Here is a 230686-nt window from a genome sequence, read left to right as displayed (position 1 = left end):
GACATGAGTAACTACTTTATTAATGGTTCAGTGGATAGAGAATTTACTAATAATGGTGCAACACAGGTGGTACAAGTAAATGGTGCTACCAATGGTGATGAAGGCTCCGTACAAGGGGTTGAAGTTGCTTATCAGCAGTTTTATGACTTTTTACCTGGTGCCTTTAGTGGCATTGGTATGCAATTTAACTATACCTATATTGAGGAAGAAGGATCGCCAAATACAGGGCTATCCCCAGATAAGCCTGACTCAACAGAAGGCGATAATGTGGCATTTGAAGGATTGCCTCTTGAAGGGCTTTCTAGGGATAATATCAATTTAGTTGCTATGTATGAAAAGTACGGTGTTAATGCGCGTTTGGCATACAATTGGCGTTCTGAATATTTATTAACAAGTAAAGACGTTATAACGCAGCTTCCTATTTTTAACGAGGCCGGAGGCCAATTTGATGGGTCTGTCTTTTATAATATCACTGACTCGTTTCAATTAGGTCTGCAAGCCACTAACCTAACTAACGAGGTTGCTCGAACTTCAATGCAAATAGACAATGATAACAATCGAGTGTCTCGCTCTTGGTTCGCGAATGAGCGAAGGTTTAGCATTATTTTGAAAGGTAATTTTTAACCCTCTTAATAAAAGCACGCGTTATTTATTCAATTTCACGTGCTTTATTTTTTTTAGGTAAACATTATGAATGATGCAAATAATATAAAATCGATTGTTATTGTAGGTGGTGGTTCAGCAGGTTGGATGACCGCCTCTGCATTAGCTAAGGTAATTGGCTGCGATAATTGTCAAATCACTTTAGTGGAGTCTGCAGACATAGGTACTGTATCTGTGGGTGAAGCTACGATCCCACAAATTCAATTATTTAATACCATACTTGATATAGATGAAGCTGAGTTTATACGTTTTACTAATGCGACGTTTAAATTAGGTATAGAATTTATAGATTGGAAAGAAAAAGGACACCGTTATTTTCACCCATTTGGAAATTATGGCACTAATATGGAGGCACTGCCTTTTCATCATTTTTGGTTGAAAATGCAAAATGATCCCGAATTTTCCAACTTATCTAGTTATTCACTTGCATCTGTTGGTGCGTACGCAAATAAATTTATGCACCCGTCAACTCAGCAAAATAGCGCGTTAGCAGGTATTAATTATGCTTATCATTTTGACGCAACACTTTATGCTAAATTTTTAAGAAATTATGCCACAAGCAGAGGAGTGTGTCGTATTGAGGGTAAAGTTGACGAGGTAAACCTAAACCCAGGTTCAGGGGAAATTGAATCGTTAGTTCTTAATGATAATACGGTATTAGATGGTGATTTATTTATTGATTGCTCTGGTTTTAAGGGCCTATTAATTGAGCAGGCCCTAAAAACTGGCTACGAGGATTGGACTCATTTATTACCGTGTAATAAAGCGATTGCAACGCCGTGTTTATCAAAAAAGGCACTTAACCCTTATACTCAGTCTACAGCACAAAGTGCAGGTTGGACGTGGCGAATACCACTGCAAAACCGAGTAGGTAATGGGTATGTATATTCAAGTGAATTTATGAGCGATGATAAAGCACACGCTTTACTTTTAAATACAATTGAATCTGAAGCTTTAGCAGATATTAACCAGCTGCAATGGGTAACGGGTATGCGCAAAAAGAGTTGGAATAAAAACTGTATCGCTATTGGTTTATCAGCAGGTTTTGTAGAACCGTTAGAATCAACCGGTCTGCATTTGATTCAATCGGCGATAGCAAAATTAATGACATTATTCCCTAGTAAAGATTTTACACAGTGTGATATTGATTTATTTAATCAGCAAACTGAGACGGAATATCATCGTATACGTGATTTTATTATTTTACATTATAAACTAACAAATAGAGATGACAGTGAGTTTTGGCGTTATTGCAAAAACATAGAAATGCCTGATTCGTTGAAGCAAAAAATAGAGATGTTTAGTGAAAATGGTCGTATTTTTAGACATGATAACGAGCTATTTAACGAAACATCTTGGCTTGCAGTTATGCACGGTCAAGGGATTAAACCTAAAAGCTATCATCCATTGGTTGATAGGCTATCCCGAGATGAAATAAAGCGTAGGCTTAAAAATATAGAGTCGGTTATTAGCCGCTCTGCTGATGTTATGCCTGATCATGAGGCGTATATTTTAAAAAACTACACGCGCTAGCTTTAGGGGTTTAACTCGAATTTTTGCTTTGGCTTTCCCAATATTCTTTTCTAAATTGAGTGGGTGTTACGCCCACAAGTTTTTTAAAAAATGTATTGAAAGTTGCTTTGCTGTTAAATCCTGCTTTATCCATAATGTCTAACATGGTCACTGTTTTATTTTCTTCTAAAAGTAACAGCCGTTTACTTTCTTCAACTCTGTAATAATTTATAAACTCAAAAAAGTTTTTACCAAAGTGTCTATTAATTATAGATGACAAGTTTCTTGCTCCCATACTTAACTGACTTGCTAGGTTATCAAGTGTGAGTAAATGGTTTAAATAAGGCTTATTTTGTAGCAAATAGCTTTCGATTTTTTGTATTTTTTCGGGTTCAAACGAATCTGGAGCTTTATGCTGTTCAGCTGTTAGTTCATCGTCAATACCCTGAAATATTCTTGAATTACCAGCACTAAAGTAGATTAAGCTTGTGATTAATAAAAGAATTGCATAATTAGCTGTAAGCCCAAGTAATTCATGGTCAACTAGAATACCTACCTCGTAAGACATAATAATACCCAAAGAGACAAATATTGAATTTAGGTGTACTACTAAAAAACCAATCACAAGGAATTTAAGCCAAGTTAGGTCGACACTCTCAAGCTCTGCAAACTCATTTTTAATGTTTTTTTGGTATTTTTGTAACTCTAAAAAACATAAAACGCTAATTGAAAACCGAAAGCACTCCCGAAAAAAATAAATAGCTCGGTCAATAAATGCTGTGGTTTCAATTGTGTCATTTTTAAGTACATCTAATTTGATGCTATTTTCTATCATAAGCCAATCAACAGTGAAATAAGCGGCATAAAAAATGAACGGTATGAATAATAACGAATCGCGTTTTTTTAGCTGATAGTTCTTGTTAACTAACGATTTGATATAAAGCAGAAGCAAAGGCACTTCCAACCAAAAAGCTAATCCAAATGTGTAAAATAGATTGGGTGATAAACTTAACGCAAACGCCCGAAATGCCTCACCAAAGTTAATAAGGTTATCCGTAGGAATTGCAGCTTGAGTTAATAAAAAGCAAGCAAGTAAATAGTTGCTAAGCTTATTGCCCTTTTTTAGTGTTACTAAAAATACACTAAATGATAAGCATATAAAAATGGTAAAAATTAAAGCGAGATCGTGAGTGTTAAAAAGTACTTCTTTCACAATTTAATACACCTTTATTAAAATTTTTGTTTGGTACACGTGTGTTCTCATTGTTGTTATATGTTATCTAATAATCTTTAATATTTGAAATAGCCAGGCGTTCAAATAGAGTATATTGCGTGCATTTATACGCTTAAAACCTCTATTTGAACGACATTATGCCGCATTTGTTATAAAACTGTTTGCCACACTAACAAAGTATCAGGTTATTAGATTAATGAAATTAACTTATTCTTCATTTTTACTTGGCTCTTTTATGAGCTTTGCGTCTGTTAACACAGTTGCTAAAAACGATATAACACTTTGGCCAACTCTTGAACCTGCAATAAAAAAAAATGCAGAGTTGGAAACACGTATTACTCATTTAATAAGCCAAATGTCACTAGAACAAAAAGTGGGTCAAATGGTACAAGCAGAAATAACCTGGGTAACGCCTCAAGATGTAAAAAAATATCATTTAGGATCGGTTTTGAATGGTGGTGGAACATTTTTACACAATAACCGTAATGCGAGTGTATCTGATTGGGTGTCTTTTATGGACGAGCTTTATTTAGCCTCAATGGATACATCACAAGGCGGTTTAGCTATTCCCGTTACATATGGCATTGATGCAGTACACGGCAATAACAAATTTATTGGTGCTACTTTATATCCACATAACATTGGATTAGGTGCAACACGTAACCCAGATTTAATTTATAAAATTGGAGAAGCCACAGCGAAAGAAGTTTTACTTGCAGGTATAGACTGGACATTTGCCCCAACACTTGCCGTTGCAAGGGATGATCGATGGGGGAGAACTTACGAAAGTTATTCTGAAGACCCTGAAATAGTTGCCAGCTATGCTAAAGAGATGATTGAAGGCCTTCAGGGGAAAGTAAACACAGCTAACTTTTTAGATGACGATCATATTTACTCTACCGCAAAGCATTGGGTCGGTGACGGAGGCACCTATCAAGGCATTGATCAAGGTGACAACCAAGAAAGTGAAAGTGATTTAATTAAAAATCATGCGGCGGCATATTTGCCAGCTCTTAAAGCAGGTGTGCAAAGTATAATGGCCTCTCATAATATGTGGAATGGCTTGCGCTTACACGGCAGCAAATATCTCCTTACCGATGTTTTGAAAACGCGACTTGGTTTTGATGGTTTTATAGTGGGTGATTGGAATTCGCACAGTAAAATACCCGGGTGTACCAATGATAGCTGTCCGCAGGCTGTTAATGCTGGACTAGACATGTTTATGGTTGTAGAAGATTGGAAAGCTTTTATAGGTAATACAGTAGAGCAGGTTAAAGATGGAATTATCCCTGTTGAACGTATAGACGATGCAGTTAGGCGTATTTTACGCGTTAAAATACGTTCGGGGCTATTCGATAAAGGGCTTCCATCAACACGTAAATATGCTAACCAAAAACAATTATTAGGTGCTCCTGAGCACAAAGCAATTGCTAGGCAAGCAGTTAGAGAATCATTAGTGTTGTTGAAAAATAATAATAACCTTTTACCACTTAACCCAAATAGTAAGGTATTAATTGCGGGTGATGGTGCTGAAAATATGAGTAAGCAAACGGGTGGTTGGACAATTAACTGGACAGGTGAAGGTAATGTTAAATCTGATTTTCCAGGGGGAACGTCAATTTTTGATGGTATAAAGCAAGCGGTAAACAAAACGGGCGGCAATGCAGTGCTAAGCCCTGATGGTAGTTTTGATGTAAAACCAGATATTGCCATTGTTGTGTTTGGTGAAAATCCGTATGCAGAGTGGATTGGCGATCTAAAATCAATTGCTTATCAAGCTCATTCTCACCGTGACGCCAAATTAATCGAGTCATTGAAATCACAAGGTATAAAAGTTGTATCGGTGTTTTTATCGGGCAGACCTTTATGGGTAAACAGAGAAATAAATGCATCAGATTCGTTTGTAGCAGCTTGGCTACCTGGTAGTGAAGGTGTTGGTGTAGCTGATGTTTTGTTTAAAGATAATGAAGGCAATATTCAATTTGACTTTAAAGGCAAGCTTTCCTTTTCATGGCCTAAATATGCATCACAAGTTGTATTAAATCGTTACGATGAAAACTATGATCCACTTTTTGCATATGGATTTGGGTTAACCTATAAAGATAATGTGATGCTTAATAAATTAAGTACAAAGAATGACTTTATTTTTGAAACACCTGTCAACACCCCTTATCAAATAATGCAAGGAAGAGCGAAAGGGGACTGGAATTATCAATTGCAGTCGGGTGGACAAACAAAAGACATCCACACGCCATCAGGAAATATTAAAGGCTTAACGATGATTGAAGCCGATAAAAATATTCAAGGTGATGCAAAAGAATTTACGTGGAGTGGTGCTAATAATGCTTCTGTACTCATTAGCTCATCTTGGTACCGAGAAGATCTATCTCAATATTTGATCAATAAAAGCGCGCTAACCTTTGATGTGAGAGTCGAAACCCCTCCTAGAAATGAACTTTATGTGCAAATGGGATGCGCAAAAGGTAAATGTGCAGAGCTGAATATTTCGCCCATGCTAAAAGAGTTTAAATTGAACACCTGGAATACCGTTTCTATAGATTTATTATGCTTTGCTAAAAGTGGAGTGGAGTTTGAACGCTCGAGTGCCCCGTTTGTGTTAACAAGCGAAGGCGCAGCTAAAATACGAGTTGCTAATATTCAATTTGAACCCAATGCACAAAAAATGGCCATTTTAAAGTGCAGTGAATAATAAACAAGAGCACTTATTATATCCAATAGCAAGTGCTCTATTTTTTGCTTCGACATTATTTATACGAAAGGGTCATATGAAACATCTTATTTTATCGTTACTGCTACTGAATGTGCTTGCTCTGACCTCTTGCTCGGTATTAGTAAAAAAAAATCCTAGTAAATTAAGTAAGTTATCCTCAAATCAGCAAATTGCAATTAATCAATTAGGCTACTTAAATAAAAGTGAAAAAATTGCTTCAATACCGAACGTAACAGCTTCGCAATTTGATGTAATTAATGCGAAAACGAACAAGGTGGTTTATACCGCTCAGTTGAGCGCAGCTAAAATATGGACTCTTTCTGGTAATGATGGTCACAAGCTTGCCGATTTTTCTGAAGTTGTCACTTCGGGTCACTATTTTTTGCGTGTAAAGGGTGTTGCAGATTCTTCATTATTTCGAATTAGTGATGATGTTTATGATTCACTTAGTAAAGCCGCTTTAAGATATTATTATTTGAACCGCTCTAGTACTCCTATTGAAGAGAAGTTCGCGGGAATTTATGCAAGACCAATGGGTCATAAAGATGACATTATTGGTTATCATCCTTCTGCTGAGCCAAGGTACAAAGGCAAACGAATAGACTCACAAAAAGGATGGTATGATGCAGGCGACTATGGCAAGTATGTTGTTAACTCAGGTATTAGCACTTATACACTGCTTGCAGCGTTTGAACATTCCCCTGATGTTTATAAAAAACAAACCCTAAACATACCTGAATCTGAAGATAACGTTCCTGATATTATAAACGAAGCTCTATGGAATCTTGAATGGCTGATCACTATGCAAAGCGATGATGGGGGTGTATATCATAAGCTAACAACTCGTGAATGGCCAGGGAATGAAATGCCACATGAAGATCAACGCCTACGCTTAATAATAGGGAAATCAACAGCAGCAAGCCTTAATTTTGCAGCTACGCTTTCGATGGCTAGCCGGGTGATTGAACCTTACTACCCCAATAAGAGTAAGCAATATTCAAATGCAGCCATAAAAGCATGGCGTTGGGCGCTTTTAAACCAAACACAATATTATGAGCAACCAAGTGATATTAAAAGCGGTGAATATGGAGATCATTATTTAAAGGATGAATTTGCTTGGGCCGCTGCAGAGTTATTTATAACCACTAAAAATAAAAACTTTTACACTATTTATAAAGAGATAAATATTGATTACGTGGCTCCAGCGTGGCGAAATGTATCGTACCTTTCTTTGAGTAGTTTGCTGTTTAAAGCAAAGGACTTATTATCTAAACAAGAATACGAAGCCCTTAAAATAAAGCAAAATGACTTAGCTGATATATATTTAAACCAACATAAAAGCAGTCCATACAATGTTGCTATGCAAAAATCAGACTTTGTATGGGGGAGTAACTCAGCCGCGTTAAATAAAGCGATGGTTTTGCTACAAGCCGCTCAGATAAATAAAAATAACGATTATAAAAATGCAGCTCATGGACTTGTCGATTATGTATTAGGGCGAAACCCTACGGGGTACTCTTTTGTTACTGGGTTTGGTACTAAAACACCTTTGTATCCACATCATCGAATTTCACACAGTGATAATGTTGTTGCGCCTGTACCAGGAATGCTTGTAGGTGGCCCTCATTCAGGACAACAAGATAATTGTAACTACTTATTCAATGAGCCAGCAAAATCATACGTTGACGATTGGTGTAGCTTTTCAACTAACGAGGTTGCGATTAATTGGAATGCGCCACTTGTGTATGTACTTGGTGCGCTCTCTGACTAGCAACTTTATAAGTTTTAATTTTCACAACTCAGTTGATTCTATTTATTGACCCAAGGAAAGCGCTATAAAAGTAGGGAGGAGATTTTCTTGAGTTTATATTTTTTGAATTGGTACGACTGAGTGGATTCGAACCACCGACCCCTACCATGTCAAGGTAGTGCTCTAACCAACTGAGCTACAGTCGTACAATTTGAGGTTCTTAAATATAACTTATTCAATAAATCAGAATAAATTTGGTACGACTGAGTGGATTTGAGTCACTGATCCTTGGACCGGGTGGTCAAGAGTAGGTAGTGCTCTTTCCTTCAATTATACATCTGATTAATATTGGTACGACTGAGTGGATTCGAACCACCGACCCCTACCATGTCAAGGTAGTGCTCTAACCAACTGAGCTACAGTCGTATTACTATATTTAAGTAAGTGTTAATTGCTTAACAACGGCCGCTAATATATAGCGTGGCGGTTGGTGAATCAAGCACGTTTCGTGTTTTTAGGGTTATTTGCCGTTTTTTTATTCATATTGGGCTGATTTCACACGTTTTATAAAACTCTTGCCACCAAATAACATGCTGTTTAGCTGAGCTTTTCAATTGATTTAATAAACTAGTATTTGAGTTTGCTTTAATCAGCTGATTAATTTCATTGCTTGTTACACGTTCTTGGTACCACAGTTGATTTAATAAAGGCTGAAGCACTTCAAGAAAACCAATGAGTTGTGCTTGGTAAGGCTGAATTTGTGAAAGATAGAACTTTTGAAATATATTATTCATTATTTTGGCTTTATCTTTGTTTTTACCTACTGGGCATAGGGTGCTTAAATTGATGTTATGCACCAACCCCGTGGCGATTTTATTTAGCCTAATTTGTTGCCTGACAGATTTAATTAATGATTGATTAAACCTATATTTATTAAGCGTTTCGAGTGCTTGGTATATTGCATCTACGTTTATTTTGTCAAATTGAGCCTGAGCTAATTGCGCTTTAATAGCAGTAAGTTTACGCATAGCCTCAATTGTGTCGCTAAAGCCTGCGGGTTCTTTACTTAATTCTGAAGCGGTTAGTGACCACGTGCGGTTGAGCTCTGGTTCCTCAATCAGGGCTACATTAAAGTAATGTAGTAAATCAGCTTGTTTTTGATTTTTTGCTTCACTAATTTTTTTATACGTTACTGAGGATTCTTCGAGGGATGCTAAGCAGCTGTTGGCGTTTTGAATAAAGTCTATTTGATATTTTAAACGCCCTGCAGCGGTTGCTGTTTTACCCAGTTGGTTGTTGTGCTCACTTATTACCACATTTAAATTGCAGCTGCTGATCCCGGCAAGCTCAACTATACCCAGTGTTATTTTACTGTTGTTGAGTTCGGTTAACGGCTTTAATTTGAGTGAGTTAAGCGCTGGGAGGTCTTCTGATTTGTTGTCGGTTATATTTTCAAGGCGTTTTATATAGGTGTTGTTTGTATTACTGGGGGCCTCTGTGCAAGCACTTAGCATAGTAGCGGGTAGTATTAGTAACACGCATACTAATACTAACTGCTTTATGTTATTTAAATTAAGCTTGTTGGCTAATAAATGGTTCATGTTTAAAGCGCTTACTAACGGTTATCATTAACAAAATGGCTGCAACGGTGAGCCCGACAATTATACCAATCCAAAATCCGTGCGGCCCCATTGCCGGCACAATTATATCTGTTCTTGCCAATACGTAGCCTAAGCTAAAGCCGATTAACCAATACGAAATAAACGTGATGTAAGAAATAGGGGCTGTGTGTTTTAATCCTCTTAAAATGCCATTTGCTGCAACTTGCAGGGCATCGGGTAGTTGATAAATACAGGCTAAAATCATAATTGAGGTCGCAAGGGCAATAACCGCAGGGCTATCTGTGTATAGCTGGCTTATCACATCACGGCCTATAAATGTTATAAACGCTAAGAACAGTGCGATTAATATAGCCAGTAGATAGCTTGTCGATACGGCTATTTTTAACTGATCGAACTTATTCTGGCCATACAAGTTACCAATTCGAATGCTAATGGCAATAGAGAGGCTTAGCGGCATCATAAATAGTAACGCGGTAACACTTGCTGCAATTTGATGCCCTGATACAGCAACCGCTCCTAAATGGGCAATAAAGAGTGGAATACATGCAAAAAGTGTTACTTCAAAAAAAGTAGCCAAAGAGATAGGAATACCTAATTTTGTAATAGTGGCGATAGTCGTTATATTTGGTTTTTCAAACGGTGTGAGCAGCCCTTTGGCATCTATCTTTTTACTCATTTGGCAATAAGTGACCTGCGCTAATGCCATCACTGTTAAAACAATAGCTGTTGCTATACCACAGCCAGCTCCGCCATAGGCGGGAAGGCCAAATAAACCATTTATGAAAATGTAGTTAGCAGGAATATTAACGGCTAATCCGAGTAAGCTAATATAAAAGGCCGGTTTTGTCATGCCCATGCCTTCGGTCATGTTTCGGTAGGTTGTAAAAAATAAAAATCCAAACACTCCCCATTTAACAAATTGAATATAGTCGAAAGCGAGGCTCGCAATAGCAGGGCTTGTATCTAGCTGTAATATAATAATGTTGGCCAAGTAGGCAATACTAAAGCCTGTAATACACAGTAAAACGGTTAAATATAAAGCTTGTTGAAAATAGTGGCTTATGCCTTTTTTGTCATTGGCGCCGGCAAATTGTGCAATTATGCCAGTTAGTGCTAACAAAATGCCTTGCAACGCTAAAAGTAGTGGGTTCCAAATACCAGTAGCAATAGAAAGCGCAGCTAGGTCAGTAGGGCTGACCTGACCTGCCATTATGGTGTCGACCACCGACATTAATATAAGGGTAACTTGTGCTAAAAAAACAGGCAGCGCGAGAGAAAGTAAACGCTTAGCTTCCCAATTACAAAAGGTCATAAAAACAGCTATTTAATGAGTAAGGCTGTAATTGTAATCTATTGTCTTTGAAATAAAAATCTAAGGAGTGAATGATTTTATAATTCGATACGTTAAACTATTACTTTGTCATAACTTAACGAGATTTTATGTTTACAGGTATAGTACAAACTCAAGCTACTGTGGTGTCTAAAACCCATAATGAGGGTGTGTTACGTTTAGTGGTGTCGGTGAGCGATGACTACGTAAAACACCTAGATTTAGGAGCCAGTATTGCGATTAATGGGTGTTGTTTAACAGTAGTAAAAGTTGAGCTAAGTAACCAAGATGTAGTCGCGCAAGTTCACTTTGACGTGATTGACGAAACACTTCAATTAACTAATCTAGGGCTTCTTGAGCTGGGCAGTTTAGTAAATTACGAGCGCTCTGTTACTTTTGGCACAGAACTGGGTGGGCATATTGTTTCGGGACACATTCACTGTGCGGCTAAAATAAATCAAATAATTAATACTCAAAGTAACTGCAAAATTCAGGTAAGCTTACCGCTAAAGTGGCAAAAATATGTATTGTACAAAGGCTTTGTCGCCATTAATGGTGCTAGTTTAACAGTAGGCGAGATTGACGAGCAGGGTTTTTGGTTGCATTTGATCCCAGAAACTTTAGCAATTACAAACTTAGGTAAAGCGCAAGTAGGTGATGAGCTAAATATAGAGGTCGATCAGCAAACTTACACTATTGTTAACACCGTAGAAAACTACCTGCGTCATCAAAATTAAAAAATTTGTTCGTCGTCACTGTCTACGTGTAGCTCTAATTTATTGTTTGCATGGTCTATGTGCATATTTAAATGGATTGGGTTGCAACAGGCAGTGCAGTCTTCAATATAGTCCTGATCGCCCATGCTGGCATCTAAATCCAAATGAATGTGGTGTCCGCAAAACGGGCAGCTAATACGTTGTGATAAAAAGTCTTTCATAATCACTCCAAATACAAATAACTTAAGCAGAGCTTGGAATGTTTTTATTCTAACCACGGCTTAATGACGTAAAACTGAACTCCTTAGAACCCTTTAAATATAGTCTGTTTAGCGTGTTATGACAGTTTATTTACACTTATTGCATAAGCTTATCTATATGTTGTTTAGCTTCAGTAAGATAGTGCCCAGCAAAAATATTTGCATGATTTAAAATAGGGTATAGTTGGTAAATATGTTTACGTTTTTGATAGCTTGGTAGAAGAGGATATTGCTTATTATAGGCAACATAAAATTCATCGGGTAGTGGCGCAAATAGCTCGCTCATTGCTATATCCACTTCCCGATCACCATAATAACAAGCGGGATTGAATACGGTCGGTACTTCTTTTAAAAAGCCCAAGTTGCCTCGCCAAAAATCACCATGTAACAAAGATGGGCTCACAACATGACTATGTAGTTGTGCTTTAACTTCATTAATTATGTGCTCGGGATTGGCAAATTTAATGCCTTTTTCGGCTAATAGTTGTAATTGCCACCCTATGCGTTCTTCGGCAAAGAATACATCCCACTTTTTGTGCCAACGATTTGGTTGAACTGTGGTAGCTAAGTGATTATCTATATCAAAGCCAAACATTGCCTGGTCATGCTTTTGGTGCATTTGCGCTAGTTGAGTGCCCATTTTTTGCCATTGGCAATAGGGCTGCTCATCAAGATCTAACCACGTAAGTACGATAAATGAAAATTCAATGTTAGCACCTGATGTAATGCAGGTTGGAACATTTAAATAACTATTATTAGCAAGCATCTGTAAGCCCCTAGATTCACTTTCTAATCGCTCAAGTTCGCTTTTGAGCGCAATTTTAACAAAGTAGCTTTGTGTGCCATTGCTTATATGAAAATATTTATCGGTTGTTGTGCTTTGCAGTTGTCGCTTTTGTGTGTGTTTAAAGTCAGTATTTGTAGCTTGGCTAATGTGCTCGTTAATTGCTTTCCACATAATAGTTGCTCGTATTTTATACAGACACTTAAACTATGGCAAAAAGGGATTAATTTAACAAACTAAACGTTGTAAAATTAGCGAATGTGTCGCACAAAGTGACGCTAACTGTAATGGAGTAAAAATGAACAAAAGTTTTATAACCAATTTACTAGCAAGTATTTGTGTAGCTGCAGGATTGATATTTGATCAGCCAGTAGTTTTGTCGGTGGGGTTATTTGCACTTTCTGGCGCAGTGACCAATTTATTGGCTATTCATATGCTATTTGAAAAGGTGCCGTTTTTATATGGGTCTGGTGTTATTGCGCTCAAGTTTGAGAGCTTTAAAGTTGCTATACGAAACCTAATACTCACTGAGTTTTTCTCCGAACAAAAAATTAATAATTTACTCAACAAGGCGCAGCCTAATATCGACTTTGAACCGATCATTAGTAATGTTGATTTAAATCCAGCTTTCGATAATTTACTCGAGGTTATAGAGCAATCGCAATTTGGTAGCATGCTGGGTATGTTTGGAGGCACTGCTGCAATAGAGCCAATGCGTGAAAAATTTATTGAAAAAATGCAACTTTCGTTGGCACAAATTTCTCAAACAGAAGACTTTAAAGCGTTAGTAACGCAAACGCTTTCACAAGGAAATAGTGCTCAAGGGTTGCACAGCACAGTTCTTAAACTTGTTGATGAACGCCTTGATGAATTAACCCCTAAAATGGTGAAAGAAATTATTCAAACAATGATACGCGAGCACTTAGGTTGGTTAGTTGTTTGGGGTGGAGTATTTGGCGGTTTATTTGGTTTAATTGCGGGTGTTCTTTAAGCGATAAAGTTAAAAATAAAACTAAGCAGGTTATAGTTATGCCTGCTTAGCTATAACGTTTAAACATGTTATTGCGGAGACGAAATAACAACGATTTCAGGTGACGACACCTTTGCCAAATCTTTAATTGAAGTGCGAGTACTGCTTTCAATATTTAAGTAATTAGCACTTTTATCTAAATTATAACGCGCTACAAAATCACCCATAGGTAAGTTATTACACGTTAGTTTATTGCTGATAATGCTTTTTTTAACGTTCAATGACTGCTGAGTTTTGCGAAGTACATATGCTTTATTAGACGCAACAGCCATACAAATTTGAGTGCCTGGCGTTGAGTCGGCTGCTACAAATTGTGTTGCTGATACAGGTGCTGCTAATGCTGCACTACCAATTACAAGTGTTGTACATAATGCTGTTTTAAATGTATTCATTTTACTTTTCCTCGTTGTTTGCGGTTGCAAGCTAATTATTAAACTAATTAATTAAAAAAGCTGTTAACCAAACGCAACAAGCTGTAAGCAAGTATGTTTAATGTACACACTTACTTATAGGCTCATGAAAAAGCATATTTTTAAGTGTGTTTTTTGACACACTTTCATAAAAATAATTTATTGATACTGACATATTTTTTTAGGCTGGTATTATCGCCCCATAAATTGATGTGTAGATTTTTAGGATAAACAGTGAGTAAAGCGTTAGCCAGTTATTACCAACAAGCCTATGCCTGCGAACAACAACATTTTAATCAATGTTTTTATTGTGGCTGCGAAGCAACTGAACGCGATCATTGTCCGCCTCTTCATATGCTGCAAAGTATTATTGATTTAGGCGAGGATGCCGACTTTATTTCAATACCTGCTTGTTATGAATGTTATGCGTTGTTACATAACGAACGACTAATGACGATTGACGAGCGCTTTACCAAAATTAAAAAAAAGCTGTCTAATAAATACGCTAAAGCACTGCGTGTCTACAATATGTGGGAAGAAAACGAATTAAGTGACATGAGTGATGAGTTTGCCCACAGTATTCAGGCCGGTATGAAATTAGGAAAAGAAGCCGCGGAGCGATTGGCATTTACAGGTTTTAGTTACGCCACCGAAGAGGCACGTGTCACAGTGCGCGAAAAAACCAAAGAGTTTGATGTAGAAGGTAACGTTTTTACCGATTTTAAAGACGCACTGAATTACTGCATTACCTCTTTAAATGTGCAAAAAAGTGACTTTTATAAAATTTTAGTTGAAGACTACAACGGCGATTTTAACAAAGCCCTTAGTCAGTACCGTCATCGCCACGACAAGGTAACAGCGGCTAAAGATGGTAATACTCTTATTAAAGATTTTTCTAAATTACATAAGCAAAATTCAGATTTTGTAACTCGCACGGTCAAGCATTTTATCAGCAAAGATCCGTCACTCACCACAGAGGGCGCACTAGAAAAGCTATATAACAATTATATAAAAAAATAATCACGTAAATTCATCTTAATTTACCGCGTTTTCACCTGTTTTTTTAGCTTTATGCCCAAGCTTTCGCTAAAGTATTAAAAAAACAGGAGAACCCAACAACATGAATAAATTTGCTCCCTCTTTATTAGCAGTTGGCTTAGCCGCTGCACTTGTAGGCTGCCAAGAAAATGGCCCGCAAGATGATAAAATTACTATTAACAAAAACCCATACCCAAGCACTTACGCGCCAATCTCTACAACAAGCACACTCATCACAAACGCGACTGTTCTTACAGGTACCGGCGAACGCCTAGATGACGCTGATGTACTATTGGTCGATGGTAAAGTACAGCAAGTGGGTAAAGACTTAGCTGTAAAAGCAGACACAACGATTGATGCACAAGGTAAATGGGTAACACCAGGTATTATTGATGTTCATTCACATTTGGGTGCCTATCCAAATCCATCGGTAGAATCACATCAAGATGGTAACGAAATGACCAGCCCTAATACGGCTGAAGTATGGGTAGAGCACTCTGTTTGGCCGCAAGATCCAGGATTTAACCGTGCGCGCGAAGGCGGTATTACCTCGTTACAAATTTTACCCGGCTCTGCTAATTTATTTGGCGGACGTGGTGTAACACTTAAAAACGTGCCTGCGCATACAATGCAAGGAATGAAATTTCCTGATGCACCGTATGGATTAAAAATGGCATGTGGTGAAAACCCAAAACGCGTATATGGTCGTAAAGGCGTATTGCCTTCAACACGTATGGGTAATATGGCTGGTTACCGCACTGCGTGGATTGGCGCGCAAGAATATAAGCGAGCATGGGATAAGTACGATGCAGAATACGCAGAAGGTAAAAACCCTGAAGCCCCGAATCGCGATATAAAGTACGATACATTACGCGGTGTTCTTGAAGGCGAAGTAATGATCCACAATCATTGTTATAAAGCCGAAGAAATGGCGATGATGATTGATCTTTCTAAAGAATTTAATTATCACGCGGGTACGTTCCATCACGGTATTGAAGCATACAAAATTGCAGATTTGTTAGCCGACAATGGCTCGTGTGCTGCATTGTGGCCAGACTGGTGGGGCTTTAAAATGGAAGCTTACGACATGGTTCAAGAAAACGTTGCCATTGTTGATGCGGTTAAAAACTCGTGTGCAGTTGTTCACTCAGATTCAGACACAACCATTCAACGCTTAAACCAAGAAGCGGCTAAAGTAATGTACCGTGCTAATGAAAATGGCTTTGATATTTCAGAAGAGCATGCAATTAAGTGGATCACCACTAACGCAGCAAAATCATTAGGTATTGACGATAAGACAGGCTCGCTAGAGGCAGGTAAACAAGGCGATGTGGTTATTTGGAACCAGAGCCCGTTTAGCGTTTACGCAAAAGCTGAGCAAGTATTTGTTGATGGTGCAAAAGTTTACGATAGAAACGATAGCACTTATCAGGCAACCAGTGATTTTATGTTAGGTCAAAAATAAGGAGCACCCAGAATGAAAAATTTATCACGTTCGTTTTCGCTATCTCTGGTTGCTGCCGGATTACTAGCCTCTGGTGCTGTAAACGCACAGTCATTGGCTATTATTAATGCAACTATCCATACATCAACAGAGCAAGGCGTATTAAAAGGCGCAAGCATTGTTATGGATAACGGGAAAATTACAGCTATTAACCCGGCAGAAGTAAGTGCTGATGAAATTATTGATGCCAATGGTAAAATTGTTACTCCTGGTTTTATTGCAAGCAATAATCAACTTGGTTTAGTTGAAGTGGGTGCGGTTGCAGGCTCTCGCGATGCGGGTGACGACAAAGCAGGTATAGATTTTGATGTGAGCCTTGCATATAACGCACATTCAAGCTTAATACCTTATGCACGTAAAGGCGGCGTTACACGAGATGTAATTACCCCTTATGGCGGCGACAGTATTTTTGCAGGTTTGGCTAGTGTGGTTGATTTAAGTGGCAGCCTTGACAGTGACGTTCAAAAACAAGCAGCGTTAGTTGTGCATTTAGGTGAGCGAAGAAAAGGCTCGCGCGCTTTTACACTGCAAACATTAATTAATAAGCTAGATGCCCATCAAGCTAAATTGAGCAAAAAAGATAAAAAAGACGACGATAAACCAAGTACTGAAGACAAAGTAATGGCTAAAGTACTTTCTGGCGACATGCCATTGGTTATAAGCGTTTCGCGTGCTGCTGATATTATTGAGCTTATTAAAGTGAAAGAGCAATTTGGTGTTAACTTAGTACTAAGTGGAGCACAGGATGCTGTTGTTGTTAAAGAGCATATTGCTAAAGCTAATATCCCAGTAATTATTAGCGCCATGGACAACTTACCAGGAAGCTTCGATTCTTTACACGCTAACTTAAATAATGCAGGTTTACTTGAAAAAGCCGGTGTTAAAGTACTTTTAACGGTTGGTGGAGATGCAAGTCACAATATTTATCAGCTTCGCTATGACGCAGGTAACGCCGTATCTTATGGCATGAGCCAACAAGGTGCACTGAAAGCTGTTACATCAAATGTTGCTGACGTATTCGGTATTAATGCGGGCAGTATTGAGGTGGGTAAAGCCGCTGATGTAGTGATGTGGACTAATGATCCGTTTGAAATAAGCAGTAACGTAAGTCGTATGTTTATTAACGGCACTGAGGTGTCTACACAGTCTCGCCAAGATAAATTACGTGACCGTTATACTACTGATTCAAACATGCCAAGAGCTTACACTAAGTAAATAGTAAGCGTTATATCAACCCGACAATAGGGATTTGATTGGGCGAGTAGATATTAACTTTAAAAGGTCGCATTAAGCGGCCTTTTTCATAGGTGTAAAAAAAACCGCTTACTTTTAAAAGTAAGCGGTTTTATTTTTACTATTTATTACACTAATTTAGCAAGGATATCGTTAAATGTAGTGCTTGGACGCATTGCTTCAAAAGCGGCTGCGTCGTTAGGCTGGAAGTAACCACCTAATTCAACTGCAGGGCCTTGAGCATCGTTTAATTCGTTTACGATCGCGTCTTTATTTGCCTCTAAATCGCTCGCAATTTGAGTGAACTGTGCTTTAAGTTCGCTATCGTCATTTTGCTTAGCAAGTTCTTGAGCCCAAAATAAAGATAAGAAGAAATGAGAACCACGGTTATCGATTTCTTTAACTTTACGTGAAGGCGATTTGTTTTCAGCAAGGAAAGTACCCGTTGCTTTATCAAGCGTATCTGCAAGTACTTGAGCCTTGTTGTTACCTGTAGTTACACTTAAATGCTCTAGTGATGCTGCAAGGGCTAAAAACTCACCTAAAGAATCCCAACGTAAGTGGTTTTCTTTTTCAAACTGCTGAACGTGCTTAGGTGCAGAACCACCTGCGCCAGTTTCAAATAAGCCACCACCGTTCATAAGTGGAACAATTGAAAGCATTTTAGCACTTGTACCCAGCTCTAAAATTGGGAACAAATCTGTTAGGTAATCACGTAGTACGTTACCTGTTACAGAAATAGTATCTTTACCTTCTTTAATGCGACCTAAAGAGAATAAAGTGGCTTCAAGTGGGGCTAAAATTTGAATATCTAGGCCAGCTGTATCGTGATCTGGTAGGTATTTATTTACTTTTTTGATTAGCTGAGCATCGTGTGCACGATTTTCGTCTAACCAAAAAATAGCAGGAACGCCAGTGGCACGTGCACGGTTAACAGCAAGTTTAACCCAATCTTGGATTGGTGCATCTTTAACCTGACACATACGCCAGATATCGCCTTGCTCAACACTGTGCTCAAGTAGCGTATTACCTGCTGTATCAACTACACGAATAGTACCCTCTGCTTTTGCTTCGAACGTCTTGTCGTGTGAACCGTATTCTTCTGCTTTTTGAGCCATAAGGCCAACGTTTGGAACGCTACCCATTGTCGTTGGATCAAACGCACCGTGTTCTTTACAAAAATCAATAGTTGCTTGATAAACGCCAGAGTAACAACGATCAGGAATTACAAAACTTGTGTCTTGTAATTTACCGTCATTGTTCCACATTTGACCGCTTGAACGAATTGCAGCAGGCATAGATGCATCGATGATCACATCACTTGGCACGTGTAAGTTTGTGATTCCACGGTCAGAATCAACCATAGCAATAGCAGGGCGGTCAGCATATACAGCTTGAATATCGGCTTCAATTTCAGCGCGTTTAGCATCGTCTAATGTTTGAATTTTAGAGTAAACATCGCCTAAACCGTTATTAACATCAACACCTAGCTCTTCAAAAAGCTCACCGTGTTTTGCAAATACGTCTTTATAGAATACTTTAACAGCGTGACCAAATATGATTGGGTCAGACACTTTCATCATTGTCGCTTTCATGTGAAGCGAGAATAAAACGCCTTTTTCTTTAGCAGCATCAATTTCAGCAGCTAAAAAAGCCTGTAGCTTAGCAGCACTTATGCGAGAAGCATCAATTACTTCACCAGCTAGTAGTGGTGTGCTTTGTTTAAGAACAGTTGTATCACCGTTTGTAGCAACATGCTCGATGCGTACGTCAGTTGCTTCTTCGATAGTTGTTGATTGCTCTGAACCAAAGAAATCGCCTTCGCTCATGCTTGCAACGTAAGAGGCAGAGTCTTTGCTCCACGCGCCCATTGAATGTGGGTTATTGCGTGCGTACTCTTTTACAGAGCTAGGTGCACGGCGGTCAGAGTTACCTTCACGTAATACAGGGTTTACCGCACTACCTTTAACTTTGTCGTATGCAGCTTGAATTGCTTTTTCTTCGTCGTTTTTAGGCTCAACAGGGTAATCTGGAAGGGCATAGCCTTTTGCTTGAAGCTCTTTTATTACAGCGCGTAACTGTGGAACTGAAGCACTAATGTTTGGAAGTTTGATGATATTAGCTTCAGGTGTTTTTGCAAGCTCACCTAGTTCAGCAAGTGCATCACCAATACGTTGTTCTTCTGTTAAATAATCAGGGAAGCTAGCAATTACACGACCTGCTAATGAGATATCGCGAGTTTCAACTTCAACACCTGCTGCATTTGTATATGCTTGGATGATCGGTAGCAACGAGTAAGTTGCTAGTGCCGGAGCTTCGTCCGTTTTTGTATAGATAATTTTTGATGTCATCATCATTCCTAGATAGTCGGCCAATTGGCCTTATTCAACAATGCAAAGAAATCATTAAAGCTGAGAGAGTACATATCATAGTGTTTTAATATATACGTTCAGATAATGAATAGTTTGTTAGGTGTTGGTACTCGTGTAGCTTTACAGTTAAAGCAGAATAGTCACACCTGACGAACTGTGGTCATATTTATAGCTAAAAATATAATAAAAATAAATTAGCCTTTAGACTAGTATATTTTATGTGCTCAGCAAGTTGAGCTAGTTGCTATGTTTTGCGTAAATTTTTAGCACCAAGAGTGTAACAAGCTTGAATACAAAGGGCTAGAGTTTGAGCCTGCTCACAAGCAGTTAAACGGTCAACTCTTAGAATATTGGGGTATATGAAATAAAATCAAGGATGAGGGTTGAAAATAAAGAAAAAGAAACAATTTATATCGGTGTGGGTAAATAGAAGTGTGAGGAATTAAGCGAGGAGCCTAATAGGTCGCTCGCTTTAGTCGAATAAAACAACCGTCACTCTAAAATGTCGCCGTCTAAGGCAATATTTTTAGCGTGCAAGCCCTTGGGGCCTTGTTCTAATTCGAATGTTACATCTTGTCCAGCTTTAAGCGTTTTATAACCGTCCATTACAATTGTAGAGTAATGGGCGAAAATATCATTCTCGCAGCCGTCTTCAACGATGAAACCAAAACCTTTAGCATTGTTAAACCATTTAACTTTACCACAAGCCATACTTCTACATCCTTCAATAAGTTGACTAATTTAGTTATTCTAAACCATATTATTTGCTAGACTGATTAAGGATTAATCAATCTATGTTTGACTGTAGTTTATTTAATCAATCAGTCAAGCTTTTTGAGCTATTTTTTAACATTTTATTTATTTTTTATTCAAGTTTGCTTGAGTTCCTAAGACAAGACTATATTTAATTATGAGTGGTATGAAAGATTCAGGTGTTATCGATACAGTTCGCGACAGTGAAAAGCAAAAGCTACAGCCGCCGCGAAAATACAAAGTTGTTTTAAATAATGACGATTACACGCCGATGGACTTTGTAATAGAAGTTTTAACGACGTTTTTTAATATGGATAGCGATAGAGCAACCGACGTGATGCTTCAAGTTCACGAAAAAGGTAAAGGCATTTGTGGCGTTTACAGCGCTGATGTAGCTTATACCAAAGTTGAACAAGTTAACCGCTACTCGCGTGATAACGAGCATCCGCTGCTTTGTAGTTGTGAGCAGGAATAAATACCAACTAGGGTGATCACACACCTGTTTGTTGTGGTATACATTATTATCTCAGTAAGGGGTTGCCAATGCTAAACAAAGACTTAGAACTTACATTAAATGCCGCGTTTCGTGAAGCGCGCACTCGCCGTCATGAGTTTATGACTGTCGAGCACCTTTTACTTGCGCTATTAGATAACCCTTCTGCTTCAGAAGCGCTAAATGCGTGTGGTGTTAACATTTCAGGCTTAAAATACGAATTGCTTGAATTTATTGATGAAACAACACCGGTTATCCCCGATTTAGAAGAAGAGCGTGAAACACAACCCACGCTTGGTTTTCAACGAGTATTACAGCGTGCGGTGTTTCATGTTCAATCATCAGGTAAAAACGAAGTTACCGGCGTAAATGTGTTGGTTGCTATTTTTTCTGAGCAAGAAAGCCAAGCCGTTTATCTGCTTAAGAAAAATGATGTTTCGCGCTTAGACATTGTTAATTTTATTTCTCATGGGATTTCAAAAACCGATGATGATTTAGGCGACGATACGGACGACATAAACGAAGAAGTGCAAGAAGTTCAAAATGAAGAGGTCAGCAAGCTAGACAGCTTCACTACTAATTTAAATGCGCAAGCACGCGATGGTAATATTGATCCATTGATTGGCCGTGACAGTGAAGTTGAACGTGCGGTACAAGTGTTGTGTCGTCGTAAAAAGAATAACCCATTGCTTGTAGGTGAAGCGGGAGTGGGTAAAACAGCAATTGCTGAAGGGTTAGCTTATCGTATTGTTAACGAGCAAGTTCCTGAAGTGATTGCAGATGCAGTGGTTTACTCGTTAGACATGGGCGCATTACTCGCTGGTACAAAATACCGTGGCGATTTTGAAAAACGTTTTAAAAGTTTATTAAAAGAGCTACAAGCAAAACCAGGCTCTATTTTATTTATTGATGAAATTCACACCATCATTGGGGCAGGCGCTGCGTCAGGTGGCGTTATGGATGCCTCTAACTTACTTAAGCCATTACTTTCAAGTGGTAAGCTCCGTTGTATGGGGTCAACAACTTACAACGAGTATAAAAATATTTTTGAAAAAGACCGTGCATTAGTTCGTCGTTTTCAAAAAATTGATGTACTTGAGCCAAGTGTTGCCGATACCACTAAAATTCTGAATGGCCTGAAAGATCGCTATGAAGAACACCATGGTATTCGTTACACACAAAAAGCGTTAAAAGCTGCGGCTGAGCTGAGTGCTAAATACATTAACGAGCGTCACTTACCTGATAAAGCCATTGACGTAATAGATGAAGCCGGTGCAAACCAGCGTTTGCAGCCAAGCTCTAAACGTAAAAAAACCATTGGTGTATCAGACATTGAAATGATCATATCCAAAATGGCGCGCATTCCACCACAAAATGTATCGTCATCGGACAAAGAAACGCTTAAAAATATTGACCGTAATCTTAAAATGTTGGTGTTTGGTCAAGATCAGTCAATTGATGCACTTACATCGGCAATCCGTTTGTCACGTTCAGGGCTAACAAGTGAAGAAAAACCAGTGGGTTCTTTCTTATTCGCTGGTCCAACCGGTGTTGGTAAAACAGAGGTAACTAAGCAGCTTGCAAAGTGCATGGGTGTTGAGTTTATTCGTTTTGATATGTCGGAATATGTTGAGCGTCATGCAATTAGCCGCTTAATTGGTGCACCGCCAGGTTATGTTGGTTTTGAGCAGGGCGGTTTGCTAACCGAGGCTGTTATTAAGAACCCTCATGCGGTGGTTTTACTCGATGAGATTGAAAAAGCGCATCCAGATATTTACAACATTTTATTGCAGGTAATGGATCACGGTACATTAACCGACAACAATGGCCGTAAAGCTGACTTTAGAAATGTTGTGCTGGTAATGACCACTAATGCCGGCGTGCAAGAAACAACTCGCAAGTCAATTGGCTTTAGTGAGCAGGATCATACACACGATGCAATGGGTGAAATTAACAAAACATTTTCACCAGAGTTTAGAAACCGCTTAGATAACATTATTTGGTTTAACCATCTTGAACGTGAAGTTATTTTGTTGGTGGTTGATAAATTTATTGTTGAACTGCAGGCACAGCTTGATAAGAAGTCGGTTAATTTTGAATTGACCTCTAAGGCACGTGAATGGTTAGCTGAAAAAGGCTACGATAAAGCGATGGGTGCACGCCCAATGGCTCGTGTTATTCAAGAAGAGCTCAAAAAGCCACTCGCAAACGAAATACTGTTTGGTAAGTTGGCTGATGGCGGCACAGTGAAGGTGTCGGTAAAAGACAAGAAAATCCGTTTTGATTACGAAAGTAGTTTAACACCAGCATAAACGGCATAAGACTCTAAATGGCTCGCTTGAAATACCGGGCCATTTTTTATTTTAGGCAACAAAAAACCCAGCAAAAGCTGGGTTTTTTGTTTATTAAATGTAATTGCTAGTCAAAGTCCATCAATTACATTTAATAAACGCTTAAAGCTAGTTATACACTAGCCAAAAACTAAATCTCGTTTACGCACTTACTTAGCGAGCACGGAATACGATACGACCTTTCGATAAATCGTAAGGAGTCATTTCTACCGTTACTTTATCGCCGGTTAAAATACGGATATAGTTTTTGCGCATTTTACCTGAAATATGAGCCACAACTACGTGACCATTTTCTAGCTCAACTCGGAACATTGTATTTGGTAAAGTATCAAGGACAGTCCCTTGCATTTCGATTACGTCTTCTTTCGCCATGTTTAGCGTAACACCTCTTTAATAGTTAAACGCTGCAGATTTTGCCCAAAATACACCAATAAGTAAAGGCGCAGGGGCTATATTTGCAAATTAAATAGCCACCCACTCATCATTAAGCTGTTTTTGTGCGGGTAAAAACTGAGTTTTATACTTCATTTTGGTGCACTCATCAATTTGATAGCCCAAATACACAAATTGTTTATTTTGCGCTTTAGCAAATTTTAGCTGCTCTAATATCATAATTGACCCTAGGCTATAGTGCTCAAAGTCAGGGTCAAAAAACGTGTAAATAGCAGAAATAGCGTTGTCCATACAATCGGTTACAGCTACACCTACTAAAGTGTCTTGATGCCAAAGTTCGATAAATGTGATTTCAAGCCAACTGCAAAATAAAAAGCTTTGAAATTGTTCAGGCTGTGGTGGGTACATGCTGCCGTCTTGATGGCGCATAGTTATATATTTACTGTACAGCGGATAATACTCTGCTCGTTCGCTAGTAGAGTAAGTGACCGTAAACTGTGTTTTTGCTTTGTTTAGTTTACGTTTTTGTGATTTTGATGGCATAAATTCTTGCGCTAAAACACGAACAGAGTTACATGCACTGCAAACGGGGCAGTGAGGGCGGTATATTTGGTTACCACTGCGCCTAAAGCCGACTGCTAACAAAGATTCGAACTTTTCTGAGCAATAATAAGTGGGATCTAATATGACTAATAGTTGCTCGCGCCTGTTGGGCAGATAACTACACGCAAATTCTTGGCTTAAACCAACACGGGCTGTTAGGTTTTCATTCATAGATTGCAATAAGTTCCTGTGGTTTCCACATAGTAGGGTTAACTTTATAGGTAAGTGCAGTGTTAAGTTTAGCTAAAAAATCAGTTCGAGGAATAACTTTTGCTCCCAAACTCATCAAATATGGGTTTTCGAGTTGGCAATCAATAAAATGAGCATCATGGTTTTTTAACCAATTCACAAGCGCCCACATAGCTAATTTAGAACAATTAGTTTGATGATGAAACATCGATTCGCCACAAAACACACCATTTTGCATAATTCCATACAGTCCACCTGCAAGCTCTCCGTTGCGCCACACCTCTAAGCTATGCGCTACGCCTGCATGATGAGCATTTATGTAAGCACTAAGCATATCAGTAGTGATCCAAGTACCGTCGGTATCAATGCGTTGGTCACGGCATGCTTCAATGACTTCAACAAAGGCGTTATTAACTGTCACTGTTACGGGGTATTTATTTAGGTGCTTACGTAAACTTTTACTAACATGAAACTCATTTAACTCCACAATGCCACGTTCACTTGGTGACCACCACATAATAGGTTCGTTATCGCTAAACCAAGGAAATATCCCATTAGTATAAGCATTGCAAAGGCGAGCTAGGCTCAAGTCACCACCCACAGCTAGTAGGCCGTCTGGAGAAGCTAATGCATATTCTGGATTGGGAAATGCTATATCTGTATCACTTAGTTGGTATAGCTGGTTTGTCATAACGTGTTTACTTTTTATAATTTGTTTTAAAAGTGTAACTATATTTTAGGCCTAAAAAAAGGGGCTGATTGCTCAGCCCCTTTTGTGAAAAATAAACGTTATAGGTTATCTAAATAGCGCTCTGCATCAAGGGCTGCCATACAGCCTGTTCCAGCAGATGTAATCGCTTGACGGTAAATATGGTCAGACACATCACCTGCAGCAAAAACACCTGGTACGCTTGTTTGCGTTGCGTTACCGTTAAGACCTGACTCAACAACTAGGTAGCCGTCTTTCATTTCTAGCTGGCCTTCAAACATATCTGTGTTTGGTTTGTGGCCAATTGCTATAAATACACCCGCCAAATCTAAATCTTCAGTAGCATCAGATGCTACATCTTTAATGCGAATGCCTGTTACACCCATTTGGTCGCCCAAAACTTCGTCTAGTGTACGGTTGTAGTGCATTACCACGTTGCCGTTTGCCGCTTTTTCAGTAAGACGATCAGCAAGAATTTTTTCACTACGGAAACTGTCACGACGGTGAATTACGTGGACTTCATCAGCAATGTTCGATAAGTATAGTGCTTCTTCAACGGCGGTATTACCACCACCAACTACTGCTACTTTTTGGCCTTTATAGAAAAAGCCATCACACGTTGCACACGCCGATACACCACGACCTTGGAAGTTTGTTTCAGACTCTAAGCCTAAGTATTTTGCAGATGCGCCTGTAGCAATAATAAGTGCATCACATGTGTATGTACCTTGATCGCCAGTTAGTGTGAAAGGGCGTTTAGAAACATCAACTTTATTTATGTGGTCAAACACAATTTCGGTTTCAAATCGTTCAGCATGCTCTTTCATGCGGTCCATAAGTGCAGGGCCTGTTAAACCGTGTGCATCACCCGGCCAGTTTTCAACTTCAGTGGTAGTAGTCAATTGACCACCTTGTTGCATACCTGTAATTAAAACAGGGTTTAAATTTGCACGGGCTGCATACACTGCAGCTGTGTAACCAGCTGGGCCAGAGCCTAAAATTAGTAGCTTACTATGTTTTGCTTCAGTCATGATATTTTCCTAAACGATTCTATACGGTCATTAATGCGCTCGATTCTAAGAAAAACAAGGCAGAAGTAAACAAAATCTGAGATTATTTTTTTTAGTAAATCGAAAACCTGTTCATTTTTATGTACTAAACAAACATACTTTTATGCCTTGCAGGGTAAACTAGCTCAATAAATAGACTAACAAGCAACAAAACGTCGTTAATTCATGACCACTTTGATTTTTTTTGTTATGTTTTACCTAATTTTGATTTGTCACTGATAGATTATGTGACCTAAATGAATAGGCAACTATGTTATTTTGGCAGGAAAAATCCGCATTTGGGTTGACTTCAAAAGACGTTAACGTCTTAACCAATGCGCAAGATTACCGCACACAATTACTTAATTTAATCGCTAACGCAAAAAAGCGCATTTATATTACTGCGCTTTATTTGCAAGATGATGAAGCAGGCCGCGAAGTTTTAGAGGCATTACACAATGCGTCTTTAGCCAACCCTGCACTTGAAGTAAAAGTACTGGTCGATTTTCATCGTGCCCAGCGTGGGCTTATTGGTGCTGAGAAATCAGACGGGAACGCAAGTTTATACTGTGACTATCTAGAAAAATTTAAATCAAATGTACAAGTATTTGGTGTACCGGTAAAAGCGAAAGAGCTGTTTGGTGTATTACACCTAAAAGGTTTTGTTATAGACGACACGTTGCTTTACAGCGGTGCTAGCTTAAATAATGTGTATTTACAGCACAGTGATCGCTACAGGCTTGACCGTTACTTTTTAATTACGCAAAAAGGCCTGTGTGACTCTGTAATAGACTTTATTGAATCAAAGCTATTGAGTTCTGTGGCAGTGCCTCGTATCGACACGCGTCCGCTCAAGCGATTAATTGACTTTAAACTTGAACAAAAGCAATTAATGCGTGATCTAAAAGCAGCAAGTTATAAGTCGGCTGAGCAAGCAAGCAATAATGCGCTAAATATTCGCTTGTTTTTAGGGCTTGGGCGTCGTCATAACGAACTTAATCGTATGATCAAAGCCCTTTTTGATACAACTGAACGCGAACTGGTACTTTATACACCGTACTTCAATTTTCCTGCGCCGCTTATGCGTTCGTTACGCAGGCTTTTGAAACAAGGCAAACATATTACAATTGTTGTGGGTGATAAAACCGCTAATGATTTTTATATGCCACCTAGTGAGCCTTTTAGTAAAATTGGTGCGTTGCCTTATTTATACGAAACTATTTTGCATAAATTTGTTAAAACACAAAAACGCCATATAGATAACGGTAACTTAAATGTATACCTTTGGAAACACGACAATAACTCTTTCCATTTAAAAGGAATATGTGCAGATAGATCAAAGCATTTATTGAGTGGGCATAACCTAAACCCACGTGCATGGGGCTTAGACATAGAAAACGGGATATTAATTGAAGATCCTGAGCAAACTATAATGCAATCAATTGATAACGAAAAGCATGAAATCCTTAAGCACTGTCGCCGACTAACAGGACCAGATGATTTAGAAACCATGGAAGATTACCCTCAGCCAGTTAAAAAGTTACTTGGCCAAGCAAAACGTGTAAAAGTAGACTTTATTATTAAACGGTTTATTTAGATTTTATTTAAATTAGACATAAAAAAAAGCAGCTTTATAGCTGCTTTTTTTATTGGTACAAACGCTTAATTAAGCGTTTTCAACCGCTGTACGTGGGTCAACGTAATCCATGTTAAATGCTTCAGCAACTTCTTTGTACGTTACTTGGCCTTTAATTACATTTAAGCCTTTTAGGAAGTTAGCGTCGTCTAGCAATGCCTTTTTGTAACCTTTGTTTGCAAGGTTAATGATAAACGGCAATGTTGCATTGTTAAGTGCAAATGTAGACGTACGAGGAACAGCACCCGGCATGTTAGCAACACAGTAGTGAACAACTTCATCAACGATGAAAGTAGGATCAGCATGCGTTGTTGCTTTAGATGTTGCAATACAACCGCCTTGGTCAATAGCAACGTCAACAATAGCAGCGCCAGGCTTCATTGCTTTGATGTGCTCTGCTGTTACAAGCTTAGGAGCAGCAGCGCCAGGGATTAGTACGCCACCAATAACTAAATCTGCTTCTAGTACGTGTTTTTCAAGTGCATCAGCCGTTGAGTAAATAGCTTTTACTTTATTACCAAATTGCGCGTCTAGTGCACGTAGTACATCGATATTACGATCAAGTACTACAACATCAGCACCTAGGCCTATAGCCATTTGTGCAGCGCTACGACCAACCATGCCGCCGCCGATAACAACAACTTTAGCCGGCTCAACACCAGGTACACCGCCTAGTAACATACCACGACCGTGGTTAGATTTTTCAAGGGCTTGTGCACCGGCTTGGATAGACATACGGCCAGCTACTTCACTCATTGGCGCTAAAAGTGGTAAACCACCACGAGAGTCAGTTACTGTTTCATAAGCAATACAAATCGCTTTGCTCTTAACAAGGTCTTCAGTTTGTGGAAGATCCGGTGCAAGGTGAAGGTAAGTGAAAAGAATTTGGTCTTCACGAAGCATTGCACGTTCAACTGCTTGTGGTTCTTTTACTTTTACAATCATGTCTGCGTTTGCAAAAACGTCAGCCGCAGTTGCTAAAATGTCTGCACCTGCTTGGGTGTAATCTTCATCTGTAAAACCAATACCCATACCTGCATTCGTTTCTACAACCACTTGGTGGCCGTGATTAACTAATTCACGAACACTAGCAGGAACCATACCTACGCGGTATTCATGGTTTTTGATTTCTTTAGGTACACCAATAATCATAACATTTGCCTTATTAAGAACGGATTGAAATTTTTCACTATTATATTCATGACAAGCCAGTGTGTCTCACCTTTTTTAAATAACAAGCTAGTGTTATTATCTAAATAATAAAAATAAACAGAATAAAAAACTAGTGAGCCTTATGCATCAGTTATTAGACAGAATAGACCGAAAAATTTTGATGGAATTACAACATGATGGGCGTCTTTCAAATGTTGAACTGGCCCGACGAGTTGGCCTGAGCGCCACGCCCTGCCTAGAGCGCGTAAAAAAGCTTGAGCGAGAAGGTTACATACTCGGATACAAAGCGGTGGTCGATCCGGCTAAGTTAGGGCAGGGGTTATCGGTGTATGTAGAAGTTACGATTACCAAAACCTCGCCAGACGTATTTGACGAGTTTAGTGCAGCCGTGAAAAAGCACGAAGAGATAATAGAATGTCACCTAGTGTCGGGTAATTTTGATTTCTTACTTAAAACGCGTGTTAATGATATGTCAGAATACCGTGGTGTATTAGGAGACATTCTTTTAAAGTTGCCAAACGTGAGTGAAAGTCGCACCTATGTAGTTATGGAAGAAGTAAAAGGTGAAGACGGCGTAATTATTCGCCCTTACATCGCATAAGTTTAACTGTTAAAGGTAAACAGGCTTAAATTTATAAAAACGTGTTCATAATCAGGCCATACACATTAAGATAAAGTGCATCAAATTGCATTTCCTGCTAAGGTATTTGACTGCTGTTGAAGTGTAATAAATAGAATAATAAGAGGGATAGGAAGTTATGCGCCTAAACGGTGTGCAAAGACTATTAGAAACAGGGCTGATTATCAGTACCTTTGCTGCAATATTTATTTTATGTGCCTTAATCAGTTTTGATCCGGCAGATCCTTCGTGGTCACAAACCGGCGAATTTAGAAACGTAAAAAACATTACAGGCACAGCCGGTGCGTGGGTTGCCGATATACTGCTGCTTACTTTTGGGTGGCTTGCGTATTTAGTTCCGGCGGCGATTCAGTTATTCGGCTATTTATTGTTTAAACAGCCGCACCGTATTTTACAGCTTGATTACACAACATTAGCCCTTCGCATTATAGGCTTAGCCCTGTTTGTGACCTCAGCTACGGCAATTAGCAGTATTAACTTCGACGATATTTATAATTTTTCATCAGGCGGGGTAGTGGGAGATGTCATTGCGACTGCCATGATGCCGGCGTTTAATTTTACCGGCACATCAATTTTGCTATTGTGTTTCTTTTTTGCAGGATTAACCCTTTTAACAGGCGTGTCGTGGGTTGATTTTGTAGATTACCTAGGCGATTTAATGGTTAGGTTGTATCGCTTTATTACTTCGTACATAAAAGGTTGGATAAACAGAGAACGAATTGCTGCAAACACAAACAGTGACAATGTAGATGCTCAGTTTAACGACGACCTCACAGAGCAGCTTGAAGCGCCAGTAGAGGCAAAAAACGACGCACCTCAAAAAGCCATTAATAAACCGCAAACGCCTTTTACAGAGCCACAAATCAGTGACGACTACAGCCCATTTGATGAGCTTGACGATATACTCGATCAAGAAATTGGCTTTAGTGCAATAGATGATGAACCAATGGATACGGCAGCGGCACTAAACGCGCTTGATCAAAGCCAAGTTGTAGAACCTGAAAAACCAGTTACAACAGTGGTATCGCCAGCAAGGCCTATGCCTAAAGCAAAGCCTGCGTATCAGCCACCACCAACAGCAAAAGAAAAGTTTGAACAACTGCTTGACCAAGAGCCGCCACCAGGCCCATTACCGTCGCTTGATTTACTCGACAGACCCGATAAAGCTAAAAACCCAATTTCGCAAGAAGAGCTCGATGTTGTATCACGCCTTGTAGAGACAAAACTTCTCGACTTTAACGTACAAGCTACAGTAGTTGGTGTATATCCTGGGCCTGTTGTAACGCGATTTGAGCTTGATTTAGCACCGGGAATAAAGGTGTCTAAAATTACCGGTTTATCAAAAGATTTAGCCCGCTCGCTTTCAGCTATTAGTGTACGTGTTGTTGAAGTTATACCGGGTAAAACTTACATAGGCATAGAGCTGCCTAACAAACACCGTGAAATAGTTCGCTTGTCTGAAGTAATAAATGCGCCTAAATTTGAGCAAAATCCATCACCGCTTACCATGGTGTTAGGTAAAGACATTGCAGGGCAACCTGTGTGTGCCGATTTAGGTAAAATGCCACATTTATTGGTAGCTGGTACAACGGGCTCGGGTAAGTCAGTGGGCGTTAATGTAATGATATTAAGCTTACTGTATAAATCGGGCCCAGATGATGTACGTATGATCATGATTGACCCTAAAATGCTTGAACTTTCGGTTTACGAGGGGATACCGCATTTATTATGTGAAGTTGTAACCGACATGAAAGAAGCGGCTAACGCGCTGCGTTGGTGTGTAGGTGAAATGGAACGCCGTTATAAATTAATGTCGGCGTTGGGTGTACGTAATTTAAAAGGGTACAACCAAAAAGTACTTGATGCCAAAGATGCGGGCTACCCCATTATGGACCCACTTTTTAAAGACACAGACGGTATGAAGGACGGCCCCGACGAGCTTGAAAAACTACCAAGCATTGTTGTGGTAATTGATGAGTTTGCCGACATGATGATGATTGTTGGTAAAAAAGTAGAAGAACTTATTGCACGTATTGCACAAAAAGCACGTGCAGCAGGGATTCACTTAGTACTTGCAACTCAGCGTCCATCGGTTGATGTAATTACAGGCTTAATTAAAGCCAATATACCAACGCGTATGGCGTTTCAGGTATCAAGTAAAATAGATTCGCGCACCATACTTGACCAGCAAGGAGCCGAAAACTTACTAGGTATGGGTGACATGCTTTATTTACCGCCAGGCACAAGCGTGCCAGAGCGTGTGCATGGCGCATTTGTAGATGACCACGAAGTACACGCAGTCGTTAACGATTGGAAAGCGCGTGCTAAACCTAATTACATAGATGAAATTCTTAATGGCGATGCCACTGAAGATATTTTACTACCCGGTGAAGCAAGTGAAAGTGCAGATGAAGAGTCAGACCCACTTTACGACGAGGCGGTCGCATTTGTAATTGAGACAGGCAAGGTATCGGTTTCATCAGTACAACGTAAATTACGCGTAGGCTACAACCGTGCAGCACGCTTAGTAGAACAAATGGAAACATCAGGTATCGTAAGTTCACCAGGTCATAATGGTGCTCGCGATGTATTAGTACCTAATGGAGCAAACCAATGAAAAAATTAAACAGTTTATTATTAGTATTGAGTGGCCTAATTGCCGCACCCAGTTTTGCAGACGACAGCCAAGCACTGCAAGACAAACTAGCAACACTTAAAAGCTTTAAAGCGCAGTTTGCACAAAAAGTAACAGACAAAGAAGGCCAAGCCGTAATGCAAGGCGAGGGTACAATCTCCCTTAAACAACCTATGATGATACGCTGGGAACAAACCAACCCAGACGACACCTTATTTGTATCTAATGGTGATAAAACCTATTACTTCGACAGTTTTGCTGAGCAAGTAACCATAATGAATACTCACAGCTTAATAGACTCAACGCCGTTTGTATTACTTACCTCAAAAGACCCTGCACAATGGGAAAAATACAGTGTTCAAGCAACAGGGTCTGGCTATAGTGTTACGCCAAATAAAGGCGTAGAAAGCCAAGTAGAGCAGTTAGATATTACGTTTGTGGATAACCAAGCAGGCCTTGCAACATTAGTAGTGACAGATAACTCGGGCCAACTTTCATCGTTTACTTTTAACGATGCTAAAGTAAACACCGAGCTTGACGCCACAGTATTTGAATTTACACCGCCAGAAGGTGTTGAAATAGACGATCAAAGCCACGGTGAGTAATTTAGGCTTTAACTTTGGCCCCGATGTACGCCCACTTGCGGCGCGAATGCGCCCAACAACGCTCGATGAATACATAGGTCAGCAGCATTTACTGAGTGACGACAAACCTTTGCATCAAGCTATTGTTGCAGGGCGCTGCCATAGCTTAATTTTGTGGGGGCCGCCAGGGGTAGGTAAAACAACCTTGGCGCAAATTATTGCAAACCACGCCGATGCCGAGCTTATACAAATGTCGGCTGTGACCGCAGGCGTAAAAGATATTCGCGATAGCGTAACGCAAGCGCACGATAACCTACAAAGCCGCGGGCAACGCACCTTAATGTTTGTGGATGAAGTACACCGCTTTAACAAATCGCAGCAAGATGCATTTTTACCTCACATAGAAGACGGCACGTTTATATTTGTAGGCGCAACAACCGAAAATCCTTCGTTTGCACTTAATAATGCGATTTTATCGCGCGCACGCGTGTATGTTTTAAAGTCGCTTGCCGATACCGACTTATACACAGTAATAGAGCGCGCACTTGAGCAAGATGAGCAGCTAAACCAAAAAAACATTGTGATTGCCGATAACGCCAAAAAGGCGCTTTGCCAAGCAAGCGGCGGCGATGCCCGTAAAGTATTAAACCTACTTGAGCAAGCGGTTGATTTAACCACCGAGCATAACGGCACATACAACGTAGATGAGCACGTATTAAGCCAAGTACTGCCAACCCATTTAGCTAAATACGATAAAGGTGGCGATGAATTTTACGATTTAATCTCGGCTTTTCATAAATCGGTACGAGGCAGCTCACCGGATGGTGCGCTGTATTGGTATTGCCGTATTTTAGCCGGTGGCGGCGACCCACTTTATGTAGCAAGGCGCTTACTTGCCATTGCCACAGAAGACATAGGTAACGCAGACCCACGGGCAATGGAAGTGGCGTTAAACGCTTGGGATATATTTCAGCGTGTAGGCCCAAGTGAGGGCGAACGCGCCATTGCACAAGCCACTTTGTATTTAGCCAGCGCACCCAAAAGTAATGCGGTTTATATGGCGTTTAATCAAGCAAAAGCTGATGCCAAAAATGAGCCAAGTTACCCAGTGCCAGAACATTTACGTAATGCACCTACAAATCTAATGAAAGACTTAGGTTATGGCGCTGAATACCGCTATGCGCATAACGAAGAGGGCGCATTTGCCGCTGGTGAAAAATACTTACCACCAGAAATGGACGGCAAGGAATATTACCTACCAAGCGATCGCGGCCTAGAGCAAAAAATTAAACAAAAACTCGATTACCTAAAAGAGCGCGATGCGCAAAGCCCACTTAAACGATACGAAAATGATTAAACTTTATATGATGATCGCCCTTGGCGGTGCCTCAGGGGCTTGTTTACGATTTTTTATTAGCGAAACCATGCTAAAACTCCTTGGTAGGGGATTCCCTTTTGGTACGTTGGCGGTTAATATTCTGGGTTCATTGTTAATGGGCGTTTTATACGGTTTGATAGATAAACAAATTATCACTGTAAGCCCCGCTAAAACCCTTATCGGTATTGGCTTTTTAGGTGCATTAACCACCTTTTCAACATTCTCAATGGACTCGTTGTTGTTGTTACAACAAGGTCACTTTATTAAAATGGCCCTCAATATCATCTTAAATGTGATGGTCTGTATTTTTATGGCTTGGCTGGGCCTTCAGCTGGTAATGCAAAAAGGTTAAAAAACTAACATGTTAGATTCTAAATATTTACGACAAGACGTTGAGCAAACTGCAGCACGCTTAGCGGCTCGTGGCTACGAGCTTGATGTTGCAAAAGTGACAGAACTTGAAGAGCAACGCAAAACATTACAAGTAAAAACGCAAGAGCTTCAAAGTCAACGTAACGCCAGTGCTAAAGCCATTGGCCAAGCAAAAGCGAAAGGCGAAGACGCACAGCCTCTATTAGACGCAGTGGCAAACTTAGGCAGCGAATTAGACGCAACTAAAAAAGCGCAAGACGAAGTACTCAACGCGATTAACGACATTGCTTTAGCAATTCCAAATTTACCAGACGAATCAGTACCAGAAGGCGCTGATGAAGACGACAACGTTGAAATACTTACCTGGGGCACGCCTAAAAAGTACGACTTTGAAGTAAAAGATCACGTAGATGTAGGGCAAGACCTAAACGGCCTAGATTTTGAAATGGGCGTTAAAATTAGTGGCGCACGTTTTACAGTAATGCGCGGCCAAGTAGCACGTATGCACCGTGCACTAACGCAATACATGCTAGACACCCACACAGACACAAACGGCTATACAGAAATGTATGTACCGTACTTAGTAAATAGCGCAAGCCTATACGGCACAAGCCAATTACCTAAGTTTGCAGGCGACTTATTCCATACATTAGGCCTAGTAAACGACGACGGTGAACAACAAGCTGGTTTTAGCTTAATCCCTACAGCAGAAGTACCGTTGACTAATAGCGCACGCGATGAGATTTACGACGAAAGCGATTTACCGATTCGCTTAACTGCGCACACACCATGTTTTAGAAGTGAAGCGGGCAGCTACGGTCGCGATACACGTGGTTTAATTCGCCAGCACCAGTTTGATAAAGTTGAACTAGTTCAACTAGTAAAACCAGAAGATTCAATGCAAGCGCTTGAAGAGCTAACAGGCCACGCAGAGCAAATTTTACAAGCATTAGAACTACCATACCGTAAAGTCATTTTATGTATGGGCGACATGGGCTTTGGCGCAGCTAAAACATACGACTTAGAAGTATGGTTACCGGCGCAAGATACCTACCGCGAAATTTCGTCTTGTTCAAATATGGTCGATTTCCAAGCGCGCCGTATGCAAGCTCGTTTTCGCCGTGAAGGGGCTAAAAAGCCAGAGTTACTACATACACTAAATGGCTCAGGTTTAGCCGTTGGCCGTACACTAGTTGCCATACTAGAAAACTACCAACAAGCTGACGGTTCAGTAGTCGTGCCAGAAGTATTACGCCCATACATGGGTGGAGTTGAAGTTATTGGTAAAGCTTAAAATACTAGCTGTCAGCTGTCAGCTGTCAGTTTTTAGCCATAAGCTTTAGAAAGAAAGCCGCTGTTTGTAATGAACAGCGGCTTTTTTGTTGTGGGTTCAGGAAAAAGGTGAAAGGGAAAAGGTTCAAGGCGAAAGTAAAAGTCTAATTTACGCTATTTGTCAGTAAAAGTAATAAACCAGCCTTTATTGTTTATTTGTACAACACTTTTTGTCCAATATTACTGATCTCCACCATTTTGGTGTTTTTCTGCATCCAGTAAATTTAGATGAGAGCTAACTAATTGTTTACATGTGCTTATTCGCTGGTTACATTAGATTAATTGTTATATTTGGACATTTGTTGGTTTATAAAGCGACAAATGTCGTAGATAAAGTTGTTATGCATTAAATTCAGAATATGGAGGTTGTCGTGGACAGAAAAATATTTAAATTGCCTTTTACAAGAGTTGCTATACAAGACTGGCAATGTCCTACCTGTCAAAAAGGACTTTTGAGAATAAAAGAAGGTACATTTTTTTGTGAAGAAACATCTTTATCAAAAAAAGCACATAATCATGAAGCTTGGGATCCTGATTGGATCTCGTCTGTATATTCATGTTTATTAGAATGTTCAAATAATTCATGCAAAGAGACAGTATCAAATACAGGAAAAGGATTTGTTGATTGGGATATAGAACACGACGAGCATGGCTATCCTGAGCAAGTTTACGGTGATTTTTTCAAGCCATTATTTTTTCACCCTCACTTAAAGTTAATATCTGTACCTGAAAACACTCCTGATGAAGTTAAGAAAAAATTAAACGACTCATTCCAATTATTTTTTAGTTCGCCTTCTGCCGCTTCTAATCATGTAAGAGCTGCTATTGAGTCTTTGCTCAATAATTTAAATGTTAATAGATACCGAGTTTCAAATGGTAAACGACGTTTAATTAATTTACATCAAAGAATAGACCTTTTACCCGCCAAATATGCTGAACTTAAAGATTTACTAATTGCGGTTAAATGGCTAGGTAATGCCGGCAGTCACTCAGGCAAAGAGTTAACTGCTGATGATGTTATGGATGCATATGAAATAATGGAACATATACTCTCTGAAATATACGAAAGTAAATCTACTAAATTAAAAGCTCTAGCTAAAAAAGTTAACAAGGCAAAAGGTCCCAAGAGTTAATGCATAACACATATGAGCCTTAACTCTGTCAATAGGCATTAGTGTTCTTTTTGACCGTTTTTATAAATTGACGGTCAATTCTAAATCAATAAACAAATTCGTTTACTTCGTCTGTCGATACGGCTGTTAAGCAAGTAGCTTACGGCAAACACATATAGAGGCTCTCTTATTGCGATCTCATCGCAGCCAGGTTTTTCCCATATCCTTTTGGGATTGCTGGGGCACTAGACATTCATCGGTTAACCTCATCATGGCACTATTCAAGGCGGCTGGTTTCATCATTATGATCCAGTTAGTTTCAGGCTCAAGTCAGGTGTAAGCGACTTTGTTTATTGTATTAACGCACGCATACTGAGCGTCTAATCAAGACAAGTGGCTTAGGTCTGTAGGCATATAATCAGGTTAAAACTTGTTGGTTATTAACTCGCCCAATTGATTGATGCTCAGCCTTATATCCAGTTAGATGTTCAGCTCACTCAGTACCGTGACTAACTCTTTAAGAATTTTGCTTCATCGAATACCGCCTCTTTTTTAAGCATATAATAAACACAGCGACCAAGCTTATGCGCAAGCGCTGACAGTGCTTTGGCTTTGCTCATTCGTTTTTGTAGTTTTTCGAGGTATTTGTTGGCGTTGTGATTGTGACGCAACAGCAATACTGCGGCTTCGGAGAACGCCCATTTTAGATGTGCATTGCCAATTTTGTTGCCTTGGGTGCCATAGGTTTTACCGGCAGACTCTGCTTTACATTTGACTAACCGACTATATGAAGCGAACTTTTGTACGCTTGAAAAGCGATTGATGTCACCAATTTCATAAATAATGGTAAGTGCGAGAATGCGGCCTATCCCATTAATTGTTTGCAAGATATTAAGGTGGACAGGATTGTGTTGCTTGGCCATTTGTTCAATATAATGCTCTAAAGGCTTAAGCTCATTGTGGTAGCAATCGAGTATGGCCATGTTTAAATTAATAGAGCGTTGAACAACGGGATCAGGAAAGTAATAACGCATCTTTTCTCTGTCGCAGACGTTCTTTAAATTCACGTTGTGGGCAGGTAAATTGTACTGGCTGGCGGTATTGGCGACATGGGCTTTTAAATCAGCCCCGTGGCGAACAATTTTAGTTCTTCTGCGTAAAAACTAAATGGGGTCAAATCTTGACTTCAGACATCAGAACTTAAATTCTTCATAGCGGCTTAATTTAAGCCGCTATGATCCTCCCGAAGCGCAGCGTCTCTTATTCTCTTTGTGAATAAAGCTCTTTATCTAATAAAGTCATTCAACCACAAGTTTGAAATTTGAAGTAACAGAAACAGGCCATCAAATTATTCAGGCTGAAATAAATGGGCATACAGTAAATTTAATTTTAGGTACAGCGGCGGATGCATCTGTTTTAGATAGGGCATGTATTAAAAAACAAAGGGGTCAAATCTTGACTTCAGGCATCAAGTCGCCATTAGCTCAAAGCAACTTTATTTAATGCTTTATTTTCCTCTTAAAGTGAAGCGCCTCTCATCCTCTTTGTAAATTAATAGGCTTCAAGAAAATTAGTTTTTGTATTTTTAGCTTTAAAAATCTCTGCCATGTTTTAACTACAAAAGGATATAAGTGAAAGCTAGTGACTTACCATTTATACGGTTGTGTTAGAAGGTAACTGTAGTAGAGTGTGTGTCAATTAACCTAAATAAGAAACTAAATGGGGTCAAATCTTGACTTCAGACATCAGAACTTAAATTCTTCATAGTGGCTTAATTTAAGCCGCTATGATCCTCCCAAAGCGCAGCGTCTCTTATTCTCTTTGTGAATAAAGTTCTTTATCGAATAAAGTCATTCAACCACAAGTTTGAAATTTGAAGTAACAGAAACAGGCCATCAAATTATTCAGGCTGAAATAAATGGGCATACATTAAATTTAATTTTAGGTACAGCGGCGGGTGCATCTGTTTTAGATAGGGTATGTATTAAAAACTTGGAATACAAGAAGAAGTAAGTGAAGAAAATGCCGCAGGTATAGGTACGGCCGAACACGAAATGGGCTTAATAGACGTTGTAAAATTTAAACTGGCAGGCCAGTTGTATCAAAGTACAGAGTTTGTATCACTAAACTTAGACCATGTTCAGCTCTCATACTGTAGACTAAATAAAGATTATTTGGTCTTGGTTTTATAGTTTTCTATTCAGAAACTATTTTAACAGATACTTTGCTGATGCATTATTTTATCGATACATTTTTGAAATATTGGGGTTTAAGCTAAACCCCAAAACCTAATGGTTAACTAAAACCGTAGTATAATTTATTCGCTAGTAGCTGATAGAGCTTTTGTATCGTCTGCAAATAAGCCTTTCCATTTACTCGGTATGTAACTGTCAATAATCTTAGTTTCTGAACTTACAAGAGATACAGAATCCTTGATTTTTACCATAGTGGTAGGAATGTTTTGGCTAGTGTCACCTGCAATAGAGCGGACTAAACTTTGACTAAGAGCATTAACAGAAATGCCACCAGATTGTTGCTCAAAAGTTGTGTATACATCAACTTGATAACCCGTTTGATACTGAACAACACATATAAAAAATGTAGTTCTTTCACTCCAACCACTTGCTGATTTGTCTGATTTCATTGTAAGTAGTGGATCTTTACACTGAGGGATTTTCATGCTTGATCCACCAGATGCTTGAGATATTGCTGAGAATCCACTTACTAATCCACCAATTTGAGAATTCGCAAATGGGCTTACTAGTTCAAATCGTGACGCCGTTTCAGGCAGTGTAGAAGGCGGTAATCCTCGATTAACAGCAAGGCTGCTCATACTATTTTGAGCTGTCTCTATAACAGTATCTAGTAGTTTATCTCTAATGGAGCTATCACCTTTTACATCAATGATCATATAGGCTTGTTCTGTAGTTCTAGTTGGAGTTGTTGAAGCACAGCCGGTTAAAATCAATATAGTTAGGGCTAATATTATTATATTTTTCATGAAATTTTCCTTATATTTTTATTACTTCTCAAGTGGTCACTTAAGAAAGGCGATACTTTACAATAACCTAGAGGTAAATCAATGAAATAAATTCAAATTAGATTTGTTTGATTGATAAGTGGTCAGATGAGATGATATTCAATCAAATGTTAACTAATAGTAATTAAGCTCTGATAAATAAATTGAATTAAATACAGTTTAAGTCATGGAGTGATATTGGTAATGTGTTTGTCAATTAACCGAAATAAGGAACATTCATGGAATTAGCTAAAACTACAAGCTTGAAATTTGAAGTAACAGAAACAGGTCATCAAATTATTCAGGCTGAAATAAATGGGCATACAGTACGTTTAATTTTAGATACAGCGGCGGGTGCATCTGTTTTAGATAAAGCATGTATTAAAAAGCTTGGAATACAAGAGGAATTAAGCGAGGAAAATGCCGCAGGTTTAGGCACAGCCGAACACGAAATGGGGTTAATAGACGTTGTAAAATTTGAATTGGCAGGGCAGTTGTATGAAAGTACACAGTTTGTATCACTAGACCTAGACCATGTTCAGGCCGCTGGTGGTGGCAATTCAATACATGGGTTATTAGGCTCGCCATTTTTTAGAAAATACCAAGCCATATTAGATTTTGGTACTAATACACTGACAATTAGAGAGCCATTGTCTGATTTTGATTGATAATAGAGGCTTACTTAAAGGCACTCCTTAATTCTAAAGCGAAGCGCCTCTCACATTTCTCTATAAATTAATTGGCTTTAAACAACATCAGCTCAGCATTTTTCCCATCGGTTAATATGGCTACATTACCTTGCGTAGTTACAAATACATCTCTTAATCGTCCTGTTGCTTCTGGAAATACATGCGACTGGGTGAATTTACCATTCGCTAAATTAACGCTGTAGAGTTTTTTATCTACAAGCGTGGTGATGAGCACATGTTTTTGAAGCGAAGGGAATGCGGCGTATTTAGAGCCATAATATGCCATACCCGATGGGGCGATTGATGGCGTCCAATCTACGCTTGGTTTTTGCATGCCCGGGTAGTCTCTAAATGGAGATATGCGCGCTTGCGAGTAATCGTCACCGTTTGTAATGACTGGCCAACCGTAATTATTTCCAGCCGTTAAATAATTTAGCTCGTCGCCACCTGCGGGGCCATGTTCGTGGCTTACAATTTGTTGCGTGTCATAGTCGTACACTAAACCTTGAAGGTTACGGTGCCCATATGAATACACTGCATGAGCTGTTGGGTTTTTGTGGTCAATAAAAGGGTTATTTTTGGGTGTTTTGCCATTTGCTGAAATGCGCAGTGTTTTGCCAAGCTGGCTAGTTACTACTTGTGCTTGCTCTCTGTAGTCAAAACCATCACCACTTGAAAACAGTATAGTGTTATCGGGGAGAATAAGGGCGCGACCAGAGTAATGTTGTGGTGTGTCTTTATCTGTGGCTACGTTGTAAATGATGGTTGGCGTTGTAAAACGTGTACCATTGAAAGTAGCTTTAGCTATTACGAGCCTGTTTGCATCAAGATTGCCTTGGGCGTAGGTAAAAATAATTTCTTTGGACTTAGCAAAATTCGGCGTGAGTACTATATCAAGTAAACCACCTTGACCTGCAACGTATAAACCTTCAAGTGGTAATTTTATTCTACTTTGCTCGTTATTTTTAATAACCACTACGTGGCCGTCGCGTTCGGTTATTAACCATGTACCATCGGGCAGTTGCACCATACTCCAAGGCGAGTTTAGCTGTGTAGCGAGTGTTTGCGTTGTATATTGTTTTTTAGTTAATGCATTGTTTGCATTGACGTTAAATGAGAAGAGTGCGAATAGTATAAAAAGCGAGATGCATTGTTTACCGCGCAAGCCTTTGCTACTGTATAAAAAATTATTTAGTTTAAATTGAGATAACCATGTTGTTTTTAACACGCATACTCCCTTCATTTTTAGTTGCTTGGTTACTAACGTTTACGCTTGCTAGCTTGTTTCATAGCCAATACGTTGTCAATCAATTAGTTAATATAGGTGTAGTGGTAGAGTTTGCTGACCGTGTTAATTTAACACTCGACGATTGGTTTGGTTTACTTCCTACGTATGGCGCTATTATTGCCCTTGCACTCACTATTGCTTTTTTAGTGACTTGGTTTATTAATAAAAAATTAAAAGCACATAGTACTGGGCTGTTTGTTATAGCGGGTATAGCCGCTTTTGCGATGGCGCTCATTGCGATTGAGTCTATTATGAATATAACCATTATTGCTGGCGCAAGAGGGTGGGGCTTTTATTTACAATTGGTTGCAGGCGCTATTGGCGGTTACGCGTTTGCACAACTAATTAAAGTAGTTGAAAACACAAAGTTAAACTAAGTGTTTTTTAAGGTTAGTTACTTAGCTAAAGCCGCTGTTTAATTTAAACAGCGGCTTTTTAAAACCCTTTTTATACTTTGTTAAAAAATTAAACCAATGAGTTTGTAACTACTTAAGCCAAAAATAAGCATTAACACAGGTAGAGTAACTAGGTTTAAAATAAACGAGTTGGTAAATTTCCCCATGACCGATTTTTGATTTACTAACCACACTAAGTAAATAGTGATAACAGGAAGTAATAAACCATTAGCCGCTTGGGCAAATATTATAACCGCGACAGGGTCTAACCCAAGAGATGCTACCGCAGCACCAAATAATAAGATGGTAATAGCAACGCTTTTAAAGCGAGTACTTGCCATGTCATTTGACCAACCTAACATACCACATACGGCATAAGCCCCAGCAAGCGGCGCGGTTATTGCGCTAGTTAACCCTGCGGCAAACAACCCTATAGCAAAAAAGTAGTGGGCTGCATCACCGAGCAAGGGCTCTAGTTGTACTGCCATGTTTGCTGCGCTAATTTGCCCTGCGTTTGTTCCATAAAAAGCGACCGACGCGGTAGATAAAATAGCTAATGTGATTACACCGCCCAAAGTAATTGAAAGGCCAGTATCAACATTGGTTTGCTTAATTACTTTTTGTAAGTCACTTTTGCTGTCGTGCTTAGCTGCTAAAACACCAGAGTGCAAAAATAGGTTGTACGGCACTATGGTTGTACCAACCAACGCTAAAACAGTTGTTATTGAGCCTTCAGGCAAGCTTGGCGTAAAGCCTGACAATATATCACCCAGTGATGGTGAAGCCATGATCAATGTAGATATAAACACCAAGCTCATTAAAATCACTAATACTATAAGTGCGTTTTCTACCACTTTATGTTTGCCGCTATAAAGTAAACCAGCACTTAAAAAAGCAATTAGAGGGGTCCATATTTGTGGATTAACGTTTGGGAATATGCCAATTAATCCCATACTCGCGCCACTTAAATTACCCGCTTCGTATGCTGCACTACCAACACCTATGGCGCTGATCACTAAAAATATGGCTAACGATTTAAATAGCGGGGTTTGAATATTTGCCCTAAGTGCTTGCGCTAAGTCTTGGCCTGTTGCAACGCCAAGGCGTGCCGCCATTGATTGTAGTAATATAGTTGCAATAACTGAAAATAGTAATGTCCAAATAAGCGCAAAACCAAAGTTTGCGCCTGCCACACTGGCAGTGGTGATTGTACCTGGCCCAATAAAGGCAGCAGTGACGAGTAATCCTGGACCTAATCGCATAATTTACCTTAATAGTGTTATTGCATGTTGCTATTTAAAATTACACCTAACGTTTAAAACCAATAATTATACGCGATGCCTGTTGTGTATTGCCGCCACTTAAAATAAGTACGGTGCAGTGCAGTTATTGCCGCTTATTGACGGGTGCTTTTATGTAAGCATATGCTAAAAAAGGGCGGGTAGGATACCAATTTATATATAAATTTAAAGGGTATAGAACGCGTTTGCATAAACTTTAAACGAGTATTAGGCCATCAATCAAACTCATAATGACACTGTATGTGTATTTACATTATGAGTGTTTTAATTGCTTCTAGGCCTTTTTTGAGCGTTGCTTCATCGGTGGCGTAATTAATACGCACGCATTTATGTTTGTGCTCCCAGCTATCTTCAATACCTATAAAAAAGTTGTGGCCAGGAATGATATACACATCTTGTTTTTTAAGTTTTTGGTAAAGCTGTTCGCTGGTTATTTTTGAATCTTTAAACCATAGCCACATAAAAAATGCGCCTTCTACCTTATGTAAATAAACAGGTAAGTCAGCAAATATTTCATCAAATAGGCTAACAGCGACCTGTGCTTTATTTTTATAAAAAGGCAAAATGGTATTTTTACACAGAGGCAGTAGTTTATTGTCTTTGATTAAGCGGGTGACTAAGCTTGGCCCAAAACTATTAGGTGATAACACCATAGCGCCATTAACGCGGCTAATTGCTTTAATAATCTCGTTATTGGCAACCACTATACCGGTGCGCAGGCCTGGCAAGCCCAGTTTTGAAAGCGACATACACAATATAATGTTTGAGTTCCAGGTTAGGTTTGCATCGGTATAAATACAACCAGGGAATGGGTCGCCATAGGCGTTATCAATAATAAGGGGGATAGTGTATTGCTTTGCGAGTAAGTCTAGTTGATGAACTTCATCGTCGGTGATTACGTTACCCGTTGGGTTGGTAGGGCGCGACACACATAATGCGCTTATGCTGTTGTCGTTGGCAAGTACAGCCTTAACCGCATCAAAATCAATTACATATTTAAACTGTTTAGAGCCGTTTGATGCATTTAGTATTTCTATTTCGGGTTTAATGGCCACAAACATATCGTCAGTTAAACCTTGGTCGGCATAGCCTACGTATTCTGGCGCGAGTGGAAAAAGTACTTTTTTATGGCTGCCATCAGCCATTTTGCCTGCAAATAGGTTAAATAAAATAAAAAAGTTAGCTTGGCTACCATTTCCTAATGCAATATTGCTCGCTGTTAAATTCCACGCATATGCTTGCGTTAACTGATTAGCAAGGGCTGCTCTAAACTCATCGTTACCCGTTGGGCCATCGTAAAGGCCCATTACTTGCGCTATTTTATTATTTTTTACTAGATGATTTAGCTCGTCAATAAACGCAGTGTTTACTTGTGGCACAGAGGCGGGGTTGCCTCCGCCAAGCATCACTAAATTAGGGTTATTACTGTTTTTAGCATTACCAAGATCTTCCATTAGCTGTGTAATGCCATTGGGTTGAGTAAATTTGCTGCCAAAGTGTGAATAGTTCATAAAACCTAATACATTTAATAAATTAGGCAAAGAGTATAACGTAAAAAAACCGAGTAAATTTATAGATGAGAATAATTCACGACTTATACATATGGCCTTCCTGCGTTATAATTATTTCAGTATTAAATGTAGGTGTTTAGTTATCAATAACCCAAATAAAATAAACGACGACCCAGTCAACTTGCCCATCGAGCCTGTAATTAATAATACCGAGCTTAAAATAGCCACCTTTAATCTGTTTAACTACCTTGAACCACCTAACGCCTATTACGAATTTGAACGTATATACACCGCTGAGAAATGGGCAAGAAAACAGCGCTGGATCACCGAATACATAAACGAGCAGCAGCCCGATGTAATTGGTTTTCAGGAAATATTTAGTATTGAGTCACTTAAAGAATTAATGCTAAACCAAGGTTATAACCATTTTGCTGTAGTTGATAAACCCCATGTTATAGATGATTTTATTTTTAAGCACCCTGTTGTTGGTATTGCCTCTAAATACCCTATTGTTGATGTAATAGCGGTAGAGCATGATGAGGAACTAGCATGCTCACTTGGTTTAACACAGGCGTTTTCATTTAGTCGTAAGGTACTCAGGGCCACAGTTACGTTACCTCACTTAGGAGATACAGATTGCTATGTTGTGCACTTTAAATCTAAGCGGGGCATGCTTGAGGTAGACGAGCACAATAAAGCGGTAACAGCCGAGCAAAACATTATCGATATTTTAAAAGCGAATGTAGCAGGGAGTTGGGGCTCAACAATTCAACGTGGCAGCGAAGCGACTTTACTCATGATACAAATGATCACCCGACGAGAGGCGACTCAAAACCCCATGGTATTAATGGGCGATTTTAACAACGACCTTTCTGATGGCGTACTTAACCACCTGCTAACCAATACATTAAGGTTTGCGCCCGCATTGGATGCCAAAGCCTTCCTTGCTAAGTATTGTTTGTATGACTCGTGGGCATTATTTGAAAAACTAGTAATTACTGCTGATGATGCTCAGCAAGCAAATAACAGTGATGGTGAAAACATTGCTCAAACAGCACCACTAACGCGTAAAGCAACTCACTACTTTGGTACAAGCAGCTCAGTGCTTGATTATATTTTACTGTCGTGCGAGTTTGACCCAAGCTACGATGATAGTTTTTTTGAAGTAAGTAACCATAATACGTACGACAGGCATTTAATTAACCCCGAATATGAGCGAGACGACTTAACCACTGACCATGGCGTTGTGTGTATTACTTTAAACCTCAGAACTTAAAAAGCCCGTTGTAAAATGGCACTTAGTAATATGTAGTTATTACAAAAGTGACTTTTAATATATTGCAAGGTGCTGAATATATTGGTTTTTATTTGGTATTTATTTTGCATTAATTAATGCAGCTTTAATTACTTAGTTTAAAAAATAAAGGATTTAACAATGAATGACGTGTCTTTATCTGCTTATTTAGGGTTTTATTTATACTTAATTATGCTGGTGGTGCAGTGGGGTGTTGCGACCTTTAGCAAGGCCAAGGAGCCCGGTGCAGTGCCGGGTAAAATTTGCGACGATTTATCGCACGATAGCTTTATATTTAGAGCGCACCGTACGTTTCAAAATACATTAGAAAACAGCGCGTTATTTATAGGCACGGTGTTATTTGCATTTGTAATTAATTACCAAAGCGCAATTTTTGCAATGTGTGTGTGGGTGTATGTAGTTGCGCGTTTAATTCACATGATTTTATATTATGTTATTGCAACAGAGAAAAACCCAAGCCCGCGTACGTATTTCTTTTTAATTAGCTTTATTGCCAACATTGTAATGTTGGTACTAATAGGTTTTCGTTTAATAGCTTAATAAATAAAAAACCGACGTTTTAGTGTTAGTACTACAACGTCGGTTTTTTGTATTGAGTGTTATTCTACCCCAATAAATCCACCAGTTTGATGAGCCCAAAGGCCTGCATATATGCCCCCTTGTGCAATGAGTTCATCGTGTGAGCCTTGCTCAACGACGCCACCATTATCTAACACGATGAGTCTATCCATTTGTGCAATGGTAGACAGCCTATGCGCTATAGCGATAACCGTTTTTCCTGTCATTAAATGATCAAGGCTTGCTTGAATAGCCGCTTCAACTTCTGAATCAAGTGCGCTGGTCGCTTCGTCTAAAATAAGAATAGGGGCATTTTTAAGCAACACACGTGCAATGGCAATACGTTGGCGTTGACCGCCTGATAAAGTTACACCACGTTCGCCAACCTGTGCATCAAACCCTTTATTGCCTTTTGAGTCTTCTAAATCGCTAATAAAATCGAGCGCTTTAGCTTGTTTTGCGGCGTTTAACATTTCAGCTTCGGTCGCGTCGGGGCGACCGTATAAAATATTATCTTTAACAGAGCGGTGAAGCAGGGAAGTGTCTTGCGTTACCATAGCAATATAGCGGCGAAGACTTTCTTGGCTTACGTCAGTAATATTTTGCCCGTCAATCTTAATTGTGCCAGAGTCGGTATCGTAAAAGCGCAGCAGTAGGTTAACAAGCGTTGATTTACCCGCGCCAGAGCGGCCAACTAAACCTATTTTTTCACCGGGTTTAATATTAAGATTTAAACCATTCATTACCGGGCCACGGTTAGTTTCGTTGGCGGCTTTGCCATAATTAAAATGTATATCTTTAAACTCAATACTGCCTTGGGTTACTTCAAGGGTGTTTGCGTTTGGTTTATCGTCTACTTTTATTGGGTTTGATAATGTTTTCATACCATCGGTGGCGGTGCCAATATTTTCAAACAGGCTGCTTATTTCCCACATGATCCACTGCGCCATACCGTTTAACCTAAGCGATAAACTAACTGCAACGGCTATAGCGCCAGCGCTAATTGCACTCATTGACCATAAATAAAGCGATAATGCGGCAACACTAAATACCAATAAATAGTTAAGCGTATTAATAGCAAAGTTAAGGCTGGTTACCAAGCGCATTTGTTTATATACGGGTTGTAAAAATACATCCATGCTTTGCTTGGCGTACTGCTCTTCGCGTTGGGTGTACGAAAAAAGTTTAATAGTTGAAATGTTAGTGTAGCTATCAACAATTCGGCCCGTCATTTCTGATCGCGCATCGGCTTGTGAGCTGGCAATTTTTTTAAGTTTAGGCACAAAGTAAACCTGTATTGAAGCATACAAGGCAAGCCATACAAGCAAAGGGATCATCAAGCGCCAATCAGCTTCAGCCACTAAAAACACCATAGCGCCAAAATAAACCACTATGTACATAAGTACATCAAGCAGTTTCATTACCGCCTCGCGAACGGCTAAAGACGTTTGCATTACTTTGGTAGCAATACGTCCTGCAAATTCATTTTGGTAAAAACTTACACTTTGGCGTAGTAAATACCGATGCGCTGACCAGCGAATCGACATAGGGTAATTACCCAATAAGGCTTGATGCAAAATAGCGGCGTGAAAAAACACCACAATAGGCAAAACGACTAACAGCATAACAGCCATTTTTATCAGCTCAGTTTTTTGCTCTACAAATAGGGTTTGTGGTGTATGGGTACTTAGCCAATCAACCAATTGGCCCATATAACTAAATAACGATACTTCTAAAATAGCTAACAGCGCAGCACTTATCGACATAAGCACTAACGAGAGTTCCATGCCCTTAGTGTAATGGCGGCAAAACGCAAATAAAGTAGAAGGCGGCTGAGTGGGTTTTTCCTCAGGAAATGCGTTGGTCATTCTTTCAAAGAGTCGATACATTTTAAAAACTTAAATAGCAAATAATGTGAAGTATCATACCATTTATGTATTTTTAAATGCAGTTTTGTATTAACTAACATGAGCTTTAGTTGAGAGATTCTATATCTAAAATTCAGGTTAGTTATTACTTATACAGGCTTTTTATCTAACAGGGTTTGAAAGATTGATGCCTCGGCTCATATATAAGTCGTCGTATTTTAAACCGCCGTTACCATAGGGCTTTTTAGCCGGCCCAGTATTTGCGTTTGCCAAAAAGTAAATAAGTGGTTGTTCACGTTTCATTCTAAATTTTGCATTTTTATACACGAGTGTTTGCGTTGTAAACTCACCGCCTTGAACATACACATTGTATTGTTGGCCTTGCATTTTTGTAGGCGCGTTATTCACTACATACCAGATGCTGTACCATTGATTTGTGTTAAGGGGCTTTGCTGATTGGGCGGCGTTATAGTTTTGAATGTTGCTGTAACCTTTATCTGTTTTGACCATTAAAGCGCCATCGTTTTTAAATCCATTCGACTCGGCTTTGTCTGTTACACGTAAGGTAGGTTCAAACGCATTGTAACCATGCTTTTTAATTTCATTAGGTTGTAAGTTACTTAAGCCAAAAGCGTGATTGTTAGGAAACGTTTCTACATTTATGCGCGTAAAAAATGTATAGGTTTCTCCCACTTCAACTACTTTTGGTAGCTTAGTAAAACTGAGTGCTTTTCGATTACCAATAATGCCTTCGGCGGCTGGTTTTTTTAATAAGTAATGATTTGAGGATTCAGCCTCTCGTGAAATTTTTGTCACTTGTGGGTTGGCTATGTATGGATTGGTTTGATTGTCTGTATCAGCTTTTTGCCATGTTAGCGTTTGCGTTTCAAAATTATCGATTAACAGCCATTGATTTGTGGAAGGGTGTTGGTGATTTTGGCTGCATGCTACTAATGTGATTAACCACATTGGCAGAAGAACGTTTTTATGGCGCATTGTTTGCTCTTTATTTAATTGTTATTGATAGCATAAACAGGAATAAATTGTTATTGGTAATAACTTATTGTTGAATAAATTAAATCGCACATTACCAAATTACGGTTTATTTATAACCAATAACTGGTTTATTGTAAACCAAAAAAAATTTAACGCGCTTAAGTTTAAGCAAAAGCTATATAAATTTTGTAGTCGCGCTCAGTAAATAACTAAAACTTATTCATATCAAATAACTTTATAGTTAACATACGCCTGTGCTTATTTTTGAAATTAATAAGGAAGTGTTATGTATTTAGGCTCTTGTTTGTGTGGAAAAGTAAATGTGAAAATTACAGGCAATATTACCAGTATTATTCACTGTCACTGTTCTTTGTGTAGAAAAAATAGCGGAACAGCGTTTGCTACAAATGGTTTTGTAAACGCTGATGAGTTTTTAATCACTCAAGGGCAAGACTCATTAAGTGGATACGCGTTTAAACCCGGTAGAACACGGTATTTTTGTGCCTGCTGTGGTTCGCCTATTTATAGCGAAAATACCAGTGATAAAAGCCGTTTTCGTATTCGATTAGGTTTACTGGATTCAAATATTGCAGAAAAACCTATATCTCATAATTTTGTTACATCAAAAGCGAATTGGGAACAGTTAGAAACCAGTTTGCCTTGCTATGAAAAGCATGAACCCGGTCGCTAATTAAAAAGATTCAATGTGGTAAATATGATTAATATCTTGATATAAATTGGGAGCAAGATGTTTAAAAACGTCAGAATCTTGAATATTGTCGACGGTAATGTGTTTTAGTGAGCTAGGGCTTAAAACAATAACAATGTTTTTATACTCATTAAATTCAACAAGTGCGATTGCTTTAAAGTACTTTCTTAACAAGGCCAACAACAGCTGTAACTCTTGACCTGTTTTAGGGTTTAAGTTGAGTGTTATTTGACTGCTTGAATTGCAACAGCGCGTCATGTTTTGCCAAAAAAGAGCGCTGTTTAAAAATGGTTGGTGGTACTCTCCACTGAATATGTCGATGGTGATCACATCGTATTTAATTTTACATTGCTGGATAAATTGCTCTGCTGACTCTAAAAATACAGAGTGTGGTTTTGGCAAATAAAAATGTGTTTGTGCAATTTCAACCACATCAGGGTTAATTTCAACGGTGTTGAAGGTGTGTAGAGTATTTAAAAATTTTGTTTTATTGAATAGATAATAGATAACTCGCTCCACGCCCGCGGTTCCCAGCCCTAAATTTAGCATTTTAAGATTGGTTATCGGTTTTAATAAAAACAGTAGCATGCTCTGATTTACAGGTACCAAAACTTGCTCTGAGTTGCTTTTACTCATTACGCCCTGAATAACAGCATCTTGTTCACGTTTTTCGTCAAGTGTTAACCAACGGTATTGCGCGTTTTCATAAACATAGATAGGACCAAGCGTGGTTTGCTTAAATTGTACAAGGTTACATTTTAACGTTTCATTTTTTAGCTGGCGCATACTCTTACTTTTTAAATTGACTACTTAAACGGAACTCTGATTAAGTGATTTACTAACGTGTTAAATCATGATGATAATTAAATTTTACTAGTTTGGGACTTTTAATAAAAACAAGGCGAATTTATGCGCAATAGGTGCTTGGGATCGCTCTATTATCCAGAGTCTAAGTTTCTTAGTTTGGCACGAAAATAAAAAGTTTACTTAAGTTATTTGGTTATAAGTTTATTGATTTGCTTTACCGTGTAGTATTTTGGTTTAAATTAAATCATTTAAAACATTCAAGGAGAGAAAAATGGGATTAATTTTAGGCCCTGTGCTGTTAATTTGGCTCGCTATTTTTATTTACTCAATTCGACTCGGTTATTTGCTTATTTATAAAAATATGGCATTAGAGATCACGCTAATTACTTTCACCGTTGCTTTAGTTGGTGCTATTGCCTTTGTATTTTATGGTTACAGGCAATTTATAAATGAAACGTCGTTGTGGGCATTTGAAATACCCAGCTATTTTGTATTCAACAAATTTGCAATATTCATTGTTGTTTTGGCTATATGTTTACATTTTTTTTCTACTAGTATGCAAACAAGCGCAGCCGTTAATTGTGTGGTGTTTATACTTTTGTTTATGTTTTCTGCTGCAGTGTTATTAAGTGTGGGGTTACATGACCGTTTTATAGGTTATAACAATATCCAACTTACTCATTAATTCAAGGGTAGAAGATGAGATCGTTTATTTGCGCTGTACATTTTGTGTGTGCTCAATGGTTGAAAAAAGTTGACCCAAATAATACGCACACGGGGCACAAGGCGAGTGTCTTAATCGGTATGGTGCTATCTATTTATATTGGTTTATTTGCTCTTTTCTTTTGTTTTGATTATGTAAAACTACTTACTGATTCCGTTAGAAATAATTTAATCGTGTTCAGTACACTTTATTTAGCGTTAATTTTAGGGGGTATGCATTTAGCGTTGGGTAACGCTGTGGAATATAAAAGCAGAGTTCGTGCAAGGTTGAATACAACAGTGCTTAGGCATTACACGCTTGGGTTAAAACTTTGGATATTTGGTCTGCTACCTTACTTTATAGCTTTGGTAACTATTTTTATATTGAACTCGAATTAGTACTATTCTTTTCTGCGCTTTAGCGTGCTTATTTTCGTATCTACCTCAAATTAATTGCGATATACAAATACATAGGTAATTGTAAACCAATATAAATAAGGAGCTACATAGATGCTTAAACCATCAATTAAATTATTAAAGCTAAGCATTCTTGCGTTTGCTTGCTCAGCATCAAGTGGCGTTATTGCGGCTGATATGCAATATAAAGATCAACAAAATCTGCATGATATTGCGGCAAGTGTGTCAGCAGAGCGAATTGGCAGCGATATTCAAACGCTGGTGGACTTTGGTACACGCCATACACTTTCAGAGACTAAATCTGACACTCGAGGTATTGGTGCTGCTCGACGTTGGATTAAAGCTGAGTTTGAAAAAATATCCGCACAATGTGGTGGTTGCCTAGAGATTATTGAGGTATCAGACACTATTTCAGGCGAAAAACGCATACCTGATCCTGTTGAGGTGGTAAATATTGTTGCTATTCAGCGCGGCAGTACTGAACCAAATAGAATGGTGATGATGTCGGGTGATATAGACTCACGTGTAAGCGATGTAATGGATTTTACTAGTGACTCTCCTGGCGCTAATGATAATGCATCGGGCGTTGCTGGTGTTATTGAAGCGGCACGCGTACTGAGTAAATATAAATTTAATGGCTCTGTGGTTTACGCTGCGTTATCAGGGGAAGAGCAGGGGTTATTTGGTGGTAAAATTTTAACCGCGCATGCTCAAAAGAATAACTGGCAAGTACATGGTGTTTTAAATAATGACATGATTGGCAATATTACCGGTATAAATGGAGTGACTGACAACACAACCGCACGTATTTTTTCAGAGGGCACACGTGTTGTTGAAACAAAAGCACAGGCTCGTACTCGTCGATTTACGGGTGGTGAGGTTGACTCTGCAAGTAGAAATTTAGCCCGTTATATTGATACTGTTGCAGATAGGTACATCCCCAACCTTGATACAATGCTTGTTTACAGGCTAGACAGGTTTGCACGAGGCGGGCACCATCGTCCATTTAACGATGCTGGGTTTGCAGCAGTGCGCATAATGGAAACAAACGAGCATTATGATCGTCAACACCAAGACCTACGAACAGAAAATGGCATTGCATATGGCGATACGATTGACGGGGTTGATTTTGATTATGCAGCTAAACTAACGTCACTCAATGCGGTAACTATGGCATCTATGGCTTGGGCTCCAGCCCCTCCTAAAGACGTTAAAATTACTGGCGCAGTAAAGGCTAGTACTTCGTTTTCGTGGCAAAAAAGTAATGATGACACAATTGCCGGTTATAAAATATATTGGCGTTACACAAGCGAGCCGCAATGGCAGTTTAGTAAATACGTTGGTAATGTTTCTGATTTCACACTTGAGAATGTAGTAATAGACAATTATTACTTTGGTATTTCATCTGTTAGTCATGATGGTTTTGAGTCGCCCGTTGTGTTTCCGGGGGATGTTGGTTCGTTTGACCATGATATAAAATAGTAATTTGTATAAAAACAAAGCAGTCAGAGTTTTTAAAGTGCAAGCAGCCTGTTTTATGCTTGCACCTTATTTACTAAGACCTTACAGTGTTTAAAAAGAAGTAATAAGGTCATTACAATGGAACAACAACAAAAACAATTAACACCTGAAGAGCAAGCACTAGCTGAGCAACAACGTGTTGCATGGCAACGTGGATGTTTTCAAACAGCACAAAAGTATCTAGCAGAAAAAGGCATTATGCCTAAATCTGTAGTTGAGCAAGACAGCCGCTTTTTAGCCCCTATATGCGCCATGTGGAAATTTAAAGCGCAAAACGGAAAAACGTATTGGGTTGTTACTGGACAATTACCAACAGACCATGCTGAAGTGGGTGCAGCGTCAGATGCGCGTGATGCTATGCGTTATTTTTCATTGCAATGGCAGTTAAAAGCAGACCAGATAATGAGTGCGGGCGCACGAGATAAAACACAGGCAGACTTTGCTAACCTATTAGTGAAAAGAGCACATGGCCTTTACGAGTTATACGATAACGATAAACTGTGGGCTCACGAACCAAAATAATCCAAAAAGGGTAATCAAGCTTTGATTACCCTTACAATTTAATTAATGAACTAGTGTGAAAGGTGTTGTATCAGCACACCTAACCGGGCATTTCATTCTTTGCCTAGGTATACCTGCCTCCATAAACACATTACCCTGTTTTATAAAGCCGTTACGTTTAAATCGTTCAACTTCGTGTAGAACACAATTAACGCTAATTGATTCAATACCTTGTTCTACTGCTATGTCAAAAATATAATTAAGTAACGAGCAGTAAACATTTCGGTTTCTGTGATCAGGCAGTACAGCTAAGCGTCCAATTAAGCCATCATTACATAGGCGGGCTGTTGCGACGGGACAAAAGCTGTCGTCTGTAACAAGCACATGCAAAGCTAATTTATCGAGGTTATCGAATTCAACTCGTTTAGGGATATGTAATTCGTAAACAAATACACGCTCCCTTATTTGTTGTAACTCATTTTTTTGTCGATCCCATTCAACTTTGTTTATACGATAACCCACAATTGCCTCCTACTTGTTACTCTTGGTTTGCGTTAAACCAAATGCCTTCATTAACAAGTATAGTAAACATTTGAACAAAAACTAGACTATTTTGAGCGTTAGCTAACTCATTAGTATTAAACTCGGTTTCGTCCGTTAGTAATTTTACTGCTGCTATGTCCCCGATAGGAAGAGTGAAATTATCACCATTAATACTTACTAAAAGCTCATTTTCACAAAGCTGATAAATTGCTCGTGTTCCACCTACACGTTCAAAAATAGTATCTGACTCTGCTAACTCGTTTGCTATTTGATCTTGGGTAAAAGCAGGTTCTACTGGTGCCAAGTCCATTTCATGTTTGGGTTGGCTTAAGGTTTTGCCAAGCCATTGCTTGAATAGACCATCATCTTCTAGCATTGAGGCGATAAGATGCTTAACCTTTTCAGCTTCATTATTTGTAAGCTCACCTTTTGAGGCTCTTGTAACTAAGTTGTGGTCTGTGTAGCGTTTTTGACCGCTTTCAGTATCAATAACATGATCGGCAAAGCTTGATAGTAAATCTTGCTGATTTGGTGCTCTAAATCCAACAGAGTAATTAAGTGCATTTTCAACCGCGTAGCCTTCATGCGGGCAGCCTGGTGGAATATATAAAATATCACCGGGCTCTAAAATGCAGTCTATGACTGCTTCAAAGGCTTCAACTTGCAATAATTTTTTATTTTGAGCAAATTGCTTAAGGGTTGGGTCGGGTAGGCCAACTCGCCAATGACGCTTTCCTTCACCTTGAATAATGAAAACATCGTATTGATCTAAATGCGGGCCAACACCCCCATTAGGGGTAGAAAAGCTGATCATTAAATCGTCAATGCGCCAGTTAGGGATAAATCTGAACGGTTCTAGCAGCTGGGCTGCCTCTGGATGCCAGTGGTCGACTGCTTGCACTAATAACGTTGAATTTTCCTCTGTGAGTAAATCAAAGTCCTCGAATGGCCCTTGATGGGTTTGCCAGTCGTTATTGTGATTTGTAACAATACGCGATTCAATAGCGTCTTCCATTGCTAAGCCAGCAAGTTCGTTTGCATCAAGTGGATCTTCAAAGTGACTAAACCCTTGTTTGATCAAAAGAGGTTTTTTTTGCCAAAAGTGGGTTAAAAATTCTTGTTCAGATAAATCGTTTATTTTTAATTGATACATACGTTTGCCTGCCGGTAATTGCTTTGCTTTTTATACAAAAAAAGCGAAAGGATAACCCTTTCGCTTTTTGATAGTGGTGATTAATAATTAAACTAAATCATCAATAAACTCAACCGCACGACCAATGTAATTAGCCGGTGTTAGTTTTTTCATTTCTACTTTAGCAACTTCAGGAAGATCTAAACCATCGATGAAGTCAGCCATTATTTCTTGATTTACGCGCTTTCCACGGGTTAAATCTTTAAGTTTTTCGTATGGCTTTTCAATGCCGTATTTACGCATAACTGTTTGAATAGGCTCTGCGAGCAATTCCCAGTTCTGGTCTAGCTCTTCAAGTAAACGTGGTTCGTTAACTTCAAGCTTGCTAACACCTTTAAGCGTTGATTGATATGCAATAAGCGCATAACCCATACCCACACCAAGGTTACGTAGCACTGTTGAATCGGTAAGATCACGCTGCCAGCGAGATACAGGCAGTTTTTGTGCAAGGTGTGCAAAAATTGCATTTGCTAAACCTAAGTTACCTTCTGAGTTTTCAAAATCAATAGGGTTAACTTTGTGTGGCATAGTTGATGACCCAATTTCGCCAGCAATGGTTTTTTGCTTAAAGTGGTTAAGGGCAATGTAACCCCAAACATCACGGTCAAAATCAAGCAAAATAGTATTAAAACGTGCAATTGCATCAAATAATTCTGCAATGTAATCATGTGGTTCAATTTGTGTGGTAAACGGGTTCAATGTTAACCCTAGGCTCGATACAAACTTATCTGCATGAGTATGCCAGTCGTAATCAGGGTAAGCGCTAAGGTGAGCATTATAGTTACCAACAGCGCCATTTACTTTACCAAGCATTTCTACTTGCGCAATTTGATCGCGTTGACGCTTTAAACGCATGTATACGTTTGCAAACTCTTTACCCATAGTTGATGGTGTAGCAGGTTGTCCGTGCGTACGAGTCATCATTGGCACTGCTTTATACTCAATAGCTTTTTCTTTGATGGCGTTGAGTAATTGGTCACAGTATGGCAGTAATACGCTGTCACGTGCTTCAGTTAACATTAAACCATGTGATAGGTTGTTAATGTCTTCTGAGGTACATGCAAAGTGAATAAATTCGTTAATAGCATGTAGCTCTGCGTTATCAGCTACTTTTTCCTTTAAAAGGTATTCAACAGCTTTAACGTCGTGGTTAGTTGTTCGTTCAATATCCTTCACGCGCTGCGCGTCGGCTTCACTGAAGTTATCAACAATAGCGTTTAAAAGTGCATTTGCCTGGTCGCTAAATGCGGGCACTTCTTTAATGTCGCTTGCTGCAGCTAACGCTTGCAACCAACGCACTTCAACAATTACACGGTATTTAATTAATCCAAATTCGCTGAAAATACTGCGTAGTTCAGTGGTTTTGCTGCCGTAGCGACCATCAACTGGCGAGATAGCCGTTAACGCTGAAAGCTCCATAATAACTCCTAAATTTTTGTTTGAACGATAATTAAATTTTTGCTTTAGCAATGGCGATTATTTTTCTTTTTGCAAAGAAAAAATGACGGCGTTTACCGCCCATTTGTCGCCACAATACTGCACTTCTGATGCCGGCAAGTAGTAATGCGCGGATTTTATTTTGAGTGAGTTGCTGTTTTAATAACTCGGGTTTACCATAAACCTGTATTCGGTGCCCAAGGGGGCTTAGCACCGACGAGTATATATCTGCCAAACCGGCAACAACGGTGTCATCGGTTATAGCAAAATGGTCTAAACGACGATGAATATCATCAATACGTTTACCTAATTCGTTTAAGCTTTTGTCGTTTGCGCTAAGTGCTCGCTCAAGCTGCATTAAGCCACCCACATATTTTACAATCTCAACGTCTTTCTGAGCGCCCGCTGATAGCTGTTCCATCAACGTTTTGTAGCCATCTCGTAAATTGTGAGTGCCTTGATATACATCTTCGGGTGATGCTGGCGATGTTTGTACAATACTAGAAAGTAATATGTCTAAATCGTGTTCATTATTACTGCCGTATTGCGCTATTTTTTGTACTTGTTTAGCGGCTTGGCACATAGCGGCAAGCGCCATAACTTGGTGTTCATTCATTACTTGATCACCGAGTCAATAATACCGCCGCCTAAACAAACTTCTTGCGCATAAAATACTGCAGACTGACCTGGTGTAACCGCTTTTTGAGGTTCATCAAATAATACACGGGCCATACCGTCATCACCAACAAGCAAAGTACAGTTTATATCTTCTTGACGGTAACGTGTTTTAACTGTGCAACGCGTTGTTCCTTTTGGACCTACACGGTCTACCCAGTGAAGTTGGTTAGCATTTAAACCATTACTATATAGGCGAGGGTGGTCTTTACCCTGGCCAACAATAAGTACGTTACGCTCGACATCTTTGTCTACAACGTACCAAGGTTCGCCTGAGCCTTCTTTCATACCGCCAATTAATAAGCCTTTTCGTTGGCCAAGTGTGTGGTACATTAAGCCTTCGTGCTCGCCAACGTTATTACCTTCAGTGTCTTCAATAACACCTGGTTGTGCAGGTAAAAACTTTTGTAAAAAGTCTTTAAACTTACGTTCACCAATAAAACAAATACCAGTGCTGTCTTTTTTATCATGTGTGATTAAATCTTGCTCTTCAGCAATACGGCGCACTTCTGGCTTGGCGATATCGCCTACAGGGAAAAGCGTTTGAGCAATGTGTTCATGACTTAACGTGTATAAAAAGTAACTCTGGTCTTTGTTGTTATCTAAACCACGGCACATTACATATTTGTCGTCCCGAAGCTCACGACGCACATAATGGCCTGTCGCAATAAAGTCAGCTCCGAGTGCTTGTGCAGCAAATTCCAAGAAGGCTTTAAATTTGATTTCCTTATTACACATAATATCGGGGTTAGGCGTGCGGCCTGCTTTGTACTCTTCTAAAAAGTATTCAAATACGTTATCCCAATATTCAGCTGCAAAGTTAACAGTATGAAGTTCGATACCTAACTTGTCACACACGGCTTGCGCATCTTTTAGGTCTTCTGCAGCGGCACAATACTCGTCATTGTCGTCTTCTTCCCAGTTCTTCATAAACAGGCCTTCTACTTGGTAGCCCTGTTGTTGTAACAAATATGCAGATACTGAAGAATCAACACCGCCGGACATGCCAACGATGACTTTAATGTGACTATTTTCGCTCATGAATAATTTCGCTTATACAGATTACTGTTAACTTGGAAAGGCCGCGATTATAGCATGTATTTTGTTTGCGCTTAAAGAGACTAACAAGGCAAACCTTACAATTAGTGAGTAATTTATTAATATAATAAATAGCTAAGATACCTAAGGCGCTTACATAACATTTTTTTGATAAAAGTTGATTCTAATTCTACGCTTAACTTAAAGAACAAAATACGAGCCATATGTTAAAAATTAATAATAAGTTCTTTAAAAGTGATTAGAGTATATATACACTCATTAATAATAAAGTTTGATGGGTTAGCCCATTCAATAAGCTGTAAAATATAATCAATGGAATGAATATATGAATCACGCATACAAAATTAATAAAATTAGATCGTTTGTAGAACAAAACAAACACCAAGTAAATCTCATCTCAAATAAGCTTTTAATCATAAACCTGCAAGAATTAAAAAAGTCAGCCTACCATCTTTTTTATGAACTAATAAAACTCAAGCATGCTCAGCAAGCGCAATCCCATCACCAAATCAGTGATTTGTTTAATTTAATTAAAAACACTACAGAAGTGCTTAGCCTCGAAATGAAGCTTTTAGATAAATTAGAACACTGGTGGCTAGAATGGTATTTTGCTTTACAAATGCATGAACAATTGAGCGCTGAAAGTAAAGAAATGCCGATGAGTTTTTTATCACGCAGTACCTTAAACCCAATGCGAAAACATGAGATAAGTCACTATGCTAAATTATTTTCAGTGCTCCCTATGCCAGTGTGTAATGTGTGTAGCAAAACCGGTGATATTCTTAGGGTAAACCAACGGTTTGTAGATGTGTTTGGTTATACTGTTGAGGATGTGCCTAACCTACATGCATGGTGGAAAAAGGCCTATCCAGATCCGCACTATAGAGTGCAAGCTCAAAATTTATGGTCTGAAGCTTTGAAAAAAGCGAAAAGTAGTAATGACGATATACCTGCCAATAACTACACAGTTGCACGTAGTGATGGCACTCAAGTGGTTATGGAGGTATCGGGCATAAAGATAGGCGAAGAATTTTTAGCCGTATTTAAAGATGCAACCGAGCGAATAGAGGCTGAGGATATTTTAAGGGATATGGCGTTTTTGGACTCATTAACCAAAATTGCCAACAGACGTCGATTTGATGAAAAACTTGCTCATGAATTTGATAAAGCTAAGGAGTGTGAAGGGGCAATATCGTTAATAATTATTGATGTTGATTTTTTTAAACAGTTTAACGACCGTTACGGACATTTGGCTGGGGATTCTTGCTTATATGAAGTGGCTCAAACTATTGCATCGACAGTAAATCGTCCTGAAGACTTTGTTGCCAGATATGGTGGTGAAGAGTTTGTTGTATTGCTCCCTGATACTGATAAGGAAGGTGCATTATTTATTGCTGAGCAAATACAAAAGGCCGTTGAAGCTTTAGCAATTGTGCATGAGGATACCTACAGTGGCTTTTTGTCAGTGAGCATGGGCGTTAACTCAACGGCTAGTTCCCAAGACGATAAGGTAAGCTTTGTTAAAGGAGCCGACAACGCACTGTATTATGCAAAAGAGCAAGGCCGAAACTGTATTGCACTACACTCTGAAAGTTAGATTAAATTTTTATTACAAAGGTTTAGGTGAGGGGGTAGCGATGGCGTGAAAGTTTTGCTCTATTTTTACTTATCCTTACATGGATGCAAGTCAGAAGAATAAGCTGGAGCAATTACACACCCCACGTCACTAAGTAATCCCTCTAGGCAGAGTAAACTTTAAAACACACCATTAATATGCCTTAATTTTTTATTAGTTGAAAATAGTATCTAAGCTTAATATCGGACGCGTCACCGCGTCATCAATGCACTTTTGAACGAGCGGGCTTCGCAGTGGTAAAGATTTAATTTTCTCTAGGTTGAACCAATGGGCACTTATAATATCATCATCAATAGGGTTAAGTTGTTGGTTGGTGCCACTAGCATCAAATAAAAAACAAAACCTTAGGTAATGAACGCCGTTGTCAGCGTACAAGTTATAAACACCTAAAAAGCCTGTAGGGGTGAGCGATAAACCTGTTTCTTCATGTAATTCGCGGCTTGCTGCTTGAGCTAGTGTTTCGTTCTTTTCTAAATGACCAGCCGGTTGATTATAGCAAATTTGCTTAGTAAATTTATCGCGTTCTTTTACTAATAAGTATTCGTTATGGTTTTTAACTATTGCGGCTACTGTTACATTTGGTTTATGCATTAATGCTACCTTTAATGATTTTATATTCACCAGTATTAATGTCGTCTAAAGTGTAATTACCTATGCTGTAACGAATTAGCCTAAGAGTAGGATGGCCAATGTGAGCTGTCATTCGGCGAACTTGTCTATTTTTACCTTCATTAATGGTAATACTGAGCCATGAGGTAGGTATAGACTTTCGTTCACGTACAGGGGGAGTTCGTTGCCAAATGTTAGGCTCTTCTATCATTTTTACATTAGCAGGCAGTGTGAGCCCATCTTTAAGCTCAACGCCTTTACACAAAGCTTGTATTGACTCAGTCGAAGGCTCACCTTCTACTTGAACCCAGTACGTTTTATTGGTTTTTTTATTAGGTGCTGTTAATGTATTTTGTAGTTTCCCGCAGTTTGTGAGCAGCAATAAACCTTCGCTATCGCGGTCTAAACGTCCTGCAGCATATACATCCTTGATAGGAATAAATTCAGCTAGCGTCTTTCTGTCTGCATCGTCTGTAAATTGACAAAGCACATCAAATGGCTTGTTAAAAAGTACAATTTTTTTGTCTTTAGCGTCTATTTGAGGTTTTATTTCTCTTTTGTTTGTAGGCTTTTTAATTGCACTTCTAGAATACGTGCGACCCGTATTACGCTTGGTTGAGGAAGCGGGGGGTTGCTTGTTACTCGATTTACTTCTCATTAAATACACCTTGCTGGTTTTGGTAATCCAGCAATTTTTGTGGCTTGTTTAGCTGGGCCTTTTGGAAACAATTTATAAAGGTAAATACTATTACCTTTATCTTCTCCGAGTGCTTTGGCCATGGCTTTTACTAGCATGCGGATGGCTGGACTTGTGTTGTATTCAAGATAAAATTCGCGGACGAAGTTAATCACTTCCCAGTGTTGTTCGCTAAGCGATATGTTTTCTTGCTCTGCAATAATGGGGGCTAGTTGCTTAGACCATTGTGTATGGTCGAGTAAATAACCTTGTTTATCTGTGTCTATTGTTTGTTGGTTAAATTCAAGCATGGATTACCAAGTAATTAATTGCGTAGAGGTTAAAGTAAGAGACACAAACTCGTCATAGCTAATGGCAGTGTCGTTATTTGATAGCTTAATTGCACGAACGAGTGCGTCCTCTTCAAGTACTAAGAGGGTGTCTGAAAATTGTTTAAATTGTTTATTAGCAAAGCATGCGTCACCTAAAAGCAATATACGGTCATCAGCACAAATTAAGTTTTCTAGCTGGTTAGCAGAATAGTAATTTAATGGTTTTGAAAAAATATGTAGTGTGCTCATAAGGTCACCACGTGATGTTGTTTTTTGATAAGTGTTTGTTGTTCACCAAATGTAACCGCGTGCGCGTCTATGAGTAAATCAGTTTTACTTAGGCCATAATCAAGGAGCGATTTTTCACATACATAGATGTTTTCTACGTCATAAACTTCTAGCGTTTTTATGTTTTTAAAAAAATCTTTAATACCTATGGTGGAAGGGGTTTGATTCTTTTTTAATGCTAAAACAGCGGGGCCACTAAATAACCAGCTTATGTTTTGATCGACAGCTGCAAAAATTAACGTCATATCGAGGGCATCTCGCAGGTTAAGATCATCAAATGGGCTACTTTGACTCATTACTAATACATTAATCATTTAAATTGCACCCACTTATCAGCGTCGCTTACAAGCATTGCGAATTCAGCTAAACCTGCAACAGAAAATACGCCTGTGTTTGACGTATCTAAGCCTCTTTTTTCTGCCGCGGTTACACACAGCATAAGATTAATATTTTGACTTGATAGCGCCTGCCATAATGCGCTAATTTGAAGCTCGTCAGAGGCTAAGTCAAAATGTGTTGATGCATGATAAACGCCTTGCTGATACAAAAATATTGCGTCTATGGTGTGCCCTTGAGATAAACACGCATTAGCAAACTTAATTATGCGTTGGCTGGTGTCGTGATCTGATGGTGGTGTGTGTAATGAAAGAACAAATCGTGCCAAAACAATTCCAATAAAAAAGCCCCAATAAAGGGGCTATTTTAACAGAACTATTTAATTAGTCATCACTTGCGCCAAGTAGGTGCAGTAGTGAAGTAAATAGATTGTACACATTTAGGTATAAAGATACTGTAGCGCGAATGTAGTTAGTTTCTCCGCCGTTAATAATGCGGCTTGTATCAAATAAAATTAAGCCAGACATAATTAATACAACCGCAGCGTTAAGCACCATAAACATTAAAGAACTACCGATGAATATGTTAACAATGCTTGCAACAATAACCACAATTAGGCCAACCGTTAAAAAGCCGCCCATAAAAGAGAAGTCTTTTTTGGTGTTGAGCGCATATGCAGATAGACCAAAGAAAATAAGTGCTGTTGAACCAAGAGCTTGCATTATAAGCATTGGGCCATTAGGCATGGCAGCGTAATGGTTTAACATTGGACCTAAACCAGCACCCATTAAACCTGTGAAAGCAAATACCCAAAATACACCCGATGCGGTGTCAGCTTTTTTGTTTACAACAAATAATAAACCAAACGAAACCAGTGTGAACACAATTCCCATAAAGTAAGGTAATTGTAGTGCCATTGAGATACCGGCAGTCACTGCACTAAATGCAAGTGTCATCGCAAGTAAAAAGTAGGTGTTTTTAAGTACCTTGTTTGTTTCAATGGTAGACATTACCGGTTTAGCGGTATTGTACGATTGATTAAACGCCATTGTAGAGCTCCTTTAAGTGAAACGTGTGTTTCGATAATTTAACTAAAATTAGATTACCAACTCTTATATGTTTGGGCAAACCTTTGTGGATCAATAGACATTAATTTTTTAATTAAAGTTCATTTAACCACCAAAAAGAAAGTTTTTGTTTTATCTTTGAACAAATTAATTGTTTTTTAAGCACTTAAGCAATTTTTTTAAAAAAAAGCTTCACAAAGCCAACGGGTTTCCCTATTATGCAGGCCGTGCGGAGAGATGGCAGAGTGGTCGAATGCACCGGTCTTGAAAACCGGCATAGGTTTGTAGCCTATCTAGGGTTCAAATCCCTATCTCTCCACCACTTATTACAATAACTATGAGTACACTCTTACTTGTAGTTTATAGCACTTTAGGAGAGATGGCAGAGTGGTCGAATGCACCGGTCTTGAAAACCGGCATAGGTTTGTAGCCTATCTAGGGTTCAAATCCCTATCTCTCCACCATTACATTAAAGCCCGCTAAACAGCGGGCTTTTTGTATTGGAAACAAAATTCTTCACTTAATTATGACCCGCTTTTTATCCACGAGTCATATCTAAAGTTCATTGAACGCTAATATGTATATTTTACATCACGAAACAATGTTTATTTAGCTTCATGTTTGACTTTCTTGCCGATTAAAAATCACTATAAAAAGAGTTTAAATGCAATAGAATGCGCATATTAATGTGTGTTACTTTTAAATATCTCAAAACTAAAGGTATATAAAATAGGATGTTGTGGCTAAAAGATGACTTAGAATCAAGGAAGTTAGTTATATATCGTGCTGTTATGTTCTCGTTTATAACACTTTTTGTACTTTTTATTTTTCAACCGTTTGGTACTTCAAACGATAGCGAACCCTATAAGTTACTCCGGCTATCTGGATATGGGTTAGTCACCTTTTGTGCTTTGCTCCTATCGGGTGCAATTGAAATCGCATTACTCAAAATAAACTTTAATGATAAGTTAAAACATTTAACTATTATTCCTTTTACATATTTACTGATAACAGCATTATTTAATCACGGGTATTTTGTGGTTGCAGTGCTGGGGTCTTGGCACTGGCAAAATCAATTACTCTTCGTGGGATATATATTTTGTATTGGTGTATTTCCCCTTATATTTTTACTTCTGGTAAACCGGCACGTAAAAAATTTAATACCCTCAAGCGCAGCTGACGAAAATCAAACGCGGTTAGAAGAAACTGCGTTAGAGACAATCTCACTTAAAGGCGAAAATAAAAATGATGAGGTTAAAGTTGCTCACCATCACATCTTATTTATTAAATCTGCTGATAATTACTGTGAAATCACCATTTTTGATGGTGATAAAATAGTTCAGAGTTTATTACGAACATCACTTACAGGATTGTTAAGACAACTACCTCACAATACATCTGTTATAAAATGCCACCGTTCTTATGCGATCAACTTACAAAGCGTTAAGCATTATAGTGGTAACGCAGGTGGGTTACAGTTATCACTTAATGAATCAAATGTTACAATACCAGTGTCTCGCACCTACGTTAAAACAATAAAAGACGCTTTGTTGTTAGCCCCAAAAACATGTTAACCACCCCAAAACAGTGAGTTTTATACCTTAAACTGCAGCTAAGCCCTAATGAGTCGCTTTGTGCTTATGCTATTGCCAGGATTAAGTTGAATTTAACAACTTAACGAGGAAAAGAGGTATGAAACACGCTATGCATGCGTTTCTAATAATTACTATATTTATATTTTGTCACTACGTAATGAGGCATTTTTGGGGAGATGGTTGGTCTAGCTGGTTATCTAATATTGATAACCAAACTGATATTTTATTCATTCCCGCTAAATTTACCTTTTTATATGGTCCGTTAGTTGCTGCTGCCATTGTTTTGTTTAAACAAGAGAGGTTGTTTGAGTCAATAGGACTTAGCTTTGATGGATTCATTAATTATACACTTGCAGCGTTGCTCTGTTGTATTCCTATGACTCTAGGGTATGCATTTTTAAGTAGTGAACTTCATCTTTCGATATCAGCGATCATTACGGGTTCGGTTTATGCCGGTTTTTTTGAAGAGGTTATCTTTAGAGCTGCATTATTTGGTGTGCTATTTAAATACTGCCGTTGGGGCTTTATACCTGCAGCGTTAGTTAGTTCTGTGATATTTGGTATGGGGCACATTTATCAAGGCAATGACCCTTTATCTGCAGTGATAGCAGTTACGGTAACAACGATTGCAGGGACTTGGTTTGCGTGGCTGTATTGCGAATGTGGATACCGTATTTGGTTCCCAATGTGGATGCATATTTTTATGAATGCGGCTTACGGGATCTTTGGGATGTCAGGTGGGGCAGCAGGGGATTTACAAGGTAATCTATTTAAGGCAACAGCAATTGTATTAAGTATTGTGTATGTAGAGATGCTAATTCGAAAAGGTAAACCACGCGAAGTAGTTTTATCTAAATTGCTTCAAACCCGAGCTCATTCAGCTGCGTGTGCAGTAAATTAACATTAAATGCAGGAGTTATTATGTTCGAATTATTTATGGTTATTATTGTATTTAGCTCACCCGTTCTGTTATTGGCAGCCCTTAAGCGCTACTTCAGTTATAAAACCTCAAAGGTTGAGACACAAGCAAAATTGCAAAGTGCTATTGATGCTTCAAAGATCGTAGCATTAGAAAAACAATCAAAAGTCTTAAACGAAAGGCTGGCGGTGCTAGAAGAAATTGTAACTTCTCGTCGTTTTGAACTCTCAAGCCAAATAGCTCAGTTATGACAACTGAGCTGTTTTGAGCTTAAAACTTTACGCTTATAAAAAGTGATGAGTTGATGGCGTAATGTGGTTTATTTTTGTTCGTAATTTACGACCATAGTCTCTGTTTCTAACTTTGGGTTCTTGGTGCATGCTTATAAATAGAGTTTAAGTGTGTTGTTAAGGACTATTAAATGAAACACCAATTAGCAAAAAGCGTTGCGCTTTCATTACTTTCTCCTGTGATTATGGGTAGCCTATTAGGTATTTATTATTCAATAACGCTACAAGGTGAATTTGTCTCTATATTTTTTTCATTATTGATGACAGCCATATCTAATGCGCATATTGTTGGCTTAACAATGGCTGCATTTGTTGTCCCAGGCTATTTATTAATGTTTAAATATTCAAAAGTAAACTATTCCGGTGTTTTAACGCTTGGTTTACTTGGTGGTGCTATTTTTAGCTTTCTTTTAAGTGCCTCCACAGGCGAAATATTTTTAATAAATAGTGTTATGTCAGCAATAGCGGCAGGGCTGTTTTTATTTGGTCTTCGTAAAACTTCAAAATCATAATCGCGTCTTTATTAACCAAGGACGCTTTTAAACTACGGAAATTCCTTTTTTTTACCTGCAAAAGGTTCCAATTTTTCATCACAAAGAGTACCTTTAGCTACTGTATGTTTAATAAGAAGTAGTTTGGTATGCAAAAGCACGATTTTTACCAGTCATTAGTTAAACAAACTGAATCGCTGATTGCCGGTGAGTCGAATGTAATTGCTAATATGGCAAATATAAGCGCGCTGTTATTTACCTCTTTAGATGATGTAAATTGGGCGGGCTTTTACTTTATTGATTCGCCGTCAGAATTAGTGCTAGGCCCATTTCAGGGTAACCCAGCATGTATCCGTATTCCAGTTGGAAAGGGTGTATGTGGAACGGCTGCAGCTACGTTGCAAACACAACTAATTGAAGATGTTCATGCCTTCGATGGGCATATTGCCTGTGATGCAGCATCGAACTCTGAGATTGTTGTACCTATCATGAAACATGGTAAAATATTTGCAGTGCTAGATATTGATAGTCCTAGTATTTCTAGATTTGACACTGATGACAAAGCGGGATTAGAAGCATTGGTTAAATGCTTTGAGGCTAGCTTGTAATGAAAGATTTGCTAAATGTTCAGGACTACCTGTTTGCTATACAAGATGTAGGCGATTGGGAAGGCGAAGAAGAACATGTAGCGGAAACGCTCAATGATTTGATTCACATTGCTTGGGACAAACTCCCAGATGATTTAGATTGTGAATCAATCGATGAAATAATAAATGGTATTTGGGAACACCTTCGAGGTGATATGGCTGTACTTGAAGCCGATTTCGAAGAACTGGTCGACTGGGTAATACACTATGTTGATTCGTCCCTTGATGAAAAGATGTGAAAAATAGGTTCTAAAATGGAAACCACAAACAAGCTAAAAGATATTAATGAAGTATTGGAGTTCTTGTACCAAGAATTTCCACAATGTTTTAAACAAAAAGACGGTATCAAACCGCTTAAAGTCGGTATTTTTAAAGATATTGCTGAGCGTATTGAAGGGTCTGAAAAAGTAAGCAAGACTCAAGTTCGTCAAGCACTAAGAAAATACACGTCTAACTGGCGTTATCTAGAAGCTGTGACAAAGTCGGAGTTTCGTATTGACCTTGATGGCAATGAAGGTGAAAAAGTTGAGCAAGAGCACATTGATCATGCTCAAAAAGCACTAGAAGAAAGCCGTGCAAAAATGGCGAAGCGCAAGAAACAACAGCGTCCACGTCAAGACTCAGATTCTAAAAACTTTAAGAAGAAGCCTGCACATGCAAACAAGGGCGCTGATAAAAATGCGTCAGCTAGCAAAGCAACTAAATCTGCACCCGCTAAACGTTCAGGTAAAATTGAACCTTTACCAGCAACAGAGGTCAAGGTTAATAACAAGGTTAAAGTTAAACTAGGCCAAGCACTTGTAAATGCAGTAATCACTGAAGTAAATAAAGACGACGTTCATGTTGAATTAGTGACTGGTATGCAAGTTAAAACCAAAGCAGACAGCTTATACACTGTTTAAGTTGTACATAAATTAAGGAGTTTGTATGAGTAAAAAGTTTACGCTCATTCCGGTAGTTGCAGCCCTGTTTTCAGGTTCATTATTTGCTGCTGTAGAGCCTGTCACCATTGATGATTTACCTCTACTCAAGCAAGAAAGTCAACATGGCACTGCCAGTAAGCGCGTGGCAAGCTTATTTACTCGTTCACACTATATCCCGGTTCGATTTAACGATGAACTTTCCAGTAAAGTGTACGATCGTTACATCGAATCCCTTGATTTTAATAAAAGCGTTTTTTTAGCCAGTGATATTGCATCCTTTGAGCAATATCGCGATAGCTTTGACAACGCTTTAACTACCGGCAAGCTAGGCTTTACGTTTGATATTTTTAATTTAAGCCTAAAGCGCCGTTTTGAACGTTACGAATATTCACTTTCTTTATTAGAAAATGAAATGACGTTCGAAAAACAAGATGAATACTTTTTTGATCGTGAAGATGCAACGTGGCCAACATCGCAAGCAGAGCTAGACGAGATCTGGCGAGAGCGTGTTAAGTACGATGCACTGCGATTAAAAATGACTGGTAAAGATTGGGAAGGAATCAAAGAGGTTCTTACCAAGCGATACAAAAACGCTGAAAAGCGTCTAGTTCAATCTAACTCAGAAGATGCATTTCAAATTGTTTTAAATTCTTTAGCTCGCACGATTGAGGCGCATACGTCTTACTTATCACCAAGACGTGCTGAACAATTTAAAATGGATATGGACCTAGAACTTGAAGGCATTGGCGCTGTACTAACTCCTGACGAAGATTACACCGTAATTCGTAGTCTTGTTCCAGGTGGTCCAGCAGACAAAACCGAACAAATTAAAGCAGATGACCGCATTATTGGCGTAGCACAAGACGGTGAAGATTTTACCGATGTGATTGGCTGGCGTTTAGACGATGTTGTAGATTTAATAAAAGGCCCTAAAGGCACGAAAGTACGTTTGCAATATTTGAAAGGTGCAGATGCTCATGGCACACCTAAAGTGGTCGAAATTACTCGTGACAAAATCCGTCTTGAAGACAGAGCTGCAAAGTCAGAAGTGTTTGAAGCTAAATATTCTGATTTATCAAGCAAGATTGGGGTTATTGAAATCCCAGGTTTTTACAATAATTTGTCTAAAGACGTAAAAGTTGAGTTAGCTAAATTAAAAGAGGCTAAAGTAGACGGTATTATTATCGACTTACGTCAAAATGGTGGTGGTTCGTTATACGAAGCGACCCAGCTTTCTGGCTTATTTTTCGATCAAGGTCCTGTTGTACAAATACATACTCTAAATAACCGAATTGAAGAGCAAAGAGATCGTGATGGAGTTACTTATTACGACGGGCCATTAACGGTTTTAGTTGATCGTTACAGTGCGTCTGCCTCTGAGATTTTTGCCGCTGCAATGCAAGATTATGGTCGCGCTGTTATTATTGGCGAACAAACATTTGGTAAAGGCACTGTGCAGCAACATAAAGGTCTTGCAAGAGCGTATGATCTTTACGATAACCCATTAGGTAGCGTGCAATACACCATAGCTAAATTTTACCGTATTAATGGCGGCAGTACTCAGCACAAAGGTGTTATTCCTGACATTTCATTTCCATCGGCTATAGATCCTGCCGAGTGGGGTGAAAGTAAACAAGATAATGCACTTCCTTGGGATAGCATTGTTAAAGCAAAATATAAAAAGTTAGGAAATTTAACTCCAGTTATTCCTTACCTAGAAAAGCAGCATAAAGATCGTATTAAATCTGAACCTGAGTTCGGCTACGTGTTTGATGATATAGCGTTGTACAACGAAGAAAAAGATCGTAAAACGATTTCTTTAGTTGAAGCCACGCGTATTAAAGAAAAAGAAGAAGGTGTAGCGCGTGCATTAGTTCGTACAAATGAGCGCTTGAAACGATTAGGTAAAGATCCGGTTGAAAACCTAGATGATGTACCAGATGTAATTGATGAGCTTGACCCGTTCCTTGAAGAAGCGGCCTTAATTACTCAGGACTACATTAACTTTGGTCGCATCGCCAAAAAGTAAAAACTGGTTTTATCACTACAAAAAAGGCGCTCGTGCGCCTTTTTTGCTACCTATCACAGCCTAAATTGTTATAATCTCTAACTATTAAAAATTGAGCCGTCTTAGAAATGCTCAGTTAATACGCACTAAGTGCTAAAAATAATAATTAAACACGCTGTATGTGTGTAGGAGTCTCAACTTTGAACCCATTGGATGATAAACCAGTAAAACCCGCCTCATTTCTTGATGCATTAATTCCTATTTCAGTTTTAATTTGTTTGTTAGGGGCTGCGGTTTACTTATTTGGTGACAACTCGTCATCTGGACCAAACCAAATTGCACTTTTATTTGCAACCTTCGCAGCTGCTCTAATTGGCCTAAAAAACGGCTACACGTGGAAAAAGCTTGAGCAAGCTATGATTGAGGGTATAACGCTCTCTCTTGGCGCTATATTAATCTTATTAATGGTAGGTGCTTTGATAGGTACTTGGTTGTTATCGGGCACAGTACCAACGCTAATATATTATGGCCTGCAAGTAATTAACCCTAGTTGGTTTTATGCAGCAAGTTGTTTAATTTGTGGCATTGTGGCTATGAGCATTGGTAGCTCGTGGACCACTGCAGCTACAATTGGTGTTGCTTTATTAGGTGTTGCTACGGGTCTTGGTTTAGATCAGGCAGTTACAGCTGGTGCTGTTATATCTGGTGCGTATTTTGGTGACAAACTAAGCCCACTTTCTGAAACAACTAACTTAGCGCCCGCAGTGGTTGGCTCTGACTTATTTGAACATATTCAGCATATGCTATGGACAACAGTTCCTAGCTTTGTGATTGCGCTTATTATATTTATATTTATGGGCTTTAACGCAACGGCTTCTAATGAGGCTGGGCGTTTAGACGAAATTACGCTAATTTTGGAGCAAAACTTCAATATTGGTTTTGAGATGCTCATTCCTTTAATTGTGCTTTTAGTGCTAGCAATTAAAAAAATGCCTGCTTTTCCTGCTATTTCTATTGGTGCTGTGGTTGGTGCTGTTTGGGCTATGCTATTTCAGTCTGACTTAATTGGTTCTCAAATTGATACTTCTCAAGGCGAAGTGGTTGGGTATTTCAAATTAGTATGGACGACATTTTTTGACGGTTTTAGCATCGATACCGGTGATGACAAAATGGACTCACTACTTAGCGGTGGTGGTATGGCGGGAATGTTAACAACGACGTGGTTAATTATGACTGCGCTTATGTTTGGCGCTATTATGGAAAAAACAGGCTTGTTAGACATTTTCGTAAAAAGTATTTTAAAAATAGCGAAAAGTACTGGCTCTTTAATTGCCTCGACTATTGCAACGTGTATTGGTACTAACCTCATTGCAGCCGATCAATATATTGCTATTGTGGTTCCTGGACGTATGTTTAAAGATGAATATAAAAAGCGCGGTTTAAAGCCGGTTAATTTATCTCGCACCTTAGAAGATGGCGGTACGATTACCAGTCCACTTATTCCTTGGAATACGTGTGGTGCTTACATGCAAAGTGTACTTTTAATAAACCCTTTCGATTACGCACTTTACGCTTTCTTTAATTTAATTAATCCCGTTTTAGCTGTTATATATGCATATCTCGGTATTAAGATTTTACGTATTAAGCCGAAACAATCTGCCTAAATTTAGTAGCGCCTCTTCATATAGAGGCGCTTTTTTTGGAGTAATCATGACCGACTCAAAAACCCCTCAAGCTCAATATCTCAAAGACTATAAAGCACCAAATTTTTTAATAGACCACACAGACTTAACGTTTGATCTTCAGCCTACAAATACAACGGTAACAAGCGTACTGACGTTAACGCGTGTTGGTGATAATCAATCACCTCTGATTTTAGATGGCATAAATTTACGTTTAACGTCCTTATCGATAGATGCGATTGAGATAACAGATTATTGCGTTGTTGATGAGCAGCTAATTATTAATAACTTACCAGATCGTTGTAAATTACGTATTGTGACTGAGATATCTCCTGAGACAAATACATCTTTAGAAGGTCTTTACTTATCTGGTGGAGCGTATTGTACACAGTGTGAGGCGCAGGGCTTTAGAAAGATAACATATTACATGGATCGTCCTGATGTGTTGTCTACGTTTGATGTGACTATTATTGCTGATTCAAGTTATACGCATTTATTATCTAATGGTAACCAAATTGACAAAGGTGAGACACCTGACGGCCGTCATTTTTCTAAATGGCAAGACCCATTTAAAAAACCAAGCTATTTATTTGCATTAGTTGCTGGTGATTTTGATGTATTAAACGATACCTATACAACTAAAAGTGGCCGAAAAATTGATTTAGCATTATTTGTAGATAAGGGTAATTTGCCTAAAACACCGCATGCGATGCAATCACTTAAAAAATCTATGCAATGGGATGAGGAGCGTTTTAATTTAGAATATGACCTTGATATATACATGATTGTAGCCGTAGATTTCTTTAATATGGGTGCAATGGAAAACAAAGGCTTAAATATATTTAACAGTAAATGTGTTTTGGCCAATCAAGAAACAGCAACGGATAAAGATTACCATACTATTGAGTCTATAGTAGGTCATGAATACTTTCACAATTGGACTGGTAATCGTGTTACGTGCAGAGATTGGTTTCAGTTATCACTTAAAGAGGGGCTAACTGTATTTAGAGACCAAGAATTTAGTAGTGATCTTGGATCGCGTGCACTCAACCGCATTGATGCTGTTAAGGTGATGCGTACGCATCAGTTCAGTGAAGACGCAGGGCCAATGGCGCATCCTATTCGACCTGAAAAAGTTATTGAAATGAATAACTTTTATACCGTAACAGTATACGACAAGGGTGCTGAAGTAATAAGAATGATGCATACCTTGCTTGGTGAGGTTAACTTTCAAAAAGGGATGGCGCTTTACTTTAAACGCCATGACGGCCAAGCAGTTACCTGTGATGATTTTGTCAGTGCTATGAGTGACGCATCGGGTGTTAATTTAGAGCAATTTAAGCGTTGGTATAGTCAGGCGGGTACGCCTCGCTTGAATGCCATAGAGCATTACGACAGTGCCTCAAACACCTACACACTAACAATAGAGCAAAAAGCACCGATTAATCAGCCCGATAACAAACCGTTGCATATCCCGTTTGCAATTGAGTTGTTGGACGAATCCGGCAGTAGTATCGAATTACAGTACAAAGGTTTAAAAGTTAGTAATGTGCTTAATGTTACCGATAAAAAGCAGAGTTATACTTTTGAGAATGTGACTTGTAAACCCGTTGCTGTGTTGTTAGAAGACTTTTCTGCTCCGTGTATCCTAACTCAACAAACAACTGAGCTTGAGCATTTGCATATTATGCGTTTTGCACGAAGTGATTTTTCACGTTGGGATGCACAGCAACAATTGTTTATAAAAGCGGTAAAAGCAGCAATTAACTCAGATACACAATTTCAATTAAGTGACGAGATAATTAAAGCCTTGCGTGTTTTAATTGTTTCAAAACAAGGCGATTTAGCGTTAATTGCAGAGTTATTAAAATTACCTAGCTTTGACACTTTAGCCGCAGAATTTGAAATTATTCCTGTTGATGAAATTATTCGTGTTGTAGCACAGTTCGAAATACAAATTGCCACAAGCCTTAATGATGAGCTTATTGCATGTTTTGGTTCATTACATGACGATGGCAGCATAAGCGCCGAAGCGGTTGCTGTGCGCTCACTACAGCAAATTTGCCTGCATTTTCTTGCAAAGGTGCCGAGCAAACAAACAGATAAATTTATTAAGCTAGCTGCTAGCTCGTCAAATATGACCAATGTATTGGGTGCACTTAGCGCTGTGGTAAAAGCCTCTCATCCACTCTGTGATGATTTATTGTCGCACTTTGATAGTCAATGGCGACATGATGTACTTGTTATGGATAAGTGGTTTGCGCTTCAAGCAATGCAAACAGGTGAAGATGCTATTTTTAATATTAAGTCATTATATGAGCACCCAAGTTTTGATTTTTCTAACCCCAATAGAGTCCGTGCTTTAGTGGGGAGTTTTAGCTACTTTAATACTCAGCAATTTCACCGTGCTGACGGGCAAGGATATGAATTGCTTGGTGATTTACTTGTTAAGCTGAATGCAATAAATCCACAAAATGCGTCAAGAATGCTAACACCGTTTATGTCTTGGAAACGTTATGATAAAACACGTTCAGCACTTATGAGAACGCAATTAGAACGTTTATCTAATTTAGATGGACTAAGTGACGACTTATTCGAGAAGGTTGAAAAAGCGCTTAATTAAATGCTTGAGTATTACTTTAATTTAAGATTGAGCTATAACGACTGTATGGATTACTACCACGGTCGATATAGTTCTGTGCAAGTGGTTGAAGAGGGTGGGAAGTCAATTCGGTTTTCTGCCGATCATTTAAGACCGTTTGTTACAAGTTTAGGTGTCAGAGGGCGTTTTAGAATGTTACTCACCCCTGAAAATAAATTTATTCGTATTGAACGAGTGGCTTAGAGCGCTGTTTTTATGTTATAAAACCATAAAAATATTGTCTTTTTGTTAATTTCAATTTGTTCTATTGTTAAATAACGTGTATAAATTATCTGGTATGACGTCTTACCAATACGTAAACGTCAGCTGACACACTAAATATATGACAGATTGAATGCGACTATTTGTAATTTATACAATTCGCTTCTATCGTTACGATTACACTAAAAACAATAACTTGATCACACAATATGACCCGCGACAGGGGGGAACCACAATGATAAGAAGATCGCTTTTTGTTAAAAACAAAATCGCTATAGGTTTAGCAGCCGCTAGTTTAGCCCTAACTACAGCAAGTTCACAGGCTGTAACATTTGACGCCGGAGGGTTTGATATAACCTTCGATTCAACTTTTTCTTACGGCCAAAGTATTCGTGTAGAAGATAGAGACTTTAGCTTAATAGGTAAAAGTAATAACCCTGCTTTTGATTGGACTGGTTACAACCCAGCCCTAAATACAGTTTATTCTTCACAAGATGTTTGGGCACAACCTGGGTCGTATTCAAATAATGGTGACGCAGGTAATCTTAACTTTGACAGCGGTGATTCATTCTCCAAACTGTTAAAGGGAACACATGACCTTTCAATAAACAAAGATAACTACGGTCTATTTACTCGTTTCATGTACTTTTATGACTTTGCTTTGATGGATGGTGACTTTGCCTATGCAAACCCTACATCAGGTCAAAGCGTAGATCCTTGTGATGATGAAGATACAAAAGAACAGAGCTGTGCAGACATTCGTCTACTTGATGCATTTGTTTGGGCTGACTTTGATTTAAACGACGGCAAAAACCCACTTTCAGTTCGTCTTGGTCAGCAAGTTGTTAACTGGGGTGAAAGCACGCTTATATCTCATGGTATAAATGTTAACCCTGTAGATATCGATAGATTGAAAGCGCCAGGCGCTGAGCTTAAAGAAGCATTTATTCCTGTTGGTATGCTTTGGGCATCATTGGGTATTACTGATAACATCACCCTAGAAGGTTTTTATCAGTACCAATGGCATGAGACTCGCTTGCCAGCTGCTGGTACTTATTTTTCTACAAATGATTTTGCTGCAGAAAATGGTTACCAACAAAACGTTCAGCTAGGCTTTACGTCTAACCCTGATATAGATGTTGCATTTTTAACTGAAAGTTTAAATAACTTAACTGCAACCTATGCTCAAGTAGCTGCGGCTCAGGGGATTGATCCTACAAGTGCAGAAGGCCAAGCTCTACTAGCTAATATGTACCTAGCGCACCCAACCAAGGTTGCACTTAAAGGTAAAGGTGGTAACGGTAAAACTGAACCAGATGATGGTGGTCAATATGGTTTACGATTAGGCATATTTTTACCCGAGTGGAATGACACTGAAATTGCGCTTTACCACGTAAATTACCACAGCCGTCGTCCTCTTATTTCAGGGCGTGTATCTAATTTTTCTCAAGCTGCCATTGCACAAGATTTAGCAATGATTTCTACAACAGAAATCACTGATGATAATGTTGCTGACTTAGTTGCATTTTCTAAAGCTGAGAATGAATACCCTGAAGATATAAAACTTTATGGTGTGAGCTTTAATACGACTATTGGCGAGACTGCGTTTGCAGGTGAATTTGCTTTTAGACAAGACGAGCCTCTGCAAATTGATGATGTAGAATTACTTTACACAGCAATGCCTGAACAGCTAGCTGTTGCTGGTATTCGTCCTGATTTTGCCGGTATTTCGCAAATGAGTATTGGTGATGCAATCAGTTCTGTAGGTCCAGGTGAAGTTGCAAAAGGTTATATTGAACGTGATACCTCACAAATTCAGTTTACTGCAACGCATTTATTTGGCCCGTCATTAGGAGCTGACAGTTGGGCTGTGGTAGGTGAAGTGGGCGCCGTTAAAATTCACGATATGCCAGATTACGATGAAATGCGTTTAAATGTGTCAGGTACTGGTCGAAGTGGTGTTATCACTGGCCCAGGTACAACAGATTACTCAACGTTGCATTTAGGTCTTTCAAATGGTCCTGAAGAAAAGTCGTTTGCAACGGGTTCATCGTGGGGTTACCGACTAATTGCTAAGGGTGACTATTTTAACCTTTACAACGGTATCAACTTTTCACCTCGCTTTGTATTTTCACATGACGTAAATGGTAACACACCTGATCCGATGTTCTTGTTCATTGAAGATCGTAAGTCATTAGGTGCTACTATGAACTTTAACTACCAAAATGCGTGGTCACTTGACGTGAGCTACAACTCATTTTGGGGCGGTGGTGGTGTAAACACCTTCTCAGACCGCGATTACGTTTCTTTCAATTTAAAATATTCTATTTAGGGGTAACATTATTATGCTTAAAAAACCTACCCTCATTGCAGCAGCTTTTGCTAGCTTGTTTGCAAGTAATGCTACTTTAGCAAAACTATCAGCTGAAGAAGTAGCGCGTTTAGGTCAAGATTTAACGCCAATGGGCGCCGAAAAAGCAGGTAACGCTGACGGCTCAATTCCAGCATGGAACAATGGTATTACTGCAGCTCCTGCAGGGTACGAAGTTGGCATGCATCACCTAGACCCTTTTTCAAGTGATAAAGTGCTTTTCACTATTGATAAATCAAACATCGATAAATATAAAGCTAACTTGAGCCCAGGCCAAATTGCTTTGTTTGAAGCGTATCCAGACACATTCAAAATGCCAGTGTATGAGACACGCCGTTCGGCCTCATACCCTCAGTTTGTTTATGATGCAACTAAAGAGTTTGCACCTACTGCCGAATTGATTGAAGGCGGAAACGGAATTAAAAATACGGCTATTGGTATTCCATTTCCCATCCCTAAAACAGGTTTAGAAGCAATTTGGAACCATTTATTACGTTTTAGAGGTGAGTCAATCGAACGTTTTGGTGGACAAGCTGCACCTACAGCATCAGGTTCTTACAACTATGTTGGTTTTGATGAACAGCTACTTGTTAAATATTCTGATCCAAGTGCTACACCTGCCGAGCTGCAAGACTCAAACATATTGTTTAAGTTTAAACAGAGTGTTACTCAACCGGCACGTCTTGCGGGTACTGCATTACTAGTACATGAAACAATGGACCAAATATTAACGCCACGCCAAGCATGGACATATAATTCTGGTCAGCGTCGTGTCCGCCGTGCACCAAACGTTGCTTATGACGCACCGGGTACTGCAGCAGATAGCTTACGTACTACTGATGACTTTGATATGTTCAATGGCTCACCAAACCGTTACAACTGGACGCTTAAAGGTAAGCAAGAGCTTTATGTTCCATATAATAGTTACAAGCTCCACAGTGACAAGCTAGAGTATGATGACATTTTAAAGCCTGGCCACATCAATCCTGAGCATACTCGTTATGAAAAGCACCGTGTTTGGGTAGTAGAGGCTAACCTTAAAGATGATACGCGTCACATATATAAAAAACGTGTGTTTTATATAGATGAAGATAGCTGGCAAGTAACGGTAACAGACATTTACGATAACCGTGATCAGCTTTACCGTGTAGCAATGGCTTACGGTCTTAACTACTACGAAGTACCTACTCAGTGGAGTACATTAGAAGTTTATCATGATTTGAATTCACGTCGTTATTTAGCAATTGGTTTAGATAACCAAGAAAAAATGTACGATTTTTCAAAATCATTTAATGATAATGAATTTACATCTAGCGCATTACGTCGCGCAGGTAGATAAATTAAAAAACTAGGCACCTAATTTTAAGTTAGGTGCCTTTTTCCTTTCCCATCGCGTTTGTCTTTCAACGCAAAAACTTTCCTCGTTTACAAAGACAAACACTCCTTTCAGTTCAAGGCGATTAAAATTTATGAAGTATTTGGTATGTGCCAGCCTGATTATAAGCGGTGCGAGTTTTGCTCAAGATACACCAAAAAACGCAATTAGTGCGCCTAATGCACAAAAAACACTATTGACCGATATTATCAATACAGGTAATGAATTAGTTGCTGTAGGTAAACATGGCACAGTTATAAAAAGTATAAATGGTGAAATGTGGCAACAAGCAGAATTTGTGCCTACGCAAGTGTTATTAACCGCTGTTGATTTTAGTGATGAAAACAACGGTTGGGCATGTGGGCACGATGCCACAATTATTAATACTGTTGATGGTGGTAATAATTGGCAATTACAACATGCTAAGCCTTCTTTAGATAAGCCGTGTTTAGATATATTATTTAAAGATAAATTAGAAGGCTTTGCCGTGGGTGCGTATGGCATGTTTTACCATACTACTGATGGTGGTAAACAATGGGAAAAACGATTTTTAGATTCTCTATTGTTCAGTGAAGACAGAGATTATTTAAACGACCTAAAAGACGATGATCCTGAAGGATACGAGGCCGAAACCGCATCAATCCTGCCACATTTTAATCGAATTGAACAAACTTCTGAAGGCTTAATGCTTGTTGGTGAGATGGGCTTACTAGCGAGAAGCACAGATAACGGTAAAACTTGGCTGCGTCTTGAAGAAATATACCCAGGTTCTTTCTTCGCTTTTAATTCAGATAATTCTCAAGAAGTAGTCGCAGGGCTTAGAGGTAATGTATTCAGCAAGCAGCGTGATGAAGAAGAGTGGCTTCACCTTGAGAGTACTAAAGCTGCTACTGTAAACAGTATTATTAATTACAATAACAAACAGTGGTTAATGCTAGCAAATAGCGGGGTGATTTTTCACTTACAGGATGGTTTATTAACTCATGAGCAACTTGCCGATGGTAAAGCGATACTTGATGGTGTGATTAAAAATAATAAATTGGTAATGGCTACTGAAGATGGCATTAAAGTGAAGGAGTTGACCCCTTAATGCATACTATTTTAGATTTTATAGAAAAAGCGATTTTTAGACATCGCTTAGTTGTGCTTATAAGTTTTGCAATTATTACTTGTTTGCTTATTTTTAAAGCCACGCACATTCAACTAGATGCTTCATTTAATAAAAATATCCCTTTAAATCACGAATACATGAAAGTGTATACCAAGCATGAAAAGCAGTTTGGTGGTGCGAATAGTATTTTAATTTCAGTGTGTGATGACAGTGGTAACATATTCAATCCAGAATTTTTTACTCAGTTAAAAGCTGTTCATGATCAGCTTTATTTTATACCCGGTGTAAACAGACCGCTCGTAAACTCTATATTTGCTCCTAGCGCCCGATTTGTCGAAGTTGTTGAGGATGGTTTTGCCGGTGGCCCAATTATTCCTGCAAACTTTAAAGCAAACGAACGTGGCTTAGCCGTTGTTAAAGAAAATATAGAAAAAGCAAAAGTTGTTGGTCGTATGATTGCAAGCGACTATTCTTGTGCAATGGTAACAGCGCAATTATTAGAAACTGACCCACAAACGCAAGAAAAGTTAGACACGTTAGCCTTTGCAGAAAAGCTCGAATCAGAGTTAAGAGAGCCTCTGAGTACCGATAAAGTAAGTATTCATATTATCGGTTTTGCAAAGATGGCTGGTGATATTGCAGAAGGGGCTAAAGGCGTTGTGTTATTTTTTGCAATTGCCATAGCCTTCACATTTATTATGGTTTGGCTGTTCTGTGGAAGCTTAAAGCTTACAATCTTACCCATTGCATGCTCTATCATTGCGGTTGCATGGCAGTTAGGGTTGCTTTCAAGCCTTGGCTTTGGACTTGATCCAATGTCGATATTAGTTCCATTTTTAGTATTTGCTATTGGTGTTAGCCATGGCGTGCAAATGATAAACGCGATAGGTAAAAAAGTAAGCGAAGGGAAAAGTACGCGAGTTTGCTGCCAATCAAGTTTTAGGGCGCTTTTAATTCCAGGTGGTATTGCTCTTTTATCAGACACTGTTGGCTTTTTAACTTTGTTGACGATTGATATAGGTATTATCCGTGAGCTTGCAATTACTGCTAGCTTAGGTGTTGCGGTTATTATATTTACTAACTTAATTTTATTGCCTGTTTGGGCATCATACATGCAATTTGAAAATAGCATACATATTCAATCAGGTGATGCTAACAAGCCAAATATGCTTGATAAAATTAGGGATTTATTGGTAAAAGCAACCGATCCTAAAGCAGCTAAAATCATTATTGGCTTTACGCTTGTTTTATTTGCTTTGGGTTACTGGCAAGCTGATAAAATGCGGATAGGTGATTTGCATGCAGGTGCTCCGTCACTTCATCAAGATGCTCGCTATAATCAAGATACTTTTTTAATATCGGACAGGTACACTATTTCATCAGATATTTTAAAAGTGATTGTTGAAGCTTACCCAGCAGCATGCACAGAATATGATGTAATGGAGCGCATTAGCCGTTTTCAATACAAAGTTGAAAATGTTGCAGGTGTTCAATCTGCAGTTAGTTTAAGTTCGGTTGCTCAGTCTGTTAATGCGGGTTACAACGAAGGTAATTTAAAATGGCAGAGCTTGCCGCGTAATTCGGCTTCATTAGTGCAGTCTACAGCACGTGTTGAAACAAGCACGGGTTTACTGAACGGTGATTGTTCTGTGATGCCTGTTATTATCTTTTTAGATGATCACAAAGCGCAGACTATCGACCGCGTTATTGCAAGCGTTAAACAGTTCGCAAATGAAGAAGGGACAGAAAAGCTTGCCTTTAAATTAGCGTCTGGTCCTGTCGGCGTAATGGCCGCTACAAACGAGTCAGTGTCTGAGGCTCAAATACCAATGATGCTATATGTATACGGTGCTGTTATTGCATTATGCTTACTGAGTTTTAGAAGCGTAAAAGCGACTATTGCTGTGGTGTTACCGCTTTATATAGTATCAACGCTTGCACAAGCGTTAATGGTACAGCTAGAAATTGGCCTAACAGTATCAACCTTACCAGTTATTGCCCTAGGTGTAGGTATTGGTGTGGATTACGGTATTTATATACTTTCGTCGATGATGGGGCAGCTTAAACAAAATGTACCATTGTCGATTGCTTATCGTAATGCACTCATTGAACGCGGTAGTGCGGTACTATTTACCGGTATTACTCTCGCTATTGGTGTAAGCACATGGATATTTTCTGATTTGAAATTCCAAGTTGATATGGGAATACTTCTAACCTTCATGTTTTTAGTGAATATGTTAGGTGCAGTGCTGTTATTACCTGCAATTGGAAGTCTTCTGTGGACCGACCAGAAAAAATAATGTGAATAATATTGCTCCTAAATGGCCACTATTGGCCATTTATATCTATAATTTGTGAATAGATGACCAAATAGCTGAAAAGCTTGAAATGTTTTCATCGAAAAAGCTGTTTATTAGCTGTAAAAGGGTTAGAATTTATCTGACTCCACACTAATAAATGGCTGTACAAATTCCTGCTCTTGAGCAGTAATAGATTAAGGAACATACAATGACACGAAATGAAGGCCAAGCCTCGGTTATCCTAGATAATGTCTGTAAGCTTATCCAGAAAAAAGTTCACGCTGATAATGTGTTACTCGTTGAGAAATTCGCCAAAGCCTTGTACAGCAATATGTCTAAAGAGGATTTGGCAAATCGAAACGACAGTGACTTATACGGTGCTGCACTCAGCCTTTGGAATTCGCTAGAAAAAAATACTACTGACGACGCCGTTATTCGCGTTTTCAACCCCGAAGTGGCAAAAGATGGCTGGCAGTCATCACATACCATCGTAGAAATTATTGCTAAAGATATGCCTTTTTTAGTTGATTCTGTTCGTATGGCCATGACTCGTGAAAATATTGCCTCTCACTTATTACTTCATAGCCCACTTAAAATTCAACGCGATGACAACGCTAAAATCTCAGGCTTATCTAATTTAAAAGCAGAGCAAGAATCTACATCTACAAAAACAGTTTTTTTCATAGAGATTGATCGCCAAACAGATTCGTCTGCCATTGAGTCTTTCAAAAAAGAATTAGAATCCGTACTTGTTGATGTGTCTGTTGCTGTTGAAGACTGGCAGCCAATAAGAAAAAAACTAATTGAAGTAAGTAAAGAGCTACCTAAGCGCCGCCACGGCAAAAATAAAAGTGAAGTGGCAGAAACCGTTGAATTTTTAGATTGGCTAGTTAGCGATAATTTTACCCTTATGGGTTACCGTGAATACGAGTTAAGTCCTGTTCAGGGGGACTATCAGCTTAAAGGTAAAATGGATACAAGTTTAGGGTTGTTAAAAAACTCTACTGAAGAGCATACTCGCTTGCTTTCTGAGTTACCTGAGGTGGCTCGCCAGGAAGCACGCAGCAGTAATTTATTGATATTAACTAAAACTAATTCACAGTCTCGTGTTCATCGTCCCGCTTATATCGATTACGTTGGTGTAAAACGTTTTGATGATGAAGGGAATGTTATTGGTGAAGACCGTTTTATTGGTTTATTTTCATCTAATTTTTATAATAATAGTGCTGCTGATGTTCCTGTTTTAAAAAGCAAAATTACTCGCATAATGGATATGTGTGATTTTGCAAAAGGCACACACGCTTACAAAGCGGTATTAAATATTTTAGAAACTTACCCGCGTGATGAGTTAGTACAAGCACGCGAAAATGAGTTACTTGAAGTTGCAACCGGTGTATTACAAGTGCAAGAGCGTGATATGTGTCGCTTATTTGTGCGAAAAGATGCCTATGGTCGTTTTTTCTCTTGTATGGTTTATGTTCCTCGCGAGCGCTACAACACAGCCCTGCGTAGGGAAACTCAAGATATTTTAGGCAATGCATTTAATTCTGACGAAAAAGTCGAATTTACCACTTACTTCTCCGAGTCAACACTAGCACGTACTCATTACACTGTTCGTGTGACTGACAACAATATCGAATTTAATGTGAAAGACATCGAAAATAATTTAATAGAAGCTGCCCGTACTTGGGAAGACAAACTACAATCTGCGCTTTTAGAGTCTGCAGGTGAAGCGCGTGGAAATGATTTAAACCGTAAATATTGTAACGCGTTTGCTCGTTCATACAAAGATGAAGTGTTACCGAGTGCCGCAGTAGTTGATATTGAAAAACTAGAGCTATTAAGTGAAGAAAATAAACTTGAGATGCTTTTTTATCGCCCTCAAGAAGAAGCGAATACTAATATTGTCCGTTTGAGCTTATTTCATAAAGATGAGCCAATTCATTTGTCAGATGTAATGCCAATGCTAGAAAACTTTGGTTTACGTGTAATAGGTGAAACACCTTATTCGGTTAAAACTAGTGATGGCCGAATTAATTGGATTATGGATTTCTCTATGCTGATTGACAGTAAAGGGATGGATGATTTTGATAAAGTGTCTGCTCGTTTTCGTGCGGCTTTAACCAATGTATGGAATAACCGTTTAGAAAATGACGGTTTTAACCGTTTAGTGCTAATGGGCGGCTTAACGGGTCGTGAAGCCTCTATTTTGCGTGCTTATGCTAAATACATGCGCCAAATTGGTGTTACTTTTTCTCAAACATATATTGAAAGTACGTTTGCTAACTACCCACATATTGCGTCTCAAATCGTTAACTTATTCGCTAAACGCTTTTCTGTTAAGAGCCCTGCGAGTTCTAAAACATTGGACAAGTTAATAGCACAAATTTACCTTGAGCTTGAAAATGTAGCCAATCTAGATGATGACCGCATTATACGTTTATACGTAGATATGATTGTGGCTACGCTGCGCACTAACTACTATCAAAAAGACGCTCAGAACCAGTTTAAATCTTACGTATCATTTAAAATACAACCTAGTTTGATTCCTGACGTACCGTTACCGCTACCTGCTTTTGAAATATTTGTTTATTCGCCTCGTGTTGAAGGCGTACATTTACGCTTTGGTAAGGTAGCTCGCGGTGGACTACGTTGGTCAGACCGTCGTGAAGATTTTCGAACAGAGGTTTTGGGCTTAGTTAAAGCGCAACAAGTTAAAAATACCGTAATTGTACCCGTTGGCTCTAAAGGTGGATTTGTTTGTAAACAGCTACCATCAGAGCGCGATGCTTTCATTAAAGAAGGCCAAGAGTGTTATAAAATCTTTATTAGAGGTTTACTAGATATCACTGACAATATTGCACGTGGTGAAATAGTGCCAGCAAGTAATGTTGTTCGTCATGATGAAGATGATGCGTATTTAGTAGTGGCTGCCGATAAAGGAACAGCAACGTTTTCTGATATAGCTAACGGCATTGCAAATGAGTACAACTTTTGGCTTGGTGATGCCTTTGCATCGGGTGGTTCTGTAGGTTACGACCATAAAAAAATGGGCATAACCGCTAAAGGTGCATGGGAGTCTGTTAAGCGTCACTTCCGTGAGATGGATATTGACTGTCAAACTACTGATTTTACAGTAGTTGCAATTGGCGATATGGCTGGAGACGTATTTGGTAATGGCATGTTGCTGTCTAAGCACATTCGTTTACAAGTTGCATTTAACCATATGCATATATTTGTAGACCCTAATCCTGATGCCTCAAAATCGTATGTAGAGCGTGAACGTTTATTTAATATGCCTCGTTCTTCGTGGGAAGACTACAACAAAGACCTTATTTCAGCCGGTGGTGGTATTTTCTCTCGTGCTGCAAAATCGATTACCCTTAGCCCAGAAATGAAAAAAATGCTGGGTACTAAAAAAGCAAGCATGACACCAAATGAGTTGATGAAAGCATCATTAATGATGGAATTTGATTTACTTTGGAATGGTGGTATCGGTACATACATTAAGCATACAAAAGAGACCGATGCTGACGTAGGCGACCGTGCAAACGACGCGCTACGTATAAACGGTAAAGAATTGGGTGCTAAAGTACTAGGTGAGGGTGGTAACCTAGGTGCTACGCAACTTGGACGCATAGAATTTGCTGAACAAGGCGGACGCGTAAATACTGACTTTATTGATAACGTTGGCGGCGTTGCTTGTTCAGATAATGAAGTAAATATTAAAATTTTACTTAATGGGTTAGTTGCTGAAGGTGATTTAACACTTAAGCAGCGTGATGAACTGCTTTATTCTATGACTGATGAAGTGTCAGAGCTGGTATTGAAAGACTGTTATCGTCAAACACATACAATTTCAATCACGCAATCTCGTGGTACATCGACACTTAAGGAAAAAATTCGCTTTATTCATGCCCTTGAGAAAGATGGCAAATTAGACCGTGCTATAGAGTTTATTCCAAGTGATGAAGAGTTAGCAGAGCGAGCAGCATCAGGCAAAGATCTAACGCGTCCTGAGTTATCAGTATTGGTTTCATACGCTAAAATGGTGTTAAAAGATTCGCTTGTAACGGATGATATTACTGAGAATCCATATTATCGTCAGTTACTAGTTAAATCATTCCCACGTCCACTTCGTGAGAAATTTAATGATGCCATGAATAATCACCCACTTCGTAAAGAAATTATAGCGACCAAACTTGCTAATAATATTGTTAATGACATGGGCTTAAATTTCATGGTTCGTATGCACGAAGAAACAGGTGCAAGCGAAGCAGAAATTGCGATGTGTTACTCAATTGCCAGTGAAATTTTTGAAATGCGTGATACGTGGTCATCAATCAGCGCTTTAGATAATAAAATTCCAGCGGCAGTACAGACAGAAATGCTTTATCAGCTTCGTAGAACTGTTCGCAGAGCAACTCGATGGTTCTTGCGTCATCGCAATAAATCACAAACGATTGAGCAAGGTATTGAGTACTTCTCACCAACATTTAGTGATTTGAGCGATAACTTGAACACTTATATTGTTGAAAAGGAAAGTGCTCGCATAGATGAAGCTGCAACTAAGTTAACAGATAGTGGAGTACCATTAGATATAGCTAAGCGCATTGTTTCATTATCTAGCTTGTTCTCGGTGATGGACTTAGCAGAAATTGCTAATAATTCGCGTAGAGGCATTGCTATGGTGTCTAATACTTACTTTAAGCTTGGTGCAAGAATGGGCTTACATTGGTTCTTAGATCAAATAACTAACCAACCTGTTGCTAACCATTGGCAAGCGTTGGCCCGTTCATCTTATCGTGAAGAGTTAGATTGGCAGCAACGAACATTGGCTCAGGTTGTTTTAAATAGCTTTGAAGCGGATGAAAAAGACGTTGATTACCAAATTGATGAGTGGATGGATAAGCAAGAGTTATTACTTACTCGTTGGAAACAAATGCTGGCTGAATTTAAAACGTCGCAAAGTCATGATTTTGCCAAGTTCTCAGTGGCATTGCGTGAACTAATGCTATTGAGTCACAATTGTGATACACCAGCAAAATAAAATAATTACGCGCATTATTATTTATTAACTAAGTAATAAGCTAATTATTAAAAATGTTATATAATACCTCAGCCTTGACTGAGGTATTTTTTTGTCTGTAATTTAAAGAGGAATATATTCATGTTTTACGATTTAGCTCGCCGTTTTATGTTTACCCGTGATGCGGAGTGGGCACATGAATTTGCTCTTAATAATTTAAGCCGCTTTGCTAATACGCCTTTGAGTGCCGCATGGTCGCAATCTGTAGCAAATAAGCCCGTTAACTTTTTAGGTCTTGAATTTAAAAATCCGGTTGGCTTAGCTGCAGGTTTAGATAAAAATGCAGAGTGCATAGATGCATTTAGCCAAATGGGTTTTGGTTTTATAGAGGTGGGTACTGTTACACCTCGCCCGCAAGCAGGTAACGATAAACCCCGTATATTTAGATTGGCAGAATCAAACGCTATTATTAATCGTATGGGCTTTAATAATAAAGGTGTTGATAATTTAATTAGTAATGTAAAAGCAGCAAATTACAACGGCATATTAGGTATTAATATAGGTAAAAATAAAGATACCCCTAATGAGCAAGGTAAAGACGATTACATACATTGTATGAGAAAAGTTTTTGAGCATGCCTCTTATATTACCGTGAATATTTCTTCACCAAACACACCCGGCCTGAGAGATTTACAATACGGTGCTGCACTTGATGATTTATTGCAAAGTCTTAAAAATGAGCAGCTAGATTTAATTTCAAAACATAATAAGCAAGTTCCTATGCTTGTTAAAATTGCGCCGGATCTTGATCCTATTCAAATTGAACAGGTAAGTGAGTCACTGCTAAACAACAAAATTGACGGGGTAATTGCAACTAATACAACACTAGAACGAAGTGATGTGATCGGTCAGCAGTATGCTGATGAGGCCGGTGGTTTATCAGGACACCCTGTAAGAACACGCTCTACAGAAGTAGTAAGTGAATTAAGACGATTAACAAAAGGCCAGTTACCTATTATTGGTGTTGGCGGAATTGATGATGCTAATTCAGCTAAAGAGAAGCTTAATGCGGGTGCTAGTTTAGTACAGGTTTATACAGGTTTTATTTATAAAGGCCCTGAATTGGTAAAATCGATCGTAAACGGCTTATAAGGATCAGTTATCTAAGCTTTTGATCGTTCGATAAATGTTCTAAGCATTTATGTATAAAATGGTCAAAAGCAGTTATACTTTGAACTGATACTATTTTTAATATAGCCCACAAGGAGGAGCAAATGTTACAAGCATCAAAGCAATGGCAGTGGATTGCTTGTCCTAATAAAAATCGTTTATTACTTGATTTGAACGATGAAATGCAGCTTTGCACCCCTTATAAAATAAGGCAGTTAACAGATTTAGTTATCAAAAACCCTAACTTTAGCTTAGAAGATGCTGCATTTTACGAACAAGTTTATAATTACCTGGACGGGTTTGAAATCTGGTCTGGTGCACAAATATGTCAAATAGCGTTAAATGCTACAGCGGTTAAGTTTCATTTAAAACCTGTGCTAGCAAAAAGCTGGTTTTTTAATGAATATACCGGCAGCCAACCAAGTGTTGAAGCAGTCGTTAAATTAGTTTCTAAGGCGCAAACGGGCGACTTTTTGATTGTTGATCACTGTCATGATGCCTCGGTTTGCTTAAATTTAAGCGAGAATTTTCAATTAGACGAAAATTTATCTCTTGTTCAATTTGAAGCTATCAAAATTCTAAATAATCGCGTTCATCCTATCTTAACTCAGCAACTTAAATTTAAAACTGCCTAAGTAATTTACGCTATAAAGCATGTGTTATGGCGTGTTTGTCCCTCAACCTATGGTATAATCCTGCGCAATTAGCTATTAAGGGTTACTACTTTGCAATTTATCGCACTTACTTCTATTGGAATCGAAAATTTATTGGTTGATGAGTTAACAGAACTTGGCGCTGCTGTGTCTAAGCAAACTGTTGGTTCTGTTCGTTTTGAGGCTGACTCATTACTGGCGCAAAAGGTTTGTTTATCAAGCCGTTTTGCAACGCGTGTGCTTATGCTTATCGAAGAAAAAGAAGGCGTTAATGATAAAGATAGCTTGTATAAATTTGCTCGTTTTCAACCTTGGCAAGAATGGTTTGGCCCAACGCAAACATTTGCTGTAGATTTTAACGGTACTAATGATTCGTTAAAGAATACACAGTTTTCTGGTTTAGTAATTAAAGATGCAATTGTTGACTACTTTAATGATTTGTATGAGCAACGCCCTAATGTTGATAAACAGGATGCCAATGTTCGTGTTGTTGCACGTTTAAATCGTCACGGTGTTTCTTTATATATTGACTACTCAGGGCCAAGACTATCTGAACGTGGCTACCGACAGGGACAAGGTAAAGCGCCAATAAAAGAGCATTTAGCGGCTGCAATTATTAAACGCAGCGGATGGCTAGATAACGTTAAACAACCTCTGTTTGACCCTTGTTGTGGTGCAGGTACTATTTTAATAGAAGCCGCAGGTATGGCACGTAATGAAGCGCCAGGTTTGTTTCGTGAAGGTTTTGCTTTTGAACGTTTACCTAGTTTTAGAGTGGCAAAATTTAAAGCGCTAAAAGAAGAACTACTTGCGAATATAACCGATCCGAAACTTTGGCTAATAGGCCACGACTACGATGCTCAGGTATTAAGTAAAGCCATTGATAATGCAAAGCGTGCAGAGCTTGATGACATAATTAAATTTAAGCAAAGCGATGCAACCAAGTTAACCGCAGTAGCTAAATTACCAGGTGTGGTTATTTCAAATTTGCCTTATGGTGAACGTATTGGCTCTATGGCTGAGTTAGTTGATTTACACCGTAATTTAGGTGTTGGCTTTAAAAAGCATTTTAACCATTGGAAACTGGCGTTATTGGGCATGGATGAGAGTTTATTTAAACTTTTAAAGCTTGTTAAATTAAAACGTTATAAATTTAAAAATGGTCCATTAGATGTTGAGCTTAACTTATATCAACTAGATGACAAGCAAGTTAGTTTGACGACTGATGACAAAAAAGCCCTTAATTATGAAGGTTCAATGTCGTTTGCTAACCGTCTTAAAAAAAATAAACAAGGTCTTAAAAATTGGTTAAAGCAAAACAAAGTCGACGCGTATCGCGTTTATGATGCTGATATTCCAGAATACAATGTAGCGGTTGATGTATATAACGACAGCGCTGTAATTTTTGAGTACGCTGCACCAAAAGAAATAGATGAAAAAGTATCTGATAAGCGCCTTCAGGACGTCATTAGCTTAACAGCGCAACAACTAAACATAGCACCTGAAAACATAGCTGTAAAAGTTCGCAAAAAGCAAAAAGGTGAAGAGCAATACACCCCTATGGCTAAGCAAAATAGAACGATGGTTGTTGAAGAATTTGGTGCTAAGTTTAAAGTAAATTTATTTGATTATTTAGACACGGGGTTATTTTTAGATCATCGTTTAGTTCGTCGCTACATTCAAGAAAATGCCAAGGACAAACGTTTTTTAAATTTATTTGCCTACACAGGAAGTGCATCAGTTCATGCAGCTATTGGTGGAGCAAAGGCTATAACCACAGTTGATTTATCCAAGACCTATTTGAAATGGGGCCAAGATAATTTTGATTTAAATAATATTAGCAATACGCGTTATCGTTTTGAGCAAGCAGATTGCCTTAAATGGCTAGAGCATGCGACTGCGCAATATGATTTAATCTTTCTTGATCCGCCAACATTTTCAAATTCAAAGCGAATGAAAGATGCTTTTGATGTTCAGAGCGATCACATTAAGTTACTTACTTGGGTTAAAAAAATTCTTAGCCCGTCTGGAACATTGATTTTTTCTAACAACAAACGTGGCTTTGTTATGGATGAAGTTGGATTGATTGGTTTAGGTTTAAAAGCTGTTAATATTTCTGAGAAAACACTCTCACCAGACTTTAAGCGTAATAAAAAAATTCATAACAGCTGGTTAATTACCCATGGCTAAGTGGACTTTATACCATACGGATGGGTGTCATTTATGTGAACAAGCCCACGCACTAATAACACCGTTATTAATGAGCGAAGGCAGTTTATTGTTAACAGACATAATGACTGACAAACAGCTTATTGCGCAATATCAGGTAAGTATTCCTGTTTTAAAAAATGAACATGGCCAACAATTGTTTTGGCCTTTTACTGCAGAACAAGTGCAAATATTTTTAGCACTGGCAGATTAAGAGCATTGTAGAATTATGGATTTAATAAGAATTTCGAAAGCACAGCTTGCCTTTGGTACACATGCGTTACTTAACAACGCAGATGCTGTTATTGAAAGTGGTGAGCGAGTTTGTATTGTGGGGCGTAACGGCGCAGGTAAATCAACGCTGTTAAAAGTATTAGACGGCCAAGTAATATTGGATGATGGTGAAATAAACCAGCTCGGTGGTTTAAAAATCTCTCGTCTTGAACAAGATCCACCTAAAGGGGCCAGCGGTACCGTATTTGATTATGTTGCCCAAGGTATGCCAGAAATTGCTAATTTACTTATCGATTATCACCATGTGAGTAATGAACTGCAAACTGAATGTACCGATCAATTATTAAATAAACTTGAGCGCTTATCTAATAAGCTAGAAGCCGCTGATGGCTGGCGCTTCGATAGCCGTATTCAATTAGTATTAACTAAGCTTGAGCTGTCACCTGATGCGAAACTTGAATCGCTTTCAGGTGGATGGTTACGTAAGGTTGCACTGGCACGTGCATTAGTTAGTGAGCCAGACTTGTTGCTATTAGATGAACCAACAAACCACTTAGATATGACAAGTGTGATGTGGTTAGAGCAGTTCTTAAAAGACTTTAAAGGTGGGATTGTATTTATATCTCACGATCGTGCGTTTATTCGTGCAATTGCTACACGTATTTTGGATTTAGACCGCGGCAAACTTATTTCATATCCAGGTGACTACGCCACTTATCTAGAACAAAAAGCGCATGACTTAAAAGTAGAAGAAAGTCAAAATGCACTCTTTGATAAACGATTAGCTGAAGAAGAAGCGTGGATCCGTCAGGGAGTAAAAGCCCGGAGAACTCGTAATGAAGGCCGTGTTCGTGAATTAAAACAATTACGTAATGAGCGCAAGCAACGAGTTGATCAAGTTGGTAAAACAGATTTCAATATTGAAACCGCAGACCGCTCAGGTAAATTAGTTTTTGAAGCTAAGCATTTATCTCATGCTTTTAAAGAGAAAACGATTGTAAGCGATTTTTCTACTTTAGTTATGCGTGGCGACCGTATCGGTTTAGTCGGTCCTAATGGTGTGGGTAAAACAACTCTATTAAAACTAATGTTTGGTGACTTAGCACCTGACAGCGGTGAAACTAAGCAGGGTGTTAATCTAGAATTTGCTTACTTTGATCAATACCGTGAAAAGTTAGACGAAGAAGCAACAGTACAAGACAATGTTGCAGAAGGCAAGCAAGAAGTCATGATGGGTGGGCGCTCTCGTCATGTATTAGGTTATTTACAAGACTTTTTGTTTCCACCTGCGCGCGCTAGAACACCAGTTAAGGCCTTATCTGGCGGAGAAAAAAACCGATTATTACTTGCTAAGCTATTTTTAAAACCATCGAATATCCTGGTATTGGATGAGCCAACCAATGATTTAGATATTGAAACACTTGAGCTGTTAGAAGACATTATTAATCAGTATCAAGGTACCGTGATTATTGTAAGCCATGACCGTGAATTTATCGATAATACATGCTCTAGTGTATGGGCATTTGAAGGTAACGGAAAAGTAACGGATATAGTCGGCGGTTATAGTGACTATGAAGCTTATGTAAGTTATTTAGCAGAACAAGAAAAACAAGCTGTTCAACCAGCTGCAAAAAAAGTAGAGAAGCAACCGACCCCTGCTGCAAAGCCAGCCGCTAAAACGAATAAGCTTTCTTACAAATTAAAACTTGAATTAGAGCAGTTGCCTAATAAAATGGAGCAACTTGAAGCTGACGTAGAAGCCCAGCAAAATGTGGTAGGCGATCCTGACTTTTTTAAACAAGACAGTGACATAACAACCAAAGCATTGAACCATTTAGCACAACTTGAGTCTGACCTTGAAGCCGCTTTTGAGCGATGGGAAGAACTTGAAGAATTACAGAATCAGTAGTAAGGACTAAAATGAAATATAAATTACTCGCTGCCAGTATCCTAGCGACATTGAGTACATCAGCTATTAGTGCAACATACCAATTAAGTGAATTAGGCACACTCGATAATGCAAAATTTTCTTACGTTACTGATGCAAGTGAAAGCGGGCACATAATTGGTTTAGCAAATGGATTATATAACTTACCCATAGATACCAGTTATATTGATTTTACAGATAATACAATCGAGAATGCTTATGACAGCGAAGTTTCAATTTTCGAACTAAGTGATAAGGTAATTACTTTTACACTTGATGATATAGAGAATAATGATGCAGCTTTGACTAATCCTGATGCGCATAACTTTATGGTTAGATTTTTATCTGGTTTATCGACTAATTTTGAATATCAAAAACTAAATTCGTTTACCGGTATTAGATTTAACGAAAATGAAGTTGTTGAACAGTCTCTTTATGATGTTTCTTCAGTAGACTATGATGGTTTAACTCGTTCCACTTTTAACGTCTACAACGCCGTGAGCGAAGACGGAGTCTCAGTTGGTTGGGGTAGTGCACCCTATGACAAAGTTTCTTTCACACCAGAAGATGAAGATGAGGCTGAAACTTGGTTTACTCATGACTTTATCGAGCGAGGAATTGTAATAGGTGCTGATGGCGCAGAAGTACCTCTTGTTCCTGAGTTTAATGAATACGGGGGTACAAGCCGTGCCAATGATATTGTTAAAACTAATACTGGTTATATTGTCGTAGGTAATGTGTCAACGGATATTAACTTTGAAAGATTAGAAGATATTGATGAAAATTGCGATGGCGAAGATGAACCCGTTTCTTCTTGTATTAATCTATTAAATAGCAATTTTCTTGGCGGAATTTTTAACAAGCGAGCTGTCAAGTGGCAGTTGGATGACTCCCTTAATATTACTTCTGTAGAAGAACTTGGGTTAGCTTTAACTCCAGATGAAGATGAAGTGGAAGAAGACACATTTACCAGTACTGCTTTTGCAGTAAATGCAAATGGTGTTGCAGTAGGCTCCTCACATACACGTTATAAAAATAATGATAATACATTTGTTACAATGCCTGTGTACTTCAAAGATGGCGAAGTTGTTACTTATATTGACCAAGAAAATGACTCTAATCAGACAGGGATTTCTTCAGCAATAAATGATGAAAATATTATTGCTGGTTATGTAACTCGAATAGTTGAAAACACTCGGGTAAGAAAATTCTTTTATCATGATATTGCTACTGGTAACACTGTTTACCCTACAAACTTCTTTTTAGCAGCAAACTCGACTGCTAACGATATCAATAATCAAGGTTATATTGTTGGTGAGAGTGAATTAGGTGGATCGGACAGTTCACGAGATAAAGCCGCATTTATTTATAAAATTGGTGAAGATAAAATAACTAACATCAATGACTTTTTACCATGTTATGAATCAGATGGTGAAACCGATTACCCATACACAGTTGTTGAAGCTAATGTTATTAATGAGAATAACGAAGTGTTTGGTGTAGCCACCAAAACAGTAGAAAAGCGTGACACACTTGGTGGTGTAGTGACCGATATTAACGGTAATATTGAATTTGAAACCGTCGCTGTTGCAGTTAAATTAACACCTCTGGAGAATGGTGAAATTGAAGATTGTGCACCGCCAGAGGCCGAATTTTTTGAAAGAAGTTCAGCCAGTACCTCTTGGTTAGCGTTATTTCTATTACCATTAATTGGTATTCGACGCGTATTTCGTTTTTAATTATTTTTAAATAAAAAACCCAGCTTTCTAGCTGGGTTTTTTTTCGTCTATACTATTAAAAGGATCGATATTATTTGCGTGCAGCTCTTGCCTTTACAACAGAGCGGCGCCATAAAATATCAATGCCAAAATAGCCTATGATTGATGCTATAGAGGCGCATACAAGCGAGCCAACTAAGAATGCAGGGCCAATGGTTTCGATACTCTGCTCAAACCAAGCCCAGTTAAGCTCAAAAGCAAAGTGTTGTTCTGGTTGATTTAAAACAAGAGTACCAACGAGGTAAGACCCATAAAAAATAGGTGGCATGGTTAACGGATTAGTAAGCCAAACAAGTGTTGCTGAGATAGGTAAGTTAACTCTAAATAAAATAGCAGTCGCTGCGGCTAATACCATTTGAAAGGGAACAGGGATGAAAGCAAAAAATAAACCAACCGCAAAGGCTCCTCGAGCAGAACGTCTGTTTAAGTGCCAAAGATTTGCATCTTGCAAAAGCTTACCAAAAATTTTTAACGATTTGTGATGTCTAATTTTATTCGGATCGGGTAAAAATCTTTGGATAGTTTTCTTAGCCATTTAAAGCAACCATTTACATCAGTGTGGATCAGTCTTGGTTTTGTAATTGGCTGTATTTCAACCGTGTTTTATTACGAAACTCTCGAATTTATTATTATTACAGTGTCCATTGTAATAATAGGCGCTTATTTTAAGCCGTTTTTGTCTTTATTGTTAGGCTTTATTTGTGGAATTTGTATCGTTATAGCGCATTATCATATTTTTTATAACTTTGAGCACATAATTAATGATGAAAAGTACGCATATCCAGTCGAAGTTGTAATACAAGAAGTCATCTCAAACAAAGCTCCCCAATATGTCAAAGCAAAATTAGTGCGTATTAATGGAAAATACTATTCTAATTTGAGTGCACCTAGCGCGATGTTAAGCGTTAATTTAGATCACCCATTGCGTGCTAATGATCGTTTTGTGGCAAGTGTTAATTTAAAAAAATTTAGAAGTAATAAGAACTTTAATGTATTTGATAACGAACTGTATGCATTTAAGCAGCGAATTTTCTTTAAAGGAAAAGTTCTTAATAAAGAATTAAAAATCAAAAGCACTTCAGAACAAAATAGTGTTCAAAGTTATAAAAGCTTCATTAAAAATACTTACGAAAATACAACACTAAATTGGCTTTACTATGCTTTATTAGCAGGGGATAAGACGTTAATGACACCGAGTGATAAGCAGCTGATGCAATCACTGGGTTTAAGCCATTTACTTGCTATTTCAGGCTTACACATTGGGTTGGTGTTCGGGTTTGGTTTCTTCATTACAAAGTGGGTATTTTTTCACGTTAAATTGTTTAATAATCAAACGATGAATTTTTCAATTGCTTACAGTGTGATTGGCTTTGTATCAGCGTTTGTTTATGTCTATTTAAGTAATTTTTTGGTTTCAGCGACTCGTGCACTAATAATGCTTGGCTGTTATTTACTTCTATATTATTTTCAAAGGCAGCCAATGAGATGGCGCAGTATTTTGTTTGCGCTTGTTATTGTACTCGTTGTTAATCCGTTCAATACCCTTAATCCTGGATTATATTTTTCATTTTTTGCAGTCGTGGTTATTTTTTTAGTTATTAAAAATATACCTCCCTCTACCAATTCATTTCTAAAGGTACTTTTTGCATTAATTACTATTCAGGCTGCACTATTTATTGGTTTACTGCCTCTGTCTTTTTACTTTTTTAATGGCGTGAGTGTTGCTGGCTTAGTCATAAACTTAGTCGCAATTCCATTTCTTTCATTTATTTTAATGCCTTGTTTAATTTTATTAACGGCTATAAGTGCCGTATTTGATATTAGTATGGTGATTATTTTTATCGATAGCGGTCTAGCTTTTATTTTTACCTGTTTAAATAAATTACCAGCAGGTTTTGGTTGGCTAAACATAGGAATTATTGGTCTAAGTGTCATTATTTATGCTTATCTTGCTCTTTTAATTTTTTATTTTTCGCCATATAGGCGGCTCGCTTTTTTACCTTTAGTCATGCTCTATATTGATTATTTACTTGCTGATAAGCCTACATGGAAATTACATGTCTTCGATGTTGGGCACGGTCTTATGGCGCTTATTGACAAAGATGATAAAGGGTTTATTTATGATTTTGGGCCTAGTTACTTTAATCGTTTTAGCCGTGCTAAAAGTATTTTGTTACCTTTTATTGATATAAATAATATTGCAGTGACTCATTCTGTAGTTAGTCACCTTGATAATGACCATTCCGGTGGTTTATCTCATTTTATCAGCGCAGGTTTAAAGTTTTCATTTAATGAATTTCACCCTAATGGACCCTCAAAGGGGTGTATTCCAAACGAAGTAAACATGGCTGGGCTAATAATTAAAAGCTTTCCATCCCCCTTATATAGTAATGAAAATGATGAGTCTTGTGTAATAAAGGTTTCATATAAAGAGCACAGCGTTCTATTTACAGGCGATATTTCAAAAAATAGAGAGTCGCAACTGATAAACTCTAGCGATAGTTTAAAAAGTACAGTGTTACTTAGCCCTCATCACGGTAGTAGTACGTCATCAAGTAATAAATTTATTAATGCAGTTATGCCACAGGTTGTTATTCATTCAAGTGCTTACAAAGGGCAGTGGCAATTTCCTAAAACTGAGGTTGTTGAGCGTTATAGAAACATTAATGCCTTGCAGTATGTTACTGGGCAACACGGGCAAATTACGGTGGAGTTTTACGAAGAGACTGTGACTGTTATTACAGCACGAGACTATCAAAGCTACTGGTTTATAAAAGATTGACGTTTTGTTTTAGTTCTAGCAAGGATACAATAGGGTCTGTAATTGAATAAAGAGAGTATTATGGATCAAAGTACTACACAAATTTACAAGCGTTTAATTTCTTACGTAGGTGCTTACAAAAGCGTGGCAATAGTTGCTATTGTTGGCATGATTGGCTATTCCGGTATGGATGCTTTATTTATTCAATTAATGAAGCCTTTTATTGATGAAGGTTTAAATCAACGAAATAACGAAGTATTAAAATACGCCCCTTTTGTAGTGATAGCTTTGGTTATTGGTCGTGGTATTTTTAATTTTATGTCATCTTATTGCCTAAGCTATGTAGGCTCGCAAGTTGTTCGTTCACTCCGTCAGGAATTATTTGAACATATATTACATCTACCTGTTTCATTTCACGATAAAAACTCAACAGGTGACCTAATTTCTAAAATCACGTTTGATACAGAACAAGTTCAACAAGCAATAACCAAAGCATTACTGATTGTAGTGCGAGAAGGGGCATTTGTTGTGTTTCTGCTTGGTGTAATGTTCTATACAAGCTGGCAATTATCTCTGATATTTTTAGTTATTATTCCTTTAGTTGCGCTGATCGTTGCAATAGTATCTAAGCGTTTTCGTCATATTTCTAAAAATATACAATCAGCTATGGGGCAAGTAACAAGAAGCTCAGAGCAAATGCTCAGTGGCCATAAAGTGATTCATGGTTTTGGCGGTCAAGAGAGAGAAATTAATCAATTTTCTAAAATTAACAATCATAACCGACAACAACGTATAAAAATGGATGCTACAAAGGCATTAAGTGTTTCAGTTATTCAAATACTTGCAGCGAGTGCTATGGCCGTCATTTTATGGGTGGTATCAATGCCCTCAATGATAGACAGCATTAGCTCAGGCGACTTTGTTGTGCTTATTTCATCGATGATGATGTTACTTCGTCCGCTAAAACAGTTAGCTAACGTTAATAGTGATATGCAGCGCGGTATTTCTGCAGCGCAAAGTATATTTTTAATACTTGACGAAAATATAGAAAAAGATACAGGCACAGTATCTGTAACAAAAGCCAAAGGTTTAATTGAGGTCAAAAATGTGACTTTCAAATATCCCACAAAAGATGAACCTGTATTAAATAACTTAACGCTTACAATTCAAGCCGGCGAAAGTATTGCGTTAGTTGGGCGTTCGGGTTCAGGTAAATCAACAATTTCTAATTTATTACCACGTTACTATGATTTAGACTTACCAAGTCAAATACTGTTAGATGGTATTCCTTTAAATGATTATAAGCTTACAGATCTGCGACGCCAATTTGCGCTAGTATCGCAACAGGTTGTGCTGTTTAACGACACTATAGCTAACAATATATGTTATGGAATTCAGCGAGATATTTCAGATGCCGAGTTATTACAGGTAGCTAAGCAGGCCCACGTGTGGGAGTTTGTAAAAGACTTACCTGAAAAGCTAAATACGATGGTAGGTGAAAACGGAGTGATGCTCTCTGGTGGTCAACGTCAACGCATTGCTATAGCCAGAGCTATTTTAAAAGATGCCCCTATTTTAATATTAGATGAGGCAACATCCGCTTTAGATACAGAGTCCGAAAAACTGATTCAACATGCGCTTGATGACTTAATGAAAGATAAAACATCAATTGTCATTGCACATCGATTATCTACAATTGAAAATAGCGATAAAATTTACGTTATCGATAATGGCCGTGTTATTGAAAGTGGCGATCACACCAGCTTACTTTCAAACGATGGAACTTATTCAGCGTTGTGTAAAATGCAGTTTGGCGAGTAACCGTGAATAAAATCGAAAAAAGCTGGTATGAACCAGTTGGACTTATTACATTACTTTTTTTGCCATTGTCAGCTTTATTTTGGCTAATTTCGATTACCAGAAAGCAGATGTATCGTTTTGGAATATTTAAGCAATTTAAAAGCGACATACCTATTATTGTTGTTGGTAACATTAGTGTGGGTGGAAATGGTAAAACACCATTTGTATTATGGCTTTATGACTTTTTAACAAAACAAGGGTTGTCAGTTGGAATCATTAGCCGAGGTTATGGTGGTAAGGCGAGTAATTATCCTTTAATTGTTAAAGATAATACGGCAGCTGCTGAGGCGGGTGATGAGCCTAAACTTCTGTTTCATCGTCTAAAATGCCCAATTGCGATAGGGCCAAACCGACAACGCAATATTGAGTTACTAGCCCGTGATTATAATTTAGATATCATTATCTCTGACGATGGTATGCAGCATTACAAAATGGCACGGACTATTGAATGCTGTATTGTCGATAGTGAACGCCAATTTGGAAATGGGTTACTAATGCCTGCAGGACCATTAAGAGAAACTCCTGCACGTTTGAAGTCGGTAGATTTGATTGTTGAAAACGGTGGGCAGAATAGTCATAACTACACATTAGAGCCCGCAGCGCTCAGGTCAGTAAAAAGTTCTTTTCCTGTTAGTGAATCGATTACAAATGGCCATGCAGTTAGCGCAATAGGTAATCCTAAGCGTTTTGAAAACACCTTAAAAAAACAGGGGATAGCTTTATTATCTTCAAATCATTTTAGGGATCATCATTCATACACTGCCGAAGATTTTACCCGATTTGGTAACGACAATATTCTAATGACCGAAAAAGACGCCGTAAAATGCAGCGAGTTTGCCAAAGATAATTGGTATTATTTACCAGTAAATGCAAAGCCAACACAGGCTGTAATAAATAAATTAACTTTAATATTAAAAGAAAAAGGGATCCTAAATGGCCTTTGATACTAAATTACTCGACATAATTGCATGCCCTGTATGCAAAGGAAAATTACGATTTGATAAAGACAACAGTGAACTAATTAGTACTGCTGCAAAACTTGCATACCCTGTTAAAGATGATATTCCGGTATTACTTGAAAATGAAGCAAGAGAGTTATCGTTAGAAGAGGTTGAAAAGTGGAATTCGTAGTCGTTATACCTGCGCGCTATGCTTCAACAAGATTACCAGGAAAACCGCTAGCAGATATTTGTGGTAAACCTATGATTCAACATGTTTATGAGAAAGCATGTTTATCAGGTGCAAGCCAAGTGATAATTGCAACCGATCATCAAAAAGTATTTGATGAGGTTAGTAAGTTTACTAATGATGTTGTGATGACGCGTGAAGATCACCAGTCAGGCACCGAGCGCTTAGCGGAGGTAGTTGCTTTATTAAATTTAGATAGCAATACCATAGTTGTAAATGTTCAAGGTGATGAACCATTACTAGCTCCCGATAACGTTTTACAAGTAGCTAAGTTGTTAAATGAATCATCAGCACCCATGGCCACATTAAGCGTTGCCATTGAAGATAAAGACGACATATTTAATCCTAATGCAGTCAAGGTTGTTAGCGATATAAATAAAAACGCGTTGTATTTTTCGCGTGCAAGTATTCCGTTTGATCGACATGCGATGTTAGACGAAAAAAGAGATTTAGAGCTTTCATCATTTCAACGCCACGTGGGTATTTACGCTTACAGAGCAGGGTTTATTAATCAATATATTGCACTTAGTGTTTCACCTTTAGAGTTATTAGAGTCATTAGAGCAGCTGCGTGTTTTATATCACGGTTATAGTATTAAAATAGAGCAGGCAAAAGTAGCTCCGCATGCAGGTGTTGATACCGCTGAAGATTTAGCAAAAGTAATTGCGTTTTTACAAAATAAAAACGCGTGACCTTTGAATGAACTTAATATTAAACGTGGTATATGAGCATTCTGATTTTTATGTTGTCGAAAAACCAGCAGAACTCAGCTTTCATTCAGAAGATGGACCTGGCTTTGTTGTGCTAGCTGAGCGACAATTTAATGAGAAACTTTACGCAGTTCATAGACTAGATAAAGTAACTTCGGGTCTAATTATTTTAGCAAGAAATAAAAGCGCTGCAGCAACGTTTACGGAGCTTTTTGCACAACATTTTATTGATAAATTTTATCTTGCTATTACAGACTCTAAACCTAAAAAAAAGCAAGGTTGGGTTAAAGGAGACATGGCCAAGTCGCGCCGTGGTACCTATAAGCTTTTGGCATCTAATTTAAATCCTGCAATTACCCGTTTTTATTCAATTAGTTTTAAAGCGGGTTTTAGAGCGTTTATTTTAAAACCTTTCTCGGGTAAAACACACCAGCTAAGAGTTGCCTTAAAAAGTATAGGATCCCCAATATTGGGTGATATTGCTTACTCAGGCACGGCTTCAGATAGAACATATTTGCATGCTTATGCATTGAGCTTTACTTGGCAGGGTGAGAACTTACAATTTACGCTTTTACCTAGTAACGGTGATGCGTTTTTAACCCTATTACAACATGATAATTTTCAAGCATGGCGTTCGCCATGGGAACTGGACTGGTAAATGAGTGAAAAAATAACTGACATCCGCTTTGGTGGCATTAAACGTTTATATGGTCATCAGCAATTTGATTGGCTTCAAGAGGCTCACTTTTGTGTTGTTGGCATTGGTGGAGTGGGGAGTTGGGCAGCTGAGGCGCTTGCGCGCACCGGTTTAGGTAGAATAACGCTCATAGATCTTGATGATATTTGTGCGACCAATGTAAACCGTCAAATCCATGCCTTATCTGGAACGATTGGTCATGCTAAAGTCGACGCAATGAAAGCGCGTTGTGAACTTATAAATCCAGAATGCAACATTGATGTCATTGATGACTTTATAACACTCGAAAACATTAAAGAGCACATTCTCAGCTTTGACTATGTGATCGATTGCATTGATGCGGTTAAAGAAAAAGCAGCACTCATTGCCCATTGCAAGCGAAATAAAATGCCTATAATTACCACTGGTGGTGCTGGTGGTCAAACCGACCCCGGTCAAATTACATTTGGTGATGTAGCTAAAACAACGCAAGATCCTTTACTTGCAAAGGTGCGTTACATATTACGTAAACAGTATAACTTTAGTAATAACCCCAAACGAAAATTTAATGTTGATTGCGTTTACTCAACAGAGCAATTAGTTTATCCAGGGAGTGATGGTAGTGTTTGCCATGCAAAGCAAAGTGCAGATGGCAGCATGAATATGGATTGTAATAATGGTTTTGGCTCTGCAACGATGATTACAGGAAGTTTCGGCTTTTTTGTAGCAGCCAGAGCTATTCGCAAATACCTAGATAGAAAGCAGCGTTTGCAGGTTTAGCACTATTTAGCTTATTTTTTGCTGTGCCATGGTTTGGATTCTATCAACCATGGCTTTAATTCCGTTACCACGTGATGTACTTAAGTGGCTAATAAGACCTAGCTTATCAAATTCCTCATATGCATCTATTTTCACTACTTGCTCTGGTGTCACTCCGTTATATAAAGATAAAATAATTGCTAGCAACCCTTTTACGATACGTGTATCTGAATCACCAATGACTACTAACGTATTTTCTTTTAAATCAAATTCAACGAACATCCATACCATGCTTTCACAGCCGGGAACTAGTGAACCTTCTGTTTTTAAAGCATCAGGTAAAGCGGGTAAAGTTTTGCCTAAAAGCATTATTTCACGATACTTTTGCTGCCAAGAAGACGCTTTTTCAATTGACTCAGTGGTTTTTTTAAACGTATTTGTCATGAGTTATCCTAATAAAATATATAAAAACGACGTTTAATCTAATAAGGCGATACATTCTTTGAGTGAGTTGATGAATATGTCAACATCTTCATGGGTATTGTAAAAACAAAAGCTGGCTCTTAAGGTGCCATTTATTCCTAAATGAGTCATAAGCGGTTGCGTACAATGGTGGCCTGCTCTGACTGCAACGCCATAACCGTCAAGTAATGTTGCCAAATCGTAAGGATGCTCATCTTTAAAATTAAAACTTAGCGTGCCAATATTGTCAGATAGATTGCTATAAATTGTAATACCTTGAATGGTTACCAGTTTTTCAGCCGCATAATTAAATAGTTTTTGCTCATACTTTTGTAATTGTTCGTTTTGTAAGGCGTTTAAATAATCCAAAGCCGCAGAAAAACCTACTACGCCAGAAATATTAGGAGTACCTGTTTCAAATTTTGCAGGCGCAGGGCGATAAGTACTATGTGTAAGGTACACCTTATCTATCATTTCCCCGCCAGTTTGATACACATCTAAAGAATTAAGTTCTTGATATTTTCCATAAAGTACACCTAAACCTGTGGGGCCAAGCATCTTGTGGCTTGAGCACACGTAAAAATCACAGTTTAAGTTATGTAAATCAGGCTTTAAGTGCATTGCGCCTTGAGCGCCATCTATCAAAACGAGTGAATTTACTTCTTTTGCAGCAGTAATAAGGGGCTTTAAATTTGTGATATTACCAAGCATGTTAGATGCTTGTGTAATTGCAAACAAACTAGGTTTAGACTGCTTAATAAAATCACAGCATTGTTTAATATTTAATGTTCCATCATCATTAACTGGTAGTGCTAATAATTTTGCGCCTGTTTGCTCACTAAGCACTTGCCAAGGCACAATGTTAGCATGATGTTCTAATACTGAGATGATAATAGTATCGTTTTGGTTAAATCGGCTTCGTAAACCATTACTTACTAAATTTATCGCCTCTGTAGCACCCTTAGTCCAAACAATTTCTTTACTTGATACATTAAAATACTTGGCTGTTTTGTCACGAGCTTGCTCGTATAAGCTTGTGGCACGCTCGCTCAATGTGTGACGGCCGCGATGTACATTTGCATTTTGGCTGGTATAAAATTCGTTTATAGCGTCTATGACTGATTGGGGTTTTTGAGTGGTTGCTGCAGAGTCTAAATAAACAAGTGGGTTAGCATTTATCTGCTGCTTTAAAGTAGGAAAGTCACTTCTAATTTTATTAATATTAAATTCTAAAGCAGGCATAGCTCTTCAACATGGTCATTTTGAGGCGCAAATTGTAATGGGTTTATAATAATTCTCAAGTATTGAACACAAAAAAGGCCGCAAAAGCGGCCTTTTATAGCTAAATAATATTAGCGCTTGTCGGCAGATACATAGTCACGGGCAGTGTAACCAGTATACATTTGACGAGGACGGCTGATCTTATGACCAGGCTGAGAAAGCATTTCATCCCAGTGAGTGATCCAACCAACAGTACGTGCCATTGCAAAAATTACAGTGAACATGCTTGTTGGAATACCAATTGCTTTTAAGATAATACCTGAGTAGAAATCTACGTTAGGGTATAGTTTCTTCTCAACAAAGTATGGGTCTTCAAGGGCAATTTGCTCAAGCTTCATTGCAATATCAAGAAGAGGATCTTGAATGTTTAGCTCTTCTAATACTTCGTGACACGTTTGACGCATTACTGTTGCTCGTGGGTCAAAGTTCTTGTAAACACGGTGTCCAAAGCCCATTAGACGGAACGGGTCTGACTTATCTTTTGCTTTGGCTACGTATTCATCGATACGATCAACTGAGCCAATTTCTTCTAACATGTTTAAACATGCTTCATTAGCACCGCCGTGAGCAGGGCCCCATAAAGAAGCGATACCAGCTGAAATACATGCATATGGGTTCGCACCTGAAGAACCAGCAAGGCGAACTGTAGATGTAGAAGCATTTTGTTCGTGGTCTGCGTGAAGCATGAATATTTTGTCCATTGCTTTAGCAGTAATCGGGTTTACTTTGTATTCTTCGGCTGGAACAGAGAACATCATGTGTAAGAAGTTTTCTGCATAGCTTAGGTCATTTCGTGGGTACACAAAAGGCTGGCCAATGTTTGTTTTATAAGCCATTGCAGCAATTGTAGGTAATTTAGCAACTAATCTAATAGCACTTGTTTTGCGTTGCTCTGCATCAGTAATATCTAAATCTTCATGATAAAAAGAAGATAGAGCACCCACAACACCACAAAGCATTGCCATTGGATGTGCATCAAAGCGGAAACCTTGGAAGAAATTAGCAATTTTTTGATCTAGCATTGTGCTGCGAGTAATTTTCTCTGCGAATGCATCATATTGCTCTTTAGATGGTAACTCACCATTAAGAAGTAAGTAGCAAAGTTCAATATAGTCTGATTCTTCAGCAAGTTGCTCAATTGGGTAACCGCGGTGAAGTAAAACACCTTTACCACCATCAATGTAGGTGATTGCAGATTCACAAGAACCAGTCGACATGAAACCTGGGTCATAGGTAAAGTGGCCATGTGAACCTAACGTACGTACGTCGATTACATCTTGGCCAGCAGTGCCTTGATAAATTGGAAGTTCGATTGGATCAAGTCCATCAATATGAACTGTGGCTTTTTTATCTGCCATCGCTATGTATCTCCTATTAAGATATCTATTCTGATTTTTAGATTTTTAAAGTTCTGAAATCTGTTTTAAGCACATCTACGCATTTTAACGTGAAAGAGGGGGTTAAAGTCAATTTTTATAAACATTATGCACATTTGTATAATAAATATTCTGTATCATATATGTATTATACTATTGGCTAATTCGCAAACATCTCTAAATAAACAAGAATTGTAAAAAGCCTTATGGGTATATATACTAACGGAGGTTTTAAAACCGTATTGTATTTGGGTAAAGATATTTTTACATTCAAAAAATTTACATTAATGTGAACTTTTAATGTTTTAATTCGTTTATCTTGATAGTTCCACCAGAAACATTTGGTGGGTTTTTAGAAAAGCAAGTAGATGAGCTCCAATGTGAGCAAGATGGGCAAGTAACTGTGAAAAAGCAAAGACCTGTAAATCTAGATCTAACAACTATATCTATGCCGGCAACGGCTAAAGCATCAATTTTTCATCGCGTCACCGGTGTTGCATTATTTTTTGCTTTAACGTTTGTCATTTGGGCTTGGTCTGAGTCTCTCTCGTCAGCTGAAAGTTTTGAATTCGTCAAGGGTCTGTTTAACGGATTCATTGCCAAATTTATAGCTTGGGGCACTATTTCAGTACTAGGCTATCACCTTATTGGTGGTATCCGTCACATGGTAATGGATATGGGACACTGGGAAGAACTTGAATCAGGTAACCTAAGCGCTAAAATTGCAATGGCTCTTGGCGTTGTATTCGCTGTATTAGCGGGAGTGTGGATATGGTCTTAAATCAAGCAACTCTTAAACGTGATGGTGTACAAGATTATGTATCTTTACGTACCACGGCATTAATAATTAGCGCATATGCTATTTTTATTATCGGCTATTTTTTAGCGACGCCGGAAGTCACTTTCGAAGCCTGGACAGGCCTCTTCTCTAACCTAGCTATGAAAGGGTTTACGCTAGTAACCCTAGTATGCATTATGGTTCATACCCGCATTGGCCTTTGGCAGGTTTTAACAGACTATGTTAAAAACTCAAAGTTACGCGCATTTTTAGGGTTTGTTCTAAACCTAATGGCCGTTGCTTACGTAGCTATTGGTCTAATTGTATTATGGGGTGTTTAAGTGAAATATTCTGTTCGTGAATTTGACGCCGTAGTAATCGGTGCAGGTGGTGCAGGTATGCGCGCTGCCTTGGCTATTACTGAATCTGGCAAAACGTGTGCACTAATATCGAAAGTATTCCCAACGCGTTCACATACCGTATCCGCTCAAGGTGGTATTACAGTAGCGCTTGGTAATTCACACGAAGATAACTGGGAATGGCATATGTACGATACCGTTAAAGGTTCCGATTTTATCGGTGACCAAGACGCTATCGAGTATATGTGTCAAACCGGGCCAGAAGCAATTACTGAATTAGAAAACATGGGTTTACCATTTTCACGTTTTGAAAATGGCCGTGTATACCAGCGTCCTTTTGGTGGCCAATCAAAGAATTTTGGTGGCGAACAAGCAGCACGTACTGCAGCAGCAGCTGACCGTACTGGCCATGCTTTATTACATCTTCTTTATCAACAAAACGTTAAAAATAAAACAAATGTATTCTCTGAGTGGTATGCACTTGATTTAGTTAAAAATGATAACGGCGATGTTGTTGGTTGTACTGCAATTGAGATTGAAACAGGTGAAATCACTTACTTCAAATCAAAGGCGGTTGTACTAGCTACTGGTGGTGCTGGTCGTATATACGCTTCAACCACAAATGCTCACATTAACACTGGTGACGGTGTTGGTATGGCTACACGTGCTGGTATTTCTATGCAAGACATGGAAATGTGGCAGTTCCACCCGACAGGTATTGCAGGAGCAGGTACACTTGTAACTGAAGGTTGTCGTGGTGAAGGTGGTTATCTTTTAAATAAAGATGGCGAGCGTTTCATGGAACGTTATGCACCTAACGCAAAAGACTTAGCTTCTCGAGATGTTGTTGCACGTTCAATGATGACAGAAATTCGTGAAGGCCGTGGTTGTGATGGTCCTTGGGGTCCTCATATCAAGCTTAAGCTTGACCACTTAGGTGAAGAGACACTTAACCTACGCCTTCCTGGTGTTTGTGACCTTGCAAAAACATTTGCTCACGTAGACCCAGCTAAAGAACCAATTCCAGTTATACCAACATGTCATTATATGATGGGTGGTGTACCTACTAACGTGAATGGTCAAGTGCTTCAAATCAACGCTCAAGGCGATGAAAAAGTAGTTGAAGGTTTATTTGCTGTAGGCGAAATTGCATGTGTATCTGTGCACGGTGCAAACCGTCTTGGTGGTAACTCATTACTTGATTTAGTAGTGTTTGGTCGTGCTGCAGGTAATTTCTTAGGTACATACCTCAGAGATGTTGAAGTATCAAAAGCTGCCTCTGAATCAGACTTAGAAGCGTCTCTTGCACGTTATAACCGTTGGGAAAACTCAACAGCTGGTCAAGGTGAAGATCCTGTTCAAATTAAGAAAGATCTTCAACAATGTATGCAGCTTAACTTCTCGGTATTCCGTGAAGGTGATTCAATGGCGACTGGTCTTCAAGAACTTAAAGAAATTCGCGAGCGTTTACAACATGCTCGTCTTGACGATAAATCGTCGGACTTCAACACGCAGCGTATCGAATGTCTTGAACTTGATAACTTAATGGAAACAGCTTACTCAACAGCAGTAGCTGCAAACTTCCGTACAGAAAGCCGTGGTGCACACTCTCGTTTCGACTTCCCAGATCGTGATGACACGAACTGGTTATGTCACTCAGTATACAATCCTGTTACGGATGAAATGAGTAAGCGTGACGTAAACTACGCGCCTAAGACGCGTGAAGCATTTCCACCTAAAGCACGTACATACTAGGAGCGAGACGATGGCACAAGTACAATTTTCAGTTTATCGTTACAATCCAGATGTTGACAACGCACCGCGTATGCAAGATTACACCTTGCAAATTGACGATGGTCACGACATGATGGTTCTGGATGCACTTTTATTATTAAAAGAGCAAGATCCTTCACTTTCATTCCGTCGTTCATGCCGTGAAGGCGTGTGTGGTTCTGACGGTGTTAACATGAATGGTAAGAATGGTTTAGCATGTATTACTCCTTTATCTACGTTACAAAATAACGGTAAAGGTACAATAGTAGTTCGTCCTCTTCCAGGATTACCAGTGGTACGTGACCTTGTTATTGACATGAGTCAGTTCTACACTCAATACGAAAAAGTTAAACCTTATCTAATTAATGACACACCTGCTGCAGGTGAACGTCTTCAGTCTATTGAAGAACGTGATAAATTAGATGGCTTATATGAGTGTATTTTATGTGCATGTTGTTCAACATCGTGTCCTTCGTTCTGGTGGAATCCAGACAAGTTCATTGGTCCAGCAGGCCTTCTTCATGCTTACCGTTTCTTAGCTGATAGCCGAGATACAGCAACAGAAGAGCGTTTAGCAGACCTAGACGATGCGTTCAGTGTGTTCCGTTGTCACAGTATCATGAACTGTGTTAGCGTTTGTCCTAAAGGTCTTAATCCGACCAAAGCGATTGGGCAAATCAAATCTATGTTATTAAACCGTTCGGTTTAACTACATAGAAACGTAAGATGGCTAGTTTTCATTACTAGCCATCTTGTTATTATAACTATTAATTTCTGCGCTAAAGAAAAGGGCTTATAAATGCACGAAGGTGTGATGAAGGCATGGTTAGAATCTTCACATTTAAACGGCGGTAACGTTGCTTATGTAGAAGAGCTTTATGAAGCGTATTTAGATGATGCGACTTCTGTGCCAGATGAATGGCGAGAAGTGTTCGAACAATTACCAAAAGTTAATGGTGTGGATGTTGAAGTTAAGCATTCAGAAGTTCGTGCACAGTTTGCACAGCTTGCAAAAAACAAGCATAGAGAAGTAGTGGTAGCAGAGGGTAGCGGCGGTGACCTTAAACAGGTTAAAGTTCTGCAACTTATTAATGCTTTCCGTTTTCGTGGACACCAAAATGCAAACCTAGATCCATTAGGTATTTGGGAACGAGAGCGTGTTCGAGATTTAGAGCTAGATTACCACGACTTGTCAGAAGCTGATTTTGAGCGAGAGTTTAATGTAGGGTCTTTTGCAGTTGGTTCAGACTCTATGCCTTTAGGTGAATTATACCAAGCACTTAAAACTACATATTGTGGTTCTATCGGTGCAGAGTATATGCACATCACATCTACAGAAGAAAAGCGTTGGTTACAACAACGTTTAGAATCTGTTCAATCTAGGCCTAAATTCGAAAAAGAAGAAAAGCTACGTATCCTCAAGGGGTTAACTGCAGCTGATGGTCTTGAAAAATATTTGGGTGCTAAGTTCCCTGGTGCAAAACGGTTCTCACTAGAAGGTGGGGATGCATTAGTACCTATGCTTAAAGAGCTAATTCACCGAGCTGGTGAAAGTGGCCAACAAGAAGCCGTAATTGGTATGGCTCACCGCGGACGCTTGAACGTTTTAGTGAACGTTTTAGGTAAAAATCCATCAGAGCTTTTTGATGAATTCGCTGGCAAGCATAAAGATACATTAAGTTCTGGTGATGTTAAGTACCACATGGGTTATTCATCGGACTTTGCCACTAAAGGCGGCAACGTTCATATGGCACTTGCTTTTAATCCTTCTCACCTTGAGATAGTTAACCCTGTAGTTATGGGTTCTGTACGCGCTCGTTTAGATCGTTTAGGTGACACTACGGGAATAAAAGCATTACCGATCACAATTCATGGTGATTCTGCTGTAACAGGTCAAGGTGTAGTACAAGAAACGTTTAACTTGTCTCAAACTAATGCGTTTAGTTGTGGTGGCAGTATTCGAATTGTTGTTAATAACCAAGTTGGTTTTACTACTTCTAAACAAGACGATGTTCGTTCTACAGATTACTGTACTGATATCGCCAAAATGGTTCAGTCACCAATTTTCCACGTTAACTCAGATGATCCTGAAGCGGTTGCATTTGTTACACAAATAGCACTTGATTTTAGAAACAAATTTAAGCGTGACGTAGTTATTGACTTAGTTTGTTATCGTCGACATGGCCACAATGAAGCTGATGAGCCAAATGCTACTCAGCCTCTGATGTACCAAAAAATCAAAAAACACCCAGTTCCGCGCCTTATTTATGCAGATCAACTAATCGCTGAAGGCTCTTTTTCAGAACAAGAAATTAAAGCACTTGCCGATGAATACCGTAATGGGTTAGATGACGGTAATTGCGTTGTATCTGAAATTCAACCAGAAACCTCTCATTCTTCAGATTGGGCTAAATACGTGGGCCACGATTGGGATGTTGATTACGACGCAAGTGTTTCGGTTGAAAAGCTCAAAGAACTTGGTGAAAAGGTTGCGAGCTACCCTGAAGAATATAAAGCTCAGTCGCGCGTTAAAAAGATTTACGATGATCGTAAGTTAATGGCCACTGGTGAAAAACCGCTTGATTGGGGAATGGCAGAAACACTTGCTTATGCAACTATCGCAACCGAAGGCACTGACATTAGAATGACAGGCCAAGATTCTGGTCGCGGTACCTTCTTCCATAGACATGCCGTTGTTCACAGTCAAAAAGATGGTGCGACTTATCTTCCTTTACAACACTTAAGTGAAGATCAAGGCGCTTTCCAAGTTTTCGACTCTGTACTTTCTGAAGAAGCAGTAGTTGCATTTGAGTATGGTTATGCGACTGCCGAACCAACTTCTCTTGTACTTTGGGAAGCTCAGTTTGGTGACTTTGCAAATGGTGCGCAAGTTGTATTTGACCAATTTTTGAGTTCAGGTGAGCAAAAGTGGGGTCGCTTATGTGGTCTTACTATTTTGTTACCACACGGTTATGAAGGCCAAGGTCCAGAGCATAGCTCTGCACGTTTAGAGCGTTTTTTACAGCTTTGTGCTGATCACAACATGCAAGTTTGTGTTCCGTCTACACCTGCGCAAGTATATGCAATGTTACGACGTCAGTCAGTAAGACCTTTACGTCGTCCATTGATTGTTATGACGCCTAAATCGTTACTACGTCATCCTCTTGCAGTTTCATCACTTGAAGAACTTTCAAACGGTGTATTCCATAATATGATCGACGAAGTTGATGATATTAAACCTGAGAACGTTGAACGCGTTGTTTTCTGTAGTGGTAAAGTTTATTACGAGTTACTACAAGAGCGTCGTAAGCTGGAACAAAATAATATTGCCATCGTTCGTGTAGAGCAATTATACCCGTTCCCACATGACGAAATGAAAACTATTATGGAACGTTACCAACACGTTACTGATTTTGTATGGTGTCAAGAAGAGCCACAAAACCAAGGTGCATGGTACTGTTCTCAACACCATTTTGTTGACGCAATTCCACAAGGTGCTAAGTTGAAATACGCTGGTCGTAAAGCATCTGCATCACCAGCGTGTGGTTACATGTCAGTACATACTAAAGAACAACAAGCGCTCGTTGCTGACGCGCTTACTATAGAAAATAAAGGATAAGCGATGAGCACAGAAATTAAAGTTCCTGTTCTTCCTGAGTCGGTTGCAGATGCTACCGTTGCTACATGGCATGTAAGTGTTGGCGACAAGGTAACTCGTGATCAGAACTTAGTAGATATTGAGACAGACAAAGTAGTGTTAGAAGTAGTTGCACAACATGACGGTGTAATTACAGAAATCTCTCAAGAAGAGGGTGCTACCGTACTTGGTGACCAAGTTATGGGTTTACTTGGCGATGCTGATGCAGCGCCTTCAAGCGAAAGCACATCTTCAAGTGAAGCAGAAAAATCAGAAGACGCGCCATCGGCGCCATCAGCACCAGCATCAGAAGGTAAAGAAGTGGACATCAAAGTACCTGTACTCCCAGAATCAGTTGCAGACGCAACAATTGCTACATGGCATGTTCAACCAGGAGACGCAGTAACGCGCGATCAAAACCTGGTAGATATCGAAACAGATAAAGTTGTTCTTGAAGTAGTAGCTCAAGAAGACGGTATCATGGGCGACATCATTAACGCTGAAGGCGATACTGTTCTTGGTGAGCAAGTAATCGGTTCAGTAAAAGCAGGTGGTGCACCTGCAGCTCCTGCTGCTAAAGAAGAGGCGGCTCCTGCTGCAGATTCAACTGATAGCTCAGATGTATTAACTCCATCTGTTCGTCGTTTAATTGCTGAAAAAGGACTAGATGCTTCTAAAATCAAAGGAACTGGCAAAAATGGTCGTGTAACTAAAGAAGACGTTGATACGTTCTTGAAAACACCGGCACCATCAGCGAAGAAAGCAGAAGCTGCTGCTCCAGTTGCGCCAATGGGTGATCGTACTCAAAAGCGTGTTCCTATGACACGTTTACGTAAAACGATTGCTAACCGTCTTCTAGAAGCTAAAAACTCTACTGCAATGTTAACTACGTTTAACGAAGTTAACATGAAGCCAATCATGGACCTTCGAAAGCAGTACCAAGAAGTATTCGAAAAACGTCACGGTATTCGCTTAGGCTTTATGTCTTTCTACGTGAAGGCAGTTACTGAAGCACTTAAACGTTTCCCTGATGTAAATGCGTCAATTGATGGGGACGACATTGTCTACCACAATTACTTTGATATCAGCATTGCTGTTTCTACACCTCGTGGTCTAGTAACACCAGTTCTTAAAGACTGTGATAAGTTATCAGTTGCTGAAATTGAAAAAGGCATTCGTGAATTAGCACTTAAAGGCCGTGACGGAAAGCTAACGCTTGACGACATGACAGGTGGTAACTTCACTATTACAAATGGTGGTGTATTCGGTTCATTACTATCTACACCTATCATTAACTTGCCACAGTCTTCAATTTTGGGAATGCACAAAATTCAAGACCGTCCAATGGCAGTAAATGGTAAAGTTGAAATTCTTCCTATGATGTATTTGGCACTTTCTTACGATCACCGCCAAATAGATGGTAAAGAATCTGTTGGTTTCTTAGTAACTATTAAAGAGTTACTTGAAGATCCAACTCGCTTATTACTGGATGTTTAATCAAGTAGTATGAAATATAAGCTGTGAACCACAATTCACAGCTTTTTTTTTGCGCCTTTGGTCGTACTGGGGTTTTCATGTTAAGCCTTGGCAACTATACTAGGTGCGCAATTTGGGATAGTTGTTTATTGAATAAATATTCAGCTCTTTTAGTATAAAAAATTGGATAAAGCATCATGAATTTGCATGAGTATCAGGCAAAACAACTTTTTGCCGAATATGGTTTACCAGTTTCTCAAGGTTTCGCTTGCGATACACCTGAAGAAGCTGCAGCAGCTGCTGAAAAAATCGGCGGTGATATGTGGGTTGTTAAAACTCAGGTTCACGCAGGTGGACGTGGTAAAGCTGGCGGTGTAAAGCTAGTTAAAACTATCGATGAAGTTAAAGCGTTTGCAGCTAACTGGTTAGGTAAAAACCTAGTTACTTACCAAACAGACGAAAATGGTCAGCCAGTTGCTAAAATTTTAGTAGAAAGCTGTACAGATATCGCCAACGAACTGTACTTAGGTGCAGTAGTTGATCGTGCTTCTCGCAAAGTTGTTTTCATGGCGTCTACTGAAGGCGGTGTTGAAATTGAAACTGTTGCTGAAGAAACACCAGAACTTATCCACAAAGCTGAGATCGATCCACTAGTAGGTCCTCAAGCTTACCAAGCACGTGAACTTGGTTTCAAATTGGGTCTTAACCCAACACAAATGAAACAGTTCGTTAAGATCTTCATGGGTCTTGGTAAAATGTTTAACGATTTCGATTTCGCATTACTTGAAATCAACCCGTTAGTAATCACAGACGAAGGTAACCTTCACTGTCTTGACGGCAAAATCGGTATCGATGGTAATGCACTTTACCGTCAACCAAAAATCCGTGAGTTCCACGATCCATCTCAAGAAGATGCGCGTGAAGCACATGCAGCAAGCTTTGAGCTTAACTATGTAGCACTAGATGGCAACGTAGGTTGTATGGTTAACGGTGCAGGCCTAGCAATGGGTACTATGGACATCGTAAACCTACACGGTGGCAAGCCAGCTAACTTCCTAGATGTTGGTGGCGGCGCGACTAAAGAACGTGTTTCTGAAGCATTCAAAATCATCCTTTCTGACGACAATGTTAAAGCTGTTTTAGTTAACATCTTTGGCGGTATCGTACGTTGTGACATGATTGCTGAAGGTATCATTGGCGCAGTTAAAGAAGTTGGCGTAAACGTACCTGTAGTTGTACGTTTAGAAGGTACTAATGCTGAATTAGGTCGTGAAGTTCTTAAGAGCTCTGACTTAGACATCATCGCTGCTGAATCATTAACAGACGCTGCTGAAAAAGTTGTTGCTGCTGCGGAGGGCAAATAATGTCTGTATTAATCAATAAAGATACAAAAGTTATCTGTCAGGGTTTCACTGGTGGCCAAGGTACTTTCCACTCAGAGCAAGCGCTTGAGTACGGTACACAAATGGTTGGTGGTGTTAGCCCAGGTAAAGGCGGTCAAACGCACCTTGGTCTTCCTGTATTCAACACAGTACGTGATGCAGTACAAGAAACTGGCGCAACTGCTTCAGTTATCTACGTACCAGCACCTTTCTGTAAAGATGCAATCTTAGAAGCAATCGATGCTGGCATCGAGCTAATTGTTTGTATCACTGAAGGTATCCCTACACTTGATATGGTTGACGTTAAAGTTAAACTAGATCAAACAGGTACTCGTATGATCGGTCCTAACTGTCCAGGTGTTATCACTCCTGGTGAGACTAAGATTGGTATCATGCCTGGTCACATCCACAAGCCTGGTAAAGTAGGTATTGTTTCTCGCTCTGGTACTTTAACGTACGAAGCGGTTAAGCAAACTACAGATGCTGGTTTTGGTCAGTCTACGTGTGTTGGTATTGGTGGTGATCCAATCCCAGGTACTAACTTTATCGACGTTTTAGAAATGTTCGAAAAAGATCCACAAACTGAAGCAATCGTAATGATTGGTGAAATTGGTGGTACTGCAGAAGAAGAAGCTGCAGAGTACATCAAAGCTAACGTAACTAAACCTGTTGTATCTTACATTGCTGGTGTTACTGCACCAGAAGGTAAGCGTATGGGTCACGCTGGCGCAATCATCGCAGGCGGTAAAGGTACTGCAGATGAGAAATTTGCTGCATTAGAAGCTGCTGGCGTACAAACTGTGCGTTCACTTGCTGATATCGGTAAAGCACTTAAAGAGAAAACAGGCTGGTAATCAGTTTATTTAATCTTTGAAAAGGCTCGCATTTGCGAGCCTTTTTGTTTTGAGCAGTTAACTAAAACGGATAACTAATATGTTGAAAAAATCTGATGGTTAGATCTTGTCTTTCTTTACTTATATCTAGCTCATTACAAAGTTGAAAAATCGTTTTTTCAACCTGATTCATAAATTTGCCATAACCAATTTCTTGCTTGTTATGATTGGCAGCTGCAATAACAAAATGAATTGTTTCAACTAATCTTTGTTCATCGTAAAAGCACTTTAGCTGTGTTTTATTTGAGTCTATGTCAAAGCTTAGCTTTTGAAGCTCTTCGTTTCCTTCGTTAATATCCACTTTACTATTTCTAACAATAGGTTTGGCACCATTAGCTATTAATGCTCCATGTGTTAGCTTATTAAGCTCGCAGCACCGTTTGAAGCTATCTAAAAAGTAATTATAAAATTGATTATAATCGCCATTATTAATTAAAGTTTGAAATTGAGTTTTAATAGCCCTTGATACAGGAATAGAAAATGTGGCGTATGTCATCTCGGCATGGTTTATAGGTATTTCACATTGGCGATTTTGATATCTTGGGTACAAACTTCTTAATTTGTAGCCGTAGGTTTCTTTGTTTCCTTTATTTTTAGCAAATAAGTCGTAAGTTAAATGTTGATGATCACGCACTTTAAATTGGGGTTGATCAATAAATAATTGTTCTTGCATTACCGTTAATACTTTTTGGACTTTTTTGTGAAATACAGCGGAGTTAGCTCGTATATCTTCGCCCGTAGCTAAAAAGAGTAAGCGTACCTTTTTACTTTGCGTGTCGGTTGAATAATAGAGTTTATGCGCTTCGTGATAACGTGGGTTATAAAATATGAGCATTTGCTTATTAGTTTCTAACTGATAAGACTCATCATGGAATCTCACAACAGGAAGTTTGTCGTTTGCTAAAATATGCACATTATGGAGCTCATATTCATCGCATGCTGCAAATAATTGACGTGCTATTCTTTCGTAACAACAGTTTATTGAGTTAAAGCTCGAGTAAAAACTATCGTTAGGGGTAATTTCTGCAAGTAAGTAATGATTAGCACGTGCATTACTGGGTATATATACACGGTGCTGGTTAAGTGTAGCCATCTCTTAATCCTTATAAAGTACGGTATTGACGCACTATAAAGCGCTTCTATGAATTAAATATTGCGCTAAAACAAACTTTATTCGTTAAAAACAGATTAGATGAATTAAAGTTAATCAATAAGTAAGATAAAGCGTAATCTATTGCTGTATGTTAGTGACTGTTTTTGTAATAATGCATTAGTTTTGTAATTAAGTAATATTTAGAGGATCGTACTCCTATGGCGGAAATTGAGAATCGCCCAAGTAACTTTATTAGAACCCGAATTGATGAAGACTTAGCAAGTAAAAAGCATGCAGCAACGCACACGCGCTTTCCACCTGAGCCCAATGGTTTTTTACACATAGGCCATGCAAAATCAATTTGCTTAAATTTCGGTATTGCAAAAGATTATAACGGTTTATGTAACTTACGATTTGACGATACAAACCCAGAAAAAGAAGACATTAACTACGTTAATTCTATAAAAGAAGACGTTCAATGGTTAGGTTTTAGCTGGGATGGTGATATAAAGTATTCTTCTAATTATTTTGATATTTTATATGGCTATGCTGTTGAGCTTATAAACAAAGGGTTAGCTTATGTTTGTTTTTTAACAGCAGACCAAGCACGTGAATACCGCGGAACTTTAACGGAGCCAGGTAAAAATAGCCCATACAGAGATACATCTCCTGAAGAAAACTTAGCATTATTTGAAAAAATGCGTGCAGGTGGTTTCAAAGAAGGCGAATGTGTTCTTCGTGCAAAAATTGATATGGCAAGCTCGTTTATGGTGCTTCGCGATCCAATTATTTATCGTGTTCGTTTTGCTCATCACCATCAAACTGCTGATAAATGGTGTATTTACCCAATGTACGATTTCACGCATTGTATTTCTGATGCAATCGAGGGTATTACGCACTCACTATGTACATTAGAGTTCCAAGATAATCGTCGTTTATATGACTGGGTACTTGATAACATCAGCATTGAATGTCATCCACAGCAAATTGAGTTTTCTCGCTTAAACCTTGAATACACAATTATGTCCAAACGTAAGTTAAATGACCTTGTTGTAAATAACTACGTTGAAGGTTGGGACGATCCACGTATGCCTACTATTGCAGGTTTACGTCGCCGTGGTTATACTCCGGCTTCAATTCGTGAATTTTGTTTACGAATAGGGGTTACTAAGCAAGAGAACATGGTTGAAATGGGTATGCTAGAAGCGTGTATTCGTGATGACTTAAATGAAAATGCTCCTCGCGCCATGGCTGTACTCGATCCGGTTAAAGTGATCATCGAAAACTACGATGCAGACACCACAGAAACCTTATCGGTGGCTAATCACCCGAATAAGGAAGAGATGGGTCGCCGCGATGTGCCATTTACGCGTGAAATATTCATTGAACGAGAAGACTTTAAAGAGCAAGCAAATAATAAGTTTAAACGTTTAGTGCTCGATAAAGAGGTTCGTTTACGTGGCGCTTATGTAATTAAAGCTAATCGTGTAGAAAAAGACGACAACGGTGAAATAACCACTATTTATTGTACTTACGATAATGAAACACTAGGCAAAAATCCAAGTGATGGTCGTAAAGTTAAAGGCGTTATTCACTGGGTATCAGCTTCAGAGTCTATTTCAGCTGAAGTTCGTTTGTACGATCGTTTATTTAATGTGCCAAACCCAGCTGCAGCTGATGAGTTTGAAACAACATTAAATCCAGAATCATTAGTTGTTTTAACTAATGCTAAACTTGAGCCTTCGCTTGCTAATTCACAAGCAGAGCAGGGGTTCCAGTTTGAACGTACCGGTTACTTTTCAAGAGATTCTAAGTCAGAAAATGTTGTGTTTAACCAAACAGTAGGTCTTCGTGACTCATGGTCTAAAACACAATAAGCTTATTTTTACTACGCCCGCTCACTTGTGGGTGTAGTAATACTTTTAATAATAGGCACAAAAAAACCTGCAAATAGCAGGTTTTTTATAGCTAGGATATACTAACTATTTGCATCACTAAACGCTTTACATGCAGCTTTATCATCACACTCTCCATAAAGGTATAAAGAGTGGTTTGTTAAAGTAATACCGTTTTCTTGAGCTATTTCAAGCTGACGACGTTCAATCATCTCATCTTCAAACTCAACAACTTTTCCACACTTTAAACATACTAAGTGATCGTGGTGAGTACTGCCCGATAATTCAAATACCGACTTCCCGCCTTCAAAGTGATGACGGCTTACAATGCCTGCATCATCAAATTGGTTGAGTACGCGATATACAGTTGCAAGGCCAATTTCTTCACCTAAATCCAAAAGAATTTTGTAAACATCTTCAGCACTGATGTGTTGGTTATCTGGAGACTGTAAAATCTCTAAAATTTTAATACGCGGTAAAGTCACTTTTAAACCGGCTTTTTTAAGTTCCAAGTTATGATCAGTCATTAAATCTGTCTCAATTTTATTTGGTTATACTAGACATCTTGCAAAGATGCTCACGATACATAAGCAACAAATAGGATAACGTGCCTAGGCCTCAAGTGCAAAGAAGAAATGATTTATATTGCAGTAAATAAAGAAAACGCTAACTGTTTGATAACTATTTAAACAGTTAGCGGTATATCGGATGGATTAGTCAGCAAGCTCGCTTAAACACATTTCATCAAATACTTGAGCAGACCATGCTTTTACGCGTTGCTCTGTGAGTTCAGGTTGACGATCTTCATCAATACCTAAACCGACAAAGTGGTTGTCGTCTGCCATACCTTTTGAGGCTTCGAAATCGTAGCCTTCAGTAGGCCAGTGACCTACAACAATAGCACCACGTTCAGTAACAATATCGTTGATCATGCCCATAGCGTCTAAGAAGTATTCAGCATAATCTTCTTGATCACCACAACCGAAAATAGCAACAAGTTTGCCTTCAAAGTCTACTTCTTCAAGCTCAGGGAAAAAATCATCCCAATCACATTGTGCTTCGCCGTAGTACCACGTTGGAATACCAAATAAGATTAAATCAAAATCTGCAATCTCTTCTTTAGAGCTTTTTGCAATATCATGCACAGCCACAAGCTTTTTACCCAATTCTTTTTGGATCATTTTTGCTACGTGTTCTGTGTTACCTGTGTCACTTCCGAAAAAAATGCCTACACTTGCCATGGATTTATAACCTTTTATGTATCAATAGCCAATCTTTCTTGTAAAATCGTTTCAATCAGCGCACTGCGGCTAATATTTTGTGCATCTGCCATATCACTTAACGCTTGATACAACTGCGATGAAACTTTAAATTCAACACGTTTTAAACCACGTGCTTTGTCTCTTTTTATTTGATTACGTTTATTAACCTTTAACTGCATATCCCGCGAAAGAGGATTGGTCTTAGGTCGGCCTGGACGCTTTTCGTATTCAAATAAATCGAGTGTTGTTCTATCTGTTTCTGACTTCGCCATGCCTAACCTACACCTGCGCCTTGCCAAAATACTTGAATAAGTCCTTTAGCAATAAAGCCTGAACAGCCTAAAAAGAGTACAGTCCATACTATATAGCGACCAAACTTAGGCACATTTCCACTTTTAAGTACGTCTTTAATTGCCAAGCCGATGAATATCAAAATACCGGCTAAGCCAAAATACAACCCTAGGGTATCAAATTCGTTAATTAACTGACTGACCATCAACGTATAACCTTTAAATTAAACGGCGCGTACTATAGCACAAAAATATTCATATATTTAGTACGTGCAATCAAAAACAAGCGATTAAAATTACTTTAATTTTGAATTAAAAAGTCACTTATTGCCTTATTTACAGCCATAGGTTTTTGCGCATGTAACCAATGACCAGCACCGTGAATGATTTTTGCTTTCGTATTCTTGAAACGCGTGACAATTGCAGTGCGGTACTCGGGTAAAATATAATCTGAATCGTTACCTTTGATAAAAAGAGTATCGCACAAACAAGAATTGTTTTCATTAACGTTTGAAAGTATATTTGAATATTTCTTATCTAGAACAGGTAAGTTGAATCGCCACGTTAATTTTCCTGCTTCATTTTTAGCTAGGCTTTTTAATAAAAACTGACGAACGCCAAGTTCGTCAATATAAGGCTGCATTAAATCATCAGCATGCTTTCTGTCTTCTATATGCTCAAATGCAACTGCGTTAAGCGCCTGCAATATTTTAGTATGCCGCGGTGGGTAGGTAACGGGTGCTATATCAAGCACAATTAATTTTTCAATTAACTCGGGTTGAGTTAATGCAAGCTCCATAGCAACCTTGCCACCCATAGAATGACCAATTATATGTGCTTTTTTTATATTCAAGTGTCGAAGTAACTCAACAATGTCTTTTGCCATAGCAGGATAACTCATCTCATCACTGTGAGGGGAGAGGCCATGGTTTCGCAAATCTACATTGGTAACTGTAAAATGCTCACTTAACGGCTTAGCAATTACGTTCAGGTTTTCTAATGAACCAAATAGTCCATGTATTAAAATAACATCAGGACCTTGTCCCAGTTGCTTATAATTTAGCTGCATACGTTGCTCCTAAAAATTTCGCCTTAGTTTGCCGAGCAATACTTAAAAAAGCAAAAAATAGTGTCTAATTAACCATTTTATTAAATGATATTCGAAAATTAGAGAAATTGATTGACTAAAAATTTACCTAACTAGTTATAGATTTTCGAAATGCCTGCGAGTGCTTGTTGTAACTCGCATTTATTATTGGATTGGGTATAATCAGGCGTGAGAAAAAAATGTGACCCGTAATGACAGGAAGACCATGAAACAAATCGACATAGACGACGAGTTATATCAATACATTGCCAGCAACACGCAAAGTATTGGTGAAAGTGCATCCACAATTTTGCGTCGTTTATTAAACATGAGCGGCGAAAAACAATTAACCGCTGACGTAGAAATAACACAAAATCAACAAACAACAACTACATCTGCGCCATCTACTGCGCCAGAATTAAAGCACGCTGTAGCAGAAGCTGAAGTTCCAAAAACTGTCACACCAGTGAAGCAAAAAAATGCTAACGTTTTTAATGTATTAAATAAAGAAGAACTAGCAATGCAAAAAGGCGTGGTGGGTCGCTTCTTATTTATTTTAAGTGCTTTTTATCGCACTCATAAATCTGATTTTTCTGCTGTGTTGGATATTAAAGGCCGTGACCGTGTTTATTTTGCAACGAGCAAAGAAGATTTAGTAAATAGTGGAAGTAGCATGAACCCTAAAAATATCACCGACAGTGAATATTGGGTAATGACTAATTCTAATACAACACGTAAAAAAATGATGCTTCATGAAGTAGCTCTTTGCCTAGGTTACAGTGCAGAGCAAGCTGAAAAAATTCGCGATTACCTGTAAGGAAATATAATGGCTATTCACTCAGGCGCAGGCAAAACTGCTCCACAATCAGCACTTGTTAATGTTCCTAAATTAGTTTCGGCTTATTATTTAAATGAGCCAGACTTAGAGCAAAACCCAGAGCATGGCGTTGCCTTTGGTACATCTGGACACCGCGGCTGCTCTTATGATGTAAAATTTAATGAATCCCATATTTTAGCAATTACACAAGCCATTTGTGATTACCGTAAACAAAACGATATTTTTGGACCATTATTTTTAGGTAAAGATACCCATGCGCTTAGTGAGGCTGCCTTTAACTCTGCAATAGAAGTGCTTGTTGCTAACGAAGTACAAGTAATTACTCAGCAAGATGGCGACTTTACTCCAACTCCTGTTATTAGCCATGCAATTGTTTGTCACAATAAACGCAATCCTAATGAGCTTGCAGATGGCATTGTTGTTACGCCTTCACATAACCCTCCTGAAGATGGCGGCTTTAAATATAACCCACCTAACGGCGGGCCTGCTGATACAGACGTAACTAACTGGATTGAAGACAGGGCTAACAAGTTATTACTTGAAGATTTAGTAGAGGTTGAGCTTTTCCCATTCGCTAAAGCTTCTCGCTCAGGGTTTATCCGCTACGAAGATTTAATGACTCCATATATTAACGATTTAGAGAATATCGTTAACTTAAAAGCCATTAGTGATGCGGGCGTTAAAATAGGCATTGATCCATTAGGTGGTTCAGGTATAAATTTTTGGCCAGTCATTGCGCAAAAATATAATTTAGATCTAACCGTAGTAAACGACAGTGTTGATCCGCGTTTTGCATTTATGCCACTTGATAAAGATGGCAAAATACGTATGGATTGTTCATCGCCTTACTCGATGGCTAATTTAATTAAATTAAAAGACGATTTTGATATAGCGATTGGTAACGACCCTGATTACGACCGTCACGGCATTGTTACACCCGATGGCCTGATGAATCCGAATCATTTTTTAGCTGTTGCTATTGATTACCTATTAAACCACCGCGAGTGGAATAGTAGCGTAGAGATTGGTAAAACGCTTGTTTCGAGTTCGATGATTGATCGTGTTGTTGCGCGTAATGAGCGAAAGGTAAAAGAGGTACCGGTAGGCTTTAAATGGTTTGTTGAAGGCCTAAACAAAGGTAATCTTGCTTTTGGTGGCGAAGAAAGTGCAGGCGCTGCGTTTTTACGCTTTGATGGCAGCGTATGGTGTACTGACAAAGACGGCTTTATTATGGGTTTACTTGCAGCTGAAATACTTGCAGTAACGGGTAAAACACCATCAGCGCTTTATAAAGAGCTAGAACAAGAATTTGGATCGCCACTTTATAAGCGCCTAGATGCGCCAGCAAGTAGTGCACAAAAATCGCGTTTAAAAGCTTTAAGTGCAGACGACGTGAAAGCCGAAACGTTAGCTGGAGAGCCAATTTTACAAAAATTAACTCATGCTCCTGGTAACAATGCAGCGATTGGCGGCTTAAAAGTTGTTACAGAAAATGGCTGGTTTGCTGCTCGCCCATCAGGTACTGAAGATATTTATAAAATATACCTAGAATCATTTAAAGGCGAAGCACATTTAGCTCTTTTAGAAAAAGAAGCTAAACAATTAGTTGATTCAGTTATTAGCTAAACCTGCTTAAACTATTTAAAAACGGCTGAATTATTCAGCCGTTTTTTTGTATCTCTCACACTATAAAGGGCTTTTATTATGTCAGCCACACCTGATTATTTAAATTTATTGCAATCAACCGGTGATTTTCTAGCCATTAGCCGAGATAACGAATGGCACTTAGCACCGAGCCAGTTTACGCTCAACAATGGAACCCAAGTTAATGTACACGATACTGGGGTTATTGAGTTTCAGCCAGCGGTTACTACCTCAAAAGATATTGTGTTATCAAGTGCTGTACACGGTAACGAAACAGCGCCTATTGAAATTTGTGATGAGCTAATAAAGCAAATTATTTCGCAAAGCCTTGAGCTTAATCAGCGAGTCCTGTTTATATACGGTAACCCTAAATCAATTAATATTGGTTTGCGCTTTGTTGAAGAAAACCTTAATCGTTTATTTAATGGACACCACACTGTTGATGGTGTTGAAATGAATGACGAGCGCGTTCGAGCGGCAAAACTTGAACGCTACGTAACTGACTTTTTTGCCAGAGGCGAAAAGGGCAGTGAGCGCAGTCATTACGATTTGCACACGGCCATTCGTGGTTCAAAAAATGAAAAATTTGCCGTGTATCCATTTTTGCACGGTAAACCATGGAAAAAATCACAGCTACAATTTTTACTAAGTTGTGGTGTAAATACTGTATTAATGATGAAGTCGCCAGCGACAACGTTTAGTTATTACTCATCCTTTGTTCATGGTGCAGATTCGTTTACAGTTGAGCTTGGGCAAGTAAAACCATTTGGCCAAAACGATATGACACGTTTTGAAAAAACAAAACAAACGTTAACTGCATTAATTAGTCAAAAAGATGTTGAATACCCACAATTTAATGCAAGCGACTTTGAGCTGTTCGCTGTTCATCGTACAATTAATCGTACTCAAGAGGATTTTAGTTTTCCATTTTCTGATGATGCAGAGAACTTTACTGGCTTTGCAAAAGGAGAACTGCTCGCAACCGATGGTAATACTCCTTATTATGCGGACGTTGAAGGAGAAGCAATCATATTCCCAAATGCAAAAGTAGCCTTAGGGCAACGTGCATTACTCACCGTTGTTCCAATGGCAATAGACAGTAACTTTGTATAATTCAACTCATTAGACCTCTTTGTCCTGCGGGTTAACTAACTGATTACTAATAATTTAAGTAGCTGTATTGTTAACTTGCCACTTATTTAACCAATATTTACTTTTGTTTCGTCACAGATTTGTTGAATAACACTTTACGTTAACGTAAAGTGTTGGCAGCTTTAATTAAATATAGTGCAGATATTGCAAAGTTTATTCAGCAATGATCACCCATAATAATAATGTAGAAGGGGCACTATGTTACTGACAACAACAGAAGGTAGGTTATGAGTAATCCAAATAACGTATCGCTGAATATTAACCATGCGCTAGAATTTATTGACGGCAATGCGCTTAATATTCCAACCCTTAGTATTTTAACTGAGGATGGCGACATTCACCCAAGTGCGACAGCACCCGCTATTTCAAAACATACCGCAATTAAACTTTATGAGACTATGCGTTTTATACGTTTATTAGATGAACGTATGCAAGGTGCTCAGCGCCAAGGCCGAGTAAGCTTTTATATGCAATGTTTAGGTGAAGAAGCAGCCGTTACGGCATCCGCTGCTGCGCTTGACCAAGAAGACATGATAATGGCGCAATACCGTGAGCAAGCTGCACTGCATTACCGTGGTTTTACGCTAGACCAATTTATGAACCAAATGTTTTCAAATGAATTAGATTTAGGCAAAGGTCGTCAAATGCCAATTCATTATGGTTCGAACGAATTAAACTATATGACTATTTCTTCTCCTCTTGGCACACAAATACCACAAGCTACAGGGTATGCATATGGACAAAAAGTAAAGCATATAGATGCGAAAACAGGCGAGCTTGCAAGCACTATTGATAACGTTACTATTTGTTACTTTGGCGAAGGCGCTGCATCTGAAGGTGACTTTCATGCAGGGTTAAACATGGCTGCAGTGCATAAAGCACCCGTGATATTTTTTGCACGTAACAACGGCTATGCGATTTCGACCCCGGCAGATGAGCAATTTAAAGGTGATGGTATTGCTTCACGTGGTGTGGGTTATGGCATTAAAACAATTAGGGTCGATGGCACAGACGCACTTGCTGTGTTTGCGGCAACGCAAAAAGCACGTGAAATTGCCTCAACACAAGGCGAACCTGTTTTAATTGAATCAATAGCTTACCGCTTAGGCGCTCACTCTACGTCTGATGACCCAAGTGGTTACCGTTCAAAAGACGAAGAGGCTAATTACAAAACATGCCCAATAGAAAAATTTAAAAAGTGGCTAGTAAAACAGCAATGGCTCAACGAAGAAGACGATTTAAAAGCAAAAGAGTCTATACGTGAAGATATATTAGCGGCATTAAAGCGTGCAGAAGTAGTGCAAAAGCCTGCTTTAGAAGAGCTAGTATCAGATGTTTACGATACGCCAATCCCTTCACTTGTTCGTCAATACAATGAACTAAAAGAACATATACAAAAGCACCCAGATGCTTACCCAGTTACTGCAGGGAGAATTAAGTAATGGCTAAAATGAACATGCTACATGCAATTAATTCTGCTCTAGATATAACCATGAATGAACACCCGCAAGCGTGTATATTTGGCGAAGATGTTGGGTATTTTGGTGGTGTATTTAGAGCGACCTCAGGTTTACAAGAAAAATACGGAAAACACCGTGTATTTAATACACCTTTAACTGAGCAAGGTATTTTAGGTTTTGCAAATGGTTTAGCGGCATTTGGTGCACCCGCGTTAGCTGAAATTCAATTTGCAGATTATATATTCCCGGCCTTTGACCAAATAGTAAATGAATCAGCAAAATTCAGATACCGTAGTGGTAATGAGTTTAATGTAGGTAACTTAACTGTACGTACACCATATGGTGGTGGTATTGCTGGTGGTTTATATCATTCGCAATCACCAGAAGCTTACTTTGCACATACGCCAGGTTTAAAAATAGTGGTGCCACGTAATCCATATCAAGCTAAAGGCTTACTGCGTGCAAGTATTAAAGATGACAATCCTGTTATATTTTTTGAGCCCAAACGTTTGTACCGCGCATCAACGGGTGAAGTACCTGAAGAAGATTATTCAATAGAGTTAGGTAAAGCTGAAGTCGTACAAGAAGGCAGTGACATTACAGTTCTTGCTTGGGGCGCTCAAATGGAAATTATTGAAGATGCTGCAAAACAAGCAAGTGAGAAAGGCATACATTGTGAGGTTATAGATTTACGTAGTATTTTGCCGTGGGATATAGACACGATTGCTAAATCAGTCACTAAAACAGGCCGTTTAGTAATAAGCCATGAAGCACCTATTACAAATGGATTTGGTGCAGAAATTGCTGCCTCAATTCAACAAGCGTGTTTCCTCCATTTAGAATCACCTATTTTACGTGTGTGTGGTTTAGATACACCTTACCCACTGGCACTTGAGAAAGAGTATGTGCCTGATGCGCTCAAAGTATTAGCTGCAATTAAACAATCAATGGATTTTTAGGGGTTCCCATGGCTAAAGATTTTATATTACCCGATATTGGTGAAGGCATTGTTGAGTGCGAAGTGGTTGAATGGCTAGTAAAAGAAGGTGATAGCGTTTGTGAAGATCAACCCATCTGTGACGTGATGACCGATAAAGCCCTAGTACAAATACCTGCTGTGCACGATGGAGTAATTACAAAGCTCTACCATCAAAAAGGCGAAATAGCTAAAGTGCATGCACCCCTGTTTGCAATGGATGTAGCAGGCGAAGCGGCTGACGTTGAAACGCAAGAGCATAACAGTGCACCCCAAAACAACAATACAGCTGAACAATTAGAAGATTTTATTTTACCAGATATTGGCGAAGGGATTGTTGAGTGCGAAATAGTCGACTGGTTAGTCGCCGAAGGCGATGAAATTGAAGAAGATCAAGCTGTTTGTGATGTAATGACTGATAAAGCCCTTGTGCAAATACCGGCCAAGTACACCGGTACCGTACAAAAGCTGTATTATCAGAAAGGCGAAATAGCTAAAGTACATAGCCCACTGTTTCAAATGACTATTGCTGGAAGTGCACCTAAACAAAACATAGATGTAAACCAAGCTGTAGTAAAAGCGCAAACAAATGCAGCAGAGCAAGCAGCACCAGTAAAAGTTAATCAAACAGCAAAAGTGGTTAACACAAAAGCCGTTGCATCACCGGCTGTTAGACGAAAAGCACGCGAGCTTGATGTTGATTTAACACAAGTGCCGGGTAGTGGTAAAAATGGACGTATCTATAAGCAAGATATAGAAGAGTTTATTAAAGGTGAAGTACCTAACAGTATTGATACATCACCGCTTAATAGCAATGTAGCCAACACACAAAGTAAAACGCAGAGCTCTGGCGTGCGTGTAGAGCCAATTAAAGGCATAAAAGCGGCGATGGCAAAACAAATGGTTGCTTCTGTTTCAACCATTCCACATTTTACATTTTGTGATGAAATAGATTTAACAGACCTCATTGCGCTAAGAGCTTCAATGAAAGAGCAATACAAAGCACAAGGCGTTAAGCTCACTATGATGCCTTTCTTTGTTAAAGCACTGTCGCTTGCGATGAAAGAATTCCCGGTTCTTAATTCTAAGGTAAATGAAGATTGCTCTGAGCTCACTTATTTTGACGATCATAATATTGGTATAGCAGTCGATTCTAAAATTGGCTTATTGGTACCAAATATTAAGTCGTGCCAAAGTAAAAATATTGTTGATGTGGCTAATGAACTTACACGCCTTACTGAGTCCGCTCGCGAAGGGCGAGTACCACCTGAAGACTTAAAAGGCGGTACTATTAGCATTTCAAACATAGGTGCAATTGGCGGCACAATTGCCACACCAATTATTAATAAACCTGAAGTTGCTATTGTAGCGCTAGGTAAATTGCAGCATTTACCACGCTTTGATGAAAACGGCCATGTTGTGAGTAAGGCCATTATGCAAGTTAGTTGGTCTGGTGATCACCGTGTTATTGATGGCGGAACAATTGCTCGCTTTAATAACTTATGGAAATCGTACTTAGAAAATCCATCGGCAATGATGATGGCAATGAGTTAAAAATATAATTTTTTAACCTAGGGCGTGTTGAACTTTGATGGTTGAATTTGCAGCAGCATGTTTGGTTTTTAGGCAAGGCAGAGCCTATGAAGTGTGGTTATTCCCCATAAATAGGCGATAACGCAGCATAAATGCCAAACATGCGCTGCCCTTCGGGTTCTGCCTAGGGGCGATAAACTCTTTGTTACTCGGTTTTTACTTAGCCCACTAGGTTACAAACCTCGCGCCGCGATTTAATCGACCCTAGATTGAACAAATTTCAATCCGCAAAGGTCAGCACGCCCTAATAAATAACCAGCAATTTGCTGGTTTTTTGTTTTAAAGCAAACCGTTTTTAATTAAGATACAAATGTTACTAATAAGTAATTTAAAGACCCCGTTAGGGAATATAAAAAATAACACTAAGGAAATATTATGGAACATTATATGAACGCACTGCGTAGCTACGCAGATTTTTCAGGACGTAATCGCCGCAAAGCATTTTGGATGTTTATGCTAATTAATATTATTTTTTCACTATTAACAAGTGTTGTAGATGGTATTACAAACACGATGTTTGTTAGCACAATATATAGCTTAGCTTTATTGATCCCTCAATTAAGCGCAGGTGCACGCCGTTTACACGATACAGGCCGCTCTGGCTGGTGGCAGTTACTTTGGTTAGTGCCAATTATTGGTTGGATTGTTTTAATTGTGTTCCTTGCACAAGACTCGCATGAAGGCGAGAACGATTTTGGTCCTAATCCAAAAGAGTTAGCAGCAGAACCTGCTGCTGTCTAAAGTAAAGTTTTAACCTAAAAAGCTCAGTGTTCGCTGAGCTTTTTTATGCCTAAAATTTAATACGAAATAAAATACAAGCCATAGCCAACTCCGAGTGCAGGAAGTGCGGTATATAAAGTAGCTATTATTGCGGCTTTGGGGGCTAACGCAATTGCAGGGAATAACGCATCTCCGTCGTTTGAAATTGCATTGGCTGTTAAAGCGCTAAATGGAATAATACCCTGTATATAAAGCGTGGTGACTATTATTTGCGGTCCACAACCGGGTAAAAAACCAATGATCACAGCAATCAGCGGTGCTAAATAAGCGTAGTGGGCAAACCATGTTTTTAAATCAAGTCCGGCTACATTCACGAGTATTTCAAATAACATAAACGACGCCACTACCCATGCAGTCACAAAGTGTGTGTCTTGGAGCACTTTAATTACTTTAGAGGGTGGATTGCATTCATCCTCTTCACTGGTAATTTGTTTATATGTTTCGCCCTTAGACGAGTAAGCCCATACCGTTACGATAAATAGAGCCATGCCCGCACCAAATAAATGTATTCCAGTGTTTGTGTACTCTCCAAATTGGTTAAAGTCCACGTTAAATGCGATTAAAACAGCGATAATTAAACTTGGAAAAATCGCTAACATCCAAACAGGTTTACTGACTCTAATAATGCGGGTAGGCAATATTTTAACTTGGTGCGTTTGTTCTTTTAAAGAAGGGCGTAAAAAGTCGTGTTTATGAACTGTATTTACAAAAGCACCACATATAGTTCCAACAACTAATCCTATAGCCATTATTACAGCTCCCTCAGTAGGGCGTGTAGCTAAAAGTAAAAATGCAGCATCGCCCATTGTTGCTGTCAGTACGGCAACAATAGCACCAAAGCTTGCTTGGCCTTTGGTAAATTGTGTAACCACTATTATAGCGCCCCCGCAGCCGGGTAAGGCACCTAGTAAAGCCGCAAAAAAGACCTCTAAAGCCGGTGACTTGGCACTTAGATAACTAAGCTCCAACTGAGGTAAACGCTCAATAGCGTAGTAATAAATCAGTAACGTAGCAGCAACAAATACACTGACTTGAAAAAACGCGTCGCTTAGTGCGGTAATTGCAATATCACGAAGTGATGGCACAGCAAAGCATACCAACAAAAAAAGAGGGAGTAATAAGCGTTTATTTTGGCTAACAAAGCGTTTTGAAGCGGGCGTAATTAGTCCTATTTGTGTAATTGAGTTCATACAGTGTTACCAAATTAATAAACAGGGCAACACTGTATAATTTTGGTAAATGATAATCAATATCATTTACTTGTATTTAAACCGATTACTCACATTGAGTTTTTCGATATTAAAACCTTGGCTATTTGCGTTGAAATTCTGAGTTTGCATTCCAAGTAGGCCATTGCTCTTGCTCAGAAATATCAAAACCTACTTTATAAAATAATTGTAAGTCTTGAACAGCGCCCGATAAATCCCACTCATCGCGGTAACGGTCACAAGGCTGGTGGTAACAACCGCGTAATACTAGGCTCATTCGCTTGCGATAATTGGCTGTTTCTTCATCCGCTGCTTGAGTACCACCACCAGCGTACATTGCAGGTATGCCCATATTGGCAAACGCAAAATGATCAGAACGGTAATAACCACCCGACGATGGTTTAGGATCGCCTGATAAAGTTCTACCTTGATCTTTTGCTGCATTAGCTAAAAACTCATCCATTTGAGATTTACCAATGCCTACCACACTCATATCTTTTACTTTGCCTAATAAATTTAAGCTATCCATGTTGATATTAGCAACCGTCTTGTTAGCTGCAATAACAGGGTTTGCGGCGTAATACTTAGAGCCAAGTAACCCTTGCTCTTCAGCGGTTACTGCTAAAAATGTCATTGAGCGGCTAGGGTGCTTTGGCAATTTAGTAAATGCCTCTGCAACTTCTATTAAGCCTGCAGTACCCGTTGCGTTATCGTGAGCACCGTTATAAATTTGGTCACCTTTGCGGCTTGTATCTGTGCCTAAGTGATCCCAATGCGCTGAATATACAACATGTTCGTCCGGCGATTCGCTGCCCGGTAATGTCGCAATAAAGTTGTAAGACACTGACGTTTTAATTGTATTACTCACATTAACAGAGGCGGTTAAATCACCCATATCGACATGATAAGCACCTTTTGCGGCATTTTCTTTAACGGTATCGAAATCTATACCAGCTTTGCTGAAAAGCTCTTTAGCCACATCACTAGTAACCCAGCCTTCTACAGCAACACGGTCCATATTGTTGTTTTCTTTTTGAAAACCAAATTGCTCGCCACTCCACGAATTTTCAACAACCGACCAAGGATACGAAGCGGGTGCTGTTTCGTGAATAATTATAGCGCCTGCAGCACCTTGGCGACTTGCCTCTTCATATTTGTAGGTCCAACGACCGTAATACGTCATTGCATCGCCGGTAAATAAAGCAGGATCTTTAGTTGCAAAACCAGGATCATTTACAAGCATGACCACGGTTTTACCTTTAACATCAATTCCTTCGTAGTCGTTCCAGTTATACTCTGGTGCATTAACGCCGTAGCCTACAAATACGAGCTCAGAGTTTTCAATGCCTTCTTTTTCACTAATGCGGCTACTGCCCATAACCATGTCTTTTTTGTATTGGTAATCTTTGCCACCAATTGATAAAACCATGTTTGAATCAGCTTCTAGTGATACAAGGGGGACTTCTTGTAAAAAGCTATCACCATTGCCAGGCTCAAAACCCAATGCTTTAAATTGGGTTGTTAAATAATCTAATGTTAGCTTTTCGCCAGGTGACGAAGGCGCTCGGCCACCAAATTCGTCAGATGCCAATACTTTTATGTGTTTTGCTAACTCATCGGCTTTAATACTGTTATAGCCATTAGTTACATCTGAAGGAGTTATGCTTGTTGCTGCACAGCCAGCTAAAACAGCGCTGGCAAGAAGTGTGAGAGATAAATTGCGTTTCATATTAACTCGATTATTGTTTTAAGATTAAATAAGTATATTAACTTCTATTAAGTAGGGCTAGCTTTTGCGGTAAACTGTTACAAAATTAAAGGCCTATACAAGTTAGAAATTTATAATAATGAAGCGTTTTACTCCTCCTGAACAATGGCAACCCAATTGCCTAAAAACGGGTGCATTTAATCACCTAAACAGCTTGTTTAAACTTAATGAGCAAACTCAATGGCCTTCACCAAAATGGTTTACTCCATATTTAAATGCAACGAACGAGAATAATTTACCGATACAGTTTGTTGACGATGCACAAATAGACTTTGCGGAGCGCTATTACGAACAAGTAATTTTTGAAACGGGTGAAGTACCCACACGGACAGAAAATTGGCACGATCTATTCGGTGGTTTTATTTGGTGCTTATTTCCTAAAACAAAATCACTTATAAATCATCGGCATGTTCAGGACATTGCCGAATATGGTTTAACTAAGCGCACCAAACACAGAAACGCACTCACACTATTTGATGAATGTGGTGTTGTACTGGCCATTAGTGACAGTAAATGGCAAACCTGGCTGCGCGATCATCAATGGCACAAAGCATTTGTAGAGCACCGCCATGAGTGGGGAGAGTCAATTCAGGCTTTTATGTTTGGTCATGCCAATTACGAAATGTTGACTCGCCCCTATATAGGGCTAACAGGAAAAGCATTATTCATAAATGTGCCCGATGAAATATTTTGTAAAGATTTAGCAATGCAATACCAGTACCTTGATCAAGTACTTTATGAGAAGATTAAAATAGAACATTGCTTAGCCGATAACTCACACCTTTCGCCTTTACCATTATTAGGTGTGCCTGGGTGGCATGAAGATAATAAAAACGACACATTTTACAATAATACGGATTACTTTAGACCCAAACGAAGGATATGCGCATGATAGAAGTTGCCGGGCTTAAAAAACGTTTTAAGCTGACGAAAGACCATAAAAAAAATAAAGTAGACGATATCGACCCGCGTGAAGATAAAGACTACTTTCATTCAGTACGAGATGTCAGTTTTCGCTGCGCTGAAGGCGAAGTATTAGGGTTGTTAGGCCCAAATGGCGCAGGTAAAACAACCACCTTAAGAATGATCTCAACAGCCTTAAAGCCTGATGAAGGCTCTATTACAATTGATGGCAACGATATTGTTAAAAAACCTCTTTTAGGGCGAAAGTCTATTGGGTTTTTATCAGGCTCTACTGGCTTGTATGGTCGTCTGACCGTTAAAGAAAACATAGAGTACTTTGCAAAACTTCACGGGATGAAAAAAAGCGATATAGCATCACGTTGTGATGAGCTTTTTACATTACTCGATATGCATAAATTTATAGATAAACGCGCTGAAAATTTATCAACTGGTATGAAACAAAAAGCAAATATAGCCCGTGCAGTTGTACATCGCCCAAAAGTAGTTGTGCTCGATGAGCCTACAACAGGCCTTGATATCATGACCACACAAACAGTAATCGAATTTATCAAAGGTTTAAAAGCACAAGGCACACCGGTTATTTTTTCTACCCATCATTTAGATGAAGTCGCATTGTTATGTGACCGTGTAGCGGTAATTAACGAAGGTATAAGCTGCTTTGATGGCACAGTTGAAGAGTTTATACAAGCCGGAAACAGTGAAGAGTTAAACCAAGCGTTTATGAACATATTAACGGAGAAGCATAATGTTTGAAGTATATAAAAAGGAATTAAAAGAGCTCCTTCGCGACAAAAAAACGCTTATGTTTGTTGTGGCGCTGCCAGTACTTATTTTCCCAATAATTTTTGCCGTTATGGCTTTTATTAGTTCGCAAGCGGCACTTGAAGCTGACCAAAAAGTTAATACTTACGTAATTATTAATGGTGAATACGCACCAGAATTTACCAACAAAGTGTTTTACCACAAAAGCTTTGAACTTTATAAGGGCAGTAAAACCTTTAATACAATAGAAGAGCTCAAAGCTGGTGTTACTGCCGGCGATATAGATATGGGTATTTATTTGCCAAGTAACGCAGAAGATACACTCGACAGTGGTGAACAAAGCAAATGGGAAGTGGTATTTAACGACGCAAAATCAATAAATTTTTTATTTGATCGGGTCAAAGAACTAGCTCAAGAATACAGCGACGTATTGCAAGCCAAAAAATTAAAAAGCTTTGGGATAGAAGAGTCTACGCACAAAGCTATCCTTACCCCTATTGAAGTTGTTAAAGTAGATACGGCCGATAAACGTGAAAACTTAGGTGAAAAAATAGGTGGCTTTTTACCATATTTACTTATTCCATTGGTATTAATGGGCGCTACATATCCTGCAATTGACTTAGGGGCCGGTGAAAAAGAGCGCGGCACACTAGAAACACTCTTACTTACACCCATAACACGCACAGAGCTGGTATTAGGTAAATTTATAACATTACTGACCACCTCTATTGCATCAACCACTATTACGGTTGTGAGTATGGGGTGTTGGGTTGCTGTTGCACTGGCGTTCGCAGACTTAGACTTTATAAAAACGGCATTTAGTACTTTGGCGGTTACCGATTTGCTGATGATTTTTGTATTATTACTGCCATTGGCTGCCATATTTTCTTCTTTAGCGTTAGCTATATCTATTTATGCGCGTACGTTTAAAGAAGCACAAAACTACATGGCTCCTTTAAGTATGGGGGTGTTTTTCCCTATTATTATTTCAATAATGCCAAATATGGAATTGACTGCTAAAACCGCGTTTATTCCGGTAACCAACGTTGCATTAGCCATTAAAGACATAATTAAAGGCACTGTAGATTACACGTTTGTAGGGCTCATATTTTTAGCAACCGCTCTTATTGCGGGTGCGTTACTCGCATTTTGCGTTAAATGGTTTAACCGAGAAGATGTACTATTTAGATAGTGTGCTACTCATCTTTAAAAAGCATCACTTAAGTGATGCTTTTTTGTTTGAGACCGTCAACAAGGATTAAAATTTATGACTTGGTTTAAAGTCAGCAATTACGCTGCCGACTTTTTAGGTTTCGCATCGTCATTACTCATTAGTGGCGATGAAATGTTAGATATGTCGGCGCTGTCTAAAACTGTGTGTGTATCTGACCAGTGAAGCAGTTCTATTTTTCCATCGGCTTGTTCCACTAAGGCGGTGCAGTTTTCTATCCAGTCGCCGTCGTTACAATACACTATGCCGTCGCACACTTTTATTTTAGGGTGGTGTATATGCCCACAAATAATCCCATCTACTTTTTGTTTTTTTGCTTCATGAATAGCAGCGTCTTCAAATGCATTTATTGCTTCGCGTGCCTTATGAACTCGTGCTTTTATCCACGACGCTAACGACCAGTAATTACCCCCAAACAACTTTCTTATTTTATTGCTCCAACGATTTAAAAATAAAAGCAAATCGTAGCCTGCATCGCCTGCAATGCTAATAATTTTGTTATAACGAGTTGCGCTATCAAAGTCATCGCCGTGAACGAGCAAAAAGCGTTTATTGGCTTGAGTTACATGAATATACTGCTGGTGGACCTCTATGCCAAACAGGGTTTGATTTATATAGTTTCTAAAGGTTTCGTCATGGTTTCCTGGTATATAAATTACGCGTGTTCCGTTGGCCGCTTTTTGTTGAATGCAATTAAGTACTTGATAGTGAGAGGGGTGCCAATAAAATTGGCGCTTCATAGACCATAAATCAATAATGTCGCCAACTAAATATAAAACGTCAGTCTCAACAGCGCTTAGAAAATCGAGTAAATAATCAGCTCTACAATCTTTATAGCCTAGGTGAACATCTGATATCCATATAGCAGGGTATTTAGCCTTTTGTTCAGCACTTTTCATATTGTCCCTCGTTAGTTTTGTTAGCTATAAATTACTTTAGAGAGAAAAAATGACAGTGATACGACATTTTTAGTAAAGCTATATGACACAAAATTTAGGCATAAAAAAACCGCTTAAAAAAGCGGTTTTTGCATTCACGTTATTGAATAACGAATAAGTGTTTAGGCTTGCATAGCTGCTTTAATGCTTTCAATAGCGGTATCTATGTCAATCATTAGCTTTTCACCTGTGCGACGATTTTTAAGCTCTACTTTATTTTCGTCTAGGTTACGTTCGCCAATTACAAGTGTGAAAGGCACACCTACAAGCTCCATATCATTAAACATGACACCTGGGCGCTCTTTTCTATCGTCAAATAACACATCCACACCTGCATCTTTTAAACCTTGGTAAAGGCTGTTTGCAATATCAGGAATGCGATGCGACTTGTGCATGTTCATTGGTACAATAGCAAGGTCGAACGGAGCAATAGATTGTGGCCAAATAATACCGTATTTATCGTTGTTTTGCTCAATAGCAGCAGCCACAATACGCGATACACCTACACCGTAACAACCCATGGTCATTACTTGGTTTTTGCCATCTTCGTTTAATACGCCTGCTTTCATGGCTTCTGAGTATTTTGTGCCAAGTTGGAATATATGTCCTACTTCAACACCACGTTTAATTTGTAATGTGCCTTGGCCGCAAGGGCTAGGATCGCCTTCTACAATGTTACGAATATCAGCAACGTCGTAGTTAGTTACATCACGGTCCCAGTTTATGCCGCTAAAGTGTTCGTCGTCTTTATTAGCACCGGCTACAAAGTCAGCCATTACGTTGGCTGTGCGGTCAACAATAATTGGCATTGTTAATCCTACAGGACCTAGTGAGCCAGGTTTTGCTCCGATTGCAGCAATGATGTCTGCTTCTTTTGCCATTTCAAGCGGTGAGTCAACCAGAGGGTGCTTTTCCGCTTTCAATTCGTTTAATTCGTGATCGCCACGAATAACAAGGGCAACTAAACCACGTTGTTCGTTTTCATCTGGGGCACCATAAACGATTAACGTTTTAACACTACGGTGCGGTTTAACACCGTAATGCTTTTTAAGTTCTTCAATTGTTTTAGCATCTGGAGTCGGGAACGCTTTTAATTCTTTTGTAGCATCAGCACGAGGCTCTGTTGGGGCAAGGGCTTCGGCTTTTTCAATATTAGCGGCGTAATCACTACCATCGCTAAATGCGATAGCGTCTTCACCTGATTCGGCTAAAACATGGAATTCATGAGACACGCTACCACCAATAGACCCTGTATCGGCAATTACTGGGCGATAATCTAGGCCTAAACGTTCAAAAATATTACAGTATGCTTTGTGCATTGCTTGATACGTATTATTTAAACATTCTTCACTCAAATGAAATGAATAAGCGTCTTTCATGGTGAATTCACGTGCGCGCATAACACCAAAACGAGGGCGTCTTTCGTCACGTACTTTAGTTTGTACTTGATATAAAGTAAGTGGTAACTGTTTATAGCTATTCACTTCTTTGCGAACAAAATCGGTGATTACTTCTTCATGTGTTGGACCAAGTGCAAATTCACGATTATGACGGTCTGTAAAGCGCATTAGCTCTGGACCAAACTCGCTCCAACGGCCTGACTCTTCCCATAAATCAGCAGGCTGTATCACAGGCATCAGCATTTCTATTGCGCCTGCTTTGTCCATTTCTTCACGAACAATGTTTTCAACTTTACGCAAAACGCGTAAACCAGAGGGTAACCAAGTGTATAAACCCGAAGCGACGCGACGGATCATACCGGCTCTAAGCATTAACTGATGCGATACAATTTCAGCATCTGAAGGCGTTTCTTTAAGTGTTGCGAGTATATATTGGCTGGTACGCATTATTTTTCCGAAATAGAGTAATATGTTCTTTTAATAGAGCTTAAGTTTACCAGCGGTTGCTTTTACACAAAAGCGCTAAGTGAGTTATTTAGCTTTTTTCTATACTTGTTACTAGGTTGTGCTCGCCATTAACTTGCCAGCGTATATTGTAATCATACAATGTCATTCCATAGCTCTGCTCGCCGTCTTTTTGTTTTTTGTAAGCAGGGCGTGGATCTTGTTTTAAAACATTACTAATAAAGTTTAATAAATCAGGGTATTGAGTTTGTTGCTCAATGAATAAAGTCACCTCGGGGGTAAACTCTACACTCATTTGTGTTTCTGGGCGTGTATCTGCAAAACCAGCACTTGCGTCAAGCATAGCATCTGAGTAAGGCAAGTAGGGTTTTATGTCAATGATGGGCGTGCCATCAAGCAGGTCGATTCCGGCAAGTAATAAACTGAGTTGGCCATTTTTATATTCTATACCCTCAAGCTTTACTGCACTCATACCAATGGCATTTGGTCTAAAAGTAGCACGAGTAGCAAATACACCTTTGCGTTCATTACCGCCTAAGCGAGGAGGGCGTACCATGGGCGAGTAGCCTTTATCTGCGGTTTCATGAAAGCGGAACAATAACCAAATGTGGGTAAATTCATCAATACCGCGTACAAATTCTTCGCGGTTAAAATCAGGCGCAAAAATAAGTTTTGCTTTGGCTTCAGGTACTAAACGAGGTTGTCTTGGTATGGCAAACTTTTGTTTATAAGGAGATTGTATGTGGCCAACGGCCGAAATGCTGTAGTCGCTCATGTCACTCAAGTACAAATAGAATAGGCTGACATTCTACCTTTATTTGCAGGCCATGGCATCACAGCAGAGCAATTTATTTAATTAGACTGATAGGTTTAAAATTGCTTTTAGACTGAGTGGTTTATATAAAGCAGAAAAAGGTAAGCCTAAGCTTACCTTTGTTAAACAACCTGTTATAGTTTAAAACATGTATTGCAGTGACACTGATGCTACATCCATATCAGGATCAATATCGTCGTCTAGTTTGTAACGCTCGTACTCTAAACGCATTTGCACATTGCTAGAAAAAGCAAATTCTAAACCAGCACCATAAAATGCATCACCGCCGTCTTGTGAAGTAGAAACGCTTCCAACAGGGAGTTCTTGTTTTATATCTGCATCCCATTCTAACCAACCACCTTTGGCATAAACCGAAAAGCTCTCAGTTAATGGGATACCTAAACGCGCGGCCAATGACACACCGTCAATTTCAGCTTTGCTATCAATATCGCTAACTTCATCAAAGTTTTGATAAGCCAGCTCTACACTTAAATATTCATTAAATTGCGTACCTACATACCCTTTGAGCATTTGTGCGTCATCATCAAAATCAGTATCGTTTTCACTGTCTTCAAACTCAAAAGAGTACTGTCCGTAACCTATACCGGTATAAATACGTGGAGAATCAAAATCGGAAATATCTGCCTGCGCCGCAGAATTAAAACCAAGTGTTGCTAGCGCTAGTGCTGAAAGTGAAAGTGATTTAATCATTAAATAGCTCCTTTAAAAAATAAAATGGTTTGATTTTTCAAACTTCAATTACTTATTTGCAGTGAACATGCCAATGATTAAATTGATTACTAAAACAGCTGAACTAGTATTTTTGGATTAGTTATTTGGGTTGTTTAGGTTTTTTATTAAACAAATCGCTAACTGCTAAGATTTAGCGATTTTAAATAAATTGTATTTTTTACAAAGCATTAGGTGATTTTTACAGTACAAAAATTAGCTAATGTCTAATTACACTTGATGAAGTAAGTTTTCGGTTTCAATCGCAATTTCTTTCATTTTAATTGCGTAGTTTTCTAATTTTATATCTTCATTGGAGACTGCTTTAAACTCTGGCACTGCAACGGGGTAACCCGTTTCATCCATGGCAACAAAGCTTATTACACAGTGATTTGTTTCAACCATGTTCTGTGTTTTAGGGTCGCCACACCGAACTTGTATAAATATTTGCATACTTGTTTTACCGGTATGTGCAATTTTAGCTTCCACTTCTACTATTTGACCAACCAGAATAGGGCGTCTAAATTTAACACCTGCCACCGATACGGTTACACAATAATGACCACTCCAGCCTGCAGCACAGGCATAGCCAGCTTGGTCAATCCACTTCATAACCACACCACCATGTACCTTCCCACCAAAATTAACGTCGGTAGGTTCTGCTAAAAAACGAAAAACAACATTTGACGACGGCATAAGCTTTACTCTTTTTATTAGTTATACAATCAGCATAGCGCAAAAAAGGGGCCGAAGCCCCTGCAATTTAGGATATGTTTATAATTTATATGTAAAAGATATTACATATTGGGGTAATTAGGGCCGCCAGCGCCCTCTGGGGTAACCCACGTGATGTTTTGGCTCGGATCTTTAATGTCACAGGTTTTACAGTGAACACAGTTTTGTGCATTTATTACAAACTCGTTGTTACCTTCTATTTCTTGCACCTCATAAACACCTGCTGGGCAATAGCGCTGCGCAGGTTCATCAAATTTCACAAGATTAACTTTTATTGGTATTGCTGTGTTTTTAAGTTTTAGGTGACAAGGTTGAGACTCTTCATGGTTAGTGTTTGATAAAAACACACTTGAAAGTTTATCAAAACTAAGTGAACCATCAGGCTTAGGGTAAGCTATTTTTTCAGCAATGTTAGCATCAACCAGCGTAGAGTAATCTGGTACATCATCTTTAAAGGTAAATGGTAAAGCACCGTTGAATACATTTTGATCGAGCGTGTTATATGCACCCCCTAAAAATTTACCTAGCTTATGCATAACCGGACCAAAATTACGAGATTGATAAAGCTCTTTATAAGCCCAAGATTGTTCAAACTGCGTGTGGTAATTTACTAAATCAGTATTAGCTTGTTCATTTTCTAATGCTTCAAAAATGACTTCAGCGGCTATCATGCCCGATTTCATTGCTGTGTGATTTCCCTTAATTTTTGCAAAATTTAATGTGCCTGCATCACAGCCTACTAATAATCCGCCAGGAAAATGCATTTTAGGTAAAGAGTGTAATCCACCTTTTGCAATAGCACGCGCGCCATACGCAATACGCTCACCGCCTTCAAGTACGTGTTTAAAAACAGGATGATGTTTCATTCGCTGGAATTCATCAAACGGGCTTAAATGCGGGTTTGTGTAATTTAAATCAACAATTAAGCCAACAACGACCTGATTATTTTCGCTATGATACATAAATGCACCACCGCTCGTATCACCACTTAACGGCCAACCTGTGCCATGAACTACTTTACCTTGTTGATGCTTAGACTCATCTACTTGCCATATTTCTTTAAAGCCTAAGCCATAATGTTGAGGCGATGAGTCAGCATCAAGTGCAAACTGGTTTATAAGTTGTTTGCCTAAATGGCCCCGGCAGCCCTCAGCAAAAATAGTATATTTAGCTCTTAGCTCCATGCCTGGCATGTAGCCATCTTTTTCATTACCATCTTTATCAACGCCCATGTCACCCGTAACAATACCTTTTACTGCGTCGTCTTCAATAATAAGTGAATGTGCGCTAAAGCCTGGAAATATTTCTACGCCTAAACTTTCAGCTTGCTCTGCTAGCCAGCGGCATACGTTACCCATTGAAACAATGTAGTTACCATTATTATGAAATGTTTTAGGCGTAGCAAAGTGGGGGATTGATGTTGCTTTTTCTTCGTTATTAAACCAATAAATTTCATCCTTTGTAACTTTCGTAGTTACTGGCGCACCTTGCTCTTGCCAATTTGGTAGTAATTCATCTAACGCTTTTGTTTCAAATACAGCGCCCGATAGAACATGCGCGCCAACTTCTGAGCCTTTTTCTACAACACAAATCATGCACTCTTGTTGTTTTTCTTGTGCAAGTTGTGCGAGTTTTATTGCACTAGCAAGTCCCGCAGGTCCAGCGCCTACAACAACTACATCAAATTCCATGGTTTCACGTTCGACCATAATAACCTCTTTATTTATGACGGACTCACTCAATACTGCCTCAGTATTTGAATAAGGTATTCAGCCTATTTACTACAATGCCAATTTTTCGTTACAGGCTGTGAATAGTTAAAGGTTATTTTAGGTTGACGTTTACGTCAACAGGAAGTAGTCTGATTTCATAAAATAAATAGGTTGACGTACACGTTAGGTTGTAGGTTTAAATAATTATGGAGTTCCTATGAAAGTTCTTGTACCAATAAAACGCGTTATAGATTACAACGTAAAAGCGCGTGTCAAAAGTGACAACAGCGATGTAGATTTAACGAACGTTAAAATGGCGATGAACCCATTTTGTGAAATTGCAATTGAAGAAGCTATTCGCTTAAAAGAAGCCGGTACAGCCACTGAAGTTGTAGCTGTTACTATTGGCGCTAAAACATCGCAAGAACAATTACGCACAGCGCTTGCACTGGGTGCAGATAAAGCAATCCACATCGAAACCGATGAAAAATTAGAGTCATTACACATTGCAAAATTACTCGCAAAAATTGTACAGCAAGAAGCGCCAGAACTTGTTATTTTAGGAAAGCAGTCGATTGATTCAGACAATAACCAAACGGGTCAAATGCTTGCAGCATTAACTAATCGTGGGCAAGGTACGTTTGCGTCTAAAGTGGTCGTCGCTGATGGAAAAGTAAACGTTACGCGTGAAGTAGACGGCGGTTTGCAAACGGTCGCGCTTTCATTGCCAGCCATTATCACTACAGATTTACGTTTGAACGAACCACGTTATGCATCACTACCCAATATAATGAAAGCAAAACGCAAGCCGCTTGATGTAATAGCTGCAGACTCTTTAGGTGTAGATTTAACACCTCGTATTCAGCTTGTTAGCGTAGAAGAACCGGCTAAACGTAGTGGTGGCATTATTGTAGAAGACGTTGCACAACTTGTAGAAAAATTAAAAACAGAGGCAAAGGTGATTTAAATGAAAACACTTGTAATTGCAGAGCACGACAACGGTGCCTTAAAACCAGAAACCTCAAAAACAATTAATGCGGCTATTCAAATGGGTTTTCCTGTTGATGTATTAGTGGCCGGTGAAAACATCGCCAATATGAGCGAGACTATTTCAAGTATAGAAGGCGTTGCGAGTGTGCTTGTTGCAGATAATGCAGCTTATGCACACCAACTAGCAGAAAGCATGACCGATTTAGTTATGTCGTTAACTGACAACTACAGTCATATTGTGGCAAGTGCAACTACCACAGGCAAAAATTTTATGCCACGTGTTGCTGCCCTTTTAGATGTAGCACAAATATCTGAAATTATTGATGTAATAGATGCTGATACGTTTAAACGCCCAATTTATGCCGGTAACGCTATTGCGACTGTTAAATCACTTGATGCTAAAAAGGTGATTACCGTACGCGCAAGTAGTTTTGATTTACAAGGCGAGCAAGCCGCTGTAAGCATTAATACTTTAGATACAGTATCGGACTCACAGTTAAGTACGTTTGTAAGCGTTGAGCAAACTGAGTCAGAGCGCCCAGAGCTTACCGCTGCTGAGGTGGTTATATCTGGTGGTCGTGGTATGCAAAATGGCGAAAATTTTGCGTTATTAAATGGCGTTGCCGATAAACTAGGTGCCGCAATTGGTGCATCGCGCGCTGCGGTAGACGCAGGCTTTGTACCTAATGATATGCAAGTAGGACAAACAGGTAAAATTGTAGCGCCTAACTTATACATCGCAGTGGGTATTAGCGGAGCCATTCAACACTTAGCGGGTATGAAAGACTCAAAAGTGATTGTTGCAATTAATAAAGACCCCGAAGCACCTATTTTTCAGGTTGCAGATTACGGACTCGTAGCCGATTTATTTGATGTGTTACCGCAATTAGAAAGCGCACTATAACCATTTATTAAAACTTATTCTGGTTGAAAGTCGTGGTGCTTGATGGGTGCTGCGGCTTTTTTTATACGTTAAATTTTAGCCATAAAAAAACCAGCCAATTGGCTGGTTTTTAATTTTTAACAATTTACTAAATACTAATTTAGTAAGTTGCGCTGCCTTTCGTTCGAGGGAAGGCGATTACGTCACGTACATTGCCCATACCTGTTACATATGCAACTAAGCGTTCAAAACCTAAACCAAAGCCTGAATGTGGCACACTACCGTATTTACGTAGGTCGCGGTACCAGCTGTAATCTTCTTTGTTTAAGCCCATTTCTTCAAGGCGCGCATCAAGTACGTCAAGTCGCTCTTCACGTTGAGAACCACCAATGATTTCACCAATACCCGGTGCAACTACGTCCATAGCAGCAACGGTTTTGCCGTCTTCGTTTTGGCGCATGTAAAATGCTTTAATATCACGTGGGTAGTTTTTAATTACTACCGGTGCTTTAAAGTGTTCTTCTGCTAGGTAACGTTCGTGCTCAGACTGTAGATCTACACCCCATTCAACATCAAACTCAAATTTCTTACCGCAGTTTTTAAGAATTTCTACTGCATCTGTGTAATCAACTTGTGCAAAGTCTTTTTCAACAAATTCTTCTAAACGGCTAATAGCAGTTTTTTCGATACGTTGAGCAAAAAACTCCATGTCGTCACGGCGCTCTTCAAGTACCGCTTTAAATACGTACTTAAGCATGTTTTCAGCAAGCTTTGCAATATCTTCTAAATCTGCAAACGCTACTTCAGGTTCAACCATCCAAAACTCAGCCAAGTGACGTGAAGTATTTGAGTTTTCTGCACGGAAAGTAGGGCCAAACGTATAAATTTTTGACATTGCAGACGCGTAAGTTTCGCCGTTTAACTGGCCAGATACAGTTAAGAATGCTTCTTTTCCAAAAAAGTCTTCACTGTAATCAACATCGCCTTTATCTGTACGCGGTAAGTTTTGCATATCAAGTGTAGATACACGGAACATTTCGCCAGCGCCTTCACAGTCACTTGCTGTGATAATAGGTGTGCTGATCCAGTAGTAACCTTGCTCGTGATAAAAACGGTGAATGGCTTGTGCTAAACAGTTACGTACACGTGTTACTGCGCCAATCATGTTAGTACGTGGGCGAAGGTGAGCGTGTTCACGTAAGTATTCAATGCTGTGGCGTTTTGCCGACATTGGGTATGAATCTGGGTTTTCTACCCAACCTAATACAGTGACCGTATTCGCTTGAATTTCAAACGATTGGCCTTTACCCGCAGATTGAACTAAAACACCAGTAACCGATACAGAACAACCGGCTGTTAAGCTAGTAACTTCATCATAATTATTTAGTGAATTAGGAACTACCGCTTGAATAGGATCAAAACACGAACCGTCATGAACGGCTAAAAATGATATTCCTGCTTTTGAATCGCGGCGAGTACGGATCCAGCCTTTAATTGTTACTTGGCTGTCTACCGCAACATTGCCTTTTAATAGCTCTGAAATCGCTAAATGGCTCATCTTCACTCCAATGATATAAGTTGCCTAACTTTATTTATTTAAATATGTACAGTATATAAACCATATTTTATTTATAGATGGTGCTGTACTAGAACCCTGTATCTTACCTAGTAAAGTAAAATAAAAAAACTATTGCGGGCAACTCTTTATAAGTTTTTATCAATGCGGTTTATTTTTAGTCGATTTTTAGGCACAAATGACTAAGTTTGTAATTTGCTGCTCTGAAGTTTAGCGATTTTGTGGCATTATATATTTTTTGATTACTCAATACTGACCATTACTTTAGAAATGGATGCTATGAAACAAGTTTTTATTTTACGTGGACTACCTGGAAGCGGTAAGTCGTATTATGCACAAAATTTAGCAGACGAATTAGCGACTGCAGATGAAAGCCAATACTTAATTTGCTCAACAGACGATTATTTTTTAAATGAGCAGGGCGAATATCATTTTGATAAATTTAAATTACCGCAATACCATAATTTAAATTTAGCGCGTTTTATTCAAGCGCTCGCACAAGATATTCCGCTCGTGATTGTAGACAACACCAATATAAAAAAATGGGAGTTTGTTGCATACACTCAAGCAGCTGTTGCCTTAGGTTACCAAGTTAAAGAAGTGATAGTGGGTGAAGTAAAAGATAAATCTATGCAGCACTTATACGCTAAACGCAATTCGCATAACGTGCCGCTTAAAACCATTAGTAAAATGGCGTATATGTTTGAATGGTAGTGTTATAGTTTAGACAGTAAGTCTAAATTATTTTGAGTTATAGCATCTAAATGAGCAGTGATTTTGTCACTGCTCCAATCCCACCATGCAATAGATAGCAGTGCATTAATCGTTTTATCGTCAAAACGCTGTTTGATTATTTTTGCTGGATTACCACCAACGACAGCATAAGCTGGTACATCGTTGGTCACTACCGATTTACTAGCAATGATAGCGCCACTTCCTATTTTTACCCCTGGCATAATAGTGGCGTTATAGCCAATCCACACATCATTGCCAATTTCTGTATTTCCTTTGAATGGTAAGTCACCTGGTTGAGGTGCAGACTTTTCCCATCAGTTACCAAATATAAAAAATGGGTAGGTAGAAAAACCAGTACTTTGATGATTAGCCCCATTCATTATAAAAGTTACATCTTTTGCTATGGCGCAAAACTTCCCAATAATAAGTTTGTCGCCAATAAAATCGAAATGATAAAGTACGTTTTTTTCGAAGTGTTCAGGCCCATTAGGGTCGTCGTAATACGTATAATCACCGACTTCTATATTAGGCGACGTAATAAAATTTTTTAAATAACCTACTTGAGGAAACCCTTGCATTGGAGATGGGTTATTTGGATTTGGTCCGTTCATAGTTCCCTCTAAAGTAAAATATTTAATGCGCTAGTTTTTAAAAGCAGCCAGCGGATGAGAGGTACTTAGCGAAACATGTACGTTGTCACCAGGGTGTACAACCAGTTCATGACTCACGCGGCTAGTGACTACTGTACCACAGGCAAGTTTTATAGCGCATAATCGACTACCGCCTTCAAAGCGTACCCAAATAACCTCGCCATTATTACCTATACTGCTTTGTACTAATAATACATCGTCGGGTCGAAGCAATACATCAACATTGCCTTGAGCGCAGTCAACACCATGCGCGGGCACATTACCAATATCGGTAAGTGCTTGGCCGTTATTTAATGTGCCTTTTATAAAGCTAGCTTCACCTAAAAAACGCGCAACAAAGCGGTTTTCTGGGGTACTAAAGCATTTTTCGGGAGTGTCAATTTGTTGTATTTGCCCACCTTTTAAAACACCAACACGATCCCCAACCGATAGTGCCTCTTCTTGGTCGTGGGTAACCCAAATAGCAGGTACACCTGCATTTTTTAGTGCGTTTCGGATATCCCAACGCAGCATGTCTTTTAACGCCGCATCTAGATTCGACAGCGGCTCATCAAGTAATACAAAGTCAGGCTGGTGAGCAAGAGTACGTGCTAATGCAACACGTTGCTTTTGACCGCCAGACAGGGTCGCAGGTTTCTTAGTTCTAAACTCTTCAAGACCAAGTAGGTTAATCCATTGATCTGCAACGCTGTGATCTTTTAATTTAAAACAAATATTTTGCTCAACCGTTAAATGCGGAAATAACGCAAAGTCTTGAAAAACCATACCTACACTGCGCTTCTCAGGAGGCACTGATTTATTACGGGTTGCACGCCATTTATCTGCGTTTATTTCACCTTCAGAAATAGGTATTAAGCCTGCGAGTGCTTGTAATATTGTACTTTTACCGCAACCGGTGGGGCCTACAAGCATTAGGATTTCGTTTTCACCAAGCGTTAAATTCAAATCGCTCACAACGCGATTACTGCCATAATCTATAGACAACTGACTTACAGATAGCATTTACTTCAAATCCTTAATGTTCAAACTGATTACGTTTTTCGCCAGACATCATAATAGCTAAACCACAAGCAGAGATCACCACTAATAACAGCCCAGGTATAGCGGCACGGCCAAAATAGCCAGCTTCGTAAACACGCCATAAATAAGTAGACAGGGTTTCAAACCCAGTAGGGCCTAGTAATAAAGTTGCCTCAAGTTCACGCATTGACTCTAAAAACACCAATGCACCACCAGCGACGATACCACGCATGGTTAAAGGCAAAGTAATACGTGTGAAGGCTTCGCGCGGGCTTGCACCAAGCACTCGAGCAGATTTTACCAAGCTAGGGTCTAAATGTTCGGTACTAGTACGAATTGAACCGACCGCGAGAGGCAAAAAACGTAGCATGTAGGCAATAATAAGTAATCCCAAAGTTTGATACAAAAAAGGTAATTGCAACCCGCCATATACCAGCGCTGTACCCATTACAATACCGGGTATACCAAAGCCAAAGTAAGTAACGCGCTCCATAATTCTGCCTGCTTTGCCACTGAGAGCCGCGTGCGCAACAGGGACCGCTACTATTACTGCAACAATAGCAGCAAGTGCAGACGCATAGGTTGAATGCCACGCAATGGTAAAATCAAAATTACTTAAGCCATCTCGTGCAAGCCATATAAAAAATATTGCCAAGGGTAAGCCGATCGCTAGCAACAGCACAGGAGCGAACAGAGCAAATAACGCACTCAATTGAAGTTTACTTGGGAATAAAATAAGGGGGCGGCCATGACGCTCACTCGCTGTTTTTATTTGCGACTCTACAAGTAATAAAAAACCTACAATAACCATTAATTGAAGCGACAGCATCGCTGCGCGACCCAATTCAAACGCATTGTATTCAACATAAATAACACGGGTGAACGTATCAAGTCTCATCATGGCTGGGGTGCCAAAGTCAGATAAAGTATAAAGTGCCACTAATAACGACCCAGCAGCAATGCCATTTACCACGCGGGGTAGAATAACTTTGAATACACTTTGCGTCATCGACATACCCAATGTGCGAGCTGCGTTTACCATGCTGGGGTCTAAACTGAGTAAAGATGATCGGGTAGTCATCATCACAAATGGAAATGTATACAGGGTCATAACTATTGCAGCGCCGGATAGCCCATACATAGACGGTGTTTCAAATCCGAGTAAATTATTTATTTCACCCCCAGGGCCAAATGCAGCATAAAGCGTAAACGCACCAATATAACTGGGTATAGCAAGGGGAGCGGCAAATAATACAAGCCATGCTTTTTTAAATGGTAAGTGTACATAGGCGCTCATAAACGCAAGTGGTACGCCGATTAAAATTGAGCCTAAAACAGTTAAGCCCATTAAGGCCAGTGTATTACCTAATATGGTTAAATTATGGCTATCAAAATAGGAACTTGAGTCACTAGCAAGCACCATTAATATACAAATAGGGGTAAGCGTAATGAGCGCTGCAAGCAGCGCCATTGGGTAAGATGGGGGTAATCGCATTATAAAACGCCGTTGCTGCGCATTAAGTCAATAGTGGGTCGCAAATCTGCAAGCTGTGTTAAATCAATTTTAGGTGGTGAAACACTCGAAAGCGAAGGTAAACCATCAGGCTGAGCAATACCGTTTACAAGGGGAATTTCGTAGGCTTCACGTGATAAATAACCTTGTACTTCTTTGCTGAGTAAATAGCGCATAAAGTTAGTTGCAAGCGGATCACTGTTAAGCGTTAATATACCCGAGGCGTTTACTAAACAGCCTGCATCGTTTTGGGTAAAGGCTAAATCAAGTTTTGCATCCGGCTTGCCTGATTTTAAACGTAAAGTGTAATAATGATTAGCAAAGCCAATATCAACTTCACCCCGTTCCACACCCATTACAACGCCTAATTCACCTGCGTATGTTTTTGCACGTTTTTTAACTTTTTTGAGCCATTTAGCCGTTTTATCGTCGCCTTGTAAAATACGCATTGCTGTAACAAACGATTGAAAAGACGCATAAGCAGGGGCCCAACCAATACTCAAGTCGCTGTCAGCAATTTCCATAATGCTGGTTGGAATTTGCTCTTTAATTAAACGCGACGTATTAAAAGGCAATGTGCGAATACGTCCCGTTACTGGCGCCCAGTCTTTATATTTAAATTGCGGCTGCAGTTGAGCCGATAAATCGTCTGGCAGTGGTTTCGCGAGGCCTGCATCGGTTACTAAACCAATTGCACCTGAGTCCACAGCCCAAAATAAATCAGCACGTTTAACACCCGCTTTGGCTTCTGCAACAATTGTGTTGGCAAGTGCAGCTGTTGGTCCGCGGCGAATAGCTAAATTAAAATCAGGGTTATTTTTTTGGATAGCTTGTAATACGTTTTCGTATAAACCACCTTCACCTCGGCCTAAATATAAGGTTAAATCACCTTTAAGCTTAGGTAAATCGTCAACCGAGACGGGGTTGGTTACTGTATTAGCAAAAGCTTGCGATAGAGGTAATGGCAATGAACCAATTACCCCTAATGCAGCTAACCCTTGTATAAAGGTTCTGCGTTCCACTAAAAAACGTCCTTACGGTTTTTTTCTGCTTTTTCAATTAAACGTTTGGCGCGGTCTAATTTTGTTTGCATGCTGGTAACTACATCGCGTACTTCATCAACACTTTTGTTATCTGCGATTGCTTTTGGAAGCGTGACGTTAAAATCTTTTTCAAGTGCCTCGACTAAGTTTGCATCTTGCTCGATAAGTGTTCCTTCAACGCCTTCGAATAAGTGTAGGTAAGTATCGTGAACAATTTCAGTGGCTTCGTCTTGAAGGCGTTCAGCAAGTTTTGCGATGACGCGGTCTAGTTTGTGCTTTATTTCGTCTATTGTTGCACTTTGTGTCATTTCTTTACTTGCTGTAGCTGTAACAGACTCTAACAACCCTTTTTGTTGAAATTTAGCCGCTAATTTAACAGCACCTAAACCTTGCCATAAAGCATTATTCATTGCGGTTTGTTGTACACGAACCTCAGCGGCTGCTTTACCACCGTCAATTGCCATTTTTACACCGTACAAACCCTGCCAAATAGAGGCATAAACAGGCACTAAATTAGTTTCAATTGCACTGTGAAATTTTACCGATTCCCAATATTCAATTAAATCGTCGGTATTTACGGCCTTAGCGCCTTTATTTTCGTAGGTGCTAACAAGCGTGTCTACTTTGCCTACCATCCACTCAACTTCTTCGTTATAGCTTTTAAGGTTAGCTTGAAGATGATTTACATGTTCACCAATAGGACCGTTAGCAAATACAGGTTGCGCAATAAACGCAGACGCTATTAATAAAGAGGCACCTAATGTTTTGGCTGGTTTAAAAAATAAGTTCATGAAAGAAGTCCAAAAAGGTAATTGTAAATGATAGGTATTATCATATCCGTAAATATTACGAAGAGCAATATACTAAAACTGCTAAACACGTATTTGAAGGCATGAGGACGAATTTAATTAATACAAATGATCTATATCAAGTTAAATTCGCTTTTTGCTTAAAATTAATGAAGCGATTAACTAATTAATACCACTATTAAACTTTAAAAAATCACTATGCTTTAGCGTAATGTTTGCCTTTAATTGCACTATAAATAGCATCGCAAAGCGTTTTAATGCTGTTTTCGTCACTTATATACGGTGGCATAAGGTAAATTAGTTTACCGAAAGGGCGGATCCATACACCTTGTTTTACAAAAAAGGCCTGAATAGTCGCAACATCGATATTACTAACCTCTTTATTAAGCTCTACAACACCTATTGCGCCGAGCACTCTTACATCAGCTACGTCTTCAAGTTCTATACATTTGTGTAATTGCTGAAGTTGATTATTTATTTCTTCTATGCGTTGTTGCCAGTTTTGCTCTAGTAATAAGTCTATGCTGGCACATGCAGCTGCGCACGCTAGCGGATTACCCATAAAGGTAGGTCCGTGCATTAAAACTCCGGCTTCACCTTCACTAATGCCTGTGGCAATTTTATCGCTCGTAAGCGTTGCCGATAAAGTCATTGAGCCACCGGTAAGTGCTTTACCTATACATAAAATATCGGGTTCGATATTAGCGTGTTCAACCGCAAATAACTTACCCGTACGGCCAAAGCCTGTGGCTATTTCGTCGCAAATTAAAAGTACATTGTATTGATTGCATAGCTGCCTTACGCAGGCTAAATAATCGGGATGATAAAAATTCATACCTCCCGCATTTTGTACTATGGGTTCAATAATAAAAGCAGCTACGTGTTGGTGGTTATTTTTAAAATACTGTTCAAGTTCAAGCGCTTCACTTTGCTCAAAAGTGCTTGAAAACTTACTGGTAGGGGCTGGTACAAATACGTGCTCAGGTAAAAAGCCCTTATATAGGCTATGCATAGAGTTAACAGGATCGCATACGCTCATTGCAGCAAACGTATCGCCATGATAACCCTTATAAGGGGTCATTAATTTTTGTTTTGTTTTAATACCTTGGCTTAACCAGTATTGCAGAGCCATTTTAATAGCTACTTCAACACTTACTGAGCCACTGTCAGCTAAAAATACTTTAGTTAAGCTTGGGGGGGTGATATCTACAAGTTTTTTACACAGCTCAACTGCACTTGAATGTGTGATACCTCCAAACATAATGTGGCTCATGTTATTAATTTGATTAACCATTGCTTTGTTAATAGCAGGGTGGTTGTAACCATGAATAGCGCTCCACCACGAAGCCATGCCATCTATAAGTTCCTCGCCTGTTTCGAGGTAAATTATATTGTGTTTAGCGTGGGTTACAGGGTAAACGGGAATAGGCTTTGTCATTGATGTGTATGGATGCCAAATGTGTTCACGATCAAAATTTAAGTCAATTGGGTGTTTATTGTACATATGTAAACTTTAACTGGGTGGGCTTCGTTGACAATGGTACTTGAAGTTTTAGACTAATCCAACATCACCGATATGAAAAAAATAAAGAGAGAATTATGGAACTTGCACCTGTTCGCCACAATTGGACCCATAGCGAAGTTAAAGCATTATTTGAAATGCCGTTTAACGATTTACTTTTTAAGGCGGCGTCGGTTCACCGTGCTAACTTCAACCCAAATGAAGTGCAAATTTCTACCCTGTTATCAATTAAAACAGGGGCATGCCCAGAAGATTGCAAGTATTGCCCACAGTCAGGGCACTATAAAACCGACCTAGAGCGCGAGCGACTTATTGAAGTAGAAAAAGTAGTAGAACAAGCGCGTTTAGCTAAACAAAAAGGCGCAACACGTTTTTGTATGGGTGCTGCGTGGTCAGATCCAAAAGACAGAGACATGCCTTACATTTCGAAAATGGTAAAAGAAGTAAAAGAGCTTGGCCTTGAAACCTGCATGACGCTGGGCAAACTCACAAACGAAAAAGCGCACGAACTCAGCAGTGCAGGTTTAGATTACTACAACCATAATCTAGATACATCACCTGAATACTACGAGCAAATTATATCAACCCGTACCTTTGAAGACCGATTAAACACCATAGATCATGTACGCGATGCCGGGATGAAAGTCTGTTCAGGCGGTATTGTCGGTATGGGCGAGCAAGCAGCCGATCGTTATGGGTTACTTATGCAATTGGCTAACTTGCCACAACAGCCAGAAAGTGTACCTATTAATATGCTAGTTAAAGTAAAAGGTACCCCACTTGAAAACGTTGACGATTTAGACCATTTTGAGTTTATACGCACTATTGCTACTGCACGAATAATGATGCCACACAGCTATGTACGTTTGTCGGCAGGGCGTAACGCCATGAACGAGCAAATGCAATCAATGTGTTTTTTTGCAGGTGCTAACTCTATATTTTATGGTGACAAGCTGCTTACCACAGAAAACCCAGAAGCGGATGCCGATATGAACCTAATTAAAAAGCTAGGAATGAACCCAGAAACGCGTGAAGATTATTCAGATGAAGCTGTAGCAGCGTCGCTTTCATCACAAGTTGCAGATAAAGCAACGTCTGAATTATTTTACGAAGCCTAATTAAGCGTTACTCATGCCATTTGAATTTATTAGCACACACCTTAATGAACGGGCAGAGCAATTGCTTTTACGCAAACGCCACGTGGTACAAAGCGCCACAGCACGAACAATTATGGTAAATGATAAAACCTACCTAAATTTTGCCAGTAATGATTACTTGGGCTTTGGTGATTTAACTATTGAGAACGAAAATATTAATACGTTAGGTAGCCATAGCTCTGCATTAGTAACAGGTTATCAATTACAGCAACAAGCGTTAGAGCAGTACTTATGCACTCAGTTAGGTTATCAAGCTGGGTTGCTTTTTAATTCTGGGTTTAGTGCTAATAGCAGTGTAATTAAAGCGTTGTTTCAGGATAAAGCAGCAGCGCAAAACAGCGCTATTTTTCAAGATAAGTTAAACCACGCTAGCTTAATAGATGGGGCACTTCATTCAAATGCGGCTTTAATACGGTTTAACCACAACGATTTAAATCACTTACGATCTCGGCTCGAAAAGTCAAAAGCACAAAATAAGTTAATTATTAGCGAAGGTGTTTTTTCGATGGATGGCGATACGGCCCCTATCAAAGACCTATTGCTCCTTGCAAAACAACACAATGCATGGCTGATGATAGACGACGCACATGGCTTTGGCGCGTTAGGTAATACAGGGCTGGGTAGTTGCGAAACACTTATTGGCGATATTTTACCCGATATACTCGTCATCACATTTGGTAAAGCTGTTGCTAGTAGTGGCGCGTGTGTATTGGGTTCACACGCATTTATAGACTACATGCTGCAATATAACCGAGACTACACATACTCAACGGCTATGTCGCCATTATTGGCAGATAATACATTTGTGCGCTTAAAGCACATTAAAAAAGCTAACACGCAACGAGTAATGTTAAATAAAAACATTGCTACTTTTAAGCACCTTGCACAACAGCACAACATAGCGGTAATGGAGTCCGATACGGCTATTCAACCTATTGTGTTAGGGTGTGCAGAGCAAACATTAAAAGCGGCTAATAAACTCAAGCAGCAAGGAATTTGGCTAACCGCTATTCGCCCACCTACGGTTGCGTACAATACTGCACGCTTAAGAGTGACGTTAACGGCAGCGCACACCCTTGATGATATTACTTATCTAGTTAAACATTTAGCAGAGGCACTATTATGATAGCCCATGCACTTGATAGTAAGCCGGTTACAAAGCCCGCAACACTGTGCCATTTAAAAAGGTTTAACCCAGCACTTAAAAAAGGAGCACAGGTTAACTTTTCAAAAGCGGCGGGTGATTACAATACGCATGCACATGTTCAAAAAAAAGCAGCGGATGATTTGTTCAAATTAATAACGCCTTCAGTATGTAATAAAAATAAGGTGTGTGTTGATTTAGGTGCAGGCCCACTTGTAAACACCCATCAGCTTAAAAGCCTTTATGGTAATGTGCTTTCCATGGATTTAAGTTTTAATATGCTCAATAGTTGTAATAAAGGCGATTACAAAGTATGCGCAGATATGGACAATTTACCATTACAATCAAACAGTGTAGATATTATTTTTAGTAACTTTGCGGTGCAATGGTCAGCTAACTTTAAGGTGCTTTTAAAGTCACTTTATGAGGTATTAAAACCGGGCGGGCAAGCTTTTATTAGCACTGTAGTTGAAGGCTCACTAAACGAAATAAAAACAGCGTTTGCTGCGGTAGATAGCCACAGCCATATTAATACATTTAATTCGGTTGATTATATAAACCAATCGGTCCAAAGCTCTGGTTTTAATGTTACAAACACTATAAGCACAATGTATACAGATAAATATTCGACACCGCTGCAAGCAATTCGCTCAATAAAAGCAATTGGCGCAACCACTCAGAATACAGGAAAAACACGCCCAGGGTTATTAACAAAATCGGCGCTTAAAACGGCGTGTGCAGCGTATCCGTTAATAAACCAAAAAGCGTGTGTTTCTTATCATGTAGTATTGTTATCATTAACTAAAGCGTAAACATCGTTTGTTACAAGGCAAAGCTATGAAAGAATTTTTTATTACTGGTACCGACACCGATGCGGGAAAAACACATGTAACCAGTTTATTGTTAAAACTGCTTGCCCAACATAAAAAAAAGGCAATAGGGTATAAACCACTAGCTGCTGGGTCTGAAATGGCGTTTGACCAACTTGTTAATGCTGATGCACTTATGCTAATGGAAAGTGCAACAGTAAGCGCAAAGTATGACGTGGTAAATCCCTTTACTTTTGCACCACCCATAGCCCCCCACATAGCCGCAGAGCAGGCGGGTGTAACTATTAATGTAAACAAACTTACTGCAGCCTATAAAACGGTAAAACAGCAAGGCGCTGACTACCTGCTTACAGAAGGTGCTGGTGGTTGGGCTTTGCCAATAAATAATACCGAGTATTTATACGATTGGGTAAAAGCTGAGAAACTACCGGTTATATTAGTGGTTGGTATGAAGTTGGGCTGCTTAAATCATGCACTTTTAACCGCAGCACACATACAAAGCTTAGGTATTAACTGTATAGGTTGGATAGCCAACCAGGTTGATGAACACATGGATGAATACCAAGCAAACCTTGATAGTTTAAAGGCACGCTTACCGTTTCCCATTCTTGCTATTAGCCCGTACAGCGAACAAACACCAAAATTACAAATCTATAAAACACTTCTTGAAAATTTATCAATAAATCCATAAATAGTACTTGCGCTGTGACATAGTTTGTCACAGAATAACACTATCGAAATGACATAGTGTGTCATTGCGATAGTGTTGCTTACAGCCGATCAAATTTTAGTAAATCGCTCAGCAATGAATGTTATTTTTGGAGAACGCGAATGAAACGTGTATTTTTGTTTTTATTAACTAACCTTGCGGTTATGTTGGTATTAGGTGTGGTGCTTTCAATTATAATGAGCGCGCTAGGCTTAAGCCATCGTAGCCTAGGTGGTATATTACTTATTGCGGCCGTATTTGGTTTTGGTGGGTCGTTTATTTCACTTTATATGTCTAAATGGATTGCTAAAAAATCAACGGGTGCGCAGGTTATTACTCAACCAAGTAACCAAACCGAACAATGGCTTGTAAACACTGTGGCAGTACAAGCTAAAAAAGCTGGCATTGCAATGCCTGAAGTGGCAATTTACGACAGCCCTGAAATGAATGCCTTTGCAACAGGCCCAAGTAAAAACAATTCACTAGTTGCTGTAAGTACAGGCTTAATGCAAAGTATGACCCAAGATCAAGCCGAAGCAGTGCTTGCTCATGAGGTGTCACACATTGCTAGTGGCGATATGGTAACGCTTACGCTTATTCAAGGTGTGGTAAATACCTTTGTTATATTTGCTGCAAAAGTGTTGGCAAATATTGTAGATAATTTTCTTAATGGCGATGAAGAAGAGGGCGGAATAAGCTGGACCTACATTTTGTTCGATATGTTATTCCAAGTCCTGTTTGGTGTGTTGGCAAGTATAGTTGTAGCGCATTACAGCAGACAGCGTGAATTTGCAGCCGACAGCGGTGCCGCTAAATTAGTTGGTGCAGATAAAATGCGTTCTGCCCTAGAAAGGTTAAAGCAAAACCATCCTTCACAATTGCAAGGTTCAATGATGGCATTTGGTATTGCGGGTGGTAAAAGCATGGCTGAGCTGTTCTCATCTCACCCGCCGCTAGATGCGCGTATAGACGCTCTGCATAAGTAATTACGTAAATTAGTACATATACAAAGCCAGCTTAACCGCTGGTTTTTTGTTTATACTTGCAATTTAGTACCTTTTATGCAAACTTAAAGTGGAGTATAAAAAACACTCATCTTTTATTTGTAATAAGTTCTCCAATATAAGGAAATAAATATGAAGTTACTTAAAGTATTAGCCGTTGTTGCAATTGCTTTACCAAGTGTTGTTTTAGCTAATCAGCATGTAATTACAGCAAACAAACAAATCTACTCTTTAGATAGCAAAACCCAAACTTATATAGGTGACGTACACCTTTCTTTTGACGATAAAAATAAATTTCAGACTACATCAAACAATGTAAGCTTTAATAATGGCGATACAGTAATGGAAGGTGAAGTAGTTATAACCTTTAATAATATTACCGCAGTAACGGATAAAGTTACTTTTTCTAAGTCTGATTCAAGTGTTTTAGCTAAAATGGATGAAGTTACTTTTACTTATAAGTAATTGTTTATTCAAAAAACACAAAAGCCAGCTTAATAGCTGGCTTTTTAGTATGTAGGCTCTGGTTATTTACCAAAAATAATATCGGTTATACCATCTGGTGAGAGTATTTCTATCCAGTAGCCGTCAGGGTCTTTAATAAATGCTAAGCCTTTCATTGAACCATCGTCTGGCTTTTTTACAAATTCAACATCGTATTTTGCAAAACGCTCACTGGCAGCGTACACATCGGGTACACTTATACCAATATGGCCAAACCCTTTTGGCTCGTCGTTACCGCTGTGGTAGCCTGTAAAACTGTCGTCGTTTTCTGTGCCCCAGTTATGAGTGAGCTCTATAAGAGCAGGGCGACCAAATACCCATTTTGCTTTTGTTTTATCATCACCTTCGGGCTGTGTTGGCTCGTAGCCTAAAAAGTACAGCGTAAACTTCATTTCAGGAAAGTCATACTTACCTAATAGCTTCATACCTAATACATTTTGATAAAATGCCAGCGACGGTTTTGGATCTTTTATACGTAACATAGTTTGCTGCATTACATAGCCTTCAGTGGCCTGTGCAATTTGCTCTGGAGATTCGTCATACTGAGACATGCGGTGATCCTTAATGAAATGAATGAAAAATTTAAATGAATTTATAAAAGCAGACTTTGCATCATCATAATCAACAGCCGCAAAAATTAAAACCACCTAGCTAAATTAACAGCCAGTGAGTTAAGTGTTTTATAAGCAAGAAATGGCATATTAAATGGCCCTGTATATTTATACAGTGGTGTTGTTTTGTCTAATAACATTATTAAAAGTCGTTTTAGCGAATTTAAAAAAGGGTGGGTTATAGCCTAGGTAATTAGCTGTTTACATTAAAGTTATTTAGTGGAACTATTAAAAAATTAATTTACGGCGTTACATGGTGTTATAAAGCCCAAATGATGTTCACTTAGCTAGGAGATTTTGGTGCAAGAAATTATAGAAGTAATAAAATCTAAAAACTTTAAGGAGGTATTCTTCGGCTCCAATGGGTTTAGCATTGTGGATGAAGCTAGTATCAATAACCTCCAACTGGGTTACAGTGTGCACCCAGATGGCAGTGATTTAAGTGGGTCAAATGAAGGCGATTGGCAAAAGAGCTGGATTGTCATCGGAACTGATACCGAAGTAGGAGATCCTTTTTTCGTAGATATAAATGATCCATTGCTGCCTGTATATACGGCAATGCATGGTATGGGTGAGTGGGGCGAAGAGCTAGTATCTAAATCGCTGTTATCTTTCCTTGAATTGCTCTCCTATTTAAATGGCATTAGTAAACAGGATTACGCGCAAATAGATCCAGATGAAAATACAATCACAGACCCTAAACAGCTTGCTTCAATCAAGAGTAAGTTGCAGGAGATCTCTGGTGAAAAAGATTACTGGGAAAACTTTATTGAACAGTACCAAGAATGGGTTGAGGAGTTCGGCAGTTAACGAGTCAATGCATCCGGACATGGAAAAGAGGTCACCTTTTGTTCCAAAAAAACAACAACTTCAACATGCCGTTGTTTAGGCGTTGAGGCTGTAAAGTTGCTCTTTTTAGGATATGTTTCTACACTTTTTTCCCTGCTCTATTCTTAACCTTTATTCATCTTATTCCCTCTGATCTTATAGATATTATTTACAACAGGGTAAACCGTTTTGGCCAACTACAAGCCAGGCTTATCCTGTCAAAATAAATTCATTCAAATCAATTTTGCTGAGTGAATATTGCCAGGCACATTTAAATATGCCCTTTGATATATTGCTGAAAATAAAATCGATTTAAAGGGTGCGCGTGGTATTGCAACGACAAAACGGGGGCTGCAGCGTATCCGTCATCGGTGATGCTAAAGATTATTATAATGGGTTATAAAGATGGTTTGATCAGTGTTCGTCGAATTGATATAGCGTGTGAACCAGCATTTTATTTATGAGTGTGTCGGGTGATATTCAGTCGCATTCGTGGACAAAATGCATGAGCATATTGAATTGCTGTTCACGCAAATGCTGATGATATGTAATGAGAAAGGTTTGATTGGCAGTAACATGTTTGCCATTGATGGATGTAAATTAAAATCAAATACGATAACTGATTGAACCAAAATAGGAACTCGACTATGGTTATTTCATTGATAAAAATAAATTTTAAACGCGTTACTCTACAGGTTCGTTTTAGCAGATAAGGGATAACTACGGGTAAATGAAATAAATCAGGTAAAATTAAAAGTCCTGTTCTATTTGGTATTTCAATAGGAGTTGCTTTGGGAGCAAGTCTAGGTGCTGCATTAAACGGTGCTGTTTTGGCATAACAATTGTTATTTCAATGTTAGTAGCATTTTGGGCTTCTGCCAAAAATACAACTAAATAGTCACAGGAATTATTACGCTTCGGACAAGTAAATAAGCGTTGGTTGCTCTGCTCACGTTTTAAATTTTAGTCAGTAATTTTTAGTGTAGTTGCGAGTGCAATTAAACTTCTTTATAGAGTTAGTGAGCTCGATATAGGGAAATAAATGAAACACAGTTTTTCGAATGTATTTGAAACAGACTCTGTACTAAAGACTCTCGTATTATGTGTCCTAACTTTAGGAGCGTATTTGATTTATAAGCTGTATCGTTTTACAAGTAGAATAAATCAACATACTCACCTAAAAATATCATGCTTATTTATCACTACAGCAATCATTTTGTTTGTTATTTCTTTAAGTAGCTTAATTTACGGTTTAGTTAACTATCACGACCTTAGTATCTTAAAAAGCACAATTGGCGTTCATGTAATATCGAGTGCTTTCGATATTACTTGGATTGTCATGGTTCGAAAACGTATTAATTTAATAGCAGGCACCCATAAAGGTGACAATCTTTGGTTAAATCCTTTTATGACATCAATTTTCCATGTTATTTATATGCAATATAAAATTAACAAAGGTTTAGCTAATAAAACAATTTAACAAGAAAGGGCGGCCCATTTTCGCTGATAATTACCAAGGTCCCATGAAGATAGTTATACTTTTTATTTTTCTTTTTCCCCCTTCTGTTTTTGCAGGTGATTGCTCTTTTGAACACCTACGTAATGACTTTATTACTGAAAGTGCAGAGATTGATGCAAAACAAAGTTTTGAGACTAAAGGAGTGTCTTTTATCGCCGTCGCTAATGGTTTAGGTCCTGCTCGCCCTGGGTTTGAGCATATTCAAATGACAGCATGTATTATATTGAAAACTAGATGGGATGTTTTGTGGGATGGTGCAGACAGCAGTAATTGTTCTGCACAAATTGAGCTGGAAAAACACGCCATAGCTTATTCACGTATTTTTAACGAGGAAATGCTAGAACTCGCTAAGCATAGTAAAAACTATAATTGTGCTAATGATTTTCAAAATTTACTTAATTAGAACGAGTACGACTTTTTATATTCTTTTAGACACGCACTCTTCAAAACAATTACAGGAAAGCAAATCACGTCATTCTGTTTACAATAAATGTAAGCCAGCCAAAAAAGAGCAAATAAGTCATTTGCTTTAAGCCAAATATTAATATTAACTAATAAATAGTTACAAATTAAAGTTGGTTTTATTACCGTAAGTCATTTAGTTTATTGATTAAAGTTTTATGTAAAAAGGATTTTTATGAGTAATTCATCTACGAGAGAAAAAGTAGTGTTCACGTTGTGTGTTAGTTTTGCTTTTTTATTATTAATTAGCGGTATTTACGATTTTTGGATTATCGAATTTAAAGCACAAGATTTATTAATGAGTATTGGGGCATTTTTAATGCTGCTTAGTTTCGCGTTAATGCCGAAAATATTTTTCTTACGAATTGCTGATATTTTTAAATCAGAAGAATCACCAACTATAGGTATTCCCAAAGTACAGCAATGGATTATGTATTCAGGTGTATTACTATGCGCATTTGGATTTGCATTGAGGTTGTTTTTTTAATAAATGTGAAACTTAAATTTACTGTATAAGTTAAATGCTTAGTGATTATACAAAGTTTACTGCTAGATATAATAGTATGTGCTTTAGCTTATGCTTGATTACTCGTCGTTAATTACTAAATAGAGGGTGTAGCTATAAACATATTACATGTAGATGGCGCCGCTGGTTTTAGCGTGGGTGTATTGTTATTTGCTTTATTAGAGTGGGTTTCGGTTTTGTATAACCTACCAGTAAATATTGTAATTTTATTTGCCAGTGCCAATGTTATCTATGGGATTTACGCTTTAACCCTTGCTTTTTTAGTCACTAAGCCTGTTTACTCAATCACTGTATTAGCAATAGCTAACGCGGTTTGGGTATGTATATGCATTTTTATTGCTTTATATTATGTACAAACAGCAAGTTTACTTGGCGTTGTGTTTATTATATTAGAAGCTGTGTTTGTGTGTATTTTGGCATATTACGAATTTAAATTTAGGTTTGTATTAACAAACGCACAATTATAAGTATTGAATAGGAATGAAATGGATTTTCCAATATTAAACACCCCACGCATTGTGCTTGACCAAGTAACAGCAGCAGATTCTATGGCCCTGTTTGAGCTTTTTTCAAACCAGTCGGTTATAAAATATTACGATTTAGAAGCTATGACTGATTTAACCCAAGCGAGCAATTTAATCACGTTATTTAATGATCGTTTTAATGAAAATTTAGGAATACGCTGGGCTATTCGGTTAAAAAAATCTAATAAACTAATTGGTACCTGTGGGTTTAACTCATGGAACGCCAAAATGCAAAGTGCTGTTATTGGTTATGATTTACACCCCGATTATTGGGGGAAAGGGTATGTAACAGACGCAGTAAATTGTATTGTAAAAGTAGCTTTTGAAGGTAAATTACCGTGTAGCATACATCGAGTACAAGCCGATACTGTTTTAGGTAATGCTGCGTCTGAGGCGGTATTATTAAAAGTAGGTTTTAAAGAAGAGGGTATAAGGCGTCAAAGTGGCTATTGGAAAAACCAATTTCACGATCTTAAATGCTTTGGGTTATTAAAAACAGAGTACATATAAATGTTTAGGGACCTAATAAAAGCTCAGTAAGGAACTAATATTAAGATTTTTTTAAAGCTATCGTCATTGCTGCTTATTGTATATTAATACGTTAGAGACTTTGTTCGTGCTCAAAAACGAGTAGCCTTTTAAAATACAGACAGCCTACAAGCTAATTTATTTTTAAGTTAAATTTAAAGGAATACAAAGGAAATTTTTATGAAAGACATTAAACGTATTTGGTTTTGGTTTACGCTAGTTGTGTGCCCATTATTAATAATTTTAGGTGTAGCGACTTTTGCACAGTTATTAGGGGAGTATTCGTATTCGCCTCAATATAGCTTTTCTTCGTTATTTAGCTTTCAAATTGTGTTTATGGCTGGTGGAATTTGTGCATTTTCTATATTTTTAACCACAATAAAAGAAGCCAAAATACGCTTTTATACAAAATGAGTTCGTTAACATTAGTAATTGCGGATGTTAAGCAGACCCGGCAAAGTTAATTTGGTTTAATCCTCTTTTAATTACTTGGATTAAACGCCACTTATCATTGAGGTTATTATGTTTAAAATAATAATTGGATGTGCTATTACATTTTCATTCGTTTGCATGTTACTCGCCGTTGCACCATTTACGCCTGCGATTTTAGGTTCATTTATTATGTTGTTGTTTGCAGGGGCTATAGGCTACAAAGGCTACCTTCAATCAAGTTTAATATTGCTACTAATTAATACGCTGGCAGTTATTGGCAGCCCAGCTATAAACATTGGTAACAACAATACATTACTGTTTTTACCGATATTATTTTTAATATCATTTGGTGGTGCTTTTTTGGGGGTAAGAAAGTTAACTTGTAAACACGGTTTATAAACCGAGTTTTGCCAACGATAATAGTTAAACTATAAAATGAGGTAGCTCTTATTTTTCTGTTTGAAGAGTTTTTAAATAATAAATTTTCACAAACAAAGACTCAAGAGGAAGTTCACGCAAACACATAGCCTTACACGTTTTTACTTCCTCTAAAAGCAAAGTGTTTTTTTGCTCTATGTGAATACAGCTTTTTATTAAACTAACTAAAGCGCTTCAAAAATTTAAAGCGCTTCAAAAATGGCTGCTATGCCTTGCCCACCGCCAATGCACATAGTAACTAGCCCATATTTACCGTCAATGCGTTTTAGTTCGTATAAGCATTTTGTTGATAAAATAGCGCCTGTTGCACCAACCGGGTGACCTAGTGCTATGGCGCCGCCATTCGGGTTCACCTTATGTGCAGGAAAGTTTAATTCGTTTGCTACGCATAAGGCTTGCGCTGCAAAGGCCTCATTAGACTCAATTATATCAATGTCGTCGATTGTTAAGCCCGTTTTTTCAAATACTTGCTGTACAGCGAGAATAGGTCCAGTTCCCATTAATGAGGGTTCAACACCAGCACGAGAATAGCCAATAAGTCGTCCAATAGGTTGAAGCCCTTGTTCGTGGGCTTTTTGTTCAGACATAAGTACAAGCATAGCTGCGCCATCGTTTATACCTGAAGATGAAGCAGCTGTTACTGTGCCATTTTCTTTAAAGTAGGGCTTAAGTGTGGCAAGTTTGTCAGTTGATGTGTCTGCACGAACATGTTCATCTGTATCAAATATTTGGCTCCCTTTACGCGATTTAATTTCGATTGGCACTATTTGAGACTTAAAAAGACCTTTTTCAATTGCTTTAGCTGCTTTATCGTGACTTTGCGCTGCGTAATTATCTTGTTCTTCGCGGCTGATTTTATATTTTTCTGCGACATTTTCTGCGGTGATCCCCATAGGATTGTTATCCCACGGATCTTGTAATGTTGTTGTGAGCTCGTCTAACATTACGCTGTTGCCCATTTTTTGTCCCCAGCGGTTACTTTGAAGTGTATAAGCTGATGTGCTCATACTTTCTGAACCACCAGCAAGGGCTGCGTCCACATCACCCAATTGAATTTGTTGTGCTGCTTGTATTATTGCCTCTAGACCCGAGCCACATAAGCGATTAAGTGTAACTGCATGGCTGCTGATAGGTAGCCCGGCATTTAAACCGATAACACGAGATAGGTAGGCATCTTTTGGACCATTATGTATTACCTTACCAATTACGGATGAACCTATTTGGTTTAAGGGAATATGTGCTCTTTTAATGGCTTCTTTTGCGCAAAGTGTACCAAGCTCTGCAGGGGTAAAGTTTTTAAGGGTTCCGCCAAAACTGCCAATTGCTGTTCTTACGGCACTTAATACAACAACACCGGTATTAGATTTTGTCATTTTTTCTCTTTATTATTAATCTATTAGCGAAGTAGGGTATGCTAAATAATTAAATTTAGCTTGTATTGGCACTTTAGCATACTAATGAGGTGGGTAAAAAAGCAAAGTTATAAATAATAAATAGTGCTACCAATTTAAAGCCTACAGAAATATAGCTTTGTTTACGTGCAATTTTTATTTAATAGATTCAAGGTCTCTTTTACAGGCGATTTAAATAAACATGAGGGCTGGTATATTTTGTTTTTTAGTCAATTGGATAAATAGGTTTAGAGATAAACAATTTGGAATACGTTGGGCGAGTGGGTTAAAGGTAAAACATCGGCCTATATAAAATATTAGCCGATGTTTATAACCTATAAAATATATACCTTGCTTGTAAGGTATTAGGCCTTAGTCTGCTTTGCGGTAAAGGCTTATTAAGCATATTGATAAAAGTAATGTTGCAATCATACCTGAAGCGCCAGCAACGCCTGATGGAAGGAATTCATCACGGCCAAAAATAATTAATAAAGCATTGGCAAGCATTGCAACACCGCCTGCAAGGGCTGTAAGGCTACCAATGGCTTTGCCACCTTTAGCAATAAAAGATAGGCCAAATACAAGGGCTGCTAAGCCTAATAATAATTTAGCTGCATAGTAAATCATGAATGATAAAGACACTACACCACCAATTAATGGTTGTGCGCCTTCTACTGCGCCCGCTACTTTTCCAAATGTTGAAAATAAAGTTAGGCCAATACTTACTTGTATTATGTTAAGAACAGCGCTAAATGTGATTGCCGACCAGCCTAGTTGAGAATTTTTTGCTTGCAGCATAGCTGCACCTGCAAATGCAACAAGTACTGTGAACAGCACCGCTTCTAGACCCCATGCGTACTGCCTTGAAAAGCTAATTCCGCCACTGTAAAGCGCTGTAAAAATAGCCTGTGTTATCGCTAACGCCAACAATAAAGATGCTGCAATTAGGGTGGTGCGTTTATTCGTAAATTCCATTAAGGACCTCTTATAATTTATATTTGACGCTTTAAATGATGCAAAAGCTTTCGAACTTGCAGGTATAAGACAGGTGAAACTATTTAATTATTTCGTTTAAAATTATAAAAATATTTTGTATCAAATAGTGGCAACTAATTTAGCAATGTTATAACTAGTTAAAGTTAATAACATTGCAAACTGCCTTAATACTAAACTAACTAGATAAAAGCCTAAAATGAGACCAGTCACTCAAGGCCGATATAGTTTGCGCTGTAGGTGGGGCCACATAGATTAAACATGTAATAGCTATAATCGAAGCCAATGTAATTAATTTATTATCAAATTCAGCTACTTTTAGAGCCGATCCAAATGACCGTTTTATTTCCACATTACTTAAATCTACGCTGTAAATTTCATCGAGCAATAAATGGATGAAGCCGCCGAGTAAAATAAACCCACCTGTTAACCAGGCAAAAGTTGCCGAATAAAGGGTTGATTGGTCATTCAATTGCCATGTTACTTGTGTTGTTAACAACGCGCAAAACAGTATAAATAATAAAGAGTGGCAACTACCTCTATGTACTGTGATCCATTCAAAAATGGGCCTGACAATATATTTCATAAATCCATACACTAACAAAGGCACTACAATTAACTCGACAAAACTAATTTGAATAGTTAGCTCCGTGGTAATGTAATGCATTACTATTAATACTGTACTTAGCGCAAATAAGTTAAAAATAGTATCGAGTGATGTGGAGTTATCAGAGTCTATGTCGGGTAATAAGCCGCCAATGGAGCCTAAAAACCACAACCAAAGTGCGCCGTTTAAATCAATGTGATCTGCAGATAATAATGTGGCTGAGCTTAAGCCGGTGATGATAACAGCAGTATTTAGATGAGTATTGAAGTTTGCCATTGTATATCTTGATAGGAAAATAGGTTTGCATTTTAGCAATTGAAAACTTAATTGTTCAATATACTTAAGAGCATCTTATTCTTTTAACTCGTCATAAAATGCAACATTTCCGCGGCCTGTTTCTTTTACGTGATAAAGGGTTTTATCACCGTTGTGCATTAATTCGTGTAGTTCATTGCCATCGTTAGGGGCCACTGCAATACCTATGCTTGCTCCTACTGTGCATTTTTTAGTTTGGGATATACTAATGTCCTGCTGTAGCTCATCAATCAGAGCTATGGCTTGGTTCTGTGTTGCGGTTTTATCGTAAGTATTAATTTGCTGCGCAATAATGAATTCGTCACCGCCTAGGCGGATACATATGTCAGTATTGTTATTAAATCGCTTTTTAAAGCGGTTTGCTATCTCTATTAATACTTTATCACCGGCTTCGTGACCATAGGTATCATTAATGGGTTTAAATTTGTCTAAATCAATCATCATAAGCACAAGATGTTGGCCGTGTTTAGCGCATTCGCGCAGTGCTTTTTTTAGGCGCTTTTCGCCGGCACGGCGATTAAATAGGTCAGTGAGTGGATCGTGATCGGCTTCAAATTGGGTTTGAAATTCACGCTCTGCTCGTTCGGTCACGTCATGTAAAATCACTTCTACTAATTGTTCTTGCTGGGGACTTCGGTTGTTTTGTCTTTGGTCTGTTAACCTTACAAATAAGCAATGGAACCAAACCGTTTTGTAGCCTACTTTACACTCAACATCTAATGTTGTTTGAGGTGGATTTATATCACTGCGAATATCTAACAGTAGACTTTGTAATTTTTCAACGTTATTTAATAATTCAGGGAAGTGCAAGGTTGATAACTTTTCTTCACCGGGTAGGGTAAAGTAATGTTTAAACGCAGGGTTAAAGGTAGTGATAGTATTTTTATCATCCAGTAAACAAATGCCAGCACTGGCTTGTTCAAATATAAGTCTAAATTTTGCTTCCAGTTCTTGTGTTTTTTTTCGTAGGGTTTGTTCATTGCTAATAGTTAAATGCAGCTCGTGCATTAAAGCATTTATATTTTGTGTTAATCGGCTTATTTCATCTCGTTTACCCTGTTTAAAGCTTAACATTTTAAGGGTTTCAGGTTTAGTTGGATTAATTTTAGCAAAGCTATCAGTAAGGTTTTGAATAGGTTTCGTAAGCCACCTTTGTACAACAAGCGACACAAAAAAAGCAATGACGATAGATTGTATTAGCATTAATATGAATTCTTTTTTTAGTGCGGCTTGTGCTTGTTGCTGTATAAATTTATCGTCGGGGTATATTGATAAAACGCCTATAAAAGTGTCATCTAGAAAAGGGTGAACAAGCTTAACTAATACTGCTTCTTTTTGTTTATTAATAGTTCCATTTGCAATAAATAACTCCATTTCTCCTTTTGTGTTTGATTTACCCTCTATGCTTGCGCCTTGCACAATATCGTTACTTAGCAAGCCGTTAATTATTTCTTGGCTTAATTCCTGATCGTTTAAATAAGCAGCTATAGTCGCTGCTTTTTCAACGGTATGGGCTAACTGCTGGACAAGTAGATAGTTGGTGTTTTTCTTTTCTTTAAGGTCTGAGTAATACGACAGCATTGACGACACTATTGATACAACAATAGCAACTAAGGCAATAGATAAAGCGACTCGTAAGTAGAGTTTTTGGCTAATAATTTTAATCAAACGTGTATACCACTTTTACTGTATCTGTAACGTGCGACAAGGGGATATAGCCAATTGCATATTGCGATGATGCAATTGTTTTTAATGCATCTTCCAAAGAGGCTGATGGTGTGGGGGGCTTTCCTCTGCCCGAAAATAATAACCTGGCCCAATACGCATTTATTTGCTGCTCATCTTTATTAACCAATTTTAAGTAAAAATCGTTTTTGAATGCTGATTTCGCGGGCAGATCGAGTGGCTTTGATATTTCACCATCAGGGAAAGTTGAATATCGGCCCATATAAATATCTATTACTTCCCGTTTCGATAAGGCATTAATAGTATTATTTTTGTTTACCACTACAACAAATTCAGTAGACTCGGCATACATGCTAACAACTAGCAGAAACATGGAAAGTATTAAATTAAAGCAAAGGTTACGAGCGATTATCATAACTAAAAAACCATGCTAGCATTTAAGCTGAGTACATGTACTTTGTGACCTTTATCGACATCTGCAGGATTACTTAAGCTCCATAATCCCGCACCAACTGGTTTTATATCAAAGCGATCTAGTTGAGCTTTTATAGCTAACCGTTCTGACAGTTGCCATTTTACACCTATGTTTATCGAATGCTGATGTACATAGGGAATCTTAATTGAAGCTTGAGCAGCTAAAGCCAGTTGTTGTATTGGTTTTGATATTTGTTCGGGTGTACCTGGTGAAAAAACAGGGTTAATTACTTTAATTACATTGTGGCGGTTTTTTGCTGCAGAAAAGCTAGTGTAAAATATTGCATTGTTTACTCGGTAACCTGCGCTAATGTAACTGTTGAGTACTGATGGTGCAATTATCCAATCGGACTCTGAAATACCCATTTCAGATTGAATAAGCCAATTATCATAATCGTAAGTAAGCCCAAATGCAGCGTACTTTATACTATTTCCTTCGGTATTAAATTTGTTCGATATTGTTTGTGCTTGTGGCCATATACTTTGCGGCACAGAGTCTAGTGAAGATATAAACTCATCCAATGCGGTTAGTTTGTAATCGCCAAAACCGGACCTTGATAATGAAAAACGCATTGTCCATGCATCTAAAGAGTATGTTGCACTAAGGGTTGTTAAGTTATCAAAATCAATAAAAAAATCGTCATTATAGGCCTGTATTTTTGCTGTAGAGCCACCATAAGCGAGTTTTAAGCGTAAGAAGCCATCGTTAATGGCTTTACTGTATTCAACGTCTATTCCATCAAAATTACCTGCAATGTTTGCAAACGAGTAATACGAATGAGGCGGGCGCACCCACAAGTAAGCGTATCCAACGTAAGGGTACTCAGAGAGTAAGTAAAGGTCGCTGTTTAACCTACCTGCGCGGATGGCCCAGTTACGTGATGGTCGGTAACGTACAAATGCAAGTTCTAAAAAATTATCAAAGCTTTTGAATGCATGATCTTTTATCACTATTTGAACTACAGAATCCCAGTTATTTGACAAAGATATATTTGCCTGGCCACCTAAAATTGAATCACGCGTAGCTGAAAAACCAGACTTGTTTACATTTGAATAATTAGATGCAAAGCCAATATCTGAGTCGTCAGTGTAACTAAGGGCAAAAGATGCAAATCCGCTAAATTGAACATCAATGTCATTTGCATAGCTTTTATCAGTTGCAGATATTGCCATTAATACGATGATAATGAAGCCTATGATCCGCATGTTATCCGGTATTTATTTAATTAAACATAATAAAAAGATAGCACAATATCTTAAATTACCAACTCGCCAGAATGCTAGGGTTGACGGACTGTGATCACGCTTTTAGTGCCATATTATTTTACACGCTCAGCTGCTTGAAATATTGATTAAAAATACAATGTTATATTGTTGCAATTAAGAGTTGTTATAGTATAACATCCTAAGCATTGAATTTTTCTTTAATAGAGTGTGAATGTGACAACACCTACTGTAATTAATCAAACATCACAAATAGAACCTCAACGAGCTGAAAATACCAGCAATTCTTTATTAAATAGTACTCATAAAAATAAAGGTGAAGCCATTATTGAAGTGGACTCGCTAAGTTTTAGTATTAAAAATAACGCCATTTTAAAAAACTTAAATTTTACTGTGGGCTCAGGCGAAATTTATGCACTACTTGGCGGTAACGGTGCGGGTAAATCAACCACCTTAAAAACGTTACTAGGTTTTAATAAACCAACGCAAGGGTCGGTAAAAGTAGCGGGTAAAGAGGTGAGCAAAGCACTTGATTTTGTTCGCGGCAAAACGGCGTACTTACCTGAGTCTGCAACGTTATACCCGCATTTAACCGCCCGCGAAAACGTAGAATATTTTTTATCACTTGCTGATATTAATAAAACAGATGAGCAAATTAATGCCGCGTTTAACCGTGTAGCGCTGCAACAAGCTGCATGGGAGCGTCCTATGCAAACGTATTCTAAAGGTATGAGGCAAAAAACCGCGATTGCACTGGCTATTTTACGTGAAGCCCCGATATTTTTACTTGATGAACCTACATCGGGCCTTGACCCTGTTGCCATAGATGAGTTTAACCAGTTAGTGCGCGAGCTTGCATTAGCGGGTGCCACTATTTTTATGGTGACTCATGATGTATATGGCGCCTGCCAAGTAGCTAACCGTATTGGGTTACTAAGAGCGGGCGAGCTGGTGGGCGAATTTGACGCGCCAGAAAACGGCCGCATTGATACCGAACAAGTGCACGCAGCCTTTGCGCAAAGAGGCGCGTAATGAGTATAAATAACTTTTCAAAGGTGGTTATAGTTGCCAAAGATGAATGGCGCTATTGGCTTCGCTCAAAACTAGCAATGACCGTTTTAGCCATTGGCTTACTGCTTACGCTTTCATCGGTTGTGGTGACCGCAATGACTATGCTTGAACTTAGCCATGATCGCCATGAACTTCAATCAAATGCCGAGCAAAGCTTTGTTGAACAGCCCGATCGTCACCCACACAGAATGGTGCACTATGGGCACTATGCCTTTAGAACGCCTTCACCACTGAGCACCCTCGACCCAGGTATTGACGCATACACAGGTAACTCAATATTTTTAGAAGGGCATAGGCAAAATAGTGCAATGTTTGCCGATCAACGCCAAGGTACAGCGCTTACTAAATTAGGTAGCTTAACGCCAGCTTTTATAGTGCAAACACTAGCGCCGTTACTGCTTATATTAATTGGCTACAGCTCTATTAGTCGTGAGCGTGAATCGCAAACGCTGTCGTACTTATTAGCGCAAGGCACGTCGGGTATTACGCTTATTGCCGGTAAAGGTTTAGCACTGCTTTCGGTTGTGGGCTTAGTTATTGCGCCATTAGCGGTATCGGCTTTGTTTACGGTATCTGCGGGTGAAAGCTTATTAGCAGTTGCCAGTTTTGTTGTAGGTTACGCTTTATATTTAACTGTGTGGGTATTACTCATTTTACTCGCATCGAGTGTTTTTAGTAAAAACAGTGGTAGTTTTACGGCGCTTGCGTTTGTATGGATTTTACTGTGTATTGTTATGCCGCGCTTAGCAAGTACTACTGCCTCAACGGCTGTGCCATCTGCCGGTAAAATTGAAACCGATTTTGCAGTTAAAGCCGAGCTTAGAAAACTAGGCGATGGCCATAACACGAACGACCCTGCATTTAAGCAATTTAAACAATCACTCCTTAAAAAGTACAACGTAAATAGTATTGATGAGCTGCCGGTAAACTTTAGAGGTTTAGTAGCCAGTGAATCAGAGGCTAAACAAGCCAACGTACTAAACCAATTTGCTGAGCAACGTATGCAAAGTGAACTTAAGCAAACGCAGGTATCGCGTTATTTTGGTTGGGTATCCCCTATGGTGGCTATTCGCTCGCTCTCTATGATTGTAGTGGGGACCAGCATAGAAACCCATCATCGTTTTTTACGTGAAACCGAACAGCTGCGTTTTGATTTTGTGCAAGGGCTTAACAAAGTTCATATTGAAGAGCTTGATTACCAAGACGACATGAACCGTAACGCCGATGCCGCAGCCACTAAAAAAGCACGTGTAAGTGCCCAAAACTGGCAAATACTACAAGACTTTAATTTTAATGTAGACAGTGCATATGTTCGAGCACAAAGAAGTGTACCTGCGTTTTTACAGTTATTACTGTGGATTGTAGTACTTGTGGGCGGTATTAAATTGGTAGGAAAACGTTTGTTATGAGCTATTTAATTACACAACTTATGCGTGAATGGGGCTTTTTACTGCGCCAAAAATACGTAGTGGTATTACTACTGTGTAGCCTTGTTTTATCGGGTTTTGCTATTTACAGCGGGTTAAGCGAAGTAAGCGCACAGCAGCAAACAATAGAGCGCTTAAAAGCAGCAGATCAAAGCGACCGCGCCAAAGTACAGAAAAAGCAAAGCGATGCAGGCATGTTGGCTTATTACAGCTTTCATTTAACGTACTCGCAGCCATCTAACCTGGCATTTGCTGCTTTAGGCGAGCGCGATATATTCCCGTGGAAACACCGCATTAATTTATTAGCGCTTGAGGGGCAAATTTACGAAAGCGATGCACAAAATGCTGAGCTGGCTCAAGCCGGTAAAATAGATTTTGTGTTTGTAATTAGTGCGCTAGCGCCACTGGTTATTATTTTGTTGTTTCATGATTTATTTGCAAGCGAGCGTACCAGCGGTAGGCACGATTTATTAGTCACTACAGCTAAGTCTTACTTTGCTTTGTGGGGCGCTCGTATAACCGTAAGATTTGTAGCAGTAATAGTGTGTTTAATGCTGCCATTTTTTGTGGGTGCATTTATAGCTGGGGCAAGCGGGTTTGAAGTGGCGTATGTATCGCTGTTGTGTATTGCCTACCTTGCATTTTGGACTGCGCTTAGTGTGTGGTGGGGTAAAAATGCAACCAGTGCGCCGCGTGTTGCCTCTAGCTTAATTGGTTTGTGGGTGTTGTTTGCTTTTATTATTCCTATTTTAGGCGACCTTGCTATAAACAAGTCAGTGCATTCGCCTAAAGGGGGCGACATTATGCTTACTCAACGCGAGGCTGTAAACGATGCGTGGGATTTACCAAAATCTGCCACTATGCAGCCTTTTATTAAAGAGTATCCAGCGCTTGCACCATATATAGATATGAACAGCGAATTTGAATGGAAATGGTATTACGCATTTCAACAAATGGGCGATTTAAAAGCGGCAGAGCTTTCAGAGGCCTATCGCGACGCAGCCGTTAAAAAATACGAGTTAGCCGGTTTTGTATCTTGGATTTCGCCACCGCTGTTATTGCAGCGCAGCTTAACCCGCGCAGCCAATACCGATTCAATTGCCGCGTATGCTTATGAGCAGCAAATTAGAGATTATCATCAACAATTACGCGAGTTTTATTACCCGTGGTTATTTTACAAAGGCGACCCAACTAAAGCAGCACTTGAAAACATGCCACGCTTTGAAAACACCACGCAAAGCGGCAACTAAAAATACAGCGCTAAACGTACCTGTTTAGCGCGATTAAAATTACTACATAACTATAAAATACTTACATTTCTCACAAGGTTCACAATGAAAACCAATACAAAAGGGCTGAAGCTCACCTATTTAAGTACTTGCTTAGTAAGCTTATTTAGCAGCCACGTTATGGCCGCTGAGCAAAACCAGCAAAGTAAAAGCGTAAAGGATGACGCAATTGAAAAAGTAACCGTTGTTGCATCTCGCCAGGCTTATCAAGGTAACTTTAGCCCTTTAGAAACACCTCAGTCAGAGCTTAAAATTGATTTAGAAGCCCTTGAAAACGCAGGCGCAGTAAGCCTTGATCAAGCGCTTGATTTATCAGCCTCTGTTTCGCGACAAAACAACTTTGGTGGGCTGTGGAATAGTTTTTCGTTACGTGGCTTTGTAGGTGACGAAAACCTGCCAAGTAACTACTTAGTAAATGGCTTTAATGCAGGACGTGGCTTTGGAGGCTCGCGTGATTTGTCGGGTATTGAGTCGGTAGAGGTTTTAAAAGGCCCGCGCGCTGCTTCATTTGGCCGTGGTGAACCAGGCGGCACAGTAAACCTAGTTACTAAACGCCCAACGTTTGACACCGCAGGCGAAATTAAGCTCTCTGTAGGTAGTTTTGATACTTACCGCGCCGATGTTGATTACACCACAGCGCTTAACGACGACGTAGCCATTAGATTGGTTGGTTTTTACGAAGACGCCGAAAGCTTTAGAGATACCATCGAAACCACTAAGCAAGGCTTTAGCCCGTCAATAGTGTGGAATATTAATAATAACAGCCAACTAATATACGAGCTTGAATATAGCGACCAAGAAGTACCGTTTGATAGAGGTGTATTAGCCATAGATGGCGAACTTGGCCTTATACCTGAAAGTCGCTTTTTAGGTGAGCCGGGCGATGGCCCAATTGAAGCCGATGTACTAGGGCACCAGTTAGAGTATATTCATGACTTTGATGATAACTGGAGCATTTTATTTGGTGCAAACTACCGTGATACCTCTATGGAAGGCTTTGCAACCGAAACAGGTTTTGGTGGTGTAGTAAATGGCGAAGTAAACCGCTTTAGACGCTATCGGGATTACGATTCTACTTATCAAGTACTGAGAGCTGAAGTGAGCGGTAACGTTAACGTAGCAGGCTTTGAAAATCGTTTAATAATCGGAATAGATGCCGATAAATTTGAAAATGATCAATTTGCACTGCGTGTACGTGGCGATCAATACATTAATGTATTTAACCCTGTATACGGCGCGTACACATTACCAACACCCACATCAAATACTGACCGCGTAGAAATTCAAGAATCGGTAGGGGTATTCATTCAAGACCAAATAAGCCTAACCGATAAGTTAGATATACGTATTGGTGCACGTTTTGATGATTACGAGCAGCGCTTAAATAACCGCCTAGCTAACACTAACACTAAACAAACGCAGTCACGCGTGAGCCCGCAGTTTGGTGTGGTTTATGAAGCAAGCGATTATGTATCTGTTTATGGTGCTTACGGTGAGAACTTCCGTCCGCTTTCGGGGGCCGATGCTAATGGCGATGGTTTTGAGCCAAACCAATCTACATCTACAGAGGTGGGAGTTAAATTTACATTAAACGATGGCGCATTATTTGGTACTGTTGCCGTGTTTAAAGTACAGCAAGACAACATGCTAGTAGTAGACGATGCAACAGCGTTTACCTATGCAGCCATTGGCGAAGCGCAAAGTAAAGGCATAGAAATAGACCTAACGGGTGAGCTTACCGATACGCTTGAAGTTTGGGCGTCGTATGCCTATGTTGATGCAACAATCGAAAACTCATTTTTTGATGCTAACTTTGGTTACACAGTAGAAGCGGGCTCATCACTATTAAACGTGCCTGAGCAACAGCTTAGTTTACAGTTAGTGCAATCTGCTGTTCTTTACGGTAAAGCCATTAAGTTTGGTGGTGGTTTATTACATGTGGGCAAGCGTAACGGCTTTTTTGGTACCGACTTTGAATTACCAAGCTACACAACAGCCCGTGTTTTTGTAAATTACGATGTAACAGACGCCATTGGTATTACGGCTGAGATAAATAACCTGTTTGATGAAACGTATTACACAAACTCGTTTGCCGATGCATGGGTACAACCTGGTACACCAAGAAACGTTAAGTTTTCTGCATCCTATAAGTTTTAAACGTATCCATTAAAACGATATAAAAAAATAGGCTGCTTATATAGGCAGCCTATTTGTTTTTAAATTAATTATTTTAAGTATCCATCAAAAATTTGCTTGTACTTGCCGGATTCTTTGAGTTTTTGCAGTTGTAAATTAAAGTCATTGCGTACTTTTTTAGACTTAAATAAATATCCATTAGGGCTTTTTCCAAATAAAGGGAACCTATCAATTTTTTGTGTTGTATCAATATCTTTTATATTTGCGCGAAAGTAGTCAAAGCTTTGTTTATCCATTTGTATAACATCTACCTTGTCTAAGTACAAAAATTTAACTTGAAGCGATTGGTCGTGTATTTCGTTATACAATGGATTAGCTTTAGCCATATTTGTATACTCATCTCCTAAGTGAATGGCAGCACTTGGCCATGACAATAGACTATAATTTTTCAAATCAGCTATTTCACTCAATTTAAAGTTGTTTTTACTTAAAGCAAAAGCAAGATTTTCGTATGTATAAGACGCATATGATAAATAACCTTTTAGGATGTTTCCGTTTGCAGTATTTAAATTAATATCTGCTACTACATCGATATTTCCTTTTTTATACTCTTTTACACGCCGAGTGTAAGGATAATATCGAGACTCAATTGTGTAGCCTAAAGGTGTTAAAGCCGCTGTAATAATATCTACTGTTAGACCACTATTTGAATCAGGGAATACGAAAGGGGGAAGTTTTTCACCAAAACCTACTACGAGCGTTTGCTCAGTGATTGATGCATTAACGATGGGTGATAATAACAATGCGGCTATTAAAATGCTGTTTAACGTCATTTCTACTGCAATAAATTAACTATTAATGTTTAAAAGATAGTTATTAACATGTAAAGCAACAAGTAAAAAGCCCATTAAACTAATTATTAATTAGCTTTAATGGGCTGATTGATATCAGTTTTATACAGGGGTATTTAAAATGGTGCGTAGCCATCGGGTGTTGTTACTGGCGTAGTCCAGCGCTTTGTAGCATCTATTACTGGGCGTTGTGCGCCTTGAGCTGGTAAACGCCCGCGGTCGCCAAACAACCACAGTACAAAGTTGGTTCTATCGCCACTCGTTATGGGTTTAGCAGCATGTGCCACACTTCCTCTGTGGATCATCGCGATACCTGGCTTAAAACTAAGTTGAGTTACTTTACCTGTAACTAGGTCGTAAAAATCAAGCTCAGAACCGGTAAACTCCTCACCCGGTAAATTTAAATTAATATTTAACGTTACCGCTGATGCATCAGTATGTGGGCGAATAGACGCATCTGTACTTGGGTCGTAGTAAATAGAAAAACCAAATGTTTGCGTGTCGTAACCTGTAATTTCAGGAAATAATAAACGCGCTATAGGGCGCATATAGGTGTTTAGCATTTCGTTATAAAATGTTTGAAAACTAGGGGCTGCTAAATAGCCTTCTGATCGTTTATCGAGCATAACGCCGCGGCGGTTTAATACAATACCGTACGGTGGGCGCATTGGGATGTTAGAGTCCCATACTTGATCAAGGTAGCCACGTAAAACGGTTAGGCGCTCAGGATCAAAAAATTGAAACTGAAACACATCAGGTGCTACTTCCTCTAAAAGCGCTTTTACTAAATGCTCTTTAGATGGATTTTCCCATGCTTGTTGTATGGCTTCGCGTAAATTTTTATCGAGTAACGAATCGTCTAGCGTAAAGGTAGACGCGTCAACTTCGCTTGCTTCCCATTCTTTCCACGCGTCTGAAATTAGGTCGTCGTTGCTTGCCCAAAACTGCTTTACCGAGTGATCACGGTTTAACATTTCTTGGCGTGTTGGTAAATCAAGTGCTCTAGCTAGTTGTAATTGATTAGTTTTCATATTGTGTCACTCCAGTTATTTAATACAGGTTTAACAATCTAGGAGTCTATTTTATTGGTATAATTAAAATTAATAAATATCACTTTAAAGTAAACAGTATATATAAAAAATTAATAATAGAGGGGCGTAAAATTTAAAGGCTACACAAAATGCAGCCTGATTTAAAAAGCAGTTATTAATGGGTGACTCTGTCGCCCCATATATCTTCAAGACGGCTGTCACGACCACATCGCCAACGATATGTGTTGTAGCGAATAGGATTATTTTTATAATAATCCTGATGGTAGCTTTCTTTTCCTTTAATGGGATAAAAGGTGGAGGCGTTTAGTATAGGCGTTACTACTGTTTGATTAGGAAACTCATTCACAACGGCCTGTTTGGTTTGTTCAGCTATTTTACGTTCTTGCTCGTTAGCTACAAAAATTGCGCTTAAATAGCTAGGGCCTTTATCACAAAATTGGCCTTTTGCATCAAAGGGATCAATATTCACCCAATAGTGATCAAGTATGCCTTTATAGCTGACTACTTGCGGGTCGTAAGTAATTTGTACTGCCTCGTAATGGCCTTTGTGGTTACCACTGTAGGTTGGGTTTTTAAGCTTACCGCCTGTAAAGCCTGATATTACATCTTTTACACCTTCAAGCTTTTCAAAGTCGCTTTCCATACACCAAAAACACCCACCGGCTAAAACCGCTTTTTCGGTTTTTGCAGCATGAGTAAAAGTGCTAAACAAAATTGCGGCAGATGTTAATGCAAGCGTAAGTGATTTTTTCATATAATAATCTACCTCTAGTATGAGTTTAAATACATATTCTTTATAGCTAGACCTACTAAATGTTATTACTATTTCATTGTTTTAGTAGGCTAGGTGCTAAGTAATGTACGTAATACTTTTTAATTAAAGCCACATTTTGAATAAGTAACCCACATAACACTATGTTGTATTATTAAAGCGTGTTTATTAAAGTTAAAACATTGATGAATAAATTAGCAGGTGTTAAATGAACCAGTTAACCGAAAAATCGATAAACTGCCCGTATTGCGGCGAAAGCATTGAAGTATTACTTGATGCGGCTGATATTGATGAACAATATATAGAAGACTGCCAAGTATGCTGTAAGCCAATTACATTTGTCGTATTTGAACATGATGATGATTTGAACGTAAATGTTTACGATGAAGACGATACATTTTAAATTGGCGCAAATAATAAAAAAGGCTGCATAACTGCAGCCTTTTTTATTAATGGAGCGTTAGCTATTTTGTTCTCGAGCTAGCTGGTTAGGGAGTAGCTCTTCAATAATTTCACGTGCTGGTAATGTGTAACGTGTGCCATCAAACATAACCGAGGTAAATTCGTTAATGTTAGTGATTCCGGTTAAGGTCCAACCTTCACCACGTTTAGGGCAGTAAACTGTAGTTGTTGGTTGTATCACTTTAAAGTCGTCACTCATGCTTGGCTGCTCTCAATTTAATGCTTGTTAATACGTTATGGTAAGTTAATAATAAGCGTTCATAAAGTGCTATTTAATTTTGTATTACAACATGTATAAAAATTTGGCTACACCTCGTGTCACGCTTAGCTTAATATCCCATAAAGATGCTGCCAGTATGCATGCTATTTTAAATAATCCTCTTGTTAGCCAGTTTAATGACTACACAACACCCCTTAGCAAAAGTGAAATTAAACAATTAATACAAAATGATATAAGCGGCTATTATGAGGGAGAAGTTATACGCTTTACGATTAAACAGAATACCCTCAATAAAGTAATTGGTAGTTGTGGTCTGTATAAAATTAATAAAGAAGCAAGAACCGCATTTTTAGGTTTTGAATTAGATCCTGAATTTTGGCAACAAGGCTACATGAAAGAAACGCTGCAAACTTTAATCCCAAAACTTGTTATGCATTACGAGTTAATAATGCTTTACGCAGAGGTTAACAAAGCTAATACGGCTTCGTGCAAGTTGCTTGAGGGACTAGGGTTTACTAATAACGAAAATATTTGGGTTTGTAGTCTTAAAAATAATTAGTAAAAAGAGAGATACATGTCGTTAAAAATTAATAAAAGCTATCTAATTAACCTTGGATTAGCAGTCATTACGTTAAGCTTACTTATTTTAGGCGGCCGCTACTACAATCATTATGTATCGGCTTATACAGACATTACACTTGATTCAAAAATTTTAAATGAATCGCGTAAGGTATTTATTAGGCTACCCGTTAACTACGATACCAATAAAGTTTATTCGTTAATAATAAAAACCGATGGTAACTTTAACCTAGATACGTGGAATGAAACATTAGCGTCATTCTCAAACAAAGCACAGGCCGAGCAAGCTATATTGGTATCAATCCCTAACTTGTTTTTTACGGCTACTCGAAATCGTGATTTGGTACCTCCTTATGCTCGCCAAGACGTTAATACCCAAGCGCCTGCAACAAACAATATAGAACCCAACGGAGAAGCAGATAAGTTTTTACAGTTTATAGAGTTAGAATTATTATCTTATTTGACTAATCGATTTAAATTAAGCAATAACCGTATTTTAAGTGGGTTTTCTGCTGGTGGCAGTTTTGTGTTTTATACACTTCATACTAAACCGGATCTGTTTAATGGCTATTTCGCGTTTAGTCCTGCCGCATGGTATGACGATATGACGGTAGTAAACAAAGTTGACTCGTTTTTAAAGGCGTCGAATAAAATGTTTAAAAAGCCAACGTATTTGTTTTTATCGGTAGGTGAGGAAGAGCATCCGCTTATGTTAGAGGCGTATAGTAATTTAGAGCAAGCATTAAAGGCCAGCCCTAACGAGCACTTAAAGTGGGAATCTATTATTAATCCCAATGCGGAACATAACGATAATCCAAGACTAAGTGTTGCAGATGCGTTAGGTGGATATCAAAAGTTTTTAAATGAAAGGCCTTAATATGTTGCTAAACCAAGCATTGTAAACAGCCTAAAAAATATATATAGGTTTGCTTTAAGTAAGTTTATGAAAACCCCGTAAAGAACACATCATACAATGTATGGTAAAAGCTAATCTTAGCAGGTGATTGTATATGAGAAATAATAAGCAAGAGTGAGGTTAGGGCAGAGCGCCCTAAGTCACTAGAGCGCAAAAGGGTAACTGCTTTCTACAATTGATATCTAAATCCAAATGCGATGCCGTCATCTTCTGACTGCTCCATTTGTGCTTGCTGATCTTTATCATTGCTTTCAAAGTCACTAAAATCTTTACGTGCTTCTATATACGCAATTGTGTCTTCGTCAATTAAATAATGAACACCAATAACAGCAAATTGACGTTTAAATAAATCGTTCGGATCGGTATTAAAGTTTGGCTGAATTACGTAATCATCGCCTGCATCAAATACGTTGTAGGCAATAAAAGGGCGAACATCGTTATCAAAGCGGTACGATGCAAATGTTTCTATACCTATTGCGTCTTTAATTAAGCGACCCAGATTATCGGTGTCATGATTTTTGTTTTTATTAATATTAGCTGCAACATAAAGACCTTTTTGATTTACGTGACCCCACATAATGCCTGCACCATATATTAGGTCTTCAACATTTTGTGTGGTGCCATCACCGTAAGTTAAATCAAACTCGCCTCGGTTTACACCAGCTGTAAGCGTTATCATGTCAGTAGGGGTATAAGTAACCGAAGCACCAAAGGTGTAGTTAAATTCTACTTGTTGGGCAGCTGTATCGCCTGCATTCCAAAGCGTTTCGCATTCTTGTTCTGTAATGTCACTAACGTCACAGGTATAAAACTCGCTGTTTTTGAGCTGTGCTTGCAGTGTAAAACTTAAGTTATTGTAGCTATTACGATATTGAATAAGTTTATCGCCTCGGCCCGTACCGTTTACTGCGCCATCGTCTTTGTTATAGGTATAAACACCCGCTGCATTACCATCCCATACAAAGCTGTTATTTGTGCCATAAACAACGTCGTACCATGCACCCCATTGCTTACCAATTGTAATTTGCCCGTATTTATCATGCGAGAGGCCGGCATAGCCTAAACGGTTATATAAAAATTCATCCTGGATTGATTCAAAGCGATTGTTATAAATAATATCGCTACTACCTACAGGGTTTACACCCCACTCAACTAGTCCTAAGGCTTTCCAGCCGTGCTTAAGTTTTCGATCAATTTTAAAATTTATACGGGATGTACCGTTCACGACTTCAGTTTGGTTTTGCGTATTTATAACTCTTACGTCTAAAAAACCACCCACACTCATTGAATTGCGCTCGTCCATGTATATGTTTACTTCAGAGAATACTGAAGGGCTAACTATTATTGCTACTAGCATTGATGTTAGTTTCAATTTCATTGTGTGTTTCCTTGTGTGCGATGTGGTCAATCATAAGTGCAGGGCACACTAGCAAACACCTTTGTTTGTCAAAAGTGAAAAAACATCATCGAAATTTTATACATAATAGGTAGACATTCACGCTGGGTTAATTGTGTTTTTAAGTTGTTATGAATGTGTATTTTTATAGTAAATACACAAGTAGTTTGAAAATTTACAACCTTAAAAACATTTAATTATTGTGATGTTTTTTCAAGTTAGCTATTAATTAGGTTTCTAGTATAAAAACTCTAATTCTTATGTTTTTCAATTAAATAGCATAACTTTACTTAATTTTTAAAAATTTATATGAGCATGACTATTTAGCCTTAAATTTAATATTAACCATAAGGTAAATACCAAAATAAAATAAGAAATCTATACTCTTAATCATTAAGTTTTGGTGCTTGGTAAGTTTGATTTGTGATAGAAAAATAGGCCATTTTGGTTTAAACTGCGCGCAATTTAAATACATCCTGTCTCCCTTGGAGGGTAGCGCTATTATTAGTACAGCTAACATCACCATGCAATTTGGTGCTAAACCGTTATTTGAAAATATCTCAGCAAAATTTGGCGAAGGAAACCGTTACGGTTTAATTGGTGCAAATGGTTGTGGTAAATCAACATTTATGAAAATACTCAGTGGTGAACTAGAGCCATCTTCGGGTAACGTAAGCACTGATCCAAATGAGCGTGTTGCTAAACTAAATCAAGACCAGTTTGCTTACGAAGAATACTCTGTAATTGATACTGTGATCATGGGTCACAAAGAGTTATGGGCTATTAAACAAGAACGTGATCGTATTTATTCTTTACCTGAAATGAGTGAAGAAGACGGTATGAAAGTAGCCGATCTTGAAACTGAATTTGCTGAAATGGATGGTTACTCAGCCGAGTCTAAAGCGGGTGAGCTTTTGTTAGGTGTTGGTATTGCTACTGAGCAGCACTATGGTCCTATGTCAGAAATTGCACCGGGTTTTAAACTGCGAGTGTTACTTGCACAGGTTCTGTTTTCTGACCCTGATATTATGCTACTTGATGAGCCTACCAATAACTTGGACATTTACACTATCAAGTGGTTAGAAGATGTATTGAATCAGCGCGATTGTACTATGATCATCATCTCGCATGACCGTCACTTCTTAAACTCTGTGTGTACACACATGGCCGACATAGATTACGGTGAGCTCCGAATTTATCCTGGTAACTACGACGAATACATGTTTGCAGCAACGCAAGCACGTGAACGCCTATTAAGTGAAAATGCAAAGAAGAAAAGTCAAATTGCCGAGCTCCAGCAGTTTGTATCACGCTTCTCGGCTAATGCTTCAAAAGCTAAGCAAGCCACATCGCGTGCTAAGCGTATCGATAAAATTCAGTTAGACGAAGTAAAAGCATCATCTCGTCAAACACCGTTTATTCGTTTTGACCAAGAAAAACAACTGTTCCGCAACGCACTAGAAATGACAAGTATTAGTCAAGGTTTTGAAGACAATACTCTATTCTCAGGCCTTGAAGGTTTAGTAGAAGTTGGCGAGCGTATTGCCATAATTGGTGAAAACGGCGTAGGTAAAACAACGTTACTTAACACGTTAGCAGGTAAACTTACACCAAAGGCAGGTGAATTTAAGTGGTCTGAAAACGCTAACATTGGCTACTATGCGCAAGACCACGCTGACGAATTCGAAAAAGACATGAACTTGTTTGAGTGGATGGAGCAATGGCAGCAAGAAGGCGACGACGAGCAAGTTGTTCGCAGCTTTTTAGGTCGTATGTTGTTCTCACAGAACGATATTAAAAAGTCGGTAAAAGTAATATCAGGTGGTGAGCAGGGCCGTATGTTGTTTGGCAAAATTATGATGCATAAACCAAACATACTTTTAATGGATGAGCCAACCAACCACATGGATATGGAATCGATTGAAGCACTAAACTTAGCGCTTGAAGCATACGAAGGCACTTTACTTTTTGTATCGCATGACCGCCAGTTTGTCTCTTCTGTTGCAACCCGTATATGGGAAATTAAAGACGGTAAAATAATCGACTTTAGAGGTAATTACTCTGAGTACCTAGCAAGTAAAGAAGCGTAATTACGTTGCAATTTCAGATTTACAAAAAGCCATGTTTAACATGGCTTTTTTTGTTTTTGTTGTGTGTTAATTATTTATAAAAAATTAGCCTTTAATCTTCATTTAATACCATTCGAACCTCGCAAATTAAACGTGTTTGGGTATAATACCCGCCTAAAACCGGACATAAGTCCGCTATTTTAAAATACATTACTGAGGAGTATTTATGACTGTTGGCATTATTATGGGTTCTAAGTCAGATTGGCCAACCATGGAACACGCTGCACTGATGCTAGAGCAGTTTGGTATTAAGTACGAAACCAAAGTTGTATCTGCACACCGCACTCCTCAATTACTTGCTGATTATGCAAGCTCTGCTGCAGAACGTGGAATTAAAGTTATTATTGCCGGCGCAGGTGGCGCAGCCCATTTACCGGGTATGGCAGCGGCTTTTACATCTGTTCCTGTTTTAGGCGTTCCTGTGAAATCAAAGGCATTAAATGGTGTTGATTCTCTATTGTCAATTTGCCAAATGCCAAAAGGGGTAGCAGTAGGTACCTTAGCAATTGGTGAACCAGGCGCTGCAAACGCAGGCTTATTAGCCGCACAAATTTTAGGGTGCCATAGCCCCGACATTTTTGAAAAAATCGAAGCGTTTCGTAAAAATCAAACAGACACAATATTAGCCAACCCAAACCCTGCAGAGTAACAATGAATATTTTAATTTTAGGTGCCGGACAACTTGCACGTATGATGAGCCTTGCAGGCGCACCGCTTAATTTGAATGTAGTTGCCTACGATGTGGGAACTAAACAAATTAAGCACCCGCTAACGGGTGAAATTTACACAACTTCACTTGAACAAGCTATTAGTGACGCTGATGCAATCACGGCAGAATTTGAACATATTCCTGATGATGTATTAACGCTATGCTGCAACAGTAATAAGTTTTATCCGGGTAAAGCTGCAATTAAAACGGGTGGCGATAGAGCACTAGAAAAAGCGTTACTTAACAAAACCGGTGTTGAATGCGCGCCTTATCAGTTAATTACAGAAAAAGTACATTTGGAGTTGGCCGCTAAAAACCTGGGTAAGCCACTTGTTATAAAAACCTGCCAAGCAGGCTATGACGGTAAAGGGCAGTGGCGTTTAAAATCTGATGATCAAATTGATGAAATTTGGACTGAAATGGCTGAGTTTATAGCATCGGGAACACAAGATGCACCGCATACTATTATTGCTGAAAAAATGATCCCTTTTGACCGAGAAGTATCGATTATTGGCGCAAGAGATAAGCACGGTAAAGTTGCAATTTATCCATTAACAGAAAACGAGCACACCAACGGTGTGTTAACACTGTCGGTTGCGGGTAAAAATAACCAAAATGTTGAAGCTCAAGCAAACGATGCATTTACAAAAATTGCTAACGAACTTAACTATGTAGGTGTATTGGCCATTGAGTTTTTTGATGTAATGGGCACACTATTAGTTAATGAAATTGCACCGCGTGTACATAACTCAGGTCATTGGACTCAGCAAGGTTGCCATTGTTCGCAATTTGAAAATCATATGCGCGCCGTTGCAGGTTTACCACTTGGTAATACTGAGCTTAAACATATTACGGCTATGATCAATGTACTTGGACAAGCAAGTATCCCTGCTGAGGTACTTACATTACCCGACGTGACAAGTCATTGGTACGGTAAAACGGCTAAACCAGGTCGTAAAATGGGTCATATAAATGTATCGGCTCATAATATGAATGACCTGTCAGATAAGTTAAGCCAATTAACTGATTATTTACCAGAGCACGATTACCCGGGAATTTTAAAAACGGCAGAAAAACTCATTCTAGGTTAGGGTATTTTTTTGTATGGCTAAAGCTATATGGTCCATTAGGTGATGATTAGGGAAGCCTTATTACTGTTTTGCATATGGATGTTATTTAGGGATTGAGCAGGTCTTAGAAGCAGTTACTGTCCGACTAGTTCAAAACTTAGCGAATACAAACAATGAAATAATAAAAGCCGAGTAAACTCGGCTTTTTTTTGTCTGAAAAAACAAAAACAGGTTACATTATTAAATAATCAAAATTACTTTTTTATAAGTAGGATAATTAAATGAAATTTGATCTAACTTTTGGTGCGTTGCTAACAGCTGCTTCATTGAGTCTCAATGCGACCGCAAGCGATACAATTCGTGTTGCAACGTTTAATGTAAGTATGGATGCCACAAATTACACCGCTAAAGGCGAGCCTATTAAAAGTGATGCCTTAGTCAAAGCGCTTACCTCAAACACACAACAGATAAAAAATATTGCAGAAATTATTCAGCGCGTTCGCCCTGATATTATTTTACTGAACGAATTTGATTTTGTTCCTAAAGAACAAGGTATTGATTACTTTAAAACGCATTACTTAGCCGTAAGCCAAAACAAGCAAAAAGCCATAGATTATCCTTATTCTTATATAGCCCCCGTCAATACTGGCCTTGCGACAGAGTTTGACCTAGATAACGATGGTAAAAAAAGTAAAGTAATGGGTGATGCCCAAGGCTTTGGCTTTTTTGAAGGGCATTATGGTATGGCCATATTATCGAAATACCCAATTGATTTTGACAAAATCAGAACGCTTCAAACCTTTAAATACAAAGATATGCCCAATGCAAAAATGCCGTTAATGCCAAAAACAGGCGAGAATTGGTATAACGCTCAAGAGTGGCAAGCGCTTAGGTTAAGTTCTAAATCGTTTTGGGATGTCCCCGTTGTAATTGATAATAAAGCAGTGCATATATTGGCGTCTCACCCTACGCCTCCAGTATTTGACGGCGAAGAAGATAGAAATGGTAAACGTAACCATGACGAAATTAGATTAATTGCCGACTATGTAGCCAATGTAGACTACCTATATGATGATAATGGCACAAAAGGAGGGCTAGAGGCTCAGTCGCGTTTTGTTATTTTAGGGGATTTAAACGCAGCACCAGAAGGTGATAAAGCGCGTTTAGAAACAACAGATCAATTGCTAAAAAATCCATTAATTAATGCACGGTTTGTACCTAAAAGTGCAGGCGCTAAACAGCAATATGAACTTGCCTATGCACAACACTTTACTGCCAATTGGCAAGCAAGAGTAGACTATGTATTGCCATCAACTTACGGTTTAGATATTAAAGAAGGTGGGGTATTTTGGCCAGTTGAATCAAACGAACAGTATCGCTTAATTAAAGATAGAAGTGCATCAAGCGATCATCGCCTAGTTTGGCTAGATTTAGTGATTAAATAATTAAGGCTTAAGTAAACTGAGCTTTACCCTGTTAAATGGCTATTTATCTTAAAAAATTGCATTAACTTTAGTGCTTCTGCTTAAATACCCGTTAATTATAATAACGGTATAGAAGCACTATGGTTTTTAATTTTTCTTCATCTAAAACGTTAGTAGCATTAGCTGTTGCCTCAAGCGTAATGCTTGCGGGTTGTAGTGCAACTGCAAACACAGCCTCAACAAATAATGCTTTGGAAAACAACAAAGTTGAATCGGTGGTGAGTACACCTGCCGATGTTGGTTCAGAAAAAATAACTTTAAAACAAGCAATGGCCGATCCTGATTGGATAGGCAACCAACCACAAAATGCCTTTTGGGCTGCTGATTCGGCAACAATTATTTATTCTCAAAAGCAACAAGGTAGCACATTACGTGACTTATTTAGCCAGTCTGTAACGTCACAAACTGCAGAACAAATAGCATTAAATAAACTACATACACTGGGTGCTAGAAACGCGGTTTATTCAAACGACAAAGCTCTGCAAGCCTACGTCTTTAAAGGCAATGTGTTTGTAAAAAATATTAAAACTAACACACTGCGCCAAATAACCCATAGCACAGCTAACGAATCTAACCCGCAGTTTTTAAACGATGGTACATTGGCTTATCGCCAAGGTAATATGTTTTTTAAGGTTGATTTAGTAACGGGGTTAACACAAGAAATTGCTAACCTCAAACTTGCTGATAAACCAAAAGGAATTAGCGAGCCAAGTTCGTACATTGCAAAAGAGCAGCATAAGCTTATTGAATACATTGCTCTTGAACACAAAAATAAAAAAGACCAACACGCACGTAACGCGCAAATAAACGAACAAAATACTTCTGTAGCAAATACAAGTTACTATTTAGGCAAAGGTAATAAAGTTGATAACGTAGAACTTTCACCCAATGGAGATGCGTTACTAGTTGTCGTAAAAAAACAATCAAGTTGGCGAAGTGACACCGATATAATGCCACATTATGTGACTGACGACGCCACCATAGCACCTAAAAAAGTTCGCCGTCGCATAGCTGATGCAAAAGAAGAAGCATCACAAGTTATATACATTAATTTAAATGATAAAACACAAAACACACTAGCGTTTGATTCGCTGCCAGGTTTTGATGAAGATGTATTAGCAAGTGTAAAACAAGAAAATTATGCACGATTAGGTAAAACCTACGAATCAAAGAACTCACCACGCGCTATTAACTTGATCACAAATTGGGGATTAGGACAAAGCCCAATAGTTTGGAATAACGATGGTTCGCAAGTTGCTATTATGCTTGAAGCGTGGGACAACAAAGATCGCTGGATTGCGACCGTAGATTTTGAAAACAATAAACTGGTGTCGCAGCATCGTTTACATGACGACGCATGGATCGCTTATGCATTTAATAATTTTGGCTGGTTGAATAACGCAAACACGCTTTATTACCTTTCAGAAGAGTCTGGGTACAGCCAGCTTTATAAAAAACCATTAAACGGTAACGCCGTTGCGTTAACTCAGGGTGAGTTTGAGGTATCAAACCCAACAGTTACAAGCGATGATTCTGCTATTTATTACAAAGCTAATGTTGAACACCCTGGTCTATACGAAATTTTCCGTGTAGATCCACAAACAGCTAAAAGTGAAAAAATTACTGATCTAAATGGCATGACCGACTACACGTTGAGTCCAGATGAAGAAAAATTACTGCTTGTTCATTCAAAAATCACCATGCCTAGCGAGTTATATATTGCGGATGCTAAAGCAAATGCAACGCCAACACGTTTAACTAATACAGTATCAAGCACTTTTTTATCTAAAAAGTTAACTGCACCGAAAATAGTTGCAGTGCCGTCTAGCCATACTGATACGCCAATATATGCCAAGGTATACTACCCAGCTGATTACGTAGAAGGCGAAGGTGGTAAAACACGTAAAGCGGTTATTTTTAATCACGGTGCAGGTTATTTACAAAACTCACATATGGGTTGGTCTGTGTACTTTAGAGAGTTTATGTTTCATTCATTATTGGCTGATGAAGGTTACGTGGTAATGGATATGGACTACCGTGCATCTAAAGGGTATGGCCGCGACTGGCGTACAGCTATTTATCGTCAAATGGGCACACCAGAAACGCAAGATTTAGCTGATGGTGTTAAATGGATGGCTGAAAATGCTAACGTCGACACGCAAGCAGTAGGCACCTACGGTGGTTCTTATGGTGGCTTTATGACCTTTATGGCATTATTTACTGCACCAGAGTTGTTTCAATCAGGTGCAGCACTTCGCCCGGTAACTGATTGGGCACACTACAATACGGCCTATACGGGCAATATTTTAAACCATCCAGATGTAGATCCCATTGCATACGAGCGTAGCTCACCTATTTACTTTGCAGAAGGTTTAAATAAGCCATTATTGATAAATGCACCAATGGTAGACGATAACGTATTTTTTCAAGACTCAGTACGCTTAGTCCAGCGCTTAATTGAGCTTGAAAAAGAAAACTTTGAAACGGCTATCTTCCCAGTTGAACCACATGGTTTTGTGCAACCGTCAAGTTGGTTAGATGAATACCGCCGTATTTATAAACTATTTAAAGACACCCTTTAAATAAACAATGTAAAACGCCACTTTGGTTAAAGTGGCGTTTTTATTTAACCTTTTGCTCTATTTTTATAATATTTAATAACAAGCTCGATGCCTAACAATGATCCACCAATAGCGCCAATTAAATGAGCATCTATTGCAACGGTCGAATTAATAAGCTCACCAATATCAGCACTTGGACCACTCAATTGCTCATATGCTATTTTTACCCAAACACCGATGAATAATAAATACCCCGATTTAAGCCCTTGTGTAATATCTTTTACTGCGCCCCAAATAATAACACCGTGTAACAGCGCGCTTAAACCTGTATAGATATGTATGTCTGGACAATAAAAATACACGCCTAAACCGCACCAAAGCGCTAAAGTGATTGTATTTAGAAAGTACCGGGTAGGGGTAGTATACTCACCATGTAATAACCAAATTAAAAAAATCCCGCTTATATTTAACCCCAAATGGGCCCAATTTGCGTGTACAAATTGGCTAGTAAAAATACGCCAAAGCTCACCTTTGTTAACTAATGTTCGGTTAAATTCTAGTAAACTATTTAAATCAAATGCAGCAAAAATAGTGCTAAAAAGTATCAATAATAAAGGTGGTAAAATATAACGAGGCTGTATAGGTAAATTAAGCATTTTATTGTATTTTTTTAGTATTAATTTTTGCATATTGTGCCCGTTTAACTTTAAGATGCCAATTACCTATTGTAATTAAGTGTTTTTAGTATTTTTTATGCATTTTAAACTTAACTCATTATTTGCTATCGGCTTAGGTGTACTGTCTTTGCCGGTGCTGTCAAAAGAACCCACAAAAGTAGAAGTTCGCGAACCAGAAGCTACCACATCAATTAGTTCTAAGCAGATTGTTGTAGGTGACAAATACATGGTTGCCGCGGCAAATCCGTATGCATCTCAAGCGGGACAGCAAATATTAGCAAAAGGCGGCAGTGCAGTTGATGCAGCAATAGCCACTCAACTTGTTTTAACACTTGTTGAGCCTCAGTCATCGGGTATTGGTGGCGGTACATTTATGATGTACTACAACAAAGCAAATAATAAGTTAACCAGCTTTGATGGAAGAGAAACGGCCCCTAAAAATGCGAATGAAAATTTATTTTTAAATAAGCATGGCAAAGCGGTCAAATGGATTGAAGCCGTTGTAGGCGGTCGTTCTGTAGGTGTACCTGGTGTTCTACATGCCTTTGCAAATGCGCATAAGCACTATGGTTTATTACCTTGGGAACAGCTATTTAAACCGGCTATTGAACTTGCTGAACAAGGGTTTGTTGTATCGCCTCGATTACATGGTTTGTTAGCTCGCCAGCTAAATCCAGGTGTTATGAGTATGCCAGTTATAAATGAATACTTTTACCCAAATGGTAAACTCATTGAGGCCGGTACCGTTAAAAAAAACCAGCCGCTTGCTGATTTATACAAAGCCATAGCTAATGAAGGCATTGATGCGTTTTATAAAGGTGAAAACGCAAAAAAAATGGTAAGTGCGGTACAAAATTCAAAAATTGCACCCGGTAAATTATCTCAGCAAGACCTTGCACAATACAAAAGCAAAGAACGCGATGCTGTTTGTATAAAATACCGTGTTTATAACGTATGTTCTATGGCACCACCAAGTAGTGGCGGTGTGGCTGTTTTACAAATACTAGGGTTACTAGAGCATACAAATATTTCTGCCTTAAACCCTAACAGCGAACAAGCAATTCACTACTTCAGCCAAGCGTCGCGTATTGCCTTTGCCGATAGAAATGTATACATGGGTGACCCAGATTTTACTGAGGTACCAACTCAAGCGCTATTAAACAAAAGCTACATTAAATCACGCGCAACACTCATAACCGAAAAAGATCAGCATGCAGTTGCCGGCGACCCCGTTAACTACTTAAGTTATGCACAAGATGATTCGTATGAACTCCCTTCAACATCGCATGTCTCTATTGTTGATAGCTTTGGTAATGCAGTATCAATGACCAGCTCAATAGAAATGGCATTTGGTTCTACAGTTATGGTTAATGGTTATATTTTAAATAATCAGTTAACCGATTTCTCACTTTCTCCTCGTAAAAACGGTAAGTTAGTTGCTAATCGTGTAGAGCCAGGAAAACGCCCGCGCAGTTCTATGTCACCGGTTATGGTTTTTAATGAAGATGGTAGCTTACGTTTAGTTGTAGGATCTCCTGGTGGTAGCCGCATTATTGACTACGTCGCTCAAGTAGTTGTTGGCGTTTTAGATTGGAATTTATCGATGCAAGAAGCTATTAACCTGCCGCGTACTACTAATCGTAATGATTACACCAGCCTTGAAAAAGGCACCGTTATTGAATCACTTGCACCAGCACTCACTTCACGTGGTCATAAAGTGCGTGTGTTAGACCTAAATTCAGGTTTACATGGCGTTGAAGTGAAAAATAATAAGCTGTATGGCGCAGCCGATCCGCGCCGTGAAGGTGTTGCGTTGTCTGATTTAACTAACAATAACGCCACTTTCAAATTTTAAATTATGTATAATACAAATACGACCTATGTGCGTGTTTGTATTCTCAATGGTCTGACAAGTACTATGTTCATTGCATTTAAATTCTGAGCATTGATAATGACAGATCATAACTTAAGACTCCATTAAAGCCTGGAAATATGACAACAAATACTGATCCTAATTACTTATATATTCATCACTCTGGCCCTGGCCTTATCGAAACGCCATTACTAAACAAGGGCAGTGCGTTTAGTAAAAAAGAGCGCGAAAATTTTAACCTTGCAGGTTTACTTCCTCCACGCTTTGAAACCATCGAAGAGCAAGTTGAACGTTGTTATCAACAATACTCAAGTTTTACCGACAATTTAAATAAGCACATTTATTTACGTGCCATTCAAGATAACAACGAAACGCTTTATTATCGCTTAGTGCGCGATCATCTTGAAGAAATGATGCCAATTATTTACACCCCTACGGTGGGTGATGCCTGTGAAAAGTTTTCGGATATTTACCGCAGCGCACGTGGCTTGTTTATTTCATACGAAGACCGTTACCAAATTGACGACATTTTACGAAATGCCACAAAGGGTAAAGTAAAAGTCATTGTTGTGACCGACGGTGAACGTATATTAGGACTAGGCGACCAAGGTATTGGCGGCATGGGTATTCCTATTGGTAAATTGTCATTGTACACCGCGTGTGGTGGCATAAGCCCAGCATATACTTTGCCAGTCATGCTTGACGTAGGAACCAACAACGAAAAGCTTTTAAATGATCCTATGTATATGGGCGCACGCCATAAACGTATAGCACAAGACGAGTACGATGAGTTTTTAGATCTATTTATTAAAGCGGTAAAACGCCGTTGGCCAAATGTATTGCTTCAATTTGAAGACTTTGCACAACCTAATGCTATGCCGCTTCTTAAGCGCTATCGTGAAGAAATTTGTAGCTTTAACGATGACATTCAAGGCACTGCATCAGTAACAGTTGGCTCTTTATTAGCTGCGTGTCGTGTTAAAGGCTCAACTCTTAGTCAACAAAAAGTTGTATTTGTTGGTGCAGGCTCTGCGGGTTGTGGTATTGCTGAGCAAATTATTAGCCAAATGGTATTTGAAGGTATCTCTGAAGAGCAAGCACGTAGCCAAGTATTTATGGTTGATCGTTTTGGTCTGTTAACTAATGGCATGGAAGGTCTACGCGACTTCCAACAAGCTTTAGCGCAACCAACAGACGCGCTAAATGATTGGACTTACAGTGGTGAATACGCGTCATTGTTAGATGTAATGCATTGTGCAAAACCAGACATACTTATTGGTGTATCGGGTCAGCCAGGTTTGTTTACAGAGCAAGTTATTCGTGCAATGCATTCAACGTGTGAACAACCTATAATTTTCCCGTTAAGTAACCCGTCTAAACAGGTAGAAGCACACCCAGAAGACGTTATTAAGTGGACTGATGGTAAAGCATTAGTTGCAACAGGTAGCCCGTTTGATCCCGTTGAATATAATGGTGAAACTTTCCCAATTCCACAGTGTAACAACAGTTATATTTTCCCTGGTATTGGTTTAGGCGTTATTGCAGCTAAGGCTACACGCATTACAGATGCCATGCTTAGCGTGTCGAGTGAAATGCTTGCTGAGTCTTCACCGCGAGCAAACAGCGGTAAAGGCAGTTTATTACCAGCATTAACAGAAATTGAAACGCTTAGTAAACGCATTGCATTTGCTATTGCTAAAAAAGCGATAGAAGAGGGTGTTGCATTGGAAATTTCTGACGATGCTCTGTGGGCAGCCATTGATAAAAATTATTGGTTACCAAAATACCGTAACTACAAACGTTGCAGCGTTTAAGTAGTATAAGTAATTTTATGTAACCCTGCGTTACAACACATAACAAAAAACAGGCGCTAGCCTGTTTTTTTATGCTTGTTCATTTATTGTTAACCCATTAGGCTCTTTAATAGAGCTAATGCAAATCCGCGATCATACTTAATTAAGCAAATTAGTATAAAACAAAAAGGATTCTATGATGAACACACTAAAACTTTTTCTCGGCAGCACCATAGCATTAAGCACACTTAGTTTTAATGCACTTGCCAGCCCAACACCCGATGCACCACACATATATGTGAAAGGGCAAGCGACACTTACCACCATGCCTGATTATGTACAAATGAGTGTGGGTATCACTGAGGTAAATAAAGACCTAATAGCTGCAAAAAACAAAGCCGATATCACTATGGCAAAAGCCATCAAATTAGTAAAAACGTTAGGCGTTAAAGACACTGACATTAACGCAGGGCAAATAAATATACACCGCGATACTCAATACAATCGCCAAACTGGACAGCAAGAATTTATCGGTTTCAAAATTACCCGAACACTAACGGTCAAACTTACTGATATAAGTAAATACCCTACGTTATTACAAAGTTTGGTTAATAACGGCATAAACCAAATTAACAATACCCAATTTTTAGCTAGCAACTATAACGAGCTTCATAAAAAAGCTCAAAAAATGGCAATACAAGATGCTAAAAAAGCGGCTGAAGAATTAAGCGATGACTTTGATGTGTCGTTAAAAGGACTATATAACGCATCGTTGAGCCCACTTAATGTTCAAACTCAGCCCTATATGCGTGCAAAAGAAATGGTAATGGCGGATAGTGCACCCGGTAATTATGTCCCGGATGCTTATCACAGTGGAGAAATTAAGGTAACGGCATCTAGTTACGCTATTTATTATATTGAGTAGGAATTATTTTGGTGGTGCTCAAAGCGTGCCACCAATTGACTACCTTGTTGCTCATTGATGCGTGTTATAGAATTTAGCATATTACAAATTTCGCGCCTGTCGTACTCGTTAGTCACATTCATGTTTATGTCATCAACAATAGCGAATAAATAATTAAATAAGCTTTCGCGTGCTTTTTCATTATCGTGCGCCACAAATAAAATATTTTTAAATGCTTCTAATACATTTGTCATTACGTAGGCGTCACCTTTTGCATAATGACGAAGCGGCGAAAAGTTATCATGCAGTAACTCATCAAAACTGGTTTCATGTAAATATAAAAGCGGTTTTTTTTCACTGTGCTTAAACGAATAATTTATATCGTTAAGGGATAGGCGCTCAATCAGTAAAATACTCAGCATATCAATTGATTTAACAGCGGTACCTGGATCGTTAATGCCAGGGCTCATAGCTTTTACTGCTATTTCAGATATTTGTGTTAAACCATAGCGGTAGTGGTCGCTAATGTACTCTTCTATATAAAAAATAAAGCAATCTAATATTTTTTCTAAGAGCTCTTCATCGTGGGTTATATCGACATTACATTTTAAAAATGGATAACCTTTTACTGTAAAATATCCTTGGTTAACAGAAATATATAAGTTTATATCGTGCTCTTTTAAAATTGCACACAGTTTATCTGTTTGCACACCCTTATAGTAACCCTCTGTTTTACTGCTTATGGAGTGCCATGTTGAAAAATCAGGAAACTCACTAACAGGGGCCTCTTTTTGTCTTTTGATGATCGCTTTAATTTCTTTTTTAGTCTGGCTAAACAAACCATTGAGGACATTATCGACTTGGATAGCGCGTGAAATAGAATGAATAAAAAATACAAATAACCCTAATGAAATCAAGCCAAAAATTAAAGCAAATAAAACACCTATAGACGGAATTGCAGTGCTGCCGCCTTCTAACTTATTAATATTTATAAGCATGATAATAGAGTAAATGATACTGCCTAAGTAAAAGCCGAGCACCATTTGATGAGACTTTCTAGTAATTAAACCGGGCACAACGCGAGGCGATAGACTCGCACTAGCAGAGTTTAAAACCACCATAACCATAGAAAAACTAAATACAGTCAATGAGATAATACTACCTGCAAGCGTACTTAAAATTGTTCGCGCATTTTCTGCGCTATCAACCAAAACCACTGAGATAAAAGACTTCAACTGCTCAACAGGGGCTAAATATTCAACCGACATTGTAATGATGGCAAAAAACAAAAAACCAACAGAAAGCACAGAAGGGTAAAAGCCAATGCTGTTTATCATTTCACGATAACTATCGGCCACTTTGCGAGGAACAAACATATAATCCCTATGATTGCGTATAAAATATGGCTATCACCTTATCATAGTTGAACTTTAAACTTGTGATAAAGCCGTTAATTTATATGTTATTATCTGCACAGCTTAACACTGCGCTTACTTAATGCGTTTAAAAAAACTAATAGGAACACACTGTGATTATTTCAACATATGCTGCATTACTCGCTTTTTTTTATATTTATTTAAGCTTTAATGTCATAAAAGTTCGCAGAGCAGAGCAAATATCATTAGGTGATAACGGTAATTCAGTTTTACAACGTGCAATTAGAGCACATGCAAACTTTATGGAATATGTACCTTTTGCCGTTATTTTATTATTTTTAGCTGAATACCAAGGTCTAGCCAGTCATTATTGTCACCTTTTAGGCGCATCTTTGTTAATTGGTCGATTTTTTCACAACCTAGGTATAGTAGAAAAAAACTTAAAGTATCGTCAAATAGGGACTGTAGCTACTTTTCTGGTTATGATAATAAGTGCGTTTGTTTTATTACTCACTCGTAATAGCTAATTAAAGTACAGTACATGACTAAAATATTTGTAATAGGCTTACCGAGAACAGGCACAACTAGTGTGTGCCACGCACTACTAGAATTAGGTTTAGCCACCGCACACACAGCATACACAAAAGCTAGCTTTGACCATGCAAAAGCTATTGCCGACACCCCCATATTTACTGATTATGAAATGCTTGATAAGCATTACCCTGGGTCTAAGTTTATATATTTGGAAAGAGAAATTGATGTTTGGTTGCCATCCATTAGGCAATTACTCACACGTATGCATACTAATTTAACACGTGCAGATGGCGGTTTTAATATTCATATAAAACGGTGTTACTTTGATGTTTTTTCTAATTTATCTCTCGAAAACATTAGTGATGATAGTTACTTAGCAGACTGTTACAAGCGCCACCTAAATGCTGCACAGTATTATTTTGAAAAAAGACAAGCTGACTTTTTATCGATTGATATTGCAAAGGCGGGGAGTTATCAAAAAGTATGTGATTTTTTGAACATACAAAGTGATAAAACTGATTTTGATAAAATGAATATGGGCGGAAAAGTCACCGCATGGAACGATATTAAACACCCGTTAAAAATAGAGTCGACAGCAAAAGGGCGCATAGATAAACATTTACCTTACATCTCCCAACTGTAATTATCTAAATTAAGCCTTAAGAGCATTGCTTTACTAAAACCTATTGCGAGATTTTTATTTTCAAATACGTTAAAATTCCCGCATTATTTTTTAAGTAGTATTAATTATGTTTGAATTAAAATACCAAACGCCATTTGAATGGACCGAGGCTGTACTTGCCGACTTTAACACCTTTTTGCAAGATCATGCGGCTGCTGAAAAAAAAGCATCAGGCATGGCTATTTCAATGCTTTCGCATTACCCAGACAAGCGTAAACTTGTAAAAGCAATGACCGATTTAGCACTTGAAGAGCTTATTCATTTTAAACAAGTACTCAAGCTATTAACTGAACGCGACACAACACTGGGTGATGACCAAAAAGATCCGTACATAAAGCAAATTCGTGCTTTATTTAGGCACGGACGTGATGGCTTTTTAATGGATAGGTTATTAGTTGGCGGTGTAATTGAAGCTCGCGGACATGAACGTTTTTCATTAGTTGCGCAAGCATTACCTGAAGGTAAAGAAAAAGAGTTTTATGTAGCCATTGCTAAATCAGAAGAAAAGCACAAAAACTTATTTGTAGAGCTAGCCTACGAATACTTTGACAAAGAAGAAGTAGACGTGCGTTTAGAAGAGTTATTAGTTGCTGAGGCTGAGATTTGTAAAAGCATTCCATTTACAGCGGCACTTCATTAATATTATTTTATTAAATTATAAAACGCAGGCATTTGCCTGCGTTTTTTTATGCCTAGGGTTTATTTAAAATGCATAAATAACTATTGGTAGGGTGCTTATTACCTTTTTATTAACCGATTAACTAGAACGAATAAATTAACAATTAAACACAATACTTAAGTGCTAAATTTACATGTATGCAATTAACTTGTTGAATATATTTATAAAATTAAATATATCTGTAACATAAACTTGTTAGGTTTTTATCCTCATTTATACAGGATAAAACAACAATGAAATCATTTATAAATATATCACTAACCTTAACAAGCTTATTATTAGCTTCAACTGCCAATGCTGCCAATTGCTTAGAAGGTTGTCCAACAGGTTTAAACAACGGTAAAACAATTGAACGTAGTATTTATACTTTAAAAAATAACCGTTACACAAAATTTGCAGATTGGGCAGCATACCAAGTAACGCCCAATACAATGAGCGGGCCATCAAGATCAAGAAGTTGGAAATCAGACCCTGATTTATATTCCCATTATACGCTTGAACCCAGTGACTATACCGATGCATATGCAACAATTAATACTGACCGAGGACATCAGGTTCCATTGGCATCTTTTAGTAATACAGCTGATTGGCGTTTAACAAATTTGCTTTCTAATATTACACCGCAATCTTCAGCATTAAACCAAGGGCCATGGGTTAGACTTGAAACAGCGGTAAGAAATCATGTTGATGATGGAAATAACTTATACGTAGTTACTGGTCCAATGTACGAATATTACTTTGCAGATTTACCACGAGCAAATGAAAACCATACTATACCAAGTGGTTATTTTAAAATTGTAATGAAGCAATCTGGTAACACCATTAAAGCATCAGCATTTATTATGCAGCAAAGTGCTGGGCGCAGAGACAATTTTTGTAATACCCAAGTAAGTATTGATGAAGTTGAAAGTAGAACTGGCATTAATGTTTTACCTAATTTAACGAGTAATCAAGCACAAACAATAGAATCATCCGTATTTGGTTTAGCTAGTGAGTTAGGCTGTAATTAAAATATCTACATTATTAGCGGTATAAATTTATGCCGCTAATCATGATTTAAAATAAATAATAGTGAAATAGTGTAAGCCGCCGTTGGAATTTAGAAAAATATACGCTAGAAATTAGAATGATTAAAATTATGTTAAATAGGATGTTATTATATTTCTCAGTACAATCACTGTGTTTGAGGAATAGGGTATAAATCTTGTTTAACCCTATTAGTATTTATTAAGATGACCAAATCTGAGATTGCTTGGCTCCGGCCAAACGTAGTGCTTGAGTTAACACCTCTTTAGTCACCATTACTTGGTTGTTGTTAGCGAGTACCCAGCCTATTTGCTCCCCTTGCTCCATAGTGAACGCCGCGCGGGCCATACGGCCTTGACTGACTTCATCACCATCGAACACCATGCCGTCCACTTCTACGGTTAATTTATCGAGTAACTTTTGACGATTTAACTTAAAAATAGTACGGGCATAAGGCGCAAGTATTTCCTCAACAGTTTTAACGGCTGGCTGCGCCGGTGCTATGGGTAATGGTTGGGGGTCAACCTCAACTAATGTGCCATCTTCGTGAGCTACAGGCTCCGGCAAGTTTGCGTTGTATTGCTCAACCTCAAGCTTAGCCACTAGGTAATCATAATAGCTTTGCGCCCAATTCCACTGATAGCCCAAGCACACAAGCTCCGCAAATTTATTAATTACCTCTACCGGTTTATTGAGCGCAATTAAGCGCTCAATATCCTGTGTGGTTTTAGTTGCTGGTCGTGGCAATAGCTGTGGTAAGCCTTGCTCGTTTAAAACTGGCTCGTTGTTTTCGTCTAAGACGATAAAGTTTAAAATTTTATTTGTCATTTTTAATCCATCCTAAAGGCTCGATAACTTGGGCATGACCTGACAAAAACAAGTCTCCATTATCATTTACACTAAGGCTATTTCCAGTTCCAGCAACCAAGTGGCCGCTATCTCCCCAAGAATCCCCGTTATGTATTAATTCGTTGAATGTGAAGTTTATAAACACTTGACCGGCTTCTACAAATACTTGAGGTAACAGTTTAGTCGCTCGGCTATTGTTTGATGGAAATTGCAAATTAATATCTTCATGAGTAATGGGTAAAGAAGATTCCGCAAACCTCAAAGAGCCATGCCCCCAAGATAATGATCTTAACGAAATGTCTTTGACCCCACCATAGGCTCCTAGTTGGTTATCTTTAGCAATATTTCCTGATAATGAAAAATGAAGAATTGACCCGTTTTCTTTTAAGTTATTAATAAGTAACTTAATAACTCCAACACCAAAATTTAAAGCATAACTGTTTGACTTTGTAATCTCTTTAGTTAGCTTAGCTTGTGTTGTGTAACTGTAAATCTCTATCCCTGTACCTTGAGCAACTACAGCACTGAACATTTTAGAGTTAACAAAATCTGGTGCCGCACTTACTAAAGTCCAGTTAACGCTGGAGTTTTCTAAATACAAGCGAGGCTTTTCATAGCTCTTAACAAGGGGTTTACTTAGAAATACCTGGTTATTTTGCTCCGTGGAAGAAGGGCAAATATATTCACCATACCAACCATTCTTAAGATCGTCTGATAGTAATATTTCATCGGGTTCCGCTAGAACATCGACACCCAAATACTCTCCAGAAACATTTATACCCGACTTTCGAGTAACAGCAATATATACATCATTACCTGTACCATATAAATTGCTTGAAAATTCGAGATACTCACTATTACCGTTAACCACTTCGCGAGAGGATGAACTTGAACAGGATGTAAATCCTGAGCCTTGAGTACCCTGTGAGTTCACAGTTCCTTTAAATACGCGGCCCAATGTCTTATCTATGACTGTAATATGATCCCCCGCACTAAGTGATAACTCACTAGGATCTACATATACAGCTATTGAGTCAGTCTCTTGAAATATGGCATATTGCCTTGACGCATCCGAGCTACTACCCCCGCCCAACCAAGGAGCGGTTTTAATAAATGTTTGGGGTAAATTTTCGACCCCGCGATACTGGCCAGAAAATATACTAGCTAGCTTTTTTTCAATCTCCGACTTTCCTATTGGCTTTGCGGAGTAACGCATATCACGACAAAAACCACCCGCGCCACTGCTGTAAATACAGTCGAAATAGCGCCCATCAGGACGACCAGATTGCTTTGTATCTATCTTAGCGTAACCCCACACTCGACTGGGGTGCCCCCCAATCTCAAAACAACCTGAGCGGGTTGTAAACGTATAGGAATCAACCTCATACCAGTTGAAGGCCGCACCACTAACGCCGTTGTTATGTCGAGACTTGCCTGACCCCATCGGATTTAGTGATGGATGGTATAGACCTTGATTCAGCCTATTTACTGTGCCAATAACGAACATGTAGCATTGCCCATCTTCAGCTACATTATCTTGTACTGAGTTCCAGCCCGATGATGTTGCAATATACACCCCCTTGTGAGCGTGTCTTTCTCCTAATACTTTATAAGAAGGTGAAAAGTTAGTTGCTTGGGAGCCATTAGATTGATAAAAACCTCCGTTGCTTTGCCCTCCCGTTGGATTTTCGTTTTTAATTCCTTGGGGCATTATTTGAGAAGTGTAGGGAGCAACCACACCATCAAAAGCTAGCGCACCCGACACGCCTCCGCTATGATAAACCTCACTGTTAATTGATTTCCAAGAGCCGTTACCCACACCAGCAAAGATAAGAAAACGTAAACACCATTGATAAAAATAGCCATCAGCATCATTAAACCAAATTTTGTTGTCTGGATCTGAGGCTAAAATTCGCTTAGTAGACAAGCTTGCTTCATCCCAATTAACACCTCTGCCACAGGTTAAATTATCACCTTTGTGCATTGCAAAGTAAGACTGAGGTCTTACATTATCTTGAGTAGTTCCAACGCCGCTCATATTTGTAGCTACACTTTGAATAGCACCATCAGGGTAAACAAAAGGATCATCATTCGTTATTTTCCGTAAGAACACTTCGCATGTAATTAAATCCTCGCGGTCAGTTACAACTTTATTGGTGTCGGTTTCACTAGCAAAAGCAATTTCCGCCGTTGCGTGAGTAACCGACACTTTAGAGGTTGAGTCATAAGTTCTTACTCCTGCTTCGGCCTCGGGAAATTTAAAGCACACACGCTCTACTGCGCTTTCAGACCCGATAGATCGTAACTTGAACCTATTACCAATTATGTTTATCTCAGGATTTGCCGAGTCACTATTGCCAACCTCATCGCCAAAATTACGCCCCCAACCTAACGTATTCGGCGTTGTCTCCATAGTGTAAAGACCCTCGGAAATTAGTTCTTCCGTTGGGCTTGATAATAGATTTCCCTTACCGTAAGTTATAACGCCGCTTGCAGAAAAAATGGATCTAGTCGCTAGCTGATTGGCAATATATTGACCTTTACGCATGGCCCATGGGTAGGGATGGTAAGCGTCTAGTTGAGCTTGTGCTTCACTTTCAATTTGCTTAAGTGTTTTTACTGTGGTGGTTGTGCCATCAATATTTACAAAATTGACCGTCCCGGTTTTGGTTTGCCAATCTTGCATGGCGGCAAAGTTATCATTAACCAGCAAGTTAGCATTTTTAAGTGCATCGGCCACGGCTTTGTATTCTGCCGTACTGGGTAGCACAATCGCCGGTTGGTTGTTTTTGTTACCTTGGCCCCAGTCTTTGGTTAGCTCAATAACATGTTTGTCGTTGTCGTTAATATAGGTTCGTTTAATCGCTACGGGGTCACTCCCTGTAACAAATAAAAAGTCACCTTGGCGGACGTTTTCAGGGCTTTCGCCGCTTTCGATAACCACGGATTTTTTGCCGTTGGCTATTGTGATTTGTGAGGCAGAATACTCAGCCATAATTAATCCTCTAAATGTTTAACCATTACTCACTTGCCGCTAACGACAGGTAGTGACCGGTTTTAGTTGTTGAAAAAAAGTTAGTTAATGAAGCGCGAACTCGGTATTGCTGATATCCCGAGCCTGGGGTTTCTATTTCAGTAAATGACACATTTGAATTGGTTGTAGAGCGATAAGGTATATTACGTTCACCCCTAGATTCTAAATCGTAGTGCCCGTTCTGACAGTTGTAGGTACCGCTAAACGTTTTACTTCTAACACTTGTCCAAGAACCATTTACGTTTCTTTCTAAATAAACAGTCCCACTAACGGCGGTCATAGTGGGTGCTACTGGACACTCAACGGTTTCAGGCTCACCTCTTTGTGGCCCCTCTATTTGTCTGAAATGGGTGTAACTAACTGCAAAATTAATGTTGTTGCCGTTACTCGTGAAAGCCAACTCTACAGTTGGGGAGCTTGTATGCTGCGAGGTTGATACGCTATTAGAGATAGCCCCTGATATAAACGTGCCTACCGTAAAGCTATTGGCGTTTCGGTCTTTCCACTCTTTTGCGTTAGCTTTAGTTAAGCTATCAAGGTCAGGGAGGCTATTTTTATAAATTTTTGGGCCCATCCAGTACCATAAGTCATCAGGACCAAAACCACTGGCTAGCTCTATTTTCATAAAGTTATCACCAATTAAGTCAATACGGGGTGACTCAATACGCGTTCCGGCACGCAATACGTTACCATCTAGCGTGTCTTCAATCATGGCACTACCATGTACGTAAAGTGTGTAGTTTTCCCAACTTGAACCGTTAAAGCGTTTAGTGGTTTGTACCTTTGGGTCGCTGGTTTTATAAATGGTTACGAGGTCGTGCATTACGGGGGCACTGGGTAAAGCTGCATTGGCGGTTGAGTCGTACCAAATACCGTTGGCAGTGGCCACTTGAACAGATACGGAGCCACGCGTTCCATCGACCCCATTGTTACCATCTTGGCCATCGTTACCGTCGTTACCGTCGTTACCGTCGTTACCGTCGTTACCATCGGCGCCTTTAAAGCGCGACCATGTGTAATCGGCAGGGTTTGTTGACTCCGTTGCGGTGGTTTTATTAACCGCAATGCCAATGTACTGTGTATTTTCGTTAGGTGTTTGGTACATTCCTGTGCCACTGAGGTTGTTGCTATAAGCAATCCATGTGTACGTTGTTTGACCATCGGCCCCTTTTGCACCTGGTATGCCGTCGGTACCATCCTCACCTTTAATTTTTGACCACTGGTAATCGGCTGGGTTTGTTGATTCCGTTGCGGTGGTTTTATTGTAAGCAAACCCGATATACTCTTTATTTGTAGGGGTGTTACTAAGCCCTGAACCGCTGGTGTTGTCGGCGTACTTTATCCATGTGTAAGTTGTTTGGCCATCAGCCCCTTTTGCCCCTGGTATGCCGTCGGTACCATCTTTGCCATCCTTACCGTCCTTACCATCAGCACCATCTTGAGCGCGTATATCTTCAAGGCTTTCAACGGTGTGACCATCACCCAAAACCATGCGGCCTTTAAAAGTATGCACGGGATTTGCGGGGTCGGTGTTGTCAATGTATGACGTAGGCACAAACACATCGTTAACCATAACACCGTGGCGGATCACATCGGCTACTAAGTCTAAGTTGCCTGTTTCGCCATCGTTGTAACCGGCTACACTCACGGCACGGCCGTTATTGTCGAGCACCCACCCACCGCGGGCTACAAGCTCACCATTTACTTTTTTAAAGACTTGCTTAAGTTCTTTAATGCTTGCAGTGCTGTCACCATCACTAATTTGTAAATTAGATATGTATTCAGCTAAGGGACCTTGCACCCATGATCCACCATCGGCCACACAGGCAATAGAATCACTTTCATTGGTAATATTGCCCTCAGCGTCAACACAATAACCCACCGCTGTACGGGTGAACTCTTGCGCCGTGGCGATAGCTTCACTTTTTGCCGCCTCCGTGTCGGTGTTAATTTTGCTGGTAAGCGTTTGCTCAAGCGTGGTAAACGCTTGGTTTTGGCTTGCAAAGGTTTCGGCTACGTCATCAAAGCTCGATATTGTATCGGCAACAAACGATTCAAACTCTTGGTCGCGTAGGGTGTTGGCTTCATCAATAGTTGCAATGGCCGTGGTTACGTCGCTAAAGCGGGCTGTTACGGCTTCAAATGTTGCAAGGTAGCGTTCATCACGCACTACGGTTGCTTGCTTTTCATTAGCCACAATTTGATTTAGTACGGTTATTTGGCCGCTGGCGTGGTTAAATAACGCGGCAAGTTCTAGTGTTTGGCTTGCTTGGGCTTCAAGTTCTGTTGTTTTAGCTTGTAATTCGCTTTGGGCAACAGCTAGTTTTACACCCGCTTGGGTTAACTCGTTATTTTTTAGTAGCTGATTAACTGAGCTAATAACGTCGTTTAAATTTGCCTCTTGCAAGTCAAGTTCCAACCCTTGAACTTGCACTATGTTTTGGCTAATGGTGCCGTTAAGTGCGTCGAGTGTTTGTTCAACGTTCGCAAATTTAGCGTCTACGCCATCTTCGGCGGCATTAAAGGCGGTGATCTGACTTGCAATGTACGCCTCGGCACCATTAATAAACTGTTGCGCGTTGTTGGCTTTTTCAAGCGTACCGTTTTCATCAAACGTTTGAAGCGTTGCGCTTACTTGGTAAGTGGTATCAAATGTGTTAACGATGGCATTAACGTTTGATTGCGTTTGATAGCCAAGCTGGTTTACCCATGTTGTGGTGGCATACTGCGCCATGATACCCGCTGCCGCATTAATGTCGTTTTCAAGTTCAGTTGTACGGGCGGTTATATCGTTTAGTGCTAAATCGTTAGCGCCGCGTTTACCCACTTCAATAAAATCAATATCACAGAACCCTAAATTTAGCTCAAGCGATGTAATCTCACCGGTGTAACCGCTTGTGCCTGTGGCATCGACTTGTAAGGTTTGCCATTCATTATTGTTAGGGGCTGGTACGTTAATGACCGCCGCGCCATTATTTGTTTTTATTTCACCTATCCATTGCTGGGCGCTGTGTAAGCGTACACGCAACCTAAACATGGGGTTTTCGTCTGCGATGTAGTTAATTGAAGGCGAATTAATAGCAGCGGTTGCTACAATATACCCTTGGGCGTTGTGGCTATCTACATTACTAAACCCCTCGTCATTGCTATTAAACTGCCAACTATAAGCGGGTCTTAATGATTCTATAGCACCCGCTATCTCGCTTTGCATTTCACTAAATGTGGCTCGCTGTGTTATTTGCCCAGCTTGTACTAATAGCGCGGCCTCAGCTTTACTTAAGCGGGTGTTGCTTTGAGAAATGCGGTTAGCCTGCAGTTCAATGCTTGCGTTTACACCGTCAATTAATACGTTAGCCTCAGTAAATGCCTCGTCTGTGTATGCAAAGGCGCGGTTTACAATGGTGCCGCTTTCAGGGTCTATATACACGGCCGCGTCGATTAATCGCTCGTTACCTAATTGGCGCCGCTCGTAGTTTTGACGCCAGTTGGTGTAATTGGCTGATAAATCAAACACGCCTTGCTCTATGTCGGTGCGGGCTTGGCGCTCTAAATTTAGCTCGTTTACGGTGCGGGCCAGTACGTCGGGTATATTGTTTTCGGTATCAGGGCGCAGGCGATCAACTTGCTGATTCATATCCTCAATGAGTGTTTGTGCATCTTCGCTTAGCTGGGTTAATTCAACATTGTTAATGTACTTGGTTAAATCAACAGTGGTTGTGGTGGCTGTTACATCAACCCAATCACTTGCGCCCAGGTGATTTACACTGCGCACTCTAAATTTATATTCAGTCTCACTTTTTAAGCCAATGCGGTTATAAATCTGTGCCTGCACACGTTCGCCGCTTTGCGGTTGTTCAGCTGCTCCCAAAAACTCCCATTCAAACGCGGTACCAATGCCTGCAGCGGCAATGTTAGCGGTTAAGGTAATTTGGTTATAATCAGCCGTTATATACACAGTCGGCAAAGTAGGAGCCAGCACACTAAATTGTACAGTAACAAGCAATGAGCGTTGGCCGAATATGTTTTTTGCACTAATGCGAGCTGTGTATTCACCCAATTGTAAGTCAGGAATGGTTACTTGGGTGTAGGTAACAGAGGTTTTAAATACCTGCTCATCAGCCACAGTATTAATAAACTCAACATCGTATTCGTTTACTGCAAGCGGGGTTGGGTGATTCCACTTTATTGTACCATTGCCGTCGCCATCTACCGTTACCCGTACATCAAAAATGGGCTGCGGTTTACCCACTAAATAGTCGCTATTTGGTGTTAAATCTTGCGCGCCTGGTACAAGGTTATCGGCCCATAAATCGGGACCATCCTCAACACACATTAAGGTCACACCACCATCTAATCTAAAGCGGCGCTCTGTTACACGGTAAACCTTATTATTTATAGATTCGCCAGGTAAGTTTAAGAACACAGTTCGGCCAACAGCTGCAACTAAGCCTTTGTGTTTTAGGGGTAACTCTATTTCACCTAAACGTGTTTGTTCTAAGTGTATTGTCGCTAGGCGTTGTGCTGTAGTACTACTACGTACAAAGGGGAGAGATATAGACTTTTCTAAAATTTGATTATCAATAGCCTGATACCCAGCAGACACAACAGGTGGTGCATCTGTACGGTCATAGTTTTGTTCGGGGTCGGTAAACGTAGCACGCACAACATTGGCACGCTCTCGTAAATCAGCATGCCATTTAATTTTAATATTACCGTGAACATCATAAGCATCAATGGTGTAGGTTGGTTCGCCATACCAAGCACCAACACGTACATACCACTGACCCATTTGCCTAAATATTTTACCTGCAAAACACGCTTCAAGCTGGCCTAAAACTTCAAGTGGCTTTGAGCTAAATGTAAAGCTACCATTGGTGGTGTAGCGCGGCTCGGTGGTAACAACGCCCTCAACGTCAGTAAATTCGGCATCTTCATCACACACGTTAATGGCAGCAATCCACCACTGTAACGGTAAACGTTCAAAAGGAACCTCATGGGCTCCATAAAAACGCACATAGTGCAGGGCGCACAGTACGGCGTTTTGGCTCCATTGCCAGGTACTTTCATCGTCAGGGTTTTGACTTGTATCGCGCGGGTCCCACACCCGGGCACCCCGTATCAAAAAGCCCATATCGTTTATGCCATCTTCAAACACTTCACGATTATTTTCCATTTCAATAAACACATAACTTTGGCCAAATCCAACATGTTCACTCGTCCATCCCGCCATTTTAGCCACCGCTTTCGCGTTAGCTGTGGTTTGGCGGCCATCGCTTAAAGAGTAATCCCAACTTTCTCGTGGGTAATCAGTGAGCTTTTTATCAGCAATGTAAATCTCTTCAAGGGCATCAATAGGGGCACCATTAATCAATACAATTAACTGCATCCATTTTTTACCACCTTTTTCAACTTCCGCTTGGTGGGCAATAACACCGCCAACACGGTCACGGCCAAAGGTAATGCGGCGGGGTTGGTCTATGCCTTTCTGTAAACCTTGGCCAAGCGTGGCTAACTCTTTTTCAGGCACATCAGGTGATAGTGAGTCCCAAAGCGCACCCAGCCCTGTTACTTCAAATATGCTGTCTACAACATTTACAACCGTATCAACTACCTTAGACATTTCGCGGCTCCAATGGGTAAGCCGCTTTTACCGTGTCCATTGGTAACGTCACTAAGCCATTTTCGCCAACACATACCACCGAGTTAACGGTTACAATGCCGCCTACATGCTCGTCTTTAAACTCAACTAAAGCCAAGTCACCACGTCGCGCATAGTTAATAGGTATAGCGGGGTTTAAACGGTCTTTAAACACGCTTTCAACATCATTTAAACCACGTTTAAATAGTTGTTTAAATGCACCTCTTTTAGTGCAGTATTTACCCCTAAAATCGTCAGCTACATCATTGCCGGTTGCAAATAGCACCCAATCGGCTACCAATAAGCAGCAATCGTTTTCACCCCATTTAAAGGGTTCACAATTGCGGCTACTTATAAAGGCAGAAAGTTTAGCGGCGGTTGCGCTCATCGCGAGGGCCTCCTATGTAATTACCTGGTTGTGTGTCTGGGAGGTTCTGTTTATTGGCATTAGCTTGCTCACTAAAAAATACATCGCCTGGGTAAAGGGCTTTTTGGGTCGCATCATTCCAACGTTGGTGTAACCGTGCGTCTTTCCAGCGCTCACTTTCACCCGCAACACTCAGTTGTACTTGCGATACATCGCCGCGCTCTACATCACACGCCACAATGTAGCCGCTTTCAAGCAACTGGCTTTGGCTAACACGGTAATATTCATCAACGGTAACAAGGTAAATTTCGCAGGCCTGGCTTATCGGGTCGTTCTCGGCCACTTCGGCTAAAATTGCCTGATCTTGAGTGTGCAAGGTTAAACGAATGCGGGCGCTGTCGTTATTATCATTAGCGGGTATTTCACTCACAGTGCCAAGCATGCCCACACCATGCCAAGTTAAATTAGCAAAGCGGCGCTCGCCGACACCTGTGTGAAGCAATACATCGCCACTTTTAAGCGCGAGTCGCACAAAAAAGCGAGCGCGGCCACTGGTGGCTAAATCCGCAAGTAACTCTGAGTTTAAACTCTCCATTAAAACGCCTCACGCCCTTTAATTTTCCAGCTTGTAACTAGGCCATTTTTATACTGGGCACTGGCAAGCCCTTGTTTGTTATCAGCCAAACGGAATAAGCCAACCGGTTTTTTAAAGGTAATTAGGGTATTGTCTGCAGGTATTTTACGCAGTGGGGATTCAAATATTACTGTGGCACGGCCAAGTGAGTCAGTTACTAAATCTTGGGTTAATACTTTAAGTTCGGTGTTTTGGCCACCACCCACTTGCATACGTTCTCCAACAACATGCAAGGTTTGGTTAGCGGGTAGGCCATCAATGTTTAAAATATTGCCGTCTTGGTTTGCACCACGCACATAGCCCACAAAATCTTTATCTAGCTGTTCACGACGGTAATCAATTAACGTAAACGTGCCCACTTGGCCGCGTAAGCTAGCAATAAAGCCATCAAGAGCGAGGGCATCGCGCTCAGGCACATTGGCAAGTTCAATTTCAAATTCCCAGTAAGCACCCTCCAGGTCGTAAACCTCAGTTGCATTATTGGCTTTGTTTAAATGTATTTGGCTATTGGGCACTAACGTAAAGTTAGAAAGTTTAGGCCGTTTGGGTAGGGGGAGTGGTTGCATCGTTACCAAGTTTCATAATAAAACACTGGTAACGAGTATAAAATTTAAGGGGCAATCTCTCGGCTGGAAAGGTGTTTACACTGAGTAATTAAGGTATTTTTTTATGAATTTATCATCAAAGAGCTCTTCACCCAAACCTTTATCTTTGTAAGAAATTGAAATAGTCTCAACTAATAGCTTTATAACTTTATCCTGATTTTCTAAGTCATATTTATCAAGTTCTTTAACTAACCTTTGTATTCTAACTTGAATAATTAAAAAACCAATTAAAAAGTCTATACTAAATAAGCTGTATAAGTTTACTTTGAAAGCATTTTTATGTTCTTCATTACCCAACATCAAATATAGTTGATTTAATACACTCCCAAAACCATTAATTTGGGTTGTACTTGTTCTGATGATATCAATATATTGAACTCTACTTTTCAAAGAAATTTCTAAACTGTTGTTTTCATGTTTTTTTATCCTTTCACTTAAGAAATGTCGACCTAAAAACTCAATAGAACTCTTTACTTCTTCATTATCTAATTTCTTAATTTTGCAATTCTGAAGTTCTTTTTTTAATTCATTTGATGACCGTTCAAGTGTTGCAATAATCGATGTATATAATGCGTCACTTCTTTGAAGATCTAAACCTCGCTTAGTGTCCTGCCAAGTCCAATAGAGTAATAAAACAGTCGCGAATAATAAAACAGGACTTAAAAGGTTATTAAAATAAACAGCTGTATCAATCCAGTTTTGGATGGGGACATCTAAATTGTACTTAAATCTATCGAAAAAAACATCAAGGCTAAACCAAGTTAAAACTAAAACTATTAGTACGACATGTAGCCCTTTTGTGGTATGAATGCGATTTAATATATCACTAATGAAATTTATAAAAGGTTTTATTACTATCATCAACATTCCCTCGCTTTTTAAAACTCCTTTTTACACCAATCTCAATCACTTAACAACTAAGCAGTCCCCCGAACTGCACGAATAATTGCACCGTTACTTTGTATATTAGCCACAACAACCCCAACCACCTGTCGAGCTATGTCTTGGCCAACCACTTGCGATGTTTGCTCATTAGTACCACCTTGCACGGTAATTTGGTTGGTTATATTTAACGTAACGCCAACCGAGCCGCCATCATTAGCTGCGGCGCCCGCGTTGTAACGCCGCGCCATTTGGCTAATTTCAGTATTTTGTTTAGGGCTTAGTACACGCTCGCCACGTTGTAATACATAGGTAGATTCATTCGGCACATAATCTAAACCACCGTGCGCAATACCAGCCGGTTGCTGGGCTTTTATTTGTCGAACTTGTTGTAAACCCATCATAACCGCTGCAGCAGCTGCAACACCGCCCAGTACTGGGCCAACAATCGGAATAGGAGCCAAAGACGTATAAGCCGCGGTTGCACCCTGGTAGGTATTAATAACAGCTTGCGCAATAGCAAACGCTTTATAGGCTTTAAATGCTGTTTTACTTTGTCCAGCCATTGCTTTAAAAGTAGTGGCACCTAAGCCAACAATGGCGTTAGATTTTTCAGCTTCTGTTTTTTTCTCAAAGTTAGCAAACGCTAAAATGTTGCTTTGTAAAGCACCTGTGTGGCGTGTTTTAATTTGCATCAACCGTTCTTGGTGTGCGGCTTCACTCGCTTCACGTTGGCTATGGTAGCCATTTGCAGCATTAAGTTCAGATTGGCGCTCTAACTCACGAATTTGGTTATCTGCGTTATATTTAAGCTCGCCACTTTCATCATTGGCCGCTAAACCTAATTGTGAGCGTCGCATAGCATCAACCCGTGCTTGTTGGCGTGCTTGCTCTACACTTAGTTCGTTATTATATGCAGCAAGTGCTTCACGCCCAGCAAAGCCTTTAACGGTAGCAATACGGTTTTCTAAATCGCGTTGTAAATCGTTTTTACGTTTTTCTTCAGCTTGGTTTTGTATACGAGTTTTTTCGGTTTCACGTTTTTGTGCAATTGCTTTTAGGTCTTCACCGTATTTAACATCAAGCTGCTTTAAAATGGCGTTGTATTTAACTTTATTAGCTGCATCGTTCTCACGGGCAACAATTACCATTTGTTTACGTTTTTCGTAGCTGTCTTTTAAGCGGGCTTCTTCGCCCATTAAGCTTACTTCTAAACGCTTAATGTTATCGGGCAGGGCGCTTGAGCTAACAGGCGATGGTTTGGGCTTTTCTGTTTCTTTAATGGCAAGCACTTGTTGTAGCGCCACAATTTCATTTTTTAAATCAGTAACGCGTTGTTGTGCAGCTTCAACGTCAGAAAACTTGCCTTTTAAAAACGGGTTATTAAAACGTTCTCGCGCTTCATCGGCCATTTGAATCGCATTTTTAATGCGGCCCTGTGCCATTAGTAGTAAACCTTGTGCCTGGCTACTGGTTAAATTGGCATACGGGTTTAGGTCTTTACTGGCTTCTTTTAGTTTATTAACTGAGTCGGTAGCGTCATCGCCCAGGCTTGCAAAATAAGCAAGGCCAAGCCCAGCCGTTACCAGTAATCCAACGGGTCCACCTAACAAGCCCATTACAGTACTAAGGCCCCGCGCTGCGAGGGTGGCTCGCCCAGCAGCGGCAGTATAAATATTTGTAGCAGTAGTAGCGGCTGCTTGAGTTGCTGTATAGCGCGTATTCGCAGCAGCCAAGCGGGCTACTGCTGCAGTTCGTAAATTGGTTGTATTAGCCACAGCAAGCGTGTGCTGTGCATATACTTTCATTTCTGCGGCACGTTGTAGCTCTAAAACAGCATTAGCCTGGTTTTGTTTTGCAAGCGCTGCATCAGCAATTAACGCGCGGTTCTTAGCGGCCACATTAGCAACATAGCCTGCCGCACTGGCACTTAAACCAGCTACTAAATGCCCCGTCAATACCGTAGCCAAAGCACCAGTTGCAAATACTAAATTATCTACAGCGTCTTCATTTTGGCGTAAATACGCCATCGTGTCGGTGATAGAGTCAACAACACTAGTAACAGCAAAGTTTACTGGCTCTTCGTATTTACGTATTAAGCGTTGGTATTCATTCCCCATTTCCGCAAAGCTGGCATTTATTTTACCCTCAGTGGCCTCAGCAGCACCGGCATAATCGTTAAGCGCTTTAATAAGGTAATTTTTAAACATCTGGCTGGTTACTTGGCCATCGTTCACCATTTGCCTAAAACCGCCGGCGGCTTTACCCGCTGCTTTATCGAGTTTTTGTAAAAGCCCTGGCATAGGTTCGGTTACTTGGTTTAACTCTTCTGCACGTAAAACGCCGGCAGTCATCCCTTGCGTCATACCAAATAAGCTTTGTGCAAGCTGAACATTGCTCGCACCTGTTATAGCGGCTGCGTTAGCCATGCCCTCTAAAATCGCTTTACCTTGGGTTTGAGTAACAACGCCAACCTCTTGGAGGGTTAAAATTTTACTGTAAGAGTCGGCAAGGGTGGTGTAACCGGTATTTAAGCGATCAGATGTAGCAAATAAATACTCTTGTACTTTGGCGTAATTTTCAGCTGAGCCCGTTAATCCTTTTAAGCGAGTATCAAGTAATTGTGCAGCGCCGGTATCACGCACAAACATGGTGGCAGTGCCAATACCTACTAAGGTGGTGAGTGTCGCACCAATTTGCCCATAAGCGGTATTCATTAGCCCCAACTGGCGGGTCATTGCGCCTTGCTGTTGCATAATACGGGCTTGGCTGGCACCTAACTGCTGGTTAGCGGCAACTTGGCGTTGTACAGCTTGAGGTATGCGGTTTAGTTCGTTTACGTTTTGGCGCGCACCGGTGGTAACTGCTTTACCGTCATAACTTAAGCGTAACGCCAAATTCAAGTTGTTGCTCATCGGGTCGCCTTATTAGTCCAATTATGGTGCGCTCTAGGGTCTGCAGTTTTGCAAAGTCATCGGTGTTAAGGGTTATATTTGCATAGCGCCAGGCTATATCAGCCCTGGCATAATCAAGGGCAATTTCTACCCCGTCGTTATCCCGTTGCCACTGGCTACTGGCGGTAGTTAATGCCAATACCGCTGTGTGGTTTTGGGGCAATACAAACAATGTTCCCTCATCGTGTGGCACAATCTGTTTAGGTGCGCCAAAATGGGCTTCGTCGTCATCAAGGGTTTTACTGGCTGCTGCTAGGTCGCCCAAAAACCACCTAGCAACATCGGCTAGTTTTTTTCAGTGATACGGTATTGGGCGTTAATACACTCAACACTTAAGCGGGCAGTTAGTCCACTATAAACAAGCAACTCTTCAAGGGTACTTTTATCAAAGGGCACGTCTTTACCGTCATCAATAAAGTCACCCCAGCCCACTAACAGCTCGCGTACTATTTCGCCATCACTAGCGCCTTGCTTTTCAGTAAGTGTTTTAAGCTCACTTTCAGGCACCAGTTTAATGTATGCCGTAAATTTAAAAATCACTTCACCAAACTCAAAATTGAGAGGCGCTTTTATAGCTGCTTTATTTAACTCGTGTAATAATTTTAATTTCATTTAAAAGTTCACTTATATGCTTTTGTTAGTCGTTTAGCCTCGTCTTTAGCGGCTTTAAGACTATTGAATTTAAGTATGCCGTTACTGTCTTTGCAGTAACTTGGCGCTTTCCCTTTTGGCTTTGCAATGACCGTGTAAAATTCAACGTTCCCAGTATCAACATTTGTCATATTGATTGCTTGAAATCGCATAGCCATTACTCAAACACAATCGTTAGTTCGTCATAGCCTGCGCCACTGGGCACGAGCTTGCCGTCAAACTCATAACCGGTTAATTCAGAGTCCAGGCTTGTGTACTTAGGCCACGGCATTTGGTAGCGGCCAATAATAGTTACTTTTTTACCTGCAGCAGTGCCGTGGGTAAATTCAAACATTTGTACCTTGCCCACATCAGCAAACGGGTTAAAGGTGGCCAGTTCTTCTGCAGTAAGCGTAAAGTTAGCGCTGCTTTCGTGACCGGTTATCATTATTTCTTCATGATTAATAGCACGGTCAAACACCACGTTATTACCTAAGTCGACCGTAAGCTTGTGCAGAGTGCGTTTAACGTCGTTAAGCTTAAAGTCACTGCTATTACTTACGCCAAGCACTTCGGGGCGCACCCAACGGTCCCAATCAACAGCAGGGGCGGCAGTACTTGCAACCGGCGCACTAAACAAGCCTTTAAACTGCCAGTTAAGCATGGGCTTACCTTTTTCAAGCGCAAAACTCACGTTGCCTTTCATTTCGCTAATGTTGTGGGTGTTTTTACCAAAGCGTACTTTGCAAGTAACAGCCACCGCAGCGCCTTTTGTAAAAGTAACGCTTGAGGCATCAGCCACTTGCACCATGCCACACGCTAGTAACAGCGGGGCAAACGCAGGCTCATTACCTACCGTGCCACTCATTGCCAGTGGGGTTTTAAAGTTAAGGCTTATATGCTCACCATAAAACGTTTCGAGGCTTGCCCCGCTGTAGCTGGTTTCTAGCTCGTCTTTTTCACTTTCGCTTTCAAGGGCCAGCTCAACGTCACTGGCATAAATAGCGTGTAAGCCCGTTAATGTTGTGCCCAGGGCATCCGCTAAAATGAGTTTGTCTTTAAATCGCCAACTGCTCATGATTTAGTCTCCACTTTAATTAGCTCACCGCTTTTTAAATTAAAAGCGCCGGCGATTTCATCTCTGTTACCTTTAGCACTTGCCAGTACCTGGTTAACGTTTTCGGCAATCGTCATCGCGCGGGACATTTTAGGCTTTATGTTAACGTCAGCCTGTTGTTCAGCGGGTTTACTCGATTGCGGCTCGGTCTGTTTGCTCATGGCATCACCTTCACAGTTACGGTATGTAGGCCAGTAACACTAAACTGGCACTGGTAAATTAAGTTATTAGTTTGCTTGCTAAGCTCAATTGTGCGGCCCTTATCAAGCTTTATAGGGTTCCAACCTGCGAACTGGCAACCTGCTACAGCGGTTTTAACATCACTGCGCAATTGCTTTATTTGCATATCGCTATAGGCATTACCCGCAGAGCAGGGGATCACAATCATCACTGCAAACACATCTTTAACCTGGTATTCGTCAAGGCCGTGTACTTCATTAGTATTGGTGTTGTCATCGGCTAATGGCAATACAAACAGCTGAGCGCTGTGTACAGCATGCTCGCGTACATGGTTAAAATCGCTGGCAAACCCCACAGTTGCATTAAAAACAGTATTGCTTAGCAGGGTTTCTATGTTGTTTAAATCAAAGTTAAATGCCATTTAAATACTCTTTAAACATGTTTAAATTAACCAATCTTCAATGATGTCGTTAATCTCGGTTTCTTGCATAGCAGCTATACCCAGTATGGGCCGAGCTTTTAACGTCACGCTTTTATTGCGGCCAGTTTCACCACCAAAGTGGTGTATGGCTGAGTACTTTTCACCTAAGCCATGCTCAAGCGTATTGCCATTTACATTGTGCGTAACAGAGCCTGCAAGGTTACGTTCATCTGTTAGCGTTAAACCGCCACGGTCTTTTGCTGCTTGCGATTGCTCCCATTTGACGCCCTCAGGTGTTACTTCACGTAAAAATCGGGTGGTAACGTCCATGTCTAAAAATGCACCAATGTCGTCCAATACATCAGCTGGTTTAGCGCTTGTATTTGCAATTTGGGTTAAGCGCGGCAGGGCATTACCCGTTATATTTATAAATACACCCGCCAATTTAATAACCTGGCCAATTAAATTGAGAACCTGCAGGTTTAGTTCGCATCCCAGTTCTTACGCCTACAGGCGCATCTTCCTTAATTTGGATCACACCTTTACTAACCTTATCAAGCTGCGCCATGGCGTTACTTTTTACGGCTTTGAGATGTTCGTCAGCAATGTTAGGGGCTAACTCACAATGCATTAAATCGTTAGCAATGCCTGGCAATACCGAGTTATTAATATCATCCTGGTTTAATGCAAACCGTGCTACATAGCCTGCTATAACCGCATTTACATTTTTTTGTGCTTGTACATACCAGGCATTAATTTGCTCTTGCAACTCGTTGTACGTTTCGCTTAAAAGCGCAGCTTCAACATCGTCGCGCGTTGGGCGGCTACCTACCGCAGCAAACTTAGCAGTCGCAAATTGCAACAGGGTATTAATGCCAACTTTGTCTATAACTGCTTGTTCTGTAGTAAACATGCACACCTCAGTTAGTAAAAAAAAGGCCCGAGCAAGTCGGTACTGGGGCCTTTACACAGGGAACAACAATAATTAATTATGCTGGTGTCAGCACGTTGGTCAGTAAAATACCGCAGTCTTTTGCAATAATTTGCTCTTGTACTGCTTCGCCTACCATAATTTCAACCCCACCATTTAACCCTGCAGCTACGTCACGGTTGCCCGATGTTCGCGAGCCATAACGTGCAGTGAGTGCAAAGGTCATGCGGTTGTTGTTAAACGAGGCAAGTGGGTCGTGATACGTAAACGACAAGGTATCTTGCCAAACCTTTTGTAAGTTAACGGCTTGGCCTTTTTTAGCCGTGTTTAGGCGCGCTTGGCCAACGGTTACATGCTCAAGCTCTAGCACTTCTTTAATGTAGCTCCATGGCACTACGCCCTGGTCGCCACTAGTGCCATTAAACGCTTTAAGTAACTTAGGGTGTGTACGCAGTTTAGTTGCCACGCTTTGCGATACTGTCATTGCATTAGGGCGCATGAGTGGCGCATCTAGCATTTCTAAAAAAAACGGTAAAATATCAAGTGCAGGGTCATCTAAACGCTTGTGGCCTGCTGCAGCTAATGATTGAGTACTCCCAAAGTTAGCCGACTTGTTGTACATAGTGGCAACGCGTATTTCACGGTTAAGCAATACCAAATCAGTTAAGCTCTCAGCCGCATGAGTGCGCGGGTTATAGTTTGCAGGTGCATTGGTTACATCGTCATTCGGTACCACATCAGACAAACCATGATCAACCACTGAACCGGTTTTCTCTTCAACACTAAACTCAACTTGGTTAGGGGATGACTTACGGCCAACTTTATCGTCTACAACGGTAAACTTTTCGCCTTTTTTATATTCGGTCCACTTATAGTTACGTAAACCAACGGGCGAATAAGGGGCAAGCGTGTCTGCAACTAACGCTCTATTACGATAAGCAATGGCTATGGCCGTTTGCTCAACATCGGGTGTAAATGGCATACCATTACTCATGGCAAATCCTCACTATTAATAATTAAGTTAACCCAAGCGCATTAAGCGTTTGGAATTGTTGCTACTACATGCGGGTTTAAAAACACGTCGCCAATCACTCCAGCTTCGCCGTCTTCCATCACCCAACCAGCAACGTATACTTCGGTTTGGCCCACAAAGTTAGCAGGGGCAAACTCAACGGCTTTACCTTCGCTATCAGCAACAATTGGGGTGCCTGCAATTAACGCTTCACCAAACTCAACAGGCGCACTTTGGGTCATTACCACATCAACACGTAAATGCTCGTCAGTGCCTTGCTCGGTAACACCGGCATACATTGCGCTGGCATCAACCGCTAACCCAACATGAAAGTCAGCCGCAGCCGATACAACCACTAAGCGGTTAGTCTGTATAACGTCTTCAGCGCTAAAGTTTCTTATAAATCCTGGTTGTGCCATGGTTTTATGCCTTTTTAATGTGGTCTAACGCGGCGGTAATGCTAATTTCAATGCCTTTGCTAGATTGTGATTGTTGAAATTCCAGCGCTTTTGCTGCCAGTGTTTCTGCACTGTCGTCGGTATTTTCGCCGTCGGTATCGTCTTTATTAAACTCGCTCGTTAAGCCTGTTTGCTCAGGCAAGCCCTTTAAAAAACCTTCAAACCACGCTGCAGGTTTAAGTTCCTGGCTTTTACCGTCTGCGGCTGCAAACTCAAAGGTGGTATCGCCGTCATCCAACTTGGCCATAAACTCAGCCACACCTTCAGTATTGGTTAAGCGCGGTGCAGTGCCGCCGTTCACTTCGTTGTTAATAAAGGTGTTAGCCGCTGCAACACGCTGCGCGTATTCAAGCTTTTCGTTTTTAGCGTTGGCCACATCAATTTGGTCTTGTAGCGCCTTTCTTTCTTCTTTATCCATTGCATTGTCCTCGTGGGGTGGTGGGGCGTTGCTGTTATCAATAGCGTCGCCTTTACTAAATTCGGCACCTTCACCCGTACTGGCTTTAGCACGTTCATGCTCAGCAATAATGGTTTCTTCTTTTAACCATTCGCTTTCGTAGTCGGGCACAACTTTATCAGCCGCTTCACTGCCAAAACGGTCAGTTATAAAGTTGCGTAAATTGCCCATTAGGCGGGTAAGGGTGTTTGATGTGCGCAGCGATATGTTGTCAATATCACCGGCAGCAAATTCTAGGGTTAGGGTATCGGCGTCATCCGCTTGGTTAAACTGCCAGGCTAAACCGTCAACGGCAGGGGGCTTGCCACCTAAGTAACCAATGTGTGCAAGTTGGTAGCCATTAGCCACCTTTTCAAGCTTAACCGAGCGGTTAGGGTAGCGCTTGCTTTGTACCGCTTGGGCAAATTCAGCACACACATCTTCTGCTTTAGCAAACAAAGAGCCACCTTCTGCTTTTAGCTCACTGGCCCAACCCCATGCAGGGTCGTCCATTTTAGGATGGCCAATAACCAGTGGTGCGGTTTTAGGTTTAAAGTTAGCGACTACGCTGTTTAAATCAGCGTCGCTAAACGAATGAGTAACGCCTTTAGCATCGGTTTGGGTGCCTGCTTTAAATACTTCAAACCAATCAAATTGGGTGTTTGGGGTTGTTTTGTCTGCCATATTCCAAGTGCCAATAAACTAACTAAGTGGCACCCAGTGTAGGGGGGAAGTAATTATTGAACCGCTGGAAAAGACTTTACAGCGTTAAGAACAGGGTAACATATATAGGCTAAATTGAGCTTTATGACTAAGCAAGTAATTTATTTTTATTATTTTTTAAAATGAACTAAAAACCAGTTGATATCAACCGAATTTTAGTTCATTATTGGTGTTAGCTTATTATAGCTATTTAGAAACAACGGCGGGGAACTGTAATGAATGTAACTAAATTTGGTCAATTTATAAGGAAATTACGGATCAATAAAGGAGTTAATCTAAAAGAAATGGCAGAGTCTTTAGGTGTAACTTCATCACATTTATCAGCTTTAGAATTAGGTAAAAAAAATATTCCTATTTCAATGCTTGATAGTGTGACTCAATATTTCGGCTTATCTGATGAAGAAGCCGCTAGCCTACAAGACACTATAGAGGAGTCACAGGCAATGATTAAAATAGATTTGAAGAAGAGTACAGCAAAAGATCGAGAGTTAGCCTCATGTTTTGCTAGAACCTATCAAAACCTAGATCCAGCCAAGCGACAGAAGTTGATGGCTATACTAGAGGATTAAAATTTTGTATAAACGTAAATTAGGCCACAAAGTCACACCACTTAAAACTATCGATATTCATACTAAAGCTCATAAGGTTAGAGATATATTGATGGTTTTGATTGAGGAATTAAATATTAAAAAACATAAACTTCCAATAATCGATGTTTATGAACACTTAATGGATAATGGTCTAATGACCTATGAAGTTGTTGAAGATGATGTATTGGGAGAACGCTTGGCAGAGACGTTCCCTGACAAAGAACACATTAGGATTCAACAAAGTGTATTCGATGGTGCATGCGATGGAGTTCCATTTCATCGGTTCACACTTGCTCACGAATTAGGACATCTTTTCCTTCATAAAAATCAAGCTCCGAAGTCATATGCGCGCGGTGAAGTAAAAAAACATCAAGTGTATGAAGACAGTGAGTGGCAGGCTGATGAATTTGCGTCAGAATTATTAATTGATTCTAGAGATCACACTGGTGATGAATCAGCTGTAGACCTAACTGCAAAGTATGGTATTAGCTTACAAGCAGCTGAAACAAAGTTAAGAAAATTAAAGAAAATTAGAAATTAAAAAAGGCGGGTGGCAGCCCGCCTTTTTATGTATTTTTACGAAAGTCACTACGTAAAAAACACTAATAGCAAATACATTTCAGTACGTACATGCTACGTAATTAGACAGCTGGAGTATATTCGTTATTTGGTGAGATGTCAATTAGTGGCGTTTTAATAGGAGACATTAATAATGTCTAAGCAAACCAAAGAAGACGTAGTAGTTATATATCGCCCGTTTATTACCAAAAAAGGTAAACGTATTTTTAGAAAAGATGGTGGAATGTGGAGACTAGAAATACCAGCCTCTAAATACAAGGAATAGTAATCATCAAAAGAGGGACTAATTTTAGTTCCTCTTTTGACAAATGGTATCAAATAGTCTTTATTTGAATGATATGAGTCACCAAGGAACGGTTATGATCAAACAAACACCTCTTTACAAATTCAACATACTCCTTTGGCTTATCGCAGCAGTCTTAGTTTTATACTGTATCGGTACGGCTGCCTATATATACTACAACAACCCAGATCAATATCTATCATCAAACCCAGATGAGGCAATGCCGCAATTATATGCTGCACTGTCTAATAAATTAGAATCAAATCCAAGCAAAGACTTTTTAATTGCCGTCAACCAAGCTTATGTAGATCAAATCATAACTGAGCAATAATACATTCACTTAACGCTTAATTACAATATTACTATGTCTAACGATCTATATTTAGAGTTCAAGCCAATCAAACAACAATTCCATAAAACATGGCTTAACCACCAAAACACTAAACCTTAACTTTAAATACAAGTTAAACCATGTTTAAACTGCATTTAAATTCGACTGTGTGTGTTTAACTGGTTTTTAACAAAGGTAATATGACACTTAAAATGAAAAGGCCTTAAATTCAATTGAGAGAGATATGAGTTCTTATAAGGATAAATTAGAAAAATTATGTGAAAACAACAAAAGACTCAAAGTTGACCAAGTTCAAAAAACTATCGAGTTGCATCCGTTTTTTGATGGCCAATCCATGAGTGTAAGATTTATTAGTAGTCCTACCTCATCATTTAGACTTTCTTCAATGGAGTTGAGCCAATCATTTTTGAAGAACTATTCTGATAAAGGCTTTCAATATGCCATCGATTTACTTAATTCTATATTAGATATTAAAGAGATTAACTTTAAACTAATAGCGATCATCTGTGGCGTTGAATTAAAAGATGAGATTGTTATTAATGATAAGCTATCTTTAAAGCCATTTACTGAATTAACAAAAGCAGGTGGCATTAAATATTTGATGAATGAGATAAACTCAGCAAGAGAAAATCCATATCCAATAATGGGAGTTTCTCCCTATAAGTTAGATGACCACAAATTCCCTTATTTGAAAAGATCTGCTCTGGTGTATCAATATGGAGAGTATGATACCAATCGCAAACATACATTCTATAGCACATCAGAGCGATCGAATTTAGATTTGTATCTAGAAGAAATTATTAATTTTTTACCCGTTATAATACCTGAGTGCAATACTTTCATAGAATTAATTGATCTTGTACCTGAACACCAAGGACTAAACCAATTGCATTCAGGGTTCGGAATGTCGATAAAATATTCTCCTATAATCCCAACAGAACAATCTACGACAACAATTTCTTCAGAAAGTTTTGACCTACCGCTATTGTTAAATTTCATGGCTCTTGAAGGTAGCTTAAAAGATAAATTAAATTTAGCTTTAAAGCACTACGTAGAATCTCTTTGGGTTTTAGATTCAGACCGACAGGTTTTAGGCTGTGCAATTGCGTTAGAATGCATTTTACTAAATAGAAATAGCAAATATAAAACGAGGACTCTTTCAAATAAAGCTGCAAGTTTACTAGCAACATCTAAGAGCAGGAAAAAATACTATAGTAATTTATTTACAGGCTTTTATAACCTGAGATCCGAAATTGTACATGCTGGAAAAGCGAATTACAGTAGGAAAATAACTTTAAATGGTTCAAGAGTAATCAGCGGGGGTGACTCGTTGAGAGAAATTAAAAGCTTAATACCTTTAATTATTAAGGCTTTAATTAACCGGGATCAAAGCCAAAGCTGAAATAGCTTTTTTATTGTTGTCTAGCAGTATTGTTTGCTTTTCTTTTAGTTATTAAAGCAGGGAAATTAGCGCGGGCTTTCATCAACTTTGTTGGCTTGCTTTTGAAATTATTATGTATAACTTTTCATCTATTTAAATCTAACATTAAATTCAAACTTATCGCCAAGATCCTTCAATACATCTTTCTGAATACTCTGATATTTAATACCTTCAAGTAAAAATATAACTGCAATAAGCCAAATTAAAGCATCAAGAAACCAAAAAATTACTAAATTTTTTGTACTTAAGCTTGCAGCCATATCACTAACGAGCCAATTCATGGCAATTGATGCTGGGAAACCCAATAAAGTATAAGTAATCGCACCTTTAGTTAGCACCCTAGGGATTCTTATATTACCCAATGGAAAAAACCAATACGGTCTCTTATTATTCCTATATCTAAATTTTGTTTTTTTTTCATTAAATTCAAGTGCAGGTCTATATCTTAAGTATGTTCTAAAAGCTGCATTTGGAGTTTCTGAATAAATAAGTATTTTGATTTCTTGAAAGGTCAAAGGTTTTGAATATAGTTGTTCGAAGGTCTCTTCAACTACAAGCCTGTTTTCTCGTTTTTTCCACTCTCTATCGTTAATCACCTTATCGATTAATTCAACGCTAGATGATCTTATTTTCATCTTTTCGCCGTTTCTAGTTAGTAAATTATAGATAAAGCGAATTAGTACAGTGACTGCAGCAACAGCTATAGAGGTAACGAACTTAGATATTTCAAGATACTCCATCATGTTCCCTCAATTTAATCAACTAAAAAAGCCATACTAGTATAAACATGTAAACTCTATGACGTCATTGCTTTCCATAATTGTAAATAATCAGAAGTTTTTAATTTTAGAAAAGTAAGTATTAAAGCGCTTGTAGATAAAACATATGGTCCTAATAAGTCTAACTCTTCTCTATATTTTGTAAGTGATTCAATCATAAATTTCATTTCGAAACAGTGTAACCTTATTAGATCTTTGATCTTCCATTCATTATTGAATTTATTTAGTGATATTGTTTCTTCTAACATTACAGGACCATCATGGTCGTAGTATTCATTTAGAAAAACTATTTTCCTGCGGTATAGTCCGTCAGTGTAATACTTAGCATCTCTGATACCTGGATTATCTTCACCCGACAAACTAATAGCTTTGCCTAGTAGCCCCGTAACTTTTTCTTGGCCATGCATGTATCGAAATATTTTAGGATCCTTTAACATCCGTTCTGCTCTTAAATTAAATAATTCTTCATGGAATTCATGTGCGTAGCTGTAATAGCGGATAAGCATGTAGAGAACAGAAATAAATAAAAAGATACTTAAGCCGTTTTGATTCGTAAATTCAATTTTAAAAATGAAAGTATTTGCTTCCTTAAATACAGCGCCTGTGAACTGAATAGCTAATAACAAAATGGATAGTGTAGCTAGTATTTTTCTCTTTGAAACTAGCCCTAAATTTTTATCTAAATTTCTTCTGTATTCTTTTAATTGGTCACTAGCCATTTAAACCTCCTTGAAAAATGAGATAAGCCATTGATTGATTTCTAATATTAAAGATAAGTTAGAGCCTTAGCCCTTCTTTGGTTATAATTTAAAGGTCTCTTCTAATTCTGGGATCTTTACAAATAGAGCTTTATCATTTCTATTTGTATGCGTTTCAAATTTATCTCTGACCGGTTGCCAGTACCTATTATAATTAAAACTAAACAGGCTTTTGAGAAGAGGAACATCAACCTCTCTGTTTTCTATTAAGCCAGCTACCATTTTATAAAAGGCGATCACTCGGTTAAGTGCAATTAGATCTTCTTCAGTAATAGAATTTAGCTCAGGAGGCTTAGATTCAGAATTAAAATGTACTATCAAATCTTCCCAATCATAGTGATTCTTTGGGAGATCTATAAATTTTTCCCACATAAACATGCGGGAGGTTGCAAACGTATGATCTTGATAATAGTCTTTTGCGATTTGTAAAGTGTTATTTATTTTCCTATTTCTCTGATTTACTTTGTAATTTACTAATACTGCTATTGTTCCCACAGAGGTAGCAAAACCTGCTGAAATTAAAATCGCAACATAACTTTCCATTTATTTTATAACCCTGTAGTACTGAGAAAATCTTTATTTATAAATATTACCATTAAAAAAGGCTAATTTGATAAAATTAGTTAAATATCAATGTACTTTTCATCGTTTATATTTTTTAAGTGTGCTAGTGATTTACTAGAAGTTGGTTCTTTGGAGCACACGCTCTACTTTACCCACAACATTAAAGCGCCCATTTTCGATATCAACAGCTTCAACAAAAAAATCGCTATATGCTTTATTATCACTACTTATGTTATAGCCTTTACTTTTAAAATCATACTGAATACGTTTTACAAAAATCTCATCATCAAAGCGCAGTACACAAACACCTTCACGTGCTTCTGATAAATCATCTATCAACGAAACAAGCGTTAAATCACCATCACACAAAGTGTGTTCCATACTATCGCCGCGTACAGGTACCACAGTTAATTTTTTATTATGTAAGTTATTTTGTTGCAGCCAACGCGTTGAAAGCTCAAACCGTGCAATAGGGTGCTCGGCAATAACTAAAGCACCACCTCCCGCACTGGCCGCTAAATCGTATTGCGGCACGGGTGTTAAATCAGCATGACTGGTTTGCAGCGCGGAACTTTGTGATGACTTAGCTGGTAATGGCTCTTCTTTGCAACCTTTAAGGACATAGTTAATGTCAAAGCCAATATCGGATAAGGCAATTAACTTATCAGAAGGAATTGGATTCCCAGCTTCCCAACGGAGAAAAGTTGTCTTTCCTACCCCAATTGCTTTTGATGCCTCAGCTTGAGTGAGTTCTAACCTATTACGTTCATCGCGCAAGAATGTTGTCATTTATTGAAACTTTCATCCATTTTAATTACAAGCAATATCAACAATATGCAAAATATTGAAGTAAATAGTGCCAAATAATGAAATTAACAGTGTTGACAGTTTCAATATATTGAAACTATACTCACCACACATTAACAAAAACATTCTTTTTTAAGTCTCGCTTAAGTACATAAAAGAGAATGTAAACCAAAAGGTACTTTACAATGAAACCCGAGCAAATTAAACAAGCCCTTGACAAAAAAGGCTATTCTCTATCAATTCTTGCCGCTGCATTAGGTTTAAACTTATCTCATGTAAGCAGTGTTGTTTATCAACACACTACCTCATACAAAGTAGCTGCCGCTATTGCCAAAATAATAGATGAACCTGTAGAGGTTATTTTCCCCGATGTTCCTGCCTATGTAAAAAACAAAGACACCCGAAGCCAAAAAGTACAAGCACTACGCGAACTTTTAGCCAGTAACCAATAGCATCGGCAAAAAAGCACACTTAATCAATGTAATTGTGTAAGAGATTTTTACCATGGAAAATTTAACAATGGCACAGCAAAAACAACTCACTAAAAGCATTCTCGATGCCGATGTAGCGCCAGACTGCGATATATATCACCTGTTTATTCACAGTGT

At 39.1% G+C, this 230686-nt stretch carries 212 protein-coding genes, 4 tRNA genes and 3 pseudogenes (2 of these 219 running past the window's edge); 122 read left to right on the top strand and 97 right to left on the bottom strand.

Annotated features, from left to right (window positions below; translation table 11 throughout):
- Together RF53_RS07465 and RF53_RS07460 are read left to right on the top strand one after the other, a co-directional pair.
- A protein-coding gene (locus tag RF53_RS07465; protein ID WP_039037137.1) for a TonB-dependent receptor crosses the window boundary here: on the top strand, window positions 1-624 show its final stretch. It extends 2382 nt beyond the left edge of the window; 624 of the gene's 3006 nt are visible here — the last part of the coding sequence; its start codon lies off the left edge, out of view; it ends in the stop codon at window positions 622-624.
- A gap of 66 nt (window positions 625-690) precedes the next feature.
- Window positions 691-2196, top strand: coding sequence for a tryptophan halogenase family protein (locus RF53_RS07460; protein WP_039037136.1), 1506 nt, complete (start codon window positions 691-693; stop codon window positions 2194-2196).
- A gap of 10 nt (window positions 2197-2206) precedes the next feature.
- Here the strand turns inward: RF53_RS07460 and RF53_RS07455 are convergent, their stop codons facing one another.
- Window positions 2207-3388 carry a helix-turn-helix domain-containing protein gene (locus RF53_RS07455; protein WP_039037135.1) on the bottom strand — a complete coding sequence of 394 codons (1182 nt, stop codon included), beginning with the start codon at window positions 3386-3388 and terminating at the stop codon, window positions 2207-2209.
- Between the two features lie 217 nt (window positions 3389-3605).
- Here RF53_RS07455 and RF53_RS07450 point away from each other — a divergent pair, with 217 nt between their 5' ends.
- On the top strand, window positions 3606-6119 hold the full coding sequence (locus tag RF53_RS07450; protein WP_039037212.1) for a glycoside hydrolase family 3 protein: 2514 nt from the start codon (window positions 3606-3608) through the stop codon (window positions 6117-6119).
- A 76-nt stretch (window positions 6120-6195) separates the two neighbouring features.
- Window positions 6196-7911: a glycoside hydrolase family 9 protein gene (locus RF53_RS07445; RefSeq protein WP_039037134.1), complete on the top strand. Its 1716-nt coding sequence runs from the start codon at window positions 6196-6198 to the stop codon at window positions 7909-7911.
- Window positions 7912-8019: 108 nt separating this feature from the next.
- Here RF53_RS07445 and RF53_RS07440 read toward each other — a convergent pair.
- From RF53_RS07440 to RF53_RS07425, 4 genes are all read right to left on the bottom strand, one after another.
- A tRNA-Val gene (locus tag RF53_RS07440) sits at window positions 8020-8096 on the bottom strand.
- Between the two features lie 143 nt (window positions 8097-8239).
- A tRNA-Val gene (locus tag RF53_RS07435) sits at window positions 8240-8316 on the bottom strand.
- 113 nt (window positions 8317-8429) lie between these two features.
- Window positions 8430-9491 (bottom strand): DUF3080 family protein, encoded by a 1062-nt coding sequence (locus RF53_RS07430; protein WP_039037133.1) that lies wholly within the window; start codon window positions 9489-9491, stop codon window positions 8430-8432.
- Window positions 9463-10824, bottom strand: a complete 1362-nt coding sequence (locus RF53_RS07425) for an MATE family efflux transporter (RefSeq protein WP_010556367.1) — start codon at window positions 10822-10824, stop codon at window positions 9463-9465. The genes RF53_RS07430 and RF53_RS07425 overlap by 29 nt, the downstream gene beginning before the upstream one ends.
- Window positions 10825-10952: 128 nt before the next feature.
- Here RF53_RS07425 and RF53_RS07420 point away from each other — a divergent pair, with 128 nt between their 5' ends.
- On the top strand, window positions 10953-11579 hold the full coding sequence (locus RF53_RS07420; RefSeq protein WP_039037132.1) for a riboflavin synthase: 627 nt from the start codon (window positions 10953-10955) through the stop codon (window positions 11577-11579).
- On the opposite strand, the gene RF53_RS07415 is transcribed toward RF53_RS07420, so the two are convergent.
- Both RF53_RS07415 and RF53_RS07410 read right to left on the bottom strand, forming a co-directional pair.
- Window positions 11576-11779, bottom strand: a complete 204-nt coding sequence (locus tag RF53_RS07415; protein WP_008128431.1) for a CPXCG motif-containing cysteine-rich protein — start codon at window positions 11777-11779, stop codon at window positions 11576-11578. The genes RF53_RS07420 and RF53_RS07415 overlap by 4 nt on opposite strands.
- Window positions 11780-11915: 136 nt before the next feature.
- Window positions 11916-12776, bottom strand: a complete 861-nt coding sequence (locus tag RF53_RS07410; RefSeq protein ID WP_039037131.1) for a fructosamine kinase family protein — start codon at window positions 12774-12776, stop codon at window positions 11916-11918.
- A gap of 124 nt (window positions 12777-12900) precedes the next feature.
- Here RF53_RS07410 and RF53_RS07405 point away from each other — a divergent pair, with 124 nt between their 5' ends.
- A complete protein-coding gene (locus tag RF53_RS07405) occupies window positions 12901-13593 on the top strand; it encodes a hypothetical protein (RefSeq protein WP_010556370.1) in 693 nt (230 codons plus the stop codon).
- A gap of 68 nt (window positions 13594-13661) precedes the next feature.
- Here the strand turns inward: RF53_RS07405 and RF53_RS07400 are convergent, their stop codons facing one another.
- Window positions 13662-14024 carry a DUF3718 domain-containing protein gene (locus RF53_RS07400; RefSeq protein ID WP_039037130.1) on the bottom strand — a complete coding sequence of 121 codons (363 nt, stop codon included), beginning with the start codon at window positions 14022-14024 and terminating at the stop codon, window positions 13662-13664.
- A 252-nt stretch (window positions 14025-14276) separates the two neighbouring features.
- On the opposite strand from RF53_RS07400, the gene RF53_RS07395 reads away from it, so the two are divergent.
- From RF53_RS07395 to RF53_RS07385, 3 genes are all read left to right on the top strand, one after another.
- Entirely contained in the window at window positions 14277-15062 is a 786-nt protein-coding gene (locus RF53_RS07395; protein ID WP_008128423.1) for a hypothetical protein, read from the top strand.
- 100 nt (window positions 15063-15162) lie between these two features.
- Window positions 15163-16545, top strand: coding sequence for an amidohydrolase (locus tag RF53_RS07390; protein WP_039037129.1), 1383 nt, complete (start codon window positions 15163-15165; stop codon window positions 16543-16545).
- A 12-nt stretch (window positions 16546-16557) separates the two neighbouring features.
- Window positions 16558-17799: an amidohydrolase family protein gene (locus tag RF53_RS07385; RefSeq protein ID WP_039037128.1), complete on the top strand. Its 1242-nt coding sequence runs from the start codon at window positions 16558-16560 to the stop codon at window positions 17797-17799.
- Between the two features lie 146 nt (window positions 17800-17945).
- On the opposite strand, the gene RF53_RS07380 is transcribed toward RF53_RS07385, so the two are convergent.
- Window positions 17946-20168 (bottom strand): NADP-dependent isocitrate dehydrogenase, encoded by a 2223-nt coding sequence (locus RF53_RS07380; protein ID WP_039037127.1) that lies wholly within the window; start codon window positions 20166-20168, stop codon window positions 17946-17948.
- 513 nt (window positions 20169-20681) lie between these two features.
- Complete coding sequence (gene cspD, locus RF53_RS07375) at window positions 20682-20900, bottom strand: cold shock domain-containing protein CspD (protein WP_006792879.1); 219 nt, start codon at window positions 20898-20900, stop codon at window positions 20682-20684.
- A gap of 208 nt (window positions 20901-21108) precedes the next feature.
- Between cspD and clpS the strand changes: the two genes are divergently transcribed.
- Both clpS and clpA read left to right on the top strand, forming a co-directional pair.
- Window positions 21109-21417 carry an ATP-dependent Clp protease adapter ClpS gene (clpS, locus tag RF53_RS07370; RefSeq protein WP_021032429.1) on the top strand — a complete coding sequence of 103 codons (309 nt, stop codon included), beginning with the start codon at window positions 21109-21111 and terminating at the stop codon, window positions 21415-21417.
- Between the two features lie 68 nt (window positions 21418-21485).
- Window positions 21486-23747 carry an ATP-dependent Clp protease ATP-binding subunit ClpA gene (gene clpA, locus RF53_RS07365; RefSeq protein ID WP_010556376.1) on the top strand — a complete coding sequence of 754 codons (2262 nt, stop codon included), beginning with the start codon at window positions 21486-21488 and terminating at the stop codon, window positions 23745-23747.
- Between the two features lie 192 nt (window positions 23748-23939).
- Here clpA and infA read toward each other — a convergent pair whose 3' ends face one another.
- The 4 genes from infA to trxB form a co-directional block, all read right to left on the bottom strand.
- Window positions 23940-24158, bottom strand: a complete 219-nt coding sequence (infA, locus tag RF53_RS07360; protein WP_002962494.1) for a translation initiation factor IF-1 — start codon at window positions 24156-24158, stop codon at window positions 23940-23942.
- 90 nt (window positions 24159-24248) lie between these two features.
- Entirely contained in the window at window positions 24249-24953 is a 705-nt protein-coding gene (locus tag RF53_RS07355; RefSeq protein ID WP_039037126.1) for an arginyltransferase, read from the bottom strand.
- The gene (gene aat, locus RF53_RS07350; RefSeq protein ID WP_039037125.1) at window positions 24946-25662 is read right to left on the bottom strand and encodes a leucyl/phenylalanyl-tRNA--protein transferase; all 717 of its coding nucleotides are present in this window, start codon (window positions 25660-25662) and stop codon (window positions 24946-24948) included. Before aat ends, RF53_RS07355 begins: the two co-directional genes overlap by 8 nt.
- A 98-nt stretch (window positions 25663-25760) precedes the next feature.
- On the bottom strand, window positions 25761-26711 hold the full coding sequence (gene trxB, locus RF53_RS07345; protein ID WP_006792874.1) for a thioredoxin-disulfide reductase: 951 nt from the start codon (window positions 26709-26711) through the stop codon (window positions 25761-25763).
- A 289-nt stretch (window positions 26712-27000) separates the two neighbouring features.
- Here trxB and pssA point away from each other — a divergent pair, with 289 nt between their 5' ends.
- A complete protein-coding gene (pssA, locus tag RF53_RS07340; RefSeq protein ID WP_039037124.1) occupies window positions 27001-28326 on the top strand; it encodes a CDP-diacylglycerol--serine O-phosphatidyltransferase in 1326 nt (441 codons plus the stop codon).
- Window positions 28327-28395: 69 nt separating this feature from the next.
- Here the strand turns inward: pssA and ald are convergent, their stop codons facing one another.
- The gene (gene ald / locus RF53_RS07335) at window positions 28396-29517 is read right to left on the bottom strand and encodes an alanine dehydrogenase (RefSeq protein ID WP_039037123.1); all 1122 of its coding nucleotides are present in this window, start codon (window positions 29515-29517) and stop codon (window positions 28396-28398) included.
- A 142-nt stretch (window positions 29518-29659) separates the two neighbouring features.
- Between ald and lrp the strand changes: the two genes are divergently transcribed.
- From lrp to RF53_RS07300, 7 genes are all read left to right on the top strand, one after another.
- Window positions 29660-30139: a leucine-responsive transcriptional regulator Lrp gene (lrp, locus tag RF53_RS07330; RefSeq protein WP_006792871.1), complete on the top strand. Its 480-nt coding sequence runs from the start codon at window positions 29660-29662 to the stop codon at window positions 30137-30139.
- 157 nt (window positions 30140-30296) lie between these two features.
- Window positions 30297-32795 carry a DNA translocase FtsK gene (locus RF53_RS07325; protein ID WP_039037122.1) on the top strand — a complete coding sequence of 833 codons (2499 nt, stop codon included), beginning with the start codon at window positions 30297-30299 and terminating at the stop codon, window positions 32793-32795.
- Window positions 32792-33418: an outer membrane lipoprotein chaperone LolA gene (gene lolA / locus RF53_RS07320; protein ID WP_039037121.1), complete on the top strand. Its 627-nt coding sequence runs from the start codon at window positions 32792-32794 to the stop codon at window positions 33416-33418. The genes RF53_RS07325 and lolA overlap by 4 nt, the downstream gene beginning before the upstream one ends.
- Window positions 33411-34754, top strand: coding sequence for a replication-associated recombination protein A (locus RF53_RS07315; protein ID WP_039037120.1), 1344 nt, complete (start codon window positions 33411-33413; stop codon window positions 34752-34754). Before lolA ends, RF53_RS07315 begins: the two co-directional genes overlap by 8 nt.
- Window positions 34747-35127, top strand: a complete 381-nt coding sequence (crcB, locus tag RF53_RS07310) for a fluoride efflux transporter CrcB (protein WP_010556384.1) — start codon at window positions 34747-34749, stop codon at window positions 35125-35127. Before RF53_RS07315 ends, crcB begins: the two co-directional genes overlap by 8 nt.
- 9 nt (window positions 35128-35136) lie before the next feature.
- On the top strand, window positions 35137-36441 hold the full coding sequence (gene serS, locus RF53_RS07305; protein ID WP_039037119.1) for a serine--tRNA ligase: 1305 nt from the start codon (window positions 35137-35139) through the stop codon (window positions 36439-36441).
- A 409-nt stretch (window positions 36442-36850) separates the two neighbouring features.
- Window positions 36851-37612 (top strand): DUF4145 domain-containing protein, encoded by a 762-nt coding sequence (locus RF53_RS07300; RefSeq protein ID WP_052242871.1) that lies wholly within the window; start codon window positions 36851-36853, stop codon window positions 37610-37612.
- 488 nt (window positions 37613-38100) lie between these two features.
- Here RF53_RS07300 and RF53_RS07295 read toward each other — a convergent pair.
- Both RF53_RS07295 and RF53_RS07285 read right to left on the bottom strand, forming a co-directional pair.
- Window positions 38101-38751 (bottom strand): annotated as a pseudogene (locus RF53_RS07295) (IS110 family transposase); the annotation flags it as partial.
- A gap of 1157 nt (window positions 38752-39908) precedes the next feature.
- Entirely contained in the window at window positions 39909-40592 is a 684-nt protein-coding gene (locus RF53_RS07285) for a hypothetical protein (RefSeq protein WP_039037116.1), read from the bottom strand.
- A 257-nt stretch (window positions 40593-40849) separates the two neighbouring features.
- On the opposite strand from RF53_RS07285, the gene RF53_RS07280 reads away from it, so the two are divergent.
- Window positions 40850-41278, top strand: a complete 429-nt coding sequence (locus RF53_RS07280; RefSeq protein WP_039037115.1) for a retropepsin-like aspartic protease — start codon at window positions 40850-40852, stop codon at window positions 41276-41278.
- A gap of 67 nt (window positions 41279-41345) precedes the next feature.
- Here RF53_RS07280 and RF53_RS07275 read toward each other — a convergent pair whose 3' ends face one another.
- A complete protein-coding gene (locus tag RF53_RS07275) occupies window positions 41346-42527 on the bottom strand; it encodes a PQQ-dependent sugar dehydrogenase (protein ID WP_039037114.1) in 1182 nt (393 codons plus the stop codon).
- Between RF53_RS07275 and RF53_RS07270 the strand changes: the two genes are divergently transcribed.
- Window positions 42512-42964 carry a hypothetical protein gene (locus RF53_RS07270; protein WP_039037113.1) on the top strand — a complete coding sequence of 151 codons (453 nt, stop codon included), beginning with the start codon at window positions 42512-42514 and terminating at the stop codon, window positions 42962-42964. The genes RF53_RS07275 and RF53_RS07270 overlap by 16 nt on opposite strands.
- 80 nt (window positions 42965-43044) lie before the next feature.
- On the opposite strand, the gene RF53_RS07265 is transcribed toward RF53_RS07270, so the two are convergent.
- Window positions 43045-44244, bottom strand: a complete 1200-nt coding sequence (locus RF53_RS07265; RefSeq protein WP_039037112.1) for an Nramp family divalent metal transporter — start codon at window positions 44242-44244, stop codon at window positions 43045-43047.
- Between the two features lie 287 nt (window positions 44245-44531).
- Window positions 44532-45794 carry a valine--pyruvate transaminase gene (locus RF53_RS07260; protein ID WP_039037111.1) on the bottom strand — a complete coding sequence of 421 codons (1263 nt, stop codon included), beginning with the start codon at window positions 45792-45794 and terminating at the stop codon, window positions 44532-44534.
- 235 nt (window positions 45795-46029) lie between these two features.
- On the opposite strand from RF53_RS07260, the gene RF53_RS07255 reads away from it, so the two are divergent.
- Both RF53_RS07255 and RF53_RS07250 read left to right on the top strand, forming a co-directional pair.
- Entirely contained in the window at window positions 46030-47070 is a 1041-nt protein-coding gene (locus tag RF53_RS07255; RefSeq protein WP_039037210.1) for an endonuclease/exonuclease/phosphatase family protein, read from the top strand.
- Between the two features lie 159 nt (window positions 47071-47229).
- Entirely contained in the window at window positions 47230-47649 is a 420-nt protein-coding gene (locus RF53_RS07250; protein ID WP_039037110.1) for an MAPEG family protein, read from the top strand.
- Window positions 47650-47708: 59 nt separating this feature from the next.
- Here RF53_RS07250 and RF53_RS07245 read toward each other — a convergent pair whose 3' ends face one another.
- Together RF53_RS07245 and RF53_RS07240 are read right to left on the bottom strand one after the other, a co-directional pair.
- Complete coding sequence (locus RF53_RS07245) at window positions 47709-49556, bottom strand: ABC transporter ATP-binding protein (protein WP_039037109.1); 1848 nt, start codon at window positions 49554-49556, stop codon at window positions 47709-47711.
- Window positions 49557-49697: 141 nt separating this feature from the next.
- Window positions 49698-50531 (bottom strand): hypothetical protein, encoded by an 834-nt coding sequence (locus RF53_RS07240; RefSeq protein WP_039037108.1) that lies wholly within the window; start codon window positions 50529-50531, stop codon window positions 49698-49700.
- A gap of 286 nt (window positions 50532-50817) precedes the next feature.
- On the opposite strand from RF53_RS07240, the gene RF53_RS07235 reads away from it, so the two are divergent.
- Entirely contained in the window at window positions 50818-51222 is a 405-nt protein-coding gene (locus RF53_RS07235; protein ID WP_039037107.1) for a GFA family protein, read from the top strand.
- On the opposite strand, the gene RF53_RS07230 is transcribed toward RF53_RS07235, so the two are convergent.
- Window positions 51223-52026, bottom strand: coding sequence for a hypothetical protein (locus RF53_RS07230; protein ID WP_039037106.1), 804 nt, complete (start codon window positions 52024-52026; stop codon window positions 51223-51225).
- 292 nt (window positions 52027-52318) lie between these two features.
- Between RF53_RS07230 and RF53_RS07225 the strand changes: the two genes are divergently transcribed.
- The 3 genes from RF53_RS07225 to RF53_RS07210 all read left to right on the top strand — a co-directional run bounded on the left by RF53_RS07225 (window position 52319) and on the right by RF53_RS07210 (window position 55209).
- On the top strand, window positions 52319-52732 hold the full coding sequence (locus RF53_RS07225; RefSeq protein WP_039037105.1) for a hypothetical protein: 414 nt from the start codon (window positions 52319-52321) through the stop codon (window positions 52730-52732).
- Between the two features lie 527 nt (window positions 52733-53259).
- Window positions 53260-54648, top strand: a complete 1389-nt coding sequence (locus RF53_RS07215) for a M28 family peptidase (RefSeq protein WP_039037103.1) — start codon at window positions 53260-53262, stop codon at window positions 54646-54648.
- 117 nt (window positions 54649-54765) lie between these two features.
- A complete protein-coding gene (locus tag RF53_RS07210) occupies window positions 54766-55209 on the top strand; it encodes a DUF4826 family protein (RefSeq protein WP_006792842.1) in 444 nt (147 codons plus the stop codon).
- 42 nt (window positions 55210-55251) lie between these two features.
- Here RF53_RS07210 and RF53_RS07205 read toward each other — a convergent pair whose 3' ends face one another.
- The 5 genes from RF53_RS07205 to mnmA all read right to left on the bottom strand — a co-directional run bounded on the left by RF53_RS07205 (window position 55252) and on the right by mnmA (window position 60076).
- Window positions 55252-55710, bottom strand: coding sequence for a GNAT family N-acetyltransferase (locus RF53_RS07205; protein WP_039037102.1), 459 nt, complete (start codon window positions 55708-55710; stop codon window positions 55252-55254).
- Window positions 55711-55726: 16 nt separating this feature from the next.
- The gene (locus tag RF53_RS07200; RefSeq protein WP_039037101.1) at window positions 55727-56884 is read right to left on the bottom strand and encodes a ribosomal protein uL16 3-hydroxylase; all 1158 of its coding nucleotides are present in this window, start codon (window positions 56882-56884) and stop codon (window positions 55727-55729) included.
- An 87-nt stretch (window positions 56885-56971) separates the two neighbouring features.
- A complete protein-coding gene (purB, locus tag RF53_RS07195; protein WP_006792839.1) occupies window positions 56972-58342 on the bottom strand; it encodes an adenylosuccinate lyase in 1371 nt (456 codons plus the stop codon).
- Window positions 58343-58373: 31 nt separating this feature from the next.
- Entirely contained in the window at window positions 58374-58976 is a 603-nt protein-coding gene (hflD, locus tag RF53_RS07190; protein ID WP_006792838.1) for a high frequency lysogenization protein HflD, read from the bottom strand.
- Complete coding sequence (mnmA, locus tag RF53_RS07185; RefSeq protein ID WP_006792837.1) at window positions 58976-60076, bottom strand: tRNA 2-thiouridine(34) synthase MnmA; 1101 nt, start codon at window positions 60074-60076, stop codon at window positions 58976-58978. Before mnmA ends, hflD begins: the two co-directional genes overlap by 1 nt.
- 343 nt (window positions 60077-60419) lie before the next feature.
- Here mnmA and RF53_RS07180 point away from each other — a divergent pair, with 343 nt between their 5' ends.
- A complete protein-coding gene (locus RF53_RS07180; RefSeq protein WP_039037100.1) occupies window positions 60420-61691 on the top strand; it encodes a sensor domain-containing diguanylate cyclase in 1272 nt (423 codons plus the stop codon).
- Window positions 61692-61883: 192 nt separating this feature from the next.
- Here the strand turns inward: RF53_RS07180 and RF53_RS07175 are convergent, their stop codons facing one another.
- From RF53_RS07175 to RF53_RS07145, 7 genes are read right to left on the bottom strand one after another with little or no spacing between them, the layout of a single operon-like run.
- A complete protein-coding gene (locus RF53_RS07175; protein WP_039037099.1) occupies window positions 61884-62321 on the bottom strand; it encodes an NUDIX domain-containing protein in 438 nt (145 codons plus the stop codon).
- A complete protein-coding gene (locus RF53_RS07170) occupies window positions 62314-62997 on the bottom strand; it encodes a pseudouridine synthase (RefSeq protein ID WP_006792833.1) in 684 nt (227 codons plus the stop codon). The genes RF53_RS07175 and RF53_RS07170 overlap by 8 nt, the downstream gene beginning before the upstream one ends.
- Window positions 62997-63326: a TusE/DsrC/DsvC family sulfur relay protein gene (locus RF53_RS07165; RefSeq protein ID WP_006792832.1), complete on the bottom strand. Its 330-nt coding sequence runs from the start codon at window positions 63324-63326 to the stop codon at window positions 62997-62999. The genes RF53_RS07170 and RF53_RS07165 overlap by 1 nt, the downstream gene beginning before the upstream one ends.
- A 3-nt stretch (window positions 63327-63329) precedes the next feature.
- The gene (locus RF53_RS07160) at window positions 63330-63596 is read right to left on the bottom strand and encodes a DsrH/TusB family sulfur metabolism protein (RefSeq protein ID WP_006792831.1); all 267 of its coding nucleotides are present in this window, start codon (window positions 63594-63596) and stop codon (window positions 63330-63332) included.
- Window positions 63593-63949 (bottom strand): DsrE family protein, encoded by a 357-nt coding sequence (locus tag RF53_RS07155; protein WP_008127297.1) that lies wholly within the window; start codon window positions 63947-63949, stop codon window positions 63593-63595. Before RF53_RS07155 ends, RF53_RS07160 begins: the two co-directional genes overlap by 4 nt.
- A complete protein-coding gene (gene tusD, locus RF53_RS07150) occupies window positions 63946-64299 on the bottom strand; it encodes a sulfurtransferase complex subunit TusD (protein ID WP_006792829.1) in 354 nt (117 codons plus the stop codon). Before tusD ends, RF53_RS07155 begins: the two co-directional genes overlap by 4 nt.
- 55 nt (window positions 64300-64354) lie before the next feature.
- Entirely contained in the window at window positions 64355-65020 is a 666-nt protein-coding gene (locus tag RF53_RS07145) for a Bax inhibitor-1/YccA family protein (protein ID WP_006792828.1), read from the bottom strand.
- Window positions 65021-65269: 249 nt separating this feature from the next.
- Between RF53_RS07145 and RF53_RS07140 the strand changes: the two genes are divergently transcribed.
- From RF53_RS07140 to RF53_RS07025, 24 genes are all read left to right on the top strand, one after another.
- A tRNA-Ser gene (locus RF53_RS07140) sits at window positions 65270-65360 on the top strand.
- Window positions 65361-65411: 51 nt separating this feature from the next.
- Window positions 65412-65502 (top strand) — tRNA-Ser (locus tag RF53_RS07135).
- A gap of 270 nt (window positions 65503-65772) precedes the next feature.
- Window positions 65773-66612 carry a LytR/AlgR family response regulator transcription factor gene (locus RF53_RS07130; protein WP_006792827.1) on the top strand — a complete coding sequence of 280 codons (840 nt, stop codon included), beginning with the start codon at window positions 65773-65775 and terminating at the stop codon, window positions 66610-66612.
- A gap of 118 nt (window positions 66613-66730) precedes the next feature.
- Window positions 66731-67534: a CPBP family intramembrane glutamic endopeptidase gene (locus RF53_RS07125; RefSeq protein WP_039037098.1), complete on the top strand. Its 804-nt coding sequence runs from the start codon at window positions 66731-66733 to the stop codon at window positions 67532-67534.
- Window positions 67535-67554: 20 nt separating this feature from the next.
- Entirely contained in the window at window positions 67555-67803 is a 249-nt protein-coding gene (locus RF53_RS07120) for a hypothetical protein (protein WP_006792825.1), read from the top strand.
- Window positions 67804-67973: 170 nt separating this feature from the next.
- Entirely contained in the window at window positions 67974-68354 is a 381-nt protein-coding gene (locus RF53_RS07115; protein WP_006792824.1) for a hypothetical protein, read from the top strand.
- Between the two features lie 128 nt (window positions 68355-68482).
- Complete coding sequence (locus RF53_RS07110) at window positions 68483-68941, top strand: GAF domain-containing protein (protein ID WP_010556413.1); 459 nt, start codon at window positions 68483-68485, stop codon at window positions 68939-68941.
- Entirely contained in the window at window positions 68941-69219 is a 279-nt protein-coding gene (locus RF53_RS07105; protein WP_006792822.1) for a hypothetical protein, read from the top strand. Before RF53_RS07110 ends, RF53_RS07105 begins: the two co-directional genes overlap by 1 nt.
- 15 nt (window positions 69220-69234) lie before the next feature.
- Entirely contained in the window at window positions 69235-69882 is a 648-nt protein-coding gene (gene proQ / locus RF53_RS07100) for an RNA chaperone ProQ (RefSeq protein ID WP_006792821.1), read from the top strand.
- Window positions 69883-69907: 25 nt separating this feature from the next.
- Window positions 69908-71932: a carboxy terminal-processing peptidase gene (prc, locus tag RF53_RS07095; RefSeq protein ID WP_039037097.1), complete on the top strand. Its 2025-nt coding sequence runs from the start codon at window positions 69908-69910 to the stop codon at window positions 71930-71932.
- 179 nt (window positions 71933-72111) lie between these two features.
- Window positions 72112-73575: a Na+/H+ antiporter NhaC gene (gene nhaC / locus RF53_RS07090; protein WP_200888045.1), complete on the top strand. Its 1464-nt coding sequence runs from the start codon at window positions 72112-72114 to the stop codon at window positions 73573-73575.
- 46 nt (window positions 73576-73621) lie between these two features.
- Window positions 73622-76216, top strand: coding sequence for an aminopeptidase N (pepN, locus tag RF53_RS07085; RefSeq protein WP_039037095.1), 2595 nt, complete (start codon window positions 73622-73624; stop codon window positions 76214-76216).
- Window positions 76217-76438: a DUF2835 domain-containing protein gene (locus RF53_RS07080; protein WP_008127316.1), complete on the top strand. Its 222-nt coding sequence runs from the start codon at window positions 76217-76219 to the stop codon at window positions 76436-76438.
- A 253-nt stretch (window positions 76439-76691) separates the two neighbouring features.
- Window positions 76692-78788 carry a DUF1302 domain-containing protein gene (locus RF53_RS07075; RefSeq protein ID WP_039037094.1) on the top strand — a complete coding sequence of 699 codons (2097 nt, stop codon included), beginning with the start codon at window positions 76692-76694 and terminating at the stop codon, window positions 78786-78788.
- 13 nt (window positions 78789-78801) lie between these two features.
- Complete coding sequence (locus RF53_RS07070; RefSeq protein ID WP_010556417.1) at window positions 78802-80166, top strand: DUF1329 domain-containing protein; 1365 nt, start codon at window positions 78802-78804, stop codon at window positions 80164-80166.
- A gap of 130 nt (window positions 80167-80296) precedes the next feature.
- A complete protein-coding gene (locus RF53_RS07065; RefSeq protein ID WP_039037093.1) occupies window positions 80297-81292 on the top strand; it encodes a WD40/YVTN/BNR-like repeat-containing protein in 996 nt (331 codons plus the stop codon).
- Entirely contained in the window at window positions 81292-83613 is a 2322-nt protein-coding gene (locus tag RF53_RS07060; protein ID WP_039037092.1) for an efflux RND transporter permease subunit, read from the top strand. The genes RF53_RS07065 and RF53_RS07060 overlap by 1 nt, the downstream gene beginning before the upstream one ends.
- Before the next feature lie 208 nt (window positions 83614-83821).
- Window positions 83822-88663, top strand: a complete 4842-nt coding sequence (locus RF53_RS07055) for an NAD-glutamate dehydrogenase (protein WP_039037091.1) — start codon at window positions 83822-83824, stop codon at window positions 88661-88663.
- A gap of 120 nt (window positions 88664-88783) precedes the next feature.
- Complete coding sequence (gene pyrD, locus RF53_RS07050; RefSeq protein WP_039037090.1) at window positions 88784-89794, top strand: quinone-dependent dihydroorotate dehydrogenase; 1011 nt, start codon at window positions 88784-88786, stop codon at window positions 89792-89794.
- A gap of 122 nt (window positions 89795-89916) precedes the next feature.
- Window positions 89917-90447, top strand: a complete 531-nt coding sequence (locus RF53_RS07045) for a cell division protein ZapC (protein ID WP_039037089.1) — start codon at window positions 89917-89919, stop codon at window positions 90445-90447.
- A 90-nt stretch (window positions 90448-90537) separates the two neighbouring features.
- Window positions 90538-92655 (top strand): bifunctional 23S rRNA (guanine(2069)-N(7))-methyltransferase RlmK/23S rRNA (guanine(2445)-N(2))-methyltransferase RlmL, encoded by a 2118-nt coding sequence (gene rlmKL, locus RF53_RS07040; RefSeq protein ID WP_039037088.1) that lies wholly within the window; start codon window positions 90538-90540, stop codon window positions 92653-92655.
- On the top strand, window positions 92648-92887 hold the full coding sequence (locus tag RF53_RS07035) for a glutaredoxin family protein (protein WP_039037087.1): 240 nt from the start codon (window positions 92648-92650) through the stop codon (window positions 92885-92887). The genes rlmKL and RF53_RS07035 overlap by 8 nt, the downstream gene beginning before the upstream one ends.
- A gap of 15 nt (window positions 92888-92902) precedes the next feature.
- Window positions 92903-94816, top strand: coding sequence for an ATP-binding cassette ATPase Uup (gene uup, locus RF53_RS07030; RefSeq protein ID WP_039037086.1), 1914 nt, complete (start codon window positions 92903-92905; stop codon window positions 94814-94816).
- An 11-nt stretch (window positions 94817-94827) separates the two neighbouring features.
- The gene (locus RF53_RS07025) at window positions 94828-96573 is read left to right on the top strand and encodes a DUF3466 family protein (protein WP_039037085.1); all 1746 of its coding nucleotides are present in this window, start codon (window positions 94828-94830) and stop codon (window positions 96571-96573) included.
- A 70-nt stretch (window positions 96574-96643) separates the two neighbouring features.
- On the opposite strand, the gene RF53_RS07020 is transcribed toward RF53_RS07025, so the two are convergent.
- Window positions 96644-97147: a DUF2062 domain-containing protein gene (locus RF53_RS07020; RefSeq protein ID WP_006792805.1), complete on the bottom strand. Its 504-nt coding sequence runs from the start codon at window positions 97145-97147 to the stop codon at window positions 96644-96646.
- On the opposite strand from RF53_RS07020, the gene RF53_RS07015 reads away from it, so the two are divergent.
- Genes RF53_RS07015 through tcdA form a run of 7 tightly spaced genes read left to right on the top strand, consistent with a single transcriptional unit; the run spans window position 97127 to window position 104587 of the window.
- Window positions 97127-99394, top strand: coding sequence for a DNA internalization-related competence protein ComEC/Rec2 (locus tag RF53_RS07015; RefSeq protein ID WP_039037084.1), 2268 nt, complete (start codon window positions 97127-97129; stop codon window positions 99392-99394). The two genes, RF53_RS07020 and RF53_RS07015, sit on opposite strands and share 21 nt — an antisense overlap.
- Window positions 99395-99454: 60 nt before the next feature.
- The gene (gene msbA, locus RF53_RS07010; RefSeq protein ID WP_039037083.1) at window positions 99455-101194 is read left to right on the top strand and encodes a lipid A export permease/ATP-binding protein MsbA; all 1740 of its coding nucleotides are present in this window, start codon (window positions 99455-99457) and stop codon (window positions 101192-101194) included.
- A 2-nt stretch (window positions 101195-101196) separates the two neighbouring features.
- Entirely contained in the window at window positions 101197-102177 is a 981-nt protein-coding gene (gene lpxK / locus RF53_RS07005; RefSeq protein WP_039037082.1) for a tetraacyldisaccharide 4'-kinase, read from the top strand.
- Window positions 102167-102364 (top strand): Trm112 family protein, encoded by a 198-nt coding sequence (locus tag RF53_RS07000; protein WP_006794732.1) that lies wholly within the window; start codon window positions 102167-102169, stop codon window positions 102362-102364. The genes lpxK and RF53_RS07000 overlap by 11 nt, the downstream gene beginning before the upstream one ends.
- Window positions 102352-103113, top strand: a complete 762-nt coding sequence (kdsB, locus tag RF53_RS06995; RefSeq protein WP_039037081.1) for a 3-deoxy-manno-octulosonate cytidylyltransferase — start codon at window positions 102352-102354, stop codon at window positions 103111-103113. The genes RF53_RS07000 and kdsB overlap by 13 nt, the downstream gene beginning before the upstream one ends.
- Window positions 103114-103120: 7 nt before the next feature.
- Complete coding sequence (locus tag RF53_RS06990; RefSeq protein ID WP_039037080.1) at window positions 103121-103789, top strand: TIGR01621 family pseudouridine synthase; 669 nt, start codon at window positions 103121-103123, stop codon at window positions 103787-103789.
- Window positions 103790-104587, top strand: a complete 798-nt coding sequence (gene tcdA / locus RF53_RS06985) for a tRNA cyclic N6-threonylcarbamoyladenosine(37) synthase TcdA (protein WP_039037079.1) — start codon at window positions 103790-103792, stop codon at window positions 104585-104587.
- Between the two features lie 6 nt (window positions 104588-104593).
- Here the strand turns inward: tcdA and RF53_RS06980 are convergent, their stop codons facing one another.
- The 3 genes from RF53_RS06980 to RF53_RS06970 all read right to left on the bottom strand — a co-directional run bounded on the left by RF53_RS06980 (window position 104594) and on the right by RF53_RS06970 (window position 107667).
- Window positions 104594-105010 (bottom strand): SufE family protein, encoded by a 417-nt coding sequence (locus RF53_RS06980; RefSeq protein WP_039037078.1) that lies wholly within the window; start codon window positions 105008-105010, stop codon window positions 104594-104596.
- Between the two features lie 33 nt (window positions 105011-105043).
- Complete coding sequence (locus RF53_RS06975; protein WP_039037077.1) at window positions 105044-106270, bottom strand: SufS family cysteine desulfurase; 1227 nt, start codon at window positions 106268-106270, stop codon at window positions 105044-105046.
- Window positions 106271-106380: 110 nt separating this feature from the next.
- Window positions 106381-107667: a citrate synthase gene (locus RF53_RS06970; protein WP_008127363.1), complete on the bottom strand. Its 1287-nt coding sequence runs from the start codon at window positions 107665-107667 to the stop codon at window positions 106381-106383.
- Between the two features lie 421 nt (window positions 107668-108088).
- Between RF53_RS06970 and sdhC the strand changes: the two genes are divergently transcribed.
- From sdhC to sucD, 8 genes are all read left to right on the top strand, one after another.
- Window positions 108089-108466 carry a succinate dehydrogenase, cytochrome b556 subunit gene (sdhC, locus tag RF53_RS06965; protein ID WP_074210168.1) on the top strand — a complete coding sequence of 126 codons (378 nt, stop codon included), beginning with the start codon at window positions 108089-108091 and terminating at the stop codon, window positions 108464-108466.
- Complete coding sequence (gene sdhD / locus RF53_RS06960; RefSeq protein WP_006794724.1) at window positions 108457-108804, top strand: succinate dehydrogenase, hydrophobic membrane anchor protein; 348 nt, start codon at window positions 108457-108459, stop codon at window positions 108802-108804. The genes sdhC and sdhD overlap by 10 nt, the downstream gene beginning before the upstream one ends.
- A complete protein-coding gene (sdhA, locus tag RF53_RS06955; protein ID WP_006794723.1) occupies window positions 108805-110577 on the top strand; it encodes a succinate dehydrogenase flavoprotein subunit in 1773 nt (590 codons plus the stop codon).
- 10 nt (window positions 110578-110587) lie between these two features.
- The gene (locus tag RF53_RS06950; protein ID WP_006794722.1) at window positions 110588-111304 is read left to right on the top strand and encodes a succinate dehydrogenase iron-sulfur subunit; all 717 of its coding nucleotides are present in this window, start codon (window positions 110588-110590) and stop codon (window positions 111302-111304) included.
- A gap of 90 nt (window positions 111305-111394) precedes the next feature.
- Window positions 111395-114214 (top strand): 2-oxoglutarate dehydrogenase E1 component, encoded by a 2820-nt coding sequence (gene sucA, locus RF53_RS06945; protein WP_010556434.1) that lies wholly within the window; start codon window positions 111395-111397, stop codon window positions 114212-114214.
- Between the two features lie 3 nt (window positions 114215-114217).
- The gene (odhB, locus tag RF53_RS06940; RefSeq protein WP_039037076.1) at window positions 114218-115729 is read left to right on the top strand and encodes a 2-oxoglutarate dehydrogenase complex dihydrolipoyllysine-residue succinyltransferase; all 1512 of its coding nucleotides are present in this window, start codon (window positions 114218-114220) and stop codon (window positions 115727-115729) included.
- Window positions 115730-115905: 176 nt separating this feature from the next.
- Window positions 115906-117072 carry an ADP-forming succinate--CoA ligase subunit beta gene (sucC, locus tag RF53_RS06935; RefSeq protein WP_006794719.1) on the top strand — a complete coding sequence of 389 codons (1167 nt, stop codon included), beginning with the start codon at window positions 115906-115908 and terminating at the stop codon, window positions 117070-117072.
- A complete protein-coding gene (sucD, locus tag RF53_RS06930; protein ID WP_008127375.1) occupies window positions 117072-117944 on the top strand; it encodes a succinate--CoA ligase subunit alpha in 873 nt (290 codons plus the stop codon). The genes sucC and sucD overlap by 1 nt, the downstream gene beginning before the upstream one ends.
- Window positions 117945-118005: 61 nt before the next feature.
- Here the strand turns inward: sucD and RF53_RS06925 are convergent, their stop codons facing one another.
- Window positions 118006-119076 carry a DUF3083 family protein gene (locus RF53_RS06925; RefSeq protein ID WP_039037075.1) on the bottom strand — a complete coding sequence of 357 codons (1071 nt, stop codon included), beginning with the start codon at window positions 119074-119076 and terminating at the stop codon, window positions 118006-118008.
- 218 nt (window positions 119077-119294) lie between these two features.
- Between RF53_RS06925 and glnS the strand changes: the two genes are divergently transcribed.
- Window positions 119295-120953 (top strand): glutamine--tRNA ligase, encoded by a 1659-nt coding sequence (glnS, locus tag RF53_RS06920; protein WP_039037074.1) that lies wholly within the window; start codon window positions 119295-119297, stop codon window positions 120951-120953.
- Between the two features lie 101 nt (window positions 120954-121054).
- Here the strand turns inward: glnS and fur are convergent, their stop codons facing one another.
- The 5 genes from fur to RF53_RS06895 all read right to left on the bottom strand — a co-directional run bounded on the left by fur (window position 121055) and on the right by RF53_RS06895 (window position 123592).
- Window positions 121055-121498, bottom strand: coding sequence for a ferric iron uptake transcriptional regulator (gene fur / locus RF53_RS06915; RefSeq protein WP_006794887.1), 444 nt, complete (start codon window positions 121496-121498; stop codon window positions 121055-121057).
- 186 nt (window positions 121499-121684) lie between these two features.
- Window positions 121685-122212 (bottom strand): flavodoxin FldA, encoded by a 528-nt coding sequence (gene fldA, locus RF53_RS06910; protein WP_039037073.1) that lies wholly within the window; start codon window positions 122210-122212, stop codon window positions 121685-121687.
- A gap of 14 nt (window positions 122213-122226) precedes the next feature.
- The gene (ybfE, locus tag RF53_RS06905; protein WP_002962928.1) at window positions 122227-122505 is read right to left on the bottom strand and encodes a LexA regulated protein; all 279 of its coding nucleotides are present in this window, start codon (window positions 122503-122505) and stop codon (window positions 122227-122229) included.
- Window positions 122506-122507: 2 nt separating this feature from the next.
- Window positions 122508-122729 carry a DUF2788 domain-containing protein gene (locus tag RF53_RS06900; RefSeq protein ID WP_006793041.1) on the bottom strand — a complete coding sequence of 74 codons (222 nt, stop codon included), beginning with the start codon at window positions 122727-122729 and terminating at the stop codon, window positions 122508-122510.
- Window positions 122730-122824: 95 nt separating this feature from the next.
- The gene (locus tag RF53_RS06895; protein WP_039037072.1) at window positions 122825-123592 is read right to left on the bottom strand and encodes an alpha/beta fold hydrolase; all 768 of its coding nucleotides are present in this window, start codon (window positions 123590-123592) and stop codon (window positions 122825-122827) included.
- A gap of 244 nt (window positions 123593-123836) precedes the next feature.
- On the opposite strand from RF53_RS06895, the gene seqA reads away from it, so the two are divergent.
- The 7 genes from seqA (at window position 123837) to RF53_RS06860 (ending at window position 132014) form a co-directional block, all read left to right on the top strand.
- Complete coding sequence (seqA, locus tag RF53_RS06890) at window positions 123837-124427, top strand: replication initiation negative regulator SeqA (protein WP_006793039.1); 591 nt, start codon at window positions 123837-123839, stop codon at window positions 124425-124427.
- 9 nt (window positions 124428-124436) lie between these two features.
- Window positions 124437-126074 carry a phosphoglucomutase (alpha-D-glucose-1,6-bisphosphate-dependent) gene (pgm, locus tag RF53_RS06885; protein ID WP_039037071.1) on the top strand — a complete coding sequence of 546 codons (1638 nt, stop codon included), beginning with the start codon at window positions 124437-124439 and terminating at the stop codon, window positions 126072-126074.
- A gap of 78 nt (window positions 126075-126152) precedes the next feature.
- Window positions 126153-127205, top strand: coding sequence for a succinylglutamate desuccinylase (gene astE / locus RF53_RS06880; RefSeq protein ID WP_039037070.1), 1053 nt, complete (start codon window positions 126153-126155; stop codon window positions 127203-127205).
- A 266-nt stretch (window positions 127206-127471) separates the two neighbouring features.
- Window positions 127472-128686 carry a thiamine pyrophosphate-dependent dehydrogenase E1 component subunit alpha gene (locus tag RF53_RS06875; RefSeq protein ID WP_008127397.1) on the top strand — a complete coding sequence of 405 codons (1215 nt, stop codon included), beginning with the start codon at window positions 127472-127474 and terminating at the stop codon, window positions 128684-128686.
- Window positions 128686-129663, top strand: a complete 978-nt coding sequence (locus RF53_RS06870) for an alpha-ketoacid dehydrogenase subunit beta (protein ID WP_039037069.1) — start codon at window positions 128686-128688, stop codon at window positions 129661-129663. Before RF53_RS06875 ends, RF53_RS06870 begins: the two co-directional genes overlap by 1 nt.
- 8 nt (window positions 129664-129671) lie before the next feature.
- The gene (locus RF53_RS06865) at window positions 129672-131234 is read left to right on the top strand and encodes a dihydrolipoyllysine-residue acetyltransferase (RefSeq protein WP_039037068.1); all 1563 of its coding nucleotides are present in this window, start codon (window positions 129672-129674) and stop codon (window positions 131232-131234) included.
- 414 nt (window positions 131235-131648) lie between these two features.
- Window positions 131649-132014, top strand: a complete 366-nt coding sequence (locus RF53_RS06860) for a DUF805 domain-containing protein (RefSeq protein WP_039037067.1) — start codon at window positions 131649-131651, stop codon at window positions 132012-132014.
- Between the two features lie 56 nt (window positions 132015-132070).
- Here the strand turns inward: RF53_RS06860 and RF53_RS06855 are convergent, their stop codons facing one another.
- Complete coding sequence (locus tag RF53_RS06855) at window positions 132071-133243, bottom strand: putative manganese transporter (RefSeq protein WP_039037066.1); 1173 nt, start codon at window positions 133241-133243, stop codon at window positions 132071-132073.
- Window positions 133244-133364: 121 nt separating this feature from the next.
- Entirely contained in the window at window positions 133365-134990 is a 1626-nt protein-coding gene (locus tag RF53_RS06850; protein WP_039037065.1) for a M28 family metallopeptidase, read from the bottom strand.
- Between the two features lie 118 nt (window positions 134991-135108).
- Here RF53_RS06850 and RF53_RS06845 point away from each other — a divergent pair, with 118 nt between their 5' ends.
- The 3 genes from RF53_RS06845 to RF53_RS06835 are packed head-to-tail and all read left to right on the top strand — an operon-like array spanning window position 135109 to window position 137907.
- Window positions 135109-135921 carry a DUF3025 domain-containing protein gene (locus RF53_RS06845; RefSeq protein ID WP_039037064.1) on the top strand — a complete coding sequence of 271 codons (813 nt, stop codon included), beginning with the start codon at window positions 135109-135111 and terminating at the stop codon, window positions 135919-135921.
- Window positions 135918-136706: an ABC transporter ATP-binding protein gene (locus RF53_RS06840; protein ID WP_039037063.1), complete on the top strand. Its 789-nt coding sequence runs from the start codon at window positions 135918-135920 to the stop codon at window positions 136704-136706. Before RF53_RS06845 ends, RF53_RS06840 begins: the two co-directional genes overlap by 4 nt.
- Entirely contained in the window at window positions 136699-137907 is a 1209-nt protein-coding gene (locus RF53_RS06835) for an ABC transporter permease (protein WP_006793028.1), read from the top strand. Before RF53_RS06840 ends, RF53_RS06835 begins: the two co-directional genes overlap by 8 nt.
- 98 nt (window positions 137908-138005) lie before the next feature.
- On the opposite strand, the gene RF53_RS06830 is transcribed toward RF53_RS06835, so the two are convergent.
- The 6 genes from RF53_RS06830 to RF53_RS06805 all read right to left on the bottom strand — a co-directional run bounded on the left by RF53_RS06830 (window position 138006) and on the right by RF53_RS06805 (window position 144736).
- Window positions 138006-138845 carry a UDP-2,3-diacylglucosamine diphosphatase gene (locus tag RF53_RS06830; protein ID WP_039037062.1) on the bottom strand — a complete coding sequence of 280 codons (840 nt, stop codon included), beginning with the start codon at window positions 138843-138845 and terminating at the stop codon, window positions 138006-138008.
- Between the two features lie 161 nt (window positions 138846-139006).
- Window positions 139007-140731 (bottom strand): proline--tRNA ligase, encoded by a 1725-nt coding sequence (locus tag RF53_RS06825; RefSeq protein ID WP_008131190.1) that lies wholly within the window; start codon window positions 140729-140731, stop codon window positions 139007-139009.
- Window positions 140732-140819: 88 nt separating this feature from the next.
- A complete protein-coding gene (gene tsaA, locus RF53_RS06820; RefSeq protein WP_006793025.1) occupies window positions 140820-141524 on the bottom strand; it encodes a tRNA (N6-threonylcarbamoyladenosine(37)-N6)-methyltransferase TrmO in 705 nt (234 codons plus the stop codon).
- Window positions 141525-141704: 180 nt separating this feature from the next.
- On the bottom strand, window positions 141705-142274 hold the full coding sequence (locus tag RF53_RS06815; protein ID WP_008131186.1) for an outer membrane beta-barrel protein: 570 nt from the start codon (window positions 142272-142274) through the stop codon (window positions 141705-141707).
- 249 nt (window positions 142275-142523) lie between these two features.
- Complete coding sequence (locus RF53_RS06810) at window positions 142524-142988, bottom strand: acyl-CoA thioesterase (RefSeq protein ID WP_006793023.1); 465 nt, start codon at window positions 142986-142988, stop codon at window positions 142524-142526.
- A 101-nt stretch (window positions 142989-143089) separates the two neighbouring features.
- On the bottom strand, window positions 143090-144736 hold the full coding sequence (locus RF53_RS06805) for an electron transfer flavoprotein-ubiquinone oxidoreductase (RefSeq protein ID WP_039037061.1): 1647 nt from the start codon (window positions 144734-144736) through the stop codon (window positions 143090-143092).
- 220 nt (window positions 144737-144956) lie between these two features.
- On the opposite strand from RF53_RS06805, the gene RF53_RS06800 reads away from it, so the two are divergent.
- Together RF53_RS06800 and RF53_RS06795 are read left to right on the top strand one after the other, a co-directional pair.
- Complete coding sequence (locus RF53_RS06800; protein ID WP_039037060.1) at window positions 144957-145706, top strand: electron transfer flavoprotein subunit beta/FixA family protein; 750 nt, start codon at window positions 144957-144959, stop codon at window positions 145704-145706.
- Window positions 145707-146633, top strand: coding sequence for an electron transfer flavoprotein subunit alpha/FixB family protein (locus RF53_RS06795; RefSeq protein WP_039037059.1), 927 nt, complete (start codon window positions 145707-145709; stop codon window positions 146631-146633).
- Between the two features lie 139 nt (window positions 146634-146772).
- Here RF53_RS06795 and asnS read toward each other — a convergent pair whose 3' ends face one another.
- Complete coding sequence (gene asnS, locus RF53_RS06790) at window positions 146773-148170, bottom strand: asparagine--tRNA ligase (RefSeq protein ID WP_006793019.1); 1398 nt, start codon at window positions 148168-148170, stop codon at window positions 146773-146775.
- A gap of 297 nt (window positions 148171-148467) precedes the next feature.
- Here asnS and RF53_RS06785 point away from each other — a divergent pair, with 297 nt between their 5' ends.
- A complete protein-coding gene (locus tag RF53_RS06785; protein WP_008131176.1) occupies window positions 148468-148902 on the top strand; it encodes an ATP-binding protein in 435 nt (144 codons plus the stop codon).
- Between the two features lie 2 nt (window positions 148903-148904).
- Here the strand turns inward: RF53_RS06785 and RF53_RS19685 are convergent.
- From RF53_RS19685 to bioA, 6 genes and pseudogenes are all read right to left on the bottom strand, one after another.
- Window positions 148905-149534, bottom strand: a pseudogene (locus RF53_RS19685) (Vat family streptogramin A O-acetyltransferase).
- 30 nt (window positions 149535-149564) lie between these two features.
- Window positions 149565-150575 (bottom strand): ABC transporter ATP-binding protein, encoded by a 1011-nt coding sequence (locus tag RF53_RS06775; RefSeq protein WP_039037058.1) that lies wholly within the window; start codon window positions 150573-150575, stop codon window positions 149565-149567.
- A 13-nt stretch (window positions 150576-150588) separates the two neighbouring features.
- Entirely contained in the window at window positions 150589-152088 is a 1500-nt protein-coding gene (locus RF53_RS06770; protein WP_039037057.1) for an ABC transporter permease, read from the bottom strand.
- Window positions 152088-153128, bottom strand: coding sequence for an extracellular solute-binding protein (locus RF53_RS06765; RefSeq protein WP_039037056.1), 1041 nt, complete (start codon window positions 153126-153128; stop codon window positions 152088-152090). Before RF53_RS06765 ends, RF53_RS06770 begins: the two co-directional genes overlap by 1 nt.
- Complete coding sequence (locus RF53_RS06760; RefSeq protein WP_039037055.1) at window positions 153128-153940, bottom strand: hypothetical protein; 813 nt, start codon at window positions 153938-153940, stop codon at window positions 153128-153130. The genes RF53_RS06765 and RF53_RS06760 overlap by 1 nt, the downstream gene beginning before the upstream one ends.
- Before the next feature lie 214 nt (window positions 153941-154154).
- A complete protein-coding gene (gene bioA, locus RF53_RS06755; RefSeq protein WP_039037054.1) occupies window positions 154155-155462 on the bottom strand; it encodes an adenosylmethionine--8-amino-7-oxononanoate transaminase in 1308 nt (435 codons plus the stop codon).
- 95 nt (window positions 155463-155557) lie between these two features.
- Here bioA and bioB point away from each other — a divergent pair, with 95 nt between their 5' ends.
- From bioB to RF53_RS06725, 6 genes are all read left to right on the top strand, one after another.
- Window positions 155558-156598, top strand: coding sequence for a biotin synthase BioB (gene bioB / locus RF53_RS06750; RefSeq protein WP_006793000.1), 1041 nt, complete (start codon window positions 155558-155560; stop codon window positions 156596-156598).
- Between the two features lie 13 nt (window positions 156599-156611).
- On the top strand, window positions 156612-157763 hold the full coding sequence (locus RF53_RS06745) for an aminotransferase class I/II-fold pyridoxal phosphate-dependent enzyme (RefSeq protein WP_039037053.1): 1152 nt from the start codon (window positions 156612-156614) through the stop codon (window positions 157761-157763).
- Window positions 157760-158593, top strand: coding sequence for a methyltransferase domain-containing protein (locus RF53_RS06740; RefSeq protein WP_039037052.1), 834 nt, complete (start codon window positions 157760-157762; stop codon window positions 158591-158593). Before RF53_RS06745 ends, RF53_RS06740 begins: the two co-directional genes overlap by 4 nt.
- A gap of 25 nt (window positions 158594-158618) precedes the next feature.
- Window positions 158619-159302 (top strand): dethiobiotin synthase, encoded by a 684-nt coding sequence (bioD, locus tag RF53_RS06735; protein WP_006792997.1) that lies wholly within the window; start codon window positions 158619-158621, stop codon window positions 159300-159302.
- A gap of 140 nt (window positions 159303-159442) precedes the next feature.
- Entirely contained in the window at window positions 159443-160306 is an 864-nt protein-coding gene (htpX, locus tag RF53_RS06730) for a protease HtpX (RefSeq protein WP_039037051.1), read from the top strand.
- Window positions 160307-160456: 150 nt separating this feature from the next.
- A complete protein-coding gene (locus RF53_RS06725) occupies window positions 160457-160789 on the top strand; it encodes a hypothetical protein (protein ID WP_039037050.1) in 333 nt (110 codons plus the stop codon).
- A 62-nt stretch (window positions 160790-160851) separates the two neighbouring features.
- On the opposite strand, the gene gloA is transcribed toward RF53_RS06725, so the two are convergent.
- Window positions 160852-161379, bottom strand: a complete 528-nt coding sequence (gene gloA / locus RF53_RS06720) for a lactoylglutathione lyase (RefSeq protein ID WP_008131158.1) — start codon at window positions 161377-161379, stop codon at window positions 160852-160854.
- A 435-nt stretch (window positions 161380-161814) separates the two neighbouring features.
- Here gloA and RF53_RS19510 point away from each other — a divergent pair, with 435 nt between their 5' ends.
- The 9 genes and pseudogenes from RF53_RS19510 to RF53_RS06680 all read left to right on the top strand — a co-directional run bounded on the left by RF53_RS19510 (window position 161815) and on the right by RF53_RS06680 (window position 166657).
- Window positions 161815-162249, top strand: a complete 435-nt coding sequence (locus RF53_RS19510; RefSeq protein ID WP_200888044.1) for a hypothetical protein — start codon at window positions 161815-161817, stop codon at window positions 162247-162249.
- 207 nt (window positions 162250-162456) lie between these two features.
- A pseudogene (locus RF53_RS19715) lies at window positions 162457-162879 on the top strand (transposase); the annotation flags it as partial.
- A 430-nt stretch (window positions 162880-163309) separates the two neighbouring features.
- Window positions 163310-163747, top strand: coding sequence for a hypothetical protein (locus tag RF53_RS06710; protein ID WP_039037049.1), 438 nt, complete (start codon window positions 163310-163312; stop codon window positions 163745-163747).
- Window positions 163748-163790: 43 nt separating this feature from the next.
- The gene (locus RF53_RS06705) at window positions 163791-164189 is read left to right on the top strand and encodes a hypothetical protein (RefSeq protein ID WP_039037048.1); all 399 of its coding nucleotides are present in this window, start codon (window positions 163791-163793) and stop codon (window positions 164187-164189) included.
- A gap of 234 nt (window positions 164190-164423) precedes the next feature.
- A complete protein-coding gene (locus RF53_RS06700) occupies window positions 164424-164735 on the top strand; it encodes a hypothetical protein (RefSeq protein ID WP_039037047.1) in 312 nt (103 codons plus the stop codon).
- A gap of 173 nt (window positions 164736-164908) precedes the next feature.
- Window positions 164909-165241 (top strand): hypothetical protein, encoded by a 333-nt coding sequence (locus RF53_RS06695; protein WP_052242868.1) that lies wholly within the window; start codon window positions 164909-164911, stop codon window positions 165239-165241.
- 18 nt (window positions 165242-165259) lie between these two features.
- Window positions 165260-165808, top strand: coding sequence for a GNAT family N-acetyltransferase (locus tag RF53_RS06690; protein ID WP_039037045.1), 549 nt, complete (start codon window positions 165260-165262; stop codon window positions 165806-165808).
- Between the two features lie 198 nt (window positions 165809-166006).
- On the top strand, window positions 166007-166240 hold the full coding sequence (locus RF53_RS06685; protein ID WP_039037044.1) for a hypothetical protein: 234 nt from the start codon (window positions 166007-166009) through the stop codon (window positions 166238-166240).
- A gap of 108 nt (window positions 166241-166348) precedes the next feature.
- Entirely contained in the window at window positions 166349-166657 is a 309-nt protein-coding gene (locus RF53_RS06680) for a DUF6419 family natural product biosynthesis protein (protein WP_039037043.1), read from the top strand.
- A gap of 221 nt (window positions 166658-166878) precedes the next feature.
- Here RF53_RS06680 and bktB read toward each other — a convergent pair whose 3' ends face one another.
- From bktB to RF53_RS06650, 6 genes are all read right to left on the bottom strand, one after another.
- Window positions 166879-168069: a beta-ketothiolase BktB gene (bktB, locus tag RF53_RS06675; RefSeq protein ID WP_039037042.1), complete on the bottom strand. Its 1191-nt coding sequence runs from the start codon at window positions 168067-168069 to the stop codon at window positions 166879-166881.
- A 390-nt stretch (window positions 168070-168459) separates the two neighbouring features.
- On the bottom strand, window positions 168460-169062 hold the full coding sequence (locus RF53_RS06670; protein WP_039037041.1) for a hypothetical protein: 603 nt from the start codon (window positions 169060-169062) through the stop codon (window positions 168460-168462).
- A gap of 196 nt (window positions 169063-169258) precedes the next feature.
- Window positions 169259-169963, bottom strand: coding sequence for a metal-dependent hydrolase (locus tag RF53_RS06665; protein WP_039037040.1), 705 nt, complete (start codon window positions 169961-169963; stop codon window positions 169259-169261).
- 75 nt (window positions 169964-170038) lie between these two features.
- Window positions 170039-171670: a sensor domain-containing diguanylate cyclase gene (locus RF53_RS06660; RefSeq protein WP_039037039.1), complete on the bottom strand. Its 1632-nt coding sequence runs from the start codon at window positions 171668-171670 to the stop codon at window positions 170039-170041.
- Window positions 171663-172040 (bottom strand): hypothetical protein, encoded by a 378-nt coding sequence (locus RF53_RS06655; RefSeq protein WP_235420604.1) that lies wholly within the window; start codon window positions 172038-172040, stop codon window positions 171663-171665. Before RF53_RS06655 ends, RF53_RS06660 begins: the two co-directional genes overlap by 8 nt.
- 65 nt (window positions 172041-172105) lie before the next feature.
- Complete coding sequence (locus RF53_RS06650; protein ID WP_235420602.1) at window positions 172106-173368, bottom strand: hypothetical protein; 1263 nt, start codon at window positions 173366-173368, stop codon at window positions 172106-172108.
- Between the two features lie 234 nt (window positions 173369-173602).
- Between RF53_RS06650 and RF53_RS06645 the strand changes: the two genes are divergently transcribed.
- The 4 genes from RF53_RS06645 to RF53_RS06630 all read left to right on the top strand — a co-directional run bounded on the left by RF53_RS06645 (window position 173603) and on the right by RF53_RS06630 (window position 179330).
- Window positions 173603-174418, top strand: a complete 816-nt coding sequence (locus RF53_RS06645) for an ABC transporter ATP-binding protein (RefSeq protein WP_200888043.1) — start codon at window positions 173603-173605, stop codon at window positions 174416-174418.
- Entirely contained in the window at window positions 174418-175866 is a 1449-nt protein-coding gene (locus RF53_RS06640) for an ABC transporter permease (protein WP_039037036.1), read from the top strand. Before RF53_RS06645 ends, RF53_RS06640 begins: the two co-directional genes overlap by 1 nt.
- Window positions 175863-177134: a DUF3526 domain-containing protein gene (locus tag RF53_RS06635; RefSeq protein WP_039037035.1), complete on the top strand. Its 1272-nt coding sequence runs from the start codon at window positions 175863-175865 to the stop codon at window positions 177132-177134. The genes RF53_RS06640 and RF53_RS06635 overlap by 4 nt, the downstream gene beginning before the upstream one ends.
- A gap of 84 nt (window positions 177135-177218) precedes the next feature.
- Window positions 177219-179330: a TonB-dependent siderophore receptor gene (locus tag RF53_RS06630; protein WP_039037034.1), complete on the top strand. Its 2112-nt coding sequence runs from the start codon at window positions 177219-177221 to the stop codon at window positions 179328-179330.
- A 68-nt stretch (window positions 179331-179398) separates the two neighbouring features.
- On the opposite strand, the gene RF53_RS06625 is transcribed toward RF53_RS06630, so the two are convergent.
- From RF53_RS06625 to msrA, 3 genes are all read right to left on the bottom strand, one after another.
- Window positions 179399-180142 carry a substrate-binding periplasmic protein gene (locus RF53_RS06625; RefSeq protein ID WP_039037033.1) on the bottom strand — a complete coding sequence of 248 codons (744 nt, stop codon included), beginning with the start codon at window positions 180140-180142 and terminating at the stop codon, window positions 179399-179401.
- 134 nt (window positions 180143-180276) lie between these two features.
- Complete coding sequence (locus tag RF53_RS06620; protein ID WP_039037032.1) at window positions 180277-181191, bottom strand: 2OG-Fe(II) oxygenase family protein; 915 nt, start codon at window positions 181189-181191, stop codon at window positions 180277-180279.
- Window positions 181192-181366: 175 nt separating this feature from the next.
- Entirely contained in the window at window positions 181367-181966 is a 600-nt protein-coding gene (msrA, locus tag RF53_RS06615; RefSeq protein ID WP_039037031.1) for a peptide-methionine (S)-S-oxide reductase MsrA, read from the bottom strand.
- Between the two features lie 226 nt (window positions 181967-182192).
- On the opposite strand from msrA, the gene RF53_RS06610 reads away from it, so the two are divergent.
- Window positions 182193-182387 (top strand): CPXCG motif-containing cysteine-rich protein, encoded by a 195-nt coding sequence (locus RF53_RS06610; protein ID WP_006792974.1) that lies wholly within the window; start codon window positions 182193-182195, stop codon window positions 182385-182387.
- Window positions 182388-182444: 57 nt separating this feature from the next.
- Here RF53_RS06610 and RF53_RS06605 read toward each other — a convergent pair whose 3' ends face one another.
- The gene (locus RF53_RS06605; protein ID WP_006792973.1) at window positions 182445-182645 is read right to left on the bottom strand and encodes a hypothetical protein; all 201 of its coding nucleotides are present in this window, start codon (window positions 182643-182645) and stop codon (window positions 182445-182447) included.
- A gap of 91 nt (window positions 182646-182736) precedes the next feature.
- Between RF53_RS06605 and RF53_RS06600 the strand changes: the two genes are divergently transcribed.
- On the top strand, window positions 182737-183225 hold the full coding sequence (locus tag RF53_RS06600) for a GNAT family N-acetyltransferase (protein WP_039037030.1): 489 nt from the start codon (window positions 182737-182739) through the stop codon (window positions 183223-183225).
- Window positions 183226-183240: 15 nt separating this feature from the next.
- Window positions 183241-184122, top strand: a complete 882-nt coding sequence (locus RF53_RS06595; RefSeq protein WP_039037029.1) for an alpha/beta hydrolase — start codon at window positions 183241-183243, stop codon at window positions 184120-184122.
- A gap of 208 nt (window positions 184123-184330) precedes the next feature.
- Here the strand turns inward: RF53_RS06595 and RF53_RS06590 are convergent, their stop codons facing one another.
- Window positions 184331-185539 (bottom strand): porin, encoded by a 1209-nt coding sequence (locus RF53_RS06590; RefSeq protein WP_039037028.1) that lies wholly within the window; start codon window positions 185537-185539, stop codon window positions 184331-184333.
- A gap of 518 nt (window positions 185540-186057) precedes the next feature.
- Here RF53_RS06590 and RF53_RS06585 point away from each other — a divergent pair.
- The 5 genes from RF53_RS06585 (at window position 186058) to RF53_RS06565 (ending at window position 193531) form a co-directional block, all read left to right on the top strand.
- On the top strand, window positions 186058-187647 hold the full coding sequence (locus RF53_RS06585; protein WP_074210169.1) for an ABC-F family ATPase: 1590 nt from the start codon (window positions 186058-186060) through the stop codon (window positions 187645-187647).
- A 205-nt stretch (window positions 187648-187852) separates the two neighbouring features.
- Window positions 187853-188335: a 5-(carboxyamino)imidazole ribonucleotide mutase gene (gene purE / locus RF53_RS06580; protein ID WP_039037027.1), complete on the top strand. Its 483-nt coding sequence runs from the start codon at window positions 187853-187855 to the stop codon at window positions 188333-188335.
- Window positions 188336-188337: 2 nt separating this feature from the next.
- Window positions 188338-189486: a 5-(carboxyamino)imidazole ribonucleotide synthase gene (locus tag RF53_RS06575; RefSeq protein WP_039037026.1), complete on the top strand. Its 1149-nt coding sequence runs from the start codon at window positions 188338-188340 to the stop codon at window positions 189484-189486.
- A gap of 260 nt (window positions 189487-189746) precedes the next feature.
- Window positions 189747-190910 (top strand): endonuclease/exonuclease/phosphatase family protein, encoded by a 1164-nt coding sequence (locus tag RF53_RS06570; RefSeq protein WP_039037025.1) that lies wholly within the window; start codon window positions 189747-189749, stop codon window positions 190908-190910.
- Window positions 190911-191029: 119 nt separating this feature from the next.
- Entirely contained in the window at window positions 191030-193531 is a 2502-nt protein-coding gene (locus RF53_RS06565) for a S9 family peptidase (protein WP_039037024.1), read from the top strand.
- Between the two features lie 44 nt (window positions 193532-193575).
- Here RF53_RS06565 and rrtA read toward each other — a convergent pair whose 3' ends face one another.
- Window positions 193576-194199 (bottom strand): rhombosortase, encoded by a 624-nt coding sequence (gene rrtA, locus RF53_RS06560; RefSeq protein ID WP_235420601.1) that lies wholly within the window; start codon window positions 194197-194199, stop codon window positions 193576-193578.
- A 64-nt stretch (window positions 194200-194263) separates the two neighbouring features.
- On the opposite strand from rrtA, the gene ggt reads away from it, so the two are divergent.
- The 3 genes from ggt (at window position 194264) to RF53_RS06545 (ending at window position 198778) form a co-directional block, all read left to right on the top strand.
- A complete protein-coding gene (gene ggt, locus RF53_RS06555; protein ID WP_039037023.1) occupies window positions 194264-196042 on the top strand; it encodes a gamma-glutamyltransferase in 1779 nt (592 codons plus the stop codon).
- 137 nt (window positions 196043-196179) lie between these two features.
- Window positions 196180-197874 (top strand): NAD-dependent malic enzyme, encoded by a 1695-nt coding sequence (locus RF53_RS06550; RefSeq protein ID WP_008133030.1) that lies wholly within the window; start codon window positions 196180-196182, stop codon window positions 197872-197874.
- Window positions 197875-198052: 178 nt separating this feature from the next.
- Window positions 198053-198778: an SIMPL domain-containing protein gene (locus RF53_RS06545; RefSeq protein ID WP_039037022.1), complete on the top strand. Its 726-nt coding sequence runs from the start codon at window positions 198053-198055 to the stop codon at window positions 198776-198778.
- On the opposite strand, the gene RF53_RS06540 is transcribed toward RF53_RS06545, so the two are convergent.
- The gene (locus RF53_RS06540; protein WP_039037021.1) at window positions 198766-200133 is read right to left on the bottom strand and encodes a DUF2254 domain-containing protein; all 1368 of its coding nucleotides are present in this window, start codon (window positions 200131-200133) and stop codon (window positions 198766-198768) included. The genes RF53_RS06545 and RF53_RS06540 overlap by 13 nt on opposite strands.
- A gap of 152 nt (window positions 200134-200285) precedes the next feature.
- Here RF53_RS06540 and RF53_RS06535 point away from each other — a divergent pair, with 152 nt between their 5' ends.
- The 4 genes from RF53_RS06535 to RF53_RS06520 all read left to right on the top strand — a co-directional run bounded on the left by RF53_RS06535 (window position 200286) and on the right by RF53_RS06520 (window position 203038).
- A complete protein-coding gene (locus tag RF53_RS06535; protein WP_006792956.1) occupies window positions 200286-200660 on the top strand; it encodes an MAPEG family protein in 375 nt (124 codons plus the stop codon).
- Window positions 200661-200674: 14 nt separating this feature from the next.
- Window positions 200675-201310 (top strand): sulfotransferase, encoded by a 636-nt coding sequence (locus RF53_RS06530; protein ID WP_039037020.1) that lies wholly within the window; start codon window positions 200675-200677, stop codon window positions 201308-201310.
- Between the two features lie 106 nt (window positions 201311-201416).
- A complete protein-coding gene (locus RF53_RS06525; protein ID WP_008133023.1) occupies window positions 201417-201989 on the top strand; it encodes a tRNA-(ms[2]io[6]A)-hydroxylase in 573 nt (190 codons plus the stop codon).
- A gap of 272 nt (window positions 201990-202261) precedes the next feature.
- A complete protein-coding gene (locus RF53_RS06520) occupies window positions 202262-203038 on the top strand; it encodes a DNA/RNA non-specific endonuclease (protein ID WP_039037019.1) in 777 nt (258 codons plus the stop codon).
- Between the two features lie 217 nt (window positions 203039-203255).
- On the opposite strand, the gene RF53_RS19100 is transcribed toward RF53_RS06520, so the two are convergent.
- From RF53_RS19100 to RF53_RS06425, 19 genes are all read right to left on the bottom strand, one after another.
- Entirely contained in the window at window positions 203256-203882 is a 627-nt protein-coding gene (locus RF53_RS19100) for a DUF4376 domain-containing protein (protein WP_052242867.1), read from the bottom strand.
- Window positions 203872-206847 (bottom strand): hypothetical protein, encoded by a 2976-nt coding sequence (locus RF53_RS06510; protein WP_152607094.1) that lies wholly within the window; start codon window positions 206845-206847, stop codon window positions 203872-203874. Before RF53_RS06510 ends, RF53_RS19100 begins: the two co-directional genes overlap by 11 nt.
- A gap of 76 nt (window positions 206848-206923) precedes the next feature.
- The gene (locus RF53_RS06505) at window positions 206924-212557 is read right to left on the bottom strand and encodes a phage tail protein (protein WP_039037017.1); all 5634 of its coding nucleotides are present in this window, start codon (window positions 212555-212557) and stop codon (window positions 206924-206926) included.
- Entirely contained in the window at window positions 212550-212963 is a 414-nt protein-coding gene (locus tag RF53_RS06500) for a DUF6950 family protein (RefSeq protein WP_039037016.1), read from the bottom strand. Before RF53_RS06500 ends, RF53_RS06505 begins: the two co-directional genes overlap by 8 nt.
- Window positions 212944-213537, bottom strand: a complete 594-nt coding sequence (locus RF53_RS06495; RefSeq protein ID WP_039037015.1) for a hypothetical protein — start codon at window positions 213535-213537, stop codon at window positions 212944-212946. Before RF53_RS06495 ends, RF53_RS06500 begins: the two co-directional genes overlap by 20 nt.
- Window positions 213537-214142, bottom strand: a complete 606-nt coding sequence (locus RF53_RS06490) for a hypothetical protein (RefSeq protein ID WP_052242866.1) — start codon at window positions 214140-214142, stop codon at window positions 213537-213539. Before RF53_RS06490 ends, RF53_RS06495 begins: the two co-directional genes overlap by 1 nt.
- 75 nt (window positions 214143-214217) lie before the next feature.
- Entirely contained in the window at window positions 214218-215042 is an 825-nt protein-coding gene (locus RF53_RS06485; protein ID WP_039037014.1) for a hypothetical protein, read from the bottom strand.
- A 56-nt stretch (window positions 215043-215098) separates the two neighbouring features.
- Entirely contained in the window at window positions 215099-217978 is a 2880-nt protein-coding gene (locus RF53_RS06480) for a tape measure protein (protein WP_039037013.1), read from the bottom strand.
- Window positions 217938-218282, bottom strand: coding sequence for a hypothetical protein (locus RF53_RS06475; protein WP_039037012.1), 345 nt, complete (start codon window positions 218280-218282; stop codon window positions 217938-217940). Before RF53_RS06475 ends, RF53_RS06480 begins: the two co-directional genes overlap by 41 nt.
- Before the next feature lie 20 nt (window positions 218283-218302).
- On the bottom strand, window positions 218303-218629 hold the full coding sequence (locus RF53_RS06470; protein ID WP_039037011.1) for a hypothetical protein: 327 nt from the start codon (window positions 218627-218629) through the stop codon (window positions 218303-218305).
- Window positions 218630-218637: 8 nt separating this feature from the next.
- Window positions 218638-218799, bottom strand: a complete 162-nt coding sequence (locus RF53_RS19505) for a hypothetical protein (protein ID WP_200888042.1) — start codon at window positions 218797-218799, stop codon at window positions 218638-218640.
- A 26-nt stretch (window positions 218800-218825) separates the two neighbouring features.
- A complete protein-coding gene (locus RF53_RS06460; protein ID WP_039037009.1) occupies window positions 218826-219725 on the bottom strand; it encodes a hypothetical protein in 900 nt (299 codons plus the stop codon).
- Window positions 219722-219925 (bottom strand): hypothetical protein, encoded by a 204-nt coding sequence (locus RF53_RS06455; RefSeq protein WP_039037008.1) that lies wholly within the window; start codon window positions 219923-219925, stop codon window positions 219722-219724. The genes RF53_RS06460 and RF53_RS06455 overlap by 4 nt, the downstream gene beginning before the upstream one ends.
- Window positions 219922-220365 (bottom strand): phage tail terminator protein, encoded by a 444-nt coding sequence (locus RF53_RS06450; RefSeq protein ID WP_039037007.1) that lies wholly within the window; start codon window positions 220363-220365, stop codon window positions 219922-219924. Before RF53_RS06450 ends, RF53_RS06455 begins: the two co-directional genes overlap by 4 nt.
- A 21-nt stretch (window positions 220366-220386) precedes the next feature.
- Window positions 220387-220809, bottom strand: coding sequence for a phage virion morphogenesis protein (locus RF53_RS06445; protein WP_039037006.1), 423 nt, complete (start codon window positions 220807-220809; stop codon window positions 220387-220389).
- A gap of 1 nt (window position 220810) precedes the next feature.
- A complete protein-coding gene (locus tag RF53_RS06440; RefSeq protein ID WP_039037005.1) occupies window positions 220811-221278 on the bottom strand; it encodes a hypothetical protein in 468 nt (155 codons plus the stop codon).
- 76 nt (window positions 221279-221354) lie between these two features.
- Window positions 221355-222290: a hypothetical protein gene (locus tag RF53_RS06435; protein WP_039037004.1), complete on the bottom strand. Its 936-nt coding sequence runs from the start codon at window positions 222288-222290 to the stop codon at window positions 221355-221357.
- Between the two features lie 41 nt (window positions 222291-222331).
- The gene (locus tag RF53_RS06430; protein ID WP_039037003.1) at window positions 222332-222727 is read right to left on the bottom strand and encodes a hypothetical protein; all 396 of its coding nucleotides are present in this window, start codon (window positions 222725-222727) and stop codon (window positions 222332-222334) included.
- Window positions 222728-222731: 4 nt separating this feature from the next.
- Window positions 222732-223886, bottom strand: a complete 1155-nt coding sequence (locus RF53_RS06425) for a hypothetical protein (RefSeq protein ID WP_039037002.1) — start codon at window positions 223884-223886, stop codon at window positions 222732-222734.
- Between the two features lie 254 nt (window positions 223887-224140).
- Here RF53_RS06425 and RF53_RS06420 point away from each other — a divergent pair, with 254 nt between their 5' ends.
- From RF53_RS06420 to RF53_RS06405, 5 genes are all read left to right on the top strand, one after another.
- The gene (locus RF53_RS06420; protein WP_039037001.1) at window positions 224141-224494 is read left to right on the top strand and encodes a helix-turn-helix domain-containing protein; all 354 of its coding nucleotides are present in this window, start codon (window positions 224141-224143) and stop codon (window positions 224492-224494) included.
- Window positions 224495-224498: 4 nt separating this feature from the next.
- Window positions 224499-225056, top strand: a complete 558-nt coding sequence (locus RF53_RS06415) for an ImmA/IrrE family metallo-endopeptidase (protein ID WP_052242865.1) — start codon at window positions 224499-224501, stop codon at window positions 225054-225056.
- A 171-nt stretch (window positions 225057-225227) separates the two neighbouring features.
- Complete coding sequence (locus RF53_RS19650) at window positions 225228-225359, top strand: hypothetical protein (protein ID WP_264299608.1); 132 nt, start codon at window positions 225228-225230, stop codon at window positions 225357-225359.
- A gap of 94 nt (window positions 225360-225453) precedes the next feature.
- A complete protein-coding gene (locus RF53_RS06410; RefSeq protein WP_039036999.1) occupies window positions 225454-225708 on the top strand; it encodes a hypothetical protein in 255 nt (84 codons plus the stop codon).
- Window positions 225709-225952: 244 nt separating this feature from the next.
- Window positions 225953-227131: a HEPN domain-containing protein gene (locus RF53_RS06405; protein ID WP_039036998.1), complete on the top strand. Its 1179-nt coding sequence runs from the start codon at window positions 225953-225955 to the stop codon at window positions 227129-227131.
- Between the two features lie 128 nt (window positions 227132-227259).
- Here the strand turns inward: RF53_RS06405 and RF53_RS06400 are convergent, their stop codons facing one another.
- The 4 genes from RF53_RS06400 to RF53_RS19095 form a co-directional block, all read right to left on the bottom strand.
- Window positions 227260-227913: a hypothetical protein gene (locus RF53_RS06400; RefSeq protein ID WP_152607093.1), complete on the bottom strand. Its 654-nt coding sequence runs from the start codon at window positions 227911-227913 to the stop codon at window positions 227260-227262.
- A gap of 53 nt (window positions 227914-227966) precedes the next feature.
- Window positions 227967-228668, bottom strand: a complete 702-nt coding sequence (locus tag RF53_RS06395; protein WP_039036996.1) for a hypothetical protein — start codon at window positions 228666-228668, stop codon at window positions 227967-227969.
- Window positions 228669-228749: 81 nt separating this feature from the next.
- A complete protein-coding gene (locus RF53_RS06390; RefSeq protein WP_039036995.1) occupies window positions 228750-229250 on the bottom strand; it encodes a hypothetical protein in 501 nt (166 codons plus the stop codon).
- A gap of 135 nt (window positions 229251-229385) precedes the next feature.
- Window positions 229386-230060: a S24 family peptidase gene (locus tag RF53_RS19095; protein WP_052242864.1), complete on the bottom strand. Its 675-nt coding sequence runs from the start codon at window positions 230058-230060 to the stop codon at window positions 229386-229388.
- A 203-nt stretch (window positions 230061-230263) separates the two neighbouring features.
- On the opposite strand from RF53_RS19095, the gene RF53_RS06380 reads away from it, so the two are divergent.
- Window positions 230264-230530 carry a helix-turn-helix domain-containing protein gene (locus RF53_RS06380; protein ID WP_039036994.1) on the top strand — a complete coding sequence of 89 codons (267 nt, stop codon included), beginning with the start codon at window positions 230264-230266 and terminating at the stop codon, window positions 230528-230530.
- A 52-nt stretch (window positions 230531-230582) separates the two neighbouring features.
- A protein-coding gene (locus tag RF53_RS06375) for a hypothetical protein (protein ID WP_039036993.1) crosses the window boundary here: on the top strand, window positions 230583-230686 show its 5' portion. The gene runs 349 nt beyond the window's last position; the window shows 104 of its 453 coding nt (coding positions 1-104); the start codon lies at window positions 230583-230585; its stop codon lies off the right edge, out of view.

This window comes from Pseudoalteromonas sp. ECSMB14103, assembly GCF_000813065.1.
Lineage (GTDB): Bacteria > Pseudomonadota > Gammaproteobacteria > Enterobacterales > Alteromonadaceae > Pseudoalteromonas > Pseudoalteromonas marina.
This window is presented reverse-complemented; position numbering and strand designations above follow the sequence as displayed.

Excerpts from the sequence above, each read along its gene's own strand:
- RF53_RS07460 (WP_039037136.1), top strand. The coding sequence starts at position 691 with ATGAATGATGCAAATAATATAAAATCGATTGTTATTGTAGGTGGTGGT.
- RF53_RS07450 (WP_039037212.1), top strand. The coding sequence starts at position 3,606 with ATGAAATTAACTTATTCTTCATTTTTACTTGGCTCTTTTATGAGCTTT.
- RF53_RS07445 (WP_039037134.1), top strand. The coding sequence starts at position 6,196 with ATGAAACATCTTATTTTATCGTTACTGCTACTGAATGTGCTTGCTCTG.
- RF53_RS07430 (WP_039037133.1), bottom strand. The coding sequence starts at position 9,491 with ATGAACCATTTATTAGCCAACAAGCTTAATTTAAATAACATAAAGCAG.
- RF53_RS07425 (WP_010556367.1), bottom strand. The coding sequence starts at position 10,824 with ATGACCTTTTGTAATTGGGAAGCTAAGCGTTTACTTTCTCTCGCGCTG.
- RF53_RS07420 (WP_039037132.1), top strand. The coding sequence starts at position 10,953 with ATGTTTACAGGTATAGTACAAACTCAAGCTACTGTGGTGTCTAAAACC.
- RF53_RS07415 (WP_008128431.1), bottom strand. The coding sequence starts at position 11,779 with ATGAAAGACTTTTTATCACAACGTATTAGCTGCCCGTTTTGCGGACAC.
- RF53_RS07410 (WP_039037131.1), bottom strand. The coding sequence starts at position 12,776 with ATGTGGAAAGCAATTAACGAGCACATTAGCCAAGCTACAAATACTGAC.
- RF53_RS07405 (WP_010556370.1), top strand. The coding sequence starts at position 12,901 with ATGAACAAAAGTTTTATAACCAATTTACTAGCAAGTATTTGTGTAGCT.
- RF53_RS07400 (WP_039037130.1), bottom strand. The coding sequence starts at position 14,024 with ATGAATACATTTAAAACAGCATTATGTACAACACTTGTAATTGGTAGT.
- RF53_RS07390 (WP_039037129.1), top strand. The coding sequence starts at position 15,163 with ATGAATAAATTTGCTCCCTCTTTATTAGCAGTTGGCTTAGCCGCTGCA.
- RF53_RS07385 (WP_039037128.1), top strand. The coding sequence starts at position 16,558 with ATGAAAAATTTATCACGTTCGTTTTCGCTATCTCTGGTTGCTGCCGGA.
- RF53_RS07380 (WP_039037127.1), bottom strand. The coding sequence starts at position 20,168 with ATGACATCAAAAATTATCTATACAAAAACGGACGAAGCTCCGGCACTA.
- cspD (WP_006792879.1), bottom strand. The coding sequence starts at position 20,900 with ATGGCTTGTGGTAAAGTTAAATGGTTTAACAATGCTAAAGGTTTTGGT.
- clpS (WP_021032429.1), top strand. The coding sequence starts at position 21,109 with ATGAAAGATTCAGGTGTTATCGATACAGTTCGCGACAGTGAAAAGCAA.
- clpA (WP_010556376.1), top strand. The coding sequence starts at position 21,486 with ATGCTAAACAAAGACTTAGAACTTACATTAAATGCCGCGTTTCGTGAA.
- infA (WP_002962494.1), bottom strand. The coding sequence starts at position 24,158 with ATGGCGAAAGAAGACGTAATCGAAATGCAAGGGACTGTCCTTGATACT.
- RF53_RS07355 (WP_039037126.1), bottom strand. The coding sequence starts at position 24,953 with ATGAATGAAAACCTAACAGCCCGTGTTGGTTTAAGCCAAGAATTTGCG.
- aat (WP_039037125.1), bottom strand. The coding sequence starts at position 25,662 with ATGACAAACCAGCTATACCAACTAAGTGATACAGATATAGCATTTCCC.
- trxB (WP_006792874.1), bottom strand. The coding sequence starts at position 26,711 with ATGACTGAAGCAAAACATAGTAAGCTACTAATTTTAGGCTCTGGCCCA.
- pssA (WP_039037124.1), top strand. The coding sequence starts at position 27,001 with ATGTTATTTTGGCAGGAAAAATCCGCATTTGGGTTGACTTCAAAAGAC.
- ald (WP_039037123.1), bottom strand. The coding sequence starts at position 29,517 with ATGATTATTGGTGTACCTAAAGAAATCAAAAACCATGAATACCGCGTA.
- lrp (WP_006792871.1), top strand. The coding sequence starts at position 29,660 with ATGCATCAGTTATTAGACAGAATAGACCGAAAAATTTTGATGGAATTA.
- RF53_RS07325 (WP_039037122.1), top strand. The coding sequence starts at position 30,297 with ATGCGCCTAAACGGTGTGCAAAGACTATTAGAAACAGGGCTGATTATC.
- lolA (WP_039037121.1), top strand. The coding sequence starts at position 32,792 with ATGAAAAAATTAAACAGTTTATTATTAGTATTGAGTGGCCTAATTGCC.
- crcB (WP_010556384.1), top strand. The coding sequence starts at position 34,747 with ATGATTAAACTTTATATGATGATCGCCCTTGGCGGTGCCTCAGGGGCT.
- serS (WP_039037119.1), top strand. The coding sequence starts at position 35,137 with ATGTTAGATTCTAAATATTTACGACAAGACGTTGAGCAAACTGCAGCA.
- RF53_RS07285 (WP_039037116.1), bottom strand. The coding sequence starts at position 40,592 with ATGAAAAATATAATAATATTAGCCCTAACTATATTGATTTTAACCGGC.
- RF53_RS07280 (WP_039037115.1), top strand. The coding sequence starts at position 40,850 with ATGGAATTAGCTAAAACTACAAGCTTGAAATTTGAAGTAACAGAAACA.
- RF53_RS07270 (WP_039037113.1), top strand. The coding sequence starts at position 42,512 with ATGTTGTTTTTAACACGCATACTCCCTTCATTTTTAGTTGCTTGGTTA.
- RF53_RS07265 (WP_039037112.1), bottom strand. The coding sequence starts at position 44,244 with ATGCGATTAGGTCCAGGATTACTCGTCACTGCTGCCTTTATTGGGCCA.
- RF53_RS07260 (WP_039037111.1), bottom strand. The coding sequence starts at position 45,794 with ATGAACTATTCACACTTTGGCAGCAAATTTACTCAACCCAATGGCATT.
- RF53_RS07250 (WP_039037110.1), top strand. The coding sequence starts at position 47,230 with ATGAATGACGTGTCTTTATCTGCTTATTTAGGGTTTTATTTATACTTA.
- RF53_RS07245 (WP_039037109.1), bottom strand. The coding sequence starts at position 49,556 with ATGTATCGACTCTTTGAAAGAATGACCAACGCATTTCCTGAGGAAAAA.
- RF53_RS07240 (WP_039037108.1), bottom strand. The coding sequence starts at position 50,531 with ATGCGCCATAAAAACGTTCTTCTGCCAATGTGGTTAATCACATTAGTA.
- RF53_RS07235 (WP_039037107.1), top strand. The coding sequence starts at position 50,818 with ATGTATTTAGGCTCTTGTTTGTGTGGAAAAGTAAATGTGAAAATTACA.
- RF53_RS07230 (WP_039037106.1), bottom strand. The coding sequence starts at position 52,026 with ATGCGCCAGCTAAAAAATGAAACGTTAAAATGTAACCTTGTACAATTT.
- RF53_RS07225 (WP_039037105.1), top strand. The coding sequence starts at position 52,319 with ATGGGATTAATTTTAGGCCCTGTGCTGTTAATTTGGCTCGCTATTTTT.
- RF53_RS07215 (WP_039037103.1), top strand. The coding sequence starts at position 53,260 with ATGCTTAAACCATCAATTAAATTATTAAAGCTAAGCATTCTTGCGTTT.
- RF53_RS07210 (WP_006792842.1), top strand. The coding sequence starts at position 54,766 with ATGGAACAACAACAAAAACAATTAACACCTGAAGAGCAAGCACTAGCT.
- RF53_RS07200 (WP_039037101.1), bottom strand. The coding sequence starts at position 56,884 with ATGTATCAATTAAAAATAAACGATTTATCTGAACAAGAATTTTTAACC.
- purB (WP_006792839.1), bottom strand. The coding sequence starts at position 58,342 with ATGGAGCTTTCAGCGTTAACGGCTATCTCGCCAGTTGATGGTCGCTAC.
- hflD (WP_006792838.1), bottom strand. The coding sequence starts at position 58,976 with ATGAATGAACACCAAGTTATGGCGCTTGCCGCTATGTGCCAAGCCGCT.
- mnmA (WP_006792837.1), bottom strand. The coding sequence starts at position 60,076 with ATGAGCGAAAATAGTCACATTAAAGTCATCGTTGGCATGTCCGGCGGT.
- RF53_RS07180 (WP_039037100.1), top strand. The coding sequence starts at position 60,420 with ATGAATCACGCATACAAAATTAATAAAATTAGATCGTTTGTAGAACAA.
- RF53_RS07175 (WP_039037099.1), bottom strand. The coding sequence starts at position 62,321 with ATGCATAAACCAAATGTAACAGTAGCCGCAATAGTTAAAAACCATAAC.
- RF53_RS07170 (WP_006792833.1), bottom strand. The coding sequence starts at position 62,997 with ATGAGAAGTAAATCGAGTAACAAGCAACCCCCCGCTTCCTCAACCAAG.
- RF53_RS07165 (WP_006792832.1), bottom strand. The coding sequence starts at position 63,326 with ATGCTTGAATTTAACCAACAAACAATAGACACAGATAAACAAGGTTAT.
- RF53_RS07160 (WP_006792831.1), bottom strand. The coding sequence starts at position 63,596 with ATGAGCACACTACATATTTTTTCAAAACCATTAAATTACTATTCTGCT.
- RF53_RS07155 (WP_008127297.1), bottom strand. The coding sequence starts at position 63,949 with ATGATTAATGTATTAGTAATGAGTCAAAGTAGCCCATTTGATGATCTT.
- RF53_RS07145 (WP_006792828.1), bottom strand. The coding sequence starts at position 65,020 with ATGGCGTTTAATCAATCGTACAATACCGCTAAACCGGTAATGTCTACC.
- RF53_RS07130 (WP_006792827.1), top strand. The coding sequence starts at position 65,773 with ATGTTGTGGCTAAAAGATGACTTAGAATCAAGGAAGTTAGTTATATAT.
- RF53_RS07125 (WP_039037098.1), top strand. The coding sequence starts at position 66,731 with ATGAAACACGCTATGCATGCGTTTCTAATAATTACTATATTTATATTT.
- RF53_RS07120 (WP_006792825.1), top strand. The coding sequence starts at position 67,555 with ATGTTCGAATTATTTATGGTTATTATTGTATTTAGCTCACCCGTTCTG.
- RF53_RS07115 (WP_006792824.1), top strand. The coding sequence starts at position 67,974 with ATGAAACACCAATTAGCAAAAAGCGTTGCGCTTTCATTACTTTCTCCT.
- RF53_RS07110 (WP_010556413.1), top strand. The coding sequence starts at position 68,483 with ATGCAAAAGCACGATTTTTACCAGTCATTAGTTAAACAAACTGAATCG.
- RF53_RS07105 (WP_006792822.1), top strand. The coding sequence starts at position 68,941 with ATGAAAGATTTGCTAAATGTTCAGGACTACCTGTTTGCTATACAAGAT.
- proQ (WP_006792821.1), top strand. The coding sequence starts at position 69,235 with ATGGAAACCACAAACAAGCTAAAAGATATTAATGAAGTATTGGAGTTC.
- prc (WP_039037097.1), top strand. The coding sequence starts at position 69,908 with ATGAGTAAAAAGTTTACGCTCATTCCGGTAGTTGCAGCCCTGTTTTCA.
- pepN (WP_039037095.1), top strand. The coding sequence starts at position 73,622 with ATGACCGACTCAAAAACCCCTCAAGCTCAATATCTCAAAGACTATAAA.
- RF53_RS07080 (WP_008127316.1), top strand. The coding sequence starts at position 76,217 with ATGCTTGAGTATTACTTTAATTTAAGATTGAGCTATAACGACTGTATG.
- RF53_RS07075 (WP_039037094.1), top strand. The coding sequence starts at position 76,692 with ATGATAAGAAGATCGCTTTTTGTTAAAAACAAAATCGCTATAGGTTTA.
- RF53_RS07070 (WP_010556417.1), top strand. The coding sequence starts at position 78,802 with ATGCTTAAAAAACCTACCCTCATTGCAGCAGCTTTTGCTAGCTTGTTT.
- RF53_RS07065 (WP_039037093.1), top strand. The coding sequence starts at position 80,297 with ATGAAGTATTTGGTATGTGCCAGCCTGATTATAAGCGGTGCGAGTTTT.
- RF53_RS07060 (WP_039037092.1), top strand. The coding sequence starts at position 81,292 with ATGCATACTATTTTAGATTTTATAGAAAAAGCGATTTTTAGACATCGC.
- RF53_RS07055 (WP_039037091.1), top strand. The coding sequence starts at position 83,822 with ATGACACGAAATGAAGGCCAAGCCTCGGTTATCCTAGATAATGTCTGT.
- pyrD (WP_039037090.1), top strand. The coding sequence starts at position 88,784 with ATGTTTTACGATTTAGCTCGCCGTTTTATGTTTACCCGTGATGCGGAG.
- RF53_RS07045 (WP_039037089.1), top strand. The coding sequence starts at position 89,917 with ATGTTACAAGCATCAAAGCAATGGCAGTGGATTGCTTGTCCTAATAAA.
- RF53_RS07035 (WP_039037087.1), top strand. The coding sequence starts at position 92,648 with ATGGCTAAGTGGACTTTATACCATACGGATGGGTGTCATTTATGTGAA.
- uup (WP_039037086.1), top strand. The coding sequence starts at position 92,903 with ATGGATTTAATAAGAATTTCGAAAGCACAGCTTGCCTTTGGTACACAT.
- RF53_RS07025 (WP_039037085.1), top strand. The coding sequence starts at position 94,828 with ATGAAATATAAATTACTCGCTGCCAGTATCCTAGCGACATTGAGTACA.
- RF53_RS07020 (WP_006792805.1), bottom strand. The coding sequence starts at position 97,147 with ATGGCTAAGAAAACTATCCAAAGATTTTTACCCGATCCGAATAAAATT.
- msbA (WP_039037083.1), top strand. The coding sequence starts at position 99,455 with ATGGATCAAAGTACTACACAAATTTACAAGCGTTTAATTTCTTACGTA.
- RF53_RS07000 (WP_006794732.1), top strand. The coding sequence starts at position 102,167 with ATGGCCTTTGATACTAAATTACTCGACATAATTGCATGCCCTGTATGC.
- RF53_RS06990 (WP_039037080.1), top strand. The coding sequence starts at position 103,121 with ATGAACTTAATATTAAACGTGGTATATGAGCATTCTGATTTTTATGTT.
- tcdA (WP_039037079.1), top strand. The coding sequence starts at position 103,790 with ATGAGTGAAAAAATAACTGACATCCGCTTTGGTGGCATTAAACGTTTA.
- RF53_RS06980 (WP_039037078.1), bottom strand. The coding sequence starts at position 105,010 with ATGACAAATACGTTTAAAAAAACCACTGAGTCAATTGAAAAAGCGTCT.
- RF53_RS06975 (WP_039037077.1), bottom strand. The coding sequence starts at position 106,270 with ATGCCTGCTTTAGAATTTAATATTAATAAAATTAGAAGTGACTTTCCT.
- RF53_RS06970 (WP_008127363.1), bottom strand. The coding sequence starts at position 107,667 with ATGGCAGATAAAAAAGCCACAGTTCATATTGATGGACTTGATCCAATC.
- sdhD (WP_006794724.1), top strand. The coding sequence starts at position 108,457 with ATGGTCTTAAATCAAGCAACTCTTAAACGTGATGGTGTACAAGATTAT.
- RF53_RS06950 (WP_006794722.1), top strand. The coding sequence starts at position 110,588 with ATGGCACAAGTACAATTTTCAGTTTATCGTTACAATCCAGATGTTGAC.
- sucA (WP_010556434.1), top strand. The coding sequence starts at position 111,395 with ATGCACGAAGGTGTGATGAAGGCATGGTTAGAATCTTCACATTTAAAC.
- odhB (WP_039037076.1), top strand. The coding sequence starts at position 114,218 with ATGAGCACAGAAATTAAAGTTCCTGTTCTTCCTGAGTCGGTTGCAGAT.
- sucC (WP_006794719.1), top strand. The coding sequence starts at position 115,906 with ATGAATTTGCATGAGTATCAGGCAAAACAACTTTTTGCCGAATATGGT.
- sucD (WP_008127375.1), top strand. The coding sequence starts at position 117,072 with ATGTCTGTATTAATCAATAAAGATACAAAAGTTATCTGTCAGGGTTTC.
- RF53_RS06925 (WP_039037075.1), bottom strand. The coding sequence starts at position 119,076 with ATGGCTACACTTAACCAGCACCGTGTATATATACCCAGTAATGCACGT.
- glnS (WP_039037074.1), top strand. The coding sequence starts at position 119,295 with ATGGCGGAAATTGAGAATCGCCCAAGTAACTTTATTAGAACCCGAATT.
- fur (WP_006794887.1), bottom strand. The coding sequence starts at position 121,498 with ATGACTGATCATAACTTGGAACTTAAAAAAGCCGGTTTAAAAGTGACT.
- fldA (WP_039037073.1), bottom strand. The coding sequence starts at position 122,212 with ATGGCAAGTGTAGGCATTTTTTTCGGAAGTGACACAGGTAACACAGAA.
- ybfE (WP_002962928.1), bottom strand. The coding sequence starts at position 122,505 with ATGGCGAAGTCAGAAACAGATAGAACAACACTCGATTTATTTGAATAC.
- RF53_RS06900 (WP_006793041.1), bottom strand. The coding sequence starts at position 122,729 with ATGGTCAGTCAGTTAATTAACGAATTTGATACCCTAGGGTTGTATTTT.
- RF53_RS06895 (WP_039037072.1), bottom strand. The coding sequence starts at position 123,592 with ATGCAGCTAAATTATAAGCAACTGGGACAAGGTCCTGATGTTATTTTA.
- seqA (WP_006793039.1), top strand. The coding sequence starts at position 123,837 with ATGAAACAAATCGACATAGACGACGAGTTATATCAATACATTGCCAGC.
- pgm (WP_039037071.1), top strand. The coding sequence starts at position 124,437 with ATGGCTATTCACTCAGGCGCAGGCAAAACTGCTCCACAATCAGCACTT.
- astE (WP_039037070.1), top strand. The coding sequence starts at position 126,153 with ATGTCAGCCACACCTGATTATTTAAATTTATTGCAATCAACCGGTGAT.
- RF53_RS06875 (WP_008127397.1), top strand. The coding sequence starts at position 127,472 with ATGAGTAATCCAAATAACGTATCGCTGAATATTAACCATGCGCTAGAA.
- RF53_RS06870 (WP_039037069.1), top strand. The coding sequence starts at position 128,686 with ATGGCTAAAATGAACATGCTACATGCAATTAATTCTGCTCTAGATATA.
- RF53_RS06865 (WP_039037068.1), top strand. The coding sequence starts at position 129,672 with ATGGCTAAAGATTTTATATTACCCGATATTGGTGAAGGCATTGTTGAG.
- RF53_RS06860 (WP_039037067.1), top strand. The coding sequence starts at position 131,649 with ATGGAACATTATATGAACGCACTGCGTAGCTACGCAGATTTTTCAGGA.
- RF53_RS06855 (WP_039037066.1), bottom strand. The coding sequence starts at position 133,243 with ATGAACTCAATTACACAAATAGGACTAATTACGCCCGCTTCAAAACGC.
- RF53_RS06850 (WP_039037065.1), bottom strand. The coding sequence starts at position 134,990 with ATGAAACGCAATTTATCTCTCACACTTCTTGCCAGCGCTGTTTTAGCT.
- RF53_RS06845 (WP_039037064.1), top strand. The coding sequence starts at position 135,109 with ATGAAGCGTTTTACTCCTCCTGAACAATGGCAACCCAATTGCCTAAAA.
- RF53_RS06840 (WP_039037063.1), top strand. The coding sequence starts at position 135,918 with ATGATAGAAGTTGCCGGGCTTAAAAAACGTTTTAAGCTGACGAAAGAC.
- RF53_RS06835 (WP_006793028.1), top strand. The coding sequence starts at position 136,699 with ATGTTTGAAGTATATAAAAAGGAATTAAAAGAGCTCCTTCGCGACAAA.
- RF53_RS06830 (WP_039037062.1), bottom strand. The coding sequence starts at position 138,845 with ATGAAAAGTGCTGAACAAAAGGCTAAATACCCTGCTATATGGATATCA.
- RF53_RS06825 (WP_008131190.1), bottom strand. The coding sequence starts at position 140,731 with ATGCGTACCAGCCAATATATACTCGCAACACTTAAAGAAACGCCTTCA.
- tsaA (WP_006793025.1), bottom strand. The coding sequence starts at position 141,524 with ATGAGCGACTACAGCATTTCGGCCGTTGGCCACATACAATCTCCTTAT.
- RF53_RS06815 (WP_008131186.1), bottom strand. The coding sequence starts at position 142,274 with ATGATTAAATCACTTTCACTTTCAGCACTAGCGCTAGCAACACTTGGT.
- RF53_RS06810 (WP_006793023.1), bottom strand. The coding sequence starts at position 142,988 with ATGCCGTCGTCAAATGTTGTTTTTCGTTTTTTAGCAGAACCTACCGAC.
- RF53_RS06805 (WP_039037061.1), bottom strand. The coding sequence starts at position 144,736 with ATGGTCGAACGTGAAACCATGGAATTTGATGTAGTTGTTGTAGGCGCT.
- RF53_RS06800 (WP_039037060.1), top strand. The coding sequence starts at position 144,957 with ATGAAAGTTCTTGTACCAATAAAACGCGTTATAGATTACAACGTAAAA.
- RF53_RS06795 (WP_039037059.1), top strand. The coding sequence starts at position 145,707 with ATGAAAACACTTGTAATTGCAGAGCACGACAACGGTGCCTTAAAACCA.
- asnS (WP_006793019.1), bottom strand. The coding sequence starts at position 148,170 with ATGAGCCATTTAGCGATTTCAGAGCTATTAAAAGGCAATGTTGCGGTA.
- RF53_RS06785 (WP_008131176.1), top strand. The coding sequence starts at position 148,468 with ATGAAACAAGTTTTTATTTTACGTGGACTACCTGGAAGCGGTAAGTCG.
- RF53_RS06775 (WP_039037058.1), bottom strand. The coding sequence starts at position 150,575 with ATGCTATCTGTAAGTCAGTTGTCTATAGATTATGGCAGTAATCGCGTT.
- RF53_RS06770 (WP_039037057.1), bottom strand. The coding sequence starts at position 152,088 with ATGCGATTACCCCCATCTTACCCAATGGCGCTGCTTGCAGCGCTCATT.
- RF53_RS06760 (WP_039037055.1), bottom strand. The coding sequence starts at position 153,940 with ATGAACTTATTTTTTAAACCAGCCAAAACATTAGGTGCCTCTTTATTA.
- bioA (WP_039037054.1), bottom strand. The coding sequence starts at position 155,462 with ATGTACAATAAACACCCAATTGACTTAAATTTTGATCGTGAACACATT.
- bioB (WP_006793000.1), top strand. The coding sequence starts at position 155,558 with ATGGAACTTGCACCTGTTCGCCACAATTGGACCCATAGCGAAGTTAAA.
- RF53_RS06745 (WP_039037053.1), top strand. The coding sequence starts at position 156,612 with ATGCCATTTGAATTTATTAGCACACACCTTAATGAACGGGCAGAGCAA.
- RF53_RS06740 (WP_039037052.1), top strand. The coding sequence starts at position 157,760 with ATGATAGCCCATGCACTTGATAGTAAGCCGGTTACAAAGCCCGCAACA.
- bioD (WP_006792997.1), top strand. The coding sequence starts at position 158,619 with ATGAAAGAATTTTTTATTACTGGTACCGACACCGATGCGGGAAAAACA.
- htpX (WP_039037051.1), top strand. The coding sequence starts at position 159,443 with ATGAAACGTGTATTTTTGTTTTTATTAACTAACCTTGCGGTTATGTTG.
- RF53_RS06725 (WP_039037050.1), top strand. The coding sequence starts at position 160,457 with ATGAAGTTACTTAAAGTATTAGCCGTTGTTGCAATTGCTTTACCAAGT.
- gloA (WP_008131158.1), bottom strand. The coding sequence starts at position 161,379 with ATGTCTCAGTATGACGAATCTCCAGAGCAAATTGCACAGGCCACTGAA.
- RF53_RS06710 (WP_039037049.1), top strand. The coding sequence starts at position 163,310 with ATGAAACACAGTTTTTCGAATGTATTTGAAACAGACTCTGTACTAAAG.
- RF53_RS06705 (WP_039037048.1), top strand. The coding sequence starts at position 163,791 with ATGAAGATAGTTATACTTTTTATTTTTCTTTTTCCCCCTTCTGTTTTT.
- RF53_RS06700 (WP_039037047.1), top strand. The coding sequence starts at position 164,424 with ATGAGTAATTCATCTACGAGAGAAAAAGTAGTGTTCACGTTGTGTGTT.
- RF53_RS06690 (WP_039037045.1), top strand. The coding sequence starts at position 165,260 with ATGGATTTTCCAATATTAAACACCCCACGCATTGTGCTTGACCAAGTA.
- RF53_RS06685 (WP_039037044.1), top strand. The coding sequence starts at position 166,007 with ATGAAAGACATTAAACGTATTTGGTTTTGGTTTACGCTAGTTGTGTGC.
- RF53_RS06680 (WP_039037043.1), top strand. The coding sequence starts at position 166,349 with ATGTTTAAAATAATAATTGGATGTGCTATTACATTTTCATTCGTTTGC.
- bktB (WP_039037042.1), bottom strand. The coding sequence starts at position 168,069 with ATGACAAAATCTAATACCGGTGTTGTTGTATTAAGTGCCGTAAGAACA.
- RF53_RS06670 (WP_039037041.1), bottom strand. The coding sequence starts at position 169,062 with ATGGAATTTACGAATAAACGCACCACCCTAATTGCAGCATCTTTATTG.
- RF53_RS06665 (WP_039037040.1), bottom strand. The coding sequence starts at position 169,963 with ATGGCAAACTTCAATACTCATCTAAATACTGCTGTTATCATCACCGGC.
- RF53_RS06655 (WP_235420604.1), bottom strand. The coding sequence starts at position 172,040 with ATGTATGCCGAGTCTACTGAATTTGTTGTAGTGGTAAACAAAAATAAT.
- RF53_RS06650 (WP_235420602.1), bottom strand. The coding sequence starts at position 173,368 with ATGCGGATCATAGGCTTCATTATCATCGTATTAATGGCAATATCTGCA.
- RF53_RS06640 (WP_039037036.1), top strand. The coding sequence starts at position 174,418 with ATGAGTATAAATAACTTTTCAAAGGTGGTTATAGTTGCCAAAGATGAA.
- RF53_RS06635 (WP_039037035.1), top strand. The coding sequence starts at position 175,863 with ATGAGCTATTTAATTACACAACTTATGCGTGAATGGGGCTTTTTACTG.
- RF53_RS06630 (WP_039037034.1), top strand. The coding sequence starts at position 177,219 with ATGAAAACCAATACAAAAGGGCTGAAGCTCACCTATTTAAGTACTTGC.
- RF53_RS06625 (WP_039037033.1), bottom strand. The coding sequence starts at position 180,142 with ATGACGTTAAACAGCATTTTAATAGCCGCATTGTTATTATCACCCATC.
- RF53_RS06620 (WP_039037032.1), bottom strand. The coding sequence starts at position 181,191 with ATGAAAACTAATCAATTACAACTAGCTAGAGCACTTGATTTACCAACA.
- msrA (WP_039037031.1), bottom strand. The coding sequence starts at position 181,966 with ATGAAAAAATCACTTACGCTTGCATTAACATCTGCCGCAATTTTGTTT.
- RF53_RS06610 (WP_006792974.1), top strand. The coding sequence starts at position 182,193 with ATGAACCAGTTAACCGAAAAATCGATAAACTGCCCGTATTGCGGCGAA.
- RF53_RS06605 (WP_006792973.1), bottom strand. The coding sequence starts at position 182,645 with ATGAGTGACGACTTTAAAGTGATACAACCAACAACTACAGTTTACTGC.
- RF53_RS06600 (WP_039037030.1), top strand. The coding sequence starts at position 182,737 with ATGTATAAAAATTTGGCTACACCTCGTGTCACGCTTAGCTTAATATCC.
- RF53_RS06595 (WP_039037029.1), top strand. The coding sequence starts at position 183,241 with ATGTCGTTAAAAATTAATAAAAGCTATCTAATTAACCTTGGATTAGCA.
- RF53_RS06590 (WP_039037028.1), bottom strand. The coding sequence starts at position 185,539 with ATGAAATTGAAACTAACATCAATGCTAGTAGCAATAATAGTTAGCCCT.
- purE (WP_039037027.1), top strand. The coding sequence starts at position 187,853 with ATGACTGTTGGCATTATTATGGGTTCTAAGTCAGATTGGCCAACCATG.
- RF53_RS06575 (WP_039037026.1), top strand. The coding sequence starts at position 188,338 with ATGAATATTTTAATTTTAGGTGCCGGACAACTTGCACGTATGATGAGC.
- RF53_RS06570 (WP_039037025.1), top strand. The coding sequence starts at position 189,747 with ATGAAATTTGATCTAACTTTTGGTGCGTTGCTAACAGCTGCTTCATTG.
- RF53_RS06565 (WP_039037024.1), top strand. The coding sequence starts at position 191,030 with ATGGTTTTTAATTTTTCTTCATCTAAAACGTTAGTAGCATTAGCTGTT.
- rrtA (WP_235420601.1), bottom strand. The coding sequence starts at position 194,199 with ATGCAAAAATTAATACTAAAAAAATACAATAAAATGCTTAATTTACCT.
- ggt (WP_039037023.1), top strand. The coding sequence starts at position 194,264 with ATGCATTTTAAACTTAACTCATTATTTGCTATCGGCTTAGGTGTACTG.
- RF53_RS06550 (WP_008133030.1), top strand. The coding sequence starts at position 196,180 with ATGACAACAAATACTGATCCTAATTACTTATATATTCATCACTCTGGC.
- RF53_RS06545 (WP_039037022.1), top strand. The coding sequence starts at position 198,053 with ATGAACACACTAAAACTTTTTCTCGGCAGCACCATAGCATTAAGCACA.
- RF53_RS06540 (WP_039037021.1), bottom strand. The coding sequence starts at position 200,133 with ATGTTTGTTCCTCGCAAAGTGGCCGATAGTTATCGTGAAATGATAAAC.
- RF53_RS06530 (WP_039037020.1), top strand. The coding sequence starts at position 200,675 with ATGACTAAAATATTTGTAATAGGCTTACCGAGAACAGGCACAACTAGT.
- RF53_RS06525 (WP_008133023.1), top strand. The coding sequence starts at position 201,417 with ATGTTTGAATTAAAATACCAAACGCCATTTGAATGGACCGAGGCTGTA.
- RF53_RS06520 (WP_039037019.1), top strand. The coding sequence starts at position 202,262 with ATGAAATCATTTATAAATATATCACTAACCTTAACAAGCTTATTATTA.
- RF53_RS19100 (WP_052242867.1), bottom strand. The coding sequence starts at position 203,882 with ATGACAAATAAAATTTTAAACTTTATCGTCTTAGACGAAAACAACGAG.
- RF53_RS06505 (WP_039037017.1), bottom strand. The coding sequence starts at position 212,557 with ATGTCTAAGGTAGTTGATACGGTTGTAAATGTTGTAGACAGCATATTT.
- RF53_RS06500 (WP_039037016.1), bottom strand. The coding sequence starts at position 212,963 with ATGAGCGCAACCGCCGCTAAACTTTCTGCCTTTATAAGTAGCCGCAAT.
- RF53_RS06495 (WP_039037015.1), bottom strand. The coding sequence starts at position 213,537 with ATGGAGAGTTTAAACTCAGAGTTACTTGCGGATTTAGCCACCAGTGGC.
- RF53_RS06490 (WP_052242866.1), bottom strand. The coding sequence starts at position 214,142 with ATGCAACCACTCCCCCTACCCAAACGGCCTAAACTTTCTAACTTTACG.
- RF53_RS06485 (WP_039037014.1), bottom strand. The coding sequence starts at position 215,042 with ATGATAGTAATAAAACCTTTTATAAATTTCATTAGTGATATATTAAAT.
- RF53_RS06480 (WP_039037013.1), bottom strand. The coding sequence starts at position 217,978 with ATGAGCAACAACTTGAATTTGGCGTTACGCTTAAGTTATGACGGTAAA.
- RF53_RS06470 (WP_039037011.1), bottom strand. The coding sequence starts at position 218,629 with ATGAAATTAAAATTATTACACGAGTTAAATAAAGCAGCTATAAAAGCG.
- RF53_RS19505 (WP_200888042.1), bottom strand. The coding sequence starts at position 218,799 with ATGACAAATGTTGATACTGGGAACGTTGAATTTTACACGGTCATTGCA.
- RF53_RS06460 (WP_039037009.1), bottom strand. The coding sequence starts at position 219,725 with ATGAGCAGTTGGCGATTTAAAGACAAACTCATTTTAGCGGATGCCCTG.
- RF53_RS06455 (WP_039037008.1), bottom strand. The coding sequence starts at position 219,925 with ATGAGCAAACAGACCGAGCCGCAATCGAGTAAACCCGCTGAACAACAG.
- RF53_RS06450 (WP_039037007.1), bottom strand. The coding sequence starts at position 220,365 with ATGGCATTTAACTTTGATTTAAACAACATAGAAACCCTGCTAAGCAAT.
- RF53_RS06440 (WP_039037005.1), bottom strand. The coding sequence starts at position 221,278 with ATGTTTACTACAGAACAAGCAGTTATAGACAAAGTTGGCATTAATACC.
- RF53_RS06435 (WP_039037004.1), bottom strand. The coding sequence starts at position 222,290 with ATGAGTAATGGTATGCCATTTACACCCGATGTTGAGCAAACGGCCATA.
- RF53_RS06430 (WP_039037003.1), bottom strand. The coding sequence starts at position 222,727 with ATGGCACAACCAGGATTTATAAGAAACTTTAGCGCTGAAGACGTTATA.
- RF53_RS06425 (WP_039037002.1), bottom strand. The coding sequence starts at position 223,886 with ATGGCAGACAAAACAACCCCAAACACCCAATTTGATTGGTTTGAAGTA.
- RF53_RS06420 (WP_039037001.1), top strand. The coding sequence starts at position 224,141 with ATGAATGTAACTAAATTTGGTCAATTTATAAGGAAATTACGGATCAAT.
- RF53_RS19650 (WP_264299608.1), top strand. The coding sequence starts at position 225,228 with ATGTCTAAGCAAACCAAAGAAGACGTAGTAGTTATATATCGCCCGTTT.
- RF53_RS06410 (WP_039036999.1), top strand. The coding sequence starts at position 225,454 with ATGATCAAACAAACACCTCTTTACAAATTCAACATACTCCTTTGGCTT.
- RF53_RS06405 (WP_039036998.1), top strand. The coding sequence starts at position 225,953 with ATGAGTTCTTATAAGGATAAATTAGAAAAATTATGTGAAAACAACAAA.
- RF53_RS06400 (WP_152607093.1), bottom strand. The coding sequence starts at position 227,913 with ATGATGGAGTATCTTGAAATATCTAAGTTCGTTACCTCTATAGCTGTT.
- RF53_RS06395 (WP_039036996.1), bottom strand. The coding sequence starts at position 228,668 with ATGGCTAGTGACCAATTAAAAGAATACAGAAGAAATTTAGATAAAAAT.
- RF53_RS06390 (WP_039036995.1), bottom strand. The coding sequence starts at position 229,250 with ATGGAAAGTTATGTTGCGATTTTAATTTCAGCAGGTTTTGCTACCTCT.
- RF53_RS19095 (WP_052242864.1), bottom strand. The coding sequence starts at position 230,060 with ATGACAACATTCTTGCGCGATGAACGTAATAGGTTAGAACTCACTCAA.
- RF53_RS06380 (WP_039036994.1), top strand. The coding sequence starts at position 230,264 with ATGAAACCCGAGCAAATTAAACAAGCCCTTGACAAAAAAGGCTATTCT.